This is a genomic window from Yoonia litorea (assembly GCF_900114675.1).
Taxonomy (GTDB): Bacteria; Pseudomonadota; Alphaproteobacteria; order Rhodobacterales; family Rhodobacteraceae; genus Yoonia; species Yoonia litorea.
On sequence record NZ_FOZM01000001.1, the window covers coordinates 109,876 to 335,911 of the forward strand.

232 protein-coding genes, 1 tRNA gene and 1 pseudogene (2 of these 234 running past the window's edge) are annotated in these 226,036 nt (G+C 57.3%); 102 read left to right on the plus strand and 132 right to left on the minus strand.

The annotated features are described in order from the left end of the window. Positions 1-755, plus strand: the 3' portion of a protein-coding gene (locus BM316_RS00635; RefSeq protein WP_090202671.1) for an efflux RND transporter periplasmic adaptor subunit. The gene continues 697 nt to the left of window position 1, outside the view; the window shows 755 of its 1,452 coding nt (coding positions 698-1,452); the start codon falls outside the window, past its left edge; it ends in the stop codon at positions 753-755. After that, the gene (locus BM316_RS00640) at positions 755-4,150 is read left to right on the plus strand and encodes an efflux RND transporter permease subunit (protein WP_090202675.1); all 3,396 of its coding nucleotides are present in this window, start codon (positions 755-757) and stop codon (positions 4,148-4,150) included. The genes BM316_RS00635 and BM316_RS00640 overlap by 1 nt, the downstream gene beginning before the upstream one ends. Here BM316_RS00640 and BM316_RS00645 read toward each other — a convergent pair. Then, positions 4,147-4,947, minus strand: coding sequence for a protein-disulfide reductase DsbD domain-containing protein (locus BM316_RS00645; protein WP_090202677.1), 801 nt, complete (start codon positions 4,945-4,947; stop codon positions 4,147-4,149). The genes BM316_RS00640 and BM316_RS00645 overlap by 4 nt on opposite strands. A 104-nt stretch (positions 4,948-5,051) precedes the next feature. Here BM316_RS00645 and BM316_RS00650 point away from each other — a divergent pair, with 104 nt between their 5' ends. Next, positions 5,052-5,624, plus strand: coding sequence for a YqgE/AlgH family protein (locus BM316_RS00650; protein ID WP_090207297.1), 573 nt, complete (start codon positions 5,052-5,054; stop codon positions 5,622-5,624). A gap of 10 nt (positions 5,625-5,634) precedes the next feature. Here the strand turns inward: BM316_RS00650 and BM316_RS00655 are convergent, their stop codons facing one another. Continuing rightward, the gene (locus BM316_RS00655; protein WP_090202680.1) at positions 5,635-6,195 is read right to left on the minus strand and encodes a TlpA disulfide reductase family protein; all 561 of its coding nucleotides are present in this window, start codon (positions 6,193-6,195) and stop codon (positions 5,635-5,637) included. Positions 6,196-6,207: 12 nt separating this feature from the next. On the opposite strand from BM316_RS00655, the gene argH reads away from it, so the two are divergent. From argH to BM316_RS00675, 5 genes are all read left to right on the plus strand, one after another. After that, on the plus strand, positions 6,208-7,596 hold the full coding sequence (argH, locus tag BM316_RS00660; protein WP_090202682.1) for an argininosuccinate lyase: 1,389 nt from the start codon (positions 6,208-6,210) through the stop codon (positions 7,594-7,596). After that, positions 7,593-7,766 carry a hypothetical protein gene (locus tag BM316_RS16625; RefSeq protein WP_165606511.1) on the plus strand — a complete coding sequence of 58 codons (174 nt, stop codon included), beginning with the start codon at positions 7,593-7,595 and terminating at the stop codon, positions 7,764-7,766. The genes argH and BM316_RS16625 overlap by 4 nt, the downstream gene beginning before the upstream one ends. Position 7,767: 1 nt before the next feature. Continuing rightward, entirely contained in the window at positions 7,768-8,073 is a 306-nt protein-coding gene (locus BM316_RS00665) for a DUF2834 domain-containing protein (RefSeq protein ID WP_090202686.1), read from the plus strand. 69 nt (positions 8,074-8,142) lie between these two features. Further along, entirely contained in the window at positions 8,143-9,411 is a 1,269-nt protein-coding gene (lysA, locus tag BM316_RS00670) for a diaminopimelate decarboxylase (RefSeq protein WP_090202689.1), read from the plus strand. Positions 9,412-9,527: 116 nt separating this feature from the next. Further along, the gene (locus BM316_RS00675) at positions 9,528-12,119 is read left to right on the plus strand and encodes a DUF4175 domain-containing protein (protein WP_090202692.1); all 2,592 of its coding nucleotides are present in this window, start codon (positions 9,528-9,530) and stop codon (positions 12,117-12,119) included. On the opposite strand, the gene BM316_RS00680 is transcribed toward BM316_RS00675, so the two are convergent. Continuing rightward, complete coding sequence (locus BM316_RS00680; protein WP_090202694.1) at positions 12,116-12,973, minus strand: zinc-ribbon domain-containing protein; 858 nt, start codon at positions 12,971-12,973, stop codon at positions 12,116-12,118. The two genes, BM316_RS00675 and BM316_RS00680, sit on opposite strands and share 4 nt — an antisense overlap. Positions 12,974-13,131: 158 nt before the next feature. Between BM316_RS00680 and BM316_RS00685 the strand changes: the two genes are divergently transcribed. From BM316_RS00685 to BM316_RS00700, 4 genes are read left to right on the plus strand one after another with little or no spacing between them, the layout of a single operon-like run. Next, positions 13,132-13,806, plus strand: a complete 675-nt coding sequence (locus BM316_RS00685; RefSeq protein WP_090207300.1) for a cell division ATP-binding protein FtsE — start codon at positions 13,132-13,134, stop codon at positions 13,804-13,806. After that, a complete protein-coding gene (locus tag BM316_RS00690; RefSeq protein ID WP_090202697.1) occupies positions 13,803-14,696 on the plus strand; it encodes a cell division protein FtsX in 894 nt (297 codons plus the stop codon). Before BM316_RS00685 ends, BM316_RS00690 begins: the two co-directional genes overlap by 4 nt. Continuing rightward, positions 14,693-15,421 (plus strand): lysophospholipid acyltransferase family protein, encoded by a 729-nt coding sequence (locus BM316_RS00695; RefSeq protein WP_090202698.1) that lies wholly within the window; start codon positions 14,693-14,695, stop codon positions 15,419-15,421. The genes BM316_RS00690 and BM316_RS00695 overlap by 4 nt, the downstream gene beginning before the upstream one ends. Continuing rightward, positions 15,414-16,022, plus strand: a complete 609-nt coding sequence (locus tag BM316_RS00700; RefSeq protein WP_090202700.1) for a pyridoxamine 5'-phosphate oxidase family protein — start codon at positions 15,414-15,416, stop codon at positions 16,020-16,022. The genes BM316_RS00695 and BM316_RS00700 overlap by 8 nt, the downstream gene beginning before the upstream one ends. Here the strand turns inward: BM316_RS00700 and BM316_RS00705 are convergent, their stop codons facing one another. The 6 genes from BM316_RS00705 to smpB all read right to left on the minus strand — a co-directional run bounded on the left by BM316_RS00705 (position 16,023) and on the right by smpB (position 21,546). Continuing rightward, positions 16,023-16,694, minus strand: a complete 672-nt coding sequence (locus tag BM316_RS00705) for a M50 family metallopeptidase (RefSeq protein WP_090202703.1) — start codon at positions 16,692-16,694, stop codon at positions 16,023-16,025. It abuts the gene before it with no gap. A 2-nt stretch (positions 16,695-16,696) separates the two neighbouring features. Further along, positions 16,697-17,659 carry an acetyl-CoA carboxylase carboxyltransferase subunit alpha gene (locus BM316_RS00710; RefSeq protein ID WP_090202704.1) on the minus strand — a complete coding sequence of 321 codons (963 nt, stop codon included), beginning with the start codon at positions 17,657-17,659 and terminating at the stop codon, positions 16,697-16,699. Positions 17,660-17,794: 135 nt separating this feature from the next. After that, positions 17,795-18,754 (minus strand): L-malyl-CoA/beta-methylmalyl-CoA lyase, encoded by a 960-nt coding sequence (locus tag BM316_RS00715; RefSeq protein ID WP_090202708.1) that lies wholly within the window; start codon positions 18,752-18,754, stop codon positions 17,795-17,797. Between the two features lie 133 nt (positions 18,755-18,887). After that, positions 18,888-20,072, minus strand: a complete 1,185-nt coding sequence (locus tag BM316_RS00720; RefSeq protein WP_090202711.1) for an amino acid aminotransferase — start codon at positions 20,070-20,072, stop codon at positions 18,888-18,890. Then, positions 20,072-20,941, minus strand: coding sequence for a 3-mercaptopyruvate sulfurtransferase (gene sseA, locus BM316_RS00725; protein ID WP_090207303.1), 870 nt, complete (start codon positions 20,939-20,941; stop codon positions 20,072-20,074). The genes BM316_RS00720 and sseA overlap by 1 nt, the downstream gene beginning before the upstream one ends. Positions 20,942-21,075: 134 nt before the next feature. After that, on the minus strand, positions 21,076-21,546 hold the full coding sequence (gene smpB, locus BM316_RS00730) for an SsrA-binding protein SmpB (protein WP_090202714.1): 471 nt from the start codon (positions 21,544-21,546) through the stop codon (positions 21,076-21,078). A 129-nt stretch (positions 21,547-21,675) separates the two neighbouring features. On the opposite strand from smpB, the gene BM316_RS00735 reads away from it, so the two are divergent. From BM316_RS00735 to BM316_RS00745, 3 genes are read left to right on the plus strand one after another with little or no spacing between them, the layout of a single operon-like run. After that, positions 21,676-22,059 carry an ion channel gene (locus BM316_RS00735; protein ID WP_242649694.1) on the plus strand — a complete coding sequence of 128 codons (384 nt, stop codon included), beginning with the start codon at positions 21,676-21,678 and terminating at the stop codon, positions 22,057-22,059. Continuing rightward, positions 22,056-23,246, plus strand: coding sequence for a winged helix-turn-helix domain-containing protein (locus tag BM316_RS00740; RefSeq protein ID WP_090202720.1), 1,191 nt, complete (start codon positions 22,056-22,058; stop codon positions 23,244-23,246). Before BM316_RS00735 ends, BM316_RS00740 begins: the two co-directional genes overlap by 4 nt. A 60-nt stretch (positions 23,247-23,306) precedes the next feature. Then, on the plus strand, positions 23,307-24,512 hold the full coding sequence (locus BM316_RS00745; protein ID WP_090202723.1) for a hypothetical protein: 1,206 nt from the start codon (positions 23,307-23,309) through the stop codon (positions 24,510-24,512). 36 nt (positions 24,513-24,548) lie between these two features. On the opposite strand, the gene dapA is transcribed toward BM316_RS00745, so the two are convergent. Then, complete coding sequence (gene dapA / locus BM316_RS00750; RefSeq protein WP_090202726.1) at positions 24,549-25,421, minus strand: 4-hydroxy-tetrahydrodipicolinate synthase; 873 nt, start codon at positions 25,419-25,421, stop codon at positions 24,549-24,551. A gap of 192 nt (positions 25,422-25,613) precedes the next feature. Between dapA and BM316_RS00755 the strand changes: the two genes are divergently transcribed. Further along, positions 25,614-27,620 carry a transglycosylase SLT domain-containing protein gene (locus BM316_RS00755; RefSeq protein WP_090202729.1) on the plus strand — a complete coding sequence of 669 codons (2,007 nt, stop codon included), beginning with the start codon at positions 25,614-25,616 and terminating at the stop codon, positions 27,618-27,620. On the opposite strand, the gene BM316_RS00760 is transcribed toward BM316_RS00755, so the two are convergent. Together BM316_RS00760 and mnmC2 are read right to left on the minus strand one after the other, a co-directional pair. Beyond that, positions 27,617-28,480, minus strand: coding sequence for a DMT family transporter (locus BM316_RS00760; protein ID WP_090202732.1), 864 nt, complete (start codon positions 28,478-28,480; stop codon positions 27,617-27,619). The two genes, BM316_RS00755 and BM316_RS00760, sit on opposite strands and share 4 nt — an antisense overlap. Beyond that, complete coding sequence (gene mnmC2, locus BM316_RS00765) at positions 28,470-29,150, minus strand: tRNA (5-methylaminomethyl-2-thiouridine)(34)-methyltransferase MnmC2 (protein ID WP_090202735.1); 681 nt, start codon at positions 29,148-29,150, stop codon at positions 28,470-28,472. The genes BM316_RS00760 and mnmC2 overlap by 11 nt, the downstream gene beginning before the upstream one ends. Before the next feature lie 47 nt (positions 29,151-29,197). On the opposite strand from mnmC2, the gene BM316_RS00770 reads away from it, so the two are divergent. After that, entirely contained in the window at positions 29,198-30,202 is a 1,005-nt protein-coding gene (locus BM316_RS00770; RefSeq protein WP_090202737.1) for an NAD(P)/FAD-dependent oxidoreductase, read from the plus strand. Positions 30,203-30,205: 3 nt separating this feature from the next. Here the strand turns inward: BM316_RS00770 and BM316_RS00775 are convergent, their stop codons facing one another. The 6 genes from BM316_RS00775 to BM316_RS00800 form a co-directional block, all read right to left on the minus strand. Continuing rightward, positions 30,206-30,874: a cupin domain-containing protein gene (locus BM316_RS00775; protein ID WP_090207305.1), complete on the minus strand. Its 669-nt coding sequence runs from the start codon at positions 30,872-30,874 to the stop codon at positions 30,206-30,208. Positions 30,875-30,883: 9 nt separating this feature from the next. After that, positions 30,884-31,642 carry a LamB/YcsF family protein gene (locus BM316_RS00780; RefSeq protein ID WP_090202740.1) on the minus strand — a complete coding sequence of 253 codons (759 nt, stop codon included), beginning with the start codon at positions 31,640-31,642 and terminating at the stop codon, positions 30,884-30,886. Between the two features lies 1 nt (position 31,643). Next, positions 31,644-32,663, minus strand: coding sequence for a 5-oxoprolinase subunit C family protein (locus tag BM316_RS00785; RefSeq protein ID WP_090202742.1), 1,020 nt, complete (start codon positions 32,661-32,663; stop codon positions 31,644-31,646). Next, positions 32,663-33,385: a 5-oxoprolinase subunit B family protein gene (locus tag BM316_RS00790; protein WP_090202745.1), complete on the minus strand. Its 723-nt coding sequence runs from the start codon at positions 33,383-33,385 to the stop codon at positions 32,663-32,665. The genes BM316_RS00785 and BM316_RS00790 overlap by 1 nt, the downstream gene beginning before the upstream one ends. A gap of 171 nt (positions 33,386-33,556) precedes the next feature. Next, a complete protein-coding gene (locus tag BM316_RS00795) occupies positions 33,557-34,342 on the minus strand; it encodes an N-acyl homoserine lactonase family protein (protein WP_090202748.1) in 786 nt (261 codons plus the stop codon). Then, complete coding sequence (locus BM316_RS00800; RefSeq protein ID WP_090202750.1) at positions 34,339-34,629, minus strand: putative quinol monooxygenase; 291 nt, start codon at positions 34,627-34,629, stop codon at positions 34,339-34,341. The genes BM316_RS00795 and BM316_RS00800 overlap by 4 nt, the downstream gene beginning before the upstream one ends. Before the next feature lie 124 nt (positions 34,630-34,753). Between BM316_RS00800 and BM316_RS00805 the strand changes: the two genes are divergently transcribed. The 5 genes from BM316_RS00805 to BM316_RS00825 all read left to right on the plus strand — a co-directional run bounded on the left by BM316_RS00805 (position 34,754) and on the right by BM316_RS00825 (position 41,909). Next, complete coding sequence (locus tag BM316_RS00805) at positions 34,754-35,836, plus strand: isocitrate/isopropylmalate dehydrogenase family protein (protein ID WP_090202753.1); 1,083 nt, start codon at positions 34,754-34,756, stop codon at positions 35,834-35,836. Then, entirely contained in the window at positions 35,833-36,855 is a 1,023-nt protein-coding gene (locus tag BM316_RS00810; protein ID WP_090202756.1) for a Gfo/Idh/MocA family protein, read from the plus strand. Before BM316_RS00805 ends, BM316_RS00810 begins: the two co-directional genes overlap by 4 nt. After that, positions 36,852-37,526: a GntR family transcriptional regulator gene (locus BM316_RS00815; protein ID WP_090207308.1), complete on the plus strand. Its 675-nt coding sequence runs from the start codon at positions 36,852-36,854 to the stop codon at positions 37,524-37,526. The genes BM316_RS00810 and BM316_RS00815 overlap by 4 nt, the downstream gene beginning before the upstream one ends. Positions 37,527-37,647: 121 nt before the next feature. After that, the gene (locus BM316_RS00820) at positions 37,648-38,793 is read left to right on the plus strand and encodes an efflux RND transporter periplasmic adaptor subunit (protein ID WP_090202759.1); all 1,146 of its coding nucleotides are present in this window, start codon (positions 37,648-37,650) and stop codon (positions 38,791-38,793) included. Then, positions 38,790-41,909, plus strand: a complete 3,120-nt coding sequence (locus BM316_RS00825; RefSeq protein WP_090202762.1) for an efflux RND transporter permease subunit — start codon at positions 38,790-38,792, stop codon at positions 41,907-41,909. The genes BM316_RS00820 and BM316_RS00825 overlap by 4 nt, the downstream gene beginning before the upstream one ends. 53 nt (positions 41,910-41,962) lie before the next feature. Here BM316_RS00825 and katG read toward each other — a convergent pair whose 3' ends face one another. Beyond that, entirely contained in the window at positions 41,963-44,176 is a 2,214-nt protein-coding gene (gene katG / locus BM316_RS00830; RefSeq protein WP_090202764.1) for a catalase/peroxidase HPI, read from the minus strand. A gap of 128 nt (positions 44,177-44,304) precedes the next feature. Between katG and BM316_RS00835 the strand changes: the two genes are divergently transcribed. Then, positions 44,305-45,210, plus strand: a complete 906-nt coding sequence (locus BM316_RS00835) for a hydrogen peroxide-inducible genes activator (protein WP_090202767.1) — start codon at positions 44,305-44,307, stop codon at positions 45,208-45,210. Here the strand turns inward: BM316_RS00835 and BM316_RS00840 are convergent. Then, positions 45,207-46,082, minus strand: coding sequence for a LysR family transcriptional regulator (locus BM316_RS00840; RefSeq protein ID WP_090202770.1), 876 nt, complete (start codon positions 46,080-46,082; stop codon positions 45,207-45,209). The two genes, BM316_RS00835 and BM316_RS00840, sit on opposite strands and share 4 nt — an antisense overlap. 103 nt (positions 46,083-46,185) lie before the next feature. Between BM316_RS00840 and BM316_RS00845 the strand changes: the two genes are divergently transcribed. The 8 genes from BM316_RS00845 to BM316_RS00885 all read left to right on the plus strand — a co-directional run bounded on the left by BM316_RS00845 (position 46,186) and on the right by BM316_RS00885 (position 57,177). Then, a complete protein-coding gene (locus tag BM316_RS00845; RefSeq protein WP_090202773.1) occupies positions 46,186-47,775 on the plus strand; it encodes a proton-conducting transporter transmembrane domain-containing protein in 1,590 nt (529 codons plus the stop codon). Then, a complete protein-coding gene (locus BM316_RS00850; protein ID WP_090202776.1) occupies positions 47,772-50,186 on the plus strand; it encodes a YbcC family protein in 2,415 nt (804 codons plus the stop codon). Before BM316_RS00845 ends, BM316_RS00850 begins: the two co-directional genes overlap by 4 nt. Positions 50,187-50,296: 110 nt before the next feature. Further along, positions 50,297-52,414, plus strand: a complete 2,118-nt coding sequence (locus tag BM316_RS00855; RefSeq protein ID WP_090202780.1) for a tetratricopeptide repeat protein — start codon at positions 50,297-50,299, stop codon at positions 52,412-52,414. Between the two features lie 185 nt (positions 52,415-52,599). Then, positions 52,600-53,775, plus strand: a complete 1,176-nt coding sequence (locus BM316_RS00860; protein WP_090202782.1) for a tyrosine-type recombinase/integrase — start codon at positions 52,600-52,602, stop codon at positions 53,773-53,775. Continuing rightward, the gene (locus tag BM316_RS00865; RefSeq protein WP_131802527.1) at positions 53,772-54,503 is read left to right on the plus strand and encodes a hypothetical protein; all 732 of its coding nucleotides are present in this window, start codon (positions 53,772-53,774) and stop codon (positions 54,501-54,503) included. Before BM316_RS00860 ends, BM316_RS00865 begins: the two co-directional genes overlap by 4 nt. Positions 54,504-54,574: 71 nt before the next feature. Continuing rightward, complete coding sequence (locus tag BM316_RS00870) at positions 54,575-54,853, plus strand: helix-turn-helix transcriptional regulator (protein WP_165606512.1); 279 nt, start codon at positions 54,575-54,577, stop codon at positions 54,851-54,853. Between the two features lie 148 nt (positions 54,854-55,001). Beyond that, positions 55,002-56,120: an AAA family ATPase gene (locus tag BM316_RS00875; protein ID WP_090202790.1), complete on the plus strand. Its 1,119-nt coding sequence runs from the start codon at positions 55,002-55,004 to the stop codon at positions 56,118-56,120. A 580-nt stretch (positions 56,121-56,700) separates the two neighbouring features. Continuing rightward, positions 56,701-57,177 (plus strand): hypothetical protein, encoded by a 477-nt coding sequence (locus BM316_RS00885; protein WP_131802528.1) that lies wholly within the window; start codon positions 56,701-56,703, stop codon positions 57,175-57,177. A 188-nt stretch (positions 57,178-57,365) separates the two neighbouring features. On the opposite strand, the gene BM316_RS00890 is transcribed toward BM316_RS00885, so the two are convergent. Genes BM316_RS00890 through BM316_RS00915 form a run of 6 tightly spaced genes read right to left on the minus strand, consistent with a single transcriptional unit; the run spans position 57,366 to position 61,345 of the window. Beyond that, complete coding sequence (locus BM316_RS00890; RefSeq protein WP_090202799.1) at positions 57,366-58,082, minus strand: SDR family NAD(P)-dependent oxidoreductase; 717 nt, start codon at positions 58,080-58,082, stop codon at positions 57,366-57,368. 10 nt (positions 58,083-58,092) lie between these two features. Then, a complete protein-coding gene (locus BM316_RS00895; protein ID WP_090202802.1) occupies positions 58,093-58,539 on the minus strand; it encodes a DMT family transporter in 447 nt (148 codons plus the stop codon). Positions 58,540-58,568: 29 nt separating this feature from the next. After that, positions 58,569-59,354 (minus strand): alpha/beta fold hydrolase, encoded by a 786-nt coding sequence (locus BM316_RS00900; protein WP_090202805.1) that lies wholly within the window; start codon positions 59,352-59,354, stop codon positions 58,569-58,571. Positions 59,355-59,377: 23 nt separating this feature from the next. Continuing rightward, the gene (locus tag BM316_RS00905) at positions 59,378-60,091 is read right to left on the minus strand and encodes a type 1 glutamine amidotransferase domain-containing protein (RefSeq protein WP_090207311.1); all 714 of its coding nucleotides are present in this window, start codon (positions 60,089-60,091) and stop codon (positions 59,378-59,380) included. 19 nt (positions 60,092-60,110) lie between these two features. After that, positions 60,111-60,731 (minus strand): glutathione S-transferase family protein, encoded by a 621-nt coding sequence (locus BM316_RS00910; protein WP_090202808.1) that lies wholly within the window; start codon positions 60,729-60,731, stop codon positions 60,111-60,113. Further along, complete coding sequence (locus tag BM316_RS00915) at positions 60,731-61,345, minus strand: NADPH-dependent F420 reductase (RefSeq protein ID WP_165606513.1); 615 nt, start codon at positions 61,343-61,345, stop codon at positions 60,731-60,733. The genes BM316_RS00910 and BM316_RS00915 overlap by 1 nt, the downstream gene beginning before the upstream one ends. Before the next feature lie 72 nt (positions 61,346-61,417). Here BM316_RS00915 and BM316_RS00920 point away from each other — a divergent pair, with 72 nt between their 5' ends. After that, positions 61,418-62,326 (plus strand): LysR family transcriptional regulator, encoded by a 909-nt coding sequence (locus tag BM316_RS00920; protein WP_090202810.1) that lies wholly within the window; start codon positions 61,418-61,420, stop codon positions 62,324-62,326. A gap of 379 nt (positions 62,327-62,705) precedes the next feature. Here the strand turns inward: BM316_RS00920 and BM316_RS00925 are convergent, their stop codons facing one another. The 5 genes from BM316_RS00925 to BM316_RS00945 all read right to left on the minus strand — a co-directional run bounded on the left by BM316_RS00925 (position 62,706) and on the right by BM316_RS00945 (position 64,963). Then, positions 62,706-63,212 (minus strand): P-loop nucleotide/nucleoside kinase family protein, encoded by a 507-nt coding sequence (locus BM316_RS00925; protein ID WP_090202812.1) that lies wholly within the window; start codon positions 63,210-63,212, stop codon positions 62,706-62,708. Positions 63,213-63,328: 116 nt separating this feature from the next. Continuing rightward, on the minus strand, positions 63,329-63,961 hold the full coding sequence (locus BM316_RS00930; RefSeq protein WP_090202815.1) for a LysE family translocator: 633 nt from the start codon (positions 63,959-63,961) through the stop codon (positions 63,329-63,331). 129 nt (positions 63,962-64,090) lie between these two features. Further along, positions 64,091-64,342: a hypothetical protein gene (locus BM316_RS00935; RefSeq protein ID WP_090202817.1), complete on the minus strand. Its 252-nt coding sequence runs from the start codon at positions 64,340-64,342 to the stop codon at positions 64,091-64,093. Between the two features lie 12 nt (positions 64,343-64,354). Then, a complete protein-coding gene (locus BM316_RS16630) occupies positions 64,355-64,504 on the minus strand; it encodes a hypothetical protein (RefSeq protein WP_165606514.1) in 150 nt (49 codons plus the stop codon). Between the two features lie 81 nt (positions 64,505-64,585). After that, the gene (locus BM316_RS00945) at positions 64,586-64,963 is read right to left on the minus strand and encodes a VOC family protein (protein WP_090202823.1); all 378 of its coding nucleotides are present in this window, start codon (positions 64,961-64,963) and stop codon (positions 64,586-64,588) included. Positions 64,964-65,003: 40 nt separating this feature from the next. Between BM316_RS00945 and BM316_RS00950 the strand changes: the two genes are divergently transcribed. Then, entirely contained in the window at positions 65,004-65,540 is a 537-nt protein-coding gene (locus tag BM316_RS00950; RefSeq protein ID WP_090202826.1) for a winged helix-turn-helix transcriptional regulator, read from the plus strand. 94 nt (positions 65,541-65,634) lie between these two features. On the opposite strand, the gene BM316_RS00955 is transcribed toward BM316_RS00950, so the two are convergent. Then, entirely contained in the window at positions 65,635-66,432 is a 798-nt protein-coding gene (locus tag BM316_RS00955; RefSeq protein WP_165606515.1) for a helix-turn-helix domain-containing protein, read from the minus strand. A 112-nt stretch (positions 66,433-66,544) separates the two neighbouring features. Here BM316_RS00955 and BM316_RS00960 point away from each other — a divergent pair, with 112 nt between their 5' ends. The 3 genes from BM316_RS00960 to BM316_RS00970 all read left to right on the plus strand — a co-directional run bounded on the left by BM316_RS00960 (position 66,545) and on the right by BM316_RS00970 (position 70,353). After that, positions 66,545-67,474: an SRPBCC family protein gene (locus BM316_RS00960; protein ID WP_207493587.1), complete on the plus strand. Its 930-nt coding sequence runs from the start codon at positions 66,545-66,547 to the stop codon at positions 67,472-67,474. A 373-nt stretch (positions 67,475-67,847) separates the two neighbouring features. Continuing rightward, positions 67,848-69,422, plus strand: a complete 1,575-nt coding sequence (locus tag BM316_RS00965; RefSeq protein ID WP_090202835.1) for an ABC-F family ATP-binding cassette domain-containing protein — start codon at positions 67,848-67,850, stop codon at positions 69,420-69,422. 295 nt (positions 69,423-69,717) lie between these two features. Further along, positions 69,718-70,353 carry a VOC family protein gene (locus BM316_RS00970; protein ID WP_090202839.1) on the plus strand — a complete coding sequence of 212 codons (636 nt, stop codon included), beginning with the start codon at positions 69,718-69,720 and terminating at the stop codon, positions 70,351-70,353. A 162-nt stretch (positions 70,354-70,515) separates the two neighbouring features. Here BM316_RS00970 and BM316_RS00975 read toward each other — a convergent pair whose 3' ends face one another. Beyond that, positions 70,516-71,676, minus strand: coding sequence for an MFS transporter (locus BM316_RS00975; RefSeq protein ID WP_131802529.1), 1,161 nt, complete (start codon positions 71,674-71,676; stop codon positions 70,516-70,518). Between the two features lie 205 nt (positions 71,677-71,881). On the opposite strand from BM316_RS00975, the pseudogene BM316_RS00980 reads away from it, so the two are divergent. Next, positions 71,882-72,513 (plus strand): annotated as a pseudogene (locus BM316_RS00980) (tyrosine-type recombinase/integrase). Positions 72,514-73,097: 584 nt separating this feature from the next. On the opposite strand, the gene BM316_RS00985 reads toward BM316_RS00980, so the two are convergent. From BM316_RS00985 to eutB, 12 genes are all read right to left on the minus strand, one after another. Then, a complete protein-coding gene (locus tag BM316_RS00985) occupies positions 73,098-74,318 on the minus strand; it encodes an aminopeptidase P family protein (protein WP_090202844.1) in 1,221 nt (406 codons plus the stop codon). 223 nt (positions 74,319-74,541) lie between these two features. Beyond that, positions 74,542-75,720, minus strand: coding sequence for an ABC transporter permease (locus BM316_RS00995; RefSeq protein ID WP_090202849.1), 1,179 nt, complete (start codon positions 75,718-75,720; stop codon positions 74,542-74,544). 40 nt (positions 75,721-75,760) lie between these two features. Beyond that, positions 75,761-77,428, minus strand: a complete 1,668-nt coding sequence (locus BM316_RS01000; RefSeq protein WP_090202852.1) for an ABC transporter permease — start codon at positions 77,426-77,428, stop codon at positions 75,761-75,763. Between the two features lie 110 nt (positions 77,429-77,538). Continuing rightward, positions 77,539-78,654, minus strand: coding sequence for an extracellular solute-binding protein (locus BM316_RS01005; protein WP_090202855.1), 1,116 nt, complete (start codon positions 78,652-78,654; stop codon positions 77,539-77,541). A 99-nt stretch (positions 78,655-78,753) separates the two neighbouring features. Then, positions 78,754-79,857, minus strand: a complete 1,104-nt coding sequence (locus BM316_RS01010; protein ID WP_090202858.1) for an ABC transporter ATP-binding protein — start codon at positions 79,855-79,857, stop codon at positions 78,754-78,756. 118 nt (positions 79,858-79,975) lie between these two features. Continuing rightward, positions 79,976-80,683 (minus strand): maleate cis-trans isomerase family protein, encoded by a 708-nt coding sequence (locus BM316_RS01015; RefSeq protein WP_090202861.1) that lies wholly within the window; start codon positions 80,681-80,683, stop codon positions 79,976-79,978. Beyond that, the gene (locus tag BM316_RS01020; RefSeq protein ID WP_090202863.1) at positions 80,680-81,813 is read right to left on the minus strand and encodes a M24 family metallopeptidase; all 1,134 of its coding nucleotides are present in this window, start codon (positions 81,811-81,813) and stop codon (positions 80,680-80,682) included. Before BM316_RS01020 ends, BM316_RS01015 begins: the two co-directional genes overlap by 4 nt. Continuing rightward, entirely contained in the window at positions 81,810-82,853 is a 1,044-nt protein-coding gene (locus BM316_RS01025; protein WP_090202866.1) for a pyridoxal-phosphate dependent enzyme, read from the minus strand. Before BM316_RS01025 ends, BM316_RS01020 begins: the two co-directional genes overlap by 4 nt. A 61-nt stretch (positions 82,854-82,914) precedes the next feature. After that, on the minus strand, positions 82,915-83,781 hold the full coding sequence (locus BM316_RS01030) for an urea carboxylase-associated family protein (protein WP_090202869.1): 867 nt from the start codon (positions 83,779-83,781) through the stop codon (positions 82,915-82,917). A 9-nt stretch (positions 83,782-83,790) separates the two neighbouring features. Then, positions 83,791-85,164 (minus strand): aspartate aminotransferase family protein, encoded by a 1,374-nt coding sequence (locus tag BM316_RS01035; protein ID WP_090202872.1) that lies wholly within the window; start codon positions 85,162-85,164, stop codon positions 83,791-83,793. 176 nt (positions 85,165-85,340) lie between these two features. Then, a complete protein-coding gene (locus BM316_RS01040; protein ID WP_090202877.1) occupies positions 85,341-86,327 on the minus strand; it encodes a cyclodeaminase in 987 nt (328 codons plus the stop codon). Further along, entirely contained in the window at positions 86,317-87,357 is a 1,041-nt protein-coding gene (gene eutB / locus BM316_RS01045) for a hydroxyectoine utilization dehydratase EutB (protein ID WP_242649697.1), read from the minus strand. The genes BM316_RS01040 and eutB overlap by 11 nt, the downstream gene beginning before the upstream one ends. A 108-nt stretch (positions 87,358-87,465) precedes the next feature. Between eutB and BM316_RS01050 the strand changes: the two genes are divergently transcribed. Continuing rightward, the gene (locus BM316_RS01050) at positions 87,466-88,650 is read left to right on the plus strand and encodes a M24 family metallopeptidase (RefSeq protein ID WP_090207318.1); all 1,185 of its coding nucleotides are present in this window, start codon (positions 87,466-87,468) and stop codon (positions 88,648-88,650) included. A 4-nt stretch (positions 88,651-88,654) separates the two neighbouring features. After that, a complete protein-coding gene (gene argE, locus BM316_RS01055; protein WP_242649698.1) occupies positions 88,655-89,815 on the plus strand; it encodes an acetylornithine deacetylase in 1,161 nt (386 codons plus the stop codon). An 83-nt stretch (positions 89,816-89,898) separates the two neighbouring features. On the opposite strand, the gene BM316_RS01060 is transcribed toward argE, so the two are convergent. From BM316_RS01060 to BM316_RS01075, 4 genes are all read right to left on the minus strand, one after another. Beyond that, positions 89,899-91,146: an NAD(P)/FAD-dependent oxidoreductase gene (locus BM316_RS01060; protein WP_090202883.1), complete on the minus strand. Its 1,248-nt coding sequence runs from the start codon at positions 91,144-91,146 to the stop codon at positions 89,899-89,901. A 768-nt stretch (positions 91,147-91,914) separates the two neighbouring features. After that, positions 91,915-92,100 (minus strand): hypothetical protein, encoded by a 186-nt coding sequence (locus BM316_RS01065; protein WP_131802530.1) that lies wholly within the window; start codon positions 92,098-92,100, stop codon positions 91,915-91,917. 166 nt (positions 92,101-92,266) lie between these two features. Then, a tRNA-Ala gene (locus BM316_RS01070) sits at positions 92,267-92,342 on the minus strand. Between the two features lie 81 nt (positions 92,343-92,423). Continuing rightward, positions 92,424-92,750, minus strand: a complete 327-nt coding sequence (locus BM316_RS01075; RefSeq protein WP_090202889.1) for a TIGR02300 family protein — start codon at positions 92,748-92,750, stop codon at positions 92,424-92,426. Between the two features lie 111 nt (positions 92,751-92,861). On the opposite strand from BM316_RS01075, the gene BM316_RS01080 reads away from it, so the two are divergent. Both BM316_RS01080 and BM316_RS01085 read left to right on the plus strand, forming a co-directional pair. Continuing rightward, on the plus strand, positions 92,862-93,551 hold the full coding sequence (locus tag BM316_RS01080) for a M48 family metallopeptidase (RefSeq protein WP_090202892.1): 690 nt from the start codon (positions 92,862-92,864) through the stop codon (positions 93,549-93,551). A 33-nt stretch (positions 93,552-93,584) separates the two neighbouring features. After that, entirely contained in the window at positions 93,585-94,232 is a 648-nt protein-coding gene (locus BM316_RS01085; protein ID WP_090202895.1) for a GntR family transcriptional regulator, read from the plus strand. Here BM316_RS01085 and BM316_RS01090 read toward each other — a convergent pair. The 9 genes from BM316_RS01090 to sucC all read right to left on the minus strand — a co-directional run bounded on the left by BM316_RS01090 (position 94,229) and on the right by sucC (position 104,086). Next, the gene (locus tag BM316_RS01090) at positions 94,229-95,068 is read right to left on the minus strand and encodes a TerB family tellurite resistance protein (protein WP_090202898.1); all 840 of its coding nucleotides are present in this window, start codon (positions 95,066-95,068) and stop codon (positions 94,229-94,231) included. The genes BM316_RS01085 and BM316_RS01090 overlap by 4 nt on opposite strands. Positions 95,069-95,235: 167 nt before the next feature. Beyond that, positions 95,236-96,624 (minus strand): dihydrolipoyl dehydrogenase, encoded by a 1,389-nt coding sequence (lpdA, locus tag BM316_RS01095; protein WP_090202901.1) that lies wholly within the window; start codon positions 96,622-96,624, stop codon positions 95,236-95,238. 85 nt (positions 96,625-96,709) lie between these two features. After that, the gene (locus BM316_RS01100) at positions 96,710-97,120 is read right to left on the minus strand and encodes an MAPEG family protein (RefSeq protein ID WP_090202906.1); all 411 of its coding nucleotides are present in this window, start codon (positions 97,118-97,120) and stop codon (positions 96,710-96,712) included. After that, positions 97,117-97,359 carry a hypothetical protein gene (locus BM316_RS01105; RefSeq protein WP_090202907.1) on the minus strand — a complete coding sequence of 81 codons (243 nt, stop codon included), beginning with the start codon at positions 97,357-97,359 and terminating at the stop codon, positions 97,117-97,119. Before BM316_RS01105 ends, BM316_RS01100 begins: the two co-directional genes overlap by 4 nt. 39 nt (positions 97,360-97,398) lie before the next feature. Further along, positions 97,399-98,610, minus strand: coding sequence for a 2-oxoglutarate dehydrogenase complex dihydrolipoyllysine-residue succinyltransferase (gene odhB, locus BM316_RS01110; RefSeq protein WP_090202911.1), 1,212 nt, complete (start codon positions 98,608-98,610; stop codon positions 97,399-97,401). Then, complete coding sequence (locus BM316_RS01115; protein WP_090202913.1) at positions 98,610-101,567, minus strand: 2-oxoglutarate dehydrogenase E1 component; 2,958 nt, start codon at positions 101,565-101,567, stop codon at positions 98,610-98,612. The genes odhB and BM316_RS01115 overlap by 1 nt, the downstream gene beginning before the upstream one ends. A gap of 96 nt (positions 101,568-101,663) precedes the next feature. Further along, positions 101,664-102,548: a succinate--CoA ligase subunit alpha gene (gene sucD, locus BM316_RS01120; RefSeq protein WP_090202916.1), complete on the minus strand. Its 885-nt coding sequence runs from the start codon at positions 102,546-102,548 to the stop codon at positions 101,664-101,666. Between the two features lie 18 nt (positions 102,549-102,566). After that, complete coding sequence (locus BM316_RS01125) at positions 102,567-102,896, minus strand: hypothetical protein (protein WP_090202919.1); 330 nt, start codon at positions 102,894-102,896, stop codon at positions 102,567-102,569. Then, entirely contained in the window at positions 102,893-104,086 is a 1,194-nt protein-coding gene (sucC, locus tag BM316_RS01130; protein WP_090202921.1) for an ADP-forming succinate--CoA ligase subunit beta, read from the minus strand. Before sucC ends, BM316_RS01125 begins: the two co-directional genes overlap by 4 nt. 203 nt (positions 104,087-104,289) lie before the next feature. Here sucC and BM316_RS01135 point away from each other — a divergent pair, with 203 nt between their 5' ends. After that, the gene (locus BM316_RS01135; RefSeq protein WP_090202925.1) at positions 104,290-105,333 is read left to right on the plus strand and encodes a glycosyltransferase family 2 protein; all 1,044 of its coding nucleotides are present in this window, start codon (positions 104,290-104,292) and stop codon (positions 105,331-105,333) included. Between the two features lie 18 nt (positions 105,334-105,351). Here BM316_RS01135 and mdh read toward each other — a convergent pair whose 3' ends face one another. Then, on the minus strand, positions 105,352-106,314 hold the full coding sequence (mdh, locus tag BM316_RS01140) for a malate dehydrogenase (RefSeq protein ID WP_090202928.1): 963 nt from the start codon (positions 106,312-106,314) through the stop codon (positions 105,352-105,354). Between the two features lie 162 nt (positions 106,315-106,476). Between mdh and BM316_RS01145 the strand changes: the two genes are divergently transcribed. From BM316_RS01145 to BM316_RS01190, 10 genes are all read left to right on the plus strand, one after another. After that, the gene (locus BM316_RS01145; RefSeq protein WP_090202931.1) at positions 106,477-107,232 is read left to right on the plus strand and encodes a sulfite exporter TauE/SafE family protein; all 756 of its coding nucleotides are present in this window, start codon (positions 106,477-106,479) and stop codon (positions 107,230-107,232) included. Between the two features lie 93 nt (positions 107,233-107,325). Beyond that, positions 107,326-108,168 carry an HpcH/HpaI aldolase/citrate lyase family protein gene (locus BM316_RS01150; RefSeq protein ID WP_090202936.1) on the plus strand — a complete coding sequence of 281 codons (843 nt, stop codon included), beginning with the start codon at positions 107,326-107,328 and terminating at the stop codon, positions 108,166-108,168. Continuing rightward, positions 108,165-108,719, plus strand: coding sequence for an NnrU family protein (locus tag BM316_RS01155; RefSeq protein WP_090202938.1), 555 nt, complete (start codon positions 108,165-108,167; stop codon positions 108,717-108,719). Before BM316_RS01150 ends, BM316_RS01155 begins: the two co-directional genes overlap by 4 nt. Before the next feature lie 4 nt (positions 108,720-108,723). Then, positions 108,724-108,930, plus strand: a complete 207-nt coding sequence (locus BM316_RS01160; RefSeq protein ID WP_090202941.1) for a DUF1737 domain-containing protein — start codon at positions 108,724-108,726, stop codon at positions 108,928-108,930. Then, positions 108,927-109,952: a MaoC family dehydratase gene (locus BM316_RS01165; protein WP_090202944.1), complete on the plus strand. Its 1,026-nt coding sequence runs from the start codon at positions 108,927-108,929 to the stop codon at positions 109,950-109,952. The genes BM316_RS01160 and BM316_RS01165 overlap by 4 nt, the downstream gene beginning before the upstream one ends. 188 nt (positions 109,953-110,140) lie before the next feature. Further along, positions 110,141-110,524 carry a succinate dehydrogenase, cytochrome b556 subunit gene (gene sdhC, locus BM316_RS01170; protein ID WP_090202951.1) on the plus strand — a complete coding sequence of 128 codons (384 nt, stop codon included), beginning with the start codon at positions 110,141-110,143 and terminating at the stop codon, positions 110,522-110,524. Positions 110,525-110,535: 11 nt separating this feature from the next. After that, positions 110,536-110,907: a succinate dehydrogenase, hydrophobic membrane anchor protein gene (sdhD, locus tag BM316_RS01175; protein ID WP_090202953.1), complete on the plus strand. Its 372-nt coding sequence runs from the start codon at positions 110,536-110,538 to the stop codon at positions 110,905-110,907. An 18-nt stretch (positions 110,908-110,925) separates the two neighbouring features. Further along, a complete protein-coding gene (gene sdhA, locus BM316_RS01180; protein WP_090202956.1) occupies positions 110,926-112,731 on the plus strand; it encodes a succinate dehydrogenase flavoprotein subunit in 1,806 nt (601 codons plus the stop codon). Then, entirely contained in the window at positions 112,731-113,018 is a 288-nt protein-coding gene (locus BM316_RS01185; RefSeq protein WP_090202959.1) for a hypothetical protein, read from the plus strand. Before sdhA ends, BM316_RS01185 begins: the two co-directional genes overlap by 1 nt. Before the next feature lie 26 nt (positions 113,019-113,044). After that, positions 113,045-113,824, plus strand: coding sequence for a succinate dehydrogenase iron-sulfur subunit (locus BM316_RS01190; RefSeq protein WP_090202963.1), 780 nt, complete (start codon positions 113,045-113,047; stop codon positions 113,822-113,824). 252 nt (positions 113,825-114,076) lie between these two features. Here BM316_RS01190 and deoD read toward each other — a convergent pair whose 3' ends face one another. Beyond that, positions 114,077-114,781, minus strand: coding sequence for a purine-nucleoside phosphorylase (deoD, locus tag BM316_RS01195; RefSeq protein WP_090202965.1), 705 nt, complete (start codon positions 114,779-114,781; stop codon positions 114,077-114,079). A 63-nt stretch (positions 114,782-114,844) separates the two neighbouring features. Beyond that, complete coding sequence (locus BM316_RS01200; RefSeq protein WP_090202968.1) at positions 114,845-116,812, minus strand: ethylmalonyl-CoA mutase; 1,968 nt, start codon at positions 116,810-116,812, stop codon at positions 114,845-114,847. Between the two features lie 94 nt (positions 116,813-116,906). Here BM316_RS01200 and BM316_RS01205 point away from each other — a divergent pair, with 94 nt between their 5' ends. From BM316_RS01205 to BM316_RS01225, 5 genes are all read left to right on the plus strand, one after another. Then, positions 116,907-118,349 (plus strand): 1-acyl-sn-glycerol-3-phosphate acyltransferase, encoded by a 1,443-nt coding sequence (locus BM316_RS01205; RefSeq protein WP_242649701.1) that lies wholly within the window; start codon positions 116,907-116,909, stop codon positions 118,347-118,349. Between the two features lie 121 nt (positions 118,350-118,470). Beyond that, positions 118,471-119,763 (plus strand): crotonyl-CoA carboxylase/reductase, encoded by a 1,293-nt coding sequence (gene ccrA / locus BM316_RS01210; protein ID WP_090207324.1) that lies wholly within the window; start codon positions 118,471-118,473, stop codon positions 119,761-119,763. Between the two features lie 136 nt (positions 119,764-119,899). Next, a complete protein-coding gene (locus tag BM316_RS01215; RefSeq protein ID WP_090202969.1) occupies positions 119,900-120,091 on the plus strand; it encodes a hypothetical protein in 192 nt (63 codons plus the stop codon). A 65-nt stretch (positions 120,092-120,156) separates the two neighbouring features. Next, the gene (locus BM316_RS01220) at positions 120,157-121,683 is read left to right on the plus strand and encodes an ATP-dependent DNA helicase (protein WP_090202972.1); all 1,527 of its coding nucleotides are present in this window, start codon (positions 120,157-120,159) and stop codon (positions 121,681-121,683) included. After that, positions 121,680-122,390, plus strand: coding sequence for an SDR family oxidoreductase (locus tag BM316_RS01225; protein WP_090202974.1), 711 nt, complete (start codon positions 121,680-121,682; stop codon positions 122,388-122,390). The genes BM316_RS01220 and BM316_RS01225 overlap by 4 nt, the downstream gene beginning before the upstream one ends. Here the strand turns inward: BM316_RS01225 and BM316_RS01230 are convergent. The 15 genes from BM316_RS01230 to trpS all read right to left on the minus strand — a co-directional run bounded on the left by BM316_RS01230 (position 122,387) and on the right by trpS (position 135,094). Further along, positions 122,387-123,136, minus strand: a complete 750-nt coding sequence (locus BM316_RS01230; RefSeq protein ID WP_090202977.1) for a TIGR02186 family protein — start codon at positions 123,134-123,136, stop codon at positions 122,387-122,389. The genes BM316_RS01225 and BM316_RS01230 overlap by 4 nt on opposite strands. Continuing rightward, the gene (locus BM316_RS01235; RefSeq protein WP_090202981.1) at positions 123,136-124,059 is read right to left on the minus strand and encodes a sulfite exporter TauE/SafE family protein; all 924 of its coding nucleotides are present in this window, start codon (positions 124,057-124,059) and stop codon (positions 123,136-123,138) included. The genes BM316_RS01230 and BM316_RS01235 overlap by 1 nt, the downstream gene beginning before the upstream one ends. Before the next feature lie 137 nt (positions 124,060-124,196). Beyond that, complete coding sequence (locus BM316_RS01240) at positions 124,197-125,003, minus strand: purine-nucleoside phosphorylase (RefSeq protein WP_090202985.1); 807 nt, start codon at positions 125,001-125,003, stop codon at positions 124,197-124,199. Further along, the gene (locus BM316_RS01245) at positions 124,987-125,955 is read right to left on the minus strand and encodes an ABC transporter permease (protein ID WP_090202988.1); all 969 of its coding nucleotides are present in this window, start codon (positions 125,953-125,955) and stop codon (positions 124,987-124,989) included. Before BM316_RS01245 ends, BM316_RS01240 begins: the two co-directional genes overlap by 17 nt. After that, positions 125,956-126,378 carry a hypothetical protein gene (locus BM316_RS01250; protein WP_090202991.1) on the minus strand — a complete coding sequence of 141 codons (423 nt, stop codon included), beginning with the start codon at positions 126,376-126,378 and terminating at the stop codon, positions 125,956-125,958. Continuing rightward, positions 126,359-127,468, minus strand: coding sequence for an ABC transporter permease (locus BM316_RS01255; protein ID WP_090202993.1), 1,110 nt, complete (start codon positions 127,466-127,468; stop codon positions 126,359-126,361). The genes BM316_RS01250 and BM316_RS01255 overlap by 20 nt, the downstream gene beginning before the upstream one ends. A 3-nt stretch (positions 127,469-127,471) precedes the next feature. Then, on the minus strand, positions 127,472-129,076 hold the full coding sequence (locus BM316_RS01260; protein WP_090202996.1) for an ABC transporter ATP-binding protein: 1,605 nt from the start codon (positions 129,074-129,076) through the stop codon (positions 127,472-127,474). Between the two features lie 83 nt (positions 129,077-129,159). Then, on the minus strand, positions 129,160-130,155 hold the full coding sequence (locus BM316_RS01265) for a BMP family lipoprotein (protein WP_090202999.1): 996 nt from the start codon (positions 130,153-130,155) through the stop codon (positions 129,160-129,162). Positions 130,156-130,342: 187 nt separating this feature from the next. Next, positions 130,343-130,762 (minus strand): GNAT family N-acetyltransferase, encoded by a 420-nt coding sequence (locus tag BM316_RS01270; RefSeq protein ID WP_090203002.1) that lies wholly within the window; start codon positions 130,760-130,762, stop codon positions 130,343-130,345. Continuing rightward, positions 130,759-131,340, minus strand: coding sequence for a tRNA (adenosine(37)-N6)-threonylcarbamoyltransferase complex dimerization subunit type 1 TsaB (gene tsaB / locus BM316_RS01275; protein WP_090203005.1), 582 nt, complete (start codon positions 131,338-131,340; stop codon positions 130,759-130,761). The genes BM316_RS01270 and tsaB overlap by 4 nt, the downstream gene beginning before the upstream one ends. A gap of 13 nt (positions 131,341-131,353) precedes the next feature. Then, complete coding sequence (locus BM316_RS01280) at positions 131,354-131,917, minus strand: NifU family protein (RefSeq protein WP_090203008.1); 564 nt, start codon at positions 131,915-131,917, stop codon at positions 131,354-131,356. Positions 131,918-132,009: 92 nt separating this feature from the next. Beyond that, positions 132,010-132,465, minus strand: coding sequence for a universal stress protein (locus tag BM316_RS01285; protein ID WP_090203011.1), 456 nt, complete (start codon positions 132,463-132,465; stop codon positions 132,010-132,012). Between the two features lie 61 nt (positions 132,466-132,526). After that, positions 132,527-133,390 (minus strand): branched-chain amino acid aminotransferase, encoded by an 864-nt coding sequence (locus tag BM316_RS01290; protein ID WP_090203013.1) that lies wholly within the window; start codon positions 133,388-133,390, stop codon positions 132,527-132,529. A gap of 90 nt (positions 133,391-133,480) precedes the next feature. Then, a complete protein-coding gene (locus tag BM316_RS01295) occupies positions 133,481-133,957 on the minus strand; it encodes a VOC family protein (RefSeq protein ID WP_090203016.1) in 477 nt (158 codons plus the stop codon). Positions 133,958-134,065: 108 nt separating this feature from the next. Beyond that, positions 134,066-135,094 carry a tryptophan--tRNA ligase gene (gene trpS, locus BM316_RS01300; RefSeq protein WP_090203017.1) on the minus strand — a complete coding sequence of 343 codons (1,029 nt, stop codon included), beginning with the start codon at positions 135,092-135,094 and terminating at the stop codon, positions 134,066-134,068. An 87-nt stretch (positions 135,095-135,181) separates the two neighbouring features. Here trpS and BM316_RS01305 point away from each other — a divergent pair, with 87 nt between their 5' ends. After that, positions 135,182-135,883, plus strand: a complete 702-nt coding sequence (locus BM316_RS01305; RefSeq protein WP_090203020.1) for a rhomboid family intramembrane serine protease — start codon at positions 135,182-135,184, stop codon at positions 135,881-135,883. Here BM316_RS01305 and murJ read toward each other — a convergent pair. Genes murJ through BM316_RS01320 form a run of 3 tightly spaced genes read right to left on the minus strand, consistent with a single transcriptional unit; the run spans position 135,880 to position 141,434 of the window. Then, positions 135,880-137,442 (minus strand): murein biosynthesis integral membrane protein MurJ, encoded by a 1,563-nt coding sequence (gene murJ, locus BM316_RS01310; protein WP_090203023.1) that lies wholly within the window; start codon positions 137,440-137,442, stop codon positions 135,880-135,882. The genes BM316_RS01305 and murJ overlap by 4 nt on opposite strands. 31 nt (positions 137,443-137,473) lie before the next feature. Beyond that, entirely contained in the window at positions 137,474-140,269 is a 2,796-nt protein-coding gene (locus BM316_RS01315; RefSeq protein WP_090203026.1) for a [protein-PII] uridylyltransferase, read from the minus strand. Continuing rightward, complete coding sequence (locus tag BM316_RS01320) at positions 140,250-141,434, minus strand: penicillin-binding protein activator (RefSeq protein WP_090203029.1); 1,185 nt, start codon at positions 141,432-141,434, stop codon at positions 140,250-140,252. The genes BM316_RS01315 and BM316_RS01320 overlap by 20 nt, the downstream gene beginning before the upstream one ends. A gap of 96 nt (positions 141,435-141,530) precedes the next feature. Between BM316_RS01320 and rsmI the strand changes: the two genes are divergently transcribed. From rsmI to gshB, 3 genes are all read left to right on the plus strand, one after another. After that, positions 141,531-142,391 carry a 16S rRNA (cytidine(1402)-2'-O)-methyltransferase gene (gene rsmI, locus BM316_RS01325; protein ID WP_090203032.1) on the plus strand — a complete coding sequence of 287 codons (861 nt, stop codon included), beginning with the start codon at positions 141,531-141,533 and terminating at the stop codon, positions 142,389-142,391. Further along, positions 142,388-142,744, plus strand: coding sequence for a YraN family protein (locus BM316_RS01330; protein WP_090203035.1), 357 nt, complete (start codon positions 142,388-142,390; stop codon positions 142,742-142,744). Before rsmI ends, BM316_RS01330 begins: the two co-directional genes overlap by 4 nt. A gap of 66 nt (positions 142,745-142,810) precedes the next feature. Further along, positions 142,811-143,749, plus strand: coding sequence for a glutathione synthase (gene gshB / locus BM316_RS01335; protein WP_090203037.1), 939 nt, complete (start codon positions 142,811-142,813; stop codon positions 143,747-143,749). Here the strand turns inward: gshB and BM316_RS01340 are convergent. The 4 genes from BM316_RS01340 to cobU all read right to left on the minus strand — a co-directional run bounded on the left by BM316_RS01340 (position 143,746) and on the right by cobU (position 147,169). Then, positions 143,746-145,260, minus strand: coding sequence for a YifB family Mg chelatase-like AAA ATPase (locus tag BM316_RS01340; protein WP_090203040.1), 1,515 nt, complete (start codon positions 145,258-145,260; stop codon positions 143,746-143,748). The two genes, gshB and BM316_RS01340, sit on opposite strands and share 4 nt — an antisense overlap. A 66-nt stretch (positions 145,261-145,326) precedes the next feature. Next, complete coding sequence (locus BM316_RS01345; RefSeq protein WP_090207328.1) at positions 145,327-146,019, minus strand: glutathione S-transferase; 693 nt, start codon at positions 146,017-146,019, stop codon at positions 145,327-145,329. Positions 146,020-146,078: 59 nt separating this feature from the next. Beyond that, on the minus strand, positions 146,079-146,648 hold the full coding sequence (locus BM316_RS01350; RefSeq protein ID WP_165606517.1) for a histidine phosphatase family protein: 570 nt from the start codon (positions 146,646-146,648) through the stop codon (positions 146,079-146,081). Then, positions 146,645-147,169: a bifunctional adenosylcobinamide kinase/adenosylcobinamide-phosphate guanylyltransferase gene (gene cobU, locus BM316_RS01355; protein ID WP_090203043.1), complete on the minus strand. Its 525-nt coding sequence runs from the start codon at positions 147,167-147,169 to the stop codon at positions 146,645-146,647. Before cobU ends, BM316_RS01350 begins: the two co-directional genes overlap by 4 nt. A gap of 94 nt (positions 147,170-147,263) precedes the next feature. On the opposite strand from cobU, the gene BM316_RS01360 reads away from it, so the two are divergent. The 5 genes from BM316_RS01360 (at position 147,264) to BM316_RS01380 (ending at position 153,042) form a co-directional block, all read left to right on the plus strand. Further along, a complete protein-coding gene (locus BM316_RS01360) occupies positions 147,264-148,142 on the plus strand; it encodes an RNA polymerase factor sigma-32 (protein WP_090203044.1) in 879 nt (292 codons plus the stop codon). Positions 148,143-148,208: 66 nt separating this feature from the next. Continuing rightward, a complete protein-coding gene (coaBC, locus tag BM316_RS01365; RefSeq protein ID WP_090203047.1) occupies positions 148,209-149,402 on the plus strand; it encodes a bifunctional phosphopantothenoylcysteine decarboxylase/phosphopantothenate--cysteine ligase CoaBC in 1,194 nt (397 codons plus the stop codon). After that, positions 149,399-149,854, plus strand: coding sequence for a dUTP diphosphatase (gene dut, locus BM316_RS01370; RefSeq protein ID WP_090203049.1), 456 nt, complete (start codon positions 149,399-149,401; stop codon positions 149,852-149,854). The genes coaBC and dut overlap by 4 nt, the downstream gene beginning before the upstream one ends. Beyond that, entirely contained in the window at positions 149,851-150,909 is a 1,059-nt protein-coding gene (locus tag BM316_RS01375; RefSeq protein ID WP_090203052.1) for a HesA/MoeB/ThiF family protein, read from the plus strand. The genes dut and BM316_RS01375 overlap by 4 nt, the downstream gene beginning before the upstream one ends. 105 nt (positions 150,910-151,014) lie before the next feature. Then, positions 151,015-153,042 (plus strand): M3 family metallopeptidase, encoded by a 2,028-nt coding sequence (locus tag BM316_RS01380; protein WP_090203054.1) that lies wholly within the window; start codon positions 151,015-151,017, stop codon positions 153,040-153,042. On the opposite strand, the gene BM316_RS01385 is transcribed toward BM316_RS01380, so the two are convergent. Together BM316_RS01385 and BM316_RS01390 are read right to left on the minus strand one after the other, a co-directional pair. Beyond that, positions 153,039-153,947: a cation diffusion facilitator family transporter gene (locus BM316_RS01385; protein WP_090203057.1), complete on the minus strand. Its 909-nt coding sequence runs from the start codon at positions 153,945-153,947 to the stop codon at positions 153,039-153,041. The two genes, BM316_RS01380 and BM316_RS01385, sit on opposite strands and share 4 nt — an antisense overlap. Before the next feature lie 12 nt (positions 153,948-153,959). After that, a complete protein-coding gene (locus BM316_RS01390) occupies positions 153,960-154,487 on the minus strand; it encodes an SH3 domain-containing protein (RefSeq protein ID WP_090203060.1) in 528 nt (175 codons plus the stop codon). Positions 154,488-154,595: 108 nt separating this feature from the next. On the opposite strand from BM316_RS01390, the gene BM316_RS01395 reads away from it, so the two are divergent. Then, complete coding sequence (locus BM316_RS01395) at positions 154,596-155,582, plus strand: 2-hydroxyacid dehydrogenase (RefSeq protein ID WP_090203063.1); 987 nt, start codon at positions 154,596-154,598, stop codon at positions 155,580-155,582. Between the two features lie 50 nt (positions 155,583-155,632). Here BM316_RS01395 and BM316_RS01400 read toward each other — a convergent pair whose 3' ends face one another. Beyond that, complete coding sequence (locus BM316_RS01400) at positions 155,633-157,000, minus strand: mechanosensitive ion channel family protein (RefSeq protein WP_090203065.1); 1,368 nt, start codon at positions 156,998-157,000, stop codon at positions 155,633-155,635. A gap of 174 nt (positions 157,001-157,174) precedes the next feature. Between BM316_RS01400 and BM316_RS01405 the strand changes: the two genes are divergently transcribed. Both BM316_RS01405 and leuC read left to right on the plus strand, forming a co-directional pair. Next, on the plus strand, positions 157,175-158,122 hold the full coding sequence (locus BM316_RS01405; RefSeq protein WP_090203068.1) for a calcium-binding protein: 948 nt from the start codon (positions 157,175-157,177) through the stop codon (positions 158,120-158,122). A gap of 264 nt (positions 158,123-158,386) precedes the next feature. Further along, the gene (leuC, locus tag BM316_RS01415; protein ID WP_090203073.1) at positions 158,387-159,790 is read left to right on the plus strand and encodes a 3-isopropylmalate dehydratase large subunit; all 1,404 of its coding nucleotides are present in this window, start codon (positions 158,387-158,389) and stop codon (positions 159,788-159,790) included. Positions 159,791-159,834: 44 nt separating this feature from the next. Here the strand turns inward: leuC and BM316_RS01420 are convergent, their stop codons facing one another. Beyond that, a complete protein-coding gene (locus BM316_RS01420) occupies positions 159,835-160,050 on the minus strand; it encodes a hypervirulence associated TUDOR domain-containing protein (protein ID WP_090207333.1) in 216 nt (71 codons plus the stop codon). Between the two features lie 77 nt (positions 160,051-160,127). Here BM316_RS01420 and leuD point away from each other — a divergent pair, with 77 nt between their 5' ends. From leuD to BM316_RS01435, 3 genes are all read left to right on the plus strand, one after another. Then, positions 160,128-160,733 (plus strand): 3-isopropylmalate dehydratase small subunit, encoded by a 606-nt coding sequence (gene leuD / locus BM316_RS01425; protein ID WP_090207335.1) that lies wholly within the window; start codon positions 160,128-160,130, stop codon positions 160,731-160,733. Positions 160,734-161,003: 270 nt separating this feature from the next. Beyond that, on the plus strand, positions 161,004-161,843 hold the full coding sequence (locus tag BM316_RS01430) for a hypothetical protein (protein WP_242649702.1): 840 nt from the start codon (positions 161,004-161,006) through the stop codon (positions 161,841-161,843). A gap of 92 nt (positions 161,844-161,935) precedes the next feature. Beyond that, positions 161,936-162,847 carry an endonuclease/exonuclease/phosphatase family protein gene (locus BM316_RS01435; RefSeq protein WP_242649703.1) on the plus strand — a complete coding sequence of 304 codons (912 nt, stop codon included), beginning with the start codon at positions 161,936-161,938 and terminating at the stop codon, positions 162,845-162,847. Here the strand turns inward: BM316_RS01435 and BM316_RS01440 are convergent. Continuing rightward, entirely contained in the window at positions 162,785-163,690 is a 906-nt protein-coding gene (locus tag BM316_RS01440) for an NAD-dependent epimerase/dehydratase family protein (protein ID WP_090203078.1), read from the minus strand. The genes BM316_RS01435 and BM316_RS01440 overlap by 63 nt on opposite strands. Positions 163,691-163,783: 93 nt before the next feature. Here BM316_RS01440 and BM316_RS01445 point away from each other — a divergent pair, with 93 nt between their 5' ends. From BM316_RS01445 to BM316_RS01455, 3 genes are all read left to right on the plus strand, one after another. Beyond that, on the plus strand, positions 163,784-164,680 hold the full coding sequence (locus BM316_RS01445; protein ID WP_090203081.1) for a LysR family transcriptional regulator: 897 nt from the start codon (positions 163,784-163,786) through the stop codon (positions 164,678-164,680). Positions 164,681-164,736: 56 nt separating this feature from the next. Continuing rightward, a complete protein-coding gene (gene leuB, locus BM316_RS01450; protein WP_090207340.1) occupies positions 164,737-165,840 on the plus strand; it encodes a 3-isopropylmalate dehydrogenase in 1,104 nt (367 codons plus the stop codon). Between the two features lie 142 nt (positions 165,841-165,982). Continuing rightward, entirely contained in the window at positions 165,983-166,972 is a 990-nt protein-coding gene (locus tag BM316_RS01455) for a DMT family transporter (protein ID WP_090203084.1), read from the plus strand. Here BM316_RS01455 and BM316_RS01460 read toward each other — a convergent pair. Then, a complete protein-coding gene (locus BM316_RS01460; protein WP_090203090.1) occupies positions 166,969-168,594 on the minus strand; it encodes an FMN-binding glutamate synthase family protein in 1,626 nt (541 codons plus the stop codon). The two genes, BM316_RS01455 and BM316_RS01460, sit on opposite strands and share 4 nt — an antisense overlap. 90 nt (positions 168,595-168,684) lie before the next feature. Beyond that, on the minus strand, positions 168,685-169,494 hold the full coding sequence (locus BM316_RS01465) for a division plane positioning ATPase MipZ (protein ID WP_090203093.1): 810 nt from the start codon (positions 169,492-169,494) through the stop codon (positions 168,685-168,687). A 353-nt stretch (positions 169,495-169,847) separates the two neighbouring features. Here BM316_RS01465 and BM316_RS01470 point away from each other — a divergent pair, with 353 nt between their 5' ends. Next, positions 169,848-171,137: a DEAD/DEAH box helicase gene (locus tag BM316_RS01470; RefSeq protein ID WP_090207343.1), complete on the plus strand. Its 1,290-nt coding sequence runs from the start codon at positions 169,848-169,850 to the stop codon at positions 171,135-171,137. Between the two features lie 48 nt (positions 171,138-171,185). Here BM316_RS01470 and BM316_RS01475 read toward each other — a convergent pair whose 3' ends face one another. Then, positions 171,186-171,500, minus strand: a complete 315-nt coding sequence (locus BM316_RS01475; protein ID WP_090207345.1) for a DnaJ family domain-containing protein — start codon at positions 171,498-171,500, stop codon at positions 171,186-171,188. 78 nt (positions 171,501-171,578) lie between these two features. Between BM316_RS01475 and BM316_RS01480 the strand changes: the two genes are divergently transcribed. Continuing rightward, complete coding sequence (locus tag BM316_RS01480) at positions 171,579-172,385, plus strand: class I SAM-dependent methyltransferase (RefSeq protein WP_165606518.1); 807 nt, start codon at positions 171,579-171,581, stop codon at positions 172,383-172,385. Here the strand turns inward: BM316_RS01480 and BM316_RS01485 are convergent, their stop codons facing one another. From BM316_RS01485 to rplS, 3 genes are all read right to left on the minus strand, one after another. Further along, positions 172,386-172,736: a c-type cytochrome gene (locus tag BM316_RS01485; RefSeq protein WP_165606519.1), complete on the minus strand. Its 351-nt coding sequence runs from the start codon at positions 172,734-172,736 to the stop codon at positions 172,386-172,388. 195 nt (positions 172,737-172,931) lie between these two features. Continuing rightward, complete coding sequence (gene rpmE, locus BM316_RS01490; RefSeq protein WP_090203102.1) at positions 172,932-173,153, minus strand: 50S ribosomal protein L31; 222 nt, start codon at positions 173,151-173,153, stop codon at positions 172,932-172,934. An 11-nt stretch (positions 173,154-173,164) separates the two neighbouring features. Beyond that, complete coding sequence (gene rplS, locus BM316_RS01495; RefSeq protein ID WP_090203105.1) at positions 173,165-173,554, minus strand: 50S ribosomal protein L19; 390 nt, start codon at positions 173,552-173,554, stop codon at positions 173,165-173,167. A gap of 382 nt (positions 173,555-173,936) precedes the next feature. Between rplS and BM316_RS01500 the strand changes: the two genes are divergently transcribed. Further along, positions 173,937-174,275 carry a DoxX family protein gene (locus BM316_RS01500; protein WP_090203108.1) on the plus strand — a complete coding sequence of 113 codons (339 nt, stop codon included), beginning with the start codon at positions 173,937-173,939 and terminating at the stop codon, positions 174,273-174,275. Here BM316_RS01500 and trmD read toward each other — a convergent pair. The 10 genes from trmD to BM316_RS01545 form a co-directional block, all read right to left on the minus strand. Beyond that, positions 174,272-175,075 carry a tRNA (guanosine(37)-N1)-methyltransferase TrmD gene (gene trmD / locus BM316_RS01505; RefSeq protein ID WP_090203111.1) on the minus strand — a complete coding sequence of 268 codons (804 nt, stop codon included), beginning with the start codon at positions 175,073-175,075 and terminating at the stop codon, positions 174,272-174,274. The two genes, BM316_RS01500 and trmD, sit on opposite strands and share 4 nt — an antisense overlap. Further along, positions 175,072-175,575, minus strand: a complete 504-nt coding sequence (gene rimM / locus BM316_RS01510; protein WP_090203113.1) for a ribosome maturation factor RimM — start codon at positions 175,573-175,575, stop codon at positions 175,072-175,074. The genes trmD and rimM overlap by 4 nt, the downstream gene beginning before the upstream one ends. Next, positions 175,572-175,721 carry a hypothetical protein gene (locus BM316_RS16635; protein ID WP_165606520.1) on the minus strand — a complete coding sequence of 50 codons (150 nt, stop codon included), beginning with the start codon at positions 175,719-175,721 and terminating at the stop codon, positions 175,572-175,574. Before BM316_RS16635 ends, rimM begins: the two co-directional genes overlap by 4 nt. Before the next feature lie 60 nt (positions 175,722-175,781). After that, positions 175,782-176,171: a 30S ribosomal protein S16 gene (gene rpsP, locus BM316_RS01515; RefSeq protein WP_165606521.1), complete on the minus strand. Its 390-nt coding sequence runs from the start codon at positions 176,169-176,171 to the stop codon at positions 175,782-175,784. A 39-nt stretch (positions 176,172-176,210) separates the two neighbouring features. After that, positions 176,211-176,507 (minus strand): chorismate mutase, encoded by a 297-nt coding sequence (locus BM316_RS01520; RefSeq protein ID WP_090203119.1) that lies wholly within the window; start codon positions 176,505-176,507, stop codon positions 176,211-176,213. Next, entirely contained in the window at positions 176,500-177,009 is a 510-nt protein-coding gene (locus BM316_RS01525; protein ID WP_090203122.1) for a GNAT family N-acetyltransferase, read from the minus strand. Before BM316_RS01525 ends, BM316_RS01520 begins: the two co-directional genes overlap by 8 nt. Continuing rightward, entirely contained in the window at positions 177,006-177,554 is a 549-nt protein-coding gene (locus BM316_RS01530; protein WP_090203125.1) for a GNAT family N-acetyltransferase, read from the minus strand. Before BM316_RS01530 ends, BM316_RS01525 begins: the two co-directional genes overlap by 4 nt. Before the next feature lie 76 nt (positions 177,555-177,630). Then, entirely contained in the window at positions 177,631-179,124 is a 1,494-nt protein-coding gene (ffh, locus tag BM316_RS01535) for a signal recognition particle protein (RefSeq protein ID WP_090203127.1), read from the minus strand. A 186-nt stretch (positions 179,125-179,310) separates the two neighbouring features. Continuing rightward, complete coding sequence (locus tag BM316_RS01540) at positions 179,311-179,700, minus strand: DoxX family membrane protein (RefSeq protein ID WP_242649705.1); 390 nt, start codon at positions 179,698-179,700, stop codon at positions 179,311-179,313. A 16-nt stretch (positions 179,701-179,716) separates the two neighbouring features. Beyond that, positions 179,717-180,259, minus strand: a complete 543-nt coding sequence (locus BM316_RS01545) for an FMN-dependent NADH-azoreductase (protein WP_090203129.1) — start codon at positions 180,257-180,259, stop codon at positions 179,717-179,719. Between the two features lie 105 nt (positions 180,260-180,364). On the opposite strand from BM316_RS01545, the gene BM316_RS01550 reads away from it, so the two are divergent. Then, positions 180,365-181,243, plus strand: a complete 879-nt coding sequence (locus BM316_RS01550) for a LysR family transcriptional regulator (RefSeq protein ID WP_090203132.1) — start codon at positions 180,365-180,367, stop codon at positions 181,241-181,243. Here the strand turns inward: BM316_RS01550 and BM316_RS01555 are convergent. Beyond that, positions 181,224-181,562 carry an ArsR/SmtB family transcription factor gene (locus tag BM316_RS01555; RefSeq protein ID WP_090203135.1) on the minus strand — a complete coding sequence of 113 codons (339 nt, stop codon included), beginning with the start codon at positions 181,560-181,562 and terminating at the stop codon, positions 181,224-181,226. The genes BM316_RS01550 and BM316_RS01555 overlap by 20 nt on opposite strands. Before the next feature lie 207 nt (positions 181,563-181,769). On the opposite strand from BM316_RS01555, the gene BM316_RS01560 reads away from it, so the two are divergent. The 5 genes from BM316_RS01560 to BM316_RS01580 all read left to right on the plus strand — a co-directional run bounded on the left by BM316_RS01560 (position 181,770) and on the right by BM316_RS01580 (position 184,323). Beyond that, positions 181,770-182,102 (plus strand): AtpZ/AtpI family protein, encoded by a 333-nt coding sequence (locus BM316_RS01560; protein WP_090203138.1) that lies wholly within the window; start codon positions 181,770-181,772, stop codon positions 182,100-182,102. After that, the gene (locus BM316_RS01565; protein WP_090203141.1) at positions 182,095-182,844 is read left to right on the plus strand and encodes a F0F1 ATP synthase subunit A; all 750 of its coding nucleotides are present in this window, start codon (positions 182,095-182,097) and stop codon (positions 182,842-182,844) included. The genes BM316_RS01560 and BM316_RS01565 overlap by 8 nt, the downstream gene beginning before the upstream one ends. Before the next feature lie 58 nt (positions 182,845-182,902). After that, the gene (locus BM316_RS01570; RefSeq protein WP_008233394.1) at positions 182,903-183,127 is read left to right on the plus strand and encodes a F0F1 ATP synthase subunit C; all 225 of its coding nucleotides are present in this window, start codon (positions 182,903-182,905) and stop codon (positions 183,125-183,127) included. An 86-nt stretch (positions 183,128-183,213) separates the two neighbouring features. Continuing rightward, entirely contained in the window at positions 183,214-183,759 is a 546-nt protein-coding gene (locus BM316_RS01575; RefSeq protein WP_090203144.1) for a F0F1 ATP synthase subunit B', read from the plus strand. Positions 183,760-183,762: 3 nt separating this feature from the next. Next, the gene (locus tag BM316_RS01580; protein WP_090203148.1) at positions 183,763-184,323 is read left to right on the plus strand and encodes a F0F1 ATP synthase subunit B; all 561 of its coding nucleotides are present in this window, start codon (positions 183,763-183,765) and stop codon (positions 184,321-184,323) included. A 70-nt stretch (positions 184,324-184,393) separates the two neighbouring features. On the opposite strand, the gene BM316_RS01585 is transcribed toward BM316_RS01580, so the two are convergent. The 3 genes from BM316_RS01585 to BM316_RS01595 form a co-directional block, all read right to left on the minus strand. Next, positions 184,394-185,161 carry an FCD domain-containing protein gene (locus tag BM316_RS01585; RefSeq protein ID WP_090203151.1) on the minus strand — a complete coding sequence of 256 codons (768 nt, stop codon included), beginning with the start codon at positions 185,159-185,161 and terminating at the stop codon, positions 184,394-184,396. Between the two features lie 103 nt (positions 185,162-185,264). Further along, entirely contained in the window at positions 185,265-185,921 is a 657-nt protein-coding gene (locus BM316_RS01590) for a YiaD family glycine zipper/OmpA-like lipoprotein (RefSeq protein WP_090207351.1), read from the minus strand. A gap of 113 nt (positions 185,922-186,034) precedes the next feature. Beyond that, the gene (locus BM316_RS01595; RefSeq protein WP_090203154.1) at positions 186,035-186,871 is read right to left on the minus strand and encodes a methylated-DNA--[protein]-cysteine S-methyltransferase; all 837 of its coding nucleotides are present in this window, start codon (positions 186,869-186,871) and stop codon (positions 186,035-186,037) included. A gap of 95 nt (positions 186,872-186,966) precedes the next feature. Here BM316_RS01595 and nth point away from each other — a divergent pair, with 95 nt between their 5' ends. Both nth and BM316_RS01605 read left to right on the plus strand, forming a co-directional pair. After that, positions 186,967-187,611, plus strand: coding sequence for an endonuclease III (gene nth / locus BM316_RS01600; protein WP_090203157.1), 645 nt, complete (start codon positions 186,967-186,969; stop codon positions 187,609-187,611). Beyond that, a complete protein-coding gene (locus tag BM316_RS01605) occupies positions 187,608-188,600 on the plus strand; it encodes an adenosine kinase (protein ID WP_090203161.1) in 993 nt (330 codons plus the stop codon). The genes nth and BM316_RS01605 overlap by 4 nt, the downstream gene beginning before the upstream one ends. A gap of 11 nt (positions 188,601-188,611) precedes the next feature. On the opposite strand, the gene BM316_RS01610 is transcribed toward BM316_RS01605, so the two are convergent. Next, positions 188,612-189,316, minus strand: coding sequence for a hypothetical protein (locus BM316_RS01610; protein ID WP_090203165.1), 705 nt, complete (start codon positions 189,314-189,316; stop codon positions 188,612-188,614). Positions 189,317-189,396: 80 nt separating this feature from the next. Further along, entirely contained in the window at positions 189,397-190,194 is a 798-nt protein-coding gene (locus BM316_RS01615; RefSeq protein ID WP_090203167.1) for a sulfotransferase family protein, read from the minus strand. Positions 190,195-190,337: 143 nt separating this feature from the next. On the opposite strand from BM316_RS01615, the gene BM316_RS01620 reads away from it, so the two are divergent. Further along, positions 190,338-191,915 carry a DUF5928 domain-containing protein gene (locus BM316_RS01620; protein ID WP_090207354.1) on the plus strand — a complete coding sequence of 526 codons (1,578 nt, stop codon included), beginning with the start codon at positions 190,338-190,340 and terminating at the stop codon, positions 191,913-191,915. 8 nt (positions 191,916-191,923) lie between these two features. Then, complete coding sequence (locus tag BM316_RS01625) at positions 191,924-192,286, plus strand: HIT domain-containing protein (RefSeq protein ID WP_090203170.1); 363 nt, start codon at positions 191,924-191,926, stop codon at positions 192,284-192,286. Here BM316_RS01625 and BM316_RS01630 read toward each other — a convergent pair. Further along, positions 192,283-193,221, minus strand: a complete 939-nt coding sequence (locus tag BM316_RS01630; protein ID WP_090207357.1) for an ABC transporter ATP-binding protein — start codon at positions 193,219-193,221, stop codon at positions 192,283-192,285. The genes BM316_RS01625 and BM316_RS01630 overlap by 4 nt on opposite strands. 88 nt (positions 193,222-193,309) lie before the next feature. Here BM316_RS01630 and BM316_RS01635 point away from each other — a divergent pair, with 88 nt between their 5' ends. The 4 genes from BM316_RS01635 to BM316_RS01650 all read left to right on the plus strand — a co-directional run bounded on the left by BM316_RS01635 (position 193,310) and on the right by BM316_RS01650 (position 197,798). Continuing rightward, complete coding sequence (locus BM316_RS01635) at positions 193,310-193,492, plus strand: zinc-finger domain-containing protein (RefSeq protein ID WP_090203172.1); 183 nt, start codon at positions 193,310-193,312, stop codon at positions 193,490-193,492. Between the two features lie 90 nt (positions 193,493-193,582). Beyond that, entirely contained in the window at positions 193,583-194,494 is a 912-nt protein-coding gene (locus BM316_RS01640) for a pirin family protein (RefSeq protein ID WP_090203174.1), read from the plus strand. A 120-nt stretch (positions 194,495-194,614) separates the two neighbouring features. Further along, on the plus strand, positions 194,615-197,407 hold the full coding sequence (gene polA / locus BM316_RS01645; protein WP_090203176.1) for a DNA polymerase I: 2,793 nt from the start codon (positions 194,615-194,617) through the stop codon (positions 197,405-197,407). 16 nt (positions 197,408-197,423) lie between these two features. Further along, positions 197,424-197,798, plus strand: a complete 375-nt coding sequence (locus tag BM316_RS01650; protein WP_090203179.1) for a hypothetical protein — start codon at positions 197,424-197,426, stop codon at positions 197,796-197,798. A gap of 52 nt (positions 197,799-197,850) precedes the next feature. Here BM316_RS01650 and BM316_RS01655 read toward each other — a convergent pair whose 3' ends face one another. The 5 genes from BM316_RS01655 to BM316_RS01675 all read right to left on the minus strand — a co-directional run bounded on the left by BM316_RS01655 (position 197,851) and on the right by BM316_RS01675 (position 203,234). Further along, positions 197,851-198,318, minus strand: a complete 468-nt coding sequence (locus BM316_RS01655) for an Hsp20 family protein (protein WP_165606522.1) — start codon at positions 198,316-198,318, stop codon at positions 197,851-197,853. Between the two features lie 130 nt (positions 198,319-198,448). After that, complete coding sequence (locus tag BM316_RS01660) at positions 198,449-199,255, minus strand: trypsin-like serine peptidase (protein ID WP_090203182.1); 807 nt, start codon at positions 199,253-199,255, stop codon at positions 198,449-198,451. A 62-nt stretch (positions 199,256-199,317) separates the two neighbouring features. Continuing rightward, the gene (gene glcF, locus BM316_RS01665; RefSeq protein WP_090203184.1) at positions 199,318-200,637 is read right to left on the minus strand and encodes a glycolate oxidase subunit GlcF; all 1,320 of its coding nucleotides are present in this window, start codon (positions 200,635-200,637) and stop codon (positions 199,318-199,320) included. Next, positions 200,637-201,743: an FAD-binding protein gene (locus tag BM316_RS01670; protein ID WP_090203187.1), complete on the minus strand. Its 1,107-nt coding sequence runs from the start codon at positions 201,741-201,743 to the stop codon at positions 200,637-200,639. Before BM316_RS01670 ends, glcF begins: the two co-directional genes overlap by 1 nt. 57 nt (positions 201,744-201,800) lie before the next feature. Beyond that, a complete protein-coding gene (locus BM316_RS01675) occupies positions 201,801-203,234 on the minus strand; it encodes an FAD-linked oxidase C-terminal domain-containing protein (RefSeq protein WP_090203190.1) in 1,434 nt (477 codons plus the stop codon). Positions 203,235-203,323: 89 nt separating this feature from the next. Here BM316_RS01675 and BM316_RS01680 point away from each other — a divergent pair, with 89 nt between their 5' ends. Continuing rightward, positions 203,324-204,016, plus strand: a complete 693-nt coding sequence (locus BM316_RS01680; protein ID WP_090203191.1) for a DUF599 domain-containing protein — start codon at positions 203,324-203,326, stop codon at positions 204,014-204,016. Beyond that, positions 204,013-204,354, plus strand: coding sequence for a hypothetical protein (locus BM316_RS01685; protein WP_090203193.1), 342 nt, complete (start codon positions 204,013-204,015; stop codon positions 204,352-204,354). The genes BM316_RS01680 and BM316_RS01685 overlap by 4 nt, the downstream gene beginning before the upstream one ends. On the opposite strand, the gene BM316_RS01690 is transcribed toward BM316_RS01685, so the two are convergent. The 5 genes from BM316_RS01690 to BM316_RS01710 all read right to left on the minus strand — a co-directional run bounded on the left by BM316_RS01690 (position 204,351) and on the right by BM316_RS01710 (position 212,040). Beyond that, entirely contained in the window at positions 204,351-205,238 is an 888-nt protein-coding gene (locus tag BM316_RS01690; RefSeq protein WP_110577548.1) for an endonuclease/exonuclease/phosphatase family protein, read from the minus strand. The genes BM316_RS01685 and BM316_RS01690 overlap by 4 nt on opposite strands. A gap of 32 nt (positions 205,239-205,270) precedes the next feature. Next, positions 205,271-207,346 (minus strand): hypothetical protein, encoded by a 2,076-nt coding sequence (locus BM316_RS01695; RefSeq protein WP_090203198.1) that lies wholly within the window; start codon positions 207,344-207,346, stop codon positions 205,271-205,273. Then, the gene (locus BM316_RS01700) at positions 207,343-210,099 is read right to left on the minus strand and encodes a DUF4159 domain-containing protein (protein ID WP_090203201.1); all 2,757 of its coding nucleotides are present in this window, start codon (positions 210,097-210,099) and stop codon (positions 207,343-207,345) included. Before BM316_RS01700 ends, BM316_RS01695 begins: the two co-directional genes overlap by 4 nt. 64 nt (positions 210,100-210,163) lie before the next feature. Further along, the gene (locus tag BM316_RS01705; RefSeq protein ID WP_090203203.1) at positions 210,164-211,036 is read right to left on the minus strand and encodes a DUF58 domain-containing protein; all 873 of its coding nucleotides are present in this window, start codon (positions 211,034-211,036) and stop codon (positions 210,164-210,166) included. Beyond that, positions 211,033-212,040: an AAA family ATPase gene (locus tag BM316_RS01710; RefSeq protein WP_090203206.1), complete on the minus strand. Its 1,008-nt coding sequence runs from the start codon at positions 212,038-212,040 to the stop codon at positions 211,033-211,035. The genes BM316_RS01705 and BM316_RS01710 overlap by 4 nt, the downstream gene beginning before the upstream one ends. Positions 212,041-212,108: 68 nt before the next feature. On the opposite strand from BM316_RS01710, the gene BM316_RS01715 reads away from it, so the two are divergent. Then, positions 212,109-212,684, plus strand: coding sequence for a DUF1285 domain-containing protein (locus BM316_RS01715; protein WP_090207362.1), 576 nt, complete (start codon positions 212,109-212,111; stop codon positions 212,682-212,684). Here the strand turns inward: BM316_RS01715 and BM316_RS01720 are convergent, their stop codons facing one another. Then, complete coding sequence (locus BM316_RS01720) at positions 212,685-213,404, minus strand: sterol desaturase family protein (RefSeq protein ID WP_090203208.1); 720 nt, start codon at positions 213,402-213,404, stop codon at positions 212,685-212,687. It lies immediately after the preceding gene. A 76-nt stretch (positions 213,405-213,480) separates the two neighbouring features. Further along, on the minus strand, positions 213,481-213,672 hold the full coding sequence (locus tag BM316_RS01725) for a hypothetical protein (RefSeq protein ID WP_090203211.1): 192 nt from the start codon (positions 213,670-213,672) through the stop codon (positions 213,481-213,483). Positions 213,673-213,914: 242 nt separating this feature from the next. On the opposite strand from BM316_RS01725, the gene BM316_RS01730 reads away from it, so the two are divergent. Genes BM316_RS01730 through BM316_RS01740 form a run of 3 tightly spaced genes read left to right on the plus strand, consistent with a single transcriptional unit; the run spans position 213,915 to position 216,030 of the window. Continuing rightward, a complete protein-coding gene (locus BM316_RS01730; protein ID WP_090203213.1) occupies positions 213,915-214,280 on the plus strand; it encodes a VOC family protein in 366 nt (121 codons plus the stop codon). Further along, positions 214,280-214,972, plus strand: a complete 693-nt coding sequence (locus BM316_RS01735) for a helix-turn-helix transcriptional regulator (RefSeq protein ID WP_090203215.1) — start codon at positions 214,280-214,282, stop codon at positions 214,970-214,972. Before BM316_RS01730 ends, BM316_RS01735 begins: the two co-directional genes overlap by 1 nt. 41 nt (positions 214,973-215,013) lie before the next feature. Next, on the plus strand, positions 215,014-216,030 hold the full coding sequence (locus tag BM316_RS01740; protein ID WP_090203218.1) for a serine hydrolase domain-containing protein: 1,017 nt from the start codon (positions 215,014-215,016) through the stop codon (positions 216,028-216,030). On the opposite strand, the gene BM316_RS01745 is transcribed toward BM316_RS01740, so the two are convergent. The 3 genes from BM316_RS01745 to BM316_RS01755 all read right to left on the minus strand — a co-directional run bounded on the left by BM316_RS01745 (position 216,027) and on the right by BM316_RS01755 (position 219,003). Continuing rightward, positions 216,027-216,905 (minus strand): hypothetical protein, encoded by an 879-nt coding sequence (locus tag BM316_RS01745; RefSeq protein WP_090203221.1) that lies wholly within the window; start codon positions 216,903-216,905, stop codon positions 216,027-216,029. The genes BM316_RS01740 and BM316_RS01745 overlap by 4 nt on opposite strands. Beyond that, complete coding sequence (locus BM316_RS01750) at positions 216,902-217,438, minus strand: RNA polymerase sigma factor (protein ID WP_090203224.1); 537 nt, start codon at positions 217,436-217,438, stop codon at positions 216,902-216,904. The genes BM316_RS01745 and BM316_RS01750 overlap by 4 nt, the downstream gene beginning before the upstream one ends. A gap of 86 nt (positions 217,439-217,524) precedes the next feature. Continuing rightward, a complete protein-coding gene (locus BM316_RS01755; protein ID WP_090203227.1) occupies positions 217,525-219,003 on the minus strand; it encodes an NAD-dependent succinate-semialdehyde dehydrogenase in 1,479 nt (492 codons plus the stop codon). A 65-nt stretch (positions 219,004-219,068) separates the two neighbouring features. Here BM316_RS01755 and BM316_RS01760 point away from each other — a divergent pair, with 65 nt between their 5' ends. Together BM316_RS01760 and BM316_RS01765 are read left to right on the plus strand one after the other, a co-directional pair. After that, positions 219,069-219,863 (plus strand): hormone-sensitive lipase, encoded by a 795-nt coding sequence (locus BM316_RS01760; RefSeq protein ID WP_090203229.1) that lies wholly within the window; start codon positions 219,069-219,071, stop codon positions 219,861-219,863. Between the two features lie 140 nt (positions 219,864-220,003). After that, positions 220,004-220,321, plus strand: a complete 318-nt coding sequence (locus tag BM316_RS01765) for a hypothetical protein (RefSeq protein ID WP_131802531.1) — start codon at positions 220,004-220,006, stop codon at positions 220,319-220,321. A gap of 54 nt (positions 220,322-220,375) precedes the next feature. Here the strand turns inward: BM316_RS01765 and BM316_RS01770 are convergent, their stop codons facing one another. Then, positions 220,376-221,005, minus strand: a complete 630-nt coding sequence (locus tag BM316_RS01770) for a ribonuclease T2 family protein (protein WP_090203234.1) — start codon at positions 221,003-221,005, stop codon at positions 220,376-220,378. Between the two features lie 137 nt (positions 221,006-221,142). On the opposite strand from BM316_RS01770, the gene BM316_RS01775 reads away from it, so the two are divergent. Next, positions 221,143-221,913, plus strand: a complete 771-nt coding sequence (locus BM316_RS01775; protein ID WP_090203237.1) for a DUF1013 domain-containing protein — start codon at positions 221,143-221,145, stop codon at positions 221,911-221,913. A gap of 57 nt (positions 221,914-221,970) precedes the next feature. Here the strand turns inward: BM316_RS01775 and BM316_RS01780 are convergent, their stop codons facing one another. Next, on the minus strand, positions 221,971-222,591 hold the full coding sequence (locus BM316_RS01780; RefSeq protein ID WP_090203242.1) for a class I SAM-dependent methyltransferase: 621 nt from the start codon (positions 222,589-222,591) through the stop codon (positions 221,971-221,973). Positions 222,592-222,683: 92 nt separating this feature from the next. Here BM316_RS01780 and BM316_RS01785 point away from each other — a divergent pair, with 92 nt between their 5' ends. Beyond that, positions 222,684-223,583, plus strand: coding sequence for a LysR family transcriptional regulator (locus BM316_RS01785; RefSeq protein WP_090203245.1), 900 nt, complete (start codon positions 222,684-222,686; stop codon positions 223,581-223,583). Here the strand turns inward: BM316_RS01785 and recR are convergent. The 4 genes from recR to BM316_RS01805 all read right to left on the minus strand — a co-directional run. Further along, positions 223,575-224,168 carry a recombination mediator RecR gene (gene recR, locus BM316_RS01790; protein ID WP_090203247.1) on the minus strand — a complete coding sequence of 198 codons (594 nt, stop codon included), beginning with the start codon at positions 224,166-224,168 and terminating at the stop codon, positions 223,575-223,577. The two genes, BM316_RS01785 and recR, sit on opposite strands and share 9 nt — an antisense overlap. 65 nt (positions 224,169-224,233) lie before the next feature. Beyond that, positions 224,234-224,578: a YbaB/EbfC family nucleoid-associated protein gene (locus BM316_RS01795; protein WP_090203249.1), complete on the minus strand. Its 345-nt coding sequence runs from the start codon at positions 224,576-224,578 to the stop codon at positions 224,234-224,236. A 10-nt stretch (positions 224,579-224,588) separates the two neighbouring features. Beyond that, positions 224,589-224,912 carry a hypothetical protein gene (locus tag BM316_RS01800; protein ID WP_131802532.1) on the minus strand — a complete coding sequence of 108 codons (324 nt, stop codon included), beginning with the start codon at positions 224,910-224,912 and terminating at the stop codon, positions 224,589-224,591. 59 nt (positions 224,913-224,971) lie between these two features. Then, positions 224,972-226,036, minus strand: partial view of a DNA polymerase III subunit gamma/tau gene (locus BM316_RS01805; protein ID WP_090203254.1) — the 3' portion only. It continues 687 nt past the right edge of the window; only the last 1,065 of its 1,752 coding nucleotides appear in the window; its start codon lies beyond the right edge, outside the window — the gene reads right to left on this strand; its stop codon occupies positions 224,972-224,974.

Genomic DNA, 226,036 nt, shown 5'->3' on the forward strand with positions numbered 1-226,036 from the left:
CTGCGGCCTTCGATGGCACATTGGCAGAGGTCTCGATCTCGCCTGGCGGGCGTGTGACCGCGAATGAGCGCTTCGCACAACTCGTTGATCCAGATGCGCTGGAAGTCTCCTTTCGCGTCTCGACGGCACAATATGCGCGGCTCCTCAATCAGGGTGAGCTTCTGAATGCGCCCGTCGAGGTCAGCCTTGATGTATCCGGCGTGGACTTGCGCGCGACAGGAACGATTACGCGCGAGGGTGCCACGGTTGGAAGCGGACAAACCGGCCGTCTTCTCTTTGCCAGCCTTGATGATGCTGCAGGATTTCGTCCCGGAGACTTCGTAACGGTGCAGATCGCCGAGCCTGCATTGGACGGCGTAGCGCTTGTGCCCGCGACAGCGGTGGCACCTGACGAGACAGTGCTGATTGTCGGTGAAGACGACCGCTTGAGCGAAGCGCAGGTTCAGCTTTTGCGCCGTCAAGGAGACGATGTAATCATCGATGTGGGCGCCGTCGCGGGGCAAACCATCGTGGCAGAACGTTCGCCTCTGCTGGGCGTCGGCATCAAGGTGCGCCCGATCCAACCGGGTGGTGTGCAGACTGAGGCTGCGCCGGAAATGATCACGCTCGATGCAGACCGCCGTGCCCGGTTGATCGCATTTGTCAGCGAAGGGCGGATGCCGGACGACGTAAAGGCGCGGATAATCAGCCAGTTGGAAGCCGACGAGGTCAGCTCAGAAACGGTAGCCCGGCTCGAAAGCCGGATGGGTAGCTGATGGCGACGGGCGGTGAACGACTGAGTGCAGGTGCAGGCGGCATCCTGTCATACTTCACGCGTCACCGGACGGCGGCAAACCTGCTTTTGGTGATCATGCTTGTCGCCGGTCTCTTCGCTTTTCCTAATATGCGGGCGCAGTTCTTTCCCGATGTTGTTGTCGACGATCTCACTGTGTCCGTTACCTGGTCGGGCGCTGGCGCAGAGGATGTTGATGAGGCGATCGTCCAGGTGCTGGACCCGGTTTTGTTGGCGGTAGAGGGCGTCACATCATCATCATCCACATCCCGCGAGGGACGCGCGGCCATCCGCCTTGAATTTGAGCCGGGCTACGACATTGATCGTGCCGCTGAAGATGTGCAGCTTGCATTGGATAATGCGGTGTCGTTGCCGGTTGATGCTGACGAACCCACCGTGCGCCGCGGTGGATGGTCTGATCGCGTCACGGATGTTGTCATCAGTGGGCCGGTCAGTGTCGATCAACTCGCGCGTTTTGCCGATGAGCTCTCGACCCGGCTTTTCGCTGAAGGCGTCACACAGGTCTTTGTGCAAGGCGTGGCCGCGCCTTCGACAATTGTCGAAGTGCCTTCATTGTCTCTGATCCAATATGACATCGGCCTTGCGGATATTGCGGCGCGGATTGGTGAAGAGGCCGCCGCTGATCCCGCCGGAGATGTTTCAGGCAACGCACGCATCAGGACCGGTGTCGCAAAGCGGAGTGCCGACGACATCGGTGCCATCGTCCTTCGCTCCAATGCGGATGGATCGCAACTGACGATTGCTGACGTCGCAACTGTCCGTGTCGAGGGGACCGACCGCGAGCGCGCCTACTTCGTTGGCGAGAACCCGGCGATCAAGGTGCGTGTTCAGCGTTCTGCGCAAGGCGATGCGATTGGAATGCAGCAAACCGTTGAAGATGTTGCCCGCGAGCTCACCGCATCGTTGCCAGAAGGTGTGGAAATTCAATTGACCAACGGGCGCGCTGAACTGATCACAGGTCGCCTCAACATCCTCCTCGACAACGGACTGACGGGGCTGATGCTGGTCGTGGGGCTGCTATTTCTTTTCCTCAATGCGCGAACCGCATTTTGGGTGGCATTCGGCATTCCGGCTGCAATGCTCGCAGCAATCGCACTGATGTATGCGGTGGGCATTACGATCAATATGATCTCGCTGTTTGCGCTGATTATCACGCTCGGCATTGTGGTGGATGATGCCATTGTGGTTGGCGAACATGCAGACTGGCGCGTCAGACACTTGCGAGAGGACCCTACAGTCGCCGCAGAACGAGCTGCCAAACGCATGTTCAGCCCCGTATTCTCTGCCACACTGACAACGATCATCGCGTTCTTTGGTCTGGTCGCCATCGGTGGCCGGTTCGGTGATCTGATTGCTGATATTCCGTTTACCGTGATCGTGGTGCTTGCCGCTTCGCTCGTCGAATGCTTCCTGATTTTGCCGAACCATCTTGCTCACTCCATGCGGCACTCTGCCAAAGAGCATTGGTATGATTGGCCATCACGCACGGTGAACCGTGGATTTGACTGGGTCAAAGAGAGGCTTTTTCGCCCGTTCATGGGTTTGGTGATCAAAGCGCGCTATCCGGTCGTCGCCGGGGCGGTGGTCCTGCTGGCCAGCCAGGTGACACTTTTCATCAAAGGCGACGTCAACTGGCGCTTCTTCAATGCGCCGGAGCAAAGTCAGGTGACTGGCAATTTCGCAATGCTTCCCGGAGCCACGCGATCTGACACGATTGAGATGATGCGGGAAATGCAACGGGCGACAGAGGCACTTGGGGCAGAGTATGAAGCCGAGTACGGCGCCAACCCACTGAAGTTCGTCGTTGCCGAGATCGGGGGCAATTCGGGCCGCGCCATTGCCGGGTCGGACACGAAAGAACCTGATCAGCTTGGTTCGATCACCATTGAACTTATTGATGCTGACAGCCGACCTTACACGAGCTTTGCGTTTGTGGCGGCTCTGCAAGAGGCAATCGTTCAGCACCCAATGGCCGAAACAGTCAGCTTTCGCAGTTGGGGATCAGGTCCGGGTGGCGACAGCCTTGATATTCAGATGTTCGGTGCAGATAGCGAAACGCTCAAAGCTGCAGCTGAAGCGCTGAAAACGGCCCTCGCGCAATTCCCAGAGGTCTCCGGGCTCGAAGACACGCTTTCCTATGACAAGGAAGAACTCATTCTGGAATTGACGCCCCAAGGCGAGGCGCTCGGTCTGAATATCGACGGTTTGGGCCGCGTCTTGCGCAACCGTCTTGGCGGCATCGAGGCTGCGAGTTTTCCTGATGGTGCGCGGTCTGCCACGATCCGCGTGGAATTGCCCGAGGATGAGCTTTCTGCGGACTTTTTGGATCGGACCCAGATCCGCACGCCGACTGGCGTGTATGTCCCCTTGGCAGATGTGGTGACCGTGCAAAGCCGGACGGGCTTTTCGACCGTATTGAGGGAAAACGGTATTCAACTCATTGCCGTTCTCGGAGACCTTGATGACGAGGACGCAGCACGCGCAATAGAAATTCAAGGCATTATCAACGACACCATTCTGCCGCAGATCGAGAGCGACTTTGCCGTGGAAACTTACCTGTCGGGACAAAGTGAACAAGAGCGACGATTCCTCGATGATGCCCGGACTGGTCTCATCCTTGTGCTGTTGGGTATCTATCTGACCCTTTCATGGATATTCAGCAGTTGGACACGCCCCGTGGTCGTCATGTCCATCATCCCCTTTGCTTTGGTTGGTACAATCTACGGTCACTATGTCTGGGGCATCCCGATGAGTATGTTCACCGTGGTTGGACTGATCGGCATGGTCGGCATTATCATCAATGACAGTATCGTTCTGGTGACCACTGTGGATGATTACGCCAAAGACCGCGGTCTGGTGCCAGCCATTATCGACGGGGCGGTTGACCGCCTGCGGCCCGTCATGCTGACGACGATGACAACCGTTCTTGGTTTGCTGCCGTTGCTTTACGAAGGATCGACGCAGGCGGAATTCCTAAAACCAACCGTTGTCACGCTTGTCTTTGGATTGGGCTTCGGGATGGTTTTGGTTTTGCTTGTGGTGCCGTCCATCATGGCGATGCAGGCGGACGTGGCAAAACAGGTTCAATCAGCGAAACGAGCACTGCGCGGGCGGAACTGGAAGATGTTTGCACCTGCCGGACTTGGCGTTCTTGGCGCCCTGGCACTTTTCGGGGCCGGACTTGCTCCGATTATTCTGACCGGTAGCCCCTTGCCGCAGGTTGCAGCAGTCTTCCCATTTGTTGGAGCAGGATTCGCCCCGGCATTCGGCCTCTTTGTCATTGGCCTCATCGCGTGGCTTTTCGCGATTTATCTCGTGACAGCATTGTTGACGGGAATGCGCCGACTGCGCACTTAACCCGCCCGACACCCTTGGATATCAATTGCACGGCCCTCGCCAATGACTGTGATACGAATACCATCACGTTGCAGCCCGAAAGGCTCGCCCGATGGGTGCATGAGGTCTACTTTGGCTGAGAGCGTATTTCCATGCTGCGTAACCACAGCTTCGGAGACCCAAATACTGGGGTCTTGCGTCTCGATTACAACATGTTCCCCACCATTGAGACCGGTCATTGCAATCGCTGCATTCAGTTGCAGACCATCTTGTGACGGCGACACCTGACATGTCACGTCCTGCACACCTGCCTCCGCTGCTCCGACAGGCTGAGACGCCAGAGCCGCCGTAATTGCCGCATCAGGATTGCCATCGAGTGGGAGGAGACTTTCAAAAGCAACTGTGACCGGAATGCAAATTTCTTCGCAAACGCCGATCGTGATTTCACCCGCAATTTCGGCGACACCAGCATCCGGAGAGAGATCAATAGACAGCGGAACCGTCACGCCGTTCATATATCCAATGGAGATCATACCATAGTCACCCAAGACCTGAGGGGTCGGCCATAGCGGTGTGACGCTTTCAATCTCGCGCGATCCGGTGAAAGTCATATGAGGTGGGATGCCAGCATCACCCGGAGCGCGCCAGTAGGTGATCCAACCTGGTTTGAGTGTGATTTGCAAAGCCGCAACGTGATCGTTCGTGTCCGTCCGCCAGCCGGGCAATACCTCGACGCGGGCCAGATTGTCGTAAGACTGGCTTACCGCTTGATGCGGAAGGACGAGCATCGTCAGAAGTGAGAACAAGGGCGGGCGCATACAACGTTACTTATGCATCGCTGCTGCAATAGGAAGTCACGTTTGCGCCAACAGCTGCAATGATGGCGCTTGCGTCACAGTCGTTTGATGAACATCTTGGTTGCATGACCACCACCGTCACAAAGCTCACCGGTAAGCTGTTGATTGCCATGCCGGATATGTCCGACCCGCGATTTGCCAAGTCGGTCATTTTCATGTGCGACCATTCGGCAGAGGGAGGAATGGGGCTGGTGATCAACCGGCCCAAACAGGGCGTCAGTTTTTCCGCACTGCTTGAGCAGCTTGAAATTGCGCAAAGCATCAATGCGGGGCCGTTTCCGCGGCTATACGATGGTGGTCCCGTCGAACAGCAAAGAGGTTTTGTCCTGCATTCAAGTGACTACCGATGCAAGGACGGGACGCTAGAGGTGGACGAAAGTTTTCGGATGACGGCGACCCTGAAGGTCCTCGAAGATATCGGGCGAGGAGAGGGACCCAAGACGGCCCTCATGACACTTGGATACGCTGGTTGGGGTCCGGGCCAACTGGAATTTGAAATCTCACGGAATGGCTGGTTGACGTGTGATCCTAACGAAGAACTGGTTTTCCACACCCCTGATGATCAGAAATGGTCGGCATCGCTCAAGATGATGGGTATTGACCCGTTGCTGCTTTCTGCGACGGCAGGACGAGCCTAGAGCGTCAGATTCAATACTGGCCGTCGACGATACGGGACAAGATGGCCGTTGCATTATCGCTGGACCAATCAGCCTCGCCCTGCATCCGCCCCAATTCATTTCCCTCACGATCAAGGATGATTGTTGCTGGCAGACCAAGCACGCCCATGCTGCGTGCAAGTGACGATCGGTTATCTGTGTGCAGCGGCAAGTTATCGACGCCTATTTCTTCAAGAAAGCGCTCCATCGCGGGCCGGGCGTTACGGCCTGTGGCTACAGTCACCACCTGAAGGTCATCGCCGCCCATTTCAGACTGCAAGGCCGACAGATGGGGCATTTCCTTGCGGCAAGGTGCGCACCAAGTCGCCCAGAAATTCAGAACCACGACCTGCCCTTCAAATTCGGCAAGCGTCATCTCGCTTCCGTCTTCATGTGTAAAAGCAGTCGAGGACCCCTCCCAGGGTTCACTATGGAAAATCAGTTTGCGCATGTCGCCTTTGCGCAGCGCCTCTAGCTCGGCGATGTCTGCATGGGCAATGTTTGCAACACCCAAAAGGGCCGTATAAAGCAGTGCCGATATCAATTTGCGCATAGGCTTTCCTTTATGACCAAATCTGCAAACACCATGTGGGGCGGGCGTTTTGCCGCCGGACCGGACGCGATCATGGAGGCGATCAACGCCTCAATCGGATATGACCGTCGACTGGCGCCGCAGGATATTGCAGGTTCTCGTGCCCATGCCGCGATGCTCGCTGCGACAGGCATCATTACGGATAAAGACGCCGAGGCCATTCGGGAAGGGCTGCTCACAGTCTTGTCAGAGATTGAAACCGGCGATTTCCCGTTTTCGACAGCGCTGGAAGACATTCATATGAATGTCGAGGCGCGGTTGAAGGAAATTGTTGGCGAGCCTGCTGGTCGTTTGCACACGGCACGCTCTCGCAATGATCAGGTCGCCGTCGACTTCCGGCTTTGGGTCCGTGATCAGTGCGATCAGGCGGATGAGGCTCTGGCTGCTTTGCAGAAAGCACTGCTCGGCCAAGCGGAGGCTGGGGCGGATTGGGTGATGCCCGGCTTTACACATCTGCAGACGGCACAGCCTGTCACATGGGGGCACCACATGCTGGCCTATGTCGAGATGTTTGCCCGTGACAGATCGCGTTTTGCCGATGCGCGCGCGCGGATGAACACTTCGCCCCTTGGTGCGGCGGCGCTGGCGGGCACCTCGTTCCCGATTGACCGCGAGATGACGGCCAAGGCGCTGGACTTTGACCGCCCGATGGCAAACTCGCTTGATGCTGTGTCAGACCGCGACTTCGCACTGGAGTTTCTGTCCAGCGCCAGCATCTGCGCGATGCACCTCAGCCGCCTGGCGGAAGAGCTGGTGATCTGGTCCTCGGCGCAGTTCCGCTTTGTGAAGATGTCGGACAAGTGGTCGACCGGTTCGTCGATCATGCCGCAAAAGCGCAACCCTGACGCAGCCGAACTGATCCGCGCCAAGATAGGCCGGATTTTTGGAGCAAATGTCGCCTTGATGACGGTGATGAAGGGGCTGCCGCTGACCTATTCCAAGGACATGCAGGAAGATAAGGAACAGACATTCGACGCTGCCGACAACCTGATGCTGGCGCTGGCGGCGATGACGGGGATGGTGGCAGATATGTCCGCACAGGTGGAGAATCTGAAAGCTGCGGCCTCGAGCGGGTTTTCCACCGCGACTGATCTTGCCGACTGGCTTGTGCGCGAACTTGGCCTACCTTTCCGAGACGCACATCATGTGACGGGTTCGCTGGTTGCGATGGCCGAGGATAAGGGCTGTGACCTGCCGGATCTGAGCCTCGCGGACATGCAATCGGTCCATGCAGGCATCCGCGAGGACGTTTTTAATGTGTTGGGGGTCGAGAATTCGGTCGCCTCACGCACCAGTTTTGGCGGCACGTCGCCAGAAAACGTTCGCGCGCAAGTCGCGCAATGGAAAGAGGTCTTGGGATGAAACCACTTGTTTTGATCATCAGTCTGACGGTGCTTGCGGCTTGCGGTGCCGATGGCGCGCCCTTCGTGCCGACCGCGAACCTTGGTTTGAACATTGGTCCAAACGGTGTGACGCCGGGAGCAACCGTGGGTGCCAGCAACGGCACGGTCTCTGTCGGGGTTGGTCTTTAGGATGCGCTTTGTCTGGCTGGCCCTTGCCGTCTGGGGCACGATCCATCCGATGTACTACTTCATCAGCTGGTTTCAGGAAAACGGTTGGTCAATCATGAATATGGTTGATGCATGGCATGCGAATGCCGCCACAAGCGGTTTGGTCTGGGATCTGACGGTCGCGGCAGTGACACTGACGATCTGGGTGATCTACGAGGCTTTTGCAAAACGCGACTGGCTGCGCTTGCTGGCGATTCCAGCGACTTATTGCATCGGGGTGAGCTGCGGACTGCCACTCTATCTCTATTTGCGAGGGCGCAAGGGGTAGCCCGAAACAGGGTTGGCCTTTCATCGCTTTCTGCTATGTCCCATCCCGTTCTGACTGGGATGACAAGCGATGGATCATTTTCTCTACCGTGATGGCGCACTCTACGCTGAAGATGTGCCCGTGACCGAAATTGCGGCTGCTGTTGGCACGCCGTTCTATGTCTATTCCACCGCAACCCTGAAACGTCACTTTCAACTGTTTGACGACGCACTCGCTTGGGGTGACCACCTGGTCTGCTTTGCGATGAAGTCTGCCTCCAATCAGGCAATTATCAAGCTTCTCGGGGATGCCGGCGCGGGTATGGATGTAGTCTCGGGGGGTGAATACCTGCGTGCCAAGGCCGCTGGCATTCCTGGCGAACGCATCGTTTTTTCGGGCGTCGGCAAGACGGCAGATGAAATGCGTATGGCGCTCGAAGGCGGCATTCGCCAGTTCAACGTCGAAAGCGAACCCGAGATGATCGTACTGGATCAGGTGGCGCAATCACTCGGCGTCGTGGCCCCGATCACCGTACGCGTGAACCCTGATGTGGACGCAAAAACCCACGCAAAGATCGCGACTGGTAAATCTGAAAACAAGTTCGGTATTCCCATCAGCCGCGCGCGCGACGTTTACGCGATGGCCGCCAAGATGCCGGGTCTGAAAGTGATCGGTATCGACGTACATATCGGTTCCCAATTGACCGAGCTTGCGCCATTTGAAGCGGCATATCGCAAGGTTGCGGAACTCACAGAGACACTCCGTGCAGATGGGCACGAGATCACGCGCCTCGACTTGGGCGGAGGTTTGGGCATTCCCTATTCGCGGTCAAATGAGGCACCACCTTTGCCGACTGATTACGGCGACCTGATCAAGCGCACCGTCGGGCATCTGGGCTGTGAGATCGAGATCGAACCGGGTCGCCTGATCTCCGGCAATGCGGGGCTCATGGTCTCCAAAGTGATCTACGTGAAATCTGGTGAGGACCGCGACTTTCTGATCCTCGATGGCGCAATGAACGACTTGATCCGTCCGGCGATGTACGACGCTTACCACGATATTGTCCCGGTTATTGAACCCCAGCCAGGCGCGGAGCCTGCGAAATACGATATCGTCGGGCCGGTCTGCGAAAGCGGTGACACATTTGCCAAGGGCCGTGTTATGCCCGCGGTGATGCCGGATGATCTGGTCGCTTTTCGTTCTGCAGGTGCATATGGCGCGGTCATGTCGTCGGAGTATAACTCGCGCCCGCTCATCCCGGAGGTTCTCGTGGATGGCGATCAATTTGCAGTTATTCGCGCCCGACCTACCTATGAAGAAATGATTGCACGCGATACGCTGCCAGAGTGGTTGGTCTGATCCAAAGGGCTGACGACGCGACGCTAGCGTACGACGCCTGAGGAGATAGATCGCTGCAAGATCAGCAGGACAGCTTGCGCCAACTGCGCTTTCCGGTTGCTGCCACCCGTGCAGGGATGGTGGCCGAAGAGGTCGTGCGCGCATTTTGGCCGTTCTGGACAACTATTTTCTTCATTCTCGCGCCGTTGATGATGGGTTGGCAGGATACGCTGCCGCTTGAGGTGCTTTGGGGCGGTGGTGTTGTCGCAGTGTTGGCGTTTCTTGGCACGCTTGTTTGGGGTGTGCGCCGTTTTCGCTTGCCATCAATCGAGGATGCAACCGCACGTGTTGATGCCAGTTTGCCGGGACGCCCTATTGCCGCGCTTGCAGATACGCAGGCGATTGGCGCCGGTGATGCGGCATCGGAAGCTGTTTGGCGTGCCCACATCGCGCGGATGGCTGACCGCACCAAACAAGCCAAAGCTGTTGAGCCCGACCTGCGTGTTTCAGACCGCGATCCTTATGGGCTGCGGTTCATAGCGCTTATCTTCTTTGTCACGGCGGTGCTTTTCGGATCATTCCTTCGCGTCGGCTCCGTCGGAGAGATCGTTGCAGGGCAAGAGCCATCGCTGGCAACAGGCCCTGTTTGGGAAGGCTGGATTGAACCGCCGGCCTACACAGGCAAACCTTCACTCTACCTCAACGATATCCCGGCTGGCACGCTGCGCGTACCGGAGGGAAGCCAAATCACCTTGCGTCTCTATGGTGAAGTCGGCGCTTTGACCGTCGCTGAAACAGTGTCAGGTCGCACAGGCGAACTTGGTTCTGCGTCCGAGGCGCAGCAACAGTTCACCATTTCGCGGTCAGGTGAACTCACCATTTCGGGCCCGAACGAAGTAACCTGGCAGGTGATTGCGGTTGAGGATACCGCACCCTCAGTGGCATTGACCGCCCCGATCGAAGCTGACGCGATGGGTGAGATGTCGCAAAGCTTCGCGGTGAGCGATGACTATGGTGTGGAAACCGGAACGGCGACAATCACACTCGATCTGGCCTCTGTGGACCGTAGGCATGGATTGACCATTGATCCCGATCCTGTTGCGCCACTGGTATTGGACCTTCCGATGCCCTTCACGGGCGACCGTGCTGAGTTTGAAGAAATTCTTATCGACGATCTCAGCGAACATCCGTTGGCAAACCTGCCCGTCATTATGGAGTTTTCCGTAACCGATGCCGCAGGTCAGATCGGCCAATCTGACCCCGAAAGCCTGATCCTTCCTGGCCGACGCTTTTTTCAGCCGTTGGCCCGCGCGGTCATTGAACAGCGTCGCGATTTGATGTGGTCAAAGGCAAACGCCCGCCGCGTGAATCAGATACTTCGGGCTGTTTCAAACCAGCCTGAAGGCTTTTTCACAAGTGAGACAATTTATCTGCGGATGCGGACCATCATTCGTCGTCTCGACAACATGGCAACCTTTGGCATGACAGACGAAGGACAGGCCGAGATTGTTGATGCGTTGTGGGAACTGGCTATCCAGCTTGAGGATGGCCGTCTCGCTGATGCCCGCGAGCGGCTGCGTCGTGCCCAGGAACGGCTGGCAGAGGCGATGCGAAATGGTGCGTCAGATGAGGAAATCGCCGAACTGATGCAGGAATTGCGCGAGGCGACTGATGACTATCTGCGTATGCTCGCGGAGCAGGCTGAGCCTGGCGACGGCACAGACATGGCTGACAGCGGCCAGCAAGGCGAACAGATGGGCATGGACGAATTGCAGGCCCTGATGGACCGCATTGAACAACTCATGCAGGAAGGCCGCATGGCCGAAGCGCAGCAGTTGATGGAACAGCTGAACGAGTTGATGGAAAACCTGCGTGTGACCCAAGGGGAAGGCGGTGAAGGCCCCCAAAGCCCCGGCGAACAATCCATGCAGGATCTTGCTGAAACCTTACGTGATCAAGAAGAACTCTCGGACGATGCATTCCGCGACTTGCAGCAACAGGGTGAACAACAGGGTCAGCAGCGTGGACAACAAGGTCAGCAAAGCCAGCCGGGGCAACAGGGCCAGCAAGGCCAGCAGGGACAACGACCTGGACAGCCGCAAGGCCAGCAAGGACAGGACGGCAACCAGCCCGGCCAAAGCGGGCGACAGGGTCAAGGTCAAGGTGTCGGGGAAGACGCCCAAAGTGGTGAGCAGCGCGGCGATGGCGCTGGCGGCGAAGGCGATGAGCGCAACCTCGCGGAACGTCAGCGCGCACTTCGCGAAGAACTGGAACGTCAGCGGAACAGCTTACCGAATTTGCCCGGCGAGTCCGGCGAGATCGCACGGCAGTCGCTTGAGCGTGCAGAAGGAGCCATGGAAGGTGCTGAAGAGGCGCTACGAGACGGTGACCTGGCCGAAGCCATTGATCAACAGGCCGAAGCAATGGATGCACTGCGCAACGGGATGCGCGAACTAGGGCAGGCGATGGCTGAAAACCAGAACGCACAGCCTGGCCAAGGCTCTGAGCAGGGGCAGGCCGCAAGTCGCGAATCCGACGCGCAGCGCGACCCCTTGGGCCGTGAGATGGGAAATACCGGCCAGCTTGGGACCGACCAAAGTCTCTTGGGTGGCGCTGATGTAAATCGCCGCGCCGAAGAGCTTTTAGGAGAAATTCGTCGCCGCTCAGCCGAACAGGACCGACCTGAGGTCGAACGCGATTATCTGCGGCGTCTTCTGGATCAGTTCTAGGGTTGCACTTGCGCGATTAGCGCTCTGACACTCTCAACGATACTGCCGACAAAGACATTCAACGATGCTCTGAGCTCGTTCATCACCGCGACATATCGGATCATCGTCTCCCGTGATTGTGGCAGGTTCTCGATGATTTGTTCTGCAAGAACGTATGGGGTGATGATGACCACGAACAGCGCAACCACAATGAGGAAGCCACGCCTGAAGCCACGCCGACGGGCTGCGTCGACACGATCAGCTTCAGTGATGCCCGCGTTCGAATTGTTCTGATCCCGGGCGCGCAGGACCGCATTAACCTCGTTTATATCGGGAATGGTGCGTGGGTTGGCGGTTGCCGGTGCCGCAACGGCTGTTGCTGCGCTACTGCTGGTAGTTTTTGATCGGGTTCCGCCCTCAGCGTCGGTCATCTGTGCGATGCGTTCGCGGGTGGCCTTCAGATCAACAGCGGGCGCAGCTTTGCGTTCTGGAAGTTTGGAGCTGTATTTCTCGCTTTCGCGGGCCGGCACATCATGTTCGCGTGACGCCTCCTCGCGCAGGATATTCGCAATATTTGCATCGACAGGCCGATGTTTGGGCTCATGCGTCTGACTTTTGTCTTTGTGCTGATGAGGCACGTCATAGGCACCAACGTCGCGGGATGCTTCGTTCTTCGGTTCAGTTGCCTCTGATTTCACTGCAGTTGGAATTGGCCGCGACAAGACGCGCGAAACGGGACGTGACAGGACGCGTGACATCTCCGTCTGGAACCACGTATGGCCGCAAGTTGAGCACTGCACATCACGTCCCCCTTTGGGGATCGCATCATCGGCAACGTTATACTGCGCATCGCATTTTGGACAAATGAGCCGCATTCCAAATCCTTCTGCCCGTCACAAACATGTTCTTTGTTATTGCCGTTAAACTACCAATGCCAGCGGCAAAGGCAAAGGATTTGCCACCAGAAGACTGAAGCGATTGAATCATGCGTTCGATTTCGGCAGAAGTGTTGCAAATCGCGAAGGGCAGTGCGGTGATCGAACTCGATAAAGTGTCATATGGATATGGCGGCTCGATGCTGTTTTCGCAGCTATCTCTTGAGCTTGCAAAAGGGTCATTCCATTTCCTAACCGGTGCGTCCGGAGCAGGCAAAACAACGCTCCTGAAGCTATGCTATGCAGATCTGAGGGCCAAAACCGGCCAAGTCCGCTTATTTGGAAAAGATGCGGCCAACCTTGGGCGTGATGAGGTGGCTGTTGCGCGTCGCCGTATCGGTGTCGTCCATCAGGACTGCCAGTTTCTCGACCATCTTAGCATTGCCGAAAACATCGTTTTGCCGCTCACGGTGGCAGGTCGCCACGACGAAGTCGGCAAGAACCTGCCTGAGTTGCTGAAATGGGTCGGACTGACAAAGCAGGCGGACCAAAGACCGCCAGAGCTATCCGGCGGGGAACGCCAACGCGCAGCACTCGCACGTGCTGTTATCCTTTCGCCCGATGTCATTCTTGCTGATGAGCCGACAGGGAACGTCGACTGGGAAATGTCCGAGCGGTTAATGAAGCTGCTCGTAGAACTTAACAAAATGGGCAAGTCTGTCCTAATTGCGACGCATGATTTGGGCATGATCCGCACGATGAAGTCTCAGGTCAGTGCGCGCGTATCGCGCCTCAAGGACGGTCAACTTATTCAGGCTGGAGCAGATCTATGAATAGTGTGATCGCGCTCATAGTTGGCGATGCACAGGCGGACCGTGCCGTGCCTCCAACCGGACTAACAGCGCGCTTGACGGTCTTTGTGTCCGCGGCCATGGCGCTTTTGGCCGTCATTGCATTGGCGATTTCGATGACGACAGCGCGTGTGGCCGACGCGTGGGCCGACGAGTTGGCGCAGTCCGCTACGCTGCGATTGCCTGCTGATCGAGGCGACGTTGATGCCATGCTTCAGACTGCGCTCCGTGTTTTGGAACAAACGCCCGGAATTACTGCCGCGCGCGCCCTTTCAAGCGATGAACAGCAAGCCCTGCTCGAGCCGTGGTTCGGCCCTGATCTGACTTTGGAAAACCTGCCGCAACCGCAGATCGTGACGGTCGTTGCCGGGGGCGCGGGATATGATGCCGATGGGCTGAGGGCGCGACTGTCTGCAGAGGTACCGGGGGCAGTTTTCGATGATCATGGCGCGTGGCGGGAACCGTTGCTGAAGGCAGCAGACCGCATTCGTTTAATCATCTGGGGGGTGGTCATCCTGATTGTCACGACGTTAGCGGCCATGGTCACGCTTGCTGCACATGCGTCACTTGTCGCAAATGAGCAGGTTATTCGGGTTCTGCGCCTCGTCGGAGCCCGCGACGCCTACATCGCGAGAGCTTTTGTCCGCCGCTATACGCTGCGCGCCTTGGCCGGTGCTACCGTTGGCGCAGTGCTTGGATTGCTGATCCTTCTGGCGATGCCACAGGATCAGGGGCGGGACAGCATATTGCTTGGTGTCGGGTTTGCAGGGTTTGAGTGGTTGTGGCTCTTGGTCATTCCGCTTTTGTCAGGCATCGTGGCATTTGCTGCGACCCGAACTGCCGCATTTGGCAAATTGAAGGAAATGACATGAAAGATGCGATCCAGTGGATCAGGTCACTGCTCTTCAACGCGTATATGTATCTTTGCGTGCTGGTGTTCGGGATCGTCTATCTTATCCCTGCGATTATTTCTTCTGACGGGGCGGTCGCCGCGTGTCACGCCTATTGCCGTCATATCCGCTGGGCTGCCAGCTGGATGATCGGCTTGAAAACCGAGATCAGGGGCGAGCCGCCGACGTATGAGTGCATGGTGACACCGAAGCATCAGTGTTTCTTTGACGTGCTGATGATTTATGGCGCGGTCCCGCGCGGAAAATTCATTATGAAGGCCATATTGAAGTATGCGCCTATTGTGGGTCAGTTTGGTTTGCGGATCGGATGTATTCCGGTTGACCGTGGCAAGCGTGGTCAGGCCATCAAGAAAATGGTCTCTGACGTGAAAGCCGGTCACGCTCACCCTGGCCAGTTGATCATTTATCCGCAGGGAACCCGCATCGCTCCGGGTGTCAAAGCGCCCTATAAGATCGGGACTGGAGCGCTCTACCGTGAACTGGGGCAGCCGGTCGTGCCTGTTGCCACCAATGTTGGCGTTTTCTGGCCCAAGCGCGGCATCATGCGAAAGCCGGGCACCGCGGTATTTGAATTCTTGCCAAAGATCGAACCGGGACTCGAGGTTGCAGATTTTATGGCGCGGCTCGAAGAGCAAATCGAAACCGCCTCTGATCGCCTGAACAAGGAGGCAGGGTTTGATGGGTGATCACATTATCCGCGATGTTGTCACGCTCGAGGCGCTCTACGGCCAACCTGGGAAAGCCTCACTCATCAAGGTTGTGTCACAGCTGACACCGCTCTATCGCAAATGGATCATGGCTTCGCGGTTCTGTGTGGTTTCTACTGTCGGGCCCGAAGGGACAGATGGCAGCCCCCGCGGTGATGATGGTCCTGTTGTGCAGGAGTTGAACGTCAAAACGCTTCTGCTGCCTGATTGGCGTGGAAACAACAGGATAGATACGCTCCGCAACATCGTCGAAGACGGCAGGATCAGTCTGATGTTTGCGATCCCCGGGTCCAACAACGTGGTGCGTGTCAACGGTCACGCCGTATTGTCGACCGATCCCGAATTGATCGGACGTTTCAATGATCGTGGTCGTGTCCCGCGCAGTGTTGCCGTGATCACGATAAAAGAGATCTACACCCAATGCGCGCGCGCTATGATGCGCGCAAACCTCTGGGGCGGAGACACTGCACCTGAAGACCTGCCAACGGTCGGTGAGATACTGACCGAACAGGAAGATGGTTTTGACGGTAAGACATATGACGCTGAATGGGCCGGTCGCGCCGAAAAGACGATGTGGTGACTAACGGATCTGCACATTACTGCGGCTGCCGATCAGGCGCTTGATGGCCCAAAAGATCACGCCAAGGCTCGCCACAATCCAAACCGTTCCCCATAGCTGCGCTGTGCCGCCGAACTCTGTCGCGAGCATTCTTGCGTCGGAGTTCAGGCTGGACCGCAAAATCGTGTCGCTGAAGATGTCAAAGGGCACATAGATCATGCTCGTTAAGCCGATGACGCGCAGGATCAGGTCGTTTGCGGCGTGCGCAAGAAACCGTGCAGAAAGCAGCATCATCACCCCGACACCGATTGTAAACACCAGCGCAAAGGCATCACGCACGTAAAGTCCACCGATAACGAGCATGAGAACGCCAAGCGCGGCCATTATCGCTTTGTCCGCCGCACTCTTGCTTGCTGCGAGCAAGAGCCCAATGCCGATCACGAGCGAGCCCAGATAGCCTGCGTTCAAAATCAGGAACCGATTTCCGCCACGACTGAGAACAAAGCCGCCCTGATCCGCCGAGACGCTGAGACTGACGACTTCACCGCCAGTTAAAATGGTCGCGACTGCATGCGCAGCCTCGTGAAAGAAGACAATGAGTATCTTGAGTGGAGCCAGGACTGGCGTTTGCCAGAACAGGAAGACAAGGCCCGTCAGAACCAAAAGCTGCCAATGCCGCGCAATGAGACGCAAAATTATGCGGCCAGACCTTTGGATCCCAAAGAGAGATACTTTGACCGACGGTCCGAACGGAGTTTTTCGGGGGACAGATCGCGCAATTCGTTCAGCATCTGGGACAGTGCATCTCCAACAGACTTGATCGCAGCGCTTCTGTCGCGATGAGCGCCACCTTCGGGCTCTTCAATGATCCGGTCGCACACACCGAGTTCATGCAGGTCTTTTGACGTCAGGCGCAGCGCCTCAGCGGACTCACGCATTTTTTCAGCGTCCTTCCAAAGGATAGAGGCACATCCCTCAGGACTGATCACCGAATAGATCGAGTGCTCAAGCATGGCGACGCGGTTGGCACTTGCAAATGCGACTGCACCGCCTGACCCACCTTCACCGATGACAACGCTGATCAGAGGGACGCCTAGTTCCAAGCATTTCTCGGTCGAACGCGCGATTGCCTCAGATTGGCCGCGTTCCTCTGCGCCCTTTCCAGGGTATGCGCCTGGTGTATCGACCAGTGTAATCACCGGGATGCCAAAGCGATTGGCCAGTTCCATCAGCCGGATCGCCTTGCGGTATCCTTCTGGTCGGGCCATTCCGAAGTTCCGTTCAATCCGCGATTTCGTGTCATCACCCTTTTCGTGCCCGATAACCATCACAGGCTGCCCGTCCAGACGCGCCAAGCCGCCCATCACGGCCAGATCGTCGGCAAAATTCCGATCACCGGCGAGCGGAGTAAACTCGGTGAAGAGCGCGTCGATATAGTCTTTGCAATGTGGGCGCTGTGGGTGGCGCGCAACCTGACATTTCCGCCAAGGCGTCAGATCGGCATACAACGACTTCAGAAGATCGGCGGCCTTCTTATCAAGCGCACTTGCCTCTTTCTCAACATCCATTTCCGGATTCTCGCGTGCCATCGCGCGGAGTTCTTCAGCTTTGCCTTCAATTTCGGCAAGTGGCTTTTCAAAGTCGAGGTATTGCGTCATTCGCGGCCAACTCTTGTATATTCTGTCTAGGATATATGGCGCATGGCTGGACGGGTTGCAACGCCAGCAGGGTCTGGGAACGATAAAGGGCGCCCCCTAATCAGGGGCGCCCCAACTTCAAGCCACTATTGAAATTCAGCTGGCTGCAATCATCTCGGACTGGCGCACGATGACCTCCGCCTGCTTGATCGAAGCGATGTCGACCAGACGACCCTTATAGACGGTCGCGCCTTCGCCTCGAGCTTTGGCATCTTCCATTGCAGCAAGGATTTCCCGTGCCTCGGCAACAGCTTCCTCAGAAGGCGTAAAGACTTCATTGGCCAAAGCGATTTGTTTAGGGTGGATCGCCCATTTCCCAACCATACCAAGCGTTGCGGAACGGCGGGCCTGTGCGCGATATCCTTCGTCATCGCTGAAGTCGCCAAATGGGCCATCGACAGGCAACACGCCATGCGTCCGACACGCTGCAACAATCGCAGTTTGTGCCCAATGCCAAGGATCGGAGTAGTGACGGGTGTCCCTGTGCAGCATGTAGTAATTTTCCTGCGTGCCTCCGATGCCAGTTGTCTGCATTCCCATTGAAGCAGCAAAATCGGCTGCCCCAAGGCTCATCGCTGCCATCCGTGGGCTGCTGGCGGCAATCTCCTCGACATGGGCAATACCTGCCGCAGATTCGATAATGACCTCAAAGGTGATTGGCTTCGTGCGGCCCTTCGCGCGCTCAATCGCGGTGACAAGCGCGTCAACTGCGTAAACGTCAGCAGCGCAGCCCACTTTGGGGATCATAATCTGGTCAATTCGGTCGCCTGCCTGTTCCATTACGTCAACGACGTCTTTGTACCAGTACGGTGTATCAAGGCCATTGATGCGGACCGACAGGTACTTGCTGTTCCAGTCCACGTCGTTGATGGCTTGGATGACATTCGCACGCGCGACATCCTTATCAGACGGCGAGACACTGTCCTCAAGGTCAAGATTGATCACGTCAGCAGCGCTTGCCGCCATCTTTTCAAAGAGCTTGGTGTTTGATCCCGGTCCAAACAACTGACAGCGGTTTGGACGGGCGGGCGGTGTCGGTTGCAGGCGGAAAGACATACTACATCCTTTGCGTATGATTATTTCGTCAAGGGTCGCCAGTCTGATAGATTATTGCTTGATGCATCGCAAGCATCTTTTCGCAGACGCAGCATCGGCATGCTGCGTCTGCACCAATAAGGCATCGCGCCGACTAGATGCCTGCGTCGATAATAGCTTTGGCAAGGACCGGGACGGTCTTGGCGTTCAATCCGGCAATGTTCATACGGCTGTCGCCGACCATGTAGATACCATGGTCTGCGCGCAGCTTTTCTACCATCTCTGGCGATGTCCCGAGGCGGCTGAACATGCCTCTGTGATCGGCAAGGAAATCAAAGCGGTCGCTGTTGGACAGTCTGCGCAATTCATCGGCAAGCTGCTGTCGGAGTGCCAGCATACTGTTGCGTGTTTCCTCCAGTTCCGCTTCCCAATCGGCCCGCAATTCCGGGTCCTGAAGGATCGTCGTGACAACCCTTGCACCGTGATCGGGCGGGAAGGAATAATTCTGACGGTTCAGAAATGCCAGGTTCTGTTGCGCGAGCGCCTGTTGATCGGCGTCCTTGGCAATTGCCATCAGGATGCCGGTTCTTTCGCGGTAAATCCCGAAGTTTTTGGAACAACTCGCCGCGACCAAGCAGTTATCAAAGCTGCTTGCGATCTGACGGGTCGCCACCGCATCCTCAGCCAAGCCGTCACCAAATCCTTGGTAGGCGATATCGACCATTGGCACCGCGCGCTTCTTTTGCATCAGTGAAATGACCTGAGACATTTGATCATAGGTGAGGTTCGCACCCGTTGGGTTGTGGCAACAGCCATGCAGCAGGACCACATCGCCTTCAGCCACCTGTTCGAGATCTTCAAGCAAGCCCTTGAAGTCCACACCACGCGTCGCGCTATCGAAATAGCGATACTCTGCCGTCTTCATACCGAGGTATTTGATGATGGACGGATGGTTGGGCCATGTCGGGTTCGAAAGCCAAACCGTTGCCTGCGGCGCGGCAATGCGGATCAACTCCAATGCCTGACGAATAGCGCCTGTACCCCCAGGTGTGGCGACGGCCGCGACGCGTTCCTGTGCAACACTGTCGCCAAGAACGAGGTCCTTCATCACCGCGCTGAAATCAGGATCACCAGCAAGGCCGACATAGGCTTTGCTCTTTTGGTCATTGAGAATCCGACGCTCCGCTTCCTTGACGGCCCGCATGACAGGCGTGTTGCCTGTGGCATCCTTGTAGACACCAACACCAAGATCCACCTTGTCCGATCTTGGATCGGCCTTGAAAGTGGCCATCAGTGCCAGAATTTTATCGGCAGGCTGTGCAGAGAGATTTTCAAGCATCAGTTCGCTCCGGTTGCGATTGGAAGGTCGGCGTACATGCCCCATTCGGACCATGAGCCATCATAAAGCGCGTGATCGGTTTTGCCGATTCGTTCGAGTGCAAGTGAAAGGACTGCTGCGGAGACACCTGACCCACAAGTTGTGATCGCGGGTTTTTGTAGGTCGACACCTGCATCCTTGAAGATCGTTCGCAGCGTGTTGGGGGCTTTCATCGTGCCGTCTTCATTCAAAAGGTCTTTGAAGAATACATTTCTGGAGCCCGGGATATGCCCTGCACGTAGCCCTTCGCGCGGCTCTGGTGCCTCACCCCTGAAACGGGCAGGCGGTCGGGCGTCAATGATGCTGTGGTCGCCAAGCTTTGCCGCGCGCGCCACATCGGTCACATCGCGTGTGCGTTTGCCGTCAAATTTCACAGTCATATGCCGGTCGCGGATGACGGGTGCATCAGTTGTGACCGGGTGTCCCTCGGATGTCCATTTCGGCAGTCCGCCGTCCAGAACAGCGATATTGCGTTGACCCATCAATCGAAAGAGCCACCATACCCGTGCCGCTGAAAACAGGCCGGCACCGTCATAGACAACGACTTGGTGTCCATCACCCACACCCATCGCGCGCATGCGTGACATGAATTTTTCGACTGGTGGCGCCATATGCGGCAGCTCTGAGCGATGGTCGCTGATCTCATCAATGTCAAAGAAGCGGGCGCCAGGGATGTGGCCGGCTGCATACTCTGCTTTGGCATCGCGGTTCATATCGGGCAGATACCAAGAGGCATCAAAAATGCGCAGGTCAGGGTCTTTCAGGTGGGCTGACAACCAAGCCGTACTGACGAGGGTCTTGGGATCATCTTCTGTCTGGACTGGTGTCATCTTCACCTCCAAGGATCACTGCTGCCAGCCCTAACGCGCACACGCCTGCAAAACAAGCGCCGTGGCGGAAGGTATCCTTGATTTATGAGGTTTCACTTGGTGTGCAGCTTTGGCGCGCCGCAGCCTTGAAAGAGTTAATGCTCTTTGAGCAACCTTTGCTTCTGGCGACCCCAGTCACGCTTGGCCTGCGTTTCGCGTTTGTCGTGTGTCTTCTTACCTTTGGCAGTCGCGATCTTGAGCTTCACCAATCCACGGTCGTTGAAATACATCACCAGCGGGACAAGCGTCATACCTTCGCGCTTCGTTGCATTCCAGAGCCTTGCCACTTCGCGCTTGCTCGCCAGAAGTTTGCGTTTGCGCCGTTCTTCATGGGTGAACATTGCCCGGTCGTATGGTGCGATGTAAGCGTTCGTGAGCCAGAGTTCGCCGTCATCGACCGAGGCGTAGCTGTCGGCGATATTCGACTGACCTTCACGCAGGGATTTGACCTCGGATCCATGCAGGACAATGCCGACTTCCAGATCGTCCTCAATCGCATAATCAAAACGCGCGCGCCGGTTCTCGGCGACCACTTTGTAGTTTTTGTTTTCCGGTTTCTTGGCCATAGTTGCGCAGAGATATGCCAAGGCTGCCGGTGGGACAAGGGGTTGTACGGCCGCGGGAGGGAGGAAACGATGCTGGTGCAAATAGCAATCGGCAGTCTGCTACTAGTTTCGTCGGTCCTTATTGCGGGAATGAGTTTCTGGTTGTTTGAGTTACGCGTGACGCGGTTGCGTCCTTGGCTGACCCGTGCCCCGCACCGTCCTAAGCTGATTATGGTGCTTTGTCTCACTGCGCTTTGGGTCCTGGTTCAGATGACGATTGCGGTCTGGATGTGGGCGCTCACGTTTCTCTTGCTGGGTGTTTTCCCAACGCTTGAGACATCGGTCTATTTTTCGCTCGTCTCATTCACGACGTTGGGGTTCGGTGACATATTGTTGCCAATCGAGTGGCGCTTGCTTGGTGGCATGGCTGCACTCAATGGGCTTTTGAATATCGGGCTGGTGACAGCCGCCATGGTCGAGACTTTGCGCCAGCTCAGGCTCCAGCAGATTGCGGCGGAAGAGACCGCGACGTGAACGTTCCCATCATCAGAAATGCGCAAGCGCGCCGGATCTTCTTGGATAAACACGGTCTGAGAGAGCGCCCATCGGGAACCGGCCGCACAAGCGATCTCAAGGCCGTGATTGATGATCTGGGGTTTGTGCAACTGGACAGCGTCAACACCTTCGCACGGGCGCATGACTTAATTCTTTGGTCACGTCGGCAGCGCTATAGGCCAGAGGCGCTGCAGAACTTGCTCCATCGCGACCGCAAGCTTTTTGAACACTGGACACATGATGCGGCAACGATCCCCATCGAAAGCTTCGCATACTGGCGTCTTCGTTTTGCGCGTGACGCCGCGCGCATGGAGTCGCGCTGGAAGGACTGGCGTCGTGGTGATTTCACAGCCAAGATCGACGATGTGCTCCGTCAGATTGCCGATCATGGTGCCTGTACGTCCGGCGATGTGGGAACCGACGAAAGCCGCGGCTCAGGCGGCTGGTGGGATTGGCATCCGTCCAAGACAGCTTTGGAGTATCTTTGGCGCAGTGGGGAAATTTCGGTCGTGCGCAGGGCCGGTTTTACGAAGGTCTATGATCTGACCGAGCGCGTTATACCGCCTGAGCATCTCAATCGTCGCCATGACATCCCTGACACCATCGACTGGTGCTGTGCAGGTGCGCTGGACCGTTTGGGTTTTGCGACCAGTGGTGAGCTCGCCGCATTTTGGGATCATGTCACGCCCGATGAAGCAAAACGCTGGTGTCACGAGGCGCTGGCGCAAGGGCGGATCATGGCCGTCGATATCGAGATGGTCGACGGAAAGCTGCGCCGTTCATTCGCATGGCCTGATCTCCTGGATCGTCCTGCACCGACCCCTGTATCACGCATCCGTATCCTTTCTCCCTTCGATCCGGCATTGAGAGACCGCAAACGCGCCGAAAGACTGTTCGGATTTCACTACCGGATCGAGATTTTCGTGCCGGCACCAAAACGCCGTTACGGCTATTACGTGTTCCCGATGATGCAAGGCGAGAGGCTGATTGGACGGATCGACATGAAGCGTGATGCAGAGACCTTGGTGGTCCGCGCGTTTTGGCCAGAGGACGGTGTCAAGATCGGTGATGGTCGCATGACTGCGTTGCGAAAAGAACTGGCGCGCGCGGCAGAGTTCGGCGGCTGTCAGCGTCTTGATTTTGCGCCAGATTGGCTGAGGCTATAGGGGCACCCAACCGGGCACTGTTCATGCCGCTCGGGAAAGAGATGGAGAGGAGAGCAGCGAGTGTATTATGTCGCTGACACGCAACGGCTGACAGCCGACGGGATCATCACCGAAAGCCAGGCCGCTGAGATCAAAGCACGCGCAAGAAGCGCTATGATTGCGCTTTGCGTCAATGTGCTGCTGATTGGCGGGATTATCGCAGCAACCCTTGGTCTTGTCTTGTTTTTGCGGACACCAATGGCGGTCGCACTTTGCGGTGGGCTTTTCCTTGTCAGTGGTCTGACGATTTTGAGTTTCACAGACAGCGTTTACCGCATGCTCGGGAACGCGAGCGCACTGATCGGTGCGGGCATGCTCATAGCAGGAAGCGGCTTTGAGATTGCAAATCAAATGCGTGAGACCTCGGGTCCATGGCTGTTGCTGCTAGGTGCAGGCATTTCCGCCATTTTCTTCTGGCACTTTGTCGCGGGTCACGCCCAGCTTCGGTTTGCCTATGGCGCGGCACTGCTCATGGGAATGGTGATGCACATTGTCGGTCTTTATCTGGCAGCAGATCAGTTTGAACTGTCAGGCTGGCCCATGCCGATCGTCAATCTTTACGCCACGCTTCTTCTCATCGGACTGGGCTTGCTCCTTGATCAGCGCTTCTTGACGGCTCTTTCAATCGTTCCCTTCGCCCAGATGCTGGATACAGGCACATACTATTTTCATGCGGCCTATGTCTTCTATTCGCCAGAACCAACGCTGTCGATCTTGCAGATGGCGGTCTTGATCGTCCTGTGTCTGTGGTGGATGAACGGCTCGGCTGCGCTGGTCAGACGACAAGCTGGCGTGCTGATGGTGATGGCATTCCTTGTGGCAAACCTCTGCGCGTTGGTTGGCAGTCTCTGGGGTGACGTGGTGGGCAGTCATATCTGGGGCCCGAGGGCAGATCGCAGTGCTTTCGAAGGCGATTGGGCCGCTTACCGGCAGGCTGTCGAAGCGTTTGAAGCGCGCGCGCTTGTGATCGGAGAAGGCGCTTTTGCAATCGGCTGGGCTCTGGCGCTCGGGGCAATCATTGCGTTTGCCGCGTTCAAAAACCAGCGTGGGCTCTTTAACGCAGCAATGACCTTTGCCGGTATCCATGCCTATACACAAATGTTCGAGAGCTTCTACGACCAGCCGCTGGCCTATGTGGTCGGCGGGCTTGCAGCGATCCCGCTAGCGTTCGGACTGTGGCGGCTGAACAACGCGTGGTTCAGTCCGATTGAACCCGGCGGCACTTGAAAAAGGGCGGAGCAGTCCCGCCCTTTTTGCAATTGATTAGTTCAGGAGACCCGCGTGGACCATTGCGAGGCGAATTTTTTCCTTGGTCGCGTCGGTGAGCGGGGTCAGGGGTGACCGGACCTCATCGCTGCAAAGCCCCAAGAGTGACAGACCATACTTGGCACCTGCGACGCCCGGTTCTGTAAAGACCGCTTCGTGCAATGGCATCAGCCGGTCGAGCTGGGTCAGTGCGGATGCAAAGTCGCCTGACAGCGTCGTTTCCTGAAACGCGGCAAGCAGCTTCGGCGCGATGTTGGCGGTGACAGAGATACACCCTTGACCGCCATGCGCGTTGAATCCGAGTGCGGTGGCGTCTTCTCCGGACAGCTGGACAAAATCGGTACCGCAACGTTGTCGTGTCGCCGGCACGCGGGACAGGTCCGCTGTTGCATCCTTCACACCGACAATCATTTCGTGTTTTGCAAGCTCCGCCATCGTGTCTGGCGTCATATCAATGACTGAACGCGGCGGGATATTGTAAATAATGATCGGCAATCCACAGTCGGCCGCCGCCGTGAAATGCGCAATCAAGCCACGCTGGGTAGGCTTGTTGTAGTATGGCGTCACAACCAGTGCAGCGTCGGCACCAGCAGCCTTTGCAGCGCTCACCAGTCGCACCGTCTCAGCGGTGTTGTTTGAACCAGCGCCCGCAATGACCGGAATGCGACCGTTCGCTTCAGCAATCACAGTTTCGACCACGAGGTCGTGCTCTTCATGGCTCAAGGTCGGGCTTTCGCCGGTCGTGCCAACAGGTACAAGCCCGTGGCTGCCTTGCTCGATATGCCAGTTCACAAGTTTTTTGAGCGCGGCAACATCGACTTGGCCGTTCGTAAACGGCGTGACGAGAGCGGGGAGAGATCCCTTGAACATGGCACGCTTCCTTTGTGTTGCTGGCCCCAATCGGCCATTTGAAAATCGCGCGGACACTAGGGCGCAAACGCAAATCCTACAAGCCCCTGTCTTTGTCCGGTTTCAGTCAGGATTCCGCCGACCGACAGGATTGTGAGTTGCTACTCGGACCCGTCCCGCTACCTTGAGAGGCAAACCAAATATGAGCAGGCTATGAGAATCTTCGGACTTTTTGTCCTCGGCTTTGTCGTGTCGACAGCCGCAGGGGCACAGACAGTTTCACAAAGTAGCATCGCAGCGATTTCGGCTGCCGATGACGGCTGGGACGTGGCCTATGAACGCGCGGCGAGCGCTGACCCCATCACCCGAGATGTTCTTGATTGGCTCCGACTCAGAGCCGGTGACGCGCCATTTGCCGAATATCAGGCGTTTCTCGCGGCGAAGCCAGATTGGCCAGGACACAGTCAGATCCGTGCCGCCTCTGAGCGCGCGATAGGCGAGGCGCAGAATGCCGCAGACGTTATCGCATGGTTTGCTGACGACAAGCCGCGGACCGGTGAAGGGGCTGCAAGGCTGGCGCAGGCGTATTTCGCCATGGGTAATGATGATGCGGCACGTGCCGTTCTTCGCGAGGCGTGGATCAATCTCCGCCTGTCGGAAAGCGGCCACGATGCCATGGTACAGGCTTTCGGCACGCTCTTGGAGCCTTGGCACGGTGCCCGCGTCGATGAATTGCTCTGGCGGTCACGGGTGCCAGAAACGCAGCGTATGTTGCCCCTGCTTGGCGATGACCTTCGGGCGCTGACCGAAGCAAGGATTGGCTACGTGACACGCGCCGGCGATCTTGTTGAGCGGGTCGGCAAGGTGCCGGAAGCTTTGCGACAAACGGCTGGCTTCGCGTATGACCGATACTCATGGCTTGCTGGACGCGGCGAATGGAGCGAAGCCGTTGCGATGTTACTGGAACGGTCCACGAGCGCAGAGGCTATGGGTGAGCCTTTCAGATGGTCAGGATGGCGACGCGTGCTGGCGCGTTGGGAAATGCGCGAAGGCAGGGCCACGCAGGCCTATCGCCTCGCATCTCAGCATTTTCTGCAAGACGGTACCAGCTTTACTGATCTGGAATGGTTGGCGGGCTATATTGCCCTGACGTATCTTGGTGATCCCGACGCGGCGCGGCAGCATTTTGAAGCGGCGCTTGCTGCATCAAACAGCCCTATTTCGCTGGGACGCATGCATTATTGGCTCGGGCGCACCTATGAAACCAAAGGAAATCTGGATGAGGCTGTCAGAGCGTATCGTGCTGCAGCAGATCACCAGACTGGCTTCTATGGCCTACTCGCATCCGAAAAGATTGGTCGCCCGCTTGATCCCGCTTTGGCAGGCGCCGAAATTGACTGGCGTGGCGCATCTGTCTTTGACGACGAGATCGTCCGAGCAGCGCTGATCCTCTTGGCGGGCGGCGAAAGAGGGGCCGCCGTCACCTTTTTCGCGCATTTGGGTCGCACGCTTGATGCCGAAAGCATCGGGCAGCTTGGCGCATACCTCAGTGAGATTGACGAGGAGTATTACACCCTGCTTTTGGCGAAGACTGCTGTCACACGGGGCATTCTGATACCGACGATCTATTTTCCGATTCACGATCTGGCTGAGATGGATTTGCCGGTTGATCCTGCACTGGCATTGTCGATCGCGCGCCGCGAAAGCGAGTTCAATACGACGATCGGTAGTCCGGTGGGCGCTTTGGGGCTGATGCAGGTTATGCCACGCACCGCAGAAGAGGTCGCCGGGAATTTGGGTCTGCCTTATTCGCGGTCGCGCCTGACCGCTGACTGGCAGTATAACGCCCGTATTGGGTCAGCCTACCTTGCCTACCTCACCGAGGAATTTGGTCCGACCCCCGTGATGATCGCTGCTGGCTACAATGCTGGCCCAAGCCGTCCGAAAACCTGGATGGCAGAACGTGGCGATCCGCGATTGCGCGAAATGGACGTGATCGACTGGATCGAACACATCCCTTTCCGCGAAACACGAAATTACGTCATGCGGGTAACTGAAAGCTTGCCGATCTATCAGGCGCGCCTGAGTGGACAAACCGGCTCCGTGCAATTCACGCGGTTGCTTCTGGGGGAGAAGCCCGTCTTGCGCCCCATCGCGAGGCCAGCGTCTTTGGAAGAAAATATCACTCAGGTTCGACCGACAGCACGCGCCGACAACTAGGCGGCTTTGCGCGAGCGTAGCAGCGTAAAGATACCTGCGCCCACGATAATTGCCGCGCCAAGCGCCACATTCGGGCGCAGTGTCTCACCCATCAGAAGGATGCCAATAGCACTTGCGAAGACCAATTGCAGGTATGCGAAAGGTTGGACGGCGTTAGCCTCTGCCACCTCGTAGGTCTTGATCAGGAGCCAGTGGCCCGAAGCACCCGTGACGCAAAGGGCAGCCATCCACCCCCAATCTCTGGCTGTCATTGGCTCCCAGTACCAAGCGCCGATGGCTGTCATCACGACAGCGCCAGAGACCCCCGTCCAGAAAAAGGAGGTCGCTGTGGTGTCCTTGCGCGCAGCATAGCGTGTCAAAAGACCATAGAGTGCGAACATCAACGCCGAAACAAGCGGTACAATGGCAGCAGGGGCGAAAACCGCCAAACCCGGCTGTAGGATGACCAGAACACCCACAAAGCCGATTCCGATGGCGACCCAGCGGCGCCAGCCAACCTTTTCACCCAAGACAGGTCCGGAAAGCGCGGCAATCAACAGCGGATAGCACGCAAAGATCGCATGGCTTTCAACAAGGCCCAACAGGACGAAGGCACTGACCATCACACAAATTTCCAAGGCCAGCAAAGTGCCGCGGGTGATTTGCAACAGCGGTTGTGAGGTCGCGGCAGCAGCGCGAATAGACCCAGCTTGGCGTTTTGCGATCGCGATCACGAATGCTGCAAAAAACCAGTAGCGGATCATCACGATCATCAGGACGTTGTAGTTCTCGGCAAGATGCCGCGAAATCCCGTCCTGCACCGCAAAGACAAAGGTCGTTGCCGTCATCAACAGGATGCCTAGGCGCTGGTTATTCTGCATCGGGTCGCCTGGCGGTTGTCATGTGGCGTTTGCGGCCAAACCCTGCGCTGCGGGTGACATCGTAGCCTGCGTGTTCAAGTGCGCGCCTGACATGGCCTGCAGCGCTGTAGGTTGCAGCCGTCCCGCCTGCTTTTGTGTGTGCAAAGACCGCTTGCATCAGTTGAGGTTCCCAAAGTTCAGGGTTCTTCGCCGGAGAAAACCCGTCAAGGTACCACGCATCTGCTTCGCCGCGCCATGCAGGCACAGTTTCGCGCGCATCTCCTGTGACGACGTTTAGGGTCACATTCTCGGATAGGGCACCCGGTTCTGCCAGTGCCGGCCAGTTAAGCAATAGCCGATCAGCATAGGGCGCAATTTCCGGGAAATGAGCCAGCGCCTTTGCCATTTCAGCCTCACGCATTGGGAAGGCTTCGAAAGAGGTAAATGTCAGATGCCCGTCTGCTCCTGACGTCTCCCACGCGTGCCAAGACACAAGAAAATTCAGACCAGTGCCGAAACCGAGCTCGGCAATGTGAAAGCCACCGGCAAAACGCGCGGGCAGGTCGTTGCCGTTCAGGAACACGTGTCGCGTCTCTGCCAGACCATTGTCCAGAGAGTAGTATGGATCATCGAAATTGCGTGCAATCGGAACGCCGTCGCGCCAGTCGATCGTTGCTCTCTGGTCTGTCATACCCGCCTGCCTTAAGTCTGTTTCATCTTTGGGCGGAAGGAAAGAGAATGGCAACGGCAGATATCACGGTGTTGGGGGCCGGAGTTTTTGGTCTTTCCGTCGCCTATGCCTGCGCACGGCGCGGCGCAGTCGTGCGTGTGATTGACCCTCATGGTGTCGCTGCCGGCGCGAGCGGTGGTTTGGTCGGCGCCTTGGCCCCGCATGTGCCAGAAAACTGGAACGACAAGAAAGCTTTCCAGTTTGAAAGCCTAATCATGGCCGAAGCATTTTGGGCAGAAGTGGGCCGCCTCGCAGGAGACGACACTGGATATCTGCGGTCCGGGCGGCTCCAACCGCTTGCCGATGAAAGAGCAGTTGCACTAGCGAGAGCAAGGGCCGAGGGCGCAAAAGAGCTGTGGCAAGGACGGGCCGTCTGGCAGGTTGTCCCCACAAGCGATGAGGATTGGATACCGCCATCTGCCACCGGCCTTGTTGTGCGTGATACGCTTTCGGCGTTGATACAGCCACGGCGCGCGACGAGGACCTTGGCAAAAGCTGTCATGGCGCTGGGCGCAGAAATAACGACAGACGCAGCATGCGAAGGAAAAGTCGTTTGGGCGACGGGTTGGGACGGCATGAAAGAGGTTGGAGGCAATGGCGTGAAAGGGCAGGCGGCACTCTTGGACTTCGACGCTTCAGGCAAGCCCCAACTCTTTGCGGAAGCGCTTCACATCATCCCGCATCTTGATGGAACAGTGGCGGTCGGATCGACATCCGAGCGTGAGTTTGCATCACCTACCGCAACAGATTCCCAGCTTGAAGATGTCATTGCGCGGGTGAGAGATATCTTCCCCATCTTGTCTGATGCGCCAGTGATTGCCCGTTGGGCCGGCGTCAGGCCCCGCAGTAAGAGCCGCGCACCAGTGCTTGGAGCACACCCTCAAAAAGATGGCGAATTCATAGCAAACGGGGGATTCAAGATCGGATTTGGCATGGCCCCCAAAGTGGGTGAGGTCTTGGCGGATTTATTGCTTGATGGCGTGGATAGGATTCCCGAAGGATTTCGCGCTTGATGTTTAGACTGCAGGCGCTTTAGCAAAAGGAAGATGCCCTGTTTTTATCCAGATATCAGCGCCCTGCGGACCCGCGACCAAGTTTAAAGCGTGTCCAACAGGCAAACGCAGCCAACTGTGCTTGCGCAAGGTGTCGCCACTCTCCTCAGCTTCTCCGCCAATGATCAACATTTCCGCGCCTCCCGCAGACAAATCTTGCACCTGAGCTCCGGCTTCAAGTCGAAAGAACCTGACAGTTTCGCGGGCATCCTCGTGAAGAAGGGAGTATTGCACGCCATCGGCCTCGGGGAGGAGACCATCTGCAAGATCACGCCGAAACTGCGTGCGGTCCTCCGGGTCGAACTGCCAGAGTTTGACAAAGATCGTGCAGCCGTTCTCTGCGCCGGGTGTGTGCGATGTCGTGGGTGGATTTCTCACATAGGTTCCAGCGGGGTAGTCGCCGTGTTCATCTTGAAAGACCCCTTCTAGAACAATGAATTCCTCGCCACCGTCATGCGTGTGTGCAGAAAATCGGCTTTCAGGGGCGTAGCGAACGATTGATGTTGCACGCGCGATTTCATCGCCGATGCGATCGAGCATCCTGCGCTCTACACCGGGAACCGGAGAGGCAGTCCATCGCAATTCGTCCGCATGCACAAGCACACGTTTCGTGAAGTCTGCGTTGAGTTCCATCATCCCTCGCTAGAGTTTTGCAATGCGAATACCTTCGGCTTCAAGGTGCGTCCGAACGCCCCTCGCCATCTTAACGGCTCCCGGCGTATCCCCATGTAAACAGATGGTATCAATCTGGCATGGGATATGCTTGCCACTTTCGGAGATGATTGCCCCAGCCTTCAGCATCTGCGCAATGCGTGGGCCTGCTACCTGAGCATCATGGATCACAGCGCCGGGCAAACTGCGGTCCACCAACGTTGCATCGTCGTTGTAGGCCCGATCTGCGAAAATTTCGCCAGCCCAGCGGCAACCGAGGTCTTCCACAACGTCCTGCATCGCAGTGGCGGCAAGCACCATGATGACCAGATCGGGATCGACTGCGAGGGCGGCTGAGTAGCACGCCTTCGCCAGATCATGGTCAACAGCTGCCATGTTGGACAAAGCCCCGTGGAGTTTCAGGTGTCTGACATGGCCGCCTGCACGTCGCGCCATGGCTTGAGCGGCCCCCAATTGATAAACGACCGCATTCGCTATCTCTGAGTGCGGCAAAGGAAGTTTTCTGCGACCAAAGCCCTTCAGATCGTCAAAACCCGGGTGTGCCCCGATACCTACGTCATGCGCGACTGCGTTGCTCATGGTTGCGTGCATCACATCGGGATCGCCCGCATGAAAGCCACACGCGATGTTGGCTGAGGTAACGATCTCCAGAAGGGCAGCATCGTCCCCCATGCGCCACCTACCGAAGCCCTCGCCCATGTCAGCGTTCAGATCAACAGATTGGGCCATCCTATACTCCTTCGAGGTCGTCGCCTGCCGTCGTGCCGCTGATCAATTGGTAGCTGGCCAAGTCGGCAATGTCATGGGGGTCGCGGATGCGCGGCTTACAGGCGGCGGAAAGCCGACGCAGCAAAACTGTGTCCGAAATGGCCGTCGCATCGGCGTCAGCGATGTCGATGAACCTGAACCGGAAGTGCGTGCCGGTCGTAGCCTGTGCGATCCTTGGCAGATCTTCAGGGATGACGCTTCCGATCCGCGGGTATCCCCCGATGGTCTGGCACTCTGCAAGAAGGATGTAAGGCACGCCCGACCCTGCAATCTGAATATCGCCCGGTACGATCAGATCTGAGACGAGGTTCAACCCGCCATCGACAGCAAATGCGTCGCCTTCATAGCTCAACCGGACACCCTGACGGTTGCCGCGTTGGCTGCGAAGAAAATCCGTATTTGCAAATTGTTCAATTGTGGCGCGCGCGAAGAAGTCGGTCTGTGGGCCGGCCATCACGCGGATGACCCCGCCAGAAAACCGATCTTCTGTCTGCAGATGCGTGAATGGTGCGACCTTGCTTTGATCAGCTCCGATAGGAAGAACGTCGCCACCCTGAAGCCTTCGACCAATCGCGGCTGTCAGATGAGTGGCGCGGCTGTCCATGACCGGTTCCGTTTGAATGCCACCGGCAACAGCGAGATAACCGTAGACACCTTTCTTGGCCCCTCGGATCGTCAGCATTTCGCCCGCAGGCAGTACGTAAACGGTATTGGGCAAAACCGCCTCACCGCCAAGCGAGGCCGCCATCTCTGCGCCAGTCACAACAAAGCGCGTGTCATCGTCCGCTCTGAAATTGCCACCGTAGCCCATCATCTCGATGACTGCCGCATCGGCTGATGTGCCAAGCAGGGCCGCCGCCTCAAAGAGCGCCAGACGGTCTGCTGCACCACCCGTCGAAAGTCCGCATGCCTTCCATCCGGGGCGACCCAGATCCTGAACCGTCAATCCCGGACCAGCGTCTATGATGGAAAGGTTCGGCACTAGTCCAGCACCTCAAGCGTAGCGCCTCCATCGGGACCACTGTTGGCAAGCAAGTCATTCATTGTGCTATCGCTGACCGCCTCGAACCTGACTTTATCGCCAGGCGAGAACGCAAACGGTGCATCAGCATCCGGTCGATAGACCTCAAAGGCCGTCTGTCCGATGTGACGCCACCCCGTCGGAGCATCCGCCGCCCAAAGGATCAGTTGTTGCACAGCGGTGATCAAAGCACCTCTAGGAAGCCCTTCGGTCAGCTCTGTCTGTCGTGCAATATTCCAGTGCTCCGGCAGCATACCCAGATATGGTTGCCCTGGTGCGAAACCGATCGCAATGACGCGAAGCCTTGCGTCGCAGATTTCCCTGATAGCGACGTCTGATGAGACGCCAGCCAGCTCAGCTGCCTCGGCAAGCTGAGGTGCATGATCAGGTCCAAAAGCAACGGGAATGCGCCAGAGACGTTTTTCAGCCGTATCAAGTGGCGACTTCTCTGACAGGAGGCTCCTGACTGAACTTGTGATTTTTTCTCTGGTGGTTCTTTCGGGATCAAAACCGACCCGGACCGACACAAGCGACGATGCAACCTCGGTCACGCCTTCGACACCGGCAGCGGCAACCCGGTCCTTGAATGCAAGCGCTTGGGCATTCGCGTCATCCGACAGGCGCCGTGCGAAGCGGACCAAGATACCGTCGGTGCCGGAGGGCAGGATTTCAGGTTCGTCCATAGGTAGATGGAGCCAGTTTCATTGCGATTGCGCGTCAGATTGCATTGCAACGTCAATGCAAATGAATGTCCAGAACGCAGCGCCGCAAAAAACCAATCGCAGTTTGGACAGATCGGGCGACCGCTGATATGCGCGCGAATGTCTTCTTCTGCTCCGGACGCTCGTGCGTGGCTACTTACTGCGCCCTCTGTCCAGGCGCGTGATGTGAGGTGCGAGGTCACTTGGAAAATAGCTTTGCACAAGGGGGTCGTGCCCAGGGATGATCAATTCAGGCGATGATGTCAGCCTGTAGAGCGTTTCAAATCCCTTAAGCATCGCCTCAACATCGACGACAATCGGGAAAGGTTTGCGCTTTTCAAAGTTTTCGTAGAAATGCGCAGCGTCTGATGCCAGCACGAGCCATCCTGCGCTGGTCAAAACCCGGACGCACTGCAAACCGCGCGAATGTCCTCCTATGGCATGCACGGTGACACCCTCTGCGACTTCGGCGTCGCCGTCGTAGAAGGCAACCTTGCCAGCATAGAGCCGTTTGATCGCCTCACACACGTGGTCTGCGGAATACGGCATACGCAGTGTGTCGTGGCACATGCATGGCCCGGTCGCGAAAGCCATCTCGGCTGCTTGCAGATGCAGTGTTGCATTCGGAAACAGATGTAGTCCGCCTGCGTGATCGTAGTGCAGGTGGGTCACGATAACCTTGGTTATATCGGTTGGAGAGAGACCGAACGGGGCCAGAGCTTCGACAGGATTCAATCTGATGGGTCTGTCGCGCCGCACCGCTTCAGCGCTGTCATAGCCAGTGTCGACAAGGATGACATCATCCTCACAGCGGAGCAGCCACATAAAGTAATCCATGCCGTGGGCCGCACCGTGATCGTCGTCAAAGATAAAGCTGTCAGCGCGGGTGCGCGCGTTTCGGTCGGCGTATTTGATCGCGTGAACTTGCCATTGCTTCATTCCTCAACCTTTCCCCAGATTGTGACGTCTTTCTTGGCGACCATGTCAGCTGACGCGCGGTCAAATTCGAGAAAATGCGCGCTAGCCAAATGTGCCTCAAACGCTGATCTGTCGGTGTAAAGCTCGTACAGAAAAACAGATTCGGGCCGCTCGCTATCGGTAGCGATGTCAAACCGATGGCATTCGCGTTCCAGTGCGAGCGACGTTGAGGCGTTTGCCCGCAAGAGAGGCATGAAATTATCCATACTGCCAGACTTGATTTCTAGCGTCACACATACCGCAATCATGTTGATCGCCTCCCTGTCCGAGCTTGGATGAGTACCATTCGATGAACAAACCTTAACTCATGTTGTATTTAACGCATTCATTAATGTATACATTATAGTGATGAAGTCAGCGAGGAAAGTTGCGATGCAAAAAGACTTTGACGTTGCAGTGTTTGAGGGTGATGGGATCGGTCCTGAGATCATGGCGCCGACCATCAAGATATTGAATCAACTGACAAAGCATTCAGACTACTCACTCACGTTTCGTCATCTACCGGCTGGTGCCGCACACTATGCCCGCACCGGTCAAAGCCTTCCCGAGGAAAGCCTCGCGACTGCAGCGCAGTGCGATGCGATCCTTCTCTCAGCCATGGGTCTTCCTGACGTGCGCTATCCTGACGGCACCGAGATTTCACCGCAGATTACGCTCCGCAAAGAGTTCGGGCTATTCGCTGGTGTCAGACCAGTCAGGGTCGCGAAAGGGCATCTATCGCCAATCAAACTGCCGGAGGGGAAAGTGATCGACTTTGTCCTTATCAGGGAAAGCACGGAAGGATTGTTCTACTCGCAAGGCAAAGGGAAAGTCAGTGAAGATGAAGCGCGCGAAACGCTTGTGATCACGCGCAAGACCAGCGAGGCCCTTTTCCGGTTTGCCTTCGAACTGGCAGCGCAACGCAAAGCGCGCGGCGAAGGGGTCGGGCGCGTGACCTGTGTCGACAAAGCAAACGTGTTTCGCGCATTTGCTTTTTTCCGTCAGATTTTTGATGAGGTGGCAGCGGAATTTCCAGGCATTAAGAGCGACCATGCCTATGTCGATGCGACCGCGCTCTGGATGGTCCAAAAGCCATGGGAGTTTGACGTTCTGGTCACCGAAAACATGTTCGGCGATATTCTGTCAGATCTTGGCGCGGGCCTGATGGGCGGATTGGGTGTGGCCCCCTCTGCTGACATTGGTTCGCAGCACGCAGTCTTTCAGCCCTGTCACGGCTCTGCGCCCGACATAGCTGGCCTCGGAAAAGCCAATCCGACGGCCATGATCCTCTCGGCAGCAATGATGCTCGAATGGCTCGCAACGACACATGAGAATCCAGAAATGCTTGCTGATGCCATGAGACTTCGGGCTGCCGTCGAAGATGTGAGCGTATTGGGCGAAGTGGCGACACCCGACTTTGGTGGGCAGGCCTCGACGGCCGATGTGGCATCTGCAATCGAAAGTGCACTGCAATGACATTGCTTCGCGTTGCTTGCGTCGGTGCAGGATACTTTAGTCAGTTTCATATCGACGGTTGGCAGCGTATCCCGCAGGTCTCTTTGGTTGGGGTCTGTGATCTGGACATCGTGAAGGCGCGGCAGGCCAGTCAAGGTGCACCGGCTTTTGACGACCTGCAGTCGATGCTTGCGGAAACCAAACCTGATCTCCTTGATATTGTGTTGCCACCGTCGGGACACCGCGCCGCTGTGGATAACGCGATCAATGCGGGTTGCAAGACGATCATCTGCCAAAAACCTTTCGGGGCAGATCTGCAAGATGCCCGTGCGATGGTAAGTGCGTCAGAGCATGCAGGTGTGCAGCTGATCATCCACGAGAATTTCCGATTTCAACCATGGTACCGCGCAATAAAACAATCAATCGATGGCGGGCTCATTGGGGACGTTCTTCAAGCCACCTTTCGGTTGCGGCCCGGGGACGGGCAGGGCGAAGATGCCTATCTCTCAAGGCAACCATACTTCAGAGAAATGCCGCGGTTCCTGATACACGAGACGGGTGTGCATTTTGTGGATGTCTTCCGCTATTTGTTCGGTGACCCCACTCATGTGTTTGCAGATTTGCGGCAAGTGAATCCTGTGATTGCGGGTGAGGATGCTGGCTTTGTGATTTTCACGCACAAGCGCGGTGTCCGTGCAGTTCTTGATGCGAACCGCAACCTTGATCATGCAGCCGATAACACCCGCCGGACGATGGGCGAGGCGTTGATTGAGGGCACAGATGGGGCGTTGTCATTGACCGGTGACGGTGCTGTCCATTTCCGCAAATTCGGTGCGTTTCAGGAGGATATGCTTCTTGAGCCGAATACGTTTGACGGCTTTGGGGGTGATTGCACCTTTGCCTTGCAACACCATGTGGTGATGGCGCTGGAAGCCGATCGCCAACCTGAGAACGGGGCACAGACGTATCTGCGCGTCCTTGAGATTGAAGCGGCGATTTACGCATCCGCAGAAAGCGGATGCAGGGTCGCACTGGCATGACAGACGGTGCTCAGGCAATGACGGCGACTGAAACCGCGACCTTCGAGCTTCGCGAATTGATTTTCGCTGGTGATCTTGCACCCGGTTCCAATCATCTTGAGGGTGAGCTTGCGGCGCGTCTGGGCATGTCTCGCACGCCGGTGAGGGAGGCGATGATGCTTTTGCAGCAGCAAGGGCTCGTGACCGTTCAACCTCGTCGGGGGATGCGGGTTCTTCCGATTTCTGTGAAAGACATGGAAGAAATTTACGAGTTGCTGACAGTGCTGGAAAGCGCCGCTGCGGCCGGGGCGGCTGCGCGCCAGCCGGATGAAATGGCGCTTTCACCGCTAACGCAGGCAATTGCCGACATGGATCACGCGCTTGCTGACGAAGACCTGATCGCATGGGCTCGTGCAGATGATGCATTTCATGCGGCTTTGGTGGCGCTAAGTGGCAATCAGCGGCTCGTCAGGGTCACCGAGCAGATTGTCGATCAGGTTCGGCGCGCCCGACGGATCACTCTTTACCTGCGGCCGCTTCCGGTCAAATCCAACGATGATCATTGGCGGGTCCTTGAGGCTATTCGGGCAGGTGACGCCGAAACCGCGCATGCGGTGCACCGCGCGCACCGTCAGGAAACAAAAGTTATGTTGATCGGTATTCTCAAGAAAAATCAGCTCCGGCAACTGTAACTGCGCAAACCGCCTACCGTCAAAAAACGTGCCAATTCTCTAGTAAATGGCGCCAGCGAGGCATAGTTACCCGCTAACAGCGACAGTTTTGTCGATGATTTGCATTTTAAGGACCAGTATTATGAGCGGCGAGACGACCCCTGATTTGACAGGAAAGCTTTCATTTGACAGTGACCGCGGCGCCGGCCGGTCAAAGTGGATCGCCGCACTGCTTGTGCTTCTTCTTATCGGGTGGATGGGCAGTGGCTTCGTTGCACCAACCGCTGAAGAAGCTTCATCTGAACCGGACCCGATCACAGCAGACGCGATCAGCGTTGCAGTTACACCCTCACAGGCGCAGGACGTTCAGCTGGTGCTGAGTGCCGAAGGTCAATCAGAGCCTGACAGGCTCGCGCGTGTTCAGTCAGAGGCTGCGGGGCAAGTGGTGTCCGTCAATGCGTCGCGCGGTGATTTCGTCGAGGCAGGCCAGGAACTCGGTCGGATCGCCTCTGACACGTTTGCCGCACAGGTGACACAAGCAAGCACCCAGCTTGAACAGGCACGTCGCGACTTGGAAAACGCCTTGGCGTTGCAGGAGCGGGGCGTCGCGACAGAAGATCGCGTTTCGCGCGCACGTGCAGGCGAGGCCGCTGCTCAGGCCGCATTGACCGCCGCGCAAGAACAGCTTGAGAACGCCATCATTCGCGCACCTTTCGCCGGTCGTCTCAATGATCTTACCTTGGATGAAGGTGAGTTTGTCGACGCTGGAGATATCGTGGCCGAAGTACTCGACAACGATCCTTTGACAGTGGTCATTCAGGTGCCACAGCAGGCTCTGTCGCGGATCGAGACCGGACAAGCAGCACAGGTCCAGTTCATCACCGGCGAGGAGCGCGTCGGACAAGTCAGCTTCATCGGCGGCAATGCTGATCAGCAGACCCGGACATTCCGCGTCGAAGTGACCGTCGACAATCCGCAAAGCCGCATGCCTGCGGGTTTGAGCGCGCGTGTGATCCTGCCGACGGGCGAGGCACGTGGGCACTTCATTTCGCCAGCAATCCTGTCCCTTGGTACCAATGGCGAGTTAGGCGTCAAAACTGTGGATGCCGACAATCGTGTTGTGTTCTCCGATGTGGCGATTGTCAGGGCGCAGACAGATGGTATCTGGATCACTGGTCTGCCCGAGACGGCCGATATTATTACCGTCGGTCAGGGCTTCGTCAGCGCGGGCGATCGAGTGAATCCGCAATACGCAGGCAGTGATATGACCGCAGAGGCCGGCCAATGAATACGCTGATCGATGCCGCATTCAATCGCAGTAAGGTGGCGCAGCTGCTTTTTGTGTTCCTGCTTGCCGTGGGGTCGGTCGCCTACATGGCAATCCCCAAGGAGAGCAACCCCGAGATCCCAATACCTGTGGCTTATGTTTCGGCTTCGGTCGATGGCATTTCTCCGCAGGACGCCGAAGATGTGCTTGGCAAGCCGATGGAGGCTGAATTTGCCTCTCTCACCGGATTGAGAGAGATGAAAACGACGGCCAGCGAAGGGCGCGCGAGCGTGCAACTCGAATTTGAGCCGGGATTTGATGCAGATACCGCCTTGGACGATGTTCGCGAAGCCGCAGACAAGGTTGAAGGCGAACTGCCATCTGACGCGACGGTCATTGTGACAGAGATCAATACAGCGCTGTTCCCGATCCTGACAGCCATTCTCTCGGGCCCCGTTCCTGAGCGCACACTTAATGCGCTGGCAGAAGACCTGCAGGATGATATTGAATCGCTCGGCGGTGTCCTTGAGGTCGATGTCGGTGGCAAGCGGACTGAATTGCTTGAGGTTCTGATCGATCCGACAGTGTTCGAAACCTACAACATTACCTTCGACGAGCTGATCAACTCCATTACAGCCAACAACCAATTGATCGCCGCCGGTGCAATCGAAAGCGAGGCAGGTCGCGTCGTTCTCAAAGTGCCAGGCCTGATTGAAGACCTCGAAGATGTCATGGAGCTACCGGTCCTGGTGCGCGGCCAAACCGTCGTCACCTTTGCGGATGTGGCCACGATCCGGCGGACTTTTGTCGATCCCACGGGATTTGCACGTATTGATGGCCAGCCCGCGCTAGCCCTCGAAATCAAGAAGCGTGTCGGGGCCAACATCATCGAGACTGTTGAAGAGGTTCGCGCTGTTATCGAAACGGCCCAGCAGGAATGGCCGGAGAGCGTGCAAATCCGCTATACGCTTGATGAAAGCGAAACCGTCAAATCAATGCTGTCCGATCTTGAGGCCAATGTAATCGCGGCGATTATCCTGGTGATGATTGTTGTGGTCTATGCCCTCGGTCTGCGGTCATCATTGCTCGTGGGTCTGGCGATCCCGGGTGCTTTCCTGACAGGTGTCGCCGGTCTTTATTTCATGGGCTACACGATGAATATCGTGGTCCTGTTCTCGCTCATTCTGGTCGTTGGGATGCTGGTCGATGGTGCGATTGTCACTGTCGAGTTGGCCGACCGCTATCTGCATGAAGGCAAATCCCCGAAAGAGGCTTATGCTGCTGCGGCAAAGCGCATGTCCTGGCCGATCATTGCGTCGACCGCCACCACGTTGTGCGTCTTCTTTCCGCTGCTGTTCTGGTCGGGTGTCGTCGGCGAGTTTATGAAATTCCTGCCGATCACAGTGATATTCACCCTTGCGGCCTCCCTCTTTATGGCGCTGGTCTTCATTCCCGTCGTGGGCGGTCTGATCGGCAAGCGTCAGGCTCAGTCCGCAAAGGCAAAGGCGCAACTCTATGCCGCCGAAAAGGGCGACCCGCGCAAGATGACCGGGTTCATGGGTGCCTACGTGCGTGTGCTGGAATGGTCGATCCTGAGGCCCTGGACAACACTGTCACTGGCCGTCGCTGCCTTGGTGGGATCGTTTGTCGCCTACGGCAATCTTGGCAACGGATTGACGTTCTTTCCGGAAGTCGAGCCGGACTATGCGCAGGTGGAAGTGCGCGCGAAAGACAACTTCTCGGTTTATGAACAGGATGCACTCGTCCGCCAGGTCGAGGAACGGCTTGCCGCATATGACGAGATCGCGAGCATTTACGCCCGTACCGGTGGATCAAACGAAAGCGGTGACGTGATCGGTGCGCTGCAACTTGAGCTGACTGAGTGGGACACACGCCGTCCGGTGGTCGAGATCGCGGAAGATATCCGCGCTGATATGGCGCTCATCCCCGGCATCGATGTTCAAGTTCAGACCTCGCAAGGCGGGCCGGGTGGCGGCAAACCCATCAACCTTGATGTGTTGGGAAACAACCCAGCCGAACAGACCGCAGCGGTCGAAGCAATTCTGTCCGAGATGGAGCGGATCGGTGGCTTTATCGATGTTGTCGACACGCGGCCCAATCCTGGTGTGGAATGGCAAATCACAGTTGACCGATCAGAGGCAGCGCGCAGCGGTGCAAATGTCGCCCTTCTCGGGCAAGCGGTGCAATTGCTGACAAACGGCATCACAGTTGCCGATTACCGGCCTGATGATGGTGACGGTGAGGTCGATATCGTCGTGCGTTTCCCCGCAGGCGACAGAACACTGGCCGAGTTGGAAAGCCTGCGCGTGCCGACCAGCAGCGGCCTTGTCCCTATCTCGAACTTTGTTTCGTTCAATCCCGCACCGCGTAGCGGCATCATCACGCGGATTGACCAGCAGCGAGCGATTACAATCTCCGCAGACGTCGCCCCTGATGTGCTTGCCAATGACCAGACGATCGCCTTGCAAGCAGCAATTGATGCATTGGACCTCCCTGCCAGCATCGAAGTTGCTTTTGGCGGCGAAGCTGAGGATCAGGCAGACGCGATGATCTTCCTTGTCGGCGCGTTCATATCCGCAATCGGTCTGATGTTCCTCATCCTGCTGACACAGTTCAACAGCTTCTGGCAGGCCGGTATCGTGATGTCGGCAATCATCTTCTCAATCGCAGGGGTGCTATTGGGTCTTATGATTACTGGGCGACCGTTCGGCGTTGTCATGGGCGGTATCGGGGTCATCGCTCTTGCCGGCATTGTCGTGAACAATAATATCGTCCTGATTGACACGTTTAACGAGATGAAGGGCAGGGGGCTGTCATCGTTGGAAGCCGCTCTGCGCACAGGAGCATTGCGCTTCCGTCCGGTTGTCCTGACATCGGTGACGACCGCTCTTGGGCTGATGCCGATGGTGATCGGGCTCAATATTGACTTCTTCGAACGGACAATCGTCTACGGTGCGCCATCGACACAGTGGTGGACGGAGCTTTCAAGCGCGATTGCCGGTGGCCTCATTTTCGCGACAGTCCTGACGCTTCTGGTGACACCTGCAATGCTGATGCTTGGCGAAAAACGTGCAAAGCGTTTCAGCGGTGCGCCTGCACTGGCACCTGCCGAATAAAAAACGCACCCCTCGCCTGAGGGGTGCGCCAATGATCGTCTTGTGATCCGAACCTACTTGAGATCGAACCGGTCGAGTTCCATGACCTTTGTCCAGGCGGCGATGAAGTCACTGACAAACTTCTCTTGACCGTCCTGCTGTGCATAGACTTCTGTCAATGCGCGCAGCTGCGAGTTTGATCCGAAGATCAGATCAACGCGGGTGCCGGTCCAGCGGACATCACCGGTGGCGCGATCGCGGGCTTCAAAGACGTTTGCATCATCAGTCGGTTTCCATTCGACACTCATATCGACGAGGCCGAGGAAGAAGTCATTTTTCAAAGCCTCTCCCGTGTCGCCGAATACACCGTGTGCACTCCCACCCGTGTTTGCACCCAATGCGCGCAGGCCACCGACCAGAACTGTCATCTCAGGCGCCGACAGGGTCAGCAACTGTGCACGATCGACCAGAAGCGCTTCTGCGGGGACAGAGAACTCTTTCTTGAGGTAGTTGCGGAAACCGTCAGCTTCCGGCTCAAGAGGTTCAAAGCTTTCCGCGTCGGTCTGCTCCTCAGTCGCATCTGTTCGGCCCGGCGTGAAATGCACCGGTTCGTCAAACCCGGCGTTCTTTGCGGCTTTCTCAACCGCTGCCGAACCGCCAAGTACGATAAGGTCGGCCAAAGAGACTTTCTTGTTACCACTTTGTGCAGCATTGAAGTCCGACTGGATACCTTCAAGGGTGCTCAGAACCTTGGCGAGGGTATCCGGCTCGTTGACGGGCCAGTCCTTCTGCGGGGCAAGGCGCACGCGAGCGCCATTGGCGCCGCCGCGCTTGTCAGACCCGCGGAACGTCGATGCCGAGGCCCACGCAGCCGAGACAAGCTCGGACAGCGACAATCCCGATCCGAGGATCTTGGCTTTCAGATCGTCGATGTCAGCGGGGTCCACCAACTCGTGGTCGACTGCTGGAATTGGGTCCTGCCACAACAGATCTTCTTCAGGCACCTCGTTCCCGAGGTACAGCGCCTTTGGCCCCATGTCGCGGTGCGTGAGTTTGAACCAGGCGCGTGCATAGGCATCGGCAAACTCTTCGGGGTTCTCATGGAAGTGGCGCGAAATCTTCTCATAAGTAGGGTCTAGTTTCATCGCCATGTCGGCTGTGGACATGATGATCGGCACTTTCTTGGAGGGGTCCTCTGGGTCCGGTGCCATATCCTCTTCTTTGAGGTCCTTTGGCGTCCACTGATGCGCTCCGGCTGGGCTCTTGGTCAGGACCCAGTCATATTTGAACAGCACATCGAAATAGCCCATGTCCCATTGGGTCGGGTTTGGTGTCCAGGCACCTTCAAGACCGGACGTGATGGCATCGCGGCCTTTGCCGGACTTGTGTGTCGACATCCAGCCAAAGCCCATGTTTTCCATGGGTGCACCTTCCGGCTCAGGGCCAACATGTTCGACCGGACCTGCACCATGTGTCTTGCCAAATGTGTGACCACCGGCAGTGAGTGCGACTGTCTCATAGTCGTTCATCGCCATGCGCGCGAAAGTTTCGCGGATATCATGCGCCGAGGCCAGCGGATCGGGATTGCCATCCGGACCTTCGGGGTTCACATAAATCAGTCCCATCTGGACTGCGGCCAGAGGATCTTCGAGTTCGCGGTCGTTCGAATAACGCGCCTGCTCATGTTCAGAGGTCGCAAGCCATTCATCTTCACGGCCCCAGTAGACGTCCTCTTCCGGTTCCCACATATCGGCGCGACCACCGGCAAAACCGAACATCTTTAGTCCCATCGACTCCATCGCGACGTTGCCACAAAGGACGAAAAGGTCGGCCCATGAAATCTGGTTGCCATACTTTTGTTTGATTGGCCAAAGCAGACGGCGGGCCTTGTCGAGGTTGCCGTTATCCGGCCAGCTGTTGAGTGGAGCAAAACGCTGTTGTCCGCCACCTGCACCACCGCGTCCGTCGGCCGTGCGATACGTGCCAGCAGCATGCCAGGCCAGACGAATGAACAGGCCGCCATAGTGACCGTAGTCCGCTGGCCACCAGTGCTGGCTGTCAGTCATCAATGCGTGCAGGTCTTTTTTCAAAGCCTGAAGATCGAGCTTCTTGAATTCCTCTGCATAATTGAAGTCTGGCCCCATCGGATTGGACGCTGATGAATGCTGGTGAAGGATTTTCAGGTTCAATTGGTTTGGCCACCAATCATCATTGGTACGAAGCCGTTGTGTGCCGTTGACACCCTCACCGTGCATCACAGGACATTTCCCAGTGTTCGATCCGTCCATTACTCTCTCCGATGTTGAATTTTTCTTGTGAACTTAAAATGGCGTCCTTCGCCAATTTGGAAAGGTTCTAACATTGCATTTCGATTGGTTTAAGTTGCTTTTTTTGATTGCAGTAATAACCTTTGCTTATGGCAAACTTCACATTACGGCAGTTGAGATACTTTGAAGCGTTAAGCCGCTTCCGGCACTTCGGTCATGCCGCTGATGCTTGCGCGATATCGCAACCGGCATTGTCAGTGCAGATCAAGGAGTTGGAGCAAAGTCTGGGTGTCGCCTTGTTCGAGCGTAGTGCAAGATCGTTGCGGCTGACCTCTTTCGGCGAAACATGGCTGGAACGCGTACGAGAAATCCTCAGGAACGTCGATGAATTAAGTGAATTGGCGCGCGCGGCGCAAAGTGGCTTTGCCGGTCGGCTCAGGCTTGGCGTCATTCCGACCATTGCGCCGTACCTGTTGCCGTCTTTGATCGGCGCATTGCGTAACAGTCACCCGCAAGTCTCGCTTGATGTCCGGGAAACGCTGACAGAACGATTGATCGAGGAACTGACTGATGGTCGCATTGATGCAGCGATTGTTGCCCTGCCGATCGATGTTGCCATGATTGCCGAAATGCCTCTGTTTGTGGAAAAGCTCATGCTGGTTCGTCATGTCAAAGAGCGTCAGAAGCCGGTGCCGACCCCTGAAAATCTGCACGAAATGCGCCTGCTCATGCTTGAACAGGGGCACTGCTTTCGCGATCAGGCTTTTGCATTTTGCAACCTCAAAACTTCGGCACGGCGCGATGGTCTTGATGGAAGTTCGCTCTCGACCCTTGTGCAGATGGTCGGGGCGGGGATTGGTGTGACCTTGATCCCTGAAATGGCCGTCACTGTCGAAACGCGCAACGCACCTGTTACGGCTGGCCGGTTTCCCGAACCACAGCCCGAGCGGACGGTAGGACTGATCTGGCGACGAACCAACCCTCTTGCAGATCAGTTTCGCGAGCTTGGCAAAGAAATCATGGCCGTCGCAGGCGCCATGGACAAGCCATCCTAGAGGTGATGCTCAAGCAGCGGGGCAAGGAGCGGGTTTGGGAATTTTCGCGCGATTGTCACCGCATGAAAGCTCTCGACAATTCCCATCTCATGGTTGGCCTCGACCAGAACACCGTTACGCAGTTCGTCCTGAACGGCGATTGGTGGCAAGACCGCCAGACCGACACCTTCTCGCGCCAGCAGACGCATCATAGCGATGTCATCCACCTCGGCAGCGAGGTTGGGGATGATGTCGAAGCGACTGCAAAGCCGGTCAAAGCCGATACGAACAGGGCTGTCTTGCGTCGGAACCACGATTGCCTGCTCTGACAGAAGGTCCTCAAGCGAAGCGGTCGCGGGCAATAGATCAGGCTTGCCAATCAGGCTGACGGCCTGATCCGATATCGCATGCGTCGTGAATGTCGAAAGCGCGTCGTGAGACGGGACCACATTGGTCAGAACGACATCAAGTCCCAGCGTTTCAAGGCCCTGCAAAAGCTCTGGCAAGGTCCCGGATCTCAGGACAAGTTCCAATTCGTGGTTGCCAAGCAATGGCCGCAAGAACTCCAGCTGGAAGTTCCGCGAGAGTGTCGCCAAGGCACCGACACGCAAGACCTGCTTGACGCGACCCTCTTGTCGCAGCGTTCCCAGCAAGTCTTTGCCCGCCTCAAATATGGTGTCAGCATAGTCCAATGCGATCCGGCCAGCTTCTGTCAGTACTAGCTGTCTGCCGCGTCGCTCAAACAAGGCATGGCCCAGACGCTCTTCAAGCTTGCGGATTTGAACAGACAAGGCCGATTGGGACAAGTTCATCCGCTGAGCGGTCCGCGTGAGGTTGCCGTCATGGGCCACGGCCCAAAAATAGCGGAGATGATTGTAATTCATTTCAGGCATATCGTTCTTATAAATCGAACGAAACGTAGCAAACAATGAAATTTTTATTAGGCGGGTCGCGCGCTATTTGGTCGCACAGGACAATTTGCGCTGGAGATGCCCGATGTTTGTGAACGCACTGCCCCTCTTGGCCCCACTACTGCTTTTGGCTGCGGCTTTCGCGCCGCGGTATCTTGATGACGTGACCCCGCAAAAGAATGCGTGGCTGGCAGAGATGGCATCACTCGGTGCTGTTCTGGTTGCAGTTGGCTCAGCCTTCGTGCTCGCTCTTGGCGGCGCGGGCGACAGCTTTCTCTTCGGGCTATTCGGTGTGGGGCTGTCTGTCAGGCTCGATATCGTCAGTGTAGTCATGTTGTTGCTGGTGTCATTTATCGGGTGGGTCGTTGTACGCTATTCGCGCACTTACCTTGATGGCGAAGCCCGCCATGATGAGTTCACATTTTGGCTTCTGGTAACACTTGCGACCGTGCTGACCCTTGTTCAGTCCGGAAACGTCGTGCAATTCGTGGCGGCTTGGGTCGCGACAAGCATGTTCCTTCACAAACTGCTGGTGTTCTACCCTGAACGGCAGGCAGCCCAACGTGCAGCACGCAAGAAATATGTTATGGCACGCGTTGGTGATATTTCGCTCGTGAGCGCGGCGGCCTTGCTGATCATCGCCTATGGCACAACACAGATCTCTGAAATTCTTGCTGAGGCCAGCCTTGGTATGGGCGGTGCGGCGGCAATCGGCGCTGCTGCCCTGATCGCCCTCTCGGCAATTTTGAAGTCCGCACAGTTTCCGACCCATGGATGGCTCACAGAAGTTATGGAGGCACCAACACCTGTTTCAGCCTTGCTGCATGCCGGTGTCGTGAATGCTGGTGGTTTTGCGCTGATCCGTTTTGCCGATCTGATGCTTTTGTCGCCACTGACACTTGCGGCTCTGGTGATGGTCGGAGGGTTCACCGCGCTTTTCGGTGGACTGGTGATGCTGACCCAACCGACAGTCAAGGCGTCACTGGCATGGTCAACGATCGCACAGATGGGCTTTATGATCTTGCAGTGCGGTCTGGCGCTCTTTCCACTGGCGCTGCTGCATATCGTGGCGCACTCGCTTTACAAGGCACATGCCTTTTTGTCGGCAGGCGGCGCGGTGGAGCGCATCGTTGCAATCCGCAAGCCAGGTCCGGTTGCTGTTCCTGATCTCGGCGCGGTTCTGCGGGCGTTCCTTGTTGCCATCGGTATCTACGGCGTTGTTTACGCAATTCTCGGTGTCGGCTTTGATTTTGGCGGGAAGTCCCCGCAAGCGGTGGCACTGGGCGCGATCCTGATCTTCGGCGTGGCGTATCTGTTGGCACAGGGCTTTGCAGACGAGGCACCAAAGGCGTTGACGCAACGCACGGCTACCTACGCCGCTGCTGTGACCCTGAGCTATCTGCTGCTGCAACGTGCGTCCGAATGGCTCACGTCGGGTACCTTGCCGGCAACACCGGCGGCTGGCCCGCTTGAATGGTCGCTTATTATTCTTGCCCTGATCAGCTTCGGCCTTGTCGCTGTCGCCCAGGCAACGCTGCCACTGTGGTCTTATCACCCGGCGGCACAAGGATTGCGCGTCCATCTTTCAAACGGACTTTACATCAACGCGATTTCAGACCGCATTCTGGGCGGCTGGGACCGGACAACATCTTCTGACAAAGGAGCCGCGAAATGACTGCGCATACGTTTTCTGGATACTCCGGCCAGCAACTTGAACTGATTGCCAAAGCTGAACTGGCAGGTCTTGCCATCCCACCTCTCTGGCCGCTGTCCTCCTCAGTTGCTGTAAACCCATTCCTTGGGCAAACACAGCAAAGCCTGCCACAGGTCGCGGCTTTGCTGGAGCGCGTTGCTGGCATGTCGGTGACGATGCCGCGACAGTGGTATCAAAAAAAGATCAACGATGGCGCGATCATCGATGCCGACCTCTCTGCTGCGCTGGCGCAATATCCCAACGCAGCCGAGAACATCGCAGCGCTGAAGACGGCAGCTGCCGATCAGACAAATACAGTGTCTGCATTGCCAACAGTGGCTCATCTTGCAGCGGACGTCTCAGGCATTGACTGGCCGGGGATCATCACCGAGCGGTTCGGCACGTGGGCAGCGGGGTATTTCGATGCCGGTCAGGCGCTTTGGCAGCTCAAGCCGGGTCGGGACGCATTTACGGCATGGCGTGATTTTGCCACCCGTGATCTGACGCCAGAGATTGCCGGTCTTGCCGGTTTTGGCGGTCTGGTTGCGGCCACGCCAACGCAGACGCGCTTGGCGCTCGTCACGGCAGCAGAGAAGCTCGAAATCTCGATGGAAGGTGCGGAAACCTATTGCCACCAGCTCTTGCTCGGGCTTGGCGGATGGTCACAAGTTGGCCGTTATCGGTTGTGGCAAGCCGAGCTCGCAGGCGGTACCGACACGACCACCATGGATCTTCTGACCATCCGAATGATCTGGGAACAGGCGTTGTTCGATCAGTACAAAGACCAGATTGCCGACAAGTGGGCTGAAATAGGCCAGCGGCACGAGGCCCCAGTTGCTGCAAGCGCGGACCAGATGATTGATGTCGCCCTGCAGACAGCGGCCGAAATCGGTGCGCAGCGCGTCTTGGCCGAAGCACTGTCTGCACCTGCCGCCGAAGCCATTGAGGGCCGGCCCGCGTTGCAGGCAGCCTTCTGTATCGACGTTCGCTCGGAGGTTTTCCGCCGCGCACTTGAATCGGTTGATCCGAAAATTCAGACGAAGGGCTTTGCGGGTTTCTTTGGACTTACAGCGGCGCACAAAGGTTTCGCCTCTGACGTGGAAGAGAAGCGTTTGCCCGTTCTGCTCAACCACGGCGTCACGAGCCACGCAACAGCCGATCAGGACGCAGAGGCAGATCAGACCGCACGCTTTGCTGCGCGCGCGCAAAGGGCGTGGGGCCGGTTCAAGCTTGCTGCCGTGTCCTCATTCGCCTTTGTCGAGGCGACAGGGCCTGTGTATCTGGGCAAGTTGTTGAAAGATGCCCTCGGCAAGGATCACGCGAAGGCACCGGATAAGCAAAAACCGGTCCTTGATGAAAACTTCGATCTTGAGGTGCGCATCGGCGCGGCAACCTCGATCCTCAAGGCAATGTCATTGACCAAAGACTTCGCTCCCTTGGTCTTGCTTTTTGGCCATGGCGCAAACGTTGTGAACAACCCGCATGCAAGCGCGCTGCACTGTGGAGCATGTGGTGGCTACAGCGGAGAGGTCAATGCGCGTTTGTTGGCCGACATTCTGAACGACAAACAGGTGCGCGAAGGTGTCGGCAAGAATGGTATCTCTATCCCTGATGACACGCTTTTCGTCGGTGGCTTGCACGATACAACCACAGACGCCGTCACGATTTACGAGGATGATTTCCCCGGGCACGGTCACGCGTCGCACTTGAAAGCGGCGCGGGAATGGCTTGTTGCAGCGGGCAAGCTGGCGCGGACAGAGCGGGCCTTGCGGTTGCCACGGGCTGCCAACGAAGAAGACGTGGCACAGCGCAGCACAGACTGGGCGGAAACCCGACCTGAGTGGGCCTTGGCCGGGTGTCAGGCCTTCATTGCCGCTCCACGCTCCCGCACGAAGGGTAAGGGTCTTGCTGGTCGCGCCTTCCTGCACGACTATGATTGGGAGGCCGATGAGGGTTTCGGTGTGCTGGAGCTCATCCTGACCGCCCCTGTTGTCGTCGCAAGCTGGATCAGCCTGCAATACTATGGCTCTGTTGTTGCGCCTGACGTGTTCGGTGCAGGCAACAAGCTTTTGCACAATGTGACCGGCGGTATAGGCGTGGTCGAGGGCAACGGTGGTGCGCTCCGCGGTGGTCTGCCATGGCAGTCCGTGCATGATGGTGAGAACTACAGCCATGATCCGCTGCGTCTTTCGGTTTGCGTTGAAGCGCCGGCCGAAGCGATCACGGATATTCTGCGCAAACATCCACAGGTGCGTGCGCTGTTTGACAACCAATGGCTGCACCTCTTCACCTTGGATGCCGAAGGGCACCTGTCGCAAAGATACAGTGGTGACCTTGAGTGGTCGGACTACGAAAACGTCAGTTTTGAAAATGAGGCCGTAATCGCCGCATAAAGATGGATCGGCGCCCCGATGGGCGCCGATTGCTTTTGGGTCGCGCCGCAGCCGAACAGGGCTTATCACTGCGTCAGAGCGTTTGATGAACTGCGCGAAAGGCGAACCTGATGAAGAAAACCGGCAAGGGTGGACCTGTACGGCCTGTGTTCCCGACAGCAGGCGCTGCGCCTCGCGCGCAAAATCCGATGAACGCGCTGATTGCGCTTTATCAGCAAGGTAAATTTGCTGAGGTGATTGCGCAGGCTGCACCACTTGCCAAAGCAAATCCGCAGGTCTTTGCCTTGTGGAACCTTCTCGGCGCGTCCTATGCGCAATCGGGCAAAATGGATCAGGCCAAAGCGGCATTTACCCGCGCTGCAAAACTCAAACCTGATCATCCTGACCCTCACAACAACCTTGGGAACGTGCTGCGCGCCTCTGGGGATACCGCCCAAGCCATCGCGAGCTACAAGAAGGCGCTGGCGTGTGACGCCAAATACGCCCAAGCACACAATAATCTCGGGGCAATCTATCTCGATCAGGGTAAGGTCACGCAGGCTGAAGAACACCTCAAGACAGCTTTAAAGTTGGTGCCGACCTATGCTGAGGCGCATAATAATCTTGGCAATCTATCTTACCGGAACGGTGATCATCAAAGGGCGAGTGAAGCCTATTTGGCGGCGACGAAACACAATCCAAAGTTTGCCGAAGCGCATTTCAACATTGGTGTCCTTGCCCAAGCGCAGGGTACCTTTGACAAGGCTGAGAGAGCCTACCTGACCGCTCTGCAAATCCGACCAACCCACGCCGACGCCATGCGCAACCTTGGTGTCGTACTTCAAAAGCGCGGCGATCTGGCGAAAGCCATCGCAGCGACGCGTCGCGCAACAGAGCTTGCACCGAAGGACACTGAGAGCCACATCAACTTGGGGCTCTTTCATGGTGAGAATAACGCATATCGAGAGGCGCTCGACAGTTTTGAAACAGCGCTTCGCCTCAGTCCGTCGTCGATGCGTGCGCGCCTTGGCAAAGCAGATGTGCTGCTTGAGATGAACCGTCTGACCGCCGCACATGACGTGCTTGCCGATGCGCACAACGCTCAGCCAGAGGCGATTGAACCCGTCGCCAATCTCGGGCTCGTCTTGCAAAGACTGGGGCGACATGAAGAAGCGGCCAGGCTTTATGAGGACGCAATCAACAGGCATCCCGATGCCTCGGCTCTCAGGGTCAACCTTGGCCTGATTTACGAAGATCTGAACCAGTGGCAAAAAGCCTCAGAGATGTTTGCAGAGGCACTGAGTGTTGAGCCTTCGAACAATACCGCTGCGAGGATGCTCGCCAAGCTGCCAAAGGCACTGGTTGATGACACCCGACTTGATCAACTTGACACTTTCCACCGCGATCACATTGAAACGATTGCCCGCGACAGCAGCCGTCTGTTTTTCGAGGCTGATCTGGACCGCCTGAGAGGGAACATTGACGACGCCTTCTCCAAGATCGAACAGGCCAACGCGGCACGGCTCGACCAAAACGATAACGGCGATGGCGACGACGCCTCTGATTTGACCGGGGTGCGTGACCGTCTCCGGTCATGGACACCAGTCACCGCCACTGTCGAACCGGCGGTAAAGCCGGTTTTCATTCTGGGGCCCTCGCGCTCAGGAAAGTCTGTTCTGGAGTATCTGTTGGCCCAAAGCGGCAACGTAAATCCACTCTATGAGCCTATTCGGACGATGCCCCAGGCTGAAAGGGAAGCCTCCTTCGATAGTATGTTCTACGCGTCTGAGGACACACTTCGCGCGCATGGTGTCGAACTGGCGACGTCAACGAATCCTCACGTCCTGGCGCATATCACTGCAGTGGCCGATGCCTTTCCGGCAGCCGCCTTTGTTTTCGTCAAGCGCAATCCTCTTGATCTTGGTGCAGATATTTTTGCGACAGAGTACGGACGCGGCAATACCTATGCCTACGACCCTGCGAAACTCGTCAGCTATCTCAATTTATACAATGAGATTGCCGAAGCGTTTCTTGCAAAGGCAGGCGCGCGCGCGATGGCCGTTTCTTATGACGACATCCTAAACCACCCCGAAAAGGTTATCTTGAAAATCGGTGACCATGTCGGGATGCCAATCGCGGCCAAAGCCACAGTGCCAGAAACCTTGCCGGCCAAAAGCGTCTATCGCGAAGCATTCAAGGCAGTGCTTGAAAGAGAAGGTCTCGAAAGGCCTCACGAAATCCGCGAATAATAGGGAATTTGGTGGAGCCTAGGTCTATCCAACTATCGTCGCACGCTGTCTCAGTAAATCTCATATTGTCCTTGTATTGTTGATAGTTATGTATTCAATTCGTATCAACTAGTTTCACAACGTCCGCCCTAATCCCATGACATTTGGCGGGACAAATGGTGGGACAATTTCGAGGGGCAGCACTCATGAGCAAGCTGACTGTCAGATCCGTGGCCGCCAAGAACGAGCCGGGGATGTATGGCGATGGGGGAGGGCTCTATCTCCGAGTCGGGCCGACCGGCTCGAAGTCGTGGATCCTTCGCACAATGGTCCACAAGAAGCGACGAGAGCTTGGCCTTGGGTCTGTTGAGCTGGTTTCACTTGCGGAGGCGCGTGAGGCAGCCCAAGCCTACCGAAAGGTCGCAAGATCAGGTGGTGATCCTGAAACACTTCGAAAGCGGGAGAGCCTGACTTTCGCGGAGGCAGCAAAGAAGGTTCACGCTCAGCTCCTTCCGACATGGAAGAACAAGAAGCACGCGGACACCTGGCTTGCATCGGTTGAAAACCACACCCAAGCATTCGCACACAACCCCCTTCATACGGTCACCAGTGCCGATATCATGCGTGCGTTGGAGCCGATCTGGACCAAGACACCAGAGACAGCCAGAAGGCTACGTCAGCGCCTCTCAACGATCTTCGATTGGGCAAAGGGCAAGGGGCTCTATCCTCACGAAAACCCCGTCAACGGCCTGAAAAAGGCTCTGGTCAACAATCGTAAGGCGCCCAAGCACATGCCAGCGATGGAATGGCGCGATCTGCCAGATTTTATGTCCGAGCTTGCCGACCGAGACGGGATTTCCGCCCGCTGCCTTGAATTCATCATCCTGACTACCGCTCGATCAGGCGATGCCCGCGGTGCACGTTGGTCAGAGATCGACATCAAGCAAGCAATATGGACCATCCCTGGCGATCGGATGAAGAGGGATGTCGAGCATCGGGTCCCACTGTGCAAGCAGGCTCTAGCCATTCTCGAGAAGGTCCGTGGCTTGGACGCTGAATTCGTTTTTCCGAGCGTCCAGCGCGACAAGCAGGGTCGAGCCAAGGAGCAATCGAACATGGTTTTCAGTGCACTCTTGAAGCGTATGGGTAAGAGCGGATTCACGGTGCATGGGTTTCGGTCGACGTTTCGGGATTGGGCAAGTGAGAGCGCCCGTGCCGATCGAGAGGTGGCGGAGGCAGCCCTAAGCCATGCCACTGGCAACGCCGCGGAGCGGGCCTACGCACGATCTGATCTATTTGAGCGGCGCAGGGAATTGATGGACGCATGGGGGCGCTATGCGCTGGGGCAACAGGGTAGTGTCGTTCAGATGGTGAGAGCGTGACGGACGAGCTAGCGGAAGGCCTGAGCGAAATTGGCTGGGCTCGGGTCCAATCCCAGTTTCCACGTGTAGCCTGCCGACTGATTGATGCTGTCTCTCCTGACGAAATGATCAGATATCGAACTCCCGCTCAGGCAAGGAAGCAACTCAAAAAATTGCAATCGTTCTGGGGCAGGCTTGTTGCGGTCTGTGAAGATTTGAGTGAGCTGAGAGAGCCTGAATACAAAACCGTCAATCATTGGTCTGCGAGCAGCACTGAGCTAGATAACGGCGCCGCGCCTGACAGAATTGCTACGCTGATTCAGTCTGCGGCTCAAATGGAGCCCGGGTTGTCCATGTTGATAGACGAACTTGAAGATCGAGCTGCCAAGGGAACTGGGAAGCGTCCGCGCAACGAGCTTGCTTTTGAAGTCGCCGACGCTTTGATGGATGTGTATCTGGTCGGAAAAGGTAGCCTGCCAACCTATGGCCGTCAGTCAAACGAAAAGAAAGTAAGCGGTGAATACTGCCTTTTGCTGGAACTCCTGTTTGCTCGCATGGAACTCAAGGTAGACGATGTCGTCAACGTAGCTGAGACTTTGATCAAGCCCCTCAAGGACAATCCCGAGATGACCAAAGCGAGGCTGGACCGCATCCATAAGGAACAGAATGCTTTGGTCCAGCGGCAGCGCAATGGCAGGATGTCACTCCCCGACCACTTCAATATAGAAAAAGCGAAGCAGGGAATCTGAATACTCCATTTGGACGTCACGGGGCGCAGCAAGACAATATGGCGCCATCTTCAACCAATGGATGGTCCAAAATGAGAAATCAAACAGAAGAGAAGCTGCTTTCTGTGGCTCAAGTCGCAGAGATCCTTGGCCTAGGAGTTTCCACGATCTGGCGGCAAGTGAAGCTCGGAAACATACCTGAGCCGGGACACATCGGCCGCTCGGCACGTTGGCGCAAGTCCGACATCGACAACCTTGTGCGAGATTTGGGCAAGAATGGTGGCGACGTCCAAGACCCCGATCCAGATGCCGGACTCAGAGCCGAAGCTGACATTGCGCACGGATTGGCAGAGGACGGCTACCCCGCTTGAACCATGACCCAGAAATCAGGAACCCCGGCACCGTTGGAGCGGCGACCGGGGCTAAATTGGGGCTTTCCATCTTCCTCCCCATAGTAGCACCTCTGCCGCCCCAAGCAAAGTCCGGGACCCCATCAAACGACTTGTGGAGGCTTGAAGGATGAATGTTCCAACGATCAGTCCGGAAGACGGATTCATTGCCGCTTCCCAGTTTGTGCTGAGCCCCCCAAAGCCGCGTGAATGGCTGGTTGGGGATCTGATACCAGCGGGAACTGTAACCCTCTTGGGGGGCGATGGTGGAACAGGCAAAAGCCTGCTGGCCCTTCAACTCGCCGTTTCGGTCGTCACGGGTGAGCCTTGGCTTGGGCAATCTGTTCGAACCGGCAGTGCTTTGTTTATCAGCGCAGAGGATGATGTCGAAGAGCTTCACAGGCGTACCGCCACCATTTCGCGAGCGCTCGGGGGCGCGACTCAGGGAGATATGGAGCGGCTACTGGTTATGAGCAGAGCGGGTATGGATGCCCTTCTCGCAGAGATGAACCAGTCGAAGGGTGCTTTGACGCCTACATCACTCTTTCAATCGATCGAGGATCAGGCAAAGGTTACGAGGCCGAATGTGATCGTGCTTGATACGTTTGCAGATATCTTCCCGGGCAACGAAAACGACACGTCCGAGGTGCGGCAATTCATCGGCTTGTTGCGAGGCTTGGCGATCCGGTGCCAATGCGCGGTTATCATGCTCGCTCATCCGTCATTGACCGGCATGAATTCCGGCAGCGGCACCAGCGGTTCGACCGGTTGGAATAACTCAGTGCGGAGCCGCCTCTACCTCGAACGTGTCATACAAGATGGCTATGAGGCCAACCCTGATGCCCGCGTCCTACGCACAATGAAGTCGAACTACGGGCGGACGGGCGGCGAGATTGCACTGACATGGCTGGACGGCGTATTCGTGGCCGATGCTCCAGACATCGGGCTAGATCGCGTTGCTCTAAGCGTAAGGGCGGAGCGTGTCTTTCTAAGATTGCTTGATGAATTCACGGCACAAGGTCGAACCGTGAAATCCGCCAATGCGACGGGATACGCGCTTAAAGCCTTCGTTTCTACTGGTCGCGCAGATCGCCTGACGAAAAAGCAACTTCACGAGGCAATGGAGAGGCTATTCGCAAACGGAGAAATCAAAGAGATTCTAGGAGGTGATGGGCCGCCTTCCAAGCAAACCAAGCGAATTGTCAGGGCTTCCGGAACTGGTGCGCAGCCCTGCGAAACCTATGCGTAACCCTCTGCTGAACGTGGGTGCTGAAGCTATGCAGAACCCCTACAGACCTCTTCGAAACCCCTGTGCTTCCAAACCCCCTATACCCCTACAGGGTTTGACCCTGCCCCATGGGGGGCTTGGGCCACCCTATGAAAGAGATAGAGGAACCACTCCAAACCTTTCGCTTGTCGAGACTCGTGCGCGCAAAACTCCACCAGTCTGCCCACTTCATTCTCTCGATTGCCAAGAAAACAAGGGAGCTCGACCAGAAAAAGGCGTTCAAACGCTGTCTACTCAGCAGGGCATACGAGACCCCAATCGCACCCTGATAGCCTTGGCCAAGCCTCAGAGCCTCTCTGTGGGGGCTTGCGGTGCCATAGGTGGGCGCTCGGCAGTCTTAGCAGGGAATGCGATGCAGCAGCCCACAGGAGAGGCTCTGGCTCGCAGGTTGGAACAACAACTAGGAGAACCAGCATGACTTTTTTCTTGAACGAGCCAGCCCCCACGCAGCCGATTCCCGGGCAGGCCTCTCCCATTTCGGAGATCGCCGGATGATAGAACTGTGCGAACGCGGTCCAGCGTGAATGGAAAGGAACAGCGTATGACTTTAACGCTTGAAGTTAAGAAACCACGGATCAGCAAGAAGCTACGGCAGGCGATCGAGATCCGCGTGCGCAAGGGCGCCACAATCTTGGCGGCTTGTGAGGAGGCAGGTCTTTCCCCTGCTGGCTGGTACAAGGCTATGCAACGACCGGCCGTTGTAGATCTGCTGCAGGAAGTCCAGAACCGCTTTGTAAGTGAAGTCAGCGCCGGGAGTGCTCATAGGAAGGCCCGAGCCCTCAAAGTGGCTGAGGACCTGATGCACAACGCTAGGTCGGAGAACGTCAGAGCTCGAATGGCGGAGTTCTTGGCAGGTGACGGAAAGTCGCCGCAAGTGGCAGTCCATGTCGACGCCCGCAGCACCTCAAGAGGCTATGAGATGGTCCGCCCGGGGCAGCGAGTTGTCGAGATGAGAGATAGCTCCGGCAATTCGGTTTCCGAGATTGTCGATCAGCAAACCGAAGATCTCAACAGATAACGGCCCAAACCTGCCGTTCTCCGACCAGTCAAGATGCTGCATCTGCAGCCCGAATTCCGGCTATTCGCTACAAGTGCAAAGTCGAACCGATGCCGAGTTCACACATTGCGGGACAAAAGAGAAATTCGCGGCGCTTGCTCCAATGTCTGCCTACGGATCTTGCACTGGCGATTTCACGTTACTTCTGGCTACCAAGGATGGATCGATCCATCAGTGTTCAGGAAATGACCATTAGCAGCGGACAGTTTTCCATCCCTCCACAATGCCAGCACAGCCTTGGCGACGTCCTCGGGCGTCCGGTCTGCCTTGGACCCGCCCATATCCGTTTGCATCCAGCCGGGGTTCAGGGCGACAGCCGATCGGCCGCTCCCGGACCATTCGCAGGCCAGCGCACGTGTCATCATATTCAGCAACGCCTTCGATCCGGCATAGCCGTAATGACTGCCGCTTGTCTTGCCGCCGATTGAGCCGAGCCAGGACGAAATGTTTAGGACCACGGCGTCTTCGGCTAGGACCGGCAGCAACCTGGACACAAGCTCGGTCGGGGCCAGAGCATTGATCCACATGCTCTCGGCAACGTTTGCGGCCAAAAAGTTGTCGATTGCGAAGGTAGATCGAAAATAGTCGGGATCGTCCTTGCGGACTTTTGGGTTGAATCCCGCGTTATTGACCAGAAGGTCGATCACCGGGTCCGCCGTGGTGATGGCCTCGGCGAAGGCCTCCAGGCTGGGCGGATCAGAAAGGTCGAGCGCATTGGCGTCGTCAATGATGGCGCGATCGAGGCTTTCCGGGCGGCGCGCCGTGCCAATGACGCGCCATCCCCCCTCGTGAAAGGCCGATGCGATGGCCATGCCGAGGCCTCGGTTGGCTCCTGTAACAAGGACAGTCTTGGTGGGATCGGACATGGCGTGCCTGCTAGAACGATTTGATTGTGATGACGCCTGCGATCATCAGCGCAAGTCCCGCGGCGCGGCCAAGTCCGAGCGTGTGTTGGGGATTGCCGAACGCGCCGAAATGATCGAGAGCCAGCGCCATGCAGAGCTGCCCCACAAGGATCAGACCGGTTGTCAGCCCTACGCCAAGGCGCGGCGTTATGATGACGATTGCAACGATATAGCAAGTCGCGATCAACCCACCGAGCCAGACGGTGCGCGGAGCTGCAACCAGTTCACCGAAGCTGGGCAATTGTGGGCGCATGACCGCAACAAGCACCAGAAGCACGACAGCGCCGACCAGAAATACAATGAGCGAGGCGGTGAAGGCATTCCGCGTGGCGCCCCCCAATTGGCCGTAAAAGACCAACTGCAGCGGAACCAGCGCTCCGGTGACAAGGGCTGCGAGCATGAGTGGCCATTGCGCCATGATTTATCCTCCGGGAGGAGGCAGGGGCGCTATGCGCCGCCTGCCAGTTCAATAATCGCGGCCACCAATGCATCCACTTGCGTGGTCTGTGGCGCGTGACCTGTGTCGATGTCGATGACGCGTTCAATTCCGGCACGTTCGATCATCCGCGTTTGGAGCGGCGTGGAGACGGCCTGATCCTGAAGTGTGCGAATGAACGCCCGCGGCACCGAGCCGAACGCCTCTTCTGTCAAGGACACAGGTGTGGCGATGGGCGCGAGCGGTTCGCGGATCAACCCCGCCACGATGGCGGCGCGTTGTTCCTCGGTGCCTTCATTGCCGAAGATCGCCGCTCGGTCCCGTTCCAGGATTTCGGCGTAGGAATAATCAGGCGCGATGACAAAGCTTTCCTCGGTAAAGCTGTTGTCGCCTTCGCTCAGTGCAAGCGTCTCCATGCTTTCGCCGTCTTCGGGGGCGTAGGCCGCGACGTAGATCAATTGCGCGACATCGTCAGGCGCGGCTTCGGCCACGGCAGAGATCGTCATGCCACCGAAGCTATGGCCGACCAGAACGACAGGCGCGCCCGCATTCGCCACAGCCTCCAGTGTCGCGGCCACGTGGTCGTCCAGCGAAACGGCTTTCGCGGCTTCGCCTACGGCATCACGATTGGGCAGGTTGACGAGGGTGAAGTCATGGCCCTGGGCTTCCAGCCCGGCCTCCACGCCTGCCCAATCGGCGGCGGATTGGAAGGCACCGTGGACGATGACGATGTTCTCGGCCGCAGCCGGGGCCGCGATCAATGCGGACACGACTGCGAGTGATTTGAGAGCGTTCATCCTGTTTCTCCTGTCTGTGGCGCTTACGATGCCAGCGCCGCGTTGACTTCACGGGCGGCTGCGGCGGCAGAGACTTGCTGCTGACCCGTCACCAAAAGACCGCCACGGATTGCAAACTCCTCCAACGGGCCACCGACTTCGAACGTGGTGTCCTCCAGCTTTCGCGCCTCGGTTTCGATCCAGAACGGCTGGATTTTCATGCCGACCGCATTTTCGGCGTACTCCTCTTCGGAGTTGGCAAAGCCGGTCCAGCGCTTGCCCTTCACCAAGAGTTCTCCGTCGGACAGCTTCGTTTTCAGAAGCACGCAGGTGCCGTGGCAGACGGCTGCCGTGACCTTGCTTGCCTCATAGAAGTCAGCGACGGCCTTATGGGTTTTCGCGTCGTCGACCATTGTCACCATCGGGCCCTGCCCACCGACAACGAAGATCGCATCAAAATCCGCGACGTTGAGGTCTGCGAGCGCGGGCGTGTCCGTCAGAAGCGCCATCTTTTCCGGGTCCTGCTTGAACGCGAGCGAGATCGTGTCCTCGACAGAATAGCCACTTTCCTCCTCGGGATCGGAATAGCCGTCTGCCTGGATCTCGCCGCCATCGGGCGAGGCGATGGTCACGTCATCTCCCGCCTCTTTGAACACCTCGTAGGCGTGACTCAACTCGGCCCACCAGAAGCCGATGGGCCACCCTGTGACAGGCGAGGTCGCAGGGCTGGAGGCGAGCATCAGAATACGTTTCGTCATTGTTTTTTCCTTTCGCGGATCAACCAATTTGGGGAGGAGTTGTGTCGGCCCAGGCCGGCAGTGCTTCGACGCTCTCGAGCCAGCGCGCGACGTTCGGAAAATCGGAAAGCGGGAAGCCTGCATTTGCGGCGTACGTAAAATCACCGGCAACGGCGAAATCGGCGACGGTCAGGCGATTGCCGACAAGGTAGCCCTTACCTTTGAGCGCTGCGTCAAACACCGCCAGCAACGCACGCAGCTTTTCCATGGCCGCGTCGCGCCTGGTCTCGTCCGCATGAATGCCGCGCACGCGCTTGAAGTAGTTTTCGACATGCAGCGGCACCACGACCGGCGAAAGTTCGACCGACTGCCACGTCATCCACTGCGTGATATGACCCCATTCCTGTGCCGACTGCCCGAGCAAATCGTTCTGCGATTGAGCAGCGAGATAGATGAGGACGGCATTTGCCTCCCAGACAGCATAGTCACCATCCTTGATGGCCGGCACCTGACCCATCGGGTTGATCGCCAAATAGGCGTCGGCCTTGTGGTCCTTGTCCTGCATGGAAAGCGCTTTTTCCTCGACCTCAATGCCCAGGTGGCGGGCCAGCGCGCGGGCCTTGCGTCCGTTGTGGGACATGGGCCAGTGGTAGAGTTCCATTACGATCCCTTTGATTTCATATGAGTAAGGGCAAAGCCGAAGGATCTTCCGAGCGGCGCTTTGGTGGCGGACCAGATCCAGATCATCGCCAGCGATTCCAGATGCCGCGCATTGGACAGGGGACCGCCATCGACGGGTTCAAAACCGGCGTCCCGGGCGAGCGTGAGTGCGATATCCTTTGCCGTAGCGTGATCACCAGCGGCAAACATCACCGGCGTGTTGGCTAGTTTGGCAGTGTTGTGCAAGAATTCTGCACCGATCTGGTTGAAGCATTTGACTACATGTGCGGTGGGCAAGCGAACTTGCAGCGCCTCAGCGGCCGAGTCCGGCCGGTCATGGACCAGATCAAGCATGCCATTGCGTATTCCGACGGGATTGGTCGCGTCGATCACAGGTTTGTTAGCAACATGATCCGCGATCGCTTCGCAGACGTCCTCCTCGGCACCCCAAGGCGTTGCAAGAAGAGTGACGTCTGACCACCTGGCGACGTCTCCAATTTCTGCCTCGGATAGGTTTGCGACCGACCGGACACCTAACCTAAACTCGTGGCTGTCTGCAAAAGCCTTCGCCAATGCCTGAGCGACGCGTCCTCGGCCGATTATTCCGATCTTCATGCAGCCGCTCCTTGCCTTGCTGTTGCTCAGGACATATGGGGCAGCAGGGTGTAACAAAACTGAAAACGCTTCATGACAGATTGTAACACCACTAAAATCAGACGTCTGGACCTCACTGTCCTTCTGATCTTTCTGGCACTCATGCGCACCCGAAAGGCGTCGGACGTAGCTGGAGAATTGGGGCTTACAAATTCCTCGATCAGCCATACGCTGCGGCGACTGCGCGAAGTGTTCGAGGATGAGCTGTTCCTGCGCCGCCCGCAAGGGTTGGAACCAACGGCCTTTGCCGTTCAGATCGAGCCCAGCATTCGAGAGGCTGTCGATGCCATTCAATCAGCCTTGTCGGGTCCCAGTCTATTTGAGCCCGCATCGGCAGAGATCACACTGCGTTTATCTGCGTCGGACCGCGAGATCGCCACGCTCCTGCCAAAGTTTATGGCGAATTTGCGTCAGGAAGCGCCGGGCATCCGCATCTCTGTGCGGTCGCTGACCAGAGCGGATAGCTTGCGCGGATTGGCGGACGGAACGCTCGACCTCGCGCTTGGGTACTTCGCGAATGCCAGCGACGAATATGATGCCCGGATCATCCGCAAGGAAGGCTATCTGGTCGCTGCACGGCAGGGACACGCCATCTTCGATGGGCCCCTGACGCCCGAAACCTATGCGGCCGCAGCGCATATACTCGTTTCGAGCGATGGGTCGATGAGCGGTATCGTCGACGCCACGCTTGAGCGCGAGGCGCTGAAACGGAGGGTTTGCCTTTCCATACCTTCGTTTTTGCCCGCGCTTTCCGTTCTGGCGAAGAGCGATTTCATCGGAACTTTGCCGGCGAACCTCGTGCGCCACCACGCCGGGTATTTCGGGCTACAGTTCTGCGAGCCCCCCATCGATATCCGTCCGTTTGATGTCTCAATTCTCAATCACAAAAGAAACAGCAAGAGCGCAGTGCATAGTTGGGTGATTGATCGGCTGGCAACATAGCTGGAAGCACAGCGTCGAACGCACCGAGGGCGACTTGCGACAAGCTCCCTGTTGGCCAGAAAAGGGTCCGGGTGACGCGCAACAGAAGCTGCACATCTTTTGCCGAATGGTCTCCGCCAATGAACCGGTTTATCGAGCGAGCTATGAGACGCTCTGCTTTTATGGTCGGAAGACGGTACACCAAGCGCATATCGGACGTTCGTGTGAAGTGCAGCATTGGTCAGGCTGGGCTCTTTCGAGACTTTGGTTGCGCGCTGATAGAAGGTCGGCTTTGGAAATTGCCTCGGTGACGATAGTTCTCGGTTATCGTTACCCTGAGCTGCGCAGCCCCTGATCGGGTAGGGCGGTAACGATAATGGAGCCCCTTATTGCTCTGCGATCAGCACCTCGCGAAACGAAACCGTTCTTGTCTTCCCGCAATCTCGGACGGGTCTATCGGCTCCCACATGTCCGAGGCCATCTCAAAGACTTCTGACGACACAAGCATTGCGAAGGTCTCGCCCTTCTCATTGTTCCGCCTTTCCACGCGCCTCCACCTCTCGTCGCGCGGCTCCTCAAGGACATGGACCAGAAAATCAAGGTTCTGGTCCTCCAAGCGGGAGAAGAGCGTGATCCGATCGTGCCTCCTGACCAACCCGAGCTCGGCGATGGCGTCTTGACCATGGTCGAGGGCACTCAGGGCCAGGTCCAGCATTTGACCGGTGCAGCGCGCCTTGCGCTCGGCGTACCACGCCCAGAGATCACGGTCGGGGCGATCCGGCTGGAATAGTTTTACCATCCAGGCGTCCAGGATGAGCGGTGGGGCTCCGAGGCTTTTGCCCAGACGGATGGCGTAGGTCGTCTTCCCCGCGCCAACCGGACCCTCAATCAGATGCAGCGTGGGCATGGAGCGGGTTGCTCGGTCGTGATTGGGCGCTGGTAGCGAGAATGGCGGGGAGGCTCGACAGAAGCCACGCCAATGGTTTCCCTCCGGCAAGCGTCACTGCAGATCCGTCGTTCCAGTCATCTTTGGGAGATCGCGACATTGACACCAAGGCCCACAAGAATACTGCCGCCGCAGCGTTTGATCCAACGCCCTGCGGTTGCCGACTGCCGGAGCAGGGACGTCACCTTGTCGGCCATCACGACACAGAAGACATCGGCGCTCGAAAACATCACATTCACAACCGTCCCCAGCAAGAACAGCTGAAGCCAAACCGGGTAGGCCGCCGAGGGGTCCGTGAATTGCGGAAGGAATGCGATGTAGAAGAGCGCGGTCTTTGGATTGAGGACTTCGACCGTCACGCTTTCCCAGAACGCCCGTTTGGAGCTTTTGGCCTCGACGACGCTTCCCGTGGTGGCGATCGTGCCGCGCTCGAAGATCATGTGAAGGCCAAGCCAGATGAGATACCCAGCGCCCGCGATTTTGAGGACCGTGTAGAGGACTGGAACCGCCTCGAAGAGTATTGCAAGACCAAAGGCGGCCGCCGCGACATGAGCATATCCGCCGATATGGATGCCAAAGGCGGCCAGCCAACCGGCCCTTCGCCCACGCGCGATGGTCTGCGCCGCCGCATAAAGCATTCCTGGCCCTGGCATGTAGGCGAAAACGCTCGCCGCAAGGAAGAACGCAATAAGAAGTTCGTAAGAAGGCATAGGTCAGTCTCTCCAATAGGGGGCAGGGCGGTCATTGCGACCGATCCTTTTGAATTTGTGGATCAGTGGGCCGACCGAGCTCGTCCACAACGTATTTAGTGTCGCCATCGACGCCGGCCCAGGGTTCGATCATTCGAGGCCAAACATGCGCGCCCAGTTTCCAGCCGTCATTCCGCGCGCATAATCGTCCTGCATCGCCGGGTCCAAGACCTCGACCAGAAGCAGGTTTTCGAGCCAGACCTCTACGCACTGAAATGGCCCCCGATTGCATGTTCTGGCCGGCCACCCCTCCGCATCCGCCATCTTCGTGATCTCCGTCTCGGTCAGCGCCGACCGGATCGCCGCGTGGACGAAAGTTTGGCCGTTTACAGGTTCGCCCACGTCATACCCGATCTACATCTCGCCAGCATAGAGTGTGTGGGTGAGCGGGTAGACCTCGATTGCAGAACCGTCGTCCTGTTCCGTAAACGCGATCCACGAATCCGGGAAGGGCGGGAACGGCATTGCCCGACCGCCCATCAGGCGCGCGAGGAACCGCGCCACCCGTACCGGGGCCTCGGCGTTGATGGAGACGTGCAGAATGCTCACGGGGCCTCAAGACGCAGACATGGTCCGGTTTACCGATCAATTTTGACCGGTCAGATCCTGCGCCAGCATAAGCGCGTTTCCGTCAGGATCATAGAACGTCGCGGTGCTGACCATGCCCTCGATCGTCTCAGTGTCGCCGTCGAACTTTACGCCTGCCGCTTCGAGAGAGCCGCGCGCCATCTTGATGTCCGCCACGCCGAAGACTGGTACCGTGTTGCCCGGTGCTGGTTCGGCCTGTTCGCCCAGTCCAAGGGCCACACCTTCGGTTTTGGTTTTCATCTCGCTCCATCCGGCCTCGTCGAAATGGTGGATCAGTTCGAATCCGAGCTTGTCCGCGTACCAGTCCGCACTGGCGTGACGGTCCCGGACCGACATCGCAAGCGTGATGGTGCTATCCAGGGTCACGAGCGGCATATCTGTTTCCTTAATCTAAGAAATGTAGTAACTATACTTTATGGACATTAGCACTCTTGTCAAGCTAACGTCGCGGGCGTGGTCACTTACCATCCTGGCGCTGATGCATGACGGCGTGGCGCGAAGGCAGGCGCCCCTGCTTGCGGCCAGCAAGGCAAGCCGAACAGCCTTTGCCGCCAGTCTCGACCATCTCGTCTCGCTCGGCCTTCTGGAGCGGAACCCCGGGCACGGTCATCCCTTGCGCCCGGAGTTTCGTTTGACGCCAAACGGGGTACGGTATGCTGCAATCGCCAGTCGGATCATTGACGCAGTTCCGGAGGAAGAGGAGTTATCGCTTCTTCGCCGAAACTGGACGGTCCCGATCCTCGCAGTGACACCCCGGCCAAGGCGCTTTTCCGGCATCAAGTCGGATCTCCCGACCATCACGGATCGCGCGCTATCCATTTCACTTCAGCAGCTTGAAGAAAGCGAATGGCTCGGACGTGATATCGATACGTCTGCGCGTCCGCCATTTCCCACTTACACAGCGCTTTCCAAGGGGCTTGAAATAAGTAGGGCGATCGGACTCAGACTGTAAAATCAGACTTTCGTAAGACGCTTCGGACAAAGGCCGAATTCATTTCCGGAAGCAACAGGTTTCAAGGTGGATCGCTTTCTTTTGCCCGAAGTCCTCAAGGGCTCAAGTCCGCGAACCAACGGCGCGTCGCTTCGTCTGCTGGCAGCAGGGTCTCAAGCCGCACGTCGTCCAGCGTCGCGTCCATGCTCATGCCAACGGTGGCGATCAGCGAAAACAACCTCAACTCTGCGCCTTCGATGGTGAAGTGGATTGAGAGGACCGGCGCGGGATGCGCCTTGGGTCGGTCCGCGATGGCAGCGGCGACGCCGGGCAGGTCCTTGAGATCGTCGAGGAGGGCCTTCGCCGCGTCGTCATGGGGCCGGCGCGCGACTTCGAGATCGAGAAGCCGGAGGAGAGCGCGGGCCACCTCAGGCCAGTTGCCAATATTCGAACGCAGGGGGCCGGGGGAGAAGATTTCCCTGAGAAGGTTGGGATCCCCGGTCGCGCCCGCGATGGCAAAGAACCGCTCGGCGCTCGCGTTCGCCTGCTGCAGGTTCCAGATGCGGTCGATCGAGACGGCGGGGAAGGGCTCGTGGCCTTTCAGGACATGGGCGATCGATGTCGTGACCGCGTCCCTGACATCGTCGCTCCAGCTCGCATGGGCCGACTGAGGTGCGAAGCCCGCGGACATCAGCATGATGTCGCGTTCCGCAGCGGGCATATCGAGCGCCTCGCATATCTGCCGGATCGCGTAGCGGCTGGGTTTCGAGCGCCCGGTTTCGAGAAAGCTGAGATGGCGTTGGGAGAGGCCCGCGTCGAGCGCGAGGTCGAGCTGGCTGAGTCGTCGGCGCGTGCGCCACGATTTCAAAAGCGGTCCGAACGCGTCCTGTGGTCGGTTCATCAGAAGTGTCATGCTCCCTTCTCGCGGCAATGCGTGATCGAAGCTATTACCTGACGCGTAATTGAGAAAGGCCTGTCTTGCGGGTCTGTCTGTGGCGAAGCATCCAATCGCCAGAGGTATGATCATGTCGAATTCCACCGCAGCCGCCCGAACGTTTCTGAGGATGAACAGCGCATTCTCCCTTCTGACCGCAGCACCCCTTCTCCTTGCTGCCGGTCTGGTTACGCCCATGCTCATCGTCAATCCCGTGGACTGGGCGGTATGGGGCCTCCGCGGCCTCGGCGTGGGCCTCGTCGGGTTTGCCGCACTGGTCTATGCGCTCTCGGCCTACAAATTCATCTCGCGGGCAATGGTCAACGAAATCGTCATTCTCGATATCGGCTGGGTGATAGGGAGCATCGTCATTGTCGCCTTCTTCGGCGAGGTCCTGACCGCGAGCGGCACGCTCGTCGTGGGCGCGGTCGCCGCGGTCGTTGCGTTCTTTGCCGTGAGCCAGTTCGTTTCCGCCGCGAAAATCGAAAACCCTGTCCCCGTGGCCCGCGTCGTGAGTAAGGGCGGGAAACTTCACGCGTCCGTCAAGCGAACCGTGCGAGCGCCGACCGATGCTGTCTGGTCGGTGATGACCGACCATCCGGCCTATGCGGATGTGGCCGACAACATCACCAAGGTGGAAGTGCTTTCAGGAGATGGTCTGGGCATGAAGCGGCGATGCTATGGGCCGAAGGGCGAAAACTGGGCGGAGACCTGCGATCTTTTCGAGCCGGGCCATGCCTATGGCTTTCGCATCCATACCGAGGCCGAGGATTACCCCTATCCTTTTGCGGAACTAACCGGTCGGTGGCGCGTCGAGGAACACCCCGTCGGTGCGGAGTTTCACATCGACATCGTGGCAACGCTCAAGGGCAACAGGTTTTCCAAATGGCTCTTCGCGGCGGTGGCAAAGCCGCAGTTCAAGACCACCCTGATCGACCTTGCAGATGCATGGGCCATGCGCATGGAGCGGGAAGCGGGGACGAGGGCCTCCGAGCAGAAATTGCACCACAAAGCCGAGTGAACTCGGCAGGCTCATCGAAGTTGCTTTTAGATGACTTAAGGTGGCCCAACAGGTCGATAATACGGCCAACCCCGAACAGAACTACATCATGATCGCGGGCTCCAAAAGGGAAGGTCACGCTCCAGGGAGTTCCATTAGTAACGATAATGGGACCCATTATCGCCGAAGCCGCCGCTGAAATGAAGCTTGCCTAGGCTCGCAAGGCGGACGAAGCGCCAATTCGCTGCGTGTGCGCCAAGGTCTGCTCAAGCCAAAGCATTGTAATCCTCTTTGTCGCATACTACTTTGGAGGGGGAATGACGGAGATGACAGACATGGATCACGCACTCGCAATCTGAATACCACTCTGGTTTCCCGTTTCGCGAGCACTCCCATGACGTCTGTTTCTATTGCCAACCTAAGTTGGCAGACCCCCTCAAATCATATTGTTTTCGATGATCTCAACCTGACGTTCGGCCCGGGCCGCAATGGGCTGGTCGGGCGCAATGGGACTGGCAAGTCCACCTTGCTGCGCTTCATCTCGGGCGAGCTTTCACCCGGTAGCGGGTCAATCACCGCACCATCATCCATCGGCTATCTAAGACAAAGCGCGGACGAGGTTTCTGCCGCGACCCTTGCCGATGTTTTTGGCGTTACCGATCAACTTCGCATCCTCAGCCGTGCCGAACGCGGTGAGGCAACTGCCGACGACCTGGCGGTCGCGGACTGGACGCTTGAGGCGCGTCTTGAAGCGGCGCTGACCAGCCTTGGTCTGCACCTGCCGCCAGACACACAGATGGGTTCCCTGTCGGGTGGTCAAAGAACCCGCGCCGCCCTTGCGGCGCTTCTGTTTGCAGACCATGACGTGCTGCTCTTGGATGAACCGACGAACCATCTTGATCGCAACGGTCGTGAGCATGTGATGAAGGTGCTGCGCGATTGGTCTGGCTGTGTCATCGTTGCCAGCCACGACCGCACCTTGCTTGAAGAAATGGATACTATTATTGAACTAACCAGCCTCGGTGCAAAGACGTATGGGTGTCCGTTCAGCGCCTACCGCGCGGCGAAACAAGCAGAACTTGAGAATGCCGCAGACAACCTTGCACAGGCGCAGCGCAACAAGGCTGCAACAGAGTCTCGCGCGCAATCCGCGGCCGAGCGAAAGGCGCGCACTGATCGTCAAGGCATACAGCTGCGCGCGTCGGGCAGCCAATCTAAGCTGATCCTTAATGCAGCAAAGGAACGCAGTGAGGGGTCCGGCGGATCAGCCGCGCGTCTGAGGGACCGGCAAGCAAAAGAGGCTGAGGCGGACCTGAATGCGGCGCATGAGGCGATTGAGGTGCTGGAGCCGCTCACCATAGATATTTCACCCTCCGGTCTGGTCAGCACTCGACAGGTCCTGAAGGTGGATCACATCACGTTTGGATATTGTGAAAACAGCCCAATCATAACCGATTTTTCCTTATCGATCCAAGGCCCCGAGCGTCTGGCAATCGAAGGCGCGAACGGCACAGGTAAATCAACATTGCTGTCCTGCATTGAAGGCAAGTTGCAGCCACAGTTCGGCTCGGTCGCGGTTCAGGTACCGTTCACTCTCATCGACCAGGAAATGAGTTTTCTTGATCCAGAGGAAACCGTCCGTGAGGCCCTCGCGCGTCTTGATTCTAAGGCGACCGAGAACGACCGTCGCGCTACGCTCGCGCGTTTCCTGTTTCGCGGCGATGACGCGGACCAAAAGGTTGGATTGCTCAGCGGCGGGCAACGGATGCGGGCCGGTTTGGCTTGCAGTCTTGGGCACAGCGAGCCGCGCCAACTTCTGTTGCTGGATGAACCGAGCGACCACCTTGATATTGCAGCCGTCGAAACACTCGAAGCGGCGCTGAGGGCGTATGACGGCGCGATTGTCGTCGTCAGTCATGATCAGGCTTTTCTCAACAGTATTGAGGTCCAGCGGCGGGTTGCGCTCTGATCAAGAGCGGACGTTCGCGCATAGCGCAGCATTTGTCATTTTGGGCTCTCTCCCGCCGTTGGATCGATCGCAGCATTTGCCCATCAGAAACCTCAGCCCACAGTAAGGACGGCCCAGAGCGGACATTGACCCTACCGTAACACCGCTGCGCTGCGGCCCGTAATTCCGGACTTTCGCTGCAGGCGCTAAATCGAGCCTGAAACGAACTGGTGGTGTGCGGGACTTAGTTGCCATCCGGTTCCAGAGTTGGAATGTCTGCTTTCAGAGGGATGCGATCTGATGATAATGAATTGCCATGTTGTCTCTCGATCATCTCACGGTCATAGCGCCCACACTCACTGAAGGCGTCAAACACGTCCGCGAATGCCTTGGAATAGAGGTACCGTTTGGTACGCGTCACTATTACATGGGTACTCACAATCATCGGCTACAACTTGGTGAGAACGTATACCTAGAGATCGTTGCGCTTGATCCAGGTGGCGTTGACCCGGGCCGCGCCCGATGGTTCGGCGTCGATGATCCGAAACAAATTCGCTACGATTGGCAACAGGGTCGTCGGCTGAGAGGTTGGGTCGCAGCAATCGATGGCATTGAAGACTTTGTTCACCAACATCCTGTGTTTGGTGAAGTGGTTCCGCTACCTTTCAGCGAGCCAGAATTTGCCTTTGCCATTCCCACCAACGGTTCCTTGCCGTCAGGCGGTATTCTTCCATCGTTGATCGATCATCGTGGCGATCCGACTAGGATGTCAGACATACCCGATCTTGGGGCTCGCTTGATTTCTTTTCGTCTTCAGCACCCTGAACCCGAAAAGATCCAATCCATATATGACGCGTTAAAGATTGATCGACCGCCGGCAATACAGACGGGAACGGTGCTCAGATACGTAGTAGAGATTCAAACACCTAGTGGGCTACATACCCTTTGGTAACACGGCCAAAATAGCTGAACTCTGTGCATCGTGCAGCATTGGTTTAGATGGTCTCAAACCTACCGTTCGCTGCATGATCCACCGAAGTCGTCAGTGCGGGACGAAGTGAGCTTTCGCTGCGGCTGCGCCAAGGGCTGCGTTCGCACTAAGCATGGCGCGTTGTCATTTCTTGATGACACCGAATGCAAACGTCACCGCAGCTGTCAGAGCCAGAAGACCCAATGCACCAACGGGCAGCGCCCAAAGCCCGGTACTAACACCGAGCGCGCTTGCCAATGCTGATCCCACCGCAATGCCGAGGTAACTTGCAGACGAGTTGAGTGCGAGGACAAAGCCGTGGTGCTGTTCGGGCACCAAACCCACAAGACGGCTTTGTTGAGGCGTTGCGAACAGGGTGCCCATGAACGCGCATCCTGATATAACGACCGCACCCAGGTATGGCCCCAGATCGAGAAGCATCAGAGACAGAAACGCAGCGAGACCACCGAAACTTGCCCAAACCAAAGGTTCGGGTCCAACGCGATCCGAAAGTGCGCCTGCGGCAGCATTCCCCGCGACACCTAGAATGCCGAACAGGAGGATTGCGAATGGAAGGCCGCCTGCGCTGACACCGAACTGCTGTCCCAGCAATTCCCCCATCAGCGCATAGATGACAAACTGCGTCGAGAGCATGCCCACCGTCCCCATAAGCAGCAAAACTGGTGCGAGGAGCTGTAGGTCTTCTGAGGGTTGTTTCTGTGCAGCATTTGATACGCCTGTGTCGCGGGGCAAATAGATCGCTGCCAACGCGACAAAGAGGACCGCGGCCACACCTATGGCAGCAATAGCCCCGCGCCACTCAAGCCACAGCGTCAGCCACGTCGCAATCGGCACCCCGCCGACGGTTGCAAGGGTGAAACCGGCGAAGACTGTAGCCAAGACTGCGCCGCGCCGGTTCGCAGCGACCAACGAGATGGCAAGCGCTGCGCTGGTGGGCGCTATGAGCGCACCGCCGATGGCGGACGCGATGCGTGCAACAAGCAGCGCTTGAAACGACGCTGCCAGCGCCGCCCAGATAAGGGAAGCTGCGAGAATACTCGCGCCCGCAAGGATAAGCGTTCGGGGCGCAAGACGTCGCCGTAGTGTGAATTGCGCGAGGGGTGCGGCCAAGGCAAAGGTGGCAGCGAACGCTGTGACGAGCCACCCTGCGTCTGTTGGGTCCGTGGCCAGATCGCGCGTTAAAGCCGGTCCGAGGCCCAATATGCTGAGCGAAGTCGTGCCAATTACGAACATTCCCAAGGCAAGTATCCAAGGCACGAGATTGCTGATTGTCTGTGTTGGCACAGAGTTACGGTCCTCATTGTTTTGGAAGGATGATGTCAGGATACACCTTTTGCCAAGCACCGAAACCCGACATTCGCTGCGCTACAGAACGTTGGAAGTATGGGCTCCAAGCGGCCCTCGGATACGGTGCAGCATCTCGTGATATGCTGGCCTGGTCAACGTCGGGTTGTCGTTGTGGAGGGCTTGGCGGATCGGAGGATCAGTCATGGAAACACCAAACTTACCAGCCATTCGCGCGCTTCGACCTGCTTGGAACAAGGGTCGCATCGTCGGCCAAAAGCGCCCTCTTAAGCCGAAACATGTCTGGGCAATCCGCGTGAGACTTGAGCTCGCGGAGAACCATCGCGATCTGGCACTTTTTAATATGGCAATCGACAGCAAGCTCCGAGGTTGCGACCTGGTCAAAATGAAGGTCGTCGATGTGATGGCTTCGGGTCAAATCGAAGAGCGCGCTTCGGTTCTTCAAAGCAAAACCCAGAAGCCGGTACGCTTCGAGATTTCGGAAGGTACCCGAGCCTCAGTCGAGAAGTGGATGGAAGACGAGTTGATGATTGGGTCGAGTATCTTTGGCCGGGCCGCTTTCACGAGCGGTTGCACATCTCAACACGCCAATATGCTCGGATCGTCCGGGATTGGGTCACATCGATCGGACTTGAGGCAAGCGCCTATGGGACCCATTCGATGCGACGAACCAAAGTTACTCAGATATACAAGAAGACGGGCAATCTGCGTGCCGTTCAGCTCCTTCTGGGCCATACCAAGATGGACAGTGCGGTCAGATACCTTGGCGTCGAACTTGAGGATGCCCTAGCCATAGCGGAGGCTATTGAAATCTAGAAACTTTGGGTCGCCTTCACGGGCGGCCCAGAGCGGACGTTCGCCAAATGGTACGCGCTGCAGCGCAACATCAAAGTATGCCTGGGTTTGGGTCATCTGTCAGAGTAAACGCTTGGATGTTCGTTGAAGCGCAATATTCGAGCAGGCAAGTTTCGTAGATTCCTCAATGCAATTCCTTTTCAACGAACCCTCATCGGGAGTTGGTCCGAAGCGTCCATTTCATACCGAAGAAATACACAAATTGCCCCGGTCTCGGATCTCTTAGCGCCGAACGACGGAATCGAACTATATACACAAGTATCTTCAAACCTTTCTCGCATCGAAGCGATGGCCATGAAGATCAAATCAGCAATTCGATTTTGAGCTTTGGTGGAGAGGCGGGAGGTTGTCAGGACAACTGACTGGTCGTGGCAGAGCCTACTTGGGCCAAGCCAACCACGACTGGACCTGCGCACAGCTGTTCTCATGCCGCTTCATTTCCAACCCAATCCACGGTGCAACTGAGAACCGGAGACCCGGAGGCCTCCGATCCAAGTGACGCGTCAAACCTCTGACGCGAGAGAGCAGCTGGGGCGTTACCGTCGCTATGCCCCGATGATGTTGTGCCCGGGGCCATACGGGAACTTTGTAATGTCTTCGACGCCGTTATCGCCAATGACCAGAATGTCATGCTCGCGGTAGCCGCCAGCACCCGGTTGACCTTCGGGAATCCAGATCATTGGCTCCATCGAGACAACCATGCCGGGTTCCAGAACCGTGTCGATATCTTCGCGCAGTTCCAGACCTGCCTCACGGCCATAGTAGTGGCTGAGAATTCCGAAGGAATGGCCATAGCCGAAAGAGCGATATTGCAGCAGCCCTTCGTCGGCAAAGAAACGGTTGATCTCGGCTGTTATGCCGGAACATGTGGCACCTTCCTTGATCAGGCTGATGCCGAGCTCATGCGCGGCGACATTCGCCTGCCATAGGCGCAGGCTGTCTGCATCCGGCTCGCCCAAAAACAGCGTGCGTTCCAACGCCGTGTAGTAACCCGAGATCATCGGAAAGGTGTTCAGCGACAGAATATCGCCCTTCTGCAACCTTCGGCTGGTCACGGGGTTGTGGGCACCGTCGGTGTTGAGACCCGACTGGAACCATACCCACGTGTCACGGTATTCGGCCTCGGGATAGGTGCTGGCGATATGGGCCTCCATCGCGTCGCGTCCGGCCATCGCGATCTCGATCTCGGTAGCGCCTGCGCGGATCGCGGCGTGGATCGCCTCTCCGCCGATATCGGCGGTACGTGCGCCGCCCTTGATCAATGCGATCTCTTCTGCGGATTTGACCATGCGGGCCTTCATCGTGTCGGAGGCGATGTCGATGAGTTCCGGGTCACCCAGCATCCGCATTGCGGTCTCGCGCGCGGCGAGTGTCATGTGGTCGCCCTCGACGCCGATCCGTTTGGCATTGCCTGTCAAGCTGGCGACAGCACGCCAGTAATTGTCGCGCTTCCAGTCGGTGTAAATCACGTTACCCTCGACCGAGCGCCGCCACGGCTGGCCCGCGTCGATGTTTGCCGACACCGTTGTGCAGGCATCCTGAGTAACAACACAGCCGTAGGGGCGCCCGAACGAGCAATAGAGAAAGCCCGAGTAGTAGGCGATGTTCTGCATCGAGGTCAGCAGCACGACGGGGATGTCGCGGGTTGCCATGATGGCGCGCAGTTTGGTCAGGCGGCGGGCGTATTCGTCCTTGGAGAAGGGCAGTGGCGCCTTGTCGCCGTTGTGGCAGGTAAAAAACTCTGGCCGGTTGCTGAGGTTAGTCATTTTTGCATCCTTGTCACATGCCGGACGCGTTGTCTGATGTGTCCGGCTACACGCCCCGGCGTACAGGGCGGGCAGGTCACATCAGGACCATGACAGGGGGCTGGGCCGCGACGCCATCGCGGCAGCTGTCACGCCTCACCGTTAGAAAATCGGCGCAGGCCGGTCAAGAAAAGAAAACGCCCGATCATTGGAACCGGGCGCTTTGATAATCGTTGACTGAGGATCAACCGGGTGACAGGCCCCGCAACCTTTCGGACCGGCGACGCAACAGCTCCACCGTGGTCAGAAGCAGGATCGAGATCGTCACAAGGATCGTCGCGGCCGCCAGAATGGTCGGGCTGATTTGCTCGCGCAGGCCAGTGAACATCTGCCAAGGCAGGGTCTGCTGCTGGGCCGAGCCAACGAACAGGACCACAACCACTTCGTCAAACGATGTGATGAAGGCAAAGAGGCCTCCCGAGATCACCCCCGGCAGGATCAATGGCATCTGCACGCGGAAAAAGGTGGTCACAGGGTTCGCCCCCATGTTGGCCGCCGCCCGTGTCAGCGAATTGTCAAAGCCTACCAGCGTTGCTGTCACCGTGATGATGACAAACGGCACACCCAGAACGGCATGCGCCAGAATGACCTTCACGTATCCAACAAATGATTGGTTTAGGCCCAGGTTCGCTTCCAGCCAGTTGCCAAGTGGCGCGTAGAAAAAGAACATACCTGTGGCTGAGATGATCAACGGGACGATCATGGGTGAGATCATGATGGCCATGATCCACTGACGCCCGGGAACGTGGCTCTGCGAAAGGCCGATAGCAGCCAGCGTGCCAAGGCTCACCGAGATCAGCGTCGCGATAGGCGCGATGATCAGCGAGTTCTTGAGCGGCACCATCCATTCATCCGTGCCGAGGAAATCCTCATAGTGCTTCAGCGAATATCCTGCCGGATCAAATGACAGCATCTCGGGCGTGAAGGTGAAGAAGTCTTCTGCATTGAAGGACAGCCACATGACAGGCAGCAGCGGAGCGATCAGGAAAAAGAACACAAGCCCACAGATGAACAGGAACGTATTGTACCAAAGCGTCTCGCGTGCCGTGTAATAGATGGGGACGTTCTTGCGATAGTCGCCCGTATCAAGCCAGTAGACAAACCAGCTCAGCACAGCACCAATCAGGGCGCCTGCGATTGCGCCGCCAAGGTTTGTCAGCAACAGACCGACAACGGCGAGCAAGCCGATCGTGGCCCAACGTCCGGCGGTGCGCGGCACCGAAAACTGGTGCAGCACATATGCAAGCGCAAAGCCGAACACTGCGCCGATGATCACGCCGACAAACGGGCTGCCAAAGGCGTTGCCGACAACAAAACCGAATACTGCGGCAAGCCCCGCGGTGCAGGGCGCGGTGAAACTCATCAGGTTCGGGCGAACAATAGGTCCAACATATGCCATTGGTTCAGCCTCCCAGCTTTACGTTGTCGATGCCCACGATCCGGTCATAGAGCCAGTAGAGCACCAGCACTACGGCGAGCAGGATCGTGCCCAGCGCAGCCGCCAGACCCCAGTTCAACGAGCTGGAGATGTGGTAGGCGATCCGGTTCGAGATGAAGACACCATCGGTGCCACCCACGATCTCGGGCGTGATGTAATAGCCGATCGACAGGATAAAGACGAGGATCGACCCTGCGCCAATACCCGGGACCGACTGCGGGAAGTAGACCCGCCAGAAGGCCGTCCAATTCGTGGCGCCAAGGCTCTTGGCTGCACGCAGGTAGCTCGGAGGAATGGTCTTCATCACCGAATAGAGCGGCAGGATCATAAACGGCAGCAGGATATGCGTCATCGCGATCACGGTGCCTGTGGCATTGTTCATCAGGATTAGGCGGTTCGCGTCATCCACAAAACCAAGCCAGACAAGGATCTCGTTGATGACACCTTGCTGCTGCAACAGCACTTTCCATGCAGATGTCCGCACCAGAAGTGATGTCCAGAAGGGCAGCAATACGAGGATCATCAGCACATTGGCTGTCCGCAGAGGCAGGTTCGCCAAGAGCCACGCAACTGGATAGCCAAGCAGGATACAGCTGCCCGTGATCACCAAAGACATCCACAGTGTACGGATGAACAGCGTGATATAAATCTGCTGGTTCTCAGGGCGCATCTGCGCGCCATCAGGCCCCTTTTCCATATCAATGGCATTCAAGAAGTAGCCAGACGTGTAGTCGGGGCTGTAAATCTTGATCGTCTGCCAGACCTCGGGATCAAGCCAGTCTTCATCAAGATCCGCAAAGGCGTCGCGGAACATCAGATCCGGCATCTGGTCCAGATTGGCCGTGACCAGTTGAAGGTCTTCCGCATGTGGGCCGGAGTAGGCGTTGACGGCGGCAACCGTCTCGGGGTTGCGCAGGTCAAGTCCAAGGGCGGCATAGACGGCCTCCCATGGGTCGCGGGTCGAGATGTCGCGCTCTTCTTCAAGTGCCTCGAAGATCGCCCAGTCGGAATATGCGGCAGCTGTTAGCGGCAGCATTCCGGCTATTTCGTCGGACAAGGTCAGCCCGACGTCACCGTTGAATGTGTCGGGAACCATGTCGTTCCAGAGCGCGCGTCGCGCTTCCAGCAGGTCATTGCTGCCGGTGCCGGACATCATGGCATACCATGTCTCGCCATCCTCCAGCGCGGGGGCGATGTCTTCGATCGGGTCCTGCCATTCTTCGCCGACATCATCGAGGTTCCGACCAGAGGTGCGGAACAGCGACGAGGTCCCGGTCTGTTCGTAGTTCAGGCGCGTCCCAAGCTTGGTGTGCTCCTTGGCTTCTGCCGCTTTGAACAGGTCAAAGAAAAGCGCCTGAAACACGTCTTCGGAAGGGGCTTCACCCGATGTTTGGTCCCAAGCCTGCAGTGCCGCCGTTGCTTCGGGCAAGGTGGCAGACACGATCTGGTTTTCGACAGACCGGAACAGCATGGTCGCGATCGGGATGATGAAGGTGATCATCACAAACAGCAGAAGTGGCGCGATCAATGCCAGCGCGCGGATCTTCTGGCGGCGCAGGGCGCGCGCGAGGCTCGTCTTTAGCGGCGTGCCATCAGCTGCAAGCATCGGGCCGGAGGATGTCGTATCACTCATGTCTTCCCCGTCGGTAAATTCTTTGGTCTTGATTCCCGGCCTATGTTGGCCGGTTCGTCAGTTAGTCAGGTGGGAAGGGCCAACGGTGGCCCTTCCCGAAGGTTGTTGGCTTATTGCGCCAGCCAAGCCTGGAATTTCGCGTCGATGTCGTCGCGATAGTCAGCCCAGAACTCGTAGTTGTAGAGGAACGTGTTCTTTGCGTTTTCCGGATCGGTCGGCATGTGCTGTGCCATGTCGATACCCAGTGTTGCGTGCTGACCTACCAGAGGTGCAGACGACAAGCGTGCAGGACCGTACGAGATGTACTTGGCCTGATCTGCCAGACGCTGTGTGTCGGTCGCGAAGTAGACGAAGTCCAGCGCACGGGCCAAGCGGTCCTCAGGCAGACCTTCAGGGATGATCCAACCGTCGAGGTCGAACACCTGCGCATCCCACATCATGCCGATTGGCTGCCCCTGCTCTTCGATGGCAGCGAACAGACGGCCGTTATAGGTCGAACCGATGAAGACTTCGCCGTCAGCCAGCAGCTGAGGCGTGTCAGCACCCGCGGACCACCAGATCACGCTATCCTTGATGGTGTCGAGCTTGGCCAGTGCCTGCTCTTGACCTTCTTCTGTTGCCAGAACGTCATAGACGTCTTCCTTCGCTACGCCATCGCAAAGCAGAGCCCACTCAACGTTGTTGATGGGACGCTTCTCAAGCGCGCGCATGCCGGGATATGTTTCCAGGTCGAAGACGTCGCAGATGTCGTTTGGCGCTTCGACGCCTTCAGGCACCATATCTGTACGATAGCCGAAGGTGGTCGAGTAAACGATCTGCGGAATGAAGCAGTCGCCAACCAGCAGATCACCGAAGTCATCTTCTGCCGACGTACCGTCTGGCGCTGGCGCAAGCTGTTCGTCAGCGTCGATCTCCATTGCGAGACCTTCGTCGCACAGACGCAGCGCGTCAGCTGCAACAACGTCAACAACGTCCCATGTGATGTTGCCCGCTTCGTTCATTGCGCGCAGCTTTGCCACCGCCTCTGCAGAGCTCTCATCCCAGGTCACCGTCACGCCGTCGTTCATGGCTGTGTATGGATCTGTGTAGGCGCTGATCTGGCTTTGCTGATAGGCGCCGCCCCAGCTGACCAGCGTCATATCGTTGGCCATATGGCCATCGGCGTGTGCCAGCCCTGCCGTCAGGCCGAGGACAGACACCGCTGATACGATCTTTGTCTTTTTCATAGTAACTCCCAAATTTATCTCGTGATTTTTCTTTGCGGGTCACGAGCTTGCCCGATTACTTGCATGACGCGGTGCAACCGCGCACGGCAAGAATTCCCATTATGCATCCAGCGCACGACAATCCTCAGGGAGCCAGCCAATCTCAAGCTGCGTTCCCGGGGTCAGACGTGGTTGGTCTGGCGCGTTACGTGTCTTGACGACAAATTCCTCGTTCCCGGCCACGCGCAGGCGGGTGCGGAAGATGTCGCCCATATAGATGAATTCAAGCACTTCGGCCTTGAGCGTGTGGGCGCCTTCCTGCAGGCGCTCTTTGTTCATTTCAACGCGCTCAGGGCGGATCGAAACACGGGTGCGGTCACCCGCTTTCGTAACGTTCACCGGCTTGGCGTAGATAATCTCGCCACCATCCAGTTTCACCTCGCACAGGCCGTCGCCCTTCATCTCGGTGACGACACCTTCCAATGTGTTGTTCTCGCCGATGAACTGGGCAACAAAGCTGTTTTCCGGCTCTTCATACAGCGTATCTGGCGGCGCGAGCTGCTGGATGCGACCGTCTTCAAAGACGGCAACGCGGTCAGACATTGTCAGAGCTTCCGTCTGGTCGTGTGTGACGTAGACCGTCGTAATACCAAGGTCATGCGCAAGCCTGGTGATCTCGAACTGCATGTGCTCGCGCAACTGTTTGTCCAATGCGCCGAGCGGCTCGTCCATCAAGACCAGTTCGGGCTCGAAAACCAGCGCGCGGGCCAAGGCGATCCGCTGCTGCTGACCACCCGAAAGCTGTGCAGGCCGGCGGCCGCCAAAGGCCCCCATCTGCACCATATCCAGAGCACGCTTGACCTTTTCCTCGCGCACCGACTTGTCGAGCTTGCGCACTTCAAGTGGAAAGGCGAGGTTCTCGGCAACGGTCATGTGCGGGAAAAGAGCATAGTTCTGGAAAACCATCCCGATACCGCGTTTGTGGGGCGGAATATTGTTGATCGGCTTGCCGTCCAAAAGGATCTCGCCATGTGTTGCAGTCTCAAATCCGGCAAGCATCATCAGGCAGGTCGTCTTGCCCGACCCCGACGGCCCAAGCATCGTCAGAAACTCCCCCTTCGGCATCGCGAGGTTGAGATCTTTCACGACGAGGTTTTCACCGTCATAGGACTTTTGAACGCGATCAAACTTTACGAACGACTGGTCATTGGCCAAATCGGTCACACGAGTCTCCCCTTTTCTTGTGGATCGACTTTTTCGATCCTTGTTATGCCCAATAAGAACATCCGTATCCGCAGGTCGCAACCGCGAACACGGAACATATGGCTAATTGATTGATATTTCATAATTTTGCACATTTTTTCATATGCCACGAAAGTGCCGAGTTGCTAGAAAAAACAGGCTTGCCGGTTCTCGCAGCTATCTGTGGAATGGCAGTGCGAGTCTTGAGATTTGTGCAACTGAGGAAGATTCCCTCGACTTGCGGGGCCAAGCCCAGCTTGACAGCGGCATCAATGATTGAGCGCTCAGAAATCCGCGCCACCTTGGCCTCTTCGGCCTCTCCGAAAGTACCAAAGCCGTCAAGGGAAAGACCCGCGTCTGCAAATGCCTTGCGCAGAGGAAGGTTCACTTCGGCTATATATGGAGACAGCAATGCCAGTCGCGACAGATTGTGTTCCTGCGCAAAGGCAATGGCTGCGCGAAGCGGGTCTGTGACGTCGGCCGCGTTGCATGTTTGACGCACGAGCGCTGCCACCGCATCGGAGCCGATAATCGCGCTGGCAGAGGTGCAACCGTAGCCGACGACCGCATATTCAAGCGACTTCGGCAAAAGGTCCGCAGAAGCCGCGATCTGGCTCTCCATCATGCTTAGCGTATCGGCGGTCACTTCGGGGGAGCTCGGTATCCGGCTGACATAGAGTGCCGCGTTGGTACCTACGAAACTACGATGGAACTCGGGTTCCAGTGTTTCGTCCGCCTGCAGGACGATCATGCCGATTGGCGTCGGCAGGTCTTCATCGGGGATCAAGTCATAAGGCAGGATGGTCATAGGACAGGCAACTCTCTGCCGCTGCGGGGGCTCAAGAACCGAGCACCGTTTTCGGTAATCACGATATTCTCTTCGTGAACCAAGATTTTGTCGCCAACGGCAATGCCGGGTTCCAACGTCAGGATCATGCCTGTCTCAAGAACCGTGTCATCTCTTGGGATGAGCGACGGCCATTCCGTGAGCGACATGCCAAGCCCGTGCCCAAGCCGCCCTGCGTCCGTATCGCCCGCACCATTCGACAGGACTGCGTGCATCGCATGATAAAGGTCTGCTGCTGTCACGCCCGGTTTGGCCGTATCGAAAGCGACATCGACCGCAGTGATCAGGCGCGCAAAGGCATCCTTAACCTGTGTGCTAGCAGGGCCGACCGACCAGTTACGGTCGTAATCACAAAAATACCCATCGTGGACGAGGCCCGTGTCCAGCATCAACACGTCGCCCTTGGCAAGCGGCGCATCGGTGGCGGGCGAAATCACATCACCATAACCACCTTGACCGGCCCCTCCCGCCAAGTAAGGCACCCAATCGGCGCCTTCCTCCAGACAGAGCATCTGGAACTGCCGGAATATATGCTCAAGTGAGGTACCGGCATCCGCGATCTCCGGCACGCGAGCAAAGGCACGTCCTGCGATCGCGCAAGCCTCGGCAACCTTCGCGATTTCGGCGTCAGTCTTGACCATCCTGAGGCTGCGCATGATCCCTTCATCAGACACCAGTCCAACCGCTTCGCCGATGCGGGTCAGAGAGGCATGTGGCATGCGAACGTGGGTTTCGTGGCCATGAGGAATTGCTACACGTCCACCCTTCGCCACTTCATTCAGAGTGTCGATCAACAAGAACACACCATCGTCGTCCAAATCAGGCGCGCGCCACGTGCGGATGTCGTCAATCCAGGCCTGACCCATCAGTGCCGCACCGATTGTGGGGATGACTGCAATTGGTTTTCCCGCTGCGGGCACAATCAAAAACCAAGGTCGGGTGGGGCTTTCCCAAAAGCGTGTCAGGTATCCAGTAAAGTAGCGGACCTCGGGTTCGGTTGTCAGCAGCAGCGCGGCCAAATCCGCTTCGGCCATTTTGGCCTGCGCCTTCGCCGTCCTTGCGGCAAACTCGGAAGGGAGAAACCCTCTCAATCAGCCACCTCTGACAGAATGCATAGTACGCGGGCGTCGGGGCCGATCCCCAGCGCGTCGCGGACATCTTCACGCATCGCGGCAGCGATGCCCGCGCCGCCTGACGCAGTGGTTGCGAATCCGGCTGCTGCCAGTGCAGGCAGCTGCGCGTTCACTTCGTCATCAGTCAAAGTCAGAAAGCTGTCTGCATCCCGCGCGAGACCGTTCAGCGCGATGAGTGAGGGCTCTTTGCAGTCCAGCCGACCCATCACACTGTCAGGGCCGTCCGCAAAGACACATTCTCCGGCAACTATGCTGGCTTGCAGGGCGGGCGCGGCATCCGGTTCGACCACGATGATTTGTATCGCATCGCCCCAGGCTTTGCGCAGATAAGCGGCCACGGCACCAGCCAGTCCGCCGACCCCGGCCTGGAGGAAGACATGGGTCGGGACTTGGGGGCATTGCCGAACGGCTTCGAAAGCCATCTGGAGGTAGCCTTCCATCAGGATATACGGCAGCGCGGTGTAGCCCTCCCACGAACTGTCCGACAGCAGCGTCCAGCCATTTGCCTCAGCCGCAAGCTGCGCGGCCTGCATCGAAGCCGCGTAATCGGCGCCTTGGCGGACCACGTCAGCACCTTGATCGCGCAGTCGGTTGGCAAAGCTCTCGGGCACGGTTTCTGCAATATAGACGACCGCTTTCGCCCCGAAAATGCGCGCACCGGCGGCGACGCTCAAGCCGTGATTGCCAGCGCTGGCGGTGACATATGTGCGTCCTGAAAGCGTGGTGGTGTCAGGGTGGCTGTCAACTTCTACGGCCTTCCGCGCAATGACATAGGCAGCACCGAGCGCCTTGAAGGACCCAAGCCCCATGCGTGGGCGTTCATCCTTGATCCAGAAGGCGGAAACAGGTGCAAGACCGGCTGCATCTGCCAAAGGTGTCTCTTCTGATTTCGGACATTGCCCCAAGAGGGCCGACACCCGCGCCGCATCGGTAGACGGGTAGGGTGCCGAGGGTGCAAGCTGGCCGCTGCGTCGATGGGGATTGGCCACTAGATGCATGAACGCTCCTGCGTGGCCACCGGCCCTTTTAGCATGATGAGATCTCCCTGAGTCGCCGCGATCAGCCTACGCCATGATTGCCGCTGTAGGGGTTCATTTGCGGCACTTGATGCGTGTTTCGCGCACTCTCGCCGGGGTCCCAGACGGTGATCTCCAACGGATAACAGGCTGCGGTATCCGAGGAATGTTCCGACGAACAATCGCCGCCGGGGCAGGCGGAAAGGCCGACGAGCAAATCAATCTCGGCAAACAATTCCAGATAGTCTCCGGGGCGGACGGGACTGGCTTTCATGAAGTACTGGCCGGTGTCGCGGGTAAAGCCCGTACACATGAAAACGTTGAGGACGTCGTGCACATGGGCTTCTGCCTCATGCAGCGGCAAACCTGTATGGGCTGCAAGGGCGCGGGTGAGATTGGAGTGACAGCAATAGTGATAATCATCCCCTGACAGCAGGCGCCCAGTGTAAGGATCGCAGCGAGTGCCGATCACGTCGTGAACCGAACCTCCGAAGGCATCAAACCCGTACCAGTCCAATGTATCATCCACGATCGTCGCCATTGGGCGCATGGCAGGGAAACTGGACCACATGTGGTCACCAGTCGACAGATGGGTGCCGTGCAAGGCCCTTGTTTTGCCAGAGTAGAACCGCTCAGTCAGGTCGTGTGCGTTCCAGAGGTTCAGGTCGCCAACCTGCGGGCCATCAACAGAAGAGATACGGAAGAAGGCACCAGCGGGCACTTCGATACAGCCTGCGTCGCGCGGAGCTATGACGATCTTGCCGGTCTGGCTCGCCTCGCCGCGCAACGCCTTCATCGTCGTTCTATCAGGTTGGGGCAAAGTTTCGGGCGGATAGCAGATCACCGGCCGCAGGGCGCGCATCTCGTCTGCGGTGGCGGGTGCGCTGTGCTGCGGCCGATCTGGTTTCATGGCGTTATCCTATCCCTGAAAGACGGTGTTCACCGCCGTTACGGTTTTTGCGACTACCTCGTCCGCTTCGGCCTTTGTCAGGCAGAAGGGGGGCGCAAATCCAAGAATATCCCCTTGGGGCATGGCGCGTCCTATGACGCCTTGTGCCAGCAGTGCCGCTGCGATCTGCGGTCCAATCTTGTCGTTGGCATCAAAGAAGGTGCGGCTGTCGCGATCCTTGACGAACTCTACCGCGCAAAGCATCCCTTCGCCGCGGATTTCGCCGACATGAGGATGGTCACCCAAAGCCTCCTGCATTGTCTGATTCAGATATGCGCCAACAGAGCCTGCATTGCTGATCAGGTTCAGATCATCGAGAAGTTTGAGGTTGGCAACACCGGCCGCCGCCCCGATGGGATGGGCCGAGTAGGTCCACCCGTGCCCGATCGGTCCGTTTTCGTCCGTGCCCTGTTCCAGGACCTTCCAGATTTTGTCAGACACGATTGAGCCGGACAGCGGCGCATAGGCCGAGGTCAGGCCTTTGGCGATGGTGATAATGTCGGGGGTCATGCCATAATGGGTGCTGCCGAACATGGTTCCGAGACGCCCGAAACCGGTCACGACCTCATCCGCGACAAGCAGGATATCGTGTTTGCGCAACACGGCCTGAATGGCATCCCAATAGCCTGCGGGCGGCGGGACGATACCGCCTGTCCCGAGGACGGGTTCACCGATGAAGGCAGCAATTGTGTCGGCCCCCTCGCGGGCGATCAGCTCTTCCAGCGATGCCACGCATTGCGCCACGAATTGGTCTTCCGACTGTGCCGCGTCTGTACGGCGGAAATAATAGGGCGCGTCGGTATGGATCACCTGCGCGAGTGGCAGGTCGAATTTCTTGTGGAACAGCTCCAGCCCCGTGAGCGACCCCGTCACCAGCCCCGATCCATGATAGCCGCGCCAGCGCGAGATGATCTTCTTTTTCTCAGGGCGGCCAAGAATGTTGTTGTAGTACCAGATCAGTTTGACATTCGTTTCATTGGCGTCAGACCCGCCCAGACCAAAATAGACTTTGGACATGTGATCCGGCGCGCGGTCGAGGATCATCTTTGACAAGGTGACCGAGGCTTCTGTGCCGTGCCCGACATAGGCATGATAATAGGCAAGTTCGCGGGCCTGATCGGCAATTGCCTCAGCGATTTCCTGACGGCCATAGCCGACATTCACGCAGTAAAGCCCAGCGAAGGCGTCGAGTAGTTTATTGCCCTCGCGGTCTTCTATGTGACAACCGCTGGCGGTGCGGATGATGCGGGTCGCAGTCTCGCCACGGGCGTGTTGAGCGAGATGGGTCGATGGGTGAAAGAAGTTCTCTCGGTCCCATTGGGAAAGCTGGTCGTTATGAAGCAAAGGCTCACCTGATCTGATTGGCGGCGCGCGGCCGGATGGTCATATTTGTGGAGCCATTAGCGCGCTTGGCGGCAGATCGCTCCGCTCTATCCGGCAGCAGCGCGCAATGCCTTTATTGCCGGAATATGCGAAATTCTAGCGGGCTTGCGCGACGATTTCCAGTGATTTGGCGCGCATCAGGCGCGGATCGATGTCCCGACGTCACCGAGTATCGTGCGGACATGCGTGGCGATGGCGGTATCCTGTGCGCCGGTCCCAGTGAGATCGCAGATCGTGATCTGGTCGTCAGATGCTCGGCCCTGCCGCGCTCCATTGATGATTTGCCCCAGTTCAGGCGGGGTACCTTTGGTCCATGAACCTTGGGCCAGTGCCGCCTCCAGTTCGCCCGAAACTTCACACTGGCTGACACTGTCACAAACATAGAGATCACAGGCGGCAAGTGCCTGTGGATCAATCTCGTTCTTGCCAGTCTGGTCTGCGCCCATCGCGGTAATGTGCAGGCCGGGGTGGAGCCAGTCGGCCCTGATAACCGGCTCGCGAGCCGGCGTTGTCGTGACCACAAGCTGACTTTGTGCAACCAGTTCTTTGGGATCAGAAACCGCGAAGGCGTCTACGTGAAGGCTGTCGGCCAGATCAGCCGCGCATTTCTCTGCCTTTTGTCTGTCCCGCCCCCACACTAGCACTTGCCCGAAAGGTCGAACCAGATGGGCGGCCTGCATCTGCAGCCGCGCTTGCACGCCTGTCCCGATCACACCTGCCGTTTCGACATTGGGAGGTGCCAGAGACCGTGCGGCAACGGCGCCGGCGGCGGCGGTGCGGATATCGGTCAGATACCCGTTATCGAGAAAGACCGCCTCGACCAGACCGGTCTTGGAGGAAAACAGGATCATCAATCCATTGAGGCTGGGCAATCCAAGAGCAGGGTTGTTGAAGAAGCCCGGACTGACCTTGATGGCAAAGCCGTCAAAACCCGGGATATAGGCTGTTTTGACATCTACCTCGCCGTGCACCTCGGGCAGTTCCATAGACAGAATTGGCGGCATAACGACCGTCCCATGACCTAACGCCGAGAATGCCCTTTCAATCACATCGACGATCGTAAGATTGAGGGGGACGGCCTGACGCAATTCGGCCTCTGTGACGATTCGGATGTCACGCGCCATAACATTTTCCTTTCAGCAGCAGATCGCCAAGCCGCACATCCTCACCGGTGACGACAGCCAGAAACTGCGCCATATCCAGATTGCGCCCTGTGATGATCGTCGCCACGGGGCCCGTGATTTGAGGCAACTTGCCGGAAAGCATGGCGGCATGCCCTACAACACAGGCACCCTCTGCAACTATCCGGTCTTCGAAGAACATCACTTGCATGGCATCACGGATCTCGTCCTCGGTCACGAGGAGCGTTTCATCCAGCAGATCGCGGCAGAGCGGGAAGCTCAATTGGTTGCTCAGCCCTATGCCGCCGCCCAATGAGTCCGCCAGAGAGGCGTATTCGGGCACCTCTACCGGATGGCCGGCCTTGATCGAAGCATGCATCGCCGCACCTCGATCCATAGAAACGCCGATGACGCGGATATCGGGCTTCACCGACTTTGCAGCCACCGCAACACCCGCAGCAAGCCCGCCGCCGGAAAGTGGCACGAGCAGAGTTTGCAGATCAGGTCGCTGGGCTAGCATCTCTCGCCCGATCGTGCCTTGGCCCGCGATGACATGCGGATCGTCGAAAGGCGAGATCTCGACCAGCCCTTCCGCGTCGCAGAGGCGCTTGCTTTCGGCCATTGCGTCATCTTGCGATCTACCAATGATCCGAACGTCCGCACCCAGCGCACGGATGCCGTCAACCTTGGCTTGCGGCACCAGTTCGGACATGCAGATCACCGCCCTGATACCACGCCGCTTGGCCGCATAGGCCACGCCGCGTCCGTGATTGCCTGTTGAGCAGCAAGTCACGCCTGTTACGTGATCAGGCAGCGCCATGACCGCCGACATCGCGCCGCGCAGTTTGAAAGCGCCGATGGGCTGCATGATCTCCATCTTCATCAGGAAATCATGCCCGGCCACATGGCTCATGTAGGGCGAGGGGATCATCGGTGTATTGTCGGCAACACCCTTGATCCGCTTTTGCGCGGCCCAAATATCTTTGATCCCGAAACTCAACGTCGCAGACATCCCAGCTCCGTTCGTATTCATGATTGACGCAGGCGACATCTCTTCACCACTGTGCAGAAGAACACCACGCTGCCAAGCGGGCTGTCAATTGCAGCAACTGTGGGCGGCAACAAGGTCAGAGGAAGCAATATGCCGATAGAGAATGCGCCATTCAGCCAGACCGAATATGACAGGCGGATCGCTGCGACCCGTGCCGCAATGGAAAAGGCCGGTATTGATGTGCTTTTCGTGACCGACCCGTCAAATCAGGCATGGCTCACGGGCTATGACGGATGGTCTTTCTATGTGCATCAGGGTGTGATCCTCGGAATGGAGGGCGAACCGGTCTGGTGGGGACGGATGATGGATATGTTCGGCGGGCGACGCACCTGCTGGATGCAACCTGACAACGTGATCGGCTATGGCGATCACTATATCCAATCCACCGTCTATCACCCGATGCAGGATTTGGCAGAACAGCTGGCGGCGCGGGGATTTGAGAAGGCCCGTATCGGTGTCGAGATGGAGAACTACTACTACTCCGCCAAGGCACATCAGGTGCTTTCAGATGCATTGCCCGATGCACAACTGGTTGATGCAACCGCGCTGGTAAACTGGCAGCGGCTTGTGAAATCCGAGGAAGAAATCGGCTTCATCCGGAAAGCGGCGCGGATCTCCGAGAAGGTCATTCAGGTCGCCATCGACAAGGCCGCGCCGGGCGTGCGGAAGAACGACCTGGTCGCAGATATCATGCATGCGGGTATCACAGGTATCGGTGACGACTGGGGAGATTACCCCGCGATTGTGCCGCTTACCCCTTCCGGGCTGGATGCGACCGCGGCCCATCTGACATGGAATGGCGCGCCGATGCGCGAGGGCGAGGCCACTTTCTTTGAGTTGTCGGGCTGCTACCGCCGCTATCACGCGCCGCTTTGCCGGACGGTGTTTCTTGGCACGCCAACTGATGAAATGCGTCGCGCAGAGGCGGCCCAGATCGAAGGGATCGAAGCTGGACTACAGGCAGCCAAGGCAGGCAACCGTACCTGCGACATAGCCAACGCTTTTATGGGAGTGCTGGGGAAATACGGGATCGAACGGCAGGGGCGTATGGGCTATCCCATCGGCCTTAGCTATCCGCCCGACTGGGGTGAACGTTCGGCCTCGATCCGGACTGAAGACGAAACAATCCTGCAGCCCGGTATGACATTCCATTTCATGCCCGCGCTCTGGATGGATACTTGGGGGTTGGAAACGACCGAGACCATCCTGATCAAACATGACGGCCCCGCCGAGGCGCTTTGCAACATGCAGCGCAAGCTTTTCGTCAAGGACTAGGCGGGTGGCTTCTCTCGACAGAACCAAGTCGATCCTGGCTGATCTGATCGCTTATCCCAGCATCTCCAGTGACAGTAATGTCGAGGTGATCGGGTATATGGCGCAGCGCCTGCAGGATCTCGGGGCCGATGTGCAATTGCAGTTCACGCCGGACGGGCAGAAGGCCAACCTGTTCGGGACGATTGGACCGGACAAACCTGGCGGTATCGTCCTTTCAGGGCATTCCGACGTGGTCCCTGTCGACGATCAGGACTGGACACTTGACCCGTTCGAGATGATCGAGCGGGACGGAAAGCTCTTCGGACGCGGCACCTGCGATATGAAAGGCTTCATCGCGGCCGCACTGGCCAAAGCAGAAGACTTTACAGAAGGCACTCTCACACGTCCGGTGCATTTCTCTTTCACATATGACGAAGAAACCGGATGTATCGGGGCGAAAGCCCTCGCCGACTGGCTGGAGCAGCACGACATACGCCCCTCAATGGCGATCATAGGCGAGCCGACGATGATGCAAGTCATCGAGGGGCACAAAGGCTGCTGCGAATACACCACGCATTTCCATGGCAGAGCAGGACATGGTTCGATGCCCGATCTGGGTGTCAACGCGGTCGAATATGCCGTGCGTTACGTGGCGCGCCTGATGGAAATGGGCGAGGAGCTCAAAAGACGCGCCCCCACCAACAGCCGTTTTGATCCACCCTGGACGACCATCAACACGGGCTCGCTCATGGGGGGTAAAATCCACAACGTCATCCCCGAGACTGCGTCGGTCCAGTGGGAATTCAGGCCCGTTCAGGACAGTGATTTTGACTATGTAAAGTCCGAGAGTGACAACTATGTCCGTTCGGTCCTGTTACCTGCAATGCAACGGGTAGATCCCGCGGCAGAAATCAGAACCGAAATCATCGGCGAAGTCGCAGGATTGGAACCTGCCGACATCAACGAAGCACGCGATATTTTGATGGAACTCACAGGGAGTAACACCTCCGGCGTGGTCCCATTTGGCACTGAGGCCGGAATTTTCAGAGCGCTTGGGATGTCCGTTGCGGTCTGCGGGCCGGGATCAATTGAACAGGCCCACAAACCGGACGAGTTTCTCGCAATTGATCAGCTGCAGAAGTGTCTGCAGATGCTGGATGGGCTGGAAAAGAAACTGCGGAGCTGAAGCGCCTGACTGCTTTAGAATGCCAAAGCGTTTTCGATGGGCACCTTCGTCAATTCCCCTCGACTCCGCGCAACCGCTGCAATTTACAGACGCAGAAACCGCCGGTCCGATCGAAACCCCGATATGTCGAGGTTCGGTTGTCGGCCTTCGACCAGATCCACCGCTATTCGCCCCGTGATCCCGCCCAGTGTCAGCCCAAGATGCTGATGTCCGAAGGCATGGATCACATTCATGCTCTCCGGGCTTGTCCCGATGACTGGCAGCGAGTCAGGCATCGTCGGCCGACGGCCCAGCCAATGGCTATCAGGTTGCGGCAGGTTCCCGAACATGTCTTCGGCGCGACGTTTCAGATAAGCGATCCTCTTCGGATTTGCCGGCTTGTGGACCGCATCAATTTCGACCGTCCCCGCAATTCGCAACCCCTGATCCATTGGAACGGCGTAGAACCCGCCTTCGGCCCACCCGACGGGACGGCTGATACGATGTGCTTCGGATGCAAACATCAGGTGGTACCCGCGCTCGGTCCCCAAGGGCAGGCGGTCTGTGCCGACGCCAGGAATGCGGCCTGAAAATGCGCCAGAGGCAACAACCAGTTTTCCGGCCTGAATGGTCTCCGCCCCGGTTTCGATCATGACCCTGTCCGCTTCGGGGGTGGCGCGCTGAACTTGTTGAGCCAGTGTCTGCCCGCCAAGTTCTTCGAAGCGTTCGTGCATCCGCCTGACAAGTTCCTGGGGATCAGTGATATGGCGTGCGGTCGGATAGAAAACAGCCCGCGCGACCGGCAAGGCTAGGTGCGGCTCCATTGTCCGCGCTTCTTCGGTAGTTAACTCTTCGAACAGAACGCCGTGGCTGCGACGCAGCGCCAACCCGCGGGCGGCTGAGTCTGCGCCAGATTTGCTTGACCAAATCGAAAGCTGACCGGCACTCACGACCAAGTCTTCGGCGCCCGCCTCATCGATCAACGGATTGATGCCAGCGTCCGCATGCGACAGCAAACGTGCAAGTTCACCACTGATCTCATGTGATCGTTTGGCCGAGCAATTGGCGAGGAAAGACAGCATCCAGCGCGGGTTCTTCAATGCATGCCGATAGGAAATGGCCAGAGGGCTGTTCTTGCCAAACAAGAGCGCCGGCAGGCTGGTCAACACGGAAGGGTCATTGACCGGCAGGCAGGCGTAGGTCGCCAGCGTGCCGGCATTTCCAAAACTGGCGCCGGATCCTGGGGGATTGGGATCAACCAAAAGGGTCTTGTGACCACGACGCTGTGCCCAAAGGGCCGTGCTCATGCCCACGATACCGGCGCCGGCAATTGCAACATCATAATCTGTCATGGCTGGGTGCGCTCCGTCAGAGAGTCAATGATGGATTATCAACGTCAGTTTATTTGGACAACACACAGCAAAGGTCATCAACCTGTAAGGTTCGGAGTAGCCGACGAAGCCCCGCGTGCAAGACGGTCTCAACCTGAATGCTTCAAACTGAGAATACGGCCTTTCAAAGCCACCATCCATATTGTTTGTCATTCGCGTAGATGGGTGATTGGCTGGTTGCAAAAGGTAGATTTCGTTCGCAACACAGTCGGACAATCAGTTGCGACACAACATTGCGAAACTCATGCTAAACCCTCTGGAAATGGGGGCCACGATGACATCATTGGGTTGTTCTGTGATCCTTTGGATCAGTCGCGGTAGATCTCGCAAAGCCATTCTTGGCGGTGTTCCATGTATTCACGACGCTAGCCCCTGAGTAGCGGATCGAAGTCCTGCAAGCCCAATTTGAAGTTTGGGTGGCTTGTCAGCCGCCAAGGTCTCAGTGGCGATCCAAAGAAACCAGACTGTCTTTCTCACACAGTTGCATGGTATCGCTAGGCGGCAGAAGTGCACGTAATGCATTCATTCGCAAGCGCAGCGAAAGTCCGCTTTCCGCCCCTCTGCCCAAGCCAGCTTGGCTGACCAACCACAAAACAAAAAATATCAAATTGAGCGAGGGGTAGTGGACTACCTGATCCGACGCGTTGTCGTTTTTGACCCCACCCCCCCCACCGAAGAGACCCTGCCCCCCAAGTACTGTAGGCTAAGGTCCCTTTGGTCCAATCTTGATCACACGTCGAGGAACAAATAGTCCAGCGACACGCTGGTGACTTTGGGAAACTGCATAGCTTCTGCAGATTGAGCGCCGGTATCGTCAGGCAAGTGCTCTGGCTCCTGAAGCCCGTGCTGAGCGACAGTGTGGTCAAAACGCACTCGGGCGAATTCGAGGGTTCTTTCTGAATTAGTATGGTTCATGGTCCAAGTCCTGTCGGTTTCGTGCCGGCTTGCGCGGCAGTTCCAGAAGGACAACGGAAAGCGCCGAAACATGTCAGGATAAATCCTGCTGGTGGGATGAATGGTGGGACAGATTTAATCCTGATCCGAAAATCACTTACTTAACAATGCGTTATGTTGAGTAATTTGGTGGAGCCTAGGGGAGTCGAACCCCTGACCTCTTGCATGCCATGCAAGCGCTCTCCCAACTGAGCTAAGGCCCCAAAGGTGCAGTTTTGCTGCTGCGCGCTGTCTATGCAGCGAACCGGGCGAGATCAAGTGAAAATCGCGCCCGGAGAATGAATTTAGTCGTCGTTATCGTCGCTTGCGACATCGGCGAGATCGTCGAACGAAACAGTGTCATCGTCGTCGTCATCATCAAGCACGTCATCGCCCAGATCGACATCATCATCGTCGTCGTCATCGAGTACGAGATCTTCGTCCTCTGCGGACTCTTTCATCTTTGTTGTCTGAGCGTCTTCGGCATCGGCAACCATTGTGCGTGTCTTGGACGTATCAATCGCGACCTCTTTGCCCGTATAGGGGCTGATGATCGGGTTTGCGTTCAGGTCGTAAAAGCGCTTGCCGGTCTCGGGGCAAAGACGCTTTGTGCCCCACTCTTCCTTAGGCATTGGCTATCCCTTCAAAACTTGGCTTCTTCCCTTGCGGGTGATCGGTGCCAACTGCCATAAGCGGAAAGGCGTGTCAAAGGCTTTGGCACCGGCGAACATGAGAAGTTGGATATGGGCCGTCACACCCTGCATGGCAACCCCCCGATTACCGTTCATTTGCGCCGCTCGACGCGTGCAAGGCGGTTGTCTCTTCGTGTCTCACGCCTTGATGGACGGGTCAGCCTTACCTTGCCGCATTTCACACCTGAAGATGAGGGAATCAGTTTTTTGCAAAGCAAAGAAGGCTGGTTGCGCAAGCAATTGGTCGGGGTGCGCCCCATACAACAAGTGCAGCTTGGCGGAACGGTGCCGTTTCGCGGCGAACAACTGGAGATCAGGGAAGGCAAAGGGCGCGGCGTTGCAACCACGCAAAGCGCAATCCTCATCGCGCCAGGGCGGCCCGTGGGTGCGCAACTGCGGGCCTTTTTTCGGACAGAGGCACGGAGCGCACTGGCTGCGGCTTCCGACCGCTATGCCGCGATGCTCGGTCGCCGTTACACCCGCCTGACAATGCGTGATACGCGGTCGCGCTGGGGATCCTGCACCTCTGATGGTGGCCTGATGTATTCATGGCGTCTTATCTTGGCCCCGCCGGAGGTGTTGGATTACGTTGCAGCACATGAGGTGGCGCATCTGGCCGAGATGAACCACGGCCCAGCATTCTGGAATACCGTAGAGCAACTCTGTCCCGACTTTGCGCAACATCGACGATGGCTCAAGCTGCACGGTGACACATTGCACAGCGTCAGCTTTGACGATTGACCGGATTACGATTTGTGATCACAACTTGTGTCCATGATCGCTCCGAGAGTTCAAGAAAGCACAACAGCGTCGCATGAGCGTGTCTACCGCGCCTTGCGCACGCGGATCATGCACGGCGAAATCGCCCCTGGCGAGGCGCTGACTCTGCGCGGGATCGGCAAGTCGTTTGACGTCTCGATGACACCGGCCAGAGAAGCCGTTCGCCGCCTTGTCGCGGAAGGCGCGCTTTTTCTGTCCTCATCGGGCCGCGTTTCAACGCCAGAATTGACGAATGAGCGGATTGAAGAACTTGCAACGCTGCGTGCCTTGCTGGAGCCCGAACTGGCATCACGCGCGCTGCCACGGGCACACTTTGCTTTGATTGAAAGGCTTGAATCGATCAATCAAAGCGTGAGCCAAGTCATCGCCAGACAGGATGCGACGGCTTACATCCGCTTGAATCTCGAATTCCACCGCACGCTCTACCTGCGCGCGCAGGCACCCGCTATGCTGGCGATGACCGAGACGGTCTGGCTCCAGCTTGGGCCGACAATGCGCGCGCTTTATGGACGTTTGCGCAGGACCGAACCGCCCTATCACCACAAGCTGATCCTTGCAGCACTGAAGGCGGGCGATGAGCCAGGCTTGCGTCTGGCGGTGCGGACGGATGCGACGCAAGGCCTGCGGATGTTAAAAAATTAGCGCGGCGGATAGCGATCAAGATCGGACAGTGCGAGGTTCATCACCCGCCGGAAGTCCTCACCAGGGATGCCAAGACCATACGCAAGACGGGTCAGGAATTCGTGCTCTCGTGGAAGCAACCGTCCACTTGCCAGCGTGACGTAGAAAACCGCGCGCATAAGCACGTCTTTTTCACCGTCGCGCAAGCCACGCCCCATGTCGATGTAATCTGCGTCGCCAAGAGGGCCGCCTGTCTTGTCGGCGGCCTTGACCACCTGCGAGGTGCTGATGCTGCGTCGTGTCAGGCGCTGGGCTGTGCGCCTTATGAGCGTGATTTCTTTCCCTTCAATAACACCGTCACGATGCCCCGCGTGACACATCGCATACAGAATTCGCTGCGTCGTCTTGCGCCGCATCGGACCGCGCAAATCATAGCCGAGCAGCGCTTTCACCCGGCGGATGATAACGGCCACCAGACCAAGGATCACAGCGGCCCAAACACCATAGTTGGTCAGGTTACGGCGGACGTCGTTCTTGGCGATAGCAGGCAAATCGGGGTTGATCAGGCCTGCATTCTGGGCTGCGCGCACGTCAGCGGGTGACAGAGACCGCACAGGTTCCCCCGCGCAATTCTCTGTTGCAAGGACGTAGCCGGTGATGTTGCTGAGCAAGGTCACGCCATAGAACCGCAGGTCATCGGTCTCATAGCAGAGCGCCAATGCCGGGCGACCCGGTGTTGCCACATCAGTCGGGGCGACGAACTCATAGTCGGTGAATTGTCCGGTGTCCTCACCGAAGGCGTGGGCCGGTGCGCCTAACATGAGCCCCAGAACAAAGACCAAAGAAAATCGGGTCATCTAAATACTCGTCTTTCATGCGTAACCGGCTGAAAACATTGGCCAGCCTCGCGCAATCTGGCAGCCCCAAATTGGACCGTTCACGCCGAGTTTACATTTTACACCGTGTTTGACCAGAGGGTCTGGAAGGGCAGGCCGCAGGCATCTTGCTGCGGCCTGCTGACAGATCAGGCGTGGATCGCGCCATCGCCGCAGGCCAGTGCGGCCTCACGGACGGCTTCGGAGTATGTCGGGTGGGCGTGGCAGGTTCGGGCGAGATCCTCTGCCGCGGCACCAAACTCCATGGCGACGCAGATTTCATGGATCAGATCACCGGCCATCGGACCAATGATATGGGCGCCCAGAACGCGGTCTGTGTCTGCATCGACGAGGATTTTCACAAACCCTTCGCCAGAGAAATTGGCTTTGGCGCGCGCGTTGCCCATGAAGGGGAACTTGCCGACTTTGTACTTACGGCCTTGTTCTTTCAGGGTTTCTTCGGTTTCACCGACGTTGGCGACTTCGGGGTGCGTGTAGATCACGCCCGGAATGACACCGTAGTTCACATGTGGGTGCTGACCGGCGATCCCTTCGGCAACTGCCATGCCTTCATCTTCGGCCTTATGCGCCAGCATCGGGCCAGCAATCGTATCACCGATCGCATAAATCCCTTTGATATTCGTGGCATAGCGCGCGTCGGTCTTGATCTGGCCGCGTTCGGTCATCTCCACGCCGAGCGCATCGAGGCCCAATCCTTCGGTGTAGGGTTTGCGGCCTGTGGCGACGAGGACAGTGTCAGCGGTCATCGTGTGTTCGCTGTCGTCCTTGCGCATCTTGTAGGTCACTGTGGCCTTGCTTCCCTTGACCGAGACGCCTTGCACCGCAGCGCCGAGTGTGAACTTAAGGCCTTGCTTTGTCAGCATTTTCTGGAACTGACGCGCGATTTCGGCGTCCATGCCTGGCGTGATCGCATCAAGGAATTCGATCACTTCAACCTCAGCCCCCATCCGCGCGTAAACGGAGCCCAGTTCAAGCCCGATCACGCCTGCGCCGATCACGACCATTTTCTTGGGGATCTTCGGCAAGGACAGCGCACCGGTTGAGGTCACGACTGTCTTTTCGTCGACCTCTACACCTGGCAGCGAGGACGGCTCCGAGCCTGAGGCAATGATGATATTCTTGGCCTCATGGACCTCATCACCGACCTTGACCTTGCCGGCCTCAGGGATGCTGGCCCAGCCTTTGATCCAGTCTACCTTGTTCTTTTTAAACAGAAATTCGATGCCGCCGGTATTCTGGGCGATCGTCTCTTCCTTGTAGGTGAGCATCTGTTTGAAATCGACAGAAGGGGCTTTGCCCTTCAGGCCCATGGTTGCAAAGTTATGCTCTGCCTCGTGCAGCATATGGGTGGCGTGAAGCATCGCTTTGGAGGGGATACAGCCGACATTCAGGCAGGTGCCGCCGAGTGTCTCGCGTCCTTCGACACAAGCCACTTTCATTCCGAGCTGGGCGCAGCGGATGGCGCAGACATAGCCGCCGGGACCGGCACCGATTACAATCACGTCATAGCTGGACATAAGGAAACTCCTTCAGGCATTTTGGGCGTACACTGGCTGTACACAACCTGTACACAGGCCGTACACAACCGGTGCATACGAATTGTCATATCAAGGCTGACACAATCATCAGCATGGTTGCAAGAAACCCGACAAACCAGATCAGCGATCGCCAGGGCGACCAGCCGAAATAGTAGGCGGGCACATAAAGAACGCGCGCGGCCAGATAGGTCCAGGCGCAGATGGCAGTCAGTCCGGTCCCCTTGTCGCCTAGCGACACGACCACGACGGCGAGCGTGAAAAGGATCAACCCCTCGAAATGGTTGTTCAGCGCCCGGAAGAGCCGACCGGTCTTGTCACTGACCTGATCAATGAGCGGCTTTTCAAGACGCGAGCTGTCGCGCGGTGATGCCGTCTTGCCGGGGCCAAGTTCGAGATTGGCCGGCACCGACATCAGCACAAACTGGACGCCTTGCAAAAGGCCCGCGAGGGCGAGGACGGTGAGTTCGTGGGTCATTTCTCGATCTCCTCGCCACCCTCATACACATGTATCTTCAGCCGGTTCGCCTGCATCAGTGTCACCACGAAGGAGATGCCGGCGAGGACGATGGTGGCGGGCCAGAGCCAGCCGATGCCGTCAACCAGTGCGGTCAGCACCAGCACCACGCCGAAACCCACCGTCCAGCGCAGGCCCCACCCGATGATGCGGGCGCGGAAAATCTGGTCGTATTCGGCTTGGGTCAGGGCGCGTTGCATGTCAGGCTCGAAATGGCGGGCAGGGCCCGCCAGTCCCGATTACAGATCCATCAACAGGCGACGTGGATCCTCAAGCGCTTCTTTCACGCGTACGAGGAATGTCACGGCGCCTTTGCCATCGACGATCCGGTGGTCATAGCTGAGTGCGAGATACATCATCGGACGGATCACCACCTGACCGTTGATCGCCATCGGACGATCCTGAATCTTGTGCATCCCGAGGATACCGGACTGCGGCGGGTTCAGGATGGGCGAGGACATGAGCGAGCCGTAGACACCACCGTTGGAGATGGTGAATGTGCCGCCCTGCATTTCGGCCATGGAGAGCTTGCCGTCGCGGGCCTTCGCGCCTTTTTCGGCAATCGCCTTTTCGATGGCGGCGAAGCTCATCTGGTCGGCGTCATTGATCACAGGCACAACAAGACCAGTCGGCGTGCCTGCGGCGATGCCCATGTTGACATAGTTCTTATAAACGATGTCTGTGCCGTCGATCTCGGCGTTCACTTCAGGCACTTCTTTCAGCGCGTGCACGCAGGCCTTGGTGAAGAAGGACATAAAGCCCAGTTTGACGCCGTGCTTTTTGAGGAACAGGTCCTTGTATTCGTTCCGCAGGGCCATGACCTCGGTCATGTCGACCTCGTTGTAGGTCGTTAGCATGGCGGCGGTGTTCTGGCTGTCCTTCAGACGCTTGGCGATGGTCTGACGCAGACGGGTCATTTTCACACGTTCTTCGCGGGCGGCCTGATCGGCGGCGACCGGTGCGCGTGGTGCGGCAGCAGGGGCAGGTGCGGCGGAGGCCGAGGACAGGGCGTTGAGCACGTCCTCTTTCATCACGCGGCCGTCTTTGCCGGTGCCTTGCACGTCGGAGAGGTTGTTTTCGGCCATCAGCTTTTTGGCGGATGGTGCATCTTCGACGTCTTTGCCTTTGGCCTCTGGTGCCGGGGCAGGTGCCTCTTCTTCCTTCGCTGCGGCCTTTGGCTCTTCGGCCTTGGCTGCCGGAGCCGCGGCGGCGTCGCCTTCGGCGATCTGCGCAAGCAGCGCATCAACGCCGACGGTTTCGCCTTCGGCGGCGACGATTTCCGAGAGTGTGCCAGCCACAGGGCTCGGCACCTCGACGGTCACCTTGTCAGTTTCCAGCTCGCAGAGCATCTCATCAACCGCCACGGCATCGCCGGGCTGTTTGAACCATGTGGCGACCGTCGCTTCTGTCACGGATTCGCCAAGTGTGGGGACGCGGACTTCGGTGCTCATTACTTGCTTCCTTCGATAGTCAGGGCGTCGTTCACGAGCGCCTGTTGTTCTGCTTTGTGCTTGCTGGCCAGGCCCGTGGCGGGCGAGGCGGCGGCGGCGCGTCCTGCGTAGACGGGCCGTGTGTGTTTTGCACCGATACGGGTCAGCACCCATTCGATGTTTGGCTCAATAAATGACCATGCACCCTGGTTGCGCGGCTCTTCCTGACACCAGACCATTTCGGCGTTCTTGAAGCGCTCAAGCTCCTTGACCGCAGATTGTGCCGGGAACGGATAGAACTGTTCGAAGCGCATCAGGTAGACGTCGTCGATGCCACGGGCGTCGCGTTCTTCCAGCAGGTCGTAGTAGACCTTGCCGGAACACATCACGACACGTTTGATCTTGTCGTCTGCGGCCAGTTCGGTGTCCGAATTGCCGTGTTGTGCGTCATCCCAGAGGACACGGTGGAAGGATGACCCGACCGTGAATTCCTCGCGCTTGGAGACCGCCAGTTTGTGCCGCAGCAGCGACTTTGGCGTCATCAGGATGAGCGGCTTACGGAAGGTCCGGTGCAGCTGGCGGCGCAGCAGGTGGAAGTAGTTGGCTGGCGTTGTGCAGTTGGCCACGATCCAGTTGTCGCCACCGCACATCGTCAGGAAACGCTCCAAACGTGCAGACGAGTGTTCGGGGCCCTGTCCTTCGTAGCCGTGCGGCAGCAGGCAGACGAGGCCCGACATGCGCAGCCATTTGCTTTCGCCGGAACTGATGAACTGGTCGAACATGATCTGCGCGCCGTTGGCAAAGTCGCCGAACTGCGCTTCCCAAAGCGTCAGCGCATTGGGTTCGGCCAGCGAGTAGCCGTATTCAAAGCCTAGCACCGCATATTCCGACAGCATCGAGTCGATGACTTCGTAATGTGCCTGACCTTCGCGGATATTGTTGAGCGGGTAGTAGCGCTCTTCGGTTTCCTGATTGACCAGACCGGAATGGCGCTGGCTGAACGTGCCGCGGGTCGAATCCTGCCCTGACAGGCGGACACGGTAGCCTTCGGTCAGCAGTGATCCGAAAGCAAGCGCCTCGCCGGTGGCCCAGTCGATCCCTTCGCCGGTTTCGAACATTTTGGCTTTGGCATCCATCAGACGTGCAACGGTCTTATGCAGCGGATAGCCGTCCGGCACCGTGCTGAGGGCTTCGCCAACGGCGTTGAACGTGGCTTCCTCAATCGCGGTGACGCCGCGCTGGTAGTCTTCGTCCTGACGATCCAGATGGGACCATTTGCCGTCAAGCCAGTCGGCCTTGTTCGGCTTGTAGGTCTTGCCGGCTTCAAATTCATCGTTCAGGTGCGCCTGGAAGGCGGCCTTCATGTCTTCGATTTCGCCTTCGGGGATCAGGCCGTCATTGACCAGTCGATCTGTGTAGAGCGTCAGCGTGGTCTTATGCTTCTTGATCTTCTTGTACATCACCGGGTTGGTGAACATCGGCTCGTCGCCTTCGTTGTGACCAAAGCGGCGGTAGCAGATGATGTCGAGAACCACGTCCTTGTGGAACTTCTGGCGGAATTCGGTGGCCACACGGGCGGCGTGGACCACGGCCTCGGGATCGTCGCCATTGACGTGGAAGATCGGCGCCTCGACCATCAGGGCAATATCTGTGGGGTAGGGCGATGAACGGCTGAAGTGCGGTGCTGTGGTAAAGCCGATCTGGTTGTTGACGACGATATGCATTGTGCCGCCAGTCTTGTGACCCTTCAGGCCGGACAGACCGAAGCCTTCTGCCACGACGCCTTGCCCGGCAAATGCCGCATCGCCATGCAGCAGGATGCCCATGACCTTGGTGCGGTCTTCGTCGTTTTTCTGGTCCTGCTTGGCGCGGACCTTGCCCAGAACGACCGGGTTGACGGCCTCAAGGTGGGACGGGTTCGCTGTCAGCGACAGGTGCACGTTGTTGCCGTCGAATTCACGGTCTGACGATGCGCCGAGGTGGTATTTCACGTCGCCTGAACCATCGACGTCCTCTGGCTTGAACGAGCCGCCCTGAAATTCGTTGAAAATCGCGCGGTAGGGTTTCTGCATCACATTGGCGAGCACGGACAGACGGCCACGGTGCGGCATGCCGATGACGATATCCTCAAGCCCGAGCTGACCGCCGCGCTTGATGATCTGTTCCATTGCAGGGATCAGCGCCTCGCCACCATCAAGGCCGAAGCGCTTGGTGCCCATGTATTTGACATGCAGGAACTTCTCGAAGCCTTCAGCCTGCACAAGACTGTTCAGGATCGCCTTGCGGCCTTCTTTGGTGAAGGCGATTTCCTTGCCGTAGCCTTCGATTCGCTCTTTCAGCCATGCGGCTTCTTCGGGGTTCGAGATGTGCATGTATTGCAGGGCAAAGGTGCCGCAGTAGGTGCGCTGCACAATCGCCATGATCTCGTTCATGGTTGCGTGCTCAAGCCCCAAAACATTGTCGAGGAAGATCGGCCGGTCCATGTCACCGTCGGTGAAACCGTAGGACTTGGGATCAAGTTCCGGATGAGGTGTCTGGTCGCGCATCCCCAGCGGGTCCAGATCAGCGACGAGGTGACCACGGATGCGGTAGGCACGGATCAGCATCAGCGCGCGGATACTGTCGAGAACGGCACTGCGTACCTGTTCTTCGGTGATCGCAACGCCTTTTTCGGCGGCCTTGTCTTTGATCTTTTTGCCAGCAGCCTCAGGCTCGGCGGCCCATTGCCCGTCGAGCGCGGCTGTCAGGTCGTCATTTGGCTGCGGGGGCCAGTCAGTCCGTGCCCAGCTTGGACCGTTGGCCTCTGCCTTTGCATCAGCAGGCGCGTCGCCAAGCGAGCGGAAGAAAGCCTGCCAGCTTTCATCTACCGCGCCGGGGTTGTCGGCGTAGCGGGCGTAAAGCTGTTCGACATATTCAGCGTTATGGCCTTGCAGAAATGACGAGGCGTGGAAATCGTCGTTGGGGGAATGGTCGTTCATGACGGGACCTCAAAGTATTCGCGCGTCGTCTGGTTGTTGCGGGGGACGACAGACCCGGATTTAAGGCTGCCCCGACTGGCCGGGGCAGCCACTTTCTTATTTGCCGATGGCCTCAAGCACGGCTTCACCCAGCGTCGCGGGGCTGTCTGCCACGACGATGCCGGCGGATTTCATCGCTTCGATCTTGCTTTCGGCGTCGCCTTTGCCGCCGGCCACAATCGCACCGGCGTGACCCATGCGGCGGCCCGGAGGGGCGGTGCGGCCAGCGATGAAACCGGCGACTGGCTTCCAGCGGCCTTTTTTCTTTTGCTCGGCAAGGAATTCGGCGGCTTCTTCTTCGGCGGTACCACCGATTTCGCCGATCATGATGATCGACTGCGTTTCGTCGTCATCAAGGAACATGTCCAGCACGTCGATATGCTCGGTCCCTTTGATGGGGTCGCCGCCGATGCCGACAGCGGTCGACTGGCCGAGGCCGGAATCCGATGTCTGCTTCACAGCTTCATAGGTCAGCGTACCGGAGCGGGAAACAACACCGACCGAGCCGCGCTTGTGGATGTGACCCGGCATAATGCCGATCTTGCAGGCGTCAGGTGTGATGATGCCAGGGCAGTTCGGCCCGATCAGGCGGCTGGAGGAATTCTGCAATGCTGCCTTCACGCGCATCATGTCCAGCACAGGGATGCCTTCGGTGATACAGATGATCAGTTCCATCTCAGCGTCGATCGCTTCGAGGATGGAATCTGCGGCGAATGGCGGAGGCACATAGATGACCGAGGCATTGGCTTCGGTTTTGGCCTTTGCTTCATGCACCGAGTTGAAGATCGGCAGGTCCAGATGTGTCTGCCCACCTTTGCCGGGGGTCACGCCGCCGACCATCTTGGTGCCGTATGCAATCGCTTGTTCAGAGTGGAACGTCCCCTGCGAACCGGTGAGGCCCTGACAGATGACTTTGGTGTTTTCGTCTACGAGAATAGCCATGGCTGGTGGCTCCCTTAATTAATTCGATGAGAGGAAGTCGAAGCCGGTGCGCTTGGCCCGGATCGCGATGAGGGCTGCACGCACCTCTTCTTCCATTTCTTTTTGATAGGCTGCCAGGCCTTCGCCGTTGGCAGCATCAATTGATTTCAGATAGTCCGTGCGTTCGCTGAAGCAGTTTCGCGCAACAATCGTTTCCGCGAGATCTGCGAGATTCCCGTGATCTGCTTCGAGCTGCTCTGCCAAGTCGACAAGACAGTCGAAAACCTGTGTCCGCTCATCTGCGAGAGCAAAACCACTGGCAGGCTGGATCACAAGAAGGCCGCAGATCAGGACGCGGGACAGTGTCATCCTTTCACAGCCTTTACGATCTTTTGCGCGCCGTCTTTGAGGTCGTCAGCGGCGATCACGTCGAGGCCGGAGTTGTTGATGATATCCTTGCCTTGCTGCACGTTCGTGCCCTCAAGGCGCACAACCAGTGGCACTTGCAGGCCAACCTCTTTCACGGCAGCGACAACGCCTTCGGCGATGACGTCGCAGCGCATGATCCCGCCAAAGATGTTCACGAGGATACCTTTGACGTTGGGGTCGGAGGTGATGATCTTGAAGGCTTCGGTGACCTTTTCCTTGGTCGCACCGCCGCCCACATCAAGGAAGTTGGCAGGTTCGGCACCGTAGAGCTTGATGATGTCCATTGTGGCCATCGCGAGGCCAGCGCCGTTCACCATGCAGCCGATTTCGCCGTCGAGTGCGATATAGTTGAGGTCGAATTTCGACGCGGCGAGTTCTTTGGGGTCTTCTTCGGTTTCATCGCGCAGGGCGGCGACGTCGGCGTGGCGGTAGACAGCGTTGCCGTCAAAGCTGACCTTGGCGTCGAGCACCTTCAGATCGCCCTTGTCGGTGATGATCAGCGGGTTGATTTCCAGCATCTCCATGTCCTTCTCGACGAAGGCTTTGTAGAGGTTGCCCATCAGCGCCACGCATTGCTTGACCTGATTGCCGGTGAGACCCAGCGCAAAGGCAACGCGGCGGCCGTGGAACGGCTGGTAGCCGGTGGCCGGATCAACTGTGAAGTTGAGGATCTTTTCAGGGGTCGATGCTGCGACCTCTTCGATGTCCATGCCGCCTTCGGTCGAGCAGACAAAGCCGATGCGGCTGGTCTGGCGGTCCACCAGAAGGGCAAGGTACATCTCGGTCTCGATGCCGGAACCGTCTTCGATGTAGATGCGGTTGACCTGCTTGCCTGCAGGGCCGGTCTGGTGCGTGACCAATGTGCGGCCCAGCATCTTCTTGGCTTCCTGTGCGGCTTCTTCAACCGACTTGGCGAGGCGCACGCCGCCGGCTTCGCCAGCGTCAGCTTCCTTGAACTTTCCTTTACCACGGCCACCGGCGTGGATTTGCGCCTTGACGACCCAAAGGGGTCCGTCGAGTTCGCCGGCTGCGGTTTTAGCATCTTCAGCGCGCGTGACAGGGCGACCGTCAGAGACGGGCGCGCCATAGCTGCGCAAAAGGGCTTTGGCCTGATATTCATGAATGTTCATTAGGCTATTTCCAAGTTGGCTACGGTTTGATGCGTGCTAAAGCATAAAAAATCGGGTGTCTTAAGGGAAATTTGCCAAATCGTCGCAAAATCGAACATTTGTGATCACATAATTTTTTTGTGTGATCACAAAAAGGCTCTGCCTTGATCTAGATCAATATTTAATCGCCTTGCAAAGATTCGCGGCAGTGTTAGCAAGACATCATGTCTGCGCGAAACCCGAACTGGTCAGTGGTTGCAACGGTTGATGAGCCGCCTGCGCTGGTGCAGGCGTTCGTGGCCTGGCACCTGCATCTGGGTGCGCAAACGATCCATCTTTACTGCGATAACCCCGATGATCCGCTGCCGCAGACCTTGGCCCATTTGCAGCAAGTCGTCGTGGTCAGATGTGACGCTGCCTATTGGCAGGCGGACGGAAAAAGTCGCCCGAAACGCCATCAGGTCCGTCAGGTCCGCAATGCGCGGCACGCTTATGCGGCATGTCCGTCAGACTGGCTTGTTCATATTGATGCAGACGAGTTTCTATGGCCCGGATCACGTGTTGCCGAAACTCTTGCATCAGTGGCTGAGGAAACTGATGGGCTCATCGTGCCGGTTGAGGAGCGTCTACACCGGCCCGACGATCCAGGTCATTCCGTTTTTGAGGGGGCCTTTCGCCGTCCGTTCCGTGGGCCGCAGCATCGCGGGCGGGCGATTTTCGGATCGGACTATGATCTGACCCAGTGTGGCCTGACGGGCCATGCGCAAGGCAAGGCCTTTGCGCGTTGCGGGCGGGACTTGTCGATGTCCGTCCATCGCCACAAGCGGCGGGACGGATCAGCGCCACACTTGGCGCGACCTGAACCTGATGAATTGGCATTGCTTCATTTCGACGGGCTGACGCCTTTGTCGTGGGTCTTCAAACGCGCCCGCATGTTGCGGGCACTTGAAAAAAACGATGGTATGCCGCCGTCTGAACACCGCAAGGCGCAGACAAAGGCGCTGGTGGACAATCCGGGGAAAGCCGAAGCGGTCTATCAAGCATTGAAATCTGCGACCCCAGAGGTGGAGCATTTGCTCCGGCGCCATGGACTTTGGCACGCACCAGCGTTCGAGGTGTCCACCGCGTTGGCGCGATACTTCCCCGATGAGAAACCCGACCTCAGCCCAGATGCGATGGATCAGTGGCTTTTCAGCAAGAAGGCCAATGTGATTGCGTATCTGTCCAAGTCGGACATGAAAAAGGGGCCGCCGGATGGCAGCCCCTGAATAAGAAACCAGCGTGGCTTACGACAGCGAGCTGTCGATGCCCTTACAGGCTGACACGAGGCCTTTGACGGCATCGACGGATTTATCAAACATCGCCTGCTCGTCTTTGTTCATCTTGATTTCGACCACGCGCTCGATACCGCCTGCGCCGATGATCGTCGGCACACCAACATAAAAGCCGTCGAGGCCGTAGGCGCCGTCAACATATGCAGCACATGGCAGCAGACGCTTTTGGTCCTTGAGGTAGGCTTCGGCCATCTCGATGGCGGATGTGGCTGGCGCGTAGAACGCTGACCCTGTCTTGAGCAGGCCAACGATTTCGGCACCACCGTCACGGGTCCGCTGAACGATCGCGTCGAGCTTTTCTTGTGTGGTCCAACCCATGTCCACCAGATCAGGCAGAGGGATACCGGCAACAGTGGAGTAACGTGTCAGCGGCACCATTGTGTCGCCGTGGCCGCCCAGAACGAAAGCTGTGACGTCACGCATGGAGACATTGAATTCGTCTGCAAGGAAGTGACGGAAGCGGGCGCTGTCCAGAACACCGGCCATGCCGCAGACTTTCTCGGCTGGCAGGCCGGAGAATTCGCGAAGGGCCCAAACCATCGCGTCAAGCGGGTTGGTGATACAGATCACAAAGGCATTGGGTGCGTGGGCTGCGATGCCTTCGCCGACGGACTTCATCACTTTGAGGTTGATGCCAAGCAGGTCGTCGCGGCTCATACCGGGCTTGCGTGGGACACCGGCGGTGACGATGCAGACGTCTGCGCCTGCGATATCGGCGTAATCGTTGGTGCCTTTGAAGCTACCGTCGAATTTGGCCGAAGGGCCGGATTCAGCGATGTCGAGCGCCTTACCTTGTGGGGTGCCTTCTGCGATATCGAAGAGAACAACATCGCCGAGTTCTTTGACAGCTGCGAGGTGCGCGAGCGTGCCGCCGATCTGTCCGGCGCCGATAAGGGCAATCTTGGGTCTGGCCATTGAAACAGGTCCTTTGGTGAAATGGTCTCGGGCGCCCTCCTAAGCGTTTGGCGTGATTTTCGCAAGAGTGCTGCGGTGCGGCATTAGATGGCAAGGCGATAGCCAAGCGTCGCTGAAAAGGCTAACGAAGGCGGAAACAAGCGCTTTTCGGGATGCGACGGGATGGAATTTGGTTGGGAGTTTTTCGCGCTCGGTATTCCCGCAATCATCTTTGGCGGCATTTCAAAGGCGGGTTTCGGGTCAGGTGCTGCCTTTGTTGCCGGTGCGATTCTGGCGCTGGTTGTTCCACCGGGGATGGCGCTGGGCATTGTTCTGCCGCTGTTCATGTTGGTGGATGCCGCCACACTGAAACCCTATTGGGGGAAATGGCACTGGCCGTCGGCAAAGGGGTTGATGATCGGCGCTGTTCCTGGCTGCATTCTTGCAGGCTGGCTTTACACATGGGTTGATGGCGACGTCTTTCGTTTGCTGATCGGCATCATCTGTCTGGCCTTTGTTGCCTTTCAGGTGGCACAGGCGGCGGGATGGCTGAAGATCCGGCAGATCCCGTTCTCTGCCCCGCTTGCATGGTTTGCCGGTCTGGTCAGTGGATTTACCAGTTTTGTCAGCCATGCCGGCGGACCGGCGGCGGCTGTTTTTCTGCTCTCACAAGGGGTGAGTAAAACGGCCTATCAAGCCACGACAGTTGTCGTGTTTTGGGCTGTGAACTGGATGAAGGCGGTGCCTTACGCCTTTCTGGGCATCTTCAGTTTCGACTCGATCATGGGCAGCCTGATGCTGGCGCCATTTGCATTGCTCGGCGCGTGGCTGGGTGTGAAGGCGCATCGCTTTGTGCCCGAAAAGCCGTTCTTCCTGATCACATACGTGCTGCTAGTTTTGACCGGCGTCCGTTTGATCTGGGTCGCCTTGCAGCCGTAGTCGCGCTCTTTTGCTGCGTTGCGGCAAAAAGAGGGTTGAATTAATCGACAAAGTCTGGCCTTTTCCGCGCAACTTTATTGCGAGGAAGAATCTATGCACGACCGTCCTTACCGATCCGCCCTTTACATCCCCGGATCGAAAGATCGTGCCTTGGACAAAGCGCGCGGTTTGCCCGTCGATGTGATCCTGTTCGACCTGGAAGATGCCGTCGCACCAGATGCAAAAGTCGCGGCGCGTGACACGCTTCATGCGGCTTTGGCAGATGGTGGCTATGGCAGCCGCAAGAAAATCGTGCGGATCAACGGCCTCGATACCGAATGGGGCAAGGCGGATGCAGCGGCTGTCGGCGCAATGGCCTGTGACGCTATCTTGCTGCCGAAAGTCAATGGACCCGAAGACGTGGATGCCTTGGCCGCACTTGTGCCTGATCTGCCGATCTGGGCGATGATGGAGACGCCTCAGGGCATTCTGAATGCCGCCGCGATCGCGGCCCACCCGCGGATGGAAGGGTTTGTGCTGGGCACCAACGATCTGGCCAAAGACCTCAATTCGCGTGGCCGCGCGGCGCTGGTGACATCGCTTCAGCTTTGCCTTCTGGCGGCTAAGGCTGCGGGGATCGTGGCGCTGGATGGTGTTTATAACGCGTTCAAGGATGAAGACGGGTTGCGCGCCGAATGTGCGGAAGGGCGTGATATGGGCTTTGATGGCAAAACGCTGATCCATCCAGCGCAGGTTGCCATTGCCAATGCGGCTTTTGGCCCGACAGATGATGAGATCGACCTTGCCCGTCGCCAGATCGCCGCCTTTGAAGAGGCCGAGGCGCAGGGGCAGGGGGTTGCTGTCGTTGATGGCCGGATCGTCGAGAACTTGCATATCGTTACCGCGCGGGCAACTTTGGCGAAAGCTGAAGCAATTGCCGCATTGGAGTCGGAATGACACTACTGGTTCTTGGGGTCGCCCTATGGTCGGCGGCTCATCTGTTCAAACGTCTGGCGCCGGGACCGCGTGCAAAACTTGGCGACAAGGGCCAAGGCTTTGTCGCAGTTGCGCTTGTTATCAGCGTTGTGCTGATGGTGATCGGGTATCGTGCGGCTGACGGGGCGGTTTACTGGGGTCGTGACCCCATGTGGGTTGGCATCAACAACCTGCTGATGGTTCTGGCATTTTATGTGTTTGCGGCGAGTGCGGCAAAGGGTGACAAGATCTGGCTTGGGACCAAGCTGCGGCATCCGCAACTGACTGCTGTGATCATCTGGGGTGTGGCACACCTGCTGGTGAACGGCGATACGCCCTCGTTTGTCCTTTTTGGCGGTCTGATTATCTGGGCTATCGCAGAAATTCTGATCATCAATGCGCAGGAAGGCCCATGGCAGCGCCCTGGCCGTGCCCCCGCCCGCAAAGAGGTTGTGGCCATCGTGGTAACTCTTGTCGTCACAACAGTCGTCATGCTGATCCATTACCTTCTTGGCGTGTCGCCCTGGGGATAAATCAATGCCGAAGATCTACAGACTACTGACCGAAGACGATACATCCGCATTTTGCCATAAAGTCTCTGCCGCGCTTTCCAAAGGATGGGAGCTTTACGGTGATCCAACTTATGCGTTCGACCATGCGAATGGCGTGATGCGCTGCGGGCAGGCGGTCACGAAAGAGATCGACACACCTTATTCCACAGACATGAAGCTAGGACAGCAATGACCAAGACAAACGCAGGCCGCTTTTTCGAGGATTATGCCGTCGGTGACGTAATCACTCACGCCGTTCCGCGCACGATCTCAGGTGGCGAGCGCGCGATGTATCATGCGCTCTATCCGGCGCGTGGCGCACTCTATTCCTCTGACGCCTTCGCGCGCGCGTGCGGGTTGGAAGCGTCACCGGTTGATGATCTGATCACGTTTCACACGGTCTTTGGCAAGACGGTGCCGGATGTGTCTTTGAACGCTGTTGCAAACCTCGGCTATGCTGAGGGGCGCTGGCTGAAACCCGTTTATCCCGGCGATACGCTGACCTCTGAATCCGAGGTGATCGGGGTCAAGCAGAACTCCAACGGGAAATCAGGTGTGGTTTGGGTTCGCACGACCGGCCGCAACCAGCATGGCGAGGCCGTTTTGTCTTACGTGCGCTGGGTGATGGTGCGCAAGCGTGGCGAAGGTGACGCCCCTGAGGCTGTGATCCCGGAGTTGTCGAAATCAGTGGCTGCCGCCGATCTGGTCGTCCCTGAGGGTCTGCATTTTTCCGATTACGACACGGTGCTGGCAGGCGAACCGCATCGCTTGGGTGACTATCAGGTCGGAGAGATCATCGACCACGTGGATGGTGTGACGATCGAAGAGGCAGAGCATATGCTGGCCACGCGTCTGTGGCAGAATACCGCGAAGGTGCACTTTGACGCGACAAATCGTGCTGACGGCAAGCGCCTGATTTACGGTGGCCATGTGATCAGCCTTGCACGTGCCTTGTCGTTCAATGGTCTGGCCAATGCGCAGATGATCGTGGCTTTGAATGCCGGTGCCCATGCGAACCCCTGTTTCGCCGGTGATACGGTCCGCGCGTGGTCCGAAGTCCTCGACATTGCCGAGACCGACGCACCGGGCGTCGGCGCGATCCGGTTGCGTCTGGTTGCAACGAAGGGTGCTGCCGGAGACTTGCGTGGCGAAGACGGGAAGTATCTGCCGGAGGTCCTGCTTGATCTGGATTACTGGGCACTGATGCCGCAGTAGAAGTGCGTGACTTTTTGTGATCACGTAAAAAATTACTGTGATCACAAACGCGAAAAAACGCTCACCTCGCGTCACTTTTTCACATGTTAGCGCCGCAGGTTCGCGTGACTCTCATTGAAAAATAGTGCAAAAGACATCGCAAGGCGTCGCTTAGCCGAAGCGACAGAATGCCAACGAAGGGAACAGTTATGGCTGACGTGAATCGGGGCAATCGCCCTCTGTCGCCCCATTTGACGATCTATCGTCCACAGTGGACCTCAATGTCTTCAATCCTGGTGCGCATCACAGGCAACGCGATGATCGTCGCGGCCCTGATGATTGTCTGGTGGTTTGTGGCTGCCGCAGCCGGACCTGAGGCTTTCGCCACAGCGAACGGATTTCTGACCAGCTGGTTTGGCGATCTTGTCCTGACGCTTTCGGTGCTTGGCATGTGGTATCACCTGCTGGGAGGCTTGCGTCACCTTGTTTGGGACAGCGGCCGGATGCTGGATGTCGACAAGTCCGAGCTGGCGGCACAGATGATGATGGTCCTGTCTGTCCTGCTCACCATTTTCACAATTATCGTCGTTTGAGAGGATCGCAGATGGCTTTTCTGACTGACCGCAAGCGCGCATCCGGTATGGGTTCGGCCAAGACAGGCACCGAACATCACTGGCAGATGATGGTTTCTTCCGTCGCGCTTTTGATCCTGATCCCGCTGTTTATGTTCACATTCGGGTCGATCCTCGGATCGTCCTATGACGAGGTTCTGGCCTATTATCAGCGTCCATTCCCTGCAGTGGTGGCTATTCTGACGATGCTCGTCGGTTTCTTCCACTTCCGCGGCGGTGTGCAGACCCTGATTGAGGATTATGTCCACGGTCTCGCCCGCAAACTGGCGATCATCGGCATGATCTGCCTGTCCTATGGCGCTGCGGCATTTGCTGTTTTCGCAATCGTCACAATCGCCCTTTAAGACCCCGGAGCTTTGACAATGGCTGCTTACGAATACGAAACCCACACCTATGACGCGATTGTTGTCGGTGCTGGTGGTGCCGGTCTGCGCGCGACGCTGGGTCTGGCCGAACAAGGTCTGCGCACGGCCTGTATCACAAAGGTTTTCCCAACACGCTCGCACACTGTTGCGGCCCAAGGTGGCATCGCGGCGTCGCTTGGGAACATGGGCCCTGATAGCTGGCAGTGGCATATGTATGACACGGTCAAAGGCTCTGACTGGTTGGGCGATACCGATGCGATGGAGTACCTCGCGCGTGAAGCACCGAAGGCGGTTTACGAGCTTGAGCATTACGGCGTGCCGTTTTCCCGCACAGAAGAAGGCAAGATCTATCAGCGCCCCTTTGGCGGCCACACAACCGAATTTGGCGAAGGCCCGCCAGTCCAACGGACCTGTGCCGCTGCTGACCGCACCGGTCACGCGATCCTGCATACACTCTATGGCCAGTCGCTGAAGCAACAGGCCGAGTTCTATATCGAGTATTTCGCACTTGATCTGATCATGTCTGAGGATGGTGTCTGTCAGGGTGTGATTGCCTGGAAGCTCGACGATGGCACGATGCATGTGTTCAACGCCAAGATGGTCGTATTGGCCACGGGCGGCTATGGCCGTGCTTACTTCAGTGCCACATCCGCGCATACCTGCACCGGCGACGGTGGCGGTATGGTGGCCCGTCAGGGTCTGCCGCTTCAGGATATGGAATTCGTCCAGTTCCACCCGACCGGCATCTATGGCGCAGGCTGTCTGATCACCGAAGGCGCACGTGGCGAAGGCGGGTATCTGACCAACTCCGAAGGCGAGCGCTTCATGGAGCGTTATGCGCCGAACTACAAAGACCTCGCCCCGCGTGACTATGTCAGCCGTTGTATGACCATGGAAATCCGTGAAGGCCGTGGTGTCGGTTCCGGTGGTGATCACATCCACCTCAACCTCAACCACCTGCCAGCCGAGGCACTGGCCGAGCGTCTGCCGGGCATCTCTGAAAGCGCGCGCATCTTTGCCGGTGTCGATGTAACCAAGGAGCCGATCCCGGTGCTGCCGACCGTGCACTACAACATGGGCGGTATCCCGACAAACTACTACGGTGAGGTCCTGAGCCCCACCAAGGAAGACCCGAACCGCGTCGTACCCGGCCTGATGGCTGTGGGTGAGGCAGGGTGTGCATCTGTTCATGGTGCCAACCGTCTGGGGTCGAACAGCCTGATCGACCTTGTGGTCTTCGGCCGTGCGGCTGCAATCCGCGCAGGCGATGTGGTTGACCGCGAAAGTGCCAACCCGACGCTCAATCAGGCTTCTGTTGATCAGTGTTTCGACCGCTTTGACGGGCTGCGCCATGCCAATGGCACAGTGCCGACCGCAGAGCTGCGTCTGGAAATGCAAAAGGCGATGCAGGCTGACGCTGCGGTCTTCCGGACCGACAAGACACTGGCCGAGGGCGTCAAGAAGATGACCGCCATTGCTGGCAAGATGGATGATCTGAAAGTGACAGACCGCAGCCTGGTCTGGAACAGCGACCTGATGGAAACGCTGGAACTGACCAACCTGATGCCGAACGCCTTGGCCACAATCGTTGGCGCTGAAGCGCGCAAGGAAAGCCGTGGTGCGCATGCCCATGAGGATTACGCGACACGCGATGACGAAAACTGGCGTGTGCACACCATCAGTCACATCGACGGTGACAAGGTGGAGCTTAGCTATCGTCCCGTGATCACGGCCCCGCTGACGTCCGAAAAGGATGGCGGGATTTCCGAGAAGAAGATCGCACCGAAGGAGCGGACGTTCTGATGCGTGCCGCCGCGATGATCATGGCAATGATAGCCGTGTCCGCCTGCGCACCGATCTCGCCTGAACGGGCGGCTGATCGTTGTGAGGACCGGGCGCGCGCGGCGCAAGGCCCCGAAATTGGTCTCAGGATGGGCGCCAACAGCGAAAGCGGGCCTTTCGCCGGTGGCAGTATCAGCATCAGCTCTGATGCGATTATGGGCCGCGATCCTGTTGCCGTTTACGAAGAATGTGTGTTCGACCTGACTGGCGAGCTTCCGATCAGACCACCACGGTTGCGCGATATCTAGGCCGCCCAGCGAGAAGAGAGAAGACTATGGTTCAACTGACACTTCCCAAAAACTCCCGCATGACAACGGGCAAGACATGGCCCAAGCCAGAAGGGGCGACAAACCTGCGCAAGGTGCAGATCTATCGCTGGAATCCTGACGACGGCAAAAATCCCCAACTCGACACGTATTTCGTGGATATGGATACCTGCGGTCCGATGGTCCTGGACGCGCTGATCAAGATCAAGAACGAGATTGATCCGACCCTGACCTTCCGCCGCTCGTGTCGCGAAGGGATCTGCGGATCATGCGCGATGAATATTGACGGGATCAACACGCTGGCCTGTATCTACGGCATGGATGAGATCAAGGGCGATGTGAAAATCTATCCGCTGCCGCATATGCCTGTGATCAAGGACCTCATTCCGGATCTTACGCATTTCTACGCCCAGCACGCCTCGATCATGCCGTGGCTGGAAACCAAGACGAACCGCCCTGCCAAGGAATGGAAGCAGTCGATCGAGGATCGCAAGAAACTCGACGGTCTTTATGAGTGCGTCATGTGCGCCTCATGCTCGACGTCCTGCCCGTCTTACTGGTGGAACGGCGATCGCTACCTCGGGCCGGCAGCACTGTTACATGCTTATCGGTGGATCATCGACAGCCGCGACGAGGCGACTGGTGAGCGTCTGGATCAGTTGGAAGATCCGTTCAAGCTTTACCGCTGCCACACGATCATGAACTGCGCGAAAACCTGTCCGAAGGGTCTGAACCCGGCGAAGGCGATTGCGCACATCAAGAAGATGATGGTCGAACGCGTCGTCTAAGGGCTGATGTCGGCGGGGGCTTTGCCCCCGGCGCGTGCCGCGCCACCCCCAGGATATTTTGAAGGCCAATAATGAAAAGGGCGCGCCCATTTGTGGGGAGACGCGCCCTTCCGGTCATTACCGGCCACGGCCATCGGCGTCCCCGCCTGTTCCGCAGAATGAGTTTCCTGCGAAATGGTTAACAACTCGTTATTATCGGCCCGGAAATATCCTCGGGGGGAGCCTCGACAGAGGCGGGGGGCGGACAGCCCCCTAGCGAAAGGCGGCTGCCAGCGCGATTTCAACCATATCGCCAAATGTCTTTTCACGGTCTTCTGAAGGAAGGGCCTCGTGGGTGATCAAGTGATCACTGACGGTCAGCACGGCCAGAGCGCGCCGCCCGTAGCGGGCGGCGAGGTTGTAAAGTTCGGCTGCTTCCATCTCGACCCCCAGAATCCCGTGACGGACCATCTGTTCGTTCAGGTCGGGGCGCTCGTCATAGAAGACATCTGACGAATAGATGCCGCCCACATGGGTCGGGACACCCTTCTCTTTAGCCGCATCATGCGCGGCGGCAAGTAGCCCATAGTCTGCGCAGGGTGCAAAATTCAGTTCCCTGAAGATGCCGCGCGACGGCGTCGACAGTGTCGATGCCGTCATGGCGAGGATCACATCGCGGATCTTGACGTGCGATTGCATGCCGCCGCAGGAGCCGATGCGAATGAGTGTTTGCGCGTCGTAGTCCTTGATCAGCTCATTGGCATAGATCGACAGCGACGGCATGCCCATGCCCGATCCCTGGATCGTCACAGGATTGCCTTTCCACGTGCCAGTAAAACCAAGCATCCCGCGCACTTCATTGATGCAGCGCGCGTCATCCAGAAACGTCTCCGCCGCCCATTTTGCACGATAGGGATCGCCGGGCATCAGGACGGTTGGGGCGATGTCGCCTTTCTCGGCACCGATGTGAACAGTCATGTAAGCCTCCCGCTGATTTAAGGTGGCCAGTCTAGGCAACCCTGCGGTCAGGGGAAGACCTATTTATTCGGCAGCGACAGATCGCGGGTCAACCAGTGTGACGATATCCGCCATGATCTTGTTCAACTCGAAATCCTTCGGCGTGTAGACCTTGGCGACACCCATTGCTTTGAGCGCTTGTGCGTCTTCATCAGGAATGATGCCACCGGCAATCACGGGGATATGCGCGATTCCAGCGGCTCTGAGCCGGTCCATCACATCGCGCACAAGCGGGATGTGCGAGCCTGACAGGATCGAAAGCCCGATCACATGCACCTCGCCGTTTTGCGCGGCAGTGACGATCTCCTCAGGGGTGAGGCGGATGCCTTCGTAGTCGATCTCCATGCCACAATCGCGCGCGCGGGCGGCGATTTGTTCCGCACCGTTGGAGTGGCCGTCAAGGCCGGGCTTGCCAACAAGGAACTTAAGGCGGCGTCCCAGAGCGGTGCTGACCAGATCGACCTGCTCGCGCAGCTCGTCCAGCCCCTCAGTCCGGTTGGAGGGATTGCTGCTGACGCCGGTGGGGGCGCGATACTGGCCGAAGACGCCACGGATCACGTCGGCCCATTCGCCTGTGGTTACGCCAGCGCGCGCGCAAGCAATCGACGGCGGCATAATGTTGGAGCCATCTTTCGCGGCCTCGCGCAACGCGGCCAGTGCCTCCTGGACCGCATCGTCGTCGCGCGCGGCTTTCCAGGCGGACAAGCGGCGCAACTGGTCGGCTTCGGCTTCGGGATCTGACACCATGATCGCGTCATCACCTGCGGTCAGCGGTGAAGGTTCGCCAGCCTGCCATTTGTTGACGCCGACGACAGTCGTGTCTCCACGCTCAATCCCGGCAATCCGCGCCGCGTTGCTTTCGACCAGACGCGATTTCATGTAGGCAATAGCGTCTTTCGCGCCACCCATCCCTTCGATCTGAGCCAGTTCGGCACGTGCGCCGTCTTTGAGTTCATTAACCTTGCGGTCAATCGCGGGGTTACCGTCGAAGAGGTCTTCGTATTCCAGAAGATCGGTTTCATAAGCGAGGATCTGCTGCATCCGCAGTGACCATTGCTGGTCCCAAGGGCGCGGAAGGCCCAAAGCCTCGTTCCATGCGGGTAACTGCACTGCACGGGCGCGGGCTTTTTTGGAAAGCGTCACAGCGAGCGTTTCCAAGAGGATCCGGTAGACGTTGTTTTCAGGTTGCTGCTCTGTCAGGCCAAGCGAGTTTACCTGCACGCCGTAGCGGAAGCGGCGGAATTTGGGGTCTTCGACGCCGTAGCGGGTTTCACAGATTTCGTCCCAGAGTTCGACAAAGGCACGCATCTTGCACAGCTCGGTGACGAACCGGATACCTGCGTTCACGAAGAACGAGATACGACCGACCATCGCCGGGAAATGCTCGGCCGGTACTTTGCCTTTGAGGTCGTCCAGAACGGCGGTGGCGGTGGCCAGCGCAAAGGCAAGCTCTTCTTCCGGTGTCGCGCCAGCCTCTTGCAAATGGTAGGAACAGACGTTCATCGGGTTCCACTTAGGCAGATATGCACGTGTATAGGCGGCAACATCTGTAATCATGCGCAGTGACGGTTCAGGCGGGCAGATGTAGGTACCGCGCGAGAGATATTCCTTGATGATATCGTTCTGAACGGTCCCCTGGAGCGCAGAGATATCGGCACCCTGTTCTTCGGCGACAGCAATATAGAGCGACAAGAGCCATGGCGCTGTTGCGTTGATCGTCATCGAGGTGTTCATCTGATCCAGCGGGATCTCATCAAAGAGCGCGCGCATATCACCCAGATGGCTGACCGGCACGCCAACCTTGCCGACCTCACCCTTGGCCAGCACATGATCGCTGTCGTAGCCTGTCTGTGTTGGCAGATCGAAGGCAACCGAAAGCCCGGTCTGACCTTTGGCAAGATTGCCGCGGTAAAGCGCATTGGAGGCCGCAGCCGTGGAATGCCCTGCGTAGGTTCGGAATAGCCAAGGGCGATCTTTCTGCGTCTGCGACATCGGGTGGTCTCCTGAATCAGTTTGCGCAATTAAATTGCGTTTGGGGGGTTAGTATCGGAAACTTTATGCCTCTGTCAATTCGCTGCGTTGCGGCATGGCGGGATTTACCTTCCGTCGCTTCGGTGTCACTTTCTCATTCATGACGCAGACGGTCTCTTTGCCGCTTTGGGCATTTATCCTGATTATTCTTTTTGCCGCGGTCACTTTCGCGTCGCACTTTCTGTTTCCCTCAGTGCGGTGGTTTTTCCGAAAGCGGGCTGAACGGGTGATAGCGCGTCTGAATGAACGCCTGCAACGTCCCATTGAGCCATTCAAGCTCGCGCGGCGTTACGACATGATCCAGCGGTTAATCTATGATCCGGTCGTCACCGAGGCCATTGTCGAGCACGCGCGAAAAGAAGGCATCCCCGAGAATGTGGCGTTTGAAAAGGCGCGACGCTACGCGCGCGAGATCGTGCCATCGTTTTCGGCGACGGCTTACTTCACAATTGGGACGCGGCTGGCCCGGTGGTTGTCGAAATCCCTCTACCGGATCAAGCTTGGCAGCTTTGACCGGAAGCGGCTGAACGAGATCGACCCTGATGCGACGGTTGTCTTCGTAATGAACCACCGCAGCAACATGGACTATGTTCTTGTGACCTATCTGGCCGCACGTGCTGGTGCCTTGTCCTATGCGGTGGGTGAATGGGCGCGGGTATGGCCGCTGGCACCGCTGATCCGGATGATGGGTGCATACTTCATTCGCCGCAAATCGCGCGGAAACCTTTATAGAAAGGTCTTGGCGCGCTACGTCCAGATGGCAACGCGCGGTGGTGTTAGCCAGGCTGTATTCCCGGAAGGTGGTCTGAGCCTCAATGGATTCTTGGCACCGCCCCGTATGGGATTGCTGAATTACATCGTTGAGGATTTTGACGCCGAGCGGCGTGAAGTGATCTTTGTTCCGGTCGCCATCAACTATGACCGTGTGCTTGAAGATTCGATCCTGATTGCCGCCGACCAGTCTGGGACCAGACGGTTCCGTCCGTCCTGGGGGTCTGTCGTTAAGAAAGTGCTTCGGCACCTCTGGCTGCGGGTGACACGCCGGTTCCGCGGCTTCGGGACTGCGTCGGTCAGCTTTGGCGAACCGCTTGAGCTGTCGAAGTTCCACGCAAAAATCGACGAAGACCTGACGGAGGCCATTGCGAAAGCACTGATGCAGCGGATCGCCGATGTGACGCCGGTCCTGGGTGTGCCAATCGTTGCGCGCAACATCCTTAAGTCATCGCCTATCGCGCGAGATGACCTGATCAATTGCGTCGCACAGGAACTTGAAGAGCTCACAAAGCGGCGATTGCCCTGTCCCAGACGCAAACCAGACGAACTGGTCAATGATGCATTGAGCCGTTTGAGGGGGCGTCAACTGATCATCGAGGACGATTCTGCCATTTCCCCGACTGACCGAGGGCAGGCCGTTCTGGCGTTCTATGCCAACTCGATCGCGCACCATTTTGATGCACCTGCAGCAAAATTGAGCGAAATTTCTGCGGTCGCAGAGTAATTAAATTACAAAAAACGGTTTTTGAGGGTTGCAATGTTACCCTTACGTCGCATATCCAATCAGGGAAGGCGCCGATTCTGCGGCGCGGCAAGAAACTGGACTTAGCGTGATGGAGACTAACATGGCCCTCGACCAATCTGCCCCAACGGCGACATATGCCGCGCCGCAAAAAGACCTCTATGAAGTAGGCGAGATGCCTCCTCTGGGTCATGTGCCAGCCCAGATGCACGCATGGACAATCCGTCGCGAACGCCATGGTGAGCCCGAGCAGGCTTTCCAGCAGGAAGTGGTGGCTTGCCCTCAGCCTGACAGCCACGAAGTTCTTGTGCTGGTGATGGCCGCAGGCGTGAACTACAACGGCGTTTGGGCCGGTCTTGGACAGCCGATCAGCCCGTTCGATGTTCACAAGGCCGAATATCATATTGCTGGTTCCGATGCGGCAGGAATCGTCTGGGCCGTTGGCGACAAGGTCAAGCGCTGGAAGGTTGGCGACGAGGTTGTCATCCACTGCAACCAGGATGATGGCGATGATGAGCACTGCAACGGCGGCGATCCGATGTTCTCTGAAAGCCAGCGCATCTGGGGATATGAGACGCCAGACGGGTCCTTTGCACAGTTCACATGTGTGCAGTCCCAACAGCTGATGCCGCGCCCGCAGCATCTGACCTGGGAAGAAAGCGCCTGCTATACGCTGACATTGGCGACCGCGTACCGGATGCTCTTCGGGCATGAGCCACATGATCTGAAGCCCGGCCAGAACGTACTGGTCTGGGGTGCGTCGGGCGGCCTTGGCTCCTATGCGATCCAGCTGATCAACACTGCCGGTGCCAATGCTATCGCGGTCATCAGTGACGAAAGCAAGCGTGAGTTTGTGATGTCATTGGGCGCCAAGGGTGTCATCAACCGCAACGATTTCAATTGCTGGGGTCAACTGCCGACAGTCAACACACCCGAATATGCCACTTGGCTGAAGGAAGCCCGCAAATTCGGCAAGGCCATCTGGGAGATCACCGGCAAAGGTGTGAACGTCGATATGGTCTTTGAGCATCCGGGTGAAGCGACATTCCCCGTATCATCGCTGGTCTGTAAGAAGGGCGGTATGGTCGTGATTTGTGCCGGCACCACTGGTTTCAACTGCACCTTCGATGTGCGCTACATGTGGATGCATCAGAAGCGCTTGCAAGGCAGCCATTTTGCCCACCTCAAGCAGGCGAGTGCCGCCAACAACCTGATGGTCGAGCAGCGTCTGGACCCGTGCATGTCAGAGTGCTTTGAATGGACGGCGATTCCTGAGGCCCACACCAAGATGCTGCGCAACCAGCATAAGCCGGGTAACATGGCTGTTCTCGTGCAGTCCCCGAAAATGGGGATCCGCACGTTTGAAGATGCTGTCGAGGCCTCGCAAAACCCATAATCCCTCCCCTGACTTCCCAAGCTGGGCGCGGTCCGAAAGGTCTGCGCCCATTTTTCTTGTGAATTCAGCCTATTCCTGACACAATACATCTCTAGGTTGTTAAGTCTTCGTTAAGAGTTCCTAGAGAAGTTGGTGCATGGGTCACGATTGGGTCATTCACGTTCTGTCTGATCTGCGCCAGTTTGCGCAGCAAAACGAGATGCCACTTTTGAGTGAGCAGCTTGATGAAGCCATGATGACAGCAGCGATCGAAATGGCCGACAGCTCCGGTCCCACGAACCGTACACCGCAGGGTGATGTGATCCTTCCCAACATCGGAAATAAGTGATGGGGACTTGGCGTTAGGGCGGTTCCTGCTGGTAGCGGTAGCGCCCCACCGATAAGGTCCGCGATATGGCCGTGCCTTCAATAACATTCTCAGAAGATCAGGCGGAAGCCTGGGACAATGTCGCGGTTGCGCTGCGGCAGTCCGGCATCGATCTTGACGACAGCTTGCTGCAACCGCCGATGTCCGAGAAAACATCAGTGCTGGCGGTCATCGGAAAGGCAGGCTCCGGGAAAACGATGCTGCTCGCCGAGCTTTATCGTGCACTTGAAGAGGCCGGCGTCGATGTGATTTCGGGTGACTGGGAAGGCCGCAAGCGCAAAGACCGTCGGACGCTGGCTATTCTGGCGCCCACAAACAAGGCCGCAAGTGTCCTGCGCACGCGGGGCGTCCCTGCCACAACAATCCACCGTATTCTTTACACGCCCGTCTATGATCCTGAGTACGAGAAAATTGCAGAATGGCTGGCAGGGCAGGGTGACCGACCGGAGATCGAGGGGCTGACGGACGTGGCGCTTGACCGCGCCCATGCATCCTATGAGGCAAACAAATCCATTCCTGCAGCACTCGCAGCGGCGGGTTTGCGCGGGTCAGACTTCATTACCGGCTGGAAGCGGCGTGAAGACCCGCTTGATATCGGCTTTGTCGATGAAAGTTCGATGCTCGACGAAAAACAGTTTGAGGACCTACAGGAAATCTTCCCCACTCTGCTTTTGTTTGGGGATCCTGCGCAGCTTCCGCCCGTGCAGTCGTCCGGCGGCATGGTCTTTGAAAGTCTCCCTGCACCGCGCATCATGTCGTTGAACCGCATCCACAGGCAGGAAGCAGACAACCCGATCCTTGATCTCGCACATGCGCTTGCTGATCCTGCGTTGGATTTCCACGCCTTTGAGCGCATGATTGAAGAAAAGGCGCAGAATGATGACCGCGTCGTGATGGCTCAACGCGTAGAGGCAGACCTGATGGCGCGATCGCCGTGTCTTGTCTGGCGCAACGCCACGCGGATCAGGTTGATCCATGCCTTCCGTGCGGCCTTCGGTGCACCAGACGACGAACTTCTCTCAGGTGAACCCTTGATCTGTGACGGCATCGAATTGCCCCTCAAGCACCGCAAAAAACGGCTCGATCTAGAGGCGCGCGGGCTGATCAAAGGCGCGCAGGTGATCTATCTCGGGCCGGGTCGCAAGCCGGGCTTTTCGCGTTTGCATGTGATTGGCGCAGAAGACCCGCAGGTAAGTGCTGCGAGCATCGTCAAGATTGAGCAGGAAGGGGATGAAGAACCCTTCATCCCGTTTGCGGCTCGTATGGGTGCAACCTTTCTGCATGGCGCGGCGGTCACGATCCACAAGGCGCAAGGGTCGCAATGGGACACGGTGCAGGTCTTTGCACCGGATATTTATGCCGCCAGCCGTATGGGCCGGGTGGAAGCGGGACAGCCATTGTGGAAACGTCTGGCATACGTCGCCATCACCCGCGCAGAAACCCAGTTGCGTTGGGTGGTCCGAAATCGCCTTGCACGGCCGCAAGGGACGTTGCGCATTGATGACCTTGATGTGCCAGCGGCACCGTTGAAACTGGAAAGTGAAGAGCCATGAAATCCATCATCATTACAGGGGCAAGTAACGGCATCGGGCGGGTCACCGCCGAATACTTTCTTGTCCAAGGGTGGCGCGTCGGGATGATCGCGCGGAACGCCGTCAAGCTTGCGGAGGTCGATCACCCCAACGCCGTCCAGATGCCTTGTGATGTCACGGACGAAGGCGCGGTCGATGAGGCATTTGAGGGTTTTGGCCATTTGGACGTGCTGTTCAACAATGCTGGCATGTTCGGCCCGCAGACGACCATTGACGAAGTGACGTTGCAAGACTGGCAACAGGTCGTTGATGTGAACCTGACAGGGATGTTCCTGTGCGCGCGCGCAGCCTTTCGGCAGATGCGCAATCAGACGCCGCAAGGTGGGCGGATCATCAACAATGGCTCGATTTCCGCGTGGACACCGCGCGAGGGTTCGATCTGTTACACGACCACCAAGCACGGGGTCAGCGGGCTGACAAAGACGCTGTCATTGGACGGCCGCGCCTTTGATATTGCGTGCGGCCAGATCGACATTGGCAATGCGCGCACCGATCTGGTGAAAAATCTGGAAGTGAAACGTGCCGCAGAGGGGCTGGAGCCGCTGCCAAGCATGTCTGTTGAGGATGTCGCGCGCTCTGTTTTTCACATGGCCAGCTTGCCCGCAGAGGCGAATGTTCAGTCAATGATGGTGATGGCTACAAAAATGCCTCACATCGGACGAGGCTAGCGCCGCAGGAGAGAAAACGCCGCAGAGGCGCCCCATCCAGCCGCGATGGCAATCGCCAGTGACATCAGGCCATAGAGAAAGGCTTGTTCATGCGCGAGATTGTAGAGCCAGCGCTCAAGCCCGACTTTCTTGACCGGGATCGCCGTCCTGAATTCATCAATGACCTCGCCGCCACGCGTCAGGAAGATTTGCGCCTGATAATCGCCTTCGGTGAGGTTGGCAGGCAGGGTGATTGCCGTGCGAAACAGTGTTTCCTGTTCAAGATCAACCTCGCCTTCAAGCATCTGATACAGATCCTGGTCGGCACGAATGCGCATCAGCGCCTCGGTATACGAAGAGCTGTCACCAACCTCTGCCCCGACCGAGCGGATCGCGCGCGGGATGGTGATACGATAGCGCAGGTCTTCGATATCTCGCAGCACGTCTTCCATCGATGCAGAGGTGGCAACCGCGTAGAATGACGGTGCGGCGTCAACCTCGACCGCATCCGTATTTACCCAGATGCCCAACCTGCGGTCCTTGCGGCGCACCGTGACTGGTTTGTCGGGACCGGCGACAGTGACAATAACGCCAAGGGTGCTGTCGTCGGCTATGGGTGCTTCGCGTTTGACCGCACCAAAGACAAGGATCTCCGAGCCTTCAAACGTCGCGGTGATAGCAACTTCGTCACGGCTGAGCCCAAGCACGATTTCTTCGGCCTTCGCGGGCAGGGCGAGGATCAGGAACAGAGCGAACAGGCGCAGCATCAGTGTCCACCCCCGGCACCCAGAGAGTAAAGCTCACTTGGCATCACAAGTAGATCGAACGCCAGTTTCCCACAGACGGCCAGCACCATGAGCGCGAGCAAAATCCGGAGCTGCTCAGCCTTCATTTTAACGCCGATCCGTGTGCCGATCTGCGCACCGATCACACCGCCAACCAACAGCAGAACGGCCAAGACGATATCAACCGTGTAATTGGTCGTTGCGTGAAGCATGGTTGTGAAAGCCGTCACGAAAATGATCTGGAACAGGGACGTACCAACAACCACCTTGGTTGGCATACCAAGCAGGTAAATCATGGCTGGGACCATAATAAAGCCACCACCGACACCCATGATCGCCGCAAGGACGCCGACGAGTACACCCACCAGAAGCGGCGGGATGACCGAGATATAAAGGCCCGACACGCGGAACTTCATTTTGAAGGGCAGGTTATGCACCCAGTTGTGCCGCCGCCGCGTCGGAACAGTCGCTCCACCGGCCTTGTTTGATTTGCGAATGGCCCTCAGGCTTTCGACAAACATCAGGCTACCAATCATGCCAAGGAAAACGACATAACAAAGCTGCACCAGCAGCTCGACCTGACCCACCGACTTCAGGTAGTTGAAGACGACGATCCCGAGGCCTGATCCAATCAAACCTCCGATCAGCAAAACCGTCCCCATCTTGAGGTCCACCGTCTTGCGTTTGAGGTGCGCCAGCACGCCAGAGAACGAAGAGGCGACGATCTGGTTGGCTTCCGTTGCCACGGCGACTGCTGGCGGGATGCCGATGAAGAACAGTAGCGGCGTCATCAAGAAACCGCCGCCGACGCCGAACATGCCAGAAAGAATGCCCACGATTCCGCCAAGCCCCAAAAGAAGGAAGGCATTCACCGATACTTCGGCGATGGGGAGGTAGATCTGCATGAACTGAGTCCGGGCGCTTGTGCCAGTGGGCGCACAAAAGACCTTTCTCCCGAACCTGTCAAATGCTGAGGCGAAGAAAAATGCTGCAAATGCGAAAAATGCCGCAACGTGGATATAACGACATTGCCGAACTGGACTTATGAAAGGGCGGCGAGATAGCCTTTGAGAACCTTCTCAAGTTTTGCCGCGCCGATGGGGGCCATGGCCTTGGTGTGTTCGTGGCTGATGGCTTCGTCGCTCATTCCGGCGGCCATGTTCGTGATTGTCGAGATCGCTGCCGCTTTGAGCCCCAAGAACCTTGCAAGGATCACTTCGGGCACGGTGGACATGCCAACCGCATCAGCACCAAGCATTCTGATTGCGCGGATTTCGGCGGGGGTCTCGAATGACGGACCGGAGTACCAGGCATAAATGCCATCAGCCATATCAACGTCGGCTGCCTTGGCGGCCGCGTGTAGGCCCTCGCGGATGGCCGGATCATAGGCGTCCATCATGGGCACAAAACGCGCATCGGTCGGTTCGCCAATGAGCGGGTTCAGGCCCGAGAAGTTGATGTGGTCCGACAAGCACATGATCGAACCGGTCGGCATATCTGGCCGCATTGATCCCGCCGCATTGGTGGCAATCATTGCCTCTGCGCCGAGCGCCTTGAGAACCTCAAGCGGAAGGCGCATCGCATCCCCGCGTCCGCTTTCGTAGTAATGCGCCCGACCACCAAAGACAGCGACCCTCACACCTTCAAGATCGCCGATCACAAGGTTGGGGTTGTGACCCGACACGCCCGCGTGAGGGAAACCTGGCAAGTCGCCGTAGGGAATAGCGACGCCATCGACCTCGTTGGCGATATGCCCCAGACCTGAACCGAGGATCAGGCCAAGCCGGACAGGTGCATCACCTGCGCGCGTCCTGATCAGACCGGCGAGGTCCTCAACGTTCTTTGACATAGGGTTCGCCGCCTGCGCGTGGTGGGATTGCCTTGCCGACGAAACCGGCAAGGATGATGACCGTCAGGATGTAAGGCAGCACGTCAAGCAACTGGCCGTTGACGCCAAAGCCCACGATTCCTTCAACCACGTCGGGACGCAGCGACATCGCCTGCAAGAAGCCAAAGAGCAGGCAGGCATAAAGCGCGTACCACGGCCGCCACTTGGCAAAGATCAGGGCGGCGAGGGCGATATAACCACGACCGGCGCTCATATCCTTTACGAAACCTGCTTGCAGGGCGGTGGCAAGATAGGCGCCTGCTATACCACAGAGCACGCCGCAGATGGCGACGGCAGCGAAACGCAGTCCAATGACGGAAACGCCAGCGGTATCGACGGCTGCAGGGTTTTCGCCCACAGCACGCAAACGCAAGCCGAACCGTGTCCGGTAAAGCAGCCACCATGTCAGCGGCACTGTCAGAAGGGCCACATAGACCAGAATGGTATGGCCTGAGATCAGCTCTGCGTAGATGGGCCCGATCACAGGAACGTCGCGCATGGCTTCGGCGAAGGGCAAATCAATCGGGTTGAAACGGGCATCGCCCGATAACTGAGGCGTCCGCCCGCCTTGGCGGAACCAGCTTTGCGCGACAACAACCGTAAGGCCAGCCGCGAGGAAGTTGATTGCCACGCCGGAAATCAGCTGATTTCCACGGAATGTGATGGAGGCCAGTCCGTGAACCGCTGACAGCATCAGTGATGCGCCGATCCCGGCCAGCAGGCCTAGCCAGACACTACCGGATACGGCAGCAATGGCGGCAGAGAGAAACGCTGCCGCCAGCATTTTCCCCTCTAGCCCGATATCGAAGATACCGGCACGCTCTGAGAACAGACCTGCAAGACAGGCCAGAAGGAGCGGGGTCGCCAGACGCAAGGTCGCGTCCAGCATCTGCAAGAGGGTCCCGAAGTCCATTTAGGCAGCTTTCTCCATCAGGAAGGGGAAGAGCGCGAAGAAGCGGTCCGCCACCTCAGGGTTGCGGCGCAAGGCGGCTTCCGCTTGCGCTTGATTGATTTCGACAGCCTGCGTCTTGTCACGGCGCAGGAAGAACTGCAGACCGAGCATCGCGTCAAAGCGGTCATCTGTGATGAAGGGGTCGTGCGGCATCCGGCGCATGATGGCTTCGTTTGGCTTGAAAACGCTTGCTGGTTTCCGCAGCCCAAGAAGTGCGATCAGATGTGGTGGCACGTCATGACCGGGCGTGTTGTCGATCACATGGTGAATCCATTGGTGGAATTCCTCCATCGAGATCATGCCGAGTGCCAAGCAACTCAGCACAAAACCAAGATCGGCGCCGGTATCGTCATCGACGCCCACTTTAAATTGTCCTGCCTTCATTTTTTGCTCTCCTCATTGATAGGAATAGCCGCTCAAGCGGCATGCGCACCATGTTGTCCAGTGCGCCCGTGAAGAGGATTACCAATGCCTGTATTACGATAATCAGCTCACGGGGGATCGACGTCCAAAGGGCGAGTTCTGCGCCGCCTTGATAGAGGAAGCCGAAAAGAAGCGCGGCCAGAAGCACCCCGAAAGGATGGCTGCGCCCCATCAGTGCGACGGCGATGCCGATAAAGCCCGCCCCCTCCACTGCGTTCAGGACCAGCCGTTCGGCCTCGCCCTGTACGTTATTGATGGCCATCATGCCGGCGAGGCCGCCTGAAATAAGCATGGAGACCATGATGATCCTTGTCGGACTGATGCCTGCATATTTGGCGGCGGACTCGGAATGTCCGAATGAACGGATCTCGTAGCCGAGGCGCGTGCGCCAGATCAGCGCCCATAGGGCGACGCAAGCCGCCAGCCCAACGAAGAAAGTGATATTGGCTGGCGCGCCACGAAAGAACGTGGTGTCGCCAAAGTTGAACATGTCCTGAAACGAGGGAAGGTGCGTGGCTTCAGGGAATTTGGCTGTTGCTGGTTCCATACTGCCCGGAACCTTCAAAGCGCCAATCAACAGATAGTTCAGCAAAGCCGCAGCGATGAAGTTGAACATGATCGTTGTAATCACGATGTGGCTGCCGCGCTTTGCTTGCAGGAATGCAGGGATCGCCGCCCAGGCCGCGCCGAAAAGCGCCGCCATCACAGCCGCGCCCAATAGCGCCAGTGTCCAATGTGGCCAAGGGATAAAGAGACAGGCCAATGCCACGCCCAATCCACCGATCAGTGCCTGACCTTCGCCACCGATATTGAACATCCGTGCGTGAAACGCGATCGCGACTGCCAGCCCGGTAAAGATGAAGTTGGTCGCATAGTAGAGCGTATAGCCCCAGCCATATGTCGACCCGAGCGCACCGCTGACCATCAGCTTCAGCGCCTCCCAGGGGTTCTCACCAATCGCAAGGATCACAATCGCCGACAGAATGGCGGCAAGCAGAATCGAAATTAGCGGGATCAGGATCACATCGGCCCATTTTGGCATCACATCCATGGCCTACACCTCCTTGGATGGGTTGGTCCCGGCGTGCGCCAGCTGTGCTTCTACGGCCTGATGGACCGGACCAGCAGGCGCGGCTGTCATCCCGGCCATCAAGAGGCCGAGTTCCTTTTCGTTCGTATCTTGAGGCATCCGCTCGCCCATTATTTTTCCGTCAAACATAACCGCAATGCGGTCTGAGAGGGACAAAATTTCCTCTAACTCCACAGAAACAAGCAAGATTGCCTTTCCCTGATCCCGAAGTGCAACAATCTGCTGGTGGATGAATTCGATCGCACCGATGTCAACGCCGCGCGTCGGTTGACCAATCAACAGCAGGTCAGGGTTACGCTCGATTTCGCGGGCAAGCACGATTTTCTGCTGGTTTCCGCCAGAGAAATTCTTTGCCGCCAGTTGCGGGTTCGGCGGTCGCACATCGAAACGGGCCATCTTTTCTTCGGTGTCGCGGCGTATCGCGGCATTGTCCATCAGAATGGACGATTTTTGGTAGCGCGCGTCGTGGTGATACCCGAAGGCGGTGTTTTCCCAAGCGTGAAAGTCCATGATCAGACCCTCACGCTGACGATCCTCGGGCACGTGGCTGATCCCGCGCGCACGGCGGCTCTGCCCGTCTGAGTGCGCCCCCGTCAGGTCAATCTCTTCGCCATTGACCTTGATGCTGCCGGTCGCCTTTTCGTAACCCCCCAGAACTTCGAGAAGCTCCGACTGACCATTGCCAGCCACACCTGCAATTCCCAGGATTTCACCGGCATGAATGTCGAAACTGACGTCCTTCACGCGGTGCACACCTTGGCTGTCAGTGACATTGAGGTTTTTCACCTCGAGGATCTTTTTCCCGACTTCGGCGGGCTTTTTATCAACGCGCAAGAGCACCTTGCGACCGACCATCAGTTCAGCAAGCTGCGCTGGATTGGTCTCAGCGGTTTTGACGGTCGCTGTCATTTCGCCACGCCGCATAACGCTGACCGTGTCGGTGATATCCATGATTTCACGCAGTTTATGCGTGATCAGAATGATGGTTTTGCCCTCTCGTTTGAGGTTTTCGAGAATACGGAAGAGGTGATCAGCCTCGGCAGGGGTCAGAACGCCGGTCGGCTCATCCAGAATGAGGATGTCAGCCTTGCGATAGAGCGCCTTCAGGATTTCCACCCGCTGTTGCATACCGACGCCGACTTCTTCGATCAGGGCATCAGGATCGACGTTCAATTCGTATTCTTCAGCAAGGCTTTTCAGCTCGCGGCGCGCCCGCGCAAGCGAGGGCCGCAAAAGTCCGCTGTCTTCGGCCCCGAGAACGACGTTCTCAAGGACGGTAAAATTTTCGACCAGTTTGAAGTGCTGGAATACCATCCCGATGCCGGCTGCGATGGCAGCCTGACTGTCAGGAATCGTTGTCTTCTTGCCGCTGATGAAGATTTCGCCTGCGTCAGCTTTGTAGAAGCCATAGAGGATCGACATCAGTGTCGACTTGCCAGCGCCATTTTCGCCGATAATCCCGTGAATAGTACCTGGCATCACGCGGATCGAGATGTCCTTGTTGGCCTGAACAGGGCCGAATGCTTTGGAAATCCCTTTGAGCTCAATCGCTGGAGCGGTATCGGTCATGGCTGCACCTGTGCTGTCTGACGCAAAAGGCCGCGCGGATTGCTCTCGCGCGGCCCGTTGTCATTTTGGCCTTATTCGCCTGATTAGAAGGTCAGGGCCGGGCAGGTTTCGTCGCCCATGTAGTCATGGACCGAAAGTTCGCCCGCGGTGATTGCAGCGGCAGCCGTATCAACAGTCGCCTGCATTTCCTCAGAAACCAGATCAGCGTTGAATTCGTCCAGCGCATAGCCGACGCCGCCGTTTCCGATACCCATCACGTTAAAGCCGGTTTCAAGGTCTTCGCCCATCATCATGGCTTCGTAGACGGCATTGTCGACGCGCTTCATCATCGAGGTCAGAACCTGGCCTGGGTGCAGGTAGTTCTGGTTGCTGTCCACGCCGATCGACAGGATGCCTTCGTCGGCTGCTGTCTGCAGAACGCCAACGCCTGTGCCGCCAGCAGCAGCAAAGACAACGTCAGAACCCTGGCTGATCTGCGCCTGTGTAAGCTCGGAGCCCTTCACCGGGTCGTTCCATGCGGCCGGTGTTGTGCCGGTCATGTTGGCGATGATGGTCGCATCTGGGTTCACAGCCTTGACGCCTTGGGCATAGCCACAGGCAAAGCGGCGGATCAGCGGGATGTCCATGCCGCCTACAAAGGACACAGTGTCTGTCTCAGATGCCATCGCGGCCATCATGCCGACAAGGTAGGAGCCTTCATGTTCGTTGAAGACAACCGAACGCACGTTTGGCGCATCAACGACCATGTCGATGATTGCAAACTTCGTATCAGGATAGTCAGCCGCGACTTCTGCCAGCGGAGTCGCCCAAGAGAAACCAGCCATCACGATTGGGTTTGCGCCGGACTCTGCAAAGCGGCGGATCGCTTGCTCACGCTGCGCGTCGGACTGGATTTCCACCTCAGCGTAGGAACCGCCGGTTTCCTGTGCCCAACGCTCTGCACCGTTGTAGGCGCTTTCGTTGAAGGATTTGTCGAACTTGCCGCCTAGATCGAACAGGATGGCAGGATCAGCTGCAGCAGCGCCGGCAGTCAGCGCGAGCGCAGCAGTCGCGCCAAGAAATTTCTGTGTCATTTTCATTAAGATTTCTCCCAAGTCGTATTGCGAGGTTATATCGGGCATCACGCCCCCTCATTGAACGCCAAGACTTTGTGAGTCCGGTCATCGCTAGATAAGGCCTTGCCTTGTGGCGAAGATCAACAGCTTTTTAAGGGTTTCCGCGCGTCAAAGCCCATAAACTCTCTGTCAGGCAGCTTGTGACGCTGGGTCACCGTGACGCGATATCCTTGCGCAGCACAAGGGCTGCAACTGCTGCACTATTTTTGCGCGTATAATAATCTGCGCGTCGCCCGACCTCGCGGTAGCCAGACGCATCATAAAGTGCTCTCGCGGGTGGGTTGTCTTCCGCTACTTCGAGAAAGATCGTAGTAGCGCCCCGGTCTGAGGCACGCCTCTCGGCGTCCACAAGCGCCTTTCTTGCAAGGCCACGTCTTTGTTTTTGCGGATGCGTGGCGACCGTCATGATTTCAGCCTCATCGCCGATTACCCTGATCAGGACGAAGCTGTCAGTGCTACCGGCGGCGAAAGTGCCGGGGTGTTTCAACAACGCCGCGAATTCATCTGCCTGCCATCCGCGTGCATCAGCAAAGGCCAGTGCGTGCGTCTCAGCCAGACTTTCGGGCGTCATGGCAGGATCACTGGGGCAGGGTCGCGTGGCGGCGCGGCATCTGCGCTACGCACATAAAGCGGCGCTGGCCGCGAATTTGGACCATCAAGGCGCTTCGCCGCAATCCTCGCAAGGGCCGCAATCAGTTCGTCTGCAGATGCATCGGCCATGCCTGTGGCTTCTGCTTGGAATGGTGCTCCGGTCGGCCCGTCCTCGTCAAAGTCCAAGAAATATGACTGGCCGCGTGGCGCAGGGATTTCGGCGCGATACGGACCTTCGGCGCCGAAAGCGCGTGTCTCGAACCCATTGACCCCGATGGCAGGTTTATTCAGTCCGAGCGCAAGTCCGCGCGCCGCTGACACCGCAATGCGTATTCCTGTAAAGTTTCCAGGACCAACGCCAACGGCGATGGCATCAAGGTCCGACCAGGCAAGGCCACTTTCCTTCAGCATCTGCTCAAGCATCGGCATCAGGTGCTCTGCTTGACCCTTCTTCATTTCGTCGACGCGTGTCACGATATCGTCCCCCGACAACAAAGCGGCGGCGCAATGCGCCGCCGATGTGTCGAAAGCCAGAATAATGGGCTTTGCTCGTGTCATTCGGGCGTTTCGTCTAGGCTGCGACGGGCCGCACTTCGACGACTTCGGGGATATAGTGCCGCAAAAGGTTCTCGATCCCCATTTTCAGCGTCAACGTCGAAGAGGGGCAACCCGCGCACGCACCTTGCATGTGCAGATAGACAATCCCGCGATCAAATCCGTGGAAGGTGATGTCACCACCATCCTGCGCAACGGCGGGGCGGACGCGTGTATCAAGCAATTCTTTGATCTGTCCGACGATTTCCGCATCCTCGCCATCATGGTCAGCATGACCGCTGGCGGGCTTGTGATCCTCCGCCATGACCGACTGGCCGGATTGGTAATGCTCCATGATCGCGCCCAGGATACCCGGCTTGATATGGTCCCATTCGACATCATCTGCCTTGGTCACTGTGACGAAGTCGATGCCGAAAAAAACGCCAGTTACACCTCCGGTCGCAAAGATCCGTTTGGCCAGAGGCGATGCCTCAGCCGCTTCTGCGCTGGGAAAATCAGCAGTCCCTACCTCGAGCACGTTCTGGCCTGGCAGAAACTTCAGTGTTGCTGGATTCGGTGTTGATTCAGTCTGGATGAACATCGGGCAAACCTTTTTTGTCAGGCTTTAGATATGCGACCGCAAAGGCCCCATGTCAAGATTTGGAATGGTTCTAAATTGCCGCAGTCACCGTGTCAGGTGATTGCCTCGAGCCGCTCTTTCGACAGGTCACCGGGCACGATGGTAATCGGCACGGGCAAACTGCCAGACTGTCGGGTTAAATGAGTCACCAGAGGGCCAGGCCCTTTGCTGTCGGTGCCCGCACCAAGGACGAGAACGCCGATATCGGGGTCTTCGGTGATCTGGGCCATGATTTCATTGAGGGGTTCGCCTTCACGGATAATCAGCTCAGGATGCACGTTTTGCTTATCCCGCATCCATTTGGCGAAAACTTCGTAGTGGACTTCGATCCGCTCACGCGCTTCGGCGCGCATGATCTCGCCCACACCAATCCAATGGTTGAATTCGTCCGGAGGAATGATCGACAGGATTGCGACACCGCCACCGGTGTGCGCCGCACGCATCGCCGCAAAGCGCATGGCGTTCAGACATTCGCGGCTGTCGTCGAGGACGACCAGAAACTTGCGCATGAATATTCCCCTAAGGCTTTCTCAACTGTGACTGATCCCTGCGGGCGAGGCAACGGCTCAATTAGCCGATGCTTGCGGCCCAATCCCAATAAAGCTCGCGAACGCGACGGGTCATAGGCCCGACTTGGTATTGGGTGTCCTCGAAGGCTGTCACAGGCGTCACTTTGGACATGTTTCCTGACAGGAAGACTTCATCTGCGTCGGCTACGTCGTCAAAGCTCAGAACACACTCGTGGACGATGACGCCATCGGCACGCAGATTGCTGATATGCCGCGACCGCGTGATTCCGGCCAGAAACGTGCCGTTGGCGATGGGCGTGAAGACCTCGCCGTCCTTGGCAATAAAGACGTTCGATGTGGCGCTTTCCGCGACATTGCCCATCGCATCCCCAACAAGTGCGTTACGAAACCCGCGCATGCGAACCTCAGCCAACATCCGCGCGTTGTTTGGATAGAGGCAACCGGCCTTCGCGTTGACGACTGCATCCTCAAGGACCGGACGGCGGAAACGTGTCCGGCCAAGTGTCACCGTGGCACTTTCGGGCGCAAAGGGAATTTCCTCGAGACAAATGGCGAAGCCGGTTTCGTTGTGCTGTGGCACAATCGCCGTCGCATCGCCATCAATGCCCCAATACATCGGACGGATATAGACGGCTGCGTCAGGCTTGTAGTGTGAAAGCCCGTCTCTCACGATGGCGACCATGTCTTCAGTGCTTACCGTAGGTTTCAGCATCAGCGCTTCTGCAGAGCGGTTCACCCGCGCGCAATGCAAATCAAGATCAGGCGAAAGCCCGTTTACGCAGCGCGCACCATCAAACACCGTACTGCCAAGCCATGACCCGTGATCTGCTGCCCGCATGACCGGGACGTCACCCTCGTGCCAACGACCACCGAAATAGGTCCAGATGTTCTTGCCGGTTGCCATGGTCCCCTCCTGTATCAGGCGGACCGTAGGACGGCTGTTCGAAGAGGTAAAGAGAGCAGAGACAGGCCGATGTCTGCGGGGTCCGAGGGATCAGTCCGCAAGAGCGAGGATTGCTGCGACATCAAGTCGGTCATTCACCATCTGTAGGTCGCCGTCCTTGTCGCGCGGCCAGTCATCGTGGGGTTTGTCGACATATATTTCGACACCGTTCTGCTCCGGGTCGCGCAGGTAGATCGCCTCACTGACCCCATGATCAGCAGCCCCATCAAGTGGAATGCCAGCGTCCAACACCCGTTTGAGGACCTCTGCCAGTGCTTTGCGGTCAGGGTAGAGAAACGCTGAGTGATAAAGTCCGGTATGGCCCGGCGGCGGTGGCGTCGCGCCGAGGCTTTCCCATGTGTTCAGTCCGATGTGGTGATGATAGCCGCCAGCACCCAGAAATGCCGCCTGTTTCCCATACTGCTGTGTGACTTCGAATCCGAGAATATCGCGGTAGAACGCGATAGCCCGATCAAGGTCTGAGACGCGCAGATGGATATGACCGACTATGGCATGGTGTGTCGTCATGACTCGCCTCCTTAAGAGTAGTCATGCCAACCTAGAGCTTTGCGAAGCTGCATCATAGTCACCTTGCGGCAGAGCTTCGGTGCGCCGATGCACATGGGCTCATTAAGGTCAGAACTGGTTCTGACCCCGCAGAAGGCCCACGATGCCGTAGGTATCGCGCAAGATCGGATTTGCGATTTCGCGCGCCTTGTCCGCGCCCTCAGACAGAATACGGTCGATTTCAGCGGGATCGGCCATCAGGCGAGCCATTTCATCGGCGATCGGGCTGAGTTTCTCGACAGCCAGGTCAGCAAGTGCCGGTTTGAACCGACCCCAGCCTGCGCCGGCGTATTCGCCGATCACGGCCTCGGCACTTTGATCGTTAAGTGCGGCGTAAATCTCGACGAGATTCTTGGCTTCTGGGCGTCCGTCCAGACCTTCAAGTGTTTCGGGCAGTGGCTCAGGGTCAGTTTTCGCTTTCTTAAACTTCTTTGCGATCTTGTCGGCATCATCGGTCATGTTGATGCGTTCCATGTCACTTTCGCCAGACTTTGACATTTTCTTTGTCCCGTCCCGCAGGTTCATGATGCGCATGGCAGGACCTTCGATCACAGGTTCTGTCATGGGAAAGAAATCGACGCCGAAGTCGTGATTGAATTTCGCCGCGATGTCGCGTGTCAATTCCACGTGCTGCTTTTGATCTTCGCCGACGGGGACATGCGTCGCGTGGTACAAAAGAATGTCTGCGGCCATCAACGAGGGATAGGCATAAAGACCAAGAGAAACTTTCTCCGCGTTGGAGCCAGCCTTGTCTTTGAATTGCGTCATCCGGTTCATCCAGCCGACGCGCGCAACGCAATTGAAAATCCAGCCCAGTTCCGCATGAGCTGCAACCTGACTTTGGTTGAAAAGGATCGACTGCGAAGGATCGAGGCCAGCTGCCAGATATCCTGCGGCGACTTCGCGGGTCATGTTTGCCAGTTCCTTGGGATCCTGCCACACCGTAATCGCATGCAGGTCCACGACACAGTAGACGGTCTCCATCTGGCCCTGCATCCCGACGAAGCGTTTGATCGCCCCGAGGTAGTTGCCCAGCGTCAGACCGCCTGACGGTTTGATGCCTGAGAAGACGCGCGGGGTGAATGTGGTCTCGGTCATGGTGTCTTTCCGCTCTGGATTTCACAGCTTGGGTCGCATACCCATCACAGACAGACCCGTCAACTTCAACTCAAGCGAAAGCGCGCGATGGACGACGAAGAAGAGTATCGACGCCCCGAAAGCCCGATCAATAATCTGCCCCCCGTCGTCATTGCTTTGACGTTGGCGATCATCGGCATCGAAGCCCTCTTCCAGCTTGCCAATGCGGGAATCATCGGGGGGCCAAGGGGCGTTGGTTGGCGCATCGCAGCGATTGAGCAATATGGCTATTCTGCAGCGGTGCTGGAGCGTGTCCTCGTTGCTGGCGATTATTCCTTTGATATGCTGCGCCGCTTTGTGACTTATCCGTTCATCAACGCACAACTGACGCAAGTCGCCTTCTGTGCTGCCCTCACCTTGGCGCTGGGCAAGTTCACATCCGAGTATTACGGGCAATTCAAAGTGCTGGTGCTTTATTTTGCGACCGCAGTCATCGGGGCCATCATGTTCGGTTTACTCGTTGATGGGCGTTTCCCTCTCTTGGGGGGCTTTACGCCTGTCTACGGTTTGATTGGGGCCTACACATATGCGCTTTGGCTGCGGCTTGGTGAGGCCGGAGAAAACAGGTTGATGGCATTCCGGTTGATCGGATTTCTGTTGCTGATCCAGCTTATTTTCGGGCTCATTTTCGGCGCAAGCAGCCAGTGGATTGCTGAGCTTTCAGGTTTTGTCGCTGGGTTTGCCTTTGCAACGGTTCTCGCACCGGGTGGGTGGTCTGCATTGCTTGCCCGTCTACGGCAACGTGCCTAGCGACGCATCGCGCGCCGGAATTCTGCCAGTTGGAACGCCCCTAAGACCTGCCCGATTCCGAAGTAGCTCACGATCCCGACAACGATCAGCAAAAGAAGCGCCAAGTAGCGCATCTGACCCAGCGCAAAGAGGGGTGCCATCACTGCGGCGGCAGCCAGCAGGATAAGGCCCATCGCAATCGATGCCAGGATGATCCGCCAAATCCGCTGCTTGAATCGCTGATCGAATGCAGCAGCATCGTCCATATTGCGTGCACCGCGCATCAACATCACCACCATGGCCCACCCCGTGAGCGTCGTTCCAAAGGCCGCAGCGGTGAAGCCAATGAGAGGTGACAGACCAACGGCAATCAGAGCATTTAGCACCATCGCGGCAACAGCATAGTAGAAAGGCCTTTTCGTATCCTCACGCGCAAAAAACAGCGGTTGCAGCGTCTTTTGCAGCACGAAGGCGGGCAGGCCCAGTCCGTAGATCGCAACTGCCAGCGCCGTTGCGGTTGTATCTTCTGATGTGAAAGCCCCGCGTTCAAAAAGCACGCTCACCAGCGGCACCGGTATGACCAGCAAGGCGATGGCTGCGGGCACCGTCAGTGCCAGGCTGATTTCGGAGGCACGGTTGAAGGCGTCTCTGCCACCAGCCTCGTCACCGGCCTGCAACCGGCGTGACAGATCAGGAAGCAAGACAACCCCGATCGCGATCCCGACAACACCAAGCGGCAATTGATACAGCCGATCAGCATATGACAACCAAGCAACCGCCCCGTCAAAGAAACTGGCAACCTGTCGCCCGACCAGGAGATTGATCTGGACCACTCCGCCCGCTAGCGCTGCAGGCGCTGCGATAATCGCAAGGCGCTTGAGTTCCGGCGTCATCTTGGGCCATCGCGGCCGCAAGGTGTAACCGGCACGTTTGGCGGCAATCCAGACCACGGTGAGTTGCGCGACACCGGCCACCGGAACCGCGTAAGCGAGCGCAAGACCAACCGGCGTTTGTGCGTCCACAGTCGTACATTCGCAACCGCTGCCCGCGAGAACCAAGGTCAGCACGAAAATGACGTTCAAGAGAATTGGCGCTGCTGCCGCAGCCGTAAAGCGGCCCGTGGCATTCAGAACGCCCGACAGTAGCGCGGAGAGTGAGATAAAGAGAATATAAGGAAATGCGATCCGACCGTAATAGACAGCAAGGTCAAACCGTTCACTTCCGATGAAACCGCTGGCCATCAGGGTGACGAGGGCAGGCATGAAGATGACCCCGATCACGGTGAACACTGTCAGAACGCCAGCCAATCCTGCAAAGGCGTCTTGCGCGAACCTTTCAGCCCCTGTGCCGCTTTCGACTTTTTTCGAAAACATCGGCACGAATGCCATGTTGAAGGCGCCTTCGGCAAAGAATCGGCGAAAAAGGTTTGGAAGCGAAAACGCGACAAGGAATGCCTCTGCGACCGGACCTGTTCCCAGATAAGCCGCGATCATGATGTCGCGGACAAAGCCCATAATGCGGCTCAGAAACGTCCAAAGACCAACGGTCAGGAACCCGGCAACCAGACGGATCGGTTTCATCGCTGACCTCGCGCTGGTCCGCTGTCGGTGCTCACGCAGCACCTGCGCGCTCAGCGCCTTGTGAAATCGCTTCTCTCAGTTTTCGCTCAAGCGAGGCGCGTTTGGATTCAGAGTAGTACTTCAACCCGACAATATCTTTCACATAGAACGTATCGACCACCTGCTCTCCATAAGTCGCAATCACGGCAGACGCGATATAGACAGAATTGTCAGCAAGCGTCCGCGTCAGATCATAAAGCAGCCCCGGGCGGTCACGGGTATCGACCTCGATAATGGTGTAGATTTCAGAGCCATCGTTGTCGAAACTGATATTCGTCGGAACACGGAAGGCGCGTTCACGCTTCTTGATTTTGTCCTTGTCTTTGAGGGCTTCGCGGGCGACGACTTCTCCCTTGAGCGTGCGTTCGATCATTTTACGCAAACGTGGCAACCGCGCTGCTTCATAAGGATTGCCATCGTTGTCCTGAACCCAGAACACCGCTGTGGCATAGCCGTCTTTTGACGTGTAGGTCCGGGCGTCAACGATATTTGCCCCCACAAGGGCCAATGCTCCTGTCATCCGGCTGAAGAGACCGGGGTGGTCTACCATCGCAAAACACGCGCGTGTTGCGTCGCGATCCTCGTCAAGCATCAAGTCGATCTTGATTTCATCATCCTTGATCTCATGCAGCAGCTTGGCAAAGACAGTCTGGGCTGAAAGAGGCAATCCCTGCCAGTAAGGGCCATAGTGGCGACCGATCTCTGTCTTGAGGTCCTTGGCGCTCCAATGGCTCAGCTCGGCACGCAGCATCCGCTTCGCTTCGACCTCTTGGCTTTCACGGTTCAGATCTTCCAGTCCGGTCTCAAGTGCGGCCTTGGTCGCCTTGTAGAGATTACGGAGCAGAACAGCTTTCCAGTTGTTCCACGTCCCGGGTCCTACACCTCGAATGTCGCAGACGGTCAGGACCGTCAGCAAGTCCAGCCGTTCGACGGATTTCACGGCATTGGCGAACCCGCGCACGGTCCGAGGTTCCGAGATATCGCGCTTTTGCGCGACGTCCGACATCAGGAGGTGATAGCGGATCAACCACTCGACGGTCTCACATTCTTTCTTGTTCAGGCCAAGTCGCGGAGCGACCCTGCGCGCGATTTGCGCGCCGAGAATTGAGTGATCTTCAGGGCGACCTTTCCCGATGTCATGCAGCAGTAGCGCCACATAAAGGACTCTGCGGTTCACTCCGCGTTCCAAGATGCCTGAGGCAACCGGCAACTCTTCAATCAGCTCCTTGCGCTCGATTTGCGCCAGATTGCTGATCACCTGAATTGTGTGCTCGTCGACTGTGTAGTGGTGATACATATTGAACTGCATCATGGCGACGATGGGTGCAAATTCGGGGATGAATGCCGCAAGGACGCCAAGCTCGTTCATGCGACGCAGGGCGCGTTCAGGGTTGCCGTGCTTCAACAACAGACCGATGAAAAGTCGGCGCGCCTCTTTGTTGTTGCGCATGTCTTCGTCGATCACTTCGAGATTGGCCGCAATGAGGCGCATCGCATCCGGATGCAGCAGCGTACCTGTCCGCAATGCCTCTTCGAAGATACGCAACATATTGAGCTTATCGGCAAAGAAAGCATCGGTATCCGCGATCGTCAGCCGGTTCTGCTTGATCGCATAGGGGGCTTTCGCCTTTGCCTTGCGTTTAAGAAGCCGGACAAGCATCGGTTCGGCTTTGGTGTGGTTCGCCTCAAGCGCGGTCAGAAAAATGCGTGTGAGCTCGCCCACGTGCGTCGCCATGCGAAAGTAGTCTTGCATAAAGTGCTCAACGCCGCGCCGCCCGCCATGGTCTGTGTATTGCATCGCTGCGGCCACATCGACCTGCACATCAAACGTCAGTTGGTCTGTCGCCCGCCCGGCAATCAGGTGGATATGGCAGCGCACAGCCCAGAGAAATTCTTCGGCCTTTTTGAAGGTGTCGTATTCTTCGGCACTGAAAACCTTCAGATCGACAAGTTCGGCTGCATTCTTGACGCCATTCACATACTTGGCGATCCAGAAAAGCGATTGCAGATCACGCAGACCACCTTTGCCTTCTTTCACATTTGGCTCGACGACATAGCGCTGGCCGCCCTGTTTGCGGTGGCGTTCAGCGCGTTCTTCCAGCTTTGCTTCGATAAAATCGCTGGCAGTGGACTTGAACAGATCTTCCCAAAGTCGTTCGCCCAACTCTTTCGCCAAGGCCTCGTCACCCGCCAGATGCCTGTATTCCACCAACGAAGTGCGAATGGTGTAATCTTCGCGGGCAAGTCGCACACAATCCTTCACCGTGCGGCTGGCATGGCCGACCTTCAACTTGAGGTCCCAAAGCATATAAAGCATCGACTCGATCACGCTTTCTGCCCAGGGGGTAATCTTGTAGGGGGTCAGGAACAGCAGATCGACATCTGAAAAAGGTGCCATCTCTCCGCGACCGGACCCACCGACGGCGATCAACGAAAGGCGTTCACCCTCTGTCGGGTTTGGTAGACGATGCAGATGCTCGGTCGCAACAAACAAGACTGTTCTGACGATCTGATCCGTCAGCCAGCTGTAAGCTCGTGTCGTGGTGTGTCCCTGAAAAGGAGCCTCCAGGAAAGCACGTGCTATGCGCGCCATACCATCCGCGCGGGTTTGTCTCAGCAGTCTGACCGTCGCGAGGCGCACGTCTTTTTCAGATGTGCACTCGGCCAATGCGGCCCTGAGTTCTGCGAGCACAACAGGTGTATCAAAAACCTCAGACGCCGGACAAATGAGATTGTCCGGCGTGTTGCTCAGTTCGGTTGGTACCGCGTCAGAGTCCGGGGACGCCAAAACTTCTTGGGGCTGGGTCAAGGATTGCTACCTGATTGTCTTGGATCGTCGCGACGGCCAGTCCGCGTTCATTCAGGCCGTTTGGCAGGAAGCGGAAAACGCCAGCCGTACCTCTGAAACCCTGAGGCTGGATCAGGGCTGCTTTTGTCAGAGCTTGCTCATTGCCAGCGGCAGCAAGCGCGCCGATGGCTGCAATGCCGTCATATGCCAAGCCTGCAAGTGGATGCGGAGCCTGACCGTAGGTGGCTGCGTAGCGCCCTTCAAAGAGCGTCGCAGTGCCTTGATCAGGCAATGCGAACAGCCCACCCTGCAGTCCAGGCAAATCACGCAGCTGTGGCAGCGTATCCCAGCGGGTGAGGCCGATGAACGGTGAGCGTTCGATGCTCATGCCGGCGTCAGGTAGCGCGGTTGCAAGAATTGGAAGATCAGCGCTCGCACCTGCCGTCGTGAACACCGCCTGAGCACCAGAGCGGCGCACCTCGTTGACGATGCCACGCGTGGCCGAGAAAATACCCTGCTGTGACAGCGGATAGCTGACGACACCAACGACCTGACTGCCACTTGCATTGACAGCGGCGCTGATCGCGTCGCGACCAACCTGGCCGGGCAGATCGTCACCGTGCACGATCATGTAGCGTGATGTGCCTTGTGCGTTTGCAAAACGGACGAGGCGCTGGGCCGTGTTGTCGAACGTCGCTCCGAGCAGGAAGACGTTGCCGCCGGCGATTGCTGCATTGTTGGAAAATGTCAGTACATTCACGTCACGCCCTGCAACAGCAACGCCTGCTGCGGCAGCAGCTTCACCGAAAAGCGGGCCGATAATGATCTTGGCACCGTCGTTTACAGCTTGGGTTGCCGCTATCGCCGCTTGCTGCGGGTTGCCTCCGGCGGTGTTGTAGACCCGCAGATCAATCTCGGCGCCTTCTAGATCAGCAATCGCAAGGCGGGCTGCGTTTTCAAAGTTCTGCGCCAGTTGATTGTCGGTGACCTGAGCGGAGCCGCCCGGTACCAGCAGCGCGACTTCGATTGGTTCGCTGACATCGATCGACTGGCCGACGTTTGCGGTCGGGTCGAGTGTGACATCACAGGCGGCGAGCCAGAAAAACGCGCCTAATACGAAAAAGCGCGCGATTGTCTTGCGGGCATTGTTGAAACGGGCAAACATCGGTCGTATCCCTCCTAAGCTGCGAGACAGGTCTGCTCATGCAGCCTGGTGGCTTGTATCGGAGTATCATAAAGCAGGGGGCACCCGGGTCCAGAGATGAATTTCATACGCAAGCCACTCTCTGCCGGTCTTTACTTCGTCGCGACACCGATTGGTGCTGCGCGCGATATCACATTACGGGCTCTCGATGTGCTGGCCTCTGCTGATGTGATCGCGGCGGAAGACACTCGTAACACGCGGAAATTGCTCGATATTCATGCGATCCCGCTTGATGGCCGGCCTCTGGTTGCCTTTCATGACCACAGTGGCAGCAATGCTGTGTCACGGCTTGTTGCGGACGTGAAGGCTGGTAAATCCGTGGTTTATGTCTCGGATGCAGGCACGCCCCTTGTAGCGGACCCGGGCTTTGAACTGGCGGTCGCTGCAATTGCGGAGGATTGCGATGTCATCGCGGCGCCGGGACCTTCTGCGGTTCTTACGGCGTTGACCGTTTCGGGGCTCCCGACAGACCGGTTTGCATTCGTGGGATTTCTGCCCGCTGGGCAAGGGCAGCGGCAAACCGAAATCGCTGCGCTGCGTGATGTGCCCTTTACGCTGGTATTCTATGAAAGCCCAAAACGCGTTCGGGAAATGTTAGCAAATTTGCGCGATGTGTTGGGAGGGGAACGGCAGGCGGTGGTGTGCCGGGAACTGACCAAGAAGTTTGAAGAGGTTGTTCGCGGTGATCTCGCGTATCTGGCAGATGTTTTCGCAGATAGACCAATCAAGGGGGAAGTCGTCGTGCTGGTCGGGCGTGCCGGTGCACAAGCCATTGATGATGGCGACGTCGCATCTGCCCTCCGCGAGGCGATGAAGACGATGCGCGTGAAAGACGCCGCAACGACCGTCGCTGGCGCCATGGGTCTGCCACGCCGGCAGGTTTACCAGATCGCATTGGAGTTAGGAGACGAAGAATGACAGGGTCGTTGGGCTATCATGCCGGAGTTGCTGCAGAGGAAATCGTTGCCACGGATTATACGCGCCGCGCACACCGGATTGCTGCGCGCAGGTGGCGTGGCAAGGCTGGTGAAATCGATCTCGTCGCGCGCGACGGAGAAACAGTCGTCTTCATCGAGGTCAAGAAAAGCCGTGACTTTGCAACGGCGGCACGACGACTTGGGCGCCGTCAGATGAACCGGATCTGTGCCAGCGCCAGTGAATTCTTGGCCGATGAACCACGCGGACAGCTGACTGATGTGCGCTTCGATCTTGCGATGGTGAATGACGTAGGTGCCGTGAAAGTGCTCGAAAACGCGTTCATGGAGGCATAGCCGGATTGCGCTTTTGGCGGTGCTGCGCCATCTAGTGTGACAGTTGTCGCAGCAAGAGGTGCCCGGATGTCCTTGAAAATTGCCTTCCAGATGGATCCGATCGGACCCATCAATATTGATGCAGACAGCACCTTCCGGATTGCCGAGGAAGCGCAAGAACGCGGGCATTCGCTTTTCTACTATACACCGGATCGCCTCGCTTATGATCAAGGCCGGGTTACTGCAACTGGCTGGCCACTCACCGTTCGGCGCGAGAAGGGAAATCACTACGCGCTCGGCGAAGAGGCCACCGTTGATTTGTCCGAATTTGACGTGGTCTGGCTGCGTCAGGACCCGCCGTTTGATATGGGCTACATCACCACGACCCACATTCTGGATATGATCCACCCCGAGACGCTTGTGGTCAATGATCCCTTTTGGGTGCGTAACTATCCCGAAAAGCTACTCGTCCTGCAATTTCCGGACCTTACGCCCCCGACGATGGTGGCGCGCGATCTTGAGACGTTGAAATCTTTCCGAGCCGCACATGGCGACGTGATACTCAAGCCGCTTTATGGCAACGGTGGTGCAGGGGTGTTCAAGCTGAAGGCTGACGATAGCAACCTTGCCTCACTGCACGAGCTTTTTGCAGGCATCAATCGTGAGCCTTTGATCATGCAGCAATTCCTGCCTGCGGTTTCCAAAGGTGACAAGCGTGTCATTCTTGTCGACGGTGAGCCGGTGGGGGCAATCAACCGTGTTCCCGCCGCTGGCGAGACCAGATCGAACATGCACGTTGGCGGGCGACCCGAAAAAGTCGCTCTGACAGAAAGGGACAAGGAGATTTGTGCCCGGATCGGCCCATTGCTAAAGGAAAAGGGACAGATTTTTGTGGGCATCGACGTAATTGGTGACTGGCTGACCGAAATCAACGTGACCTCGCCGACCGGTATTCAGGAACTGGAACGGTTTGACGGGATCAACATCGCTGAAAAAATCTGGCTCGCCATTGAGGCGCGGCGCTAAATCTCGTTCGTAAATGCCAGCCGGAAGCTGACGGCTTCAGCCACGTGGGGTTTGCGGACATTCTCAGCCCCCTCAAGGTCCGCGATCGTCCTCGCCACCCTCAAGACGCGGTGGTAGCCTCTCGCTGACAGACCGAAGCGTGTTGCGACCTTGGTCAGCAATGCTTGCCCTTCGCCATCCGGCTGAGCGACAGCCGTCAATGCTGTACCATCCAGATCGGCATTGACCGAGACACCCTGTGTGTCGCGAAACCGCAAGCGCTGTCGGTCGCGCGCGCTTTGGACGCGTTTGGCGATCTGAGCAGAGCTGCCGCCGCCGCTCGCGTTTTCGAGATCACTATAGGCAACGGGCGGGACTTCGACGCGCAAATCAAATCGGTCCATAAGTGGGCCTGAAATCCGTCCCATGTAGTCTTCACCGCACTGCGGAACACGCGCGCATGCTCTGGCTGGGTCGGCGAGATACCCGCATTTGCAAGGATTTGCCGCGGCAACCAGCATAAAGCGGCAAGGGTAACGCACGTGCGCATTTGCGCGCGCGACAACAACTTCGCCGGTTTCGATGGGCTGCCTGAGTGTTTCGAGAACGGTCCGTCCGAACTCCGGGAATTCATCCATGAAAAGCACACCGTGATGTGCGAGGCTGATTTCACCCGGTTTCGCCCCCCGTCCTCCACCGACAATAGCGGCCATAGACGCGGTGTGGTGGGGTTCACGGAATGGTCGCGTGCGACTGATGCCCCCTTCATCAAGAAGTCCCGCAAGCGAGTGGATCATTGACGTTTCTAATGCCTCATGCGGTGAGAGATCGGGCATGATCCCGGGGAGTCGCGCGGCAAGCATCGATTTTCCCGAACCTGGAGAGCCAACAAGCAGCAGGTGATGCCGACCCGCCGCTGCGATTTCCAATGCCCGCTTGGCCCGCTCTTGCCCTTTGACTTCGTTCATATCTGGTCGCTTGGGGGCTGGGCGGATTTCACCAGGGCTGGCCGGGGCAAGCACAGCTTTGCCGGAAAAGTGTCTGATGGTTTCGGCGAGTGTGCGCGGTGCAATCACCCGCACCGCATCGACCCATGCAGCCTCTGCGCCGCAGCCGTGCGGACAAAGGAGCGTTCGCGCATCTTCTGCCGCTGCCATTGCAGCCGGCAATGCGCCGATGACCGGTACAAGGCTGCCGTCGAGCGACAGTTCTCCGAGTGCCACGGTTTGCTCTGCGGTTTCAGCCGGCACGACATCAAGCGCAGCAAGCAGAGCCAGCGCGATCGGCAGGTCGAAATGCGACCCTTCTTTCGGTAGATCGGCTGGCGAGAGGTTTACGGTGATCCGTTTCGATGGCAACGCAATCGCCATGGCGCCTAAAGCGGCGCGAACCCGTTCTTTCGCTTCGGAGACCGCCTTGTCAGGCAGGCCGACAATTGAAAACGCGGGGATGCCGGCAGACACAGCGCACTGTACTTCAACGAGACGGGCATCAACGCCTTCGAATGCAACCGTGTACGCCCGCGCAACCATCACCGCCACTCCTTTGAGGGTTAACGGTTACGATGGCGTGGTTGACGATTGGTTAATGGTCGAACTTCAGCTTGCGATCTCGTCAGGCCATGGTCGAGTCTCAAGGTCGCTCGGGTAAGGCCATGGTTCATGGCTTTCTTTCATCGCCTCGCTGCGCCAATGCAGAAAGTCCGGATCCTTGAGGTGCTGGGCAATGTAGGTTTGCCAGCGTGGTGCAGCCGGCAGGCCATATGCTGTGATGCGCATGGCGACGGGTGCATAGAAAACGTCGGCTAGCGAGTAGTTACCAAACAACCAAGGGCCATCAGACCCGAAGCGATCTTTCGCCAATGACCACAGGTCGAAAATTCGTTCCAGATCGTTCTGCACGGATTGCGCTGGTGAGAACCGAGTCAAGCGATGCCTCAGGATCATCGGGCAATCTTGCCTGAGAGCATGAAAGCTCGAATGCATTTCTGCGACCATTGATCTGGCAAGGGCACGGGCCGCAGGCTCGACGGGATAAAGCCCGGCGTCGGGGTGTCTTTCCGCCAAGGTCTCGGCCATGGCGAGGCTGTCCGTCAGCACTGCACCCTCTGCCGTCTGAAGAACCGGCACCGTGCGGGCAGGCTCAAGATGCGCCAGATCGTCTTTCATGGTGCCCGAATAGAGCCCGACCATATGCTCCTGGAATGGCAGCCCGAATTTCTTGAGCATAAGCCAGCCGCGCAAAGACCAGCTACTGAATGTGCGGTCGCCGATATGAAGTTGATACGTCATGCCCGACATAAAGGCGCACACGCTCTTTGATGGCCAACATCAATTTGTGACCCTCGCCATCACAAAACGTGATTAATCCGCCCGACGTGCCAGCCTTGTCCATCAAATTTCAGGTCCGTCACGGACAGATTTTCGATGCGGTGACCGAACGCTTCGTAGGCGGTGATATTCTTTGCACGCTGCACTTGCGTCAGAATTGCACCGAAATGTGCAACGATGATCAGATCGGCTAACCCGAGATTAAGATATCCGTCGATTGCGCCTGAGACGCGGTCGCGGACGGCGTTCCAGCTTTCACCATTGGGCGGTGCGATGTCGCCGGGTGTCTCCCAATAGGCCCGAATATGTTTGGGGTTCTTGGCCTCGACCTCGGCAAAGGTCTTCAGTTCCCAGTCACCAAAGTTGATTTCTCTGAGCTTTCTATCATGCTCCAGCCGATTTTGCGGTTGCAGCGCGTCAGCCGTCTCAACGGCGCGGATTAAATCTGATGAGACAACCGGTGCATCGGGCAAATACTGGCGAAGGCGTCGGATCGCGTCGCTGTCTGAAAGGTCAGCAGGTATATCTGACCATCCCACCATCGACTTTGCATGTGTCGGGCCGTGTCTGACCAACCACAGACGGGTCAAGGCAGTTGTCCTTTGAGAACAAGCGGAAGCCCCGCCATGACGGCAACCACCAGATCTGCCTTGGCGGCGATTTCCTGGTTCAGGCGACCTTGTGCGTTGCGAAAGCGGCGGGCCAAAGCGTTGTCTGGCACAACGCCCTGACCGGTTTCGTTCGAGACGATGACAATGGCGCGGCCGTCCTGTGAAAGCGCGGTGACAAACGATGACTGGGCTGTTTCCAGATCGTGCTCGCCAAGAATGACATTGGTGAGCCACAGCGTTGCGCAGTCGATAAGCACAGGCGCACCGTCAGGTGCTTTTAGAAGTGCGTGCGCGAGGTCGACAGGTTCCTCGATCGTTGTCCAATCCGGGCCGCGGGCGCTTTTATGTGCGGCTACTTTCGCCGCCATCTCGGCATCGAATGCCTGCGCGGTAGCAATGTAGGTCGGGCAGGGATGCGCACTGCGTAACAGGCTTTCTGCAAAGGCTGATTTCCCGCTCGCAGCGCCCCCTAGGACAAGTGTCAGCCGTGGCAATGTCATTTTATGAACTTTTTATGATCCAGTGGGTTCATCCTTACGTAAGCAATACAAAGCAAAAAGTTAATGCACTGCACGACAACTTGGGAGAACCATCATGGGCGTCACCGGATTTTCAGACCAGACCCTGTCTCGGACCGCAATGAAAGCGGAGCTGTTGGATGCTGAGACGGAGCTGCAACTGGCCTATTCTTGGCGCGACCAGCGCGATGAAAAGGCCCTCCATCGCTTGATCACTGCGTACATGCGCCTTGCCATTTCGATGGCTTCGAAGTTCAAGCGGTACGGTGCACCGATGAATGATCTCATCCAGGAAGCCTCTGTTGGTCTGATGAAGGCGGCCGACAAATTCGATCCGGATCGTGGTGTGCGTTTCTCCACCTATGCAGTCTGGTGGATCAAAGCCTCAATTCAGGACTATGTGATGCGGAACTGGTCCATGGTGCGTACTGGGTCCACGTCGTCGCAGAAATCGCTCTTCTTCAATATGCGTCGTGTCCAGGCCCGCCTCGAACGCGAAGCGGCTGCTGAAGGCCGGACAATCGACCAGCAGGAAATGCGCGAACTGATCGCCATCGAAGTTGGCGTGCCTCTGCACGACGTCGAAATGATGGAAGGCCGGCTGTCCGGTTCAGACTTCTCCCTCAATGCCACACAGTCGGTTGAGGATGAGGGGCGCGAATGGATTGATGCGCTTGAGGACGAAGGCCCACAAGCTGCGGAAACGGTCGAGAACTCCCATGACAATGACACGTTGCGTCAATGGCTTCTGACTGCATTGAGCTCGCTCAATGATCGTGAGCAGTTCATCGTGCGTGAGCGGAAGCTGCGTGATGATCCGCGCACGCTGGAAAGCCTTGGCACTGAGCTTGGCCTCTCCAAGGAACGCGTGCGCCAGCTTGAGGCAGCGGCATTCGGCAAAATGCGCAAGAGCCTTGAGTCCCAAAGCACAGAGGTGCGCGGCTTCTTTCGCTGACAGGTCGCATTGAATTTCCGGTTCGAACTGACCTAAGTTCTGTCAGACCAAGACCGGAGTGCGCGTATGCTCGCAAACAAACATGTTTTGCTGATCATTGGCGGCGGAATCGCCGCCTTCAAATCGCTTGATCTGATCAGGCGACTGCGCGAGCGCGGTGTCACCGTGACGCCGGTCCTCACAAAAGCGGCTGAGGAATTTGTCACACCACTGAGCGTATCGGCGCTTGCGGCGCAGAAAGTCTATCGTGATCTTTTCGATCTGACAGATGAGGCTGAGATGGGGCACATTGAGCTGTCCCGCGCTGCTGATCTGGTCGTCGTTGCGCCTGCGACAGCCGATATGATGGCAAAGATGTCAGCAGGTTTGGCCGGTGATCTTGCCACGACGCTTCTCTTGGCGACAGACAAACGGGTTTTGATTGTTCCGGCAATGAATGTGCGCATGTGGGAACACCCGGCAACACAACGAAGTCTCTCTGTTCTTGATGCTGATGGTATCCTCACCGTTGGCCCTGACGAGGGTGAGATGGCCTGTGGCGAGTTCGGTCCCGGTCGGATGGCAGAAGTCCCTGAGATTATTGCGGCCATTGATGCCGCGCTCTCGGATGGGCCATTGAATGGCAAACATATCGTTGTCACCTCTGGACCGACACATGAACCCATAGATCCTGTGCGTTACATTGCGAACCGTTCATCAGGGGCGCAGGGCACGGCTATCGCCGCGGCGTTGGCCACACTAGGTGCGACAGTCACTTTCGTCACAGGACCAGCTGATATGCCGCCACCGAAAGGCGTGCGCGTCATTCGAGTGCAGACGGCGCAGGAAATGTTGGAGGCGGTTCAAGCCGCCGACAAAGCCGATGCAGCGGTTTTCGCAGCCGCCGTGGCTGACTGGCGGGTGGCGAATGCCGGTGCCAACAAGATCAAGAAAGACGGTAGTGGTCTGCCACAACTGGAGTTTGCTGAAAACCCGGACATCCTTGCCACAGTCGCGCAGATGAAAGAGGGACGACCGCCACTCGTGATCGGCTTTGCCGCAGAGACAGATGACGTGATTGCCCATGCAACAGCCAAGCGTGCGCGAAAGGGCTGCGATTGGATCGTGGCAAACGATGTTTCGCCAGAGACGGGTATCATGGGCGGCAGCGAAAACGCGGTAACCTTGATCACGGCAGACGGGTCCGAAGCCTGGGAGCGAATGAGCAAGTCAGCAGTTGCCCAAAAACTTGCTGCTCGTATCGCAGAGGCAATGTCGTGACCGTCAGAATTGCGTTTCAGTGGGAGCCGTGGGCCGACCAGTCGTTCGGGCTGCCTCGGTACGAAACAAGCGGTGCTGCCGGTGCCGATCTGCGTGCCAATCTGAAGGACGAATTGGCAATCATGCTTTCGCCCATGACCCGTCGTCTGGTGCCGACAGGTCTGCGGATTGCCATTCCGGATGGCTATGAGGTGCAAGTAAGACCGCGTTCGGGTCTCGCGCTCAAACATGGGATCACACTCGCCAACTCGCCAGGAACCATCGACAGCGATTATCGCGGACCGCTTGGAGTCATCGTGATCAACCTCGGAAGCGCCGATTTCGAGATCACACACGGGATGCGCATCGCACAGATGGTGGTCGCTCCAGTCATCCAAACCGAATTTGATTGTGTGGAAACGCTGGATGAAACGGCCCGCAATGCGGGTGGCTTCGGGTCTACTGGTCTATGATTATGGTCGGCACAATGGTCGCCACCCTCTGGGTGATTGGCTGGGCAATGAAGGTGCCGCGCAAGGCGCGTTGGAACATGACGATCTTTCTGATCGTTGCCGTCATGGTGGGACATCTGATTTTGCCAGATGGTCATCCGCTCCGCATGGCGACCGGCGGTGACGCACGCCTTTGGGCCATTATTCTCGGCTTTGGTGTTTTGGTCTGGCTTTATCGCAAGCTCTTGTCGGCCCTGCGCGACCGCGCAAGCGGCGATGATGCCGCCCCTGCCACCGTTGTCCGGTCCGAAAATTTCTCTGAGACCGAGCTGCAGCGCTACGCGCGCCATATCATTCTCAGAGAAATTGGCGGCGTTGGTCAAAAGGCGCTTCGCGACGCCAAAGTTCTGGTGGTCGGCGCAGGTGGCCTCGGCGCGCCCGCACTTGAGTATCTTGCCGCAGCGGGCGTCGGCACGATTGGTGTCATTGATGACGACACCGTAGAGAACGCAAACCTGCAACGACAGGTCATCCACCTTGATCGCAACATCGGCGTGCCAAAGGTACATTCGGCCGCCGAGGCGATGCGGGCACAAAATCCTTTTGTTGATGTGCGCCCCTATCACAGACGGCTCGACGCGGAGATCGCAGCCGAACTCTTTGCCGACTACGATGTGATCCTTGACGGGTCTGACAATTTTGAGACCCGCTATCTGGTCAATGAGACAGCGGTCAGACTTGGTAAACCATTGGTTGCCGCCGCAATCACGCAATGGGAAGGGCAGATCAGCGTTTACGATCCGCATAACGGTGCGCCTTGCTACGCTTGCGTCTTTCCAAAAGCACCTGACGCAGGCTTGGTCCCGTCTTGCGCAGAGGCTGGCGTGATCGGGCCATTGCCAGGCGTCTTGGGGACCATGATGGCCGTCGAAACACTCAAGATCATTACTGGCGCCGGGGAGACATTGGCAGGCCGTCTGCACATTTATGATGCACTCTACGCGCAAAGCCGGACAATCGCGGTCCAGCGACGCTCGGATTGCGTTGTCTGTTCCGGTGCGGACGAACGTATCTAGCGCCTTTCATATGCCTATGGTCGGTACTTTTGTGCCCAAAAAAGGCCGGCGCGCTGTGGCGCGTCGCCATCACGCACCCTACCTTTGATGCAAAGGAGAATTGCCATGACCAACCCTCTGTTGACCGAGTGGACCACGCCATTTGGCCTGCCACCATTCGATGACATTAGCGATGAAGACTATCTGCCAGCCGTTGAGGCCGCATTGGCTGATGCGCGTGCCAATATCGCGGCGATTGCGGAAAACCCGGAACCGCCGACTTTCGCCAATACAATCGAAGCGATGGAGCGCGCGGAAGGTCTGCTCAACAAAGTATTGGGCGCTTTCTACAATGTAGCTGGCGCTGACAGCAATCCGCGCCGCGAGGAACTGCAACGCGAATTTTCACCGATGTTGAGCGCTTACGGGTCCGAAATCACCGAGAACAAGGCGCTTTTTGCGCGTGTCGAGGCACTTTGGAACGACCGCGAAAATCTCGACCTGACCCAAGAGCAGCAGCGGGTTCTGATGCTCACCCGACGCGGATTTGTCCGCTCCGGTGCAAAGTTGGAAGGTGCAGAGGCGGCGCGTTTGCGCGAGGTGAAGGCACGGCTCGCCATTCTGGGGACTGAGTTCACCCAAAACCTGCTGGCTGACGAACGTGAGTGGTTTATGGTGCTAGCGCAGGACGATCTTGAAGGATTGCCTGATTTTGTCATCGCAACGGCCCGTGCCGCAGGCGAGGAAAAAGGTGCGAGTGGGCCGGTCGTGACCTTGTCTCGCTCTTTGATCGTCCCGTTTCTACAATTCTCTGATCGGCGTGACTTGCGTCAAAAAGCCTATGAGGCGTGGGGCGCGCGCGGGGCCAATGGCGGTAAGACCGACAACCGTGCCATTGCAGCCGAAATCCTGCAACTGCGCGAGGAGCGCGCCAAGCTTCTCGGCTATGACAGCTTTGCCGACTACAAGCTTGAAACCGAAATGGCAGGCACGCCTGCAGCCGTGCGCGATCTTTTGATGGATGTCTGGGAGCCTGCCAAAGCTGCCGCTGAAAGTGATGCAAAAGCGCTTGAGCGGCTGCTGCACTCTGATGGCTTCGATGGCCCGCTAGAGCCTTGGGACTGGCGCTATTACGCGGAAAAGCGCCGCAAGGAACTGCATGACCTCGATGAGGCAGAACTCAAACCGTATCTGCAACTTGATCGCATGATCGAAGCGGCGTTCGCATGTGCCAATCGGCTATTTGGATTGGAATTCACACCTGTTGAAGGGCCCGTCTATCATCCCGATGTCCGTTTGTGGAATGTCACGCGAGATGGTGCGCATATCGCGGTCTTCATTGGTGATTACTTTGCGCGCGGATCAAAGCGGTCGGGTGCTTGGTGTTCTGCAATGCGAAGCCAGCACCGCCTTGACGGCGAGGTCAGGCCGCTCGTTGTCAATGTCTGTAACTTTGCCAAACCTGAGGCCGGGAAACCTGCGCTTCTTTCTTATGATGATGCGCGGACGCTCTTCCACGAATTTGGTCATGCGCTGCACCAGATGCTGTCCGATGTAACCTATGAGAGCATTTCAGGGACATCCGTGGCGCGCGACTTCGTCGAATTGCCAAGCCAACTTTACGAACACTGGCTTGAGGTGCCGCAGGTGTTGTCGGAATTCGCGACACACGCCAAAACCGGTGAGCCTATGCCTGAAGAGCTTTTGGAGAAAGTTCTGGGCGCTGCGACCTATGACATGGGTTTCCAGACCGTTGAGTACGTTGCGTCCGCGCTTGTTGATCTGGGTTTCCACGACGGCCCCGCACCGGCGGACCCCATGCAACGACAAGAAGAAATCCTGCAGGACATCGGTATGCCGCGTGCCATCAGGATGCGCCATGCGACGCCACATTTCGCCCACGTCTTTGCGGGTGACGGTTATTCAAGCGGATACTATAGCTACATGTGGTCAGAGGTGATGGACGCCGACGCATTTGCCGCGTTTGATGAGGCAGGTGACCCGTTTGATCCAGAGACGGCGAAGCGGCTCGAAGAAACGGTGCTTTCTTCTGGTGGTTCGGTCGATGCCGCTGAGCTTTACAAGGAGTTCCGAGGCCGTCTGCCAGGTGTTGACGCCCTGCTGAAGGGTCGCGGTCTGGACACTGCAGCTTAAATGCGCGTGTCGTCGGGGTGGCGTTCCACCCCGACGGGGTCTTTATGGATCAGTACATCCGCTTGCGGGTAGGCGGCAATGATTGCGCGCCGCAGTGCGGCTCCGATGGCATGCGCCTCATCCAGTGTCTGCGTCCCGTCGAGCTCGATGTGGAGGTTCACGAAAACCTTGCTGCCCGCCTGACGTGTCTTGAGGTCGTGAAAGCCGTGAACACCGTCAAAATCTGCAACAAGTTCGCTAATTTCGGCAATCATGGCTGGGTCGGCTTGCCGATCCATTAAGGCATCCCAGGCGCGTTTGCCGATCCGCACAGCTCCGACCGCAAGGAAGGCCGCCGCAGCAAGTGCTACGACACTGTCGATCTGATGCAGTCCTAGTGCGCCTGAGGCCCAAAGTGCGATAATCGCCCCGATGTTCGGGATCAAATCCCCCATGTAATGAAGGCTGTCTGCTGCAACGACTTTATTGCCAGTTCGGGCAGCCACATAACGTTGCCAGAGGACCAACGCGAACGTCACGGCAATCGAAAATGCCAAGACGGCGATCCCCTGACCTTCGCGTTCAGGCAGGGTCACGGTGTCGGACAAAAGGCGCAGAACGGCAGCAGTTGCAATCACACCGGCCGAGACGAGGATGAACAGCGATTGCCCCAATGCAGCAAGGTCCTCGGCGGACGTATGACCGAAGTTATGGTCATCATCCGCCGGTTTTGCAGCATAGAGAATAGCGACCAGCCCACCGAGGGACACCATCAAATCTAGCGCGCTGTCCGCCAAAGTTGCAGCAACGGCGAGCGAGCCTGTCTGACCCAAGGCCCAGAGCTTTGCCACAACCAAGATGAGGGCAACGGTGACGGAAAGCACACCCGCCGAGGTGTTGAGGCGTTTTGCTGAAGTGTCTGGCATCAGGCGAAAGGTTTAGTCGCGAATTTCCGCTTCACCAATACCCCAAAGGGCGGATCTGTGCACCCAGCCACGATATCCGCCAGCACTCAGGCGGCACCAGTCCGGATCACACTCGCCCAAACGACCGATCACGCCGGGTTCAAGTAAGGCAGTTTCAATTGCGTTGTCCTCGGGCCGTGCCCTGAGCGGGATTTGTTCGGCACCCATCACAATGGCAGTACGCGCGCCGGAGAGCATCCGGAAATGCACCCAGCCACCTTGCCCGTCGCGATCAATCACCCGTCGCCAATGGCCGTATTCGGCGATGACCTGCAATGGCATATCCCTGCGTTTGAAAACCCAGTCGATCCGGTGGGACAGGGAAGGGCCGCGCCGTACGTTGGCCTCTGACGCCCGCAAGGACACAAATCGCGGCAGTGGAAGATTTGTCTCGGGGCCGATCGCGGGCCCGGCGGCGAGCTCTTGTGCATGAAGAAAACTGCCCAGCTGTGCAAACAGACAGACCAGCACAACGCCCAAGCCCTGCGTCAAACGTTTCATTCTTTGCCCAATACTGCTCTTTTTCTGGCGCGCGGTTCTTGTGCAGCGCGTCCCTTTCGCGCAACCTGACATGCAAAGCGTATTTTGCAAAGCCACGAGGAGAGGTTGATGCCAGGTAAGCATTTGAGTGTTGTTGTAACGCGACGGTTGCCTGAGGTTGTCGAGACCCGCCTGAAAGAGCTTTTCAATGTCACCTTGCGTGACGATGACACACCCATGACCACTGATGAGTTGGCCGCTGCAATGTCAGAGGCCGACGTTCTGGTGCCAACAATCACTGATCACATTGATGCCAAACTTCTGGGACGGGCAGGGGATCGTCTGAAACTGATTGCGAACTACGGGGCAGGTGTTGACCATATCGACGTGGCGACAGCCCGCCAGCGCGGCATCCATGTCAGCAATACACCTGGCGTCATGACAGAAGACACTGCCGATATGGTGATTGCGCTGATGATGGCTGTCAGCCGCCGGATGGGCGAGGGCATGGCATTGGCGCAATCAGACAAGTGGCAAGGGTGGTCGCCAACAGCGATGCTTGGAACGCGCCTGCGCGGCAAGCGTCTCGGAATATTGGGCATGGGTCGGATTGGGCAGGCTGTGGCGCGACGCGCTGCGGCGTTTGGCATGGGCGTGCATTATCACAATCGCAAACGCTTGCGCCCCGAAGTGGAAGAAGAGCTTGATGCGACCTATTGGGAAAGCCTCGATCAAATGGTCGCGCGTATTGATGTGCTTTCGATCAATTGTCCGCACACACCCTCAACCTTCCATCTGATGAATGCACGGCGGCTGAAACTGATGAAACCGGATGCGCTGATCGTGAATACCTCGCGCGGGGAGGTCATTGACGAAAACGCTCTCACACGGATGCTGCGTGCCGGTGAAATCGCTGGTGCAGGGCTAGACGTATTCGAGCGTGGTCACGACATTAACCCACGTCTGAAAGAGCTTCAGAACGCAATCCTGCTGCCACATATGGGATCGGCGACTGTCGAAGGCCGGATTGAGATGGGAGAGAAGGTCATCATCAATATCAAGACCTTTGCAGATGGCCATAGGCCACCTGACTTGGTTATTCCGGCAATGCTCTGAACATTCTGGCGGTCGTTGCGTCAGAGACGAGACAGCGCAACCTTTGCGCGTTATTCGCCCATTTTCACATTGACCTGCTCGCTCTCGAGCAGCTTCACTTCACGCTGCGGGAACGGAATTGAGATACCATTTTCCTGAAAGGCATCCCAAAGCGCGAGATACACGTTGCCCCTGATGTTTGTCAGGCCACCTGTCGGGTCGCTGATCCAGAAACGCAAAAGATAATCGACCGAGCTGTCGCCGAAGCCGACGATGTGACAGACGGTCGGGCGGCTCTTGAGAACCCTGTCCACGCTTTGCGCAGCGTCGATTGCAACGCGGCGAACCTCATGTGGGTTGTCCGCGTAGGACGTGCCGAAGTTGATATCGAGCCGGACATATTCGTTTGAATGCGACCAGTTGACGACCTGTCCTGTGATCAGGTCTTCGTTCGGGATCAGGTATTCACGGCCATCGCGAGTGACCACCGACACATAGCGCGCACCCAAGGAGTTGATCCAACCGAACGTGTCGCCAAGGCTGATGACGTCGCCCGGTTTGATTGACTTATCAAGCAGGATGATCACGCCCGAAACGAGGTTCGAAACCACTTTCTGCAAACCAAAGCCAAGGCCAACACCAATAGCACCCGACAGAACTGCTAGGCCGGTCAGATCAATGCCAAGCGCGCGGACGCCCAGAAAGAAGGCCGCACCGTAAAACGCGATCTGGATACCCTTGACGATCAGCACCTGCATGGACGGGCTGATATCGTCGTTGGCTCTTACCCGTGCGGCGGTCGTCGACGTAAAGAACCGGGCCATGGCGACCAGCACAGTCAGGATGACAATCCCCTGCACTAGCAACAACAGCGAGAACCTGATTTCACCAATGCTGAACCCGATGCTGTCGAGAAGCCGCTCAGCAGGTTCAAGCAAGCCTAGAATTTGCAGTGTGACCCATGTCCAAGCGCCATAGCGCACCAATTTTCGTAAAAACGGGCTCTTGATCAGACGGGTTGCGAAAACAATGACCAGCCAGGCAAATGCAAGTGTTCCGACGATGCCCAGCAAATAGCTTCGGCTTGGCCATGTGATCTCGCGCATGACCAAAATCACCAGCCAGATCAGCCCGACGAAGAAAATCGCTCTCAGTCGCTGATGGATCACAACCAGAATGCGCATGCGCCACTTCGGCCAGTTCTCGCGCGAGGCCATCCACGACCGGATGCGCGGTCCCAAAAGGGCGCGCAATAGGTGAGCAACGAGGAAGATGCCAACAACGATAAGCAGTTGATAGAGGTTCCACGTCCGGAACATTGACTCAATGGCGATCTGCACCTGCGAAATCAGCATCTCGCCGATATCGAGAACCTCCTCCAGAGCGACTTCAGTCGCATCTGCCGTTGGCTCGGCTGGTTGTTCCTCGTGTTCGGCCATTTGCGCCTTTTCGTAGTGGTGACGACATCAGCTTCGCACGGCCCTGACAGAAACCACAAGCACGACGTCTTTTTACATCCTTGAGGTATTGCCTATTCGCAGCTGTCAAGGCTTGCCCGGTGAGCGGGACCACCTTAACAAAGTCTTAACAATTTTCTGTGGAGTGCTTTTGAGATGTCAGTTTCTTTGGTTTTGTTGGTGCTCTTGGGCGGCGCGTTGTTGATCCCTCTGATCGGAGATGATGGCGACGACGGTGCGAATGAGATCAAAGGTGGACCCGAGAATGATGAACTGAACGGCACTCCTGGCCCTGATCTGATCCGCGCGTTTCTGGGTGACGATGTCATCAACGGCAACGGAGGCGAGGACGATTTGCGCGGCGGCGACGGAGAAGACACCATTACCGGCGGTGCCGACCGTGACGTGATTGATGGCGGGAGCGAAAACGATCAGCTCTTCGGCCTTGGCGGAAACGATACAATCGAAGGTGACGCCGGCGATGACTTCATCGACGCCGGTGAAGGCAACGACATCGTGCGCGGCGGAAATGGCAATGACACGATTGTCGGCAATCTCGGCACCGACACGTTGCGGGGCGAAGGCGGTGACGACGATATTTTCCTATGGGGTGATGAAGGCCGTGCCTACGGCGGCCAGGAGAATGACGAACTCGTCATGGTGACAGGGCGCGGTGTGCTTGATGGTGTCGCCGGAGAGAACACGTTTTATGCACTCGCAAATGATGATGACGCACAACAGACTGTCGCAATTATTCAGGAATTGGACTTTGGCGACGAGATCGTGATGACAATCGACACTGACGACGGCTCAGTTGTCGACAAGGACCTGATCGTGACTGTCACAGAAGGATCAATCAACGGAATCGATGGATACAACATCGAAGTCGGTTTTGCCGATCCTGGCGATGAGCCAGACAATTTCGAAACGTCCCGCGCCTTTGTTTACGGGACAAGTCGCGACATTGATGACGTGGTGGCGTCCATCAAAGTTGATGTCACCGTTGACGCGGAACTGAGTGTTGCAGGTGCGCAGGAAACCTTTGCAGCCGTGAAGGCTGGTGCAACTGCTCCGGCACAGGTGAGCCCAACCCCCGTCGTTTAGGGTTTTCTGGCTGCCTATCTGGGTCAGCGTTTCCGTACGTACCATGCCGCGTTCGGCAGCGGCTATTGCAGAGATTCTTGTGCTTGCGAGATGTGAGGCTCGGGTGTATCTGAGCCCTTATGACAATGGTTTTTGACATGGATGATCGCGCGCGCCTGCCTTGGCGGTTTTTCGGTGCATCCTGCACGATCCTAGCACGCGGCTAAGGCGCAGCCTTTCCGTCACCCTGATCATTTCTGACTTTTACAAAACGGGAGAGGACCAATGTCCCCCAAGACGCTCTATGATAAAATCTGGGACGCGCATGTCGCCCATGAAGCCGAAGACGGCACTTGCCTGCTTTATATCGACCGCCACCTTGTCCATGAGGTGACCAGCCCGCAAGCCTTTGAGGGGCTGCGCATGGCTGGTCGCAAGGTGCGTGCACCCGAGAAAACAATCGCTGTGCCGGACCACAACGTCCCCACCACGATGGGTCGCGAAGACCCCAAAAACATGACCGAGGACAGCGCCATTCAGGTGGCCGCGCTCGACAGCAATGCTAAGGAATTCGGCATCCACTACTACCCTGTGACCGACGTCCGTCAGGGCATCGTGCACATCGTTGGGCCAGAGCAAGGTTGGACACTGCCCGGAATGACCGTCGTCTGCGGTGACAGCCACACGGCAACGCATGGTGCTTTCGGTGCGCTGGCCCATGGCATTGGCACGTCCGAGGTGGAGCACGTTCTGGCCACCCAGACGCTGATCCAGAAGAAGTCGAAGAACATGAAGGTCGAGATCACCGGCAAGCTCCGCCCCGGTGTGACCGCCAAGGACATCACCCTGTCCGTCATCGGCGCGACCGGCACAGCCGGCGGCACGGGCTATGTCATCGAATACTGTGGCGAAGCAATCCGCGACCTGTCGATGGAAGGCCGCATGACCGTCTGCAACATGGCGATCGAAGGCGGCGCGCGCGCGGGCCTGATCGCGCCTGACGAAAAGACGTTCGAATACTGCAAGGGCCGCCCGCACGCACCAAAAGGTGCCGCATGGGAGGCCGCTGTGGCCTACTGGAAGACGCTCTTCACTGATGAAGGCGCGCATTTCGACAAGGTGGTCACCATCAAAGGCGAAGATATCGCCCCTGTTGTCACCTGGGGCACATCACCCGAAGATGTCCTGCCAATCACCGCGACTGTTCCCGCCGCTAGCGACTTCGAAGGTGGCAAGGTGGGCGCTGCACAACGCTCGCTTGACTACATGGACCTCAAGCCCGGCACGCCGCTCAAGGATATTGAGATCGATACGGTCTTCATCGGATCCTGCACAAACGGTCGGATTGAAGACCTGCGCGCTGCCGCAGACATTTTGAAGGGCAAGAAAATCGCCGTGAAGCGTGCGATGGTTGTGCCCGGTTCAGGGCTTGTGCGTGCGCAGGCCGAAGAAGAGGGGCTTGCGCAGATCTTTATCGATGCCGGTTTCGAATGGCGTCTGGCAGGGTGCTCGATGTGTCTGGCGATGAACCCGGATCAGTTGGCACCGGGCGAGCGTTGCGCTGCGACGTCGAACCGGAACTTCGAGGGACGCCAAGGTCGTGGCGGCCGGACGCATCTGATGTCGCCTGCGATGGCCGCTGCTGCCGCAATTACCGGCAAGCTGACCGACGTACGGGAGATGATGTGATCCGTGGCACGGCACCTAAGCGGGCTGTCCGCAATGGATCCTGTTCAGGAAACCTTGCGCAGCTCGCTGTCCGACTTCAACACAGCATCACCGTCGCATTGTTCGATCTGGTAGGCAGGATCGTCGGCAGTCGCGTGACATGTCACGTCGGTTCCATCAATCGTCAATGTCACGCTTTCGGTGAATTTTTTGACGACCTGCCCGGTGCCTGTGCCCTTCGACCAATCCCATTTGACCCGCGTACCTCTACGGTATGACATGATTTCACCTTTCATTGTCTGAAGGACCAACAGCAGAAAAAGCACAATGGTTCCCGCAGACGCCTCAGGAGGCAAAAATGCAAGCTTTCACCAAACTCAGCGGCATCGCCGCGCCACTGCCACTGGTCAATATCGATACCGATATGATCATTCCCAAGCAGTTCCTTAAAACGATCAAGCGCTCCGGTCTTGGCGTGAACCTCTTTGACGAGATGCGCTATGACGATGACGGCAAAGAGATCCCTGAATTCGTCCTGAACCAACCGCAGTATCGCGAGGCACAGATCCTTGTCGCGGGTGATAACTTCGGCTGCGGTTCGTCACGCGAACACGCCCCTTGGGCGATTGCCGACTTCGGGATCACCTGCGTGATCGCGCCAAGCTTCGCTGACATCTTCTACAATAACTGCTTCAAGAACGGCATTTTGCCAATCGCGTTGCCGCAGGAACAGGTCGATGTGCTGATGAAGGATGCGGAAAAAGGTTCTAACGCCCGCATTGAAGTCGATCTCGAAGCACAAACAATCACCTCGTCGGACGGTGAGGTCTTCACCTTTGACGTTGATCCTTTCAAGAAGCACTGCCTGATGAACGGGCTTGATGACATCGGTCTGACGATGGAAAAGGCATCTGCGATTGACAGTTTCGAAGCACAGGCAAGTGCCGCCCGTCCTTGGGTCTGACTGCCCAAAATCCAGCGACAAAGCCGCGCGATGCGCGGCTTTTTTGCGTTTTGGCCACTAAATTAAATGTGAATGCAGCTTAAACAACGATTAAGGTTGCAAACGCGCACCACTCTAGAGTGAAATCGACTCATTAAAGATTTTTCAGAGAAGCGGCTGTTGCCGAAAAGCTTTTTCAAACGGCAACATCATTACATGATGACTTGGCTCAGCCAATCTCTCGTCATTACCATCAGCCCGGTGCAAGCGGTCGGGCAAAAGGATTAAAAAGTGCTGTTTCGATTGCCCGGAGCATTTGTCAGAGCCGCATTGGTCGTGATGCTGATCATCATGCCGCATGCGCTTCTGCCCGGACGCAGTGGTGACAGTGCCCAGATCGTTGCATTGGCCGCCGTGTTTGCTGCCTTGTTTACGATCGTTGAATACATCTCGACCAGCCCAAGCCTCGTGGAATTTCGGGATGCGCCCCCCTTCAATCGCGTCAGATTCTCGGCGCTCTTTGCGACGGTCTTATGCCTGTCAGTGATCTTCCGTGGCGCTGAAGACCCAACAGCGGTTTCGGATTTCTTTCAGCTCAGCGGATCGGCCTTGGGGGTCGCGATTGATTTTCCCTATTCCCCGCTGCGGTTGATGCTGGATCAGATGCCCGCATCCGTGTCCGAGGATACATTGGTGCGCGTGCGTGATGCGGCTGGCCTGATTTATTTGATTGCCAGCGTCTCGGTCATCTACTTTATCGTCCTGCTCCGGTTCTATCGCTGGCCCCGTCGCAACGAGGCCTTCAACGTCTGGATCAACCTGCCGACATTCGACCCGACATCTGGCGGTGATGTGATCAAGCGCCTCCGCCGCGATGCGCGTTTTAACATTTTGTTAGGAATTGCCGTCCCATTTTTGATCCCGACAGTGATTTGGATCATTGGCGCTGTCGGGACGTCAATCAATCTCCAAAGCACGCAAACCTTGATCTGGGTCTTGGCGGCATGGGCATTCATACCTGCAAACCTGTTGATGCGAGGCGTCGCAATCAGCCGGATTGCCTATATGATCGAACTCCAACGGCGCAGGGCATATGGCGACAGAGACGTTGGTGTGCCGCGCTATTCCTGATTGCTGCGCAAACGTCCCCGATCAGTGCCCAAGACAGTCTGCGCGTCGCAACCTATGCGGCACCACTCAGTCGTGATGGGCCGGGGCTGTTATTGCGTGATATCCGACGCGGGCAGGACCCACAGATCGCCGCCATTAAGGCGGTCATAGCGACCATCTCGCCCGATATCCTTGTTCTGACCGATTTTGACTATGACCATGACGGTCTGGCTCTCTCTGCATTCGCTGAGACTACAGGTTTGGACTATACGCACCGCTTTTCGAGACTGCCGAATGCGGGGCAACCTTCCGGTTTCGACATTGACGGTAACGGGCGCACTGGCGATGCGCGCGATAGTCTGGGGTACGGGCGGTTCACTGGTGACGGCGGGGTCGCCGTGTTGTCGCGCTATCCGTTCAATCAAGACGGTTTCGTTGACCATACAGCGATGTTGTGGCGCGACCTGCCGGATGCGCAGCTTCCAATGGCCGAGGGTCGGCCGTTTTTGTCAGATGAAGTACTCAAAGTGCTGCCTCTCTCATCTACAGTGCATTGGAACCTGCCCGTTGTCGTGCCGCAAGGTCAGTTGAGACTTCTGGTTTTTGCGGCAACGCCTCCGGTCTTTGATGGACCGGAGGACATGAACGGCCACCGCGCCCGCGACGAATTGCGATTATGGGAGAATGTTCTGGATGGCCAAATGGGCGCGATACCGGAAGCTTTTGTCGTGGTGGGCAATGCAAACCTCGATCCACTGGCAGGTGATGGCGACCGCGCGGCAATGGCGACTTTCCTGCGCCGCCAAGACCTCTCTGATCCTCATCCGGGGCAGCCGAATGCCGACTGGGGCACAGACGGGCCGGGGCAGCTACGCGTCAGCTATGTTCTGCCCTCGTCGGATTGGCAGGTTGTCGGCGCGGGAACGTTTTGGCCCGACGCCGACATGAGCGAGGCAGATTCATTAAGTGACCAATGGGATGCGGTCGGACCGCATCGTCTGGTTTGGGTGGATATCAGCCGGTAGGCCTGCGCACATGACGGCCTCACGGCTGGAGGGCTGAAAGTCTGGCAGCAGGCGGTGCAGCTTCTCACAGTTGACGCTGTGATTGAGCGCATAGAGATAGCGCATTTCGCGAAGCTCACGGGCCAACTCCCAGAAAGGCGACAGAATGGTCATCATCCACCAGGGAAAGCGACTGATCTTGAAGGTGCGGCCAGTGTAGCGGGCGAGTGTGTTGCGCAGTTCGTTGATCGTGAAGCTGTGTCCTTCGAACGGAATATCTTCAAATTGTGCGAGGGTCTCGCGCTTTTCGGCCAGCATGACAGCGGCGCGTGCCCAGTCTGGCACGTAGGCATAGGCTTGGAGGGTGTCAGGATCGCTGCCTGCGGTAATCTTGCCTTTGGCGACGTCACGCAGGACGAACAGGCTCATGATGTCGCCATTGCCGTCAGGGTCGATGAAGTTTCCGGCACGTAAGATGATCGTCTGGACACCAGAGTCGCGATAGGCCTTTTCCATTTCGATACGGGTGCGTCCTTTGCGAGTTGTTGCCAGATGCGGTGTGTTTTCGTCAAAGACACCGGGCTGGTCGCCGAAATTGTAGACGTTGCCAGGGATGATCACAGTGGCGCCGCTGGCCCTGGCCGCGGCGATGACCTGTCGCGTGATTTGCGGGATCACGGTTGCCCAGTTGTGATAGTTTGGCGGGTTCAGACCGTTGACGATCACATCCGCCCCCTTGGCTGCTTTGGTCATGTCGCCGGTCTTGCGGTCGTAGTGTCGGACCGTCCAGCCAGCGGCGGCAAAGGCCTCTGCGCTGCGCTGTCCGATTTTTCCGTTTCCGCCGAGGATAAGAACTGAGGGCATTTCGGGTCTCCTTCCGTTTCCGTTGACCCAGTTTGCGAAATTCAAATATGAAAAGAAATTGCCAGAATTTTGCTATCATGTATTCAATACTGAATGGATAGGTCTTTCGACAAACTTGACTGGTCATTGGTGCAGGCGTTTCTGGCCGTGGCTGAAACGGGCAGTCTCTCGGGTGCGGCGGGGGTATTGGGGACGAGCCAGCCCACCTTAGGGCGGCAAATAAAACTGATGGAAGCCCAGCTTGGCGTGGAGTTGTTTCACAGGCAGTCGCGCGGCTTTGCTTTGACCGAGACAGGCGCTGCGCTGGTCGCACCTGCGCAGGCGATGCGGGACGCGGTGCGCCAGATCAGCTTGCAGGCGGCTGGCCGGCAGACGCAACTGGAAGGGACGGTGCGGATCACGGCGAGTGTTGCCTTCTCGGTTTACCACCTGCCACCGATCATCGCCGAAATCAGGGCGCTGGAGCCCAAAATCGCGATTGAGCTTGTGCCGTCTGACAGCACCAGAAACCTGCTTTATCGCGAAGCAGATATCGCCATTCGGATGTATCGCCCGACTCAGCTTGATCTGATCACAAAGCATCTTGGCGAGGTGCCGCTATCGGTCTTTGCCGCCAAATCCTATCTTGATGCGCGGGGGCGGCCACACTCCATAGAGGATCTGCTCGCGCATGATATCGTCGGTTATGACGCCAACACCGATATCCTGAACGGATTTCAAACGGCCGGTGCCGAGGTGACGCGCGATTTCTTCAAGACCCGTTGTGATGACAACATCGCCTACTGGGAACTGGTGCGCGCCGGCTGCGGGATCGGCTTTGCCCAAACCATGCTTGGCCGTGCAGAGCGCAGGGTTGAGGAGTTGGACGTTGGATTGGAATTACCGACGCTTCCCGTATGGCTCACTGCGCATGAAGCGATGCGACAGACACCTCGTATTCGGCGGGTCTGGGACTTGTTAGAAAGGCGACTCAAGCCCTTGGTCTCTTGAACATGGGCGACGGTCGCGCTAGGGGCTTGGCAACCAATTCAAGCAAGGACAGTCCCATGGCAAACCCATCCCTTTTGATCCTCGCCGGTGACGGCATCGGCCCTGAAGTCATGGACGAAGTGAAGCGGATCATCGGCTGGTTTGGCGACAAGCGTGATCTGACCTTTGATGTCTCTGAGGACCTCGTCGGTGGCGCCGCCTATGATGCGCATGGTGTGCCTTTGCACGATGATACGATGGCCAAGGCGCAGGACGTTGATGCGGTGCTGCTGGGTGCAGTGGGCGGCCCGAAATACGATGACCTTGATTTCAGTGTGAAGCCAGAACGTGGCTTGCTGCGCCTGCGCAAGGAAATGGATCTTTTCGCGAACTTGCGCCCGGCCCAGTGTTTCGACGCTTTGGCGGACTTCTCATCGCTGAAAAAGGATGTTGTTGCAGGTCTTGATATCATGATCGTGCGTGAACTGACCTCCGGCGTCTATTTTGGCGAGCCTCGCGGGATTCATATTGAGGACAATATGCGCGTTGGCATCAACACCCAGCGCTACACCGAAGCCGAAATCGAGCGTGCGGCCCGCGCGGCCTTTGATCTGGCGATGAAGCGCAACAAGAAGGTCTGCTCGATGGAGAAGGCCAACGTGATGGAAAGCGGCATCCTCTGGCGCGATGTCGTGACCGAGGTGCACGCAGACTACCCCGAGGTCGAACTGAGCCACATGTACGCCGATAACGGAGCGATGCAGCTTGTGCGCGCGCCAAAGCAGTTTGATGTCATCCTGACGGATAACCTCTTTGGGGACATCCTGTCGGATTGTGCGGCGATGCTGACAGGTTCGCTTGGTATGTTGCCATCAGCTTCGCTTGGGTTGCCAATGGCCAACGGTCGTCCAAAGGCGATGTATGAACCGGTACATGGTTCTGCACCGGATATCGCAGGGCAGGGCAAAGCCAACCCAATTGCCTGCATCCTGTCGTTTGCAATGGCGCTGCGCTATTCCTTTGACGAAGGCAGTGAAGCCGATCGTCTGGAAGCTGCTATTGAGAAGGTTTTGGCTGACGGCGCGCGCACTGCCGATCTGATGGGGCCTGAGGGCGGCACACCGCTGAGCACCACGCAGATGGGTGATGCTATCCTCGCGGCGCTGGACGAAAGCCTCTAATCAAGACCGGAGAGGGGGCGCTTGCAAGGTGTCCCCATGCGCTAGCTAGTCGCCGCCAGCAATGCTGCATTGCAGCGTGATCGCTTGACTTGTGAGGTGATCAGGTTTTGATAGCGGTAACACCCTATCAAGGATCTGACCCATGTCACCGAACGCAAAAGGCGCGCTGCTGGCGCTTTTAGCATTTGCAATCTTCGCCACCCACGATGTCATCGTAAAGGTGCTCGGTGGCACCTATGCTCCTTTCCAGATCGTGTTCTACAGCGTCTTGCTGAGCTTCCCGCTGGCCATGATCATGTTGATGCGGGACGCCACCCCGGGGACATTGGTGCCAAAACACCCATGGTGGCTTGCGTTGCGCACTGGCGCTGCTGTCGCAACCGGTGTTTCAGCGTTCTATGCGTTTTCTGTTCTGCCATTGGCGCAGACCTACGCAATCCTTTTTGCGGCGCCACTGCTGATCACCATTCTGGCAATCCCGATTTTGGGTGAGAAGGTGCGCATGCGCCGTTGGCTTGCAGTCTTGGTCGGGCTTGCAGGGGTGCTGGTGGTGTTGCGTCCGGGACAGACAGAGCTTTCACTGGGCCACCTCGCAGCTTTGGTTGCCGCTGTAGGCGGATCGCTCGCATCTATCGTTGTGCGCAAGATCGGATCAGAAGAACGCCCTGTGGTCATGCTGGTTTACCCGATGATGGCGACGTTCATCACGATGGCCTGCGCGCTTCCATTCGTCTACAAACCCATGCCGATCGAACATCTCGGGATGCTCGGGATTATTGCGGTGTTTGCCTGGATCGCTGGCCGCCTTGTGATTGCGGCCTACCAGACCGGCGAGGCGGCCATCATCGCACCCATGCAATACAGCCAGATAATCTGGGCAAGTATATTTGGCTATGTCTTCTTCGATGAGGTCATCGACGCCACGACAGGTGTTGGGGCTGCAATTATCATCGCCAGCGGCCTTTATATCGTGCTGCGTGAAAGCAAGGCTGGGAACTCGCAGAATACGCCTGTCTTGCGCACGAGGTCGCGGCCAGAAACAGGAGCAACGCCGCGTATCTCTATCCGGATGCGCGCGGCAGGAAAGACCCCGCCACGACCAGAAGAAGCGCGACGTTCGGACGCCACCTAGTCGTGGACCACAAGGTCCGGCGGATCGAAGCTATGGGCATCGGCACGTGACCAGCGCTTGCGGTAGATCGGATTGTCGTCGCCGTCATCCAGCAGGAAGCCATCGCGGAGATAGGCGTAGACGTCGTTGCTTTCGGTGATGCGCCCGTCTGCCCGCCGCGTCATGAAGTGGTATGGCAGGAATCCGCAAGGATCGTCGAGACCAGCCGCCCCTGCCATTTCACCCAGTGCTTTCAATGTATTTGCGTGAAAGCGTGCCACGCGCTTGGCCTTGTCTGGCACCACCAGCGCTTTCTGCCGCAATGGATCCTGCGTCGTGACCCCCACAGGGCAGTGGTTGGTGTGGCATGCCTGCGCCTGAATGCACCCGATGGCGAACATATAGCCACGAGCGGAGTTGCACCAATCGGCCCCGATAGAGAGCGCCTTGGCAATATCAAATGCGGAGACGATCTTGCCCGCCGCACCGATCTTGACCTGATCGCGCAGACCTGCGCCGCGCAGTGTGTTGTGCACAAAGGTCAGCCCTTCGACCATCGGCATTCCAACGTGGTTTGCAAACTCAAGAGGGGCGGCACCTGTTCCGCCTTCGGTGCCGTCCACTACGATGAAGTCAGGCACAATACCGGTTTCGAGCATCGCTTTTACGATGCACATAAATTCGCGCCGGTGGCCGATGCAGAGCTTGAAGCCCACAGGTTTGCCATTCGACAATTCGCGCAACTCACCGATGAATTTCATCAATCCCATCGGACCGCTGAAGGCGCTGTGGGCTGCAGGGGACACGCAGTCCTGACCCATCGGAATTTCGCGGGCTTCAGCAATCTCTGGCGTGATCTTTGCTGCCGGCAGCATACCACCGTGGCCAGGTTTCGCCCCTTGACTGAGCTTCAGTTCAATCATCTTGACCTGAGGGTCAGCCGCCTGTTCGGCGAAGCGGTCCGGATTGAACGAACCATCATCGTTGCGGCATCCGAAATACCCTGAGCCGATTTCGTAGATCAGGTCGCCGCCGCCTTGCCGGTGGTAGCGGCTGATCCCGCCTTCGCCGGTGTCATGGGCAAACCCGCCCATCTTGGCGCCTTGGTTCAACGCAGAGATGGCGTTGGCCGAAAGAGAGCCGAAACTCATGGCCGAGATATTGTAAAGCGAGGCTTCGTAGGGTTGCTTGCAGTCCGGGCCGCCGATTGTGACGCGAAAGTCTGTATTGCTAAAATGGATCGGCTGCACCGAATGGGTCAGCCAGGAATAGCCTGCTTCATAGACTTTTTCGTGGCTCCCGAATGGGCGTTTGTCCTCTGCGCCCTTTGATCTTTGATAAACAAGTGATCGCTGTTCGCGACTGAATGGCTGTTCTTCCTGATCGCTTTCAATCAGATACTGCCGGATTTCGGGGCGTATCTTTTCGAACAGAAACCGGATGTGGCCGAGGATTGGGTAATTCTTGAGAACCGCATGCTTTGTCTGGGAGACATCGCGCAACCCCAAGAGTGTCAGTGCACCAAAGAGCGCGGCAAGTAAGAGGACCCAAGGTTCCCAAATTCCAATGATCAAACAGATGACCGTCAGGATTGCGACTGTCACCAATGTTGCATAGCGCTGCAACTCTATCAGTTTTTGCACGCCAGTTTCCTCCCTGTATTGCTCTCACACTAGGCGGGCACTCGGTCGAACGGAAGAAGGTTTTCAGGCGTCTCTGCCTTGGCAAGCCGATCAGAAGTCTGGCTTCACACCCGGCAGGTCCAGCGTTTTGATTAAATCGCGCAATTCCTGTCGGGCAGCGATGTTGGAGATGCTCAGGCCCTTCACACCTATGTCCCGCAGGTCAAGCAACGTCAGACCACGTGGAAAAAGCTCGCGAAATACGACCCGCTCGCTGAAGCCCGGACCAGTCCGAAAGCCAATGCGTTTTGAAAGTTTGGCGACGACTCGCTCCATTTTTTCCTTGTTGATCATCGCTTGCGATCCGACACGATTGCGCAAGACGATCCAGTCTATCGGGGCAAGGCCGGCCTGCGCGCGCGGTTGTTTGGCGCTCCAGACCATTTCGGAATAAACAGAAGGCCCCAGAATTTCCTCACCTTCGCTGTCAACGCGGGCGAGCATGTCGAAATCGACAAAGCTGTCGTTCAGCGGGGTGATCAGCGTATCAGCAAGCGAATGTGCAACCTGTGACACACGGGTATGCGAACCCGGACAGTCGATCAGCACAAAATCCATGGTGTCCTGCACGCTGCCGATCGCTGCATAGAGGCGCTGATCAATCGACTGGCTCGCTTCATCAGGGGAGCCTGCATCGTGCTCTGGCAATGGCACAAAAGTGGGTGTCGGGAGGTCCAGTCCCTCCTTTCGCATGAATTCAACACGGTTCTGCAAGTAACGCCCGAGCGTCAGTTGGCGCAGATCAAGGTCAAGCACAGCGATCTTGTGTCCCATACGGGCCAATGCGGTTGCCACATGCATCGACACTGTAGATTTGCCGGCACCGCCCTTTTCGTTGCCGACGACAATGATGTGCGCCACGTGCTGATTCCCTGCTCGTTTTCTTTGCCGCGGACTATAAGAATCCCCAGCAGTGGGCGAAAGTCGAAGCGCAGTTGCTGATGTCGTTTTTTAGCGCGCTTGACAGCGCCGCTGCAAAAGCGCAAGAGCGCGGCAGAGGACGCGGAAGCCGCGTGAGCATCGTCAGGGGTAATGGCCCCTCGCAACCGTCCGAATATTCCACAGAGCACCCACTTCACGCGGGGGGAGCAGCGCAGGTTCGGCCAACAGCATAAGCTGATGGTCAGAAGCCCGCCCAACCCAAGCGACGCGCCCGGCATCTGCCGGAGCGCAATGATATGTGGGCCATCGGCCCCGAAGAAAGGTGTCCAGAAATGGATTTTGATATGCTGGGCCTCGCGCCCCGACTGATTAATGTTCTCAAAGAACAGGGGATCACCGATCCCACCCCGATCCAACAGCAAGCCATCCCGCACGCGATGAATGGCCGCGATGTCATGGGGCTTGCCCAGACCGGTACGGGCAAAACCGCTGCTTTTGGTCTGCCGATGATCCACGCGCTGATGAAGGCTGGTGTCAAACCGAACGCCAAGACCGCACGCGGCCTGATCCTTGCACCCACGCGGGAATTGGCAAAGCAGATCGCGGACAACCTGACGAATTACACCAAAGGGACGCACCTCAAAGTCGCCTTGGTCGTGGGTGGTGCTGGCATTGTCGCCCAGACGAAGCGCTTGGCCGGCGGTGTTGACCTGCTGGTCGCAACGCCGGGCCGATTGATCGACCTGCTCGACCGTCGTGCGATACGGTTGGAAGAGACAATCTATCTGGTGCTGGACGAGGCAGACCAGATGCTCGACATGGGCTTCATCCATGCGTTGCGCCAGATCGCTCCACTACTGGCGAAGGACCGCCAGACAATGATGTTCTCTGCCACGATGCCAAAATTGATGAATGAGTTGGCCGACACATACCTCGACAAGCCGGTCCGCGTGCAGGTGAACCCTCCGGGGCAGGCAGCGACCAAGATCAACCAGTCTGTGCACTTCGTCGCGCAGGCGGCGAAAATGGATCTGCTGGTGGACCTTCTGGACAAGCACCGCGATGAGCTGGCGCTGGTCTTTGGGCGCACCAAGCACGGCTGCGAGAAGATGTATAAACATCTGGAGAAGAAGGGCTTTGCCGCCGCTTCGATCCACGGCAACAAATCCCAAGGCCAGCGCGACCGGGCACTTGAGGCGTTCAAGCAGGGCAAGGTTCGTGTGCTGGTCGCAACAGACGTGGCGGCGCGAGGGCTGGATATTCCGGCGGTGCGCCATGTCTACAACTACGATCTGCCCAATGTGGCCGAAAACTACGTCCACCGCATTGGCCGTACCGCACGAGCAGGGGCTGATGGCTCGGCTGTTGCGCTCGTCGCTCCGGATGAGATGATCGAGTTGCAGGATATCGAACGCGCAATGAAGGAAGAGATCCCCGTGGCCTCCGGCCGCCGTTGGGAGGTCCAACCGGGTCAGAAGAAGCGACCAAACGGTCGCACCGGTGGTGGCCGCCGCAGCGGGGGTGGGCGTCCACAAGGGGCAAAGCCCGGCGGTGGTAAGCCTGGCGGGTTCAAGCGGCGCGGCAGCGGAAAAGGACGTGGGCGCGGAAAGGCTGCGAGCTGAGTCAGGCGTAGCAGAGACTGCTGCGTTTAGATCATGGCCTGGCTGTGACTAGCCGTATTTCCTGAAAGCCTCCATTTCGATGGCGAGCTTCATCTGAAGGTCGGCCAGTCGCGCCATCTCATCCTTGCGCGCGTCAGGGTCGGTCAGGGATTTCAGGCGTTCAGAGCTTGCCAGTATCTGCTGGCGCAAGATGACGACTGGCGATTTAGCATCGGCCTCTTTCATCATTCGGTTCAATACGGCGTTCTGTGGATCATCGAGATGCGGGAGCGGCTTGCCTGCGCCCGGAAGGTCAACAAAATCGCCTCGCTTTTCGGCGTTTTCGACGATTTGGTCGATCAGACTGGAAAGAGGGTGATGCATCTGGATTCCGCGCTGTGTATGACGGGCGACTTTTGCCTTCAAATAGTGTATAGTCATCCCTGCACACGGGGGGAACAGATGGCGGATCCATTTCAGGATGTTGACGCGGCGGGGGCTGATTTCATCAGAGTTTTCGCCGATGCAATGGATGCAAGGCAGGCTGATCCCGCGATGGAGGCGATCGTCGCGGCCTATCTTTCAGAGCTCTCCTTTCCTGCTGGTAGTCTGACCATTGAGGTAGGTGCAGGCGCCGGTGCGGTCAGTCGCCGGATTGCAGCACGAGCCGCGCCATCGCGCGTGATTGGATTTGAGCCTTCTATCGGGTTCGTCAACGAAGCGCGGGCCAGGGCGAAGGATCACGACAACCTCAGCTTTGAGGTGGCAGACGGGTCTAGCCTGCCAGTTGATGACGGTTCAGTAGATCACGTGATCATGCATACAGTATTGACCCACGTGTTGGCCCCTGAGGCGTTGATCGCGGAAGCGCATCGGGTCTTGAAACCCGGCGGTGTGCTTGTTGTATGTGACGCAGATTTCTCGAAAGGGTCTTTCGCCAGCTTCCCAAACGACCCTTTGGATATTTGTGCGCGGGCCTTCGAAGCTGGGTTTGTCACCGATCCATATCTGGTGGCCAAGCTGAAGACCTTGGTGGCCGCTGAAGGGTTCGAGACGCCTGATTTCCGGATGACCAGCCGTCTTGTCCAGAATGGGCCGCAGATGTTGCCTTGGGTCACTGAGACGACCAAGCTGATGGTTGCAAATGGACAGATTGGCCAGCAATTGGCAGATGCATTGGTTGCCGAGTATGAGCGCCGCATGAATTCTGGGACACTCTACGGCTATCAGGCATTCGGAACCCTGCGCGCGGGCAAGCCCGTCGCTTAGCTATTCGCGAAACGCCTCATGGCAGGTTCGGCAGCTCTGCCCGAGAGAGGCGAGCGCAGGCCGAATGTCTTCGGACGTCTGGATTGATGTCGACAGGCCGAGCGCAATGGCCTCCATCTCTGCTGCGATGGACGAGAATTGCGCGAAATTTTCCCAGATTGAAGGTTTTGCTTCTGACTTTGGGTCGTCTTCGGGTTCTGTAAAGAGTGCTTCGATCTGCGCAGACTCGGCCGCAATTGATGCAGCAGCGGCGCGGGCAGCTTCGGCATCAAACGGTTCTTCGCCACGCGCCATCAATGCAATCACCTTCAGATCTTCGGCAATGGCAGACATGCTGTTCATACGCGCCATTACGGCTGGATTCTGGACACCTGTATGGGCAAGCAAGGTCGTCGCCGTCATAACACCACAGAGAAGAATTATCATTTTGCGCATACTGGTATTCCCAGCCACGAAAACTTGCGGACCTCACTCGCGGGTCGTCGATGTTGATAGAAAAACGCCGCCCTGAGGGAGCGGCGTTGATCAATTCCGAAGTGCTGCAGTTTAGAAACCGAAGCCTGCGTACTTGTTCTTGAACTTGGAGACACGGCCGCCGGCATCCATGAGGCGTGCGCCGCCACCGGTCCATGCAGGGTGTACAGAAGGGTCGATATCCAGCGACATCTGATCGCCTTCCTTGCCCCATGTGGATTTCATCTGAACCACAGTACCATCGGTCAGTTTGACGTCGATGATGTGATAATCTGGGTGAATATCTTTTTTCATGGCGACTGTCCTTATGCCTCTGCGTCAGCACCCTTGGGTGCCTTGTAGTTTGTAACCTCTGCGATCCGCGCGGACTTACCACGGCGAGAGCGCAGATAGTAAAGCTTGGCGCGACGAACGCGGCCACGACGCACCACGTTGATGCTGTCGATATTGGTGGAGTGCAGAGGGAACACACGCTCAACGCCTTCACCAAAGGAAATCTTGCGAACTGTGAACGAACCGGCGATGCCTTTGCCGTTCTTGCGGGCGATGCAGACGCCTTCGTAGTTCTGAACACGGCTGCGGGACCCTTCGGTCACCTTGTAGCCAACGCGGATGGTGTCACCCGCTTTAAAATCGGGGATGTCGTTCCCCAGCGCAGCGATCTGCTCCGCTTCGAGTTCTGCGATCAGGTCCATCTGAAACGCTCCTATGATATGCTTGCGGTTTTCCGCAATGGTTCTCGTGTCGTAGAGCTCTGCGTCGTGATCGGGTTCAGCCAACTGCCCGGCAGAGGTGCGTCATCATCTCTTTTTTGTGGTCTACTGAACGCCCCGGCGAAAATGCATCCACGAAAGATGCCATCGATGATCCGGTTTACACATAAACCAAACCCCGGAATCAGCGAACTGTCCGGAGATGCCGCCGTATAGGCGCTTCGGGACAGGCGATCAACCCTCAATAGCTGCTCAACCTTGACTGCGATCACTCTGCAAATTTGCACAATGCAGCTTGCGCCAACGGCGTTGCCTTCACGCAAATACTGGGGCTAGCATTTCCCTAGTCTTAAGGAGGCGAGCCATGAAGTATGTTCCGATAGTTGCGCGCGTTTTGCTGACAATTGCGTTTGTGATGGCGGGTGGTGCAAAACTGGCCGGGGCCGCGCAAATGGTTGATGTCTTTGAAGCCATCGGACTTGGTCAGTGGTTTCGCTATCTGACCGGTGTGATTGAGGTCGGCGGGGCCGCCATGCTTTGGTACAAGCCAACGCGTATCTTGGGCGCACTGTTACTTGGGGCAACAATGGTTGGAGCGATTATTGCTCATGTGCTTGTCCTGGGGCCATCGACACTTCCAGCAATTATCTTGGGTATCCTGACTGTTATCGTCATCAGGTTTGAGCGCCAGCCAGCGTCTTAGTCGCCAGACTGAGACTTTTTCAGATGGGCGTTCCACAGATCCGGACGCCTTTCTTTGGTCAACGCTTCGGACATAGCGCGTCGCCACTCGGCGATCTTGGCGTGATTGCCTGAAAGCAGAACTTCGGGAATATCAAGCCCCTGCCACGATGCAGGTTTGGTGTATTGCGGATGTTCCAGCAGGCCCGAAGAGAAGCTTTCTTCGATTGCGCTCTCGGTATTGCCCAACACACCCGGCAGAAGGCGCACCGTCGCGTCAATCATAGCCTGGGCTGCAATCTCGCCACCGGTCATCACGAAATCGCCCAATGAGACTTCCTCGATCCCGAAATGTTGCAGCACACGTTCGTCGACACCTTCAAACCGACCGCAGAGCATCGTGACGCCGTTCATACGCGCCCATTGCCGCGCCATCGTCTGATCGAAGCGCCGACCGCGTGGCGAGAGATAGACAAGCGGCGCGATGCCTTTTGTCCCGGCACGCGCCTCGGCAATCGCTGCTGCCAGAACGTCAGCACGGAGCACCATGCCGGCTCCGCCGCCTGCCGGTGTGTCATCGACATTGCGATGTTTGCCAATGCCGTGGCGGCGCAGGTCATATGTCTGCAACTGCCAAAGCCCGTCATGCAAAGCTTTCCCGGTCAGGCTATGACCCAGCACACCCGGGAAGGCGTCAGGAAAGAGTGTGATGATCTGCGCAGTCCATGTCCCGGCCAGATCCGGTGCATCTGTCATCAACTCACGCGGCTGCAATGTTGGACGGACGGAAATCCGTCCGGCTGAGCGTGGTGTCTTGCTCAAAACAGACCCTCCGGCGGATCGGCAACGATCCGGCCCGCAGTGAGGTCAACAGTCGGGACGACTGCTTGAGTGAAAGGGAGCAAAACAGTTTCGGACGTGCCTGCAACACTGAGTTCGAGCAGGTCGCCTGCGCCATGGTCCATCACATTCTTCACCGTGCCAAGCGTTGCCCCGCCGGTATCGACAACAGTGAGGCCGATCAGGTCGGTGTAGTAAAACTCGTCTTCCTCAGTTGCAGGCATGACGGCGCGCGCCGCATAAAGGGGCGTATTGCGCAGCGCGTCCGCCTCTTCTTTTGTTGTGATCCCGTCAATGCGGGCAGTGAGCCCGTTCTTGGTCTGGCCGGTCAGAACGATCTGTGCAAAGCTTCGCCCGTCTTCGGTCGTCAGAGGCGCATAATCTGCAATCGCAGCGGGATCAGCGCAATAGGACTTCAGGCGTACCTCGCCATGAACGCCAAATGCGCCGCCGATGGCGCCAACGATGACTCGATCCATCATTCGTTCAATTCTCGTCCAACGCAGATATCTTCAATCCAAAGGCCGCCACCGCTTTCGCAGATTTGATGGCGGCCTTCGCGTTCGTAGAGCATTCCTGCGATAAAGGCGATCATCACCAGAATTATCGTGCGCAATAAGCGGAACATGGATGCTCAGTCATCTACCGAATTGCCCCGCAAACACGCCGCGGGGCAACACGAAATGGATTATTCTTCTGCAGCAGCCTCTTCGGCTGGGGCGTTAGCCGCTTCTTCTGCAGCTTTTGCCTTTTCAGCCTTCTCTTCAGCGCGTGCCTGAGCAGCCTTACCAGGTGTGCCCTTCTTTGGGTTGCTGCGCTCTTTCTTGGGCAGCACGTCAGCGGCTTCCAGCATACGGGAAACGCGGTCGGTTGGCTGTGCGCCTTCACCCAGCCAGTGCTTGACGCGCTCGATGTCCATTTTCACGCGGTCTTCGCTGTCTTTTGGCAGCATCGGGTTGTATGTGCCCAGCTTTTCGATGAAGCGGCCATCACGTGGCATGCGGCTGTCAGCAGCAACAATTGCGTAGAATGGACGTTTCTTTGAGCCGCCACGGGCCAAACGGATTTTCATAGCCATCAGATTTTCTCCTTAGAAGATGGTCGTGAGGGTCGCCCCTCAGGATTGGTGTTGTTTGTGGTGTTGGATGACTTCCTGAATGATGAAGTTCAGGAATTTCTTGGCGAATTCCGGGTCGAGATTGGCCCGTTCCGCAAGGTCGGTGAGACGCGCGATCTGTTTTTCTTCGCGCGCGGGGTCGGATGGGGGCAGGTCGTGTTCAGCTTTCAGCTTGCCCACGGCCTGTGTGTGCTTGAAGCGTTCGCCCAGTGTGTAGACGAGGATGGCATCAAGGCGATCGATGCTTTCGCGGTGCTCGCGCAGGATTTCGGCTGCGCGGGTGGTGGTGTCAGTCATGGGACACTCCTTTGCGGTAATGGCGGTAGACCAGCGCGTTAAACCCGTCAGGTCCGTTCGCGTCGGGATCGCGGGTGCCGCCCAGTGCTTCTGCCACGCGGATCGAGGCAGTATTGGCAGCGCTGATGTAACTGACGATGCTTGGCAGGTTAGTTGTCGCAAAACTGTGGTCCAGCATGGCGCGACCAGCCTCCTGGGCGATACCTTTCCCGGTGAAGTCATCAAAAACGAACCAGCCGCATTCGGGTTCGGGGAAATGTGGCGGGTGGACAAGGCCAACGCCGCCGGCGAATTGGCCTTCATATTCCACGCCAAGGGTGCCGAAACCGTAGAGCGCCCAGGACGCGATGTCGTTGGTAAACCATGCCCACGCTTTCTCAGCGTCGATCGGACCACCCATATGCGTTACCTGATCGCTGGCGAAGAAAGCGGCGTAGGCGTCAAAATCGCGACGCTGGTATGGGCGCAACTTAAGGCGCTGGGTCTGCAAAGTAGGGATCATGCGATGGCCCCCGCTGCTTGAGAGACGGCTCGTGGGTCATTGTGCGACAGGTGCCGGAAGACGATGACATCTTCGTCGTCCACAACGTCGCGCCGTTCCTCCGTCGCGCCGAGGCGCGTGGCCAGGGCAAGCGAACGGGTATTGGCCGGCGAGATGAGCGAAATCAGTGGCTCAAGCCCGAGTGTCTGGCCAGCCCATTCGCGAATGGCACATGCCGCTTCGAAAGCATAGGATTTGCCTTCGAAGCCGTCGAACATATGCCAGGCAAGTTCCGGCTGTGGCCATTCGATGTGGTTGATGATGCCCACGCGGCCAGCAGCGACCCCGCTGCGACTATCAACCACCGTGAAGAAGCCGTAGCCATGCCAGCTCCAGTGACCGATCCCTGCCAGAAAGCCGCGCCAAGCATCGCGCTCGGTGCCTTTGCCGCCGACCGTGGCCATACGCTCGGACTGCGTCACCCATGCCATAAACGCTGGAAGGTCGCTCTTGGCTGGGCCGCGCAGGATCAGGCGGGCTGTGGTGAGGGTCGGGGCGGGGGTCATGCTGTCTGGTCTGGTGTTTTGCTTGGTTGAACTGCCGGAGCCTCCGGCGGGAGTTTCTTGGCCAAAATGAAGGGGCCTACTTCTTCTTGCCAAAGCCAGAGAGGCCGGGGGGCAATTGCATTCCGCCACCGCCAAGGCCCGGAAGGCCGCCAGGAGGCATCTTGCCTTGCAATGCCTTTGCGGCTTCGGCCATGGCTTGCGGGTCGTTCATGTCAGGCATGCCGCCGCCCTTGCCGAACATGCCTTTCATGGCCTGTTTCAGCATGCCGCCCTTGCCCATCTTCTTCATCATGTCGGCCATCTGGCGCTGCTGCTTGAGAAGTTTGTTCAGTTCAGAGACTTCGAGACCGGCACCTTTGGCGATGCGCTTCTTGCGGCTGGCGGCGAGGATATCGGGGTTTGCGCGCTCTTTCTTGGTCATCGAGTTGATCAGCGCGATCTGACGCTTGAGGATACCGTCATCCATGCCCGCCGCAGCCATCTGTTTCGACATCTTGGCTGCACCGGGCATCATGCCCATCATGCCTTCCATGCCGCCCATCTTGATCATCTGCTCAAGCTGCATCTTGAGGTCGTTCATGTTGAAGCGGCCCTTCTGGAAGCGCTTCATCATCTTTTCGGCCTGTTCGGCCTCGATGGTTTCCTGTGCCTTTTCGACCAGCGCAACAATGTCGCCCATGCCGAGGATGCGGCCAGCGATGCGGGACGGCTCGAAGGTTTCGATGGCGTCCATCTTTTCGCCAAGACCCACAAAGCGGATCGGCTTGCCGGTGATTGCGCGCATCGACAGCGCTGCACCACCGCGTCCGTCACCGTCCATGCGGGTCAGGACCACGCCTGTGACACCGATCTTGTCGTCGAACTCCTGCGCGACGTTGACAGCATCCTGACCGGTCAGGCCGTCCACAACGAGCAGTGTTTCGCGTGGGTTGGCGACATCACGGACGGCGGCGGCCTGTGCGATCAATTCCTGATCGATATGCAGCCGGCCCGCGGTGTCGAGCATATAGACATCGTAGCCGCCAAGGCTGGCTTGGGTCTTTGCGCGTTTGGCGATCGCAACAGGATCTTCGCCTTTGACGATAGGCAGGGTATCCACACCGATCTGCCCACCGAGGATGGCAAGCTGCTCCATCGCCGCAGGCCGGTTGGTGTCGAGCGAGGCCATGAGGACGCGCTTGCCTTCTTTTTCCTTCAGGCGTTTGGCAAGCTTGGCCGTGGTCGTGGTCTTACCTGAGCCCTGCAAGCCGACCATCAAAATCGGCGCAGGCGGATTGTCGATCTTCAGCGCGCCCGGATCATCGTCGCCTGTCAGGACGTGCTGCAATTCGTCATGCACGATCTTGACGACCTGCTGGCCGGGCGTAATCGACTTGGTGACGGCCTGACCGGTCGCTTTTTCCTGCACCGCTTTGACAAAGTCGCGGGCGACAGGCAGTGAGACGTCGGCTTCAAGCAATGCCACGCGGACTTCCCGCAGGGCTGTTTTGACGTCATCCTCAGTGAGCGCACCTTGCTTGGTGAGCTTGTCGAACACACCGGACAGGCGTTCAGAGAGATTTTCAAACATCGGCCAAGGCCCTTTTCGTCATTTCGGTTGCTCTGCTCCATATAGGAAGCCAAGCAATAAAGCAGTAGCGCCCCCGTGGGCGCAACGCGCTGACGGAGGGCGATCCCTTGTAAAACAGGGACCGGAAAGCTGAAGCTATCCGGGTTTTGAGGGGCGTTTACGCCGCGCGTGTTCCTGAGTCAATATCTATTGGCCGGATGGAAGTCTTCGCGTGATGTCCTTGCGGTAGGCGACCGCAATAGTTGCGCTGCCAGCCATCAGGACCAGCATATGCCAATAGGGGGGACCCACCCAAAGCAGAAGCGCCGTCAGCCCGATGCACATCGTCACGAAGAGGAGCGCGCCACCTATGCCGCGCCAGCCCCGCACCCACAGTAGCGCCGCGCCAATCAATTCGACCGATCCGGTGATAAATCGTGGAAACTGACCGAAACCGATGGCTTCGTAGATGGCAACGTCGCGCGGATCGCTGCCTAACTTACGCAGGCCATAGTAGATGAAGGCGATGGTCAACGCGAGGCGCAAGGCCAGAAGTGCATAAGATCGTGTCATGGCGCACCAGATAGGGCGCGCCATGAAAAGTCACGGCTTGTCACGCCGCCTGGGCAGCAATCACGTCTTTGGCGGCATAGACGGATACGTCCTTGATGCCGATGAAGCTCAGGACCTGACGCAAGTGTGGTGTGGCGAAATCAGAAGCGCTGTCGATTTGTGTGCCGCCGGACGCCACCGCGACAATGGCGCGTTTGCCTTCCAGCAACCCAACCGGTCCGCCTTCGGTATACGCAAAAGTCACCTTGGGACGCGCAATGAGGTCAATGTAGGCCTTGAGCGCCGCAGGCATCCCGAAATTGTAGACAGGCATGCCGATGACAACCATGTCGGCGGCCTTGAGTTCGGCAATCAATGCGTCGGACAGGGAGAGTGTGGCGTGATCGGCGTCACTGCGGTCTTTGACGGGCACCAGACGCGCTTTGATCCATGCCTCGTCAATTTGCGGCAACGGATCAGCGGCGAGATCGCGCGTGATCAGTGTTTCGGGAGCGAGTTCGGCGACCAGTTGGTCTGTTGCAGCGCGCGTGGCGGATCCGGCAGATGAGCCGGAGGCGTTAATCAGTAGAACAGTTCCAGCCATTGGGGGCTCCTTAAAATCTGTTGATGCAATCAATCTACTTCTTGCGCTTGCGAACAAAATATCCGATTTTTCACACCTCATGTTTGCAGATGCACAGGTTGACCTATGGATAATTGGGATGAAATCAGGACCGCGTATCAGGTTGCGCGCAACGGGACTGTCAGTGGCGCAGCCGAAGCCTTGGGTGTCCATCACGCGACAGTCATCCGCCATATAGATGCGTTGGAGCAGCGTCTTGGCGTGAAGCTGTTTCAGCGGCATGCGCGTGGCTATACGGCCACTGAGGCGGGGCAGGATCTTTTGCAAGTCGCCAAAGCGACTGATGATCAGTTCACGCAGCTTGCGGGCCGGATCAAAGGACAGGGTGAGGGTGTCTCTGGTGACCTTGTGATTACCAGCCTGAGCATCGTCTCCAATTTTGTCACGCCCATACTGGTCGACTTTCAGGCCGCGCATCCCGATGTGCGCATCCGCTACCGCACAGGCGCAAGGCTGTTTCGGCTTGAGTATGGCGAGGCGCATGTCGCCATCCGGGCCGGGAGCATTCCGCAGGAGCCCGACAACGTGGTGCAGCCGCTCATTCAGCAGAGCATGGCGCTTGTCGCATCAGATCGTTACGTGGCGCGGCATGGATTGCCAGCTGATGAAGAAGATCTCAAGAACCACTACTTCGTCACCAATGATGATGAGCATAGCAGGGCACCGTTCACGCGATGGCTGGCCGGTATCGTGCCTGATGAACGGTTCAGCTATCGCGCAACTGACCACCGCAACATGGAAGACGCGATCCGTGCCGGTGCCGGGATCGGTTTCGTGACGGCGCAAACTGCAGCAGAAGACGATACGCTGACAGAGGTTGCCGAACGGCGCGCTGTCTGGGAAGCGCCACTATGGCTCGTCACCCACGTCGATCTTCACCGGACAGCGAAGGTGCAGACATTCCTGAAGTTCTTTAAAGAACGGATCAAGGAGCTTGCGTGCTAGGACCAAGCTCCTTTGACAGGAAGTTCTCGAAAGCATCGAGATCGATTGCATCCATTTGTCCGAAGCCCTGCATCCAGACGGAGGCCTCGCGAAGTGCGTCAGGTTCGAGCTTGCACCATTTGACACGACCGCGCTTCTCCTGACTTATCAGGCCCGCAGCGGTCAGAACGCCGAGATGTTTTGAGATCGCAGCAAGTGATACGTCGAATGGTTCGGCAACATCCGTGACCGCCATATCGTCTTCCAACAACATGGCGAGGATGGTGCGGCGCGTCGGATCGGCGAGGGCCGAAAAAACCTGATCGAGTGTCGGTGTCATATGCCGATTAAGCTGTGTTGGGGAAAAACGTCAACCAAATGGTTGAATGTCCGAATTTGCAATGTGGTTGCTTGAATGAGTATTTTGCGGATCGTAAATCCAGAAAAAAATATGAAATACCAGATATTTACGCCGATCTCGTGGGCGCTTGACTCTATCAGGGCGTCAACCTAAACCACCCTCAACCTTTCAGAGGGTCAAAAACCGATGCCAGAACCGCATGACGCTGATCGCCTTAAGGCGCTTGAGGCGAAAATTGCAAAGCTCAAAGAGCCGGCAGAGGTTAAGCACCACTCGGAAGAGCACTACTCCCAAGCCCAGCTTGCCTGGCGAATGGTGGTAGAGCTTGTCGCCGGTCTCGGGATCGGCTTCGGCATCGGATACGGGTTGGACGCCGTTTTTGGCACAGAACCCTTCTTGATGGTGCTGTTCATATTTTTTGGCCTCGCGGCGGGTGTGAAAACCATGATGCGGTCGGCCAAAGAGGTTCAGAAGAAGCAGCAAGAGGCTGCAAAAGAAGAGGGCGACGCACGTGGCTGAAGAAAAAGCAGAAGGTGGTTTGGTCTTTCACCCGCTGGATCAGTTCATTGTCAAACCACTGTTCGGCGATGGTCCAGTGCAGTGGTACACCCCGACAAACGTGACCCTTTGGCTGGCGATTGCCATTCTGGCGACGATTGCCCTGTTTGTGATTGGCAGCCGCGGTCGCGGTGTCGTTCCGAGCCGGGTTCAGTCGGTCGCTGAGCTGTTTTACGGCTTCATTTACAAGATGGTTGAAGATGTGTGTGGCAAGGAAGGTGTTCGGTACTTCCCTTACATCATGACGATCTTCGTCTTTATCTTCTTCTCGAACTATCTTGCGCTGATCCCGATGTCGTATTCCCCGACGTCGATGATCGCGATTACGGCTGTTCTGGGTTTTGGTGTCTTCATCGCCGTTACGGTGCTTGGTTTTGTCAAGAACGGCCCTTCTTTCCTTGGCCTGTTCTGGATGAAAGACGCGCCGGCGATCTTGCGCCCCATTATCGCTGTCATCGAGGTGATTTCCTACTTCGTCCGTCCAGTCAGCCACTCGATCCGTCTTGCAGGCAACATCATGGCGGGTCACGCTGTTTTGAAGGTGTTTGCAGGCTTTGCTGCGCTGACACTGGTCAGCCCCGTCGCGATCTTCGGCATTGTCGCAATCTATGGTCTTGAAGTGCTGGTCTGCGGCATTCAGGCCTACGTATTCACCATTCTGACGTGCGTCTATCTGAAAGACGCTCTTCACCCGCATCACTAAAGGTTTGATGGGTGGCGACACCCATCGTACGCAACTTCCAATCGTAAGGAGAATTCACATGGAAGGCGAACTCGCACACATCGGCGCAGGTCTGGCAGCAATCGGTTCTGGTGCCGCAGCTATCGGTGTTGGTACCGTTGCTGGTAACTATCTTGCTGGCGCTCTGCGCAACCCATCCGCTGCTGCCGGTCAGACAGCAACACTGTTCATCGGCCTCGCATTTGCGGAAGCTCTGGGGATCTTCGCATTCCTCGTGTCGCTTCTGCTGATGTTCGCCGTCTAAGACAGCGACCCATATCCTTACGGCTGGCCGACTTGCTCATCTAGAGCGCGTCGGCCAGTAAACACCAAAGGTATTCGGGGGCCATCATGGCAACAGAAACAACAGAAGCCGCAGGGGTCTGTGTCGACGCAGGGGGGTCAGCCCTCGGCATGCCACAGCTTTGCGCAGATTGGATGCCCAACCAGATTTTCTGGCTCGTGGTCACTCTGATCGCAATCTACTTTGTGATGTCACGCATCGCCCTCCCGCGCATTGCCGCGGTTCTGGCCGAACGTTCTGGTACAATCACGAATGATATTGCCGCGGCCGAAGAGCTGAAAAACAAAGCAGCGGAAGCTGAAGAAGCCTATAACAAGGCTCTTGCAGACGCGCGCACTGAAGCTCAGAAAATCGTCGCCGAGGCGAAAGCCGAAATTCAAGCCGAGCTGGACGTTGAGCTGAAGAAAGCCGACGCGCAGATTGCGGCCAAGACTGCCGAAAGCGAAGCTGCGATCGCGGAAATCCGCGCAGGTGCGGTCCAGAGCGTTACGGAAGTCGCGAAAGACACGGCGAAAGAACTGGTCGCTGCCTTGGGTGGCAATCCAGACGGTGCCGCAGTTGAAAGTGCTGTTGAAGCACGGATGAAAGGGTAAGACATGAGACTAACACTCACCGCCCTTTTCGGTCTTGCTGCAAGCCCGGCGCTTGCTGCAGGTGACAAACCGTTCTTTTCGCTGGGAAACACCGACTTTGTTGTCTCAATCGCGTTTCTGATCTTCATCGGAATTCTGCTTTACTTCAAAGTGCCAACGCTTGTCACAGGTATGCTCGACAAGCGTGCAGAAGGCATCAAGTCCGAGTTGGACGAGGCCAAAGCACTGCGCGAAGAGGCACAAGCACTGCTGGCGTCCTATGAGCGTAAGCAGAAAGAAGTTCAGGAACAAGCTGACCGGATCGTAGCGTCTGCAAAGGAAGAGGCGTCAAACGCCGCTGCCGCCGCCAAGGACGATATCGCAAAATCTATCACACGTCGCTTGGCTGCTGCTGAAGAGCAGATCGCAAGCGCGGAAGCGAATGCTGTGAAGGAAGTCCGCGATCAGGCGATTGCTGTTGCTGTCGCTGCCGCCAAGGAAGTCCTCGCGAAGCAGATGGATGCCAAGTCCGCTGGCGCCATGATTGATGCATCAATCGAGACCGTCGGCGAGAAGCTGCACTAAGCCTATCGTAACTTATCAAAAAGGCCCCGTTGGCGGATCGCCAGCGGGGTCTTTTGTTTTTTGGTTGCCGCTAGCGCCAGCCTTCGTGTTCAAGTCTCTTCTTGGCGAAGGCTTCGTTGCGATCGGCTTTCTGCTGATCGGATAACGCCATCTCGACAAACTGGAGGTGGGTTTCAATCGCTGCACGCGCCGCCTGCGGGTCGCGCGCTTGCAGGGCTGCATTGATCTGGCGGTGATGATCCAACAGCGTATCCCTCGTCATCCGCTGCTTGAACATCACCGTGCGATTGTAGAACACACCTTCGCGCAGCAATTCGAACATGGACCGCATCATGTGCAGCATGATCATGTTGTGACTTGCTTCGATGATAGAGAGGTGGAAGTCGGCATCCAGATGCGCTTCGTCCGCAGGATTGCGCTTTTGGTGCGCCACTTCCATCTTTTCAAAGATCGCATTGATGACCTTGAGGTCGGTATCGGTCGCGAGCCTTGCGGCACGTTCGGCCGCGAGGCCCTCCATATCGCGTCGGAAGCTGATGTAATCAAACACTGCCTCATCATGGGTGGCAAAAAGTTTGACCAAAGCGGGTGCGAATGCAGAACCGAGGACATCTGCGACGTATACCCCAGCGCCGGCCTTAGACGTGAGAAGGCCACGGTCCTGAAGGTCCGCCAGCGCCTCTCTGAGTGAGGGGCGCGAGACGTGCATACGCTCGCTGAGCTCGCGTTCGGCTGGCAGACGTTCGCCAGGTCGCAGAATACCACGTAGGATTAGTCCCTCAATTTGACGGACAACACCTTGAGACAGCTTCTCCTGTTGAATCGGTTCAAATGGCATTGCTTCCCCCAGTATTGGTAAAAACATATGACCAAGTTGCCGAATCTACAATCAAAAAGGGGCCGCAAAGCTTGCGACCCCTTTTTCGTATCGTCTGACCGAATTAATTCGGTGTGATGATGATCTCAACACGGCGGTTCATCTGACGCCCTTCGGCGTTCAGGTTTGACGCAATCGGCTGGTTCTCACCAGCGCCGATGGCGCGAACACGCGATGGTGCGACACCACCATTGATGAGGATGCTTGAGACAGCCTGCGCACGACGTTCTGAGAGATCTTGGTTGAACGCAGCGCCACCGACGTTGTCAGTATGACCGATTACGTTCACCGTGGTGTTCGGATACCGATTGAGGGAGTTCGCAACGATCATCAGTTCGTTTTGCGAAACGGAGGATACGGCGGTGCTCCCTGTCGCAAACAGCAGATCCTGGCTCAGAACAACAACGAGGTTTTGGCCGTTGTTGCTGACACCCACGTCACTGCGCAACTGGCGGCGCAGTTCTTCTGCCTGGCGGTCAAGGTTGCTGCCGATGGCTGCGCCTGTTGCTGCACCAATGACGGCACCGGCGAGAGCTGCCTGATTGCGGCCGCGGCGGTCATCGTCGCGGTTGAGGATAAGACCAGTCACAGCGCCACCAACAGCGCCAAGAGCCGCGCCTTGCTGCAGGTTCTGGTTTTGGTTTGGACCTGCGGGGTCACAAGCGGCGACAAGCGTCAGCGATCCAGCCGCGAGGAGCATTGGAATTTTCTTCATTGTCATGGTCATGGTTCCATTAAGATTGGAGGGCAAATCCTGCCCTCGGGATAGTGTGGTTATGTCGCAGAGCGACGTGCTATCCAATAACGAAACAGCGATCCGCTTAGTTCCGCGGTTTATTGCGCGTCTGCGCGGGCAGACTCCCACGCCAGCATCGCGCGTTTGACCGGCAGGCCCCAATGGTAACCACCCAAGGCTCCTGACTTTCGCAATGCACGATGGCAAGGGATCAGCCAGCTTACCGGGTTCCGGCCGACGGCTGTACCTACCGCACGCACAGCCTTCGGGTGCCCAATGGACTGCGCGATTTCAGAATACGTCGTGACGTGCCCTGATGGAATCGCAAGCAGCGCTTCCCATACTTTAAGTTGGAAGGGGGCGCCGATCATATGCAGTTGTGTCTCACCTTCCATGCCGAGCGCTGACATAGCCCACCGCCGCAATTGCGTTGGGTCTTCAACAAACTTAGCCTTTGGCCAACGTGATTTGAGGTCCGCCATGGCAGGTTCGGGACCTGCCTCAGCCGCGAAGGCGATTCCACAAATTCCCCTATCGGTGCCCATCACAAGGGCTGGTCCAAACTGGCTTTCGAACCACCCCCAGAAGATCTCGAGCCCCTCGCCGTCTCTTGCGTAGTCGCCAGGGCTCATCGCCTCCCACCGGACGAAAAGATCATGCAGGCGCCCACTGCCTGACAGGCCAACCTCTTGCGCCGTCTCAAGTGTCGTGAATCGTTCGCGGAGCAAGGATTTTGCGTGGCCAAGCATCAGATACTGTTGATACCGCTTGGGGGAGACCCCGACCCAGGTAGAGAAAAGCCGCTGAAAATGCGCGGGGCTCATGTTCATTTCATCAGCAAGCTCGCTGAGGGACAGTGGAGTGCTTCCCGCAGCATCAATCGCGTCAATGGCGCGGCGCATGATTTGGTAGTGATAGGTTTCGGTCTGTTCCATGTTGGTCAATCTAGGTGGACAGCGCCTGCCAAGCGACCCGAAAATTGCGCATCTGCCGCTTGCCCCTGTGACAGTGGGCAGGCATACCGGAGCCCATGGCAAAGCAGCTTGACTATCATACCATTCGGGAAATCTTCACCCGCTTTCAAGCCGCTGAGGCTGAACCCAAGGGCGAGCTTGAGCATGTAAATGTCTACACTCTTGTCGTCGCCGTTGCGTTGTCCGCGCAAGCAACAGATGCGGGGGTGAACAAGGCAACCCGTGCGCTTTTCAAGATTGCTGACACGCCTCAGAAAATGCTCGACCTCGGTCTGGAGGGGCTGACTGAGCATATCAAGACAATTGGCCTATACAGGCAGAAAGCTAAGAACGTCATTAAGCTCAGTCAGATCCTTGTCGATGACTACAATGGAGAGGTGCCGAATTCTCGCGCTGCCTTGCAGTCGCTGCCTGGCGTGGGACGCAAAACTGCGAATGTGGTTTTGAATATGTGGTGGGGTCAGCCTGCTCAGGCTGTGGACACACATATCTTCCGTTTCGGCAATCGCAGCGGTGTCGCCGTGGGGAAAGACGTCAACGCAGTCGAGAGGGCGATCGAAGACCACGTTCCAGCCGATTTCCAGCTCCACGCCCACCACTGGATGATTTTGCACGGGCGCTACGTCTGCGTCGCCCGAAAACCGAAATGCACGGCGTGTCTGGTCCGCGATCTGTGTCTCTACGAGGATAAAAACCTATGAAAAAGTTTCAGGTGGTGGGCATCGGCAACGCGATGGTCGATGTCTTGGCACGCGCTGAAGATGATTTTCTCAAGACTGCCGGTGTCCAGAAAGGGATCATGCAGTTGATCGACATGGATCGCGCTGTCGATCTCTATTCGCGTGTCGGTCCGGCGCGCGAGGTAAGCGGTGGCTCCGCTGCCAACACCATTGCAGGGATCGCACATCTGGGTGGCCGGACCGCCTACGTCGGTAAGGTGAAAGATGACCAGCTCGGTGCCATCTTTGCGCACGACCTGCGTGCACAAGGGGCCGTCTACGAAACAGCCCTCGCACCGAAGACCGAAGAGGCTGAAACGGGCCGGTGTATTGTGATTGTGACGCCTGACGGCGAGCGGTCGATGAACACCTACCTCGGCGTTACAGAGTTTCTGACAGCCGATGACATCGACGTGGCGCAAATGGCAGAGGCCGAGTGGATCTATCTAGAAGGCTACCGTTTCGATGGTCCCGAAAGTCACGCTGCTTTCGCAAAGGCCATTGATGCCTGCAAAGGGGCAGGGGGCAAGGTGTCGATTACGCTATCGGACCCTTTCTGCATCGAGCGCCACCGTGACGCGTTCCGCGATATGGTCCGCGATCACGTCGATCTGCTTTTCTGTAACCGCGCCGAAATGCTGTCGATGTATCAGACGGATGACTTCGACGGCGCCTTGGCAAAGGCCGCGTCGGAAGTTGCAATTGTTGCCTGCACCGACAGTGAACACGGGGTTCATATCCTTTCAGATGGCCAGCGCTGGCAAGTTCCCGCGGTTCCGACGCAGATCGTGGACGCCACCGGTGCAGGCGATCTGTTCGCCGGTGCGTTTCTTTGGGGGCTGACCAGCGGTTACGACCTTGAGATATGCGGAAAAATGGGAAACCTCGCCGCATCGGAGGTGATCAGCCACATCGGCGCGCGACCAGAAGCGGACCTCAAGAAGATGTTTGAAGATGCCGGGTTGATCTAACGCGTATGCTGTTAGGGCCTGACGGTCCGCAGCCAGAGGCGGTCCAACTCGTCAATGACATCCGTGGCAAATCGCGCTTCCTCTTTCCAGTACTTGCCGGAGGGGACGTAGTAGCCCAGCTGCGCTTCGCGCTGGAGCGCGGCCTCCATCAACGTATGATCGACTGGCGCGGGCGCGACTTCTGCGACTGTATCCGGCGTGGCCCTTGGGAAAACCAACCGGCTGTCATCCTGTGAAAGATTCACCATCGCGCAACCCTCGCGTGCCGCAAGCGCCATCAGTCGGGCTGACTTGGCCTCAAGCGAGCGGAGCGTCACGTCTTCGCGCAATGGGTCAGCGGTGCCCTTTCCATAGAAGTGCGTTTTCGCGGCGTTGCTGTAAACCATATCGCATCCCATCACGGCGATGGTTTTTGGCTTGAGTGCGGCAAGCGCCCAATAGCTTGCGGTAAATGCCATCGTGCCGCCAGCATAGACAAAGCCGCCAAAGGTATTTTGGTGGGGGACGTATTCAGCCGCCCGGATGATCCTCTGCCCGTTTTCAAGGTTCTCCGGCCAACGATCTTCGGGGAAATCATCGGGGTGAATCAAATCGTCCCAGTCGCTTCGGACGCGCCAAGCGTTGTTGATCGCCACTATGCGGTCAAATGGGGCTCGGTCCCAGTCACGCGCGTCAATTACGTTCGGACCGCTGCCCAAGATCAGTACGACGGTCACTGTGTCCTCCGGAGACCCATGCTTCAAATTACGTTCAGGATGAAACTGCAGATCGACGCGCCGAATTGCCCTCTGACGGCTTACTGTCCCAGCTTCGCATGGACTTCATCTAGGTCAATCTCGCCGATTGGCATCTTGTTGGCTGGATTCTCAAAGTCGTATTTGAAGATGCGGAAGTCCTTCTTATACATTTCGTAGACGAGGTGCATCGACAGATCGTCGAAGTAGTCCTCGACCGGATTGGCGCGCTTTGGTCCGTGGCCCTCGCTTTCGTTAAAGCGCGGAATTTCTGCAAGACTGATCGGATGAGCGGTGTCGACTGCATCAAGCACTGTTTGCATCCCATCGTTGAACTTTTCGGTCCAGAAGATGTGATCATAACGCCCGCCATTTACGATAAAGGTGCTGATATGGCCTGACATGGCGGACCAGTGAATGTCAGGGTCCATGGGGCGCCGCCAACGGATGGTGTCGCGGGCAAAAAGCAGAAAACGGCGGAAGCTTTTGATCTGGTCGAACTCGAAGCCGTTGTCAGGATCGCCGACTTCGATTCCGTATTTCTGAACCAGAAGCGGGACCAGATTTCCGCGATAATACTTGCCATTGCGCTGAATGCCGCAAATCTTGTCAAAGAATGAGGACAGGATCCGCGTGTAGGGGTTGCGCACGCAGGTAAAAGCATAGCTGCGATGGGATTGAACGTTCTTGATTATCGCTTGCTGACTGTCATCCAGTGCCCATTTGTGAATGCGGTCTTTGGCGTCATGGATATCACCATCGAAGAATTCACCATGATCAGAGTAGTACATGATCTGTCCGATGGTCGAGCAGGCGCATTTCGGGACGACCCGATAGACCATGCTCTCACTGGTCGTCATCCATGTTCCGGGAAAGCTTGGCACGCTGTCACTCCGCAAAAAACTTGAAAGGCAAAAGAGCAAAGAAACGCTGTAACTTCAATCTCTGTTCGCGTTATGACGGTCTGCGACAGATCACCAACCAAGGCCGAGACATACCGCTGATGGCGCGCATTGCTTTCATCCTCCTGTGTCACAAAAACCCCGATGCCATCGTCGCACAGGCCGAACAGCTGACGGCGGCGGGTGACTATATCGCGATCCATTTTGATGCGTCATCACCATCTGCGGACTACCAACTGATCCAGCAAGAACTGGCAGAGAACCCTAACGTGGTATTTGCAAAGCGGCGGGTGAAATGCGGATGGGGTGAGTGGAGCCTCGTGCAAGCGACACTTCACGCGGTCGAAGAAGCGGTCGAGGCATTTCCGCATGCCACGCATTTCTACATGGTTTCTGGCGACTGCATGCCGATCAAATCGGCCGGTTTTGCCCATCGGCTTCTTGATGACAATGATGCCGACTACATCGAAAGTTATGATTTTTTTGACAGCAACTGGATCAAGACAGGGTTTCGCGAGGAACGGTTGATTTACCGTCACTTCTTTAACGAGCGCACGCAAAAGTGGCGGTTCTATACGGCACTGGCGCTCCAAGAGCGGCTCAAGATGACCCGCGCGGTTCCCTCCGATATCCGGGTCATGATCGGTAGCCAGTGGTGGTGTCTGCGCCGCCAAACCATCGAAGCAATTCTCGACTTTACCAAGGCGCGGCGCGATATCATGCGCTTTTTCAAGACCACCTGGATTCCTGATGAGACATTCTTTCAGACGCTCGTCAGACATTTGGTGCCGGGGCGCGAAATCGAAAACCGGACCCTGACGTTCTTGATGTTTTCCGATTACGGGATGCCGGTCACTTTCTACAACGATCACTATGACATGCTGCTCGGCCAGAATGGTATCTTTGCCCGCAAGATCAGCGCAGAGGCCACTGATTTGCGCGAAAAACTCGGTGCGCTCTATGCCAGTGACCGAACAGATTTCGCCGTGTCAGGCGAAGGTCAGCGACTTTTCGACTTCCTGACCAAGCGTGGACGGATCGGCCGCCGCTTCGCCCAGCGGTTCTGGGAGCGCGAAACAACACTCGGGCGTAATCGCGAGTTAATGATTATTGCCTGCAAAAAATGGCATGTGGCCAAGCGCCTCGTTGCAGCCATAAATGAACAGACGGACATTCCTGCTCTGGAATACCTCTTTAACGAATCCGATACGCCGCTTCCGGATCTCGGGGGAATCGAGAGTAGCCTTGAAAAGCGCGGTCGACATCGCCGCGCGACAATGCGGATGCTCTTTCATCACTTTGGCAAAGAACGTCTGATCATCTGTCTTGATACTGCAGACTTGGACGTGATCGGCGATTTCTTTGCAGATCGCGCAACAGTCAGGCTTCTAGCGATTGAGTGCAATTGCGACGATGAATACCTGATCGGCCACGCAAAACGGGTGGGCCTTGCCAGCGACATGACACCTGATGCGACATTCGACCGGCTTCTGCCGACCATACGCTCCGACATGATTTTCGAGCGGGAAGCGATCCGGGACGCCGCCTTCCAAAATATGTCGCGCTTGCGCGAGGATGCCTCTGTTGAGGAGAACAGCCGTGCCCTTGCAAATTTCTTGAGCATCGACCTGTCTCAGGCCAGAACTCTTGCCGAAACCCCCTACCTATTTGTTGATTGAGGAAAGCCATGGACTTTGATTACGACGACCAGAATATCTTCGCCAAAATCCTGCGAGGCGAAATTCCAAACAGGACGGTATATGAGAATGACTATGCCCTCGCATTCGAAGACATCGCACCTCAGGCCCCGGTCCATGTGCTTGTCATCCCGAAAGGTGCATATGTCAGCCTCGACCACTTCGCACTTGAGGCATCAGCCGATGAACAGGTTGGGTTCATGCAAGCTATCGCCGAGGTTTGCAAAATTGCGGACCTAAAAGATGGATTTCGCGGGATTTCCAATACGCGTGCGCATGGGCTGCAAGAAGTGCCCCACTATCACATGCATATCTTGGGCGGGCGTCCTCTGGGTCCGATCTTGGTAGATTAGACTGGTTCTTTCTTTGCGGTGAGCGACAGGAACACATCTTCCAGATGTGCTTCCTGCGTTCTGACATCCCTGATCGGAATGCCCGCATCGCGCACCAGTGAGAGAATTGCATCGGCAGGCGTCTTGCCGCTTTGATAGGTAAAGGCAAGCGACCCGTCGCCAAGCTTCTCACCGACGACACCTTCGGGCAAGGCCGGCAGGTCGCATTCATCGCCGGGTGTGATGACCAGCGTTTTGCGATCAAGCCGTCCCAGCAGGTTTTCGGTGCTATCTCTGACGATGACCTCGCCGTGGTTGATAATCGCGATATCGTCACACATCTCCTCAGCCTCTTCGAGGTAGTGCGTCGTCAGGATAATCGTCATGCCTTGATCATTGAGCTTGCGGACATTGGCCCAGAGCATGCTCCGCAACTCGATGTCCACGCCCGCTGTCGGTTCGTCCAACACCAGGATCTGCGGTGAATGCACCAATGCCTTGCCCAGAAGCAATCGCCGCCGCATCCCGCCTGAGAGCGACCTTGCGTAGGCATCTGCTTTGTCTGTCAGACCGATCAATTCGAGTATTTCGGCTGTCCGCCTTTGTGATTTCGGCACACCGTAAAGCCCGGCTTGCACATCCAGTGACCCTGCCGGTGTAAAGAATGGATCAAGATGAGGTTCTTGTGGCATGACACCGATGGCCGCGCGCGACTGGCGCGGGTTTTCGTCTTGGTCAAAGCCCCATATTTTCACCGAACCGGCTGATTTGACCACAAGTCCCGCAAGAATATTGATCAACGTCGACTTGCCAGCCCCGTTCGGCCCCAACAGCCCAAAGATCGACCCTCGCGGGATAGTGAGATCAATGCCTTTAAGCGCTTCTTTCGCCGCACTCCGGCCAGAGCCTTTATAGGTTTTCTTCAAACCGGAAATTTCGATGGCATTGTCTGTCATGTGTGTCTTTTCCCCGACCCGCCGCTGCGGTATACCCGCCGAGAGATAAGGCGGGCAGAGGCTCGCGGCAACCAGATGGAATAACACCATGACGACACCAGCCCCAGAGACACGCATTGTGGATGACTGGCGCGTTGCCTGCGACGGCGGTGAAGGCGCGCTGGGGCACCCACGCGTTTGGCTTCAGATTCCACACGAACATGGCTGGGTTGAATGCCCGTATTGCGATGCCAAGCTGATCCATAAGGATTTTGAAGGCAAGGTCGCCTGACGAAGATCCGCACAGGCTCTGTTCAATCGCGTTGGTATCGTTTGCGGTGAACGCAGGCTATTGTCATGGTGTCCGCACAAGGAGCACGCCATGACTTTCCGCCCAGTGACCCAAACAACCCATGCCCAACCAACGATGGAAGGTGCAGGTGTACATTTGCACCGTGTCTTTGGCTTTGGTGACCCTTCAGAAAGCGATCCCTTCCTGCTTTTGGATGATTTCCGAAACGATATTCCGCAGCATTACGAAAAAGGCTTCCCATGGCACCCGCACCGCGGGATCGAGACGATCACCTATGTTCTTGAAGGTGAGGTCGCCCATGGTGACAGCCTAGGCAACAACGGAACCCTCGGGGCCGGTTCGGTCCAATGGATGACGGCGGGATCTGGGATCCTCCATCAGGAAATGCCCAAAGGCAATGCGGCAGGTCAGATGCACGGATTCCAGCTTTGGGCAAACCTGCCGTCCTCTCTCAAGATGACGGCCCCTCGGTATCAGGACATTCAAGGCGGGGACATTCCGGAAATCATCGACGATGACGGGACGCGGGTCAAAATCATTACTGGCAACTTCTGGGGGAAGTCCGGTCCTGTTGACGGAATTGCAGCAGACCCGCTTTATCTGGACATCTCTGTCCCACCGAACACGCGAAAAACCCTGCCGGTTGATACACGTGCGAATGCGTTTGCCTATGTTTTTGCAGGCGCGGGTCGCTTCACCGATGCCGCAGACCCTATTGGCGTGCGGGTGGAGAAAGAGGTCGCTGGTCAGGAAATCAACATTCGCGACATGACAGGCAATCGCACCCTTGTGCGCTTTGGCAATGGCGATGAGGTGACCGTGAAGGCTGGTCCCGACGGCATCCGCTTTCTGCTTGTTGCCGGACGCCCCATACAGGAACCTGTCGCATGGCACGGGCCCATCGTGATGAACACGCAAGCGGAACTGATGCAGGCCATGAAGGACTTGCGCAACGGGACTTTCATCAAGTCGCAGCACTGAAAATTATCGGCCCGATAAATATCCTGGGGGAGTCCCGAAGGGACGGGGGCAGAGCCCCTTCCGCCCTAGACCCCCTAATGCCGCGCGTATAGGTTTCTTGCGAAGCAACGGGGGTTCCAAATGGCATTCGGCAAGGGCTGTCACCTACATCTGATCGACGGATCAGCCTTCATTTTTCGCGCCTATCACGCGCTTCCGCCACTCACGCGGAAGTCTGATGGCCTGCCGGTCGGTGCGGTCAGTGGCTTTGTCAACATGCTGCAACGCTATGTCGAAGGAAACAGCGGTGCCGATGCCGCGACCCATGTGGCTGTGATTTTTGATAAGGGCAGCCACACATTCCGGAACGACCTCTACGATCAGTATAAAGCAAATCGGGATGAAATGCCGGAGGATCTGCGGCCCCAGATCCCGCTGACCCGCACTGCCACGAAAGCCTTCAACATCGCCTGCGAAGAAATGGAAGGATTCGAGGCGGACGATATCATTGCCACCCTCTCCCATCAGGCGCGTGATGCCGGCGGCCGGGTGACGATTGTCTCGTCCGACAAGGATTTGATGCAGCTTGTGGGCGACGGGGTGGAAATGCTCGACCCAATGAAAAACCGTCGCATCGATCGTGATGGCGTTTTCGAGAAATTCGGTGTCGGGCCGGAGCGCGTGGTTGATGTTCAGGCCTTAGCCGGTGACTCGGTCGATAACATTCCCGGGGCGCCTGGTATCGGCATCAAGACGGCCGCCCTGTTGATCAATGAGTATGGTGATCTGGAAACGCTGCTGGACCGAGCAGAAGAGATCAAGCAGCCCAAACGACGCGAAACGCTGATCGAAAAGCGCGCCCAGATCGAGATGTCCAAGCAACTGGTGCAGCTCGACTGCAATATGACGCTTGATTTCACTCTGGATGATCTTGAGGTGAAGGACCCTGATCCAGAGGTGCTCATGGGCTTTTTGGCCGAGATGGAATTCCGCACCGTCACGAAGCGCATCGCAGAGAAACTGGGCGTCGATGCGCCTGTGATCGAGGTCCCCGCCAAAGAGGACACAGCAGCACCACCCGAAATCGTAGAATTCAACGCAGACAACTATGAATGCGTCCGCGATGCAGAGGCTTTGCAGGTCTGGATCAACATGATCCGCGAACGCGGGTATGTCGCGGTGGACACGGAAACGACCGGTCTGAATGAAATGATCGCCGATCTGGTGGGAATTTCATTATCAGTAGAGCCAGGCAGCGCCTGCTACATCCCGCTGTCACACAAATCAGCAGCCTGGGACGATCTCTTCGGCTCTGATGAACTGGCCGAAGGACAGATGTCTCTAGATGCGTGTCTCGAGATGCTGAAGCCCGTTCTGGAAGACGAAGCGATCATTAAAATCGGCCAGAACATGAAGTATGACGCAAAGATATTCTCACGGTATGGGATCGATGTTGCGCCAATCGACGACACCATGTTGATGTCATACGCGATGCATGCAGGTTTGCATAACCACGGGATGGATGTTCTGTCGGAGCGCTACCTCGGCCATCAGCCCATCCCGATCAAACCGCTTCTGGGTTCCGGCAAATCGGCGATCACTTTTGACCGCGTGGCGATTGATGATGCGACAAAGTACGCCGCAGAAGACGCTGATATTACTTTGCGGCTATGGCAGACGTTCAAGCCGTTGTTGCACGCAAAACAGGTGACGACGGTCTACGAGACCATGGAACGCCCGCTAATCCCTGTCTTGGCTCAGATGGAGCAGAACGGGATCAAGGTCGACCGTGATACGTTGAGCCGGATGTCCAATGCCTTTGCACAGAAGATGGCAGGGCTGGAGGCAGAGATTCAGGAAAAAGCAGGCAGGCCATTCAACGTGGGCTCACCAAAACAGCTGGGTGAGATCCTTTTTGATGAAATGGGTCTGCCAGGCGGCAAGAAAGGCAAAACGGGTGCATATGCAACTGGTGCCGATGTGCTGGAGGATCTTGCGACAGAACATGAACTGCCTGGACTGGTCCTTGATTGGCGACAGCTTTCCAAGCTGAAATCAACCTATACCGATGCCTTGCAGGAGCATATCAACAAGGACACGGGCCGCGTTCATACCTCATATTCGATTGCCGGGGCGAACACGGGACGCCTCGCCTCGACGGATCCGAACCTGCAAAATATTCCTGTGCGGAGTGAAGAGGGTCGCCGCATCAGAGAGGCGTTTGTGGCGGATGAAGGGAAGGTCATCGTTAGCCTCGACTACTCCCAGATTGAACTGCGTATTCTGGCGCATATTGCAGGTATTGATGCGCTAAAACAGGCGTTCCGTGATGGGCTGGATATTCACGCCATGACGGCGTCGGAGATGTTCGATGTGCCGCTGGATGAAATGACGCCTGACATTCGGCGACAGGCGAAGGCGATCAACTTTGGTGTCATCTATGGAATTTCAGGGTTCGGTCTTGCGCGGAACCTGCGGATACCACGCGGCGAGGCACAGGGCTTTATCGACCGCTATTTCGAACGGTTCCCCGGCATTCGCGCCTACATGGATGAGACAGTCGCCTTCGCCAAAGAAAACGGCTATGTACAGACCCTTTTCGGGCGCAAGATCAATACGCCAGAGATTAACGCGAAGGGTCCTCATGCGGGTTTTGCGCGCCGTGCAGCGATCAACGCGCCAATCCAGGGCACAGCGGCAGACGTGATCCGGCGCGCGATGATCAGGATGCCGAGAGCAATTTCGGATTTACCTGCGAAGATGTTGCTGCAGGTGCACGACGAACTCATCTTCGAAGTCGAAAAAGACAGCGTCGACACACTTATTGATCGCGCGCGCGAAGTGATGGAAAATGCAAGTGATCCTGCCGTGAAACTCGACGTCAAGTTGGCTGTCGATGCGGGGCAGGGGGCAAATTGGGCGGAGGCCCATTGAGTAGAAGGTAAATGGTATGCGGCACTTGTTTCTTGCCGCGTTGGCCATATGGTCAGGCGCTACTGTGTGCGCCGAACCGGTCAGATATATTTCTGCCGGCGGCGGGCTCTACAGTTACGACGAAAACCGCAATGGCGCGGTTTTGAGAGTGATTGACCGACAGGCTGACGCGATGCTCGCAGATACCAGCGTTACGCCAAAGTTGCAGATTGGCGATGTTTTCTATCTCGGCCGCGCTTGTGATGCTTTAAGTCCCGACTTCGGGAACGGCAGCTGGGTTGCGACAGAGGGTGGTTTCATCGTTGTATTCGAGGGTGCACGCGTAGCATTCCCAGGACAGACGATTCCGCTCCGAACCTATGCCGATTGTCGAGGGCCAGTGCCCGAATAGAAAACGCCACCCCGGCGGGGGTGGCGCTGAACTCATTAATAGCACACTCTTTTTAGTTTACTGACTTTGCCTCGACGAGATTGGCATCTGTCTTCGCCGAAGAGGCAATCTCGATCCGGCGCGGCTTGAGCGCTTCAGGAACCTCGCGCATCAGGTCGATGTGGAGCATACCGTTTTCGTGGCTGGCACCTGTCACCTTGACATGGTCGGCAAGGGTAAAACGGCGCTCAAAAGCGCGGGTTGCGATACCGCGGTGCAGGAAGGTCCGCTCTGTTTCGTCATTTGCTTTGCGGCCGGTCACATGAAGTGCGCGATCTTTGACCTCAATAGCGAGGTCGTCGTCGGCAAAGCCTGCAACTGCGATAGAGATGCGCCATGCATCATCGTCAGTCTTTTCAATGTTGTATGGGGGGTAGCTGTTCTGGCCGACGTCGCTGGCAAGGGCCCGATCCATCAGATCGGCAATCTGGTCAAAGCCAACGGTGGCACGGTAAAGCGGTGTCAGATCAAATGCACGCATTTGGGTCATCCTTTCATAAGCGATAACAATGTGTTGCCTTCCGGTTTGGACAGGCGTGTGTTTGTCAGGACCCGTCATTGGCATCCTGATGACACTGATTTGGGAAACAGCTTGTGCGATTTCAAGGGGGCTAAGGCGTTACAAATTTGGCGCCAGTTTCATTGCGGGTCCCGTCGGTCGTCAGCCTTTGCGTGCCGTTTGGTGTCGCTGGTCCGAGACCGGCAAGATGCGCCATTAGCTGCGTCAATGGCTGCCTCAGTGATGTGCCGAGTGAGACAGGTTGGCCGTCAACTTGCGCCATAGCGGAGACCACAGAAACGATACGTGCCTCACCGCCAACATCCATAAAGACTGGGGCACCGCTAGAGCCGAACGCGACCTCGCAATTCATGACAATGACGCCCGTTTGGCGGCCCAACACGCCGCAGACATCCTGCAAGCTTGGCGTATCTTCGCGGCCTCGTCCGTATGAGACGACGCGGACCTGATCCCCGGTGATCGGGTTTGCGGTGGTCTGGAATGGCCTGATGCGTGTCGTTCGGATCGGGTGACTCAACTCAAGAACGGCTATGTCCACGGCGACCGCGCCCGGACTGGTGATCCCGGCATCAAAGACATAGTCCGGATGCGGAACCGCGCGCCGTATCAAACGTGACGCTTCGGAGCGCCCGCGGCGGAAGCCTGCGCGAAACTCGAATCTTTCCGCTGCGATCTGTTCTCCGTTGGCGTCATAGAGACAGTGCGCGGCGGTCAGGATGAGCTGGTCACGGATCAATGCCGCGGTGCAAAACCCTTTGCCACGTATATCCAGTCGGCCAACGGCGTCCCACCCCTGACTATCCTGACGGGTTTGCAGGGGGATCAGGTCACTCTGCTGGGCCAGTGCCGGAGCACTCAGTCCGATAACGAGAACGATTGCTGCAAGTAATTGCCGCATACTTCGGCCATATCTCCCTGTTTGAGGTTAATCTGGCCGTAACTTTGGGCAGGAATATGGCGTCAGCGCAAGATCGGGATTTGTGGTTCTCGTTTGCCAGGTGCGGTCAAGGCAGGGGGCTGCGGCCCACCGGTTGCCCAGTCCAGCAATTCAACCGTGTGAACGATAGGTACATCTGTGCCGCCACCGATCTGCATCATGCAACCAATATTCCCGGCAGCGATGATATCGGGCGTGAGCGCCTCAAGCGTTCTGACCTTCCGGTCTTTGAGTTGCTTCGAGATTTCCGGCTGCATCAGATTGTAGGTCCCTGCCGAGCCGCAGCACAGATGGCTGTCGGCGGGCTCAAGCACCGTGAACCCGGCTTTCTTGAGCAGGTCCTTGGGGAAGGTCTTGATCTGCTGTCCGTGCTGAAGCGAGCAGGCGGCGTGATAGGCGACCTTTGTTGCTTTGTCCTCGCCTGCAGGCAAATCAAGCTTCATCAAAAGCTCTGAAACATCCATGGCAATTGCCGAGACTCTGGCCGCGTCGTCGGCGAGGCTGTCATTGCGGAACATATGTCCGTAGTCCTTGACTGTCGTTCCGCAGCCAGAGGTATTGATGACGATTGCATCAAGGCCCTCGCCGTCCATTTCCTTGGCCCACGCACGGATGTTTTTTGCTGCTGTTGCGTGGCTTTCGTCCTCTTTGCCCATGTGATGGGTCAGGGCGCCACAGCAACCCGCACCTTCTGCAACGACAACTTCGGCACCAAGCCGCGTCAGAAGGCGGATTGTGGCATCGTTGATGTCTGTGTTCAGTGCCTTTTGCGCACACCCTGTCATCAAGGCGACCCGCATTTTCTTGTCTTTCGCGGGAAAGGTCTGCGGGTCATCGTTCCGGCTGACAGGCGGAATCGTTTTCGGCGCCATTTCAAGCATCGCGCGGAGCCGCACATCAGGCATCCACTTTGCGAATGGGCGACCAATCTTCGCGCCGAGCAGCGCAACGCGAAAGCGCATCGGGTAAGGCAAAATACGCGCCAACAGCCAGCGCAAGGCGCGGTCGGACCACGGGCGATCATAATTCTTTTCGATGTAGGCGCGCGCATGGTCGACCAAATGCATGTAATGCACGCCCGATGGGCAGGTGGTCATACAAGCCAAGCAAGAAAGACAGCGGTCAATGTGCTTAACGGTCTTTTCGTCAGGCTTGCGCTCATTCTCGAGCATGTCCTTGATCAGGTAGATACGCCCTCGCGGACTGTCGAGTTCGTCACCCAGCACCTGATACGTCGGGCAGGTCGCCGTGCAAAATCCGCAATGCACACATGATCTGAGGATTTCATTCGACCTTGCGATACCAGGGTCTTTGAGTTGTTCGGGCGTAAATGTTGTCTGCATTAGCTCATCATCCCAGGGTTAAGGATTCCGCGTGGGTCGAATTTACTGCGAAGACCGGAGGTCATCGCTGCCAGCGCCGGTGCTTCAGGTTGGAACGTCGGGACATCTGCACTGCCCCGGATCAATGTCGCATGTCCGTCAAAGCTCCCCAAAGAGGCGCGCAAATCGCGGCCCTGATCAACAAGGACCCACATCAGCCCGCCACCCCAGTCGTACTGAACCGACTTCGGTGAAATTTTGCTAATCAGCCCGGCTGCTGCTGATGGTTTGCTGGAAATGCGCCAGACGTCACCTTCCTGGTTTGCCAGATGCGTCACGTCACGTACTGCGGCCCAGCGGCTGTTATCCTCGCTGATTTCAATATCGACATCACCAAAAGCGGCAAGCGTCGCACGCAGCCGGTTTGCGCGGTATTTGACGGAATCCGCAAAGCCTTCAATCCGCAAGATCGTCAGCGGTGCGCCGCCTTCGCCCTTTGGAAAATGTGCAGCACCTGTCACCTCGAAAGGCGAGCCAAGCGCCTTTGACATGGCGGCAATTGCTTTCTCATCAGACAGACCAGCCAGCATGAGTGTTCCGGTCGTCTCTACGTTTGGGAGAACTTTTAATGCGACCTCGCTCATCACACCCAATGTGCCGTATGATCCCGCCATCAGTTTGACCAAATCGTAGCCGGTCACATTCTTCATCACGCGGCCGCCGTTCTTGATGATGTTGCCCGATCCATCGACGAAGCGCACGCCGAGCATAAAGTCGCGACACGCTCCGACCGCGATGCGGCGAGGGCCTGACACATTGGCCGCAGCAAGACCACCGAGTGTTGGTGTGCCGTCTGTGTTGAGCAATGGACGATGGTCCATGGGCTCAAAAGCCAAACGCTGGTTTTCAGCAGCCAATGTCTCTTCAATTTCAGCAACAGGCGTGCCTGCACCGGCGACAATCGTCAGTGCACCTGGCTCATAAAGTGAAATACCGTTGAGGGCGGAAGTGCTTAGTATCTCACCATCAGACTTGCCAATCGGTCGTGTTCCACCGCCCTGAATGCGCAAGGGTCCATTGGCGCCCTTGATCATCTGCGCCAGTTCGTCTTCGGTTGTCGGCGTCATTGTTGACCTCTTGAAGTGGAATGAGCTGTGTTGCCATTGCGTCTGGCGAGCGGGGGGTTATGCCGCGCGCCGCTGGTCTGATGTGGCCAAAGGAAAGACCTTTGCTGCATTCAGCAACCAAGCAGGATCAAACACGTCCTTGACCACCATCTGAGCTTCGAGGTCCGCTGGCGCGTATTGCACGTTCATCAGATCGCGTTTTTCGATCCCGACGCCATGTTCGCCGGTCAGACAGCCGCCAACTTCTACACATAGTTTCAGGATCTCAGCGCCAAATGCCTCGCACAGTTCGAGATCACCGGGCTTGTTGGCATCAAACAGAATAAGCGGATGCATGTTGCCGTCACCGGCGTGAAACACGTTACCTACGTCGAGTCCGAACTCTTTGGACATCTCACCAATCCGCTTGAGAACGAAGGGGAGAGAGGACACCGGAATTGTCCCGTCAAGACACATGTAATCGTTGATCTGACCCATCGCGCCAAAGGCCGATTTCCGTCCCAGCCAGATGCGACCAGCCTCGTCGGCATCTTTCGCTTCGCGCAACTCAACGGGATTATGTTTTTGGGCGATCTCCATAATCAGCTTGAGCTGCGCATCAATTTCAGCGTCCGACCCTTCAACTTCAACGATCAGAAGCGCCTCACACATTGGGTAGCCTGCCTTCGCAAATGCCTCCGTCGCTTCGATGCAGGGCCGATCCATGTATTCGATGGCAACTGGCAGGATACCAGCTTTGATGATGTCGGTAACGACTTGTCCCGCTGTCTCTGCATCATCGTATCCCATCAAGACAGGGCGGGCGCCCTCGGGTTTGTGAAGGATACGCAAGGTGGCTTCGGTGACGACCCCCAATTGCCCTTCAGAGCCGCAGATGAGGCCAAGAAGATCGAGGCCCCCCGCATCAAGATGCGCGCCGCCGATTTCAACAACAGTGCCGTCCATCAGCACCATCGTCACGCCCATGAGGTTGTTTGTGGTCACACCATATTTCAGACAGTGCGCACCGCCCGAATTCATCGCGATGTTGCCGGCGATAGCACAGGCAAGTTGGCTTGATGGGTCTGGCGCATAGAAAAAGCCGTTTGTTTCGACAGCGCCGGTAACAGACAGGTTTGTTCTGCCGGTTTGCACCTTGATGTAGCGATCATCGTAGTTTGTTTCGATAACACTATTCATCTTTGCAACGCCCAGTATCACACTGTCAGCGGTTGGGAGCGCACCGCCAGCGAGTGACGTGCCAGACCCACGAGGGACAACAGGAACGCCCATGTCATGGCAAATCTTCATGACAGCAGAGACTTCATCGGTATTTGCAGGCAAAACCGCGCAAAGGGGCGGGCATTTGTAGGCCGTCAGTGCATCACATTCATAGGCGCGCGTTTCTCGTTCGTCAGAGATCACGGCATCAGATGGAAGCACCTCCCTCAAACGGGCGACGATTTGCTCTTTCCGAGAAAGGACGGCGGCATTTGGCGTTGGCATTTCCATGAGGCGACTCCCTTTGCCTGATGATTGGTAAAAATATATTACCAATTTTGTGTGCTGGCAAGCTTAAAGCTGAATGCTAGACCTCAGTTATGCAGATATTGGACCAAATGTCGTTACTTTCGCCGCTGGATTGGGTTGCTGCCGCGATTATCGTGACTTCCTGTTATCTCATTGGTTGGTGGATTGAGCACCCGACGGCCTCTCGACCGTCCGTTACGGTTTTGATGTCGGAACGCAGGCGCGACTGGATGAAAGTCTTTGTCACCCGCGATCCCCGCATCTTCGATAGCCAGATTGTCGGTGGTCTTCGTCAGGGAACTGCATTCTTTGCATCCACGTGCCTGCTTGCGGTCGGGGGTGTGCTTGCCTTGATCGGCAACACTGAACCATTGCGAGGCGTCGCCGCAGAGGTTTCCGACATGGCTGTTCCGGTCGTTTTGTTTCAAATGAAACTGTCGCTGGTGGCCCTCTTTCTGACAAATGCGTTTCTGAAGTTCGTGTGGGCAAATCGTATTTTCGGATATTGCGCCGTCATGATGGCCGCCGTGCCGAACGACCCTGATGATCCAATCGCCTACCCGCGTGCTGCTCAGGCGGCGGAGCTGAACATCAGGGCAGCAATAAACTTCAACCGCGGCCTTCGTGCGATGTACTTCGCTCTTGGGGCCCTGGCCTGGTTACTGGGCCCTGAAGCGCTCCTGTTATCGACCGTTGTGGTCCTTTTCCTTTTGTGGACAAGAGAGTTTGCGTCTTTGCCGCGCCGGATTATAGTAGGCAAATGAAATGTTTTTTGCATCCTGCGTTTTTGTTCGCGCCAGCGCTGGCTCTCGCTGGCGAACCGGAGATCCGTGCAGTTGATGTTGATGCTGATCGCGTGTCAGTTACGATCCTTCATGATGATGACGGGTGGGAGCATTTTGCCGACGCTTGGGAGGTTCTGGACGCTAACGGACGCAGTCTGGGGTTGCGGACGCTTTATCATCCGCATGTCGAGGAACAACCGTTTACGCGGATGCTTGTTGGTGTGCCGATAAGCGAAGATGCAGACGTCATCTATATTCAGGCACGATGTTCCGTAGATTGTTGGTCGGACAAGCGATTTGAGGTCCGGCTGCGCTAGCGCGTGCTCAACCAAGCATAGTCTGCGACGACCGGGTAATGGTCCGTCGGCCACTCACCGTTATATTGCTGGCGAACGACAATTGGTGGTGCAGCCAAGCGAACGGCACCCCGGCTCGCGATGTGATCAATCGCAGCAAACAGATTGAGACCGCGGTTAAAGTGAAATGTTGCGCCTTCCACAGGAGCGAAATTCAACCCGGTTTCCTTCAGGATATCGACGACCTCATCCCCAAGACGTGCGTTCAAGTCACCAACGACAAAAACTGTCTCTTCGGCAGCGACCCACGGTGAGATACGCTCCGCGATGAGTGCTGCTGACTGCAAACGGTTCGAGAGCGAACCGAAATCAGTATGGACGTTCACGACCGTGAAGGACTGACCATTCGTCAGGTCTGTGAAAGCGGCCCAAGAGGCAAATGCCGGATAAGATCCGTTGAATGTCCGCGAGTAGATCACGTCAGGTGTTTCAGAGAAGAAGAACCATCCTTGATCCTCAACTGCGAGGCGCGCGGTTCGGTAGAGAATTGGTTGCGTCGAGGGAAAGGAACGCGGGTCGCCCACTGCTGCAGCGGCATAGTCAGCGTTTTGACTAAGTAACCAGTCGAGGGTCAGGTTGACCTCACTGATCGACCCACCCCCGAAGCTTTCCATCTCCTGAAACGCGATCACATCAGCCGCGATATCCTTGAAGGCAAGATCAAGAGGTTCTTTACGGCGTTCCCAGTCTGCCACGGACCAGGCGCCCTCCTCTCGGTTCAAAATGATATAATGAACATTATATGTGGCGATCCGCAGCGTATCCGGATCTGGTGCTGTCAAAGGAACGTTGCCGGAATGTCGAACAGTCTGACAACCCACCAAGACGACGACTGCGAACAGCATCGCTCCGAACGCCTTGACGAGCGTTCGTCGCACTACCGGCGCCCCTCACGAAGCCACGCACCAATCATCAAGAGCGAGGCCAGCAGGACAAACGCCCAGGCCGGCAGGATCGGTGTGATGCTGATGTCTACGGTGCGGTAGGCCTCGCGAGGCGTTATCCCAATCCAACCACGTCCGGCAGCAGGTCTGCCTGCGCGGACCGTGCGAATGCTGATATCGCCATCTGCAATTGCACGTATGCCCCCGCCGGTTGTCGCAATGAGCGGGGCGAGCGCGTCACCGTCGGCGATAGTCTCTACAAATTCGCGAGGTGCTGACGGGCCCAAGGCGATCACAGTGCTTTCAGTGCCGTCGCTCAGGCGATAAAGACCGATTTCTGGCGCGTCCCAAAGTGCCTCAAATCGACCTGGCGAGACTTCTTCGAGCGGAATAATCGTCTCGGTTCCGTCCGGGTGGGTGATGGTCACCTCATTCGTTTCAAGGCCGAGCGTCCTGCGGATGATACGCATCGTCTGGCCTGTCGGCTCAACCCAGAGCGCCTCTTCTTCGAGTTCAGGCTCTTTCATCATCCAGTGAGCCAATCTGCGCAAAAGCTCCAGCTGGGGACCACCACCTTCATAGCCGCGATCCCATAGCCAAGAATGATCAGACGCGATCAGCGCAACACGGCCTTCGCCAACCCGGTCAAGCGAAAGCAATGGTCTGTTATCAAGACCTGACATCACTGTTGTAGCGCTCTCTGGGACAAGAACATCGACTAAGCGGAACCAGCGCCCCCATGCGGGACCTTCGCCATCTTCCTGCGCTCCTGATTTAAAAGCGTCCAATCCAGCTGTCACAGGATGGCGGGCACCCAAAGCTGTGATCTGTGGCACAAAGCCTTCTTCAAAGACGCGGGCTGTCGGGGCTCCGGGCAGAATGTCACCGAGCGGCGAGCGATATATGCTTTCTGCACCACCGTACTCCGGCCCCGATGAGATCAGAACTGCCCCTCCCTGACGAACATAATCTGCGATATTCTCGAAGTACGCACCGGGTAGAATGCCGCGTCGGCGGTAGCGGTCAAAGATGATCAGGTCGAAGTCGTTGATCTTTTCCAAGAACAATTCACGCGTCGGAAAAGCAATGAGACTAAGTTCGTTGACCGGTACGCCATCCTGTTTCTCAGGGGGGCGGAGGATTGTGAAATGCACAAGATCAACGGCAGAGTCGGATTTCAGAAGGTTGCGCCACGTTCTCTCGCCCGGATGGGGCTCGCCAGACACGAGAAGAACACGCAAACGGTCCCTGACACCGTTGATCTGAACGACGGCCGCATTGTTGCGGTCGGTCAGTTCACCCTCGGCGGTGGGGATCGTGAATTGCAAGACGTTCATTCCCCCATGCGGAAGCGTGATGGGCAGACGCACATCTTCGCCGATCGGGACCGGAACGGTGAGTGGGACGTCACCATCGATCGAGATGGATAGCGGTACAGTATCTTCCTGTGGTGCGTTGCCTTGGTCTTCAATCCGCAGTGTCAGATTGACCTCTTCCCCTAGGATCGCAAAGGCTGGTGCGTTTTCCACCAATAACCGGCGATCCCAGTCATCCGGCTCACCTGTCAAAAGCAGGTGGGTTGGTGCAGGCAATGCTGGCGCTCGTTCCAGATCGTGCACACGCCCGTCCGAAATCATAATGATGCCGGCAATGCGCGCGCGTGGTTCTTCGGCCAGCGCACTGCTGACAGCCGTCATCAGTGTCGTGCCAAGATCGCCTTCACCGTCTCCTAGGTCAATGCGGCGAAGCTCTGTGTTAGAAATCCCCGCAAGCTCATCTGCGACATTGGCAAAGGCGGCTTCGTTTTGGTCAGGTCGGTTGCCACTTCTTTGGCTTGCGGATTCGTCAACGACCACAAGAACAATATCGGTCAGTGGTGCACGGTCTTCTTGCTGGATGGCAGGATTGGTGATCGCGGCGAAGATGGCGAGACTAGCCAGTGCGCGCAGCCACCATCCGGCCAACCGCCGCCAGACGGCGAGACCGACCGACACGCCCAAAAGAGCAGCCAGAAGGGCGATAGCGATCCATGGTAGGAGTGGATCGAAGATGATTGTGCCGTCGGTCATTGTCCAAGCCTGTCGAGCAAGTCAGAAACATGAACCTGATCGGATTTATAGTTCCCCGTCAGCACGTGCATGATCACATTCACGCCGAACCTCAGTGCAATCTCGCGTTGCCGCTCTCCCGATCTTCCACGACCGACGGGAAACATCAAACGACCGTTTTCGTCGATTGCCCAAGCGCGCGCCCAGTCGTTGCCGCCAATAATGACAGGTGTCACACCATCGTTGAGGTTTCTGAATGGCATCCCTTCGACAAGCTCCGCGCCTGGCGGCGCTGCCTCGACCCAAACGTCGCGTGATGCGTAGCGCCCCGGGAAATCCTGTAGAAGATAGAATGTCCGTGTCAGAACATGGTCTGACGGGATCGGCTCGATCGGAGGAATGTCAAGGGAACGTGCAATCGCCTGCAACCTGCGTCCTTCAGGCGATCCTGACCCAAACCGGGCGCTGTCTGCATCACGCGTATCAAACATGATCATACCGCCAGTTCGCAGATAGGTGTTGAGCTTTGCGTAGGCCTCGCGGCTCGGCAACGCTTGGTCTGCCGTAATCGGCCAATAGAGGAACGGAAAGAACGCCAGTTCATCGGTTTCCAGATTCACGCCAATCGGGTCAGCGGGTTCAATAGCGGTCCGGCGGAAGAGGGTCTGTGATATCCCCCTAAGTCCCGCCTCTGCGATTTCGTCAATTTCGGGGTCGCCTGTCAGGACATGTCCAAGCACAACCTCGGTGGTCGCACGCAGTGCAAATTCATCGCTGCTTTGGGCCTGCGCCTCAGGCGAGAGCGTCAAGGCCACAAGAAAGGCGGCTGCAATGTCGGCGCGTGGTCCACGCAAGCGCCCACCAACCGCGAGTGAAGCAACAACATCTATCATCATGAAGGTCAATGCGGCTGCAAGCAGCCACCCCTTCAACGGGGTCTCTGCCACAGCTTCCATGCCTTCGACCGTGACGGACGAGGGCCACTGCGCAACGGTAAATGTCGTCTCGGGTCCAACGACGTTAACAGCAATCTGGCGGTCTTCGCTAGCGTAGAGCCCCGGTTGCAATTCCGCACTTGGTTGCATCGCAGCGATGGCGTCGCCGGAAACACCTTGCAGCGTGCTCCCATCCTGCAAGTCACCAAAACCATCCAGCACCAAGCGTGGAAGCCAGGTTGTGCCTTCCAATGCGGCATCGTCGGAAGAGATTGCTCTGGTCGATACGGCCAGCCGTTCAAGCATCTGAACGAAGAGCCCTGACAGTGGCAGCGATGACCACTCCGCGTTGGCTGTCACATGAAAGAGAACAACCTGACCGGCGCCGCTGAGTTTGCGGGTCACAAGCGGTGTGCCGTCGGATAGCTGCGCGATGACACGGTCGGACAGTGTTGGATCCGGTTGCGCCATGACCTGTGAGGTCACGCTGACATCATCAGGAATAGGCAAACCAAAAAACGGACTGTCTTCGGCGAAAGGTGCAAGTGTCTTGGGCTCCCCCCACGACATCGCCCCGCCAACCGTCCGCCCGCCACTGCGCAGGCGGACTGGCAAAAGGGGATCTTCGTTGTTGCGCCCAAGGTCGGAAGCGGCCAGCCGCGGCCCTGCAAATCGCAACAGCATACCGCCACTGTTCACCCAGTCTTCAAGTGCGTCTGCTTCGACAGCTGCTAGATTGGCAACATCTGCAAGCACGATGACATCGGGGTTAGCAAGAAGGATATCGGTCAAAGCGCCGTCAATGATGTCTGCGGTCGGTTCCAACGCTTCGCGCAGGTAGTAAAGCGGCGAAAGCAGATCAAGTCCCTCGCGATCGTCGCGGCCGGCAATCAGGGCGACCTCACGGCGTCGAAGGGCATCATCCGCAAGGCTGACGGCGGCCGCAGAACGTTGGCCGTCGATTTCAAATCGTGTGATCCGGTTTCTCAGTTCTGGCGGCAACACCAGCGAAGTTTCAGCCGATGCTTCACCTGCAGGGAAATTCACAGGCACAGTCGCGAGCTGTCGCTCGACTCCTGCGGGATCAAGACCGACCGCGGCAACGGTAATTTCTTGATCCAGCCCAACTGGCGTTCGAGTGGCTGAAACAATGACTTCTCCATTTTCAAATCGCGCTGGGCGCAGACCTGACACCTGCCGCGGAGTCTGGAAGACGGTCACGTTGCCGCGATCCTCCAGCGCCGCCAGGAATGCAGTTCTCCCTTCCCAGTCGAGCCCATCGGAAATCCAATAGGTCTCAAATTGACCCGGACGAGCCTCAAGCCACGGCACGACGTCTTGCGGTTGCCACGGAAAGGGCTGCAGGTTCGGCAAACGGTCCTGCCAGTCCATGGGTGCTGAGAAGGGCAGATCTGCATCTGGGGGCAGATTGTTCAAATTCAGAAGAGCAACCCGCCGATCTAGTCGCGCCGCCTCAGACAAAAGTGTGTCGACCCGATCAATCCGATCCTGCCAATTCGCCGCCCCGGCCCATGATCCATCAAGCACGATGACAAGGTCGCCCGAGCCGTCACGCGCGTTCTGCGGGTTCAGCACCGGCCCAGCAAAGCCCAGGATGACAGCGGCAATGGCCAACGTCCGCAATAGCAAGAGCCACCATGGTGTCCGATCCGTCTGACTATCATCGTCAGCCAGCCCCAACAAAAGCGCCACACCGGGAAAGCGCCGTCTGATCGGCGCTGGCGGCACAGCACGCAGCAATAACCAGATGATCGGCAATGCAATCAGGCCGAGCAGCACCCAAGGTGCAGTGAAACCAATGGGTCCGAGTGCTAGCACGCTTTACCCCCTATCGGTGTTGCCATGCCTGAAACCATCGCTGCTGCGGAAAGACCATCGCGCGTCATCTCTGATGCTCCATCGCGCCAAAGAGCCAGAACAGAGCGTTTGCAGCACTTTCATTCGTATGATGCGTCTGGAACTGCCAACCGGTTGCACGGGCCAAGGTATTCAGCCGGTCCTTGCGTGCAGCCAACCTGTCGAGATAGCGGTCCCGCAAGTCTTTCGCTTTCAACGTCTCGTGGGTCAAAGCACCTGTCATACTCTCGAAAATCGTGCGACCATCGAAAGGAAATGCCTCTTCCTGCGGATCAAGGATCTGAAGCATCGCGCCACCGATGCCGCGGTCTGCCGCGCGCGTCAAAGCCTCCTCGACGGCCGTGATATCGCCAAGGAAATCACTGATGAATAAGGCACGAGAGTGCGGCAGCATCCCTTGCGGCTCCGGCGCGCCAAAATCGGCCGCGCCATCTTCGCTCAGAAGCTGGGCCATCGTCATCAACTGGCCACGCCCGCGACGGGGCGGAAGGCGAAGCCCGGTCAGGCCGACCCTCTCGCCGCCGCGCACAAGCAAAATCGCTGTGGCAAGGCCAAGCAATCGCGCCCGCATGGCTTTTGTTGTCAAATCGGGGTCTGAGGAAAACCGCATCGATGCTGCCTGATCGACCCACAGGACAATCGACTGCGCAATCTGCCATTCTTTGTCTTGCACAAAGTTGGCGTCGGCGCGTGCGGACCGACGCCAGTCGATTTGTCTGGCGGAGTCATGTGGTTGTGCTGGCCGGTACTGCCAGAACGTGTCACCCGTGCCAGCACGCTTTCTGCCATGATCCCCCAGAAGAACCGTCGTCGCCAAATGCTCGGCCTCCGCCAAAAGAGGCGGTAAAGGCGCAGCGAGCGCCTCTGCGTCAGACCTGAGGGCGAGCGGTTCCGTCATGCAGCCGCTGAAACGGTCGTGAATTGGTCGGCAGCGGAATTGATGACATGGTGAATGTTTTCGCCCCGTGCTCTGGCGGCAAAAGACAACGCCATCCGATGCTCAAGAACGGGAACCGCCATTTTGCGTACATCCTCGGCTGACGGAGCAAGTCGCCCATCCAACAGGGCTTGCGCCCTGACGGTCAGCATCAACGCTTGCGCGGCACGTGGTCCCGGACCCCAACTGACATTCTGGCGGATGATATCCGGTGCGGTTTCATCGCTAGGGCGGCACGCCCTGACCAAGTTAAGGATCAATTCGACAATGTTGTCGCCAACAGGCATCCGGCGCAGCAGCGTTTGGGCGGCCAGCAATTCGTCGGAAGAAAAGACAGGCTGTGCCTTCGCTTCGGCCACCCCAGTGGTGGCAATCAGAATGTCTTTCTCTGTATGACGATCCGGGTAGGGCACGTCGATCTGGACAAGGAAGCGGTCTAGCTGCGCCTCAGGCAGCGGGTAGGTGCCTTCCTGTTCAATCGGGTTTTGCGTCGCGAGCACATGGAACGGCACGCCAAGTGCCCGATGCTCGCCAGCAATGGTCACCTCTTTTTCCTGCATGGCCTGCAGCAATGCCGATTGTGTCCGTGGCGATGCGCGGTTGATTTCATCAGCCATCAGCAACTGACAGAAAATCGGACCTTCAATGAACCGAAAAGCGCGCTTTCCGTCCTCACCTGTTTCAAGAACCTCGGATCCAAGAATATCTGCAGGCATCAGGTCTGGCGTAAATTGAATGCGGTTTCCCTTCAGACCCATCACGGTCGAGAGTGTGTCAACAAGGCGGGTTTTCCCCAAGCCGGGCAATCCGATCAGAACTGCGTGTCCACCACAGATCAGCGCTGAAAGTGTGAGGTCAACCACCCGTTCCTGACCAATAAAGCGGGCAGAAATGCTGTCTCGGGCGGCGGCAAGCTTGGTGCCGAGTGCCTCGATTTCAGCAACCAGATCTGCGTCCTCGGCCATGACTTTCCTCCCATTGATCTATATCTTTATCTGAACAGATAATCGCATCTCACCCAATGGCAAAAGCAATGACCACACAAAAGATTGTGACCCCTTCAGCAGAAAGCCTTGCGTCCAGCGCGCGTGCCGCCACGAAGAAGGGCTTGCCGCCGGTGCATCTGTGGAACCCACCGCATTGCGGCGACCTCGACATGAAGATCGCGCGGGACGGGACATGGTTTTACATGGGCACACCGATTGGTCGGCCGGAGTTGGTCAGGCTCTTTTCGACCATCCTGCGTAAAGACGGGGACGACTATGTCCTCGTCACTCCGGTTGAGAAAGTGGGGATTACCGTTGACGATGCCCCTTTTGTTGCCGTCGATTTTAACCGCGAGGGCGATACACTTGTATTTGAGACAAACGTTGGCGATTTCGTAGAATCTGGCCCTGACCACCCGATCCGTGTCGTGCGCGACCCCTCAACTGGTGAACCTTCACCCTATGTCTTGGTACGCGCCAATCTTGAAGCGTTGATTGATCGCAAGTCCTTCTACAGGCTTGTCGAAATAGGTGAGCACGAAACGCACGATGGCACCCAATGGTTCGGTCTTCGATCTGCTGGCGAGTTCTTCCCGATCATTCCTTCGGCAGAACTGCCCTGATCAGGCATTCTTCGCATTTCGCGGCATCTTGGTGATGCCATAGGCTTTTCTTGCTGTCACCAGACGCAAATCCTCTGGGTCCATACCCATCGAAAGGATTGTATCGCGGTTATAGCGTGCGCGAGCCAGTTCCGGGTCGTGGGGGGTGCCAAAGAGCCGGTCAATCCAGCCCATACCGAAGCTGACGTGAAATGTTGCATCGTGATCCTGAAAGTGATGCGCCAGATGGCTGCGCGTGACCCGTTGCCCAAACCAACCCTTCTTGACGTTCAGATGTGCCAAGGTGTGACAGTATTCATAGAACGCGAAGGCACTGACAGACCCGACAAAGAGGATGATGTAAGCTGTCATCGCAGCGGTCGTAAGACCAAGAAACGGCCAGAGAACAAGCGTATGGATCGCCGTTGAGATCAATCCGAACCGCACCGGATACCAGTGGTCATCGCCGGTAAAAAATTCGGCATCAGACGGAAACTCGTGGTGACCGATATGGCTGCGATAGAGCGCGTTGAAAATGCTCTGCTCTGTCGGAGGTTCGCGGTGCAGCAAGAACCTGTGCATCAGGTATTCAACGAAGAACTGCATCACGACGCCATAAGCGAGCGCCGCGATCATCCATACCTGGAAATTCAAGCTAAGAAGAATGATGCCTGCCAGCCAGAACGGTGCAAGCCGTTGCAAGCTGCCCATATGGATAAGAATGCGTAACGTCGAGATCATCTGAGCCCCCTTGCTTTCGGGTTGTCAGGCTAGGAATTGCTATCGTTTCTGACAAGCTGGACGCGGCGTCAGCCGGTCACCAGAGGCCGCTATCCGCCCAGAAGTACAACACCAGCCCCCAGACGATCCCAGCGGCAATCATAGCCAGCCCAGCCCAGGCCAGGGCAACGATGTCATAAGTCATTCCAATGCCAATGACGCCCGCACCGCCCGCGATCAAGATCAAGGGCATGAATAGACCAACAAGAAAATGGACAAGCTGTTTCACGCGCAATCCTCTTTGACCGTTAGCTTAGAAAACAAACAGCAGCTTGCAAATGAGCATCTTGGCGTCTTCATACAAACGAAAGGGTTTCCTGAGCCGACCTCAATCTAGCAAGAAAACAAGTCGTCACAAGCGCAGTGGCGTGCAAGAGCAGGCTAAGGAGGGCTACTGAAAACATGCTGACATAATGCTGTCAGCAGGGCTATGTTCTACGTGTCTCCATCAACCAGAAAAGGAGATGAAACATGGCTGATCGCGATATCGTTGTCTGGGCGGAAATTCCGGTGACTGACCTCGAGAAATCCGTTGCGTTTTACAGCAAGGTCTTTGGATATGAGATGGAGATCAACAACGAGGGCCCCAATCCAATGGCCGACCTCGGCGGGATGCAGAACAAGTCAGGGGCTCATCTTTATCCGGGAAAACCGGCACCAGACAGTGGCAACACGGTTCATCTGGCATTGCCCGATAGCCTGGAAGACGGGATCGCGCGGTGTAAGAACGCGGGTGGTGAAGTTGTGAGCCCGCCGATCCCGCTCCCGACGGGCCGTTTCGTTTATGCACGAGATATCGATGGCAACTCCATCGGTTTGTTTGAGGCGTCCGCCTGATGCGACGTGCTGACCGCCTCTTTCAGATACTTCAATTCCTGAGAGGCGGTCGGCTGACCACTGCAGCGCAACTTGCCGAAAAACTGGAGGTGACGCCGCGAACTATCTACCGCGATATCGCCCATTTGATCGGGTCTGGCGTGCCCATCGAGGGCGAGGCAGGCGTTGGGTATCTCATGCGTGACGGATACGACTTGCCACCACTGATGTTTACCCATGACGAGATCGTGGCGCTGGTGTCAGGCGCACGTGTCCTGCAGGCTTGGGGTGGCACCAAGATGGCCTCAGCAGCACAGGAGGCTTTGATCAAGATTGACGCGGTTTTGCCCGAAGCCGCACGCGCCAAGGTGGGTCAGGTTAAAGTCCATGCGTTAGAGGGCTATGCATCCCAAGGGCAGTGGCGTGACTATCTGGATGTGTTCGAGGCTGCAGCAGAGACGCAAACACGACTTGAAATTGCTTATGCGGACGAGCGCGAGCAGGTTACCAACCGGACGGTACGGCCTTTGGGGGTCTGGTTTTGGGGTAAAGTCTGGACAGCGGTCTGTTGGTGTGAACTCAGAGCAGACTTTCGGATGTTTCGGCTCGACCGCATTGCTTCTGTCAAGACTTGCAACCGATTTCGCGCCGAAAAAGGCCAGACACTGCGCGACTTTTATGAGGCAGAAGCCTACCTTCATCCACGCACGTAAATGTGCATGGTGCTTGGCCAATTGGCCGCTAGGTTTGGCCTATGTTCAATACACATCTTATTTCCCGCCGCACACTTTTGTCAGGCATTGCCGCGTCGCTTGCAGCGCCCGCAATTGCGCAATCAGACCCCTGGCAGGCCATCGCAGACAGAGCTGCGGCCTTCGATCAATGTCACGCGATCCTCATCAGGCAGGCCGGTGAGACGCGCCTTTCGGCAGTCTTTCGCGGGCCTGAAATGGGACGGTTGGTTCCTATTAAGTCGGTGTCAAAGACCGTTGTGGCTGCACTGACGGGCGCGGCCATCGACCGTGGGGAGCTATCGAGCGTAACGGATCGCCTTGGCGACGTCGCGCCGCAACTGATCCCTTCAGACGCTGATCCGCGTGTGTCTCAGATCACAATTGAGGATCTGGTGACCATGCAGGCCGGTCTCGAACGCACATCGGGCCGCAACTATGGGGGGTGGGTCAGTAGTCGCAACTGGGTTGCCAATGCACTTGCGCGGCCGATTATTGCTGAACCTGGCACGGGGATGCAGTATTCGACGGGGAGCTTCCATATTCTGGGCGCCGTGCTGTCAGAGGTCTCTGGCCAATCTCTTCTCGATTTGGCCCGAGAAAGGCTTGGGAACCCGCTTGGGATAGAAATCCCCGCATGGACGCGCGATCCACAGGGGCGCTATCTGGGTGGCAACGAAATGGCCCTCACACTTGAAGGTATGGTCCGGTTTGGTGAGCTATATCGTCTGAACGGCGCTTTCGATGGCGTGCGTGTCCTGAGCCAAAGCTGGGTGACACGTTCGCTTGAACCGCGCACCCGCTCACCGTTTTCAGGATTGGACTATGGCTACGGGTGGTTCCTGGGGCAGGCGGATGAGATCCCGTATGCACTTGCGCGTGGATACGGTGGTCAGATTATTTGCGTAGCACCGCAAATCGGGCTGACCTGCGCGATTACCTCTGACCCAACACGTCCTGCCCGCTCCGGGGGCTACTTCGGCGACCTGAAACGCCTGATCGAGCAGGATATCCTGCCCGCAGCACGTGAAGAGGCTTAGGGCGAAGAAGTCGCGATTTGCAGCGCGTTGCGCAAAAGTTCGAGGACGATCCGACCTGATGAGCCTGAGAAGTCGTCTCCGACTTCTTCCGCAATGTTCAGAGCATCAGCATAGCTCCAGTCATTGAGATCAGTTTCTCCACTCTCGAGAAGCGCGGCGAAACCTGCGATTGCTGCGACCATGCGAATGTCTGGAAGGGCCGCTTTTAAGTCGACAAGAGGTGGTTCCTCCGCAACTTCCAAAGACAACGTAAACCGAGGCGATGCGTATGCGCCGGCATCCAACAATATGACATCATCTGACCAAGGAAGCGCATAACGCGCAGACGGTAATGGATTCACGTCGCTTGTCAGGGCGGTCAGAAGCCGCTGCGCGTCAAGGTCGCCTGCAACTGGGAGTCTTCCGCTTTCAAGCGTGCTGCGAAGTGCAGCAACTTGATCAGTTGGCGCAGCACGTAGCGATTGACTGTCTTCAGCGGTGGCGAAGGTGCCGGGCGCAGCTTGAGGCGTTGCCATTCGTTCTTCGGCCAATTCTTCGACGGCGCTTTCGTCGGCGAGCGACGCTCCTTCTAACGGCATGGCGGCGCGGCTTTCAGCGGAGGAAACAACTGCGTTTTCTGGAATCGAAACCTGTTGCTGTGGCGGGATGACCAACACCAATGCTACGGCTGCGGTCGTGAGACCGCCAAGACCTGCACCAAGAGCTTTCCAGGAGAAACGCCTGCTGGGTATTTTCTTGGCGGCACTTGCGTGCATGGATTTGAACACAGCTTCGGCTTGTGCAATGTCTTGCATGCGTTTTTGTGGTTGCGGAACCGGCGTTGTCTCCTCAAAAGCGCGCTTGAGTGCGATCAGGTCATCATCTGGTCGGGTCATATCCGATCCTCCTTGGCGTGCGCTTCTCTCAACGTTCTCTTTGCTTTCGAAATGCGCCAACTAACGGTGCCTTCGGACACGCCGAGGATGTCGGCTGCGTCTTTATGGGTGACATCATCAAGGACGAGCGCGAGAGTGTCGCGCAAATCTGGCGAAAGTATCGTCATTGCCTGATGCAACCAATCGATCTGAGCGGCCGTTTCTGCATTCGCTGAGGCACGGTTTTTTTCCCAATCACCCCAACCTTTGGCCAGTTTTGCCGAACGGCTCTGTTTGCGCCGTCGGTCATGCGCTGCATTCACCATGACTCTGTAGAGCCACGTGCTCACCTTCGCTTGCCCGCTGAAATTTTTCAGCTTTGTGGGAAGCGCAAGACAGACGTCCTGCGTGAGGTCTTCGGCCTCGGCTTTGCTACCGGTCAGCCGAAAAGCGAGCCGGAAAAGGCTGTCATAGTGGCGTTCAAGCAAGCTCGAAAAGGCTGCCGCATCGCCTGCCGCTGCCGCAGTTGCAAGATCAAGATCACTGGTTGTCATACGCATTACGGTGATGAGACGCCGCCCAGAGGTCAATCCTTGGCGGCGTCAAATCAGAAATGCGAAATTCATAGTGCGTTGTGCGATCAGACGCTCGTGCAGATGTATTTCATTTCGAGGTATTCCTCGATCCCGTGACGTGATCCTTCCCGCCCAAGACCTGATTGCTTCACACCGCCAAATGGCGCGACCTCAGTCGAGATAATCCCAGTGTTTGCACCTACGATGCCATACTCAAGGGCCTCTGCGACCTTGGTCACACGGCTGATATCCTTGGCATAGAAATAGGAGGCGAGCCCGAAAATGGTGTCATTGGCCATGCGGATCACGTCATCTTCATCTTCAAAGCGGAAGAGTGGCGCAAAAGGTCCAAATGTCTCATCTGTGCTCACAAGCATATCCTGCGTCGCTTGTGCGACAATGGTCGGCTCAAAGAACTGTCCGCCAAGATCGTGCGGTTTGCCGCCTGTCAGGATTTCTGCGCCTTTGGAAAGCGCATCTTCGAGGTGCTTTTGCACCTTATCGACGGCCTTGGGTTCAATCAGCGGCCCTAAGTTGGTGCCCTCGTCCATGCCGTCGCCAACAGTCAGCTTCTCAACGGCCGCTTTGAATTTCTCAGCAAACGCGTCGTAAACGCCGGACTGAACATAAATGCGGTTCGCGCAGACACAGGTCTGCCCATTGTTGCGGAACTTACATGCGATCGCACCCTCAACCGCTGCGTCCAGATCCGCGTCATCAAAGACGATGAATGGGGCATTGCCGCCAAGCTCCATCGAGCACTTCATGACCTGATCAGCGGCTTGCGCCAACAGGATGCGCCCAACCTGCGTTGAGCCAGTGAACGTCAGTTTGCGCACCTTCGGATTTTCGCAGAACTCCTTGCCGATGTCAGAAGACGACGAAGACGTGATGACCGAGAACAATCCCTTTGGAAGACCGGCTTCTTCCGCAAGCTTCGCCATGGCAAGTGCAGACAATGGGGTCAGCTCTGATGGTTTAATGATGAACGAGCATCCCGCGGCGAGGGCAGGGGCGGCTTTCCGCGAAATCATGGCATTGGGGAAGTTCCAAGGTGTGATGCCGGCGGCAACACCAACAGGTTGGCGGATCACCGTGATCCGCTTGTCGGCCATATGCCCCGGGATCGTTTCGCCGTAGATGCGCTTTGCCTCTTCGGCAAACCATTCGATGAAAGACGCGCCGTAAGACACTTCGCCACGCGCTTCTGACAGAGGCTTTCCCTGTTCCGCCGTCATGATGATAGCCAGATCTTCCTGATTGGCCATGGTGAGATCAAACCACTTTCGCAAAAGCGACGCACGCTCTTTTGCTGGGCGTGCGGCCCAGTCCCGTTGCGCATCTTCCGCTGCTGCAATGGCTTGAGCCGTTTCTTCGCGTGAAAGGTCGGGCACTTTGGCGATCACGTCCCCACGCGCAGGGTTTGTTACGTCAAACGTCGCGCCGGATTTCGCATCGACCCATTCCCCGGCGACATATGCCTGCTCGCAAAGCAGCTCGCTGCGGGAAAGTAGAGACTTCAATTGTGTCGTGTCATCGCGCATAGTGGCCTCCCTAGGTTAACGGCGCTATCTGACCCATCAGCGACCGGAACGTAAAGGGGCGACGGATGGAATTGGATGATGCCTATGCAAATGCGGCGTATATTCCCGGAGGCAATGATTATCCGGATAAATGGGCGCAAGCCGCCGCTGCATTCCGCGAAATAGCGACCTGTGAGATTGATCTTCCTTACGGCGAAACCAGCCGGCAAAGGTGTGATCTGTTTCATCCTGCGCGGCTGCCCAAGGGGCTGATCGTCTTTGTGCACGGCGGGTATTGGCTGCGCTTTGACAAAAACTTCTGGTCGCACCTGGCTGCAGGACCGTTGGCGCATGGATGGTCTGTGGCAATGCCGTCATATGACCTCTGTCCAGATGTCCGAATTTCGGAGATCGGCGACCAAATCAACCGGGCTATCGCTTTTGCTGCTGCACGCATTCCCGGACCGATCCGGCTCATTGGCCACTCTGCTGGCGGTCAGCTTGTCGCGCGTGTGACCGCACCCCGTCTCGGTGCCCGATGGCAAGAACGTTTGGAGAAGGTTGTTTCAGTCTCGCCGGTCGCCGATCTTGCCCCTTTGATGCGGACTTCGATGAATGCAGACCTGAAGATTGATGAAGAGGAAGCCGCTGCGGAAAGTCCGATACATTTGCCTGCCCCGCCGTATGCGAAAACGGTTTGGGTCGGAGCAGATGAACGTCCGGCATTCTTGGAACAGGCGCAGGCGCTGACGGATGCATGGGACGCGAAACAGGTGATCACTGAGCGCGAGCACCACTTTTCCGTCATCGAGCCTCTGGAATATGCCGACAGCCCCCTGACGCGCGAAATTGCGGCAGATGATGCGGTGGGTGCAGCCTAGGATCGGCTCATTGCAACCTGAAGGGGCAGATTCATCGCGCAGCAGCCTTAAACGCGGCGATGTTGTGGACCTGTTTCGCTGCGCCACATAAAGTCAGGCCAATTACGAAAGTGCGAATCGCACAAAAACAGGGTGGTAGTTTGGACATGGTATTAAAGCGGATTTTTATCCTCGGATTTATAGCCACGGCTCTCGTCGCATGTGAGCGCACGGGCGACGCCAATGACATTGTGGATGGCGGCATTGATGGTGGGTTTCTGACCGATGGTGTAGCAAATGTCTGGATCGACCCCGACGGTTGCCAGCACTGGTATATCGACGATGGCCTTGAGGGCTTCATGACGCCACGCCTGAACCGCGATGGAACACCAAAGTGCCAGGACACACGTGGCGAAATCATGCTGAAAGACGGAACCATGGTCGCCTCTGATCCAGAGCCGATGGCGCCCGACGCGTAAGGTCTAGGGTCGCGTAAGACTTGGAAAGCACCGCACCAGTCGGTGCTTTTTCATTTAGCGCATCGGCAGGAACGTCGCGTCAGATAAGGCGCAATCTCGCCTGACGTCGGCCCCACAATCACGGAAGTCCAACTCGCGTGTCAGGCAGATGCGTGCCTCCTGAATATAACCTTCTCGGCAGGTAATTGTAATCTGGTTAGCCGAAAGCATCGGATTGTCATGCAAAAAAGCGTCCTCAATCAGGCTGGCGGGCAGGGTCACCTCGCCCGACAGTCGCCGCAATACCTCTGGTCGATTGACCACGCTATATGCCTGGCGCGACAGATCGAAGTAAGCCTCCGAACTCAGTCCGCTGCAGACGCCGTGTTTGCGCCATTGGTGCCACGCCAATCCAGACGTTCCCATTATATCGGCCATAGCCGCGGTGTCGGCCCTGCTTGGAGGGGCGGCGCTGGTCCGACAGTATTCCGGATAACCACTTTCATACTGCGGCCAAAGACCATGCAAAATCCAACCAAAGTCGTTTTCGGGATCGCATTGCGGCGAATTGCGTGCGTCGCCTTCGCGCGCGCACCAATTGGCAGACCATGAAAGCGCCATAACGAAATAGTCAAATTCACCTGCACGATCCTGGGCCTGCAGGGGTGCGGCCCACAGTGAGAGTGCAAAAATCAGAGCGCGCATTTTGATCTTTCATATCGGCTTTTCCAAGACTATATACGCTGCAAGTTCCCCGACAATGCGCGAACCCGACTGCCAAGGCGGTCTGCCCAAATCCGGGGCGCGGGAGAGGCTTGTCCGTTGAAAGGATGGAGAGAAAAATGTCTGGTAAACCGATTATGGCAAAAGCCACTGCGGTCTGGCTTTGCGACAACACTACACTGACCTTCAGGCAGATTGCGGATTTCTGCGGTTTTCATGAGCTTGAGGTGCAAGGCATTGCTGATGGTGACGTGGCTGTAGGTGTGAAAGGTTTTGACCCGATCGCGAACAACCAGTTGACACAAGAAGAGATTGATAAGGGTGAAGCGGATCCGCTCCACAAGCTGAAGCTGAAATACTATGCGGCAGCTGAAGGTGAGGAAAAGCGCCGTGGTCCACGCTACACGCCTCTGTCAAAGCGCCAAGATCGCCCAGCGTCCATCTACTGGCTGGTCAAGTTTCATCCCGAACTTTCAGATGGGCAGATTTCGAAACTTGTGGGCACCACAAAGCCGACAATTCAGGCCATTCGTGATCGCAGCCATTGGAACATCAACAACCTTGAGCCGATTGATCCTGTTGCGCTGGGGCTCTGCAAACAGTCAGAGCTTGATGCGGCCGTCCAGAAGGCAAACGCCAAGAAGGCCAAGGAAGGCGAGGCAATGTCCGATGACGAGCGTCGCAAACTTGTCAGCACGGAGCAGTCACTTGGTATGCCTGCGGAGCCAAAGATGCCGAGTGCGATGGCCGGTCTGGAAACCTTCAGCCTGTCCGATCCGCGTGATGAGGCAGAAGATGAGGATGATGCAACGGATGATCGCGACATCACCGATGCAGATAGCTTCTTCAACTTGCCCGACAGCGACGAGAGCGACAAAGACGACGATTGATTCTATCAGTCCGACTTAACGAAAATGACGCGCGATCCATTACGGTTCGCGCGTTTTTTACTGAGGACGCTTGGCAACAATAAACCGAGCCGCGCGGTTCTTTCCAAAGTAGCGTGTCTCGATGAGTGTGAATCCGGCACGCGTGAATGCGCTTTCAAGCTCATCGGCGCTGAAGACCAGAACTGCTGGTGCCTTGCCGAAAGCCTGCATGACCTTGATCATCGGTGGAATAAGGATGCTCATCTGTTTAAGGCAGGTCGTTTTGGATACCATATACCCGCCCGGTTTCAGTAGTGAGAAAAGATGCGCCAGCGTTGCGTCAAGGTCATCAACCAGATGCAGAATGCTTGAGGCAAAAACGGCATCAAACGGTGCATCTGGCATGTCAGTCATGACCTCGGCCTTTATGAAGTGAACATTCTCAACGCCGGCGTCCTGTCGTTTCTTCTCAGCGATGTCCAACATACCCGAAGAGACATCTGTGGCGGTTATGCGTGCCACATCCTTGGCGAGCTTGAGCGCCGTCGTGCCTGTGCCACAGCCGACCTCGAGCAGATGGTCATCTTTCTTGAGAAAGCCTCGGGTTCTCTCCAGCGTATCTTCGTACGCATTTTCGTCCTTGATCTTTGACGCGGCATATTTTTCCGCCGCCTTATCCCAGAAATCTGCCGTGCTCATGCCTGCACCTCACCGTATCGCTGCGGGCACCCTATCCATTCGGTAATTGAATATAAATTGTATAAATTCTGCGATCACATATACAAGTACGTATGAATTGGCGCACTGTCTCATTCGACTGGAACCAAATCAGAGCCTTCCTCGCAACGGCAGAGGAAGGGTCTCTGAGTGCTGCCGCTCGGTCACTTGGTTCAACGCAACCGACCGTAGGGCGCCAAATTGCTGCCTTGGAAAACGACCTCAAGCTCACGCTTTTCGAACGCGCTGGGCGGCGTTTCGAGATGACAGCAGCAGCCCGCGATCTGCTGGAACATGTGCAAGCGATGGGAGATGCCGCTAGCCGTGTTTCGATGGTTGCAGCGGGACAGTCAGAAGAAATCGCCGGCCGTGTTGTCATCACCGCGAATGATCTGATGGCGGTTGGGTTTCTACCTGCAGCTTTGATGCGTCTCCGCCAAGAGGCTCCTGGGATAGCCGTTGAAGTTGTCGCCTCGAACCGTTTGGAGAACCTCACCCGTCGCGATGCCGATATTGCCATCAGGCACGTGCGCCCAGAGCAACCCGACTTGATTGCCCGACAGATGCGGGATGCCCATGCGGGTTATTACGCTGCAACTCGTTATCTGGAACAACACGGCGTTCCAAAGACGCCTGCTGAGTTGGCGCGACACAGTTTTGTCGGACCGCGTGATACCGCCGAAATGCTGAGTTTCCTTGCTGCGCAAGGTGTCGCAATTGAGGCCGACCAGTTTCAGGCAACCTCGGACAGCGGCGTTGTAATGTGGGAGATGATGCTCGCAGGGCTCGGAATATTGGTTGGTCCGATTGAATTCGCACCGAGAGTTGAAGGTGTCCAGCAAATCCTGAAAGATCAGCCGCCCATCAGGTTCCCTGTCTGGCTCGCCACACATCGTGAACTGCGCACAAGCAAGCGGATCAGGATCGTCTTCGATCTGTTAGCTGAAGAACTCTCAAAGCATTCATCAAAGTGACTTGCGGGCGTTCAGAGCCGCGGTGATCGTGCCGTCATCGAGGTAATCGAGCTCGCCGCCGACCGGCACACCTTGTGCAAGTGAGGTCACGGTTATCCCCGGCAGCTGATCCGCGATGTAATGCGCTGTGGTTTGACCGTCGATCGTCGCACCCAAAGCAAGGATGACTTCCGTCACCTCTTCCGTCTTGATCCGGTCAACAAGTTTGGGGATGCGAAGCTCATCCGGCCCGATCGCATCAAGCGCCGAAAGTGTGCCGCCCAGAACGTGATAACGCCCCTTGAAGACGGCACTACGCTCCATCGCCCACAGATCGGCCACGTCTTCGACGACGGCGATTTGGCCATTTGCGCGCTTTTCGGATTGGCAGATATCACAAAGATCGCCTGTGCAGATGTTTGCGCAGTTCAGACATTCACGCACATTCGCCCCGACAGTCTGCATTGCATCGGCAAGTGGCAGCAGCAAGAGCGACCGTTTCTTGATCAAATGCAAGACCGCGCGACGGGCCGAGCGTGGCCCCAGACCCGGCAGCTTCGCCATCAGTGCGATCAGATTGTCGAGGTCTTCGGTGCCGTTGCTCATCTGTGTCTCGGACACTCCCAACAGTGTTTATCCCTTGCGCGGATGTATTCTCGAAGGTGAAAGGATCAGAAGGGCAGATTCATTCCCGGTGGCAGACCCATCGCCTCGGCCATTTTACCCATTTCTTCCTTAGAGCGCTCTGCTGCCTTTGACTGCGCGTCTTTGATGGCTGCGAGGATCAGGTCCTCGACCACCTCTTTGTCGTCGCCATTGAAGATGGAGGGGTCAATATCGAGCGCCTTGAGTTCGCCCTTTGCTGTCGCAGTTGCCTTCACAAGGCCTGCACCGCTTTCCCCGGTGACCATGATGTTTGCCAGATCATCCTGCATCTGGGCCATCTTGGTTTGCATTTCCTGCGCCTGTTTCATCATCTTGGCCATATCGCCAAGACCACCTAGTCCTTTGAGCATGTTGGGTCTCCTAATTCTGCTTTCGTTTGCCGAGCGGCGCTGTGTAGAGCACTACACCGATACATAAGGCGGCAGCAAACGTAATGAAGAGAACAGGGCTTCCGACGCATCCTTCGGTTGCTGCCGCAGTCCCTGTCGCGCTGCCGCCGCTCCAGTCTGTGACGAGATAGGTCGCGATGCTCCATCCAACGACGCACGCCAATCCGCCCCATTCACTGCGAAAGCGCAGGGCAACAGCGGTCAGCAGGATCAGGATCAGGACAATGGGCGATTGCGCCAGAAAAACCAGTTCCTGAAAGGCCGACACCGGTGTGCCGTCCCAGCCCGGTCGCAATTCTGCACAGGTTTGCGCTTGGGCCGGCACGGCAATAGCGCAGAGTCCCGCCGCAAGGGTCAGTCGTCGTCGAAGGGGTCCCATTCCTCATCCACTTCGGGCAGTGCGTCCTCGGCAGCGTCTTGTGCTTTTTCTGCCTCGGTACGGATTTCGGTGATTTTGGCCTTGGGAAACGCAGCAATGACTGCTTGGACAAGGGGGTGGTTCTCCGCCTCCACCCGAAGGGCGTTTTCGGCGGCGTCGCGTGTCTCGGCGATTGTCGGACCGCCACCTGCAGCTACGCTGATCGCCCAGCGGTTCCCTGTCCACGCTTGCAGTCTGGCACCCAGCCGCCCGACCAGATCCGGCGCGGCATCATCGGTCGGGTTCACCTCAATCCTGCCTGGCTGGTAGCTGACAAGTCTTAGTCCGGTTTCAACCTCGACCAGCAGTTTGACATCACGGTGGCGTCTGATCAAAGCGACGACATCCTCGAAACGCGCGTAATGCTGGAGCGCATCTGATGCGACGGCAACTGCAGTCTGGGAGCCCGGGGCAGAGGGGCCTCTTGGCCCAGTGTGGGTCGGTGCAGGCAACCCCGAACCTGTTGGCTGCTGATGACCGGTCGGTGCAGAGCGTCCCCCACCAGGGCCGCCTCCGGGGGGCGGTGGTGTTGCATCCTGCAATTTGCGCACCAGCTCTTCCGGTGTCGGCAGGTCGGCGACATGCGTAAGGCGGATCACAGCCATTTCAGCGGCCATCATCGCGTTGGGAGCATTGGCGACCTCTTCCAGCGATTTCAGCAGCATCTGCCACATCCGTGACAAGACCCGCATCGGCAGATCGTTTGCCATTTGCTGCCCGCGGACCCTTTCATCAGGGCTTACCGTCGGATCTTCTGCCGCTTCGGGAGTGATCTTGATGACGCTAATCCAATGGCAGACTTCGGCCAAATCGCGTAGGACGGCCATGGGATCAGCGCCGTCTGCGTATTGTTCGGACAATTCCGTCAAAGCGGCGGCAGCTTCACCTTTCAAGATCATGTCTATCAGATCGAGGACACGACCGCGGTCCGCCAGCCCCAGCATCGCTCTGACTTGATCGGCGGTGGTTTCGCCTGCGCCATGGCTGATCGCTTGATCCAG

Coding starts and splice junctions, on each gene's coding strand:
- BM316_RS01750 (WP_090203224.1), bottom strand. CDS start 217,438: ATGACAACCAGTGATCTTGATCTTGCAACTGCGGCAGCGGCAGGCGAT.
- BM316_RS01555 (WP_090203135.1), bottom strand. CDS start 181,562: ATGACACCGACACTCGATCAGGTTTTTTCGGCCCTCGCCGATCCGACG.
- BM316_RS01185 (WP_090202959.1), top strand. CDS start 112,731: ATGCGTGCCGCCGCGATGATCATGGCAATGATAGCCGTGTCCGCCTGC.
- BM316_RS01260 (WP_090202996.1), bottom strand. CDS start 129,076: ATGACCGATACCGCTCCAGCGATTGAGCTCAAAGGGATTTCCAAAGCA.
- BM316_RS01295 (WP_090203016.1), bottom strand. CDS start 133,957: ATGACGACACACCATGCCATAGTCGGTCATATCCATCTGCGCGTCTCA.
- BM316_RS00790 (WP_090202745.1), bottom strand. CDS start 33,385: ATGGACGAACCTGAAATCCTGCCCTCCGGCACCGACGGTATCTTGGTC.
- BM316_RS00965 (WP_090202835.1), top strand. CDS start 67,848: ATGACGTCTGTTTCTATTGCCAACCTAAGTTGGCAGACCCCCTCAAAT.
- BM316_RS01285 (WP_090203011.1), bottom strand. CDS start 132,465: ATGCGCAAGTTTCTGGTCGTCCTCGACGACAGCCGCGAATGTCTGAAC.
- BM316_RS01545 (WP_090203129.1), bottom strand. CDS start 180,259: ATGGCTGGAACTGTTCTACTGATTAACGCCTCCGGCTCATCTGCCGGA.
- BM316_RS01280 (WP_090203008.1), bottom strand. CDS start 131,917: ATGTTCATCCAGACTGAATCAACACCGAATCCAGCAACACTGAAGTTT.
- coaBC (WP_090203047.1), top strand. CDS start 148,209: ATGCTCGCAAACAAACATGTTTTGCTGATCATTGGCGGCGGAATCGCC.
- BM316_RS01155 (WP_090202938.1), top strand. CDS start 108,165: ATGACACTACTGGTTCTTGGGGTCGCCCTATGGTCGGCGGCTCATCTG.
- BM316_RS01440 (WP_090203078.1), bottom strand. CDS start 163,690: ATGCCCTCAGTTCTTATCCTCGGCGGAAACGGAAAAATCGGACAGCGC.
- BM316_RS01575 (WP_090203144.1), top strand. CDS start 183,214: ATGGCAACAGAAACAACAGAAGCCGCAGGGGTCTGTGTCGACGCAGGG.
- BM316_RS01115 (WP_090202913.1), bottom strand. CDS start 101,567: ATGAACGACCATTCCCCCAACGACGATTTCCACGCCTCGTCATTTCTG.
- recR (WP_090203247.1), bottom strand. CDS start 224,168: ATGAGCAACGGCACCGAAGACCTCGACAATCTGATCGCACTGATGGCG.
- BM316_RS01525 (WP_090203122.1), bottom strand. CDS start 177,009: ATGATCCCTACTTTGCAGACCCAGCGCCTTAAGTTGCGCCCATACCAG.
- eutB (WP_242649697.1), bottom strand. CDS start 87,357: ATGAATACGAACGGAGCTGGGATGTCTGCGACGTTGAGTTTCGGGATC.
- tsaB (WP_090203005.1), bottom strand. CDS start 131,340: ATGACACGAGCAAAGCCCATTATTCTGGCTTTCGACACATCGGCGGCG.
- polA (WP_090203176.1), top strand. CDS start 194,615: ATGGCATTCGGCAAGGGCTGTCACCTACATCTGATCGACGGATCAGCC.
- BM316_RS01730 (WP_090203213.1), top strand. CDS start 213,915: ATGGCTGATCGCGATATCGTTGTCTGGGCGGAAATTCCGGTGACTGAC.
- BM316_RS01320 (WP_090203029.1), bottom strand. CDS start 141,434: ATGTTTGCCCGTTTCAACAATGCCCGCAAGACAATCGCGCGCTTTTTC.
- BM316_RS01290 (WP_090203013.1), bottom strand. CDS start 133,390: ATGGCAACCGGCAAGAACATCTGGACCTATTTCGGTGGTCGTTGGCAC.
- katG (WP_090202764.1), bottom strand. CDS start 44,176: ATGGACGGATCGAACACTGGGAAATGTCCTGTGATGCACGGTGAGGGT.
- odhB (WP_090202911.1), bottom strand. CDS start 98,610: ATGAGCACCGAAGTCCGCGTCCCCACACTTGGCGAATCCGTGACAGAA.
- rsmI (WP_090203032.1), top strand. CDS start 141,531: ATGAATTTCATACGCAAGCCACTCTCTGCCGGTCTTTACTTCGTCGCG.
- sdhD (WP_090202953.1), top strand. CDS start 110,536: ATGGCTTTTCTGACTGACCGCAAGCGCGCATCCGGTATGGGTTCGGCC.
- BM316_RS00890 (WP_090202799.1), bottom strand. CDS start 58,082: ATGTCCGATCCCACCAAGACTGTCCTTGTTACAGGAGCCAACCGAGGC.
- BM316_RS00810 (WP_090202756.1), top strand. CDS start 35,833: ATGACATTGCTTCGCGTTGCTTGCGTCGGTGCAGGATACTTTAGTCAG.
- BM316_RS00870 (WP_165606512.1), top strand. CDS start 54,575: ATGAGAAATCAAACAGAAGAGAAGCTGCTTTCTGTGGCTCAAGTCGCA.
- rpsP (WP_165606521.1), bottom strand. CDS start 176,171: ATGGCTATGAAAATCCGTTTGGCCCGTGGCGGCTCAAAGAAACGTCCA.
- BM316_RS00665 (WP_090202686.1), top strand. CDS start 7,768: ATGCGCTTTGTCTGGCTGGCCCTTGCCGTCTGGGGCACGATCCATCCG.
- BM316_RS00840 (WP_090202770.1), bottom strand. CDS start 46,082: ATGCCTGAAATGAATTACAATCATCTCCGCTATTTTTGGGCCGTGGCC.
- BM316_RS01245 (WP_090202988.1), bottom strand. CDS start 125,955: ATGGACTTCGGGACCCTCTTGCAGATGCTGGACGCGACCTTGCGTCTG.
- BM316_RS01360 (WP_090203044.1), top strand. CDS start 147,264: ATGGGCGTCACCGGATTTTCAGACCAGACCCTGTCTCGGACCGCAATG.
- BM316_RS01165 (WP_090202944.1), top strand. CDS start 108,927: ATGACCAAGACAAACGCAGGCCGCTTTTTCGAGGATTATGCCGTCGGT.
- BM316_RS00960 (WP_207493587.1), top strand. CDS start 66,545: ATGTCGAATTCCACCGCAGCCGCCCGAACGTTTCTGAGGATGAACAGC.
- BM316_RS00655 (WP_090202680.1), bottom strand. CDS start 6,195: ATGCGCAAATTGATATCGGCACTGCTTTATACGGCCCTTTTGGGTGTT.
- BM316_RS00860 (WP_090202782.1), top strand. CDS start 52,600: ATGAGCAAGCTGACTGTCAGATCCGTGGCCGCCAAGAACGAGCCGGGG.
- BM316_RS01215 (WP_090202969.1), top strand. CDS start 119,900: ATGGGTCACGATTGGGTCATTCACGTTCTGTCTGATCTGCGCCAGTTT.
- BM316_RS01615 (WP_090203167.1), bottom strand. CDS start 190,194: ATGACGACCAGTGAGAGCATGGTCTATCGGGTCGTCCCGAAATGCGCC.
- BM316_RS01150 (WP_090202936.1), top strand. CDS start 107,326: ATGCACGACCGTCCTTACCGATCCGCCCTTTACATCCCCGGATCGAAA.
- BM316_RS01685 (WP_090203193.1), top strand. CDS start 204,013: ATGAAATGTTTTTTGCATCCTGCGTTTTTGTTCGCGCCAGCGCTGGCT.
- BM316_RS00875 (WP_090202790.1), top strand. CDS start 55,002: ATGAATGTTCCAACGATCAGTCCGGAAGACGGATTCATTGCCGCTTCC.
- BM316_RS01255 (WP_090202993.1), bottom strand. CDS start 127,468: ATGGATGTGATGCCAAAATGGGCCGATGTGATCCTGATCCCGCTAATT.
- BM316_RS00720 (WP_090202711.1), bottom strand. CDS start 20,072: ATGCTTGAAAATCTCTCTGCACAGCCTGCCGATAAAATTCTGGCACTG.
- BM316_RS00945 (WP_090202823.1), bottom strand. CDS start 64,963: ATGCCGCTCGTGACCCTGGATAGCACCATCACGCTTGCGATGTCGGTC.
- BM316_RS01650 (WP_090203179.1), top strand. CDS start 197,424: ATGCGGCACTTGTTTCTTGCCGCGTTGGCCATATGGTCAGGCGCTACT.
- BM316_RS01385 (WP_090203057.1), bottom strand. CDS start 153,947: ATGCCAGACACTTCAGCAAAACGCCTCAACACCTCGGCGGGTGTGCTT.
- BM316_RS01405 (WP_090203068.1), top strand. CDS start 157,175: ATGTCAGTTTCTTTGGTTTTGTTGGTGCTCTTGGGCGGCGCGTTGTTG.
- smpB (WP_090202714.1), bottom strand. CDS start 21,546: ATGGCCAAGAAACCGGAAAACAAAAACTACAAAGTGGTCGCCGAGAAC.
- mdh (WP_090202928.1), bottom strand. CDS start 106,314: ATGGCCAGACCCAAGATTGCCCTTATCGGCGCCGGACAGATCGGCGGC.
- BM316_RS01400 (WP_090203065.1), bottom strand. CDS start 157,000: ATGGCCGAACACGAGGAACAACCAGCCGAGCCAACGGCAGATGCGACT.
- BM316_RS01500 (WP_090203108.1), top strand. CDS start 173,937: ATGAAGTATGTTCCGATAGTTGCGCGCGTTTTGCTGACAATTGCGTTT.
- rpmE (WP_090203102.1), bottom strand. CDS start 173,153: ATGAAAAAAGATATTCACCCAGATTATCACATCATCGACGTCAAACTG.
- BM316_RS01605 (WP_090203161.1), top strand. CDS start 187,608: ATGAAAAAGTTTCAGGTGGTGGGCATCGGCAACGCGATGGTCGATGTC.
- BM316_RS01710 (WP_090203206.1), bottom strand. CDS start 212,040: ATGGCCGAGGACGCAGATCTGGTTGCTGAAATCGAGGCACTCGGCACC.
- BM316_RS00675 (WP_090202692.1), top strand. CDS start 9,528: ATGGTGGCCGAAGAGGTCGTGCGCGCATTTTGGCCGTTCTGGACAACT.
- BM316_RS01785 (WP_090203245.1), top strand. CDS start 222,684: ATGAATTGGCGCACTGTCTCATTCGACTGGAACCAAATCAGAGCCTTC.
- BM316_RS00970 (WP_090202839.1), top strand. CDS start 69,718: ATGTTGTCTCTCGATCATCTCACGGTCATAGCGCCCACACTCACTGAA.
- BM316_RS00850 (WP_090202776.1), top strand. CDS start 47,772: ATGACTGCGCATACGTTTTCTGGATACTCCGGCCAGCAACTTGAACTG.
- BM316_RS01075 (WP_090202889.1), bottom strand. CDS start 92,750: ATGCCTAAGGAAGAGTGGGGCACAAAGCGTCTTTGCCCCGAGACCGGC.
- BM316_RS01345 (WP_090207328.1), bottom strand. CDS start 146,019: ATGACGTATCAACTTCATATCGGCGACCGCACATTCAGTAGCTGGTCT.
- BM316_RS00835 (WP_090202767.1), top strand. CDS start 44,305: ATGGCAAACTTCACATTACGGCAGTTGAGATACTTTGAAGCGTTAAGC.
- BM316_RS01775 (WP_090203237.1), top strand. CDS start 221,143: ATGTCTGGTAAACCGATTATGGCAAAAGCCACTGCGGTCTGGCTTTGC.
- BM316_RS01475 (WP_090207345.1), bottom strand. CDS start 171,500: ATGCATCACCCTCTTTCCAGTCTGATCGACCAAATCGTCGAAAACGCC.
- BM316_RS01375 (WP_090203052.1), top strand. CDS start 149,851: ATGATTATGGTCGGCACAATGGTCGCCACCCTCTGGGTGATTGGCTGG.
- BM316_RS01770 (WP_090203234.1), bottom strand. CDS start 221,005: ATGCGCGCTCTGATTTTTGCACTCTCACTGTGGGCCGCACCCCTGCAG.
- BM316_RS01455 (WP_090203084.1), top strand. CDS start 165,983: ATGTCACCGAACGCAAAAGGCGCGCTGCTGGCGCTTTTAGCATTTGCA.
- cobU (WP_090203043.1), bottom strand. CDS start 147,169: ATGACATTGCCACGGCTGACACTTGTCCTAGGGGGCGCTGCGAGCGGG.
- BM316_RS01135 (WP_090202925.1), top strand. CDS start 104,290: ATGTCTGCGCGAAACCCGAACTGGTCAGTGGTTGCAACGGTTGATGAG.
- BM316_RS00995 (WP_090202849.1), bottom strand. CDS start 75,720: ATGAGTTTCACCGCGCCCTGCACCGCGGGGCTTGCCGCAGTATTCGGT.
- BM316_RS01265 (WP_090202999.1), bottom strand. CDS start 130,155: ATGAAAATGACACAGAAATTTCTTGGCGCGACTGCTGCGCTCGCGCTG.
- BM316_RS01585 (WP_090203151.1), bottom strand. CDS start 185,161: ATGCCATTTGAACCGATTCAACAGGAGAAGCTGTCTCAAGGTGTTGTC.
- BM316_RS01675 (WP_090203190.1), bottom strand. CDS start 203,234: ATGGAAATGCCAACGCCAAATGCCGCCGTCCTTTCTCGGAAAGAGCAA.
- BM316_RS00885 (WP_131802528.1), top strand. CDS start 56,701: ATGACTTTAACGCTTGAAGTTAAGAAACCACGGATCAGCAAGAAGCTA.
- BM316_RS01190 (WP_090202963.1), top strand. CDS start 113,045: ATGGTTCAACTGACACTTCCCAAAAACTCCCGCATGACAACGGGCAAG.
- BM316_RS00905 (WP_090207311.1), bottom strand. CDS start 60,091: ATGACGAAACGTATTCTGATGCTCGCCTCCAGCCCTGCGACCTCGCCT.
- BM316_RS01000 (WP_090202852.1), bottom strand. CDS start 77,428: ATGAGTGATACGACATCCTCCGGCCCGATGCTTGCAGCTGATGGCACG.
- BM316_RS01755 (WP_090203227.1), bottom strand. CDS start 219,003: ATGCGCGATGACACGACACAATTGAAGTCTCTACTTTCCCGCAGCGAG.
- BM316_RS01670 (WP_090203187.1), bottom strand. CDS start 201,743: ATGACGCCGACAACCGAAGACGAACTGGCGCAGATGATCAAGGGCGCC.
- mnmC2 (WP_090202735.1), bottom strand. CDS start 29,150: ATGACAGACCAGAGAGCAACGATCGACTGGCGCGACGGCGTTCCGATT.
- BM316_RS01640 (WP_090203174.1), top strand. CDS start 193,583: ATGACTTTCCGCCCAGTGACCCAAACAACCCATGCCCAACCAACGATG.
- BM316_RS01470 (WP_090207343.1), top strand. CDS start 169,848: ATGGATTTTGATATGCTGGGCCTCGCGCCCCGACTGATTAATGTTCTC.
- BM316_RS00915 (WP_165606513.1), bottom strand. CDS start 61,345: ATGAAGATCGGAATAATCGGCCGAGGACGCGTCGCTCAGGCATTGGCG.
- BM316_RS01380 (WP_090203054.1), top strand. CDS start 151,015: ATGACCAACCCTCTGTTGACCGAGTGGACCACGCCATTTGGCCTGCCA.
- BM316_RS01570 (WP_008233394.1), top strand. CDS start 182,903: ATGGAAGGCGAACTCGCACACATCGGCGCAGGTCTGGCAGCAATCGGT.
- BM316_RS01795 (WP_090203249.1), bottom strand. CDS start 224,578: ATGCTCAAAGGACTAGGTGGTCTTGGCGATATGGCCAAGATGATGAAA.
- BM316_RS00640 (WP_090202675.1), top strand. CDS start 755: ATGGCGACGGGCGGTGAACGACTGAGTGCAGGTGCAGGCGGCATCCTG.
- ffh (WP_090203127.1), bottom strand. CDS start 179,124: ATGTTTGAAAATCTCTCTGAACGCCTGTCCGGTGTGTTCGACAAGCTC.
- BM316_RS01530 (WP_090203125.1), bottom strand. CDS start 177,554: ATGACCCCCGCCCCGACCCTCACCACAGCCCGCCTGATCCTGCGCGGC.
- BM316_RS00800 (WP_090202750.1), bottom strand. CDS start 34,629: ATGATTGCGGTATGTGTGACGCTAGAAATCAAGTCTGGCAGTATGGAT.
- BM316_RS00925 (WP_090202812.1), bottom strand. CDS start 63,212: ATGCCCACGCTGCATCTGATTGAGGGTCCGGTTGGCGCGGGGAAGACG.
- BM316_RS01390 (WP_090203060.1), bottom strand. CDS start 154,487: ATGAAACGTTTGACGCAGGGCTTGGGCGTTGTGCTGGTCTGTCTGTTT.
- BM316_RS01445 (WP_090203081.1), top strand. CDS start 163,784: ATGGATAGGTCTTTCGACAAACTTGACTGGTCATTGGTGCAGGCGTTT.
- BM316_RS01225 (WP_090202974.1), top strand. CDS start 121,680: ATGAAATCCATCATCATTACAGGGGCAAGTAACGGCATCGGGCGGGTC.
- BM316_RS01220 (WP_090202972.1), top strand. CDS start 120,157: ATGGCCGTGCCTTCAATAACATTCTCAGAAGATCAGGCGGAAGCCTGG.
- BM316_RS01655 (WP_165606522.1), bottom strand. CDS start 198,318: ATGCGTGCATTTGATCTGACACCGCTTTACCGTGCCACCGTTGGCTTT.
- BM316_RS01235 (WP_090202981.1), bottom strand. CDS start 124,059: ATGCAGATCTACCTCCCCATCGCCGAAGTATCGGTGAATGCCTTCCTT.
- BM316_RS01550 (WP_090203132.1), top strand. CDS start 180,365: ATGGATAATTGGGATGAAATCAGGACCGCGTATCAGGTTGCGCGCAAC.
- rplS (WP_090203105.1), bottom strand. CDS start 173,554: ATGGACCTGATCGCAGAACTCGAAGCGGAGCAGATCGCTGCGCTGGGG.
- BM316_RS01595 (WP_090203154.1), bottom strand. CDS start 186,871: ATGGAACAGACCGAAACCTATCACTACCAAATCATGCGCCGCGCCATT.
- BM316_RS00855 (WP_090202780.1), top strand. CDS start 50,297: ATGAAGAAAACCGGCAAGGGTGGACCTGTACGGCCTGTGTTCCCGACA.
- BM316_RS00735 (WP_242649694.1), top strand. CDS start 21,676: ATGAGTTTCTGGTTGTTTGAGTTACGCGTGACGCGGTTGCGTCCTTGG.
- BM316_RS00930 (WP_090202815.1), bottom strand. CDS start 63,961: ATGCCTTCTTACGAACTTCTTATTGCGTTCTTCCTTGCGGCGAGCGTT.
- argH (WP_090202682.1), top strand. CDS start 6,208: ATGACCAAATCTGCAAACACCATGTGGGGCGGGCGTTTTGCCGCCGGA.
- BM316_RS01520 (WP_090203119.1), bottom strand. CDS start 176,507: ATGACTGACACCACCACCCGCGCAGCCGAAATCCTGCGCGAGCACCGC.
- BM316_RS01695 (WP_090203198.1), bottom strand. CDS start 207,346: ATGACCGACGGCACAATCATCTTCGATCCACTCCTACCATGGATCGCT.
- BM316_RS16625 (WP_165606511.1), top strand. CDS start 7,593: ATGAAACCACTTGTTTTGATCATCAGTCTGACGGTGCTTGCGGCTTGC.
- BM316_RS01250 (WP_090202991.1), bottom strand. CDS start 126,378: ATGAAGGCAGGACAATTTAAAGTGGGCGTCGATGACGATACCGGCGCC.
- BM316_RS01240 (WP_090202985.1), bottom strand. CDS start 125,003: ATGTCAAAGAACGTTGAGGACCTCGCCGGTCTGATCAGGACGCGCGCA.
- BM316_RS01560 (WP_090203138.1), top strand. CDS start 181,770: ATGCCAGAACCGCATGACGCTGATCGCCTTAAGGCGCTTGAGGCGAAA.
- lpdA (WP_090202901.1), bottom strand. CDS start 96,624: ATGTCCAGCTATGACGTGATTGTAATCGGTGCCGGTCCCGGCGGCTAT.
- BM316_RS01080 (WP_090202892.1), top strand. CDS start 92,862: ATGGGCCGTCACACCCTGCATGGCAACCCCCCGATTACCGTTCATTTG.
- BM316_RS01635 (WP_090203172.1), top strand. CDS start 193,310: ATGACGACACCAGCCCCAGAGACACGCATTGTGGATGACTGGCGCGTT.
- BM316_RS00900 (WP_090202805.1), bottom strand. CDS start 59,354: ATGAACGCTCTCAAATCACTCGCAGTCGTGTCCGCATTGATCGCGGCC.
- BM316_RS01705 (WP_090203203.1), bottom strand. CDS start 211,036: ATGACGGAACCGCTCGCCCTCAGGTCTGACGCAGAGGCGCTCGCTGCG.
- BM316_RS00650 (WP_090207297.1), top strand. CDS start 5,052: ATGACCACCACCGTCACAAAGCTCACCGGTAAGCTGTTGATTGCCATG.
- BM316_RS01480 (WP_165606518.1), top strand. CDS start 171,579: ATGGCGGATCCATTTCAGGATGTTGACGCGGCGGGGGCTGATTTCATC.
- BM316_RS01085 (WP_090202895.1), top strand. CDS start 93,585: ATGATCGCTCCGAGAGTTCAAGAAAGCACAACAGCGTCGCATGAGCGT.
- BM316_RS00690 (WP_090202697.1), top strand. CDS start 13,803: ATGAATAGTGTGATCGCGCTCATAGTTGGCGATGCACAGGCGGACCGT.
- BM316_RS01690 (WP_110577548.1), bottom strand. CDS start 205,238: ATGCTGTTCGCAGTCGTCGTCTTGGTGGGTTGTCAGACTGTTCGACAT.
- sdhA (WP_090202956.1), top strand. CDS start 110,926: ATGGCTGCTTACGAATACGAAACCCACACCTATGACGCGATTGTTGTC.
- BM316_RS01005 (WP_090202855.1), bottom strand. CDS start 78,654: ATGAAAAAGACAAAGATCGTATCAGCGGTGTCTGTCCTCGGCCTGACG.
- BM316_RS01030 (WP_090202869.1), bottom strand. CDS start 83,781: ATGAAACCAGATCGGCCGCAGCACAGCGCACCCGCCACCGCAGACGAG.
- BM316_RS01590 (WP_090207351.1), bottom strand. CDS start 185,921: ATGACAATGAAGAAAATTCCAATGCTCCTCGCGGCTGGATCGCTGACG.
- leuB (WP_090207340.1), top strand. CDS start 164,737: ATGGCAAACCCATCCCTTTTGATCCTCGCCGGTGACGGCATCGGCCCT.
- BM316_RS01065 (WP_131802530.1), bottom strand. CDS start 92,100: ATGAACCATACTAATTCAGAAAGAACCCTCGAATTCGCCCGAGTGCGT.
- BM316_RS00775 (WP_090207305.1), bottom strand. CDS start 30,874: ATGGAACTCAACGCAGACTTCACGAAACGTGTGCTTGTGCATGCGGAC.
- BM316_RS00895 (WP_090202802.1), bottom strand. CDS start 58,539: ATGGCGCAATGGCCACTCATGCTCGCAGCCCTTGTCACCGGAGCGCTG.
- BM316_RS00780 (WP_090202740.1), bottom strand. CDS start 31,642: ATGGCCCAATCTGTTGATCTGAACGCTGACATGGGCGAGGGCTTCGGT.
- BM316_RS01050 (WP_090207318.1), top strand. CDS start 87,466: ATGCCGATAGAGAATGCGCCATTCAGCCAGACCGAATATGACAGGCGG.
- BM316_RS00805 (WP_090202753.1), top strand. CDS start 34,754: ATGCAAAAAGACTTTGACGTTGCAGTGTTTGAGGGTGATGGGATCGGT.
- BM316_RS01205 (WP_242649701.1), top strand. CDS start 116,907: ATGGCGGGATTTACCTTCCGTCGCTTCGGTGTCACTTTCTCATTCATG.
- sucC (WP_090202921.1), bottom strand. CDS start 104,086: ATGAACATTCATGAATATCAGGCCAAAGCCCTTTTGCGCAGCTATGGC.
- BM316_RS01540 (WP_242649705.1), bottom strand. CDS start 179,700: ATGGCGCGCCCTATCTGGTGCGCCATGACACGATCTTATGCACTTCTG.
- nth (WP_090203157.1), top strand. CDS start 186,967: ATGGCAAAGCAGCTTGACTATCATACCATTCGGGAAATCTTCACCCGC.
- BM316_RS01200 (WP_090202968.1), bottom strand. CDS start 116,812: ATGTCGCAGACGCAGAAAGATCGCCCTTGGCTATTCCGAACCTACGCA.
- glcF (WP_090203184.1), bottom strand. CDS start 200,637: ATGCAGACAACATTTACGCCCGAACAACTCAAAGACCCTGGTATCGCA.
- BM316_RS00760 (WP_090202732.1), bottom strand. CDS start 28,480: ATGCAGAATAACCAGCGCCTAGGCATCCTGTTGATGACGGCAACGACC.
- BM316_RS01740 (WP_090203218.1), top strand. CDS start 215,014: ATGTTCAATACACATCTTATTTCCCGCCGCACACTTTTGTCAGGCATT.
- BM316_RS00770 (WP_090202737.1), top strand. CDS start 29,198: ATGGCAACGGCAGATATCACGGTGTTGGGGGCCGGAGTTTTTGGTCTT.
- deoD (WP_090202965.1), bottom strand. CDS start 114,781: ATGACTGTTCACATCGGTGCCGAGAAAGGCGACATCGCCCCAACCGTC.
- BM316_RS00825 (WP_090202762.1), top strand. CDS start 38,790: ATGAATACGCTGATCGATGCCGCATTCAATCGCAGTAAGGTGGCGCAG.
- BM316_RS01580 (WP_090203148.1), top strand. CDS start 183,763: ATGAGACTAACACTCACCGCCCTTTTCGGTCTTGCTGCAAGCCCGGCG.
- BM316_RS01780 (WP_090203242.1), bottom strand. CDS start 222,591: ATGAGCACGGCAGATTTCTGGGATAAGGCGGCGGAAAAATATGCCGCG.
- BM316_RS01620 (WP_090207354.1), top strand. CDS start 190,338: ATGGCGCGCATTGCTTTCATCCTCCTGTGTCACAAAAACCCCGATGCC.
- BM316_RS00955 (WP_165606515.1), bottom strand. CDS start 66,432: ATGACACTTCTGATGAACCGACCACAGGACGCGTTCGGACCGCTTTTG.
- sdhC (WP_090202951.1), top strand. CDS start 110,141: ATGGCTGACGTGAATCGGGGCAATCGCCCTCTGTCGCCCCATTTGACG.
- BM316_RS01720 (WP_090203208.1), bottom strand. CDS start 213,404: ATGATCTCGACGTTACGCATTCTTATCCATATGGGCAGCTTGCAACGG.
- ccrA (WP_090207324.1), top strand. CDS start 118,471: ATGGCCCTCGACCAATCTGCCCCAACGGCGACATATGCCGCGCCGCAA.
- BM316_RS00700 (WP_090202700.1), top strand. CDS start 15,414: ATGGGTGATCACATTATCCGCGATGTTGTCACGCTCGAGGCGCTCTAC.
- BM316_RS01060 (WP_090202883.1), bottom strand. CDS start 91,146: ATGACAGATTATGATGTTGCAATTGCCGGCGCCGGTATCGTGGGCATG.
- BM316_RS00710 (WP_090202704.1), bottom strand. CDS start 17,659: ATGACGCAATACCTCGACTTTGAAAAGCCACTTGCCGAAATTGAAGGC.
- BM316_RS00680 (WP_090202694.1), bottom strand. CDS start 12,973: ATGCGGCTCATTTGTCCAAAATGCGATGCGCAGTATAACGTTGCCGAT.
- BM316_RS01040 (WP_090202877.1), bottom strand. CDS start 86,327: ATGGCGCGTGACATCCGAATCGTCACAGAGGCCGAATTGCGTCAGGCC.
- BM316_RS01680 (WP_090203191.1), top strand. CDS start 203,324: ATGCAGATATTGGACCAAATGTCGTTACTTTCGCCGCTGGATTGGGTT.
- BM316_RS00820 (WP_090202759.1), top strand. CDS start 37,648: ATGAGCGGCGAGACGACCCCTGATTTGACAGGAAAGCTTTCATTTGAC.
- leuC (WP_090203073.1), top strand. CDS start 158,387: ATGTCCCCCAAGACGCTCTATGATAAAATCTGGGACGCGCATGTCGCC.
- BM316_RS00845 (WP_090202773.1), top strand. CDS start 46,186: ATGTTTGTGAACGCACTGCCCCTCTTGGCCCCACTACTGCTTTTGGCT.
- BM316_RS01230 (WP_090202977.1), bottom strand. CDS start 123,136: ATGCTGCGCCTGTTCGCTCTGTTCCTGATCCTCGCCCTGCCCGCGAAG.
- BM316_RS00815 (WP_090207308.1), top strand. CDS start 36,852: ATGACAGACGGTGCTCAGGCAATGACGGCGACTGAAACCGCGACCTTC.
- BM316_RS01735 (WP_090203215.1), top strand. CDS start 214,280: ATGCGACGTGCTGACCGCCTCTTTCAGATACTTCAATTCCTGAGAGGC.
- trpS (WP_090203017.1), bottom strand. CDS start 135,094: ATGACCGAGACCACATTCACCCCGCGCGTCTTCTCAGGCATCAAACCG.
- BM316_RS00695 (WP_090202698.1), top strand. CDS start 14,693: ATGAAAGATGCGATCCAGTGGATCAGGTCACTGCTCTTCAACGCGTAT.
- lysA (WP_090202689.1), top strand. CDS start 8,143: ATGGATCATTTTCTCTACCGTGATGGCGCACTCTACGCTGAAGATGTG.
- BM316_RS01630 (WP_090207357.1), bottom strand. CDS start 193,221: ATGACAGACAATGCCATCGAAATTTCCGGTTTGAAGAAAACCTATAAA.
- sucD (WP_090202916.1), bottom strand. CDS start 102,548: ATGGCTATTCTCGTAGACGAAAACACCAAAGTCATCTGTCAGGGCCTC.
- BM316_RS00755 (WP_090202729.1), top strand. CDS start 25,614: ATGAGAATCTTCGGACTTTTTGTCCTCGGCTTTGTCGTGTCGACAGCC.
- BM316_RS01090 (WP_090202898.1), bottom strand. CDS start 95,068: ATGACCCGATTTTCTTTGGTCTTTGTTCTGGGGCTCATGTTAGGCGCA.
- BM316_RS01340 (WP_090203040.1), bottom strand. CDS start 145,260: ATGGTTGCGCGGGCGTACACGGTTGCATTCGAAGGCGTTGATGCCCGT.
- murJ (WP_090203023.1), bottom strand. CDS start 137,442: ATGAAACCGATCCGTCTGGTTGCCGGGTTCCTGACCGTTGGTCTTTGG.
- BM316_RS01015 (WP_090202861.1), bottom strand. CDS start 80,683: ATGACCATCCTGCCTTATGACTTGATCCCCGATGAAGACCTGCCGACG.
- BM316_RS01660 (WP_090203182.1), bottom strand. CDS start 199,255: ATGCGGCAATTACTTGCAGCAATCGTTCTCGTTATCGGACTGAGTGCT.
- BM316_RS01330 (WP_090203035.1), top strand. CDS start 142,388: ATGACAGGGTCGTTGGGCTATCATGCCGGAGTTGCTGCAGAGGAAATC.
- gshB (WP_090203037.1), top strand. CDS start 142,811: ATGTCCTTGAAAATTGCCTTCCAGATGGATCCGATCGGACCCATCAAT.
- BM316_RS01625 (WP_090203170.1), top strand. CDS start 191,924: ATGGACTTTGATTACGACGACCAGAATATCTTCGCCAAAATCCTGCGA.
- BM316_RS01420 (WP_090207333.1), bottom strand. CDS start 160,050: ATGTCATACCGTAGAGGTACGCGGGTCAAATGGGATTGGTCGAAGGGC.
- dapA (WP_090202726.1), bottom strand. CDS start 25,421: ATGTTCAAGGGATCTCTCCCCGCTCTCGTCACGCCGTTTACGAACGGC.
- BM316_RS01105 (WP_090202907.1), bottom strand. CDS start 97,359: ATGCAACGCGCCCTGACCCAAGCCGAATACGACCAGATTTTCCGCGCC.
- BM316_RS01025 (WP_090202866.1), bottom strand. CDS start 82,853: ATGCATCTAGTGGCCAATCCCCATCGACGCAGCGGCCAGCTTGCACCC.
- sseA (WP_090207303.1), bottom strand. CDS start 20,941: ATGACACCAGTCCAGACAGAAGATGATCCCAAGACCCTCGTCAGTACG.
- BM316_RS00950 (WP_090202826.1), top strand. CDS start 65,004: ATGGACATTAGCACTCTTGTCAAGCTAACGTCGCGGGCGTGGTCACTT.
- BM316_RS00985 (WP_090202844.1), bottom strand. CDS start 74,318: ATGACTAACCTCAGCAACCGGCCAGAGTTTTTTACCTGCCACAACGGC.
- BM316_RS01395 (WP_090203063.1), top strand. CDS start 154,596: ATGCCAGGTAAGCATTTGAGTGTTGTTGTAACGCGACGGTTGCCTGAG.
- BM316_RS01145 (WP_090202931.1), top strand. CDS start 106,477: ATGGAATTTGGTTGGGAGTTTTTCGCGCTCGGTATTCCCGCAATCATC.
- BM316_RS01305 (WP_090203020.1), top strand. CDS start 135,182: ATGGACGACGAAGAAGAGTATCGACGCCCCGAAAGCCCGATCAATAAT.
- leuD (WP_090207335.1), top strand. CDS start 160,128: ATGCAAGCTTTCACCAAACTCAGCGGCATCGCCGCGCCACTGCCACTG.
- rimM (WP_090203113.1), bottom strand. CDS start 175,575: ATGATGGATCGAGTCATCGTTGGCGCCATCGGCGGCGCATTTGGCGTT.
- BM316_RS16635 (WP_165606520.1), bottom strand. CDS start 175,721: ATGTTCCGCTTATTGCGCACGATAATTCTGGTGATGATCGCCTTTATC.
- BM316_RS01485 (WP_165606519.1), bottom strand. CDS start 172,736: ATGGCGCGTATGAACAGCATGTCTGCCATTGCCGAAGATCTGAAGGTG.
- BM316_RS01270 (WP_090203002.1), bottom strand. CDS start 130,762: ATGACGCCCGAAAGTCTGGCTGAGACGCACGCACTGGCCTTTGCTGAT.
- BM316_RS01125 (WP_090202919.1), bottom strand. CDS start 102,896: ATGACACTGTCCCGCGTCCTGATCTGCGGCCTTCTTGTGATCCAGCCT.
- BM316_RS00920 (WP_090202810.1), top strand. CDS start 61,418: ATGACAGATTGTAACACCACTAAAATCAGACGTCTGGACCTCACTGTC.
- BM316_RS01160 (WP_090202941.1), top strand. CDS start 108,724: ATGCCGAAGATCTACAGACTACTGACCGAAGACGATACATCCGCATTT.
- BM316_RS01100 (WP_090202906.1), bottom strand. CDS start 97,120: ATGACCCACGAACTCACCGTCCTCGCCCTCGCGGGCCTTTTGCAAGGC.
- BM316_RS01745 (WP_090203221.1), bottom strand. CDS start 216,905: ATGACCCGACCAGATGATGACCTGATCGCACTCAAGCGCGCTTTTGAG.
- BM316_RS00910 (WP_090202808.1), bottom strand. CDS start 60,731: ATGGAACTCTACCACTGGCCCATGTCCCACAACGGACGCAAGGCCCGC.
- BM316_RS00795 (WP_090202748.1), bottom strand. CDS start 34,342: ATGAAGCAATGGCAAGTTCACGCGATCAAATACGCCGACCGAAACGCG.
- BM316_RS01760 (WP_090203229.1), top strand. CDS start 219,069: ATGGAATTGGATGATGCCTATGCAAATGCGGCGTATATTCCCGGAGGC.
- BM316_RS00645 (WP_090202677.1), bottom strand. CDS start 4,947: ATGCGCCCGCCCTTGTTCTCACTTCTGACGATGCTCGTCCTTCCGCAT.
- BM316_RS01715 (WP_090207362.1), top strand. CDS start 212,109: ATGACCACACAAAAGATTGTGACCCCTTCAGCAGAAAGCCTTGCGTCC.
- BM316_RS00715 (WP_090202708.1), bottom strand. CDS start 18,754: ATGTCTTTCCGCCTGCAACCGACACCGCCCGCCCGTCCAAACCGCTGT.